General features: G+C 63.2%; 207 protein-coding genes, 4 tRNA genes and 4 pseudogenes (2 of these 215 cut by a window edge). 95 read left to right on the top strand and 120 right to left on the bottom strand.

Features of this window, described 5'->3' with window-relative positions:
- From phaC to X757_RS156780, 3 genes are all read left to right on the top strand, one after another.
- Positions 1–627, top strand: partial view of a class I poly(R)-hydroxyalkanoic acid synthase gene (phaC, locus tag X757_RS156770; protein ID WP_023725695.1) — the end only. 1209 nt of this gene lie to the left of the window's left edge; 627 of the gene's 1836 nt are visible here — the last part of the coding sequence; its start codon lies off the left edge, out of view; the stop codon is at positions 625–627.
- A 360-nt stretch (positions 628–987) separates the two neighbouring features.
- The gene (locus X757_RS156775; RefSeq protein ID WP_245275043.1) at positions 988–2109 is read left to right on the top strand and encodes a D-Ala-D-Ala carboxypeptidase family metallohydrolase; all 1122 of its coding nucleotides are present in this window, start codon (positions 988–990) and stop codon (positions 2107–2109) included.
- 322 nt (positions 2110–2431) lie between these two features.
- Positions 2432–2506, top strand: a tRNA-Glu gene (locus X757_RS156780).
- A gap of 146 nt (positions 2507–2652) precedes the next feature.
- On the opposite strand, the gene X757_RS156785 is transcribed toward X757_RS156780, so the two are convergent.
- From X757_RS156785 to X757_RS156795, 3 genes are all read right to left on the bottom strand, one after another.
- On the bottom strand, positions 2653–3321 hold the full coding sequence (locus X757_RS156785) for a DUF2161 domain-containing phosphodiesterase (protein ID WP_023688243.1): 669 nt from the start codon (positions 3319–3321) through the stop codon (positions 2653–2655).
- Between the two features lie 339 nt (positions 3322–3660).
- Positions 3661–3936 (bottom strand): DUF6074 family protein, encoded by a 276-nt coding sequence (locus X757_RS156790; RefSeq protein ID WP_023725693.1) that lies wholly within the window; start codon positions 3934–3936, stop codon positions 3661–3663.
- Between the two features lie 146 nt (positions 3937–4082).
- Entirely contained in the window at positions 4083–4379 is a 297-nt protein-coding gene (locus tag X757_RS156795; RefSeq protein WP_023667653.1) for a DUF982 domain-containing protein, read from the bottom strand.
- A 279-nt stretch (positions 4380–4658) separates the two neighbouring features.
- On the opposite strand from X757_RS156795, the gene map reads away from it, so the two are divergent.
- The 4 genes from map (at position 4659) to X757_RS1000000166310 (ending at position 7762) form a co-directional block, all read left to right on the top strand.
- Positions 4659–5492 (top strand): type I methionyl aminopeptidase, encoded by an 834-nt coding sequence (gene map, locus X757_RS156800; RefSeq protein WP_023705982.1) that lies wholly within the window; start codon positions 4659–4661, stop codon positions 5490–5492.
- A gap of 113 nt (positions 5493–5605) precedes the next feature.
- Positions 5606–6373, top strand: coding sequence for a DNA repair protein RadC (radC, locus tag X757_RS156805; RefSeq protein ID WP_023705983.1), 768 nt, complete (start codon positions 5606–5608; stop codon positions 6371–6373).
- 197 nt (positions 6374–6570) lie between these two features.
- Positions 6571–6969, top strand: coding sequence for a RidA family protein (locus tag X757_RS156810; protein WP_023681625.1), 399 nt, complete (start codon positions 6571–6573; stop codon positions 6967–6969).
- Positions 6970–7141: 172 nt separating this feature from the next.
- On the top strand, positions 7142–7762 hold the full coding sequence (locus tag X757_RS1000000166310) for an isochorismatase family protein (RefSeq protein ID WP_023725692.1): 621 nt from the start codon (positions 7142–7144) through the stop codon (positions 7760–7762).
- A 25-nt stretch (positions 7763–7787) separates the two neighbouring features.
- Here the strand turns inward: X757_RS1000000166310 and X757_RS156820 are convergent, their stop codons facing one another.
- The gene (locus X757_RS156820; protein WP_023701662.1) at positions 7788–8702 is read right to left on the bottom strand and encodes a LysR family transcriptional regulator; all 915 of its coding nucleotides are present in this window, start codon (positions 8700–8702) and stop codon (positions 7788–7790) included.
- 160 nt (positions 8703–8862) lie between these two features.
- On the opposite strand from X757_RS156820, the gene X757_RS156825 reads away from it, so the two are divergent.
- The 7 genes from X757_RS156825 to X757_RS156855 all read left to right on the top strand — a co-directional run bounded on the left by X757_RS156825 (position 8863) and on the right by X757_RS156855 (position 15314).
- Complete coding sequence (locus X757_RS156825) at positions 8863–9504, top strand: glutathione S-transferase family protein (protein WP_027050354.1); 642 nt, start codon at positions 8863–8865, stop codon at positions 9502–9504.
- A gap of 133 nt (positions 9505–9637) precedes the next feature.
- Positions 9638–10564: a DMT family transporter gene (locus tag X757_RS156830; protein WP_023667660.1), complete on the top strand. Its 927-nt coding sequence runs from the start codon at positions 9638–9640 to the stop codon at positions 10562–10564.
- A gap of 228 nt (positions 10565–10792) precedes the next feature.
- Positions 10793–11677, top strand: a complete 885-nt coding sequence (locus X757_RS156835) for a cytochrome c oxidase subunit II (RefSeq protein ID WP_023667661.1) — start codon at positions 10793–10795, stop codon at positions 11675–11677.
- A gap of 22 nt (positions 11678–11699) precedes the next feature.
- Positions 11700–13469, top strand: a complete 1770-nt coding sequence (gene ctaD / locus X757_RS156840) for a cytochrome c oxidase subunit I (protein ID WP_023681631.1) — start codon at positions 11700–11702, stop codon at positions 13467–13469.
- Positions 13466–14170, top strand: coding sequence for a cytochrome c oxidase subunit 3 (locus tag X757_RS156845; protein ID WP_023688233.1), 705 nt, complete (start codon positions 13466–13468; stop codon positions 14168–14170). The genes ctaD and X757_RS156845 overlap by 4 nt, the downstream gene beginning before the upstream one ends.
- Positions 14171–14183: 13 nt before the next feature.
- Positions 14184–14906 (top strand): heme-copper oxidase subunit III family protein, encoded by a 723-nt coding sequence (locus X757_RS156850; RefSeq protein WP_023667664.1) that lies wholly within the window; start codon positions 14184–14186, stop codon positions 14904–14906.
- Positions 14907–14915: 9 nt separating this feature from the next.
- Complete coding sequence (locus X757_RS156855; protein WP_023667665.1) at positions 14916–15314, top strand: cytochrome C oxidase subunit IV family protein; 399 nt, start codon at positions 14916–14918, stop codon at positions 15312–15314.
- Positions 15315–15377: 63 nt separating this feature from the next.
- Here the strand turns inward: X757_RS156855 and X757_RS156860 are convergent, their stop codons facing one another.
- From X757_RS156860 to tig, 4 genes are all read right to left on the bottom strand, one after another.
- The gene (locus X757_RS156860; RefSeq protein WP_023691119.1) at positions 15378–16199 is read right to left on the bottom strand and encodes a DUF2189 domain-containing protein; all 822 of its coding nucleotides are present in this window, start codon (positions 16197–16199) and stop codon (positions 15378–15380) included.
- Between the two features lie 179 nt (positions 16200–16378).
- Positions 16379–17311, bottom strand: a complete 933-nt coding sequence (locus X757_RS156865) for a heme o synthase (protein WP_023725691.1) — start codon at positions 17309–17311, stop codon at positions 16379–16381.
- Positions 17312–17463: 152 nt separating this feature from the next.
- Positions 17464–17844 (bottom strand): cytochrome c family protein, encoded by a 381-nt coding sequence (locus tag X757_RS156870; RefSeq protein WP_023667668.1) that lies wholly within the window; start codon positions 17842–17844, stop codon positions 17464–17466.
- Between the two features lie 260 nt (positions 17845–18104).
- A complete protein-coding gene (tig, locus tag X757_RS156875) occupies positions 18105–19580 on the bottom strand; it encodes a trigger factor (RefSeq protein ID WP_023681635.1) in 1476 nt (491 codons plus the stop codon).
- A gap of 352 nt (positions 19581–19932) precedes the next feature.
- Here tig and X757_RS156880 point away from each other — a divergent pair.
- Positions 19933–20017: transfer RNA gene (locus X757_RS156880), tRNA-Leu, on the top strand.
- A gap of 101 nt (positions 20018–20118) precedes the next feature.
- Here X757_RS156880 and X757_RS156885 read toward each other — a convergent pair.
- The 3 genes from X757_RS156885 to X757_RS156895 form a co-directional block, all read right to left on the bottom strand.
- A complete protein-coding gene (locus X757_RS156885; RefSeq protein WP_023710679.1) occupies positions 20119–21567 on the bottom strand; it encodes an aromatic amino acid lyase in 1449 nt (482 codons plus the stop codon).
- Between the two features lie 75 nt (positions 21568–21642).
- Positions 21643–22224, bottom strand: coding sequence for a GDYXXLXY domain-containing protein (locus X757_RS156890; RefSeq protein WP_023697610.1), 582 nt, complete (start codon positions 22222–22224; stop codon positions 21643–21645).
- A complete protein-coding gene (locus tag X757_RS156895) occupies positions 22221–23333 on the bottom strand; it encodes a DUF2157 domain-containing protein (protein ID WP_023725689.1) in 1113 nt (370 codons plus the stop codon). The genes X757_RS156890 and X757_RS156895 overlap by 4 nt, the downstream gene beginning before the upstream one ends.
- 235 nt (positions 23334–23568) lie before the next feature.
- On the opposite strand from X757_RS156895, the gene X757_RS1000000166305 reads away from it, so the two are divergent.
- The 3 genes from X757_RS1000000166305 (at position 23569) to trmFO (ending at position 25833) form a co-directional block, all read left to right on the top strand.
- Complete coding sequence (locus X757_RS1000000166305; protein ID WP_006335194.1) at positions 23569–23709, top strand: DUF1127 domain-containing protein; 141 nt, start codon at positions 23569–23571, stop codon at positions 23707–23709.
- 51 nt (positions 23710–23760) lie between these two features.
- On the top strand, positions 23761–23904 hold the full coding sequence (locus X757_RS1000000166300; RefSeq protein ID WP_023667673.1) for a DUF1127 domain-containing protein: 144 nt from the start codon (positions 23761–23763) through the stop codon (positions 23902–23904).
- A 516-nt stretch (positions 23905–24420) separates the two neighbouring features.
- Complete coding sequence (gene trmFO / locus X757_RS156900; RefSeq protein WP_023725688.1) at positions 24421–25833, top strand: methylenetetrahydrofolate--tRNA-(uracil(54)-C(5))-methyltransferase (FADH(2)-oxidizing) TrmFO; 1413 nt, start codon at positions 24421–24423, stop codon at positions 25831–25833.
- A gap of 36 nt (positions 25834–25869) precedes the next feature.
- Here the strand turns inward: trmFO and X757_RS156905 are convergent, their stop codons facing one another.
- The 5 genes from X757_RS156905 to yajC all read right to left on the bottom strand — a co-directional run bounded on the left by X757_RS156905 (position 25870) and on the right by yajC (position 31286).
- Positions 25870–26715 (bottom strand): phytoene/squalene synthase family protein, encoded by an 846-nt coding sequence (locus X757_RS156905; protein WP_031251179.1) that lies wholly within the window; start codon positions 26713–26715, stop codon positions 25870–25872.
- A 1-nt stretch (position 26716) separates the two neighbouring features.
- On the bottom strand, positions 26717–27106 hold the full coding sequence (locus X757_RS156910; protein ID WP_023705997.1) for an Mth938-like domain-containing protein: 390 nt from the start codon (positions 27104–27106) through the stop codon (positions 26717–26719).
- 11 nt (positions 27107–27117) lie between these two features.
- A complete protein-coding gene (secDF, locus tag X757_RS156915; protein ID WP_023725686.1) occupies positions 27118–29670 on the bottom strand; it encodes a protein translocase subunit SecDF in 2553 nt (850 codons plus the stop codon).
- A gap of 218 nt (positions 29671–29888) precedes the next feature.
- Positions 29889–30884, bottom strand: coding sequence for a hypothetical protein (locus tag X757_RS156920; RefSeq protein ID WP_023725685.1), 996 nt, complete (start codon positions 30882–30884; stop codon positions 29889–29891).
- A gap of 54 nt (positions 30885–30938) precedes the next feature.
- The gene (yajC, locus tag X757_RS156925; protein WP_023667680.1) at positions 30939–31286 is read right to left on the bottom strand and encodes a preprotein translocase subunit YajC; all 348 of its coding nucleotides are present in this window, start codon (positions 31284–31286) and stop codon (positions 30939–30941) included.
- Between the two features lie 271 nt (positions 31287–31557).
- Between yajC and X757_RS156930 the strand changes: the two genes are divergently transcribed.
- Positions 31558–32433 carry an ATP-binding protein gene (locus X757_RS156930; protein ID WP_023688224.1) on the top strand — a complete coding sequence of 292 codons (876 nt, stop codon included), beginning with the start codon at positions 31558–31560 and terminating at the stop codon, positions 32431–32433.
- 100 nt (positions 32434–32533) lie between these two features.
- Here X757_RS156930 and X757_RS156935 read toward each other — a convergent pair whose 3' ends face one another.
- The 14 genes from X757_RS156935 to X757_RS156990 form a co-directional block, all read right to left on the bottom strand.
- Complete coding sequence (locus X757_RS156935; RefSeq protein ID WP_023725684.1) at positions 32534–34036, bottom strand: peptidoglycan DD-metalloendopeptidase family protein; 1503 nt, start codon at positions 34034–34036, stop codon at positions 32534–32536.
- A gap of 321 nt (positions 34037–34357) precedes the next feature.
- The gene (locus X757_RS156940) at positions 34358–35011 is read right to left on the bottom strand and encodes a protein-L-isoaspartate(D-aspartate) O-methyltransferase (protein WP_023681647.1); all 654 of its coding nucleotides are present in this window, start codon (positions 35009–35011) and stop codon (positions 34358–34360) included.
- A 26-nt stretch (positions 35012–35037) separates the two neighbouring features.
- The gene (surE, locus tag X757_RS156945; protein ID WP_023681648.1) at positions 35038–35799 is read right to left on the bottom strand and encodes a 5'/3'-nucleotidase SurE; all 762 of its coding nucleotides are present in this window, start codon (positions 35797–35799) and stop codon (positions 35038–35040) included.
- On the bottom strand, positions 35799–37103 hold the full coding sequence (gene serS / locus X757_RS156950; protein WP_023667685.1) for a serine--tRNA ligase: 1305 nt from the start codon (positions 37101–37103) through the stop codon (positions 35799–35801). The genes surE and serS overlap by 1 nt, the downstream gene beginning before the upstream one ends.
- Positions 37104–37212: 109 nt before the next feature.
- The gene (gene tatC, locus X757_RS156955; protein WP_023667686.1) at positions 37213–38088 is read right to left on the bottom strand and encodes a twin-arginine translocase subunit TatC; all 876 of its coding nucleotides are present in this window, start codon (positions 38086–38088) and stop codon (positions 37213–37215) included.
- Positions 38085–38849, bottom strand: coding sequence for a Sec-independent protein translocase protein TatB (gene tatB, locus X757_RS156960; protein WP_023725683.1), 765 nt, complete (start codon positions 38847–38849; stop codon positions 38085–38087). Before tatB ends, tatC begins: the two co-directional genes overlap by 4 nt.
- 85 nt (positions 38850–38934) lie before the next feature.
- Positions 38935–39156 carry a twin-arginine translocase TatA/TatE family subunit gene (locus X757_RS156965; RefSeq protein WP_023681650.1) on the bottom strand — a complete coding sequence of 74 codons (222 nt, stop codon included), beginning with the start codon at positions 39154–39156 and terminating at the stop codon, positions 38935–38937.
- Positions 39157–39336: 180 nt separating this feature from the next.
- Complete coding sequence (scpB, locus tag X757_RS156970; protein ID WP_023725682.1) at positions 39337–40104, bottom strand: SMC-Scp complex subunit ScpB; 768 nt, start codon at positions 40102–40104, stop codon at positions 39337–39339.
- Positions 40101–40901, bottom strand: coding sequence for a ScpA family protein (locus X757_RS156975; RefSeq protein ID WP_023667690.1), 801 nt, complete (start codon positions 40899–40901; stop codon positions 40101–40103). The genes scpB and X757_RS156975 overlap by 4 nt, the downstream gene beginning before the upstream one ends.
- Before the next feature lie 174 nt (positions 40902–41075).
- On the bottom strand, positions 41076–42095 hold the full coding sequence (nagZ, locus tag X757_RS156980) for a beta-N-acetylhexosaminidase (RefSeq protein WP_023688217.1): 1020 nt from the start codon (positions 42093–42095) through the stop codon (positions 41076–41078).
- Positions 42096–42228: 133 nt separating this feature from the next.
- The gene (locus X757_RS0133605) at positions 42229–42837 is read right to left on the bottom strand and encodes an SPOR domain-containing protein (protein WP_031251178.1); all 609 of its coding nucleotides are present in this window, start codon (positions 42835–42837) and stop codon (positions 42229–42231) included.
- Positions 42761–45784, bottom strand: coding sequence for a hypothetical protein (locus X757_RS1000000168855; protein ID WP_050593926.1), 3024 nt, complete (start codon positions 45782–45784; stop codon positions 42761–42763). Before X757_RS1000000168855 ends, X757_RS0133605 begins: the two co-directional genes overlap by 77 nt.
- A 103-nt stretch (positions 45785–45887) precedes the next feature.
- A complete protein-coding gene (argS, locus tag X757_RS156985; protein ID WP_023725681.1) occupies positions 45888–47651 on the bottom strand; it encodes an arginine--tRNA ligase in 1764 nt (587 codons plus the stop codon).
- A gap of 62 nt (positions 47652–47713) precedes the next feature.
- On the bottom strand, positions 47714–48928 hold the full coding sequence (locus tag X757_RS156990) for a deoxyguanosinetriphosphate triphosphohydrolase (RefSeq protein ID WP_023725680.1): 1215 nt from the start codon (positions 48926–48928) through the stop codon (positions 47714–47716).
- Positions 48929–49004: 76 nt separating this feature from the next.
- Between X757_RS156990 and erpA the strand changes: the two genes are divergently transcribed.
- From erpA to X757_RS157010, 4 genes are all read left to right on the top strand, one after another.
- Positions 49005–49352: an iron-sulfur cluster insertion protein ErpA gene (erpA, locus tag X757_RS156995; protein ID WP_031199080.1), complete on the top strand. Its 348-nt coding sequence runs from the start codon at positions 49005–49007 to the stop codon at positions 49350–49352.
- 4 nt (positions 49353–49356) lie between these two features.
- Entirely contained in the window at positions 49357–49749 is a 393-nt protein-coding gene (locus X757_RS157000; protein WP_023725679.1) for a VOC family protein, read from the top strand.
- Positions 49750–49757: 8 nt separating this feature from the next.
- Positions 49758–50552, top strand: coding sequence for an exodeoxyribonuclease III (gene xth / locus X757_RS157005; RefSeq protein ID WP_023667698.1), 795 nt, complete (start codon positions 49758–49760; stop codon positions 50550–50552).
- Positions 50553–50668: 116 nt separating this feature from the next.
- Positions 50669–50923, top strand: a complete 255-nt coding sequence (locus tag X757_RS157010) for a hypothetical protein (RefSeq protein WP_245260192.1) — start codon at positions 50669–50671, stop codon at positions 50921–50923.
- Positions 50924–51223: 300 nt separating this feature from the next.
- Here the strand turns inward: X757_RS157010 and X757_RS157020 are convergent, their stop codons facing one another.
- The 3 genes from X757_RS157020 to X757_RS157030 form a co-directional block, all read right to left on the bottom strand.
- Positions 51224–52048, bottom strand: a complete 825-nt coding sequence (locus tag X757_RS157020) for a tetratricopeptide repeat protein (protein WP_023667701.1) — start codon at positions 52046–52048, stop codon at positions 51224–51226.
- Positions 52035–53759 (bottom strand): dihydroxy-acid dehydratase, encoded by a 1725-nt coding sequence (gene ilvD / locus X757_RS157025; RefSeq protein ID WP_023725677.1) that lies wholly within the window; start codon positions 53757–53759, stop codon positions 52035–52037. Before ilvD ends, X757_RS157020 begins: the two co-directional genes overlap by 14 nt.
- Before the next feature lie 291 nt (positions 53760–54050).
- Positions 54051–55310, bottom strand: a complete 1260-nt coding sequence (locus X757_RS157030) for an OmpP1/FadL family transporter (protein ID WP_023725676.1) — start codon at positions 55308–55310, stop codon at positions 54051–54053.
- A 141-nt stretch (positions 55311–55451) separates the two neighbouring features.
- Here X757_RS157030 and X757_RS1000000167825 point away from each other — a divergent pair, with 141 nt between their 5' ends.
- On the top strand, positions 55452–55721 hold the full coding sequence (locus X757_RS1000000167825; protein WP_155923151.1) for a hypothetical protein: 270 nt from the start codon (positions 55452–55454) through the stop codon (positions 55719–55721).
- On the opposite strand, the gene X757_RS157035 is transcribed toward X757_RS1000000167825, so the two are convergent.
- The 6 genes from X757_RS157035 to X757_RS157060 form a co-directional block, all read right to left on the bottom strand.
- Entirely contained in the window at positions 55670–58453 is a 2784-nt protein-coding gene (locus tag X757_RS157035; RefSeq protein ID WP_023725675.1) for a valine--tRNA ligase, read from the bottom strand. The genes X757_RS1000000167825 and X757_RS157035 overlap by 52 nt on opposite strands.
- 268 nt (positions 58454–58721) lie before the next feature.
- Positions 58722–59618 carry a PopZ family protein gene (locus tag X757_RS157040; RefSeq protein WP_023725674.1) on the bottom strand — a complete coding sequence of 299 codons (897 nt, stop codon included), beginning with the start codon at positions 59616–59618 and terminating at the stop codon, positions 58722–58724.
- A gap of 330 nt (positions 59619–59948) precedes the next feature.
- Entirely contained in the window at positions 59949–61334 is a 1386-nt protein-coding gene (locus X757_RS157045) for a TolC family outer membrane protein (protein ID WP_023710693.1), read from the bottom strand.
- 185 nt (positions 61335–61519) lie between these two features.
- The gene (locus tag X757_RS157050; protein WP_023725673.1) at positions 61520–62194 is read right to left on the bottom strand and encodes a protein-L-isoaspartate O-methyltransferase; all 675 of its coding nucleotides are present in this window, start codon (positions 62192–62194) and stop codon (positions 61520–61522) included.
- Positions 62195–62303: 109 nt separating this feature from the next.
- Positions 62304–62377: transfer RNA gene (locus X757_RS157055), tRNA-Cys, on the bottom strand.
- A gap of 335 nt (positions 62378–62712) precedes the next feature.
- The gene (locus X757_RS157060) at positions 62713–62973 is read right to left on the bottom strand and encodes a PGPGW domain-containing protein (RefSeq protein ID WP_023667708.1); all 261 of its coding nucleotides are present in this window, start codon (positions 62971–62973) and stop codon (positions 62713–62715) included.
- Positions 62974–63204: 231 nt separating this feature from the next.
- On the opposite strand from X757_RS157060, the gene X757_RS157065 reads away from it, so the two are divergent.
- The 3 genes from X757_RS157065 (at position 63205) to dhaL (ending at position 65162) form a co-directional block, all read left to right on the top strand.
- Positions 63205–63279, top strand: a tRNA-Asn gene (locus X757_RS157065).
- 207 nt (positions 63280–63486) lie between these two features.
- The gene (locus tag X757_RS157070) at positions 63487–64494 is read left to right on the top strand and encodes a dihydroxyacetone kinase subunit DhaK (RefSeq protein WP_023667709.1); all 1008 of its coding nucleotides are present in this window, start codon (positions 63487–63489) and stop codon (positions 64492–64494) included.
- Between the two features lie 26 nt (positions 64495–64520).
- Positions 64521–65162 (top strand): dihydroxyacetone kinase subunit DhaL, encoded by a 642-nt coding sequence (dhaL, locus tag X757_RS157075; protein WP_023706016.1) that lies wholly within the window; start codon positions 64521–64523, stop codon positions 65160–65162.
- 15 nt (positions 65163–65177) lie between these two features.
- Here the strand turns inward: dhaL and X757_RS157080 are convergent, their stop codons facing one another.
- From X757_RS157080 to oiaX, 15 genes are all read right to left on the bottom strand, one after another.
- Complete coding sequence (locus tag X757_RS157080; protein ID WP_023672592.1) at positions 65178–65615, bottom strand: RpiB/LacA/LacB family sugar-phosphate isomerase; 438 nt, start codon at positions 65613–65615, stop codon at positions 65178–65180.
- 26 nt (positions 65616–65641) lie between these two features.
- Positions 65642–66409 (bottom strand): triose-phosphate isomerase, encoded by a 768-nt coding sequence (locus tag X757_RS157085; protein ID WP_023725672.1) that lies wholly within the window; start codon positions 66407–66409, stop codon positions 65642–65644.
- Positions 66410–66474: 65 nt separating this feature from the next.
- Positions 66475–67413, bottom strand: coding sequence for a sugar phosphate isomerase/epimerase (locus X757_RS157090; RefSeq protein ID WP_023725671.1), 939 nt, complete (start codon positions 67411–67413; stop codon positions 66475–66477).
- Complete coding sequence (locus tag X757_RS157095; protein ID WP_023725670.1) at positions 67413–68930, bottom strand: glycerol-3-phosphate dehydrogenase; 1518 nt, start codon at positions 68928–68930, stop codon at positions 67413–67415. Before X757_RS157095 ends, X757_RS157090 begins: the two co-directional genes overlap by 1 nt.
- Positions 68927–70486: an FGGY-family carbohydrate kinase gene (locus tag X757_RS157100; protein ID WP_023725669.1), complete on the bottom strand. Its 1560-nt coding sequence runs from the start codon at positions 70484–70486 to the stop codon at positions 68927–68929. The genes X757_RS157095 and X757_RS157100 overlap by 4 nt, the downstream gene beginning before the upstream one ends.
- A 108-nt stretch (positions 70487–70594) precedes the next feature.
- The gene (locus tag X757_RS157105; protein WP_081726801.1) at positions 70595–71536 is read right to left on the bottom strand and encodes a D-ribose ABC transporter substrate-binding protein; all 942 of its coding nucleotides are present in this window, start codon (positions 71534–71536) and stop codon (positions 70595–70597) included.
- A 39-nt stretch (positions 71537–71575) separates the two neighbouring features.
- Positions 71576–72709, bottom strand: a complete 1134-nt coding sequence (locus tag X757_RS157110; protein WP_023725668.1) for an ABC transporter permease — start codon at positions 72707–72709, stop codon at positions 71576–71578.
- A gap of 25 nt (positions 72710–72734) precedes the next feature.
- A complete protein-coding gene (locus tag X757_RS157115; RefSeq protein ID WP_023725667.1) occupies positions 72735–74273 on the bottom strand; it encodes a sugar ABC transporter ATP-binding protein in 1539 nt (512 codons plus the stop codon).
- Positions 74270–74917: a DUF2291 family protein gene (locus X757_RS157120; RefSeq protein WP_023672600.1), complete on the bottom strand. Its 648-nt coding sequence runs from the start codon at positions 74915–74917 to the stop codon at positions 74270–74272. Before X757_RS157120 ends, X757_RS157115 begins: the two co-directional genes overlap by 4 nt.
- 33 nt (positions 74918–74950) lie before the next feature.
- Positions 74951–75964, bottom strand: coding sequence for a sugar-binding transcriptional regulator (locus tag X757_RS157125; protein ID WP_023672601.1), 1014 nt, complete (start codon positions 75962–75964; stop codon positions 74951–74953).
- Positions 75965–76289: 325 nt separating this feature from the next.
- Positions 76290–78002: a glycerol-3-phosphate dehydrogenase/oxidase gene (locus X757_RS157130; protein WP_023725666.1), complete on the bottom strand. Its 1713-nt coding sequence runs from the start codon at positions 78000–78002 to the stop codon at positions 76290–76292.
- Positions 77999–78775, bottom strand: coding sequence for a DeoR/GlpR family DNA-binding transcription regulator (locus tag X757_RS157135; protein ID WP_031251175.1), 777 nt, complete (start codon positions 78773–78775; stop codon positions 77999–78001). The genes X757_RS157130 and X757_RS157135 overlap by 4 nt, the downstream gene beginning before the upstream one ends.
- Positions 78772–80295, bottom strand: coding sequence for an FGGY-family carbohydrate kinase (locus X757_RS157140; RefSeq protein ID WP_023725664.1), 1524 nt, complete (start codon positions 80293–80295; stop codon positions 78772–78774). Before X757_RS157140 ends, X757_RS157135 begins: the two co-directional genes overlap by 4 nt.
- A 234-nt stretch (positions 80296–80529) precedes the next feature.
- Complete coding sequence (locus tag X757_RS157145; RefSeq protein WP_023725663.1) at positions 80530–81864, bottom strand: four-carbon acid sugar kinase family protein; 1335 nt, start codon at positions 81862–81864, stop codon at positions 80530–80532.
- Between the two features lie 4 nt (positions 81865–81868).
- Positions 81869–83119 carry a 3-oxo-isoapionate-4-phosphate decarboxylase OiaX gene (oiaX, locus tag X757_RS157150; RefSeq protein ID WP_023688192.1) on the bottom strand — a complete coding sequence of 417 codons (1251 nt, stop codon included), beginning with the start codon at positions 83117–83119 and terminating at the stop codon, positions 81869–81871.
- A 188-nt stretch (positions 83120–83307) separates the two neighbouring features.
- On the opposite strand from oiaX, the gene X757_RS157155 reads away from it, so the two are divergent.
- On the top strand, positions 83308–84021 hold the full coding sequence (locus X757_RS157155) for a transcriptional regulator NanR (protein ID WP_023672607.1): 714 nt from the start codon (positions 83308–83310) through the stop codon (positions 84019–84021).
- Between the two features lie 2 nt (positions 84022–84023).
- Here the strand turns inward: X757_RS157155 and X757_RS157160 are convergent, their stop codons facing one another.
- The 9 genes from X757_RS157160 to X757_RS157200 all read right to left on the bottom strand — a co-directional run bounded on the left by X757_RS157160 (position 84024) and on the right by X757_RS157200 (position 93498).
- Positions 84024–85862, bottom strand: coding sequence for a hypothetical protein (locus X757_RS157160; RefSeq protein WP_023725662.1), 1839 nt, complete (start codon positions 85860–85862; stop codon positions 84024–84026).
- Positions 85859–86893 (bottom strand): Gfo/Idh/MocA family protein, encoded by a 1035-nt coding sequence (locus X757_RS157165; protein ID WP_023681700.1) that lies wholly within the window; start codon positions 86891–86893, stop codon positions 85859–85861. Before X757_RS157165 ends, X757_RS157160 begins: the two co-directional genes overlap by 4 nt.
- 2 nt (positions 86894–86895) lie before the next feature.
- Positions 86896–87960, bottom strand: a complete 1065-nt coding sequence (locus X757_RS157170; protein WP_023725661.1) for an ABC transporter permease — start codon at positions 87958–87960, stop codon at positions 86896–86898.
- Positions 87957–89504 carry a sugar ABC transporter ATP-binding protein gene (locus X757_RS157175; protein WP_023725660.1) on the bottom strand — a complete coding sequence of 516 codons (1548 nt, stop codon included), beginning with the start codon at positions 89502–89504 and terminating at the stop codon, positions 87957–87959. The genes X757_RS157170 and X757_RS157175 overlap by 4 nt, the downstream gene beginning before the upstream one ends.
- Positions 89501–90142: a DUF2291 family protein gene (locus X757_RS157180; RefSeq protein WP_023725659.1), complete on the bottom strand. Its 642-nt coding sequence runs from the start codon at positions 90140–90142 to the stop codon at positions 89501–89503. Before X757_RS157180 ends, X757_RS157175 begins: the two co-directional genes overlap by 4 nt.
- 95 nt (positions 90143–90237) lie before the next feature.
- Positions 90238–91179, bottom strand: coding sequence for a D-ribose ABC transporter substrate-binding protein (locus tag X757_RS157185; RefSeq protein WP_023681704.1), 942 nt, complete (start codon positions 91177–91179; stop codon positions 90238–90240).
- 324 nt (positions 91180–91503) lie between these two features.
- The gene (locus X757_RS157190) at positions 91504–92331 is read right to left on the bottom strand and encodes a phosphogluconate dehydrogenase C-terminal domain-containing protein (protein ID WP_023725658.1); all 828 of its coding nucleotides are present in this window, start codon (positions 92329–92331) and stop codon (positions 91504–91506) included.
- Positions 92332–92753: 422 nt separating this feature from the next.
- Complete coding sequence (locus tag X757_RS1000000168480) at positions 92754–93134, bottom strand: hypothetical protein (RefSeq protein WP_023697645.1); 381 nt, start codon at positions 93132–93134, stop codon at positions 92754–92756.
- A gap of 136 nt (positions 93135–93270) precedes the next feature.
- Positions 93271–93498, bottom strand: coding sequence for a KTSC domain-containing protein (locus X757_RS157200; RefSeq protein WP_023691072.1), 228 nt, complete (start codon positions 93496–93498; stop codon positions 93271–93273).
- A 154-nt stretch (positions 93499–93652) separates the two neighbouring features.
- On the opposite strand from X757_RS157200, the gene X757_RS157205 reads away from it, so the two are divergent.
- From X757_RS157205 to X757_RS157225, 5 genes are all read left to right on the top strand, one after another.
- Positions 93653–94249 carry an alpha-ketoglutarate-dependent dioxygenase AlkB gene (locus X757_RS157205; RefSeq protein WP_023701700.1) on the top strand — a complete coding sequence of 199 codons (597 nt, stop codon included), beginning with the start codon at positions 93653–93655 and terminating at the stop codon, positions 94247–94249.
- Between the two features lie 64 nt (positions 94250–94313).
- The gene (locus X757_RS157210) at positions 94314–94700 is read left to right on the top strand and encodes a hypothetical protein (protein WP_023697647.1); all 387 of its coding nucleotides are present in this window, start codon (positions 94314–94316) and stop codon (positions 94698–94700) included.
- Between the two features lie 77 nt (positions 94701–94777).
- Entirely contained in the window at positions 94778–95209 is a 432-nt protein-coding gene (locus X757_RS157215; RefSeq protein ID WP_023681708.1) for a cupin domain-containing protein, read from the top strand.
- 114 nt (positions 95210–95323) lie between these two features.
- The gene (locus X757_RS157220; protein WP_023725657.1) at positions 95324–96079 is read left to right on the top strand and encodes a copper homeostasis protein CutC; all 756 of its coding nucleotides are present in this window, start codon (positions 95324–95326) and stop codon (positions 96077–96079) included.
- Complete coding sequence (locus tag X757_RS157225) at positions 96079–96585, top strand: GNAT family N-acetyltransferase (RefSeq protein WP_023701701.1); 507 nt, start codon at positions 96079–96081, stop codon at positions 96583–96585. The genes X757_RS157220 and X757_RS157225 overlap by 1 nt, the downstream gene beginning before the upstream one ends.
- 66 nt (positions 96586–96651) lie before the next feature.
- Here the strand turns inward: X757_RS157225 and X757_RS157230 are convergent, their stop codons facing one another.
- The 4 genes from X757_RS157230 to X757_RS157245 all read right to left on the bottom strand — a co-directional run bounded on the left by X757_RS157230 (position 96652) and on the right by X757_RS157245 (position 101833).
- Complete coding sequence (locus X757_RS157230; RefSeq protein WP_023725656.1) at positions 96652–97674, bottom strand: acyltransferase; 1023 nt, start codon at positions 97672–97674, stop codon at positions 96652–96654.
- Positions 97675–97962: 288 nt separating this feature from the next.
- Positions 97963–98760 (bottom strand): xanthine dehydrogenase family protein subunit M, encoded by a 798-nt coding sequence (locus tag X757_RS157235; RefSeq protein WP_023725655.1) that lies wholly within the window; start codon positions 98758–98760, stop codon positions 97963–97965.
- A 103-nt stretch (positions 98761–98863) separates the two neighbouring features.
- Entirely contained in the window at positions 98864–101209 is a 2346-nt protein-coding gene (locus X757_RS157240; RefSeq protein WP_023725654.1) for a xanthine dehydrogenase family protein molybdopterin-binding subunit, read from the bottom strand.
- A gap of 123 nt (positions 101210–101332) precedes the next feature.
- Entirely contained in the window at positions 101333–101833 is a 501-nt protein-coding gene (locus tag X757_RS157245) for a (2Fe-2S)-binding protein (protein WP_023725653.1), read from the bottom strand.
- A gap of 263 nt (positions 101834–102096) precedes the next feature.
- On the opposite strand from X757_RS157245, the gene X757_RS157250 reads away from it, so the two are divergent.
- Positions 102097–103266 carry an FIST N-terminal domain-containing protein gene (locus X757_RS157250; protein ID WP_373432828.1) on the top strand — a complete coding sequence of 390 codons (1170 nt, stop codon included), beginning with the start codon at positions 102097–102099 and terminating at the stop codon, positions 103264–103266.
- Between the two features lie 3 nt (positions 103267–103269).
- Entirely contained in the window at positions 103270–104613 is a 1344-nt protein-coding gene (locus tag X757_RS157255; RefSeq protein ID WP_023725650.1) for a hybrid sensor histidine kinase/response regulator, read from the top strand.
- Positions 104614–104735: 122 nt separating this feature from the next.
- Here the strand turns inward: X757_RS157255 and X757_RS157260 are convergent, their stop codons facing one another.
- Positions 104736–105419 (bottom strand): response regulator transcription factor, encoded by a 684-nt coding sequence (locus tag X757_RS157260; RefSeq protein WP_023672627.1) that lies wholly within the window; start codon positions 105417–105419, stop codon positions 104736–104738.
- A 210-nt stretch (positions 105420–105629) separates the two neighbouring features.
- On the opposite strand from X757_RS157260, the gene X757_RS157265 reads away from it, so the two are divergent.
- The 3 genes and pseudogenes from X757_RS157265 to X757_RS01000000164640 all read left to right on the top strand — a co-directional run bounded on the left by X757_RS157265 (position 105630) and on the right by X757_RS01000000164640 (position 108051).
- Positions 105630–106352: a fumarylacetoacetate hydrolase family protein gene (locus X757_RS157265; RefSeq protein ID WP_023725649.1), complete on the top strand. Its 723-nt coding sequence runs from the start codon at positions 105630–105632 to the stop codon at positions 106350–106352.
- A 4-nt stretch (positions 106353–106356) separates the two neighbouring features.
- Positions 106357–107007, top strand: a complete 651-nt coding sequence (gene maiA, locus X757_RS157270) for a maleylacetoacetate isomerase (protein ID WP_023688172.1) — start codon at positions 106357–106359, stop codon at positions 107005–107007.
- A 35-nt stretch (positions 107008–107042) separates the two neighbouring features.
- Positions 107043–108051: pseudogene (locus X757_RS01000000164640) on the top strand (zinc-dependent alcohol dehydrogenase family protein).
- 28 nt (positions 108052–108079) lie between these two features.
- On the opposite strand, the gene X757_RS157275 reads toward X757_RS01000000164640, so the two are convergent.
- Positions 108080–108943, bottom strand: a complete 864-nt coding sequence (locus tag X757_RS157275) for a DMT family transporter (RefSeq protein ID WP_023725648.1) — start codon at positions 108941–108943, stop codon at positions 108080–108082.
- Between the two features lie 106 nt (positions 108944–109049).
- Between X757_RS157275 and X757_RS157280 the strand changes: the two genes are divergently transcribed.
- On the top strand, positions 109050–110468 hold the full coding sequence (locus X757_RS157280) for a PLP-dependent aminotransferase family protein (protein ID WP_023725647.1): 1419 nt from the start codon (positions 109050–109052) through the stop codon (positions 110466–110468).
- A 4-nt stretch (positions 110469–110472) separates the two neighbouring features.
- Here X757_RS157280 and X757_RS157285 read toward each other — a convergent pair whose 3' ends face one another.
- Positions 110473–111366, bottom strand: coding sequence for a LysR family transcriptional regulator (locus X757_RS157285; RefSeq protein WP_023725646.1), 894 nt, complete (start codon positions 111364–111366; stop codon positions 110473–110475).
- Between the two features lie 131 nt (positions 111367–111497).
- Here X757_RS157285 and X757_RS157290 point away from each other — a divergent pair, with 131 nt between their 5' ends.
- Complete coding sequence (locus X757_RS157290) at positions 111498–112970, top strand: MFS transporter (protein ID WP_023725645.1); 1473 nt, start codon at positions 111498–111500, stop codon at positions 112968–112970.
- Positions 112971–112985: 15 nt separating this feature from the next.
- Here the strand turns inward: X757_RS157290 and X757_RS157295 are convergent, their stop codons facing one another.
- The 3 genes from X757_RS157295 to X757_RS157305 all read right to left on the bottom strand — a co-directional run bounded on the left by X757_RS157295 (position 112986) and on the right by X757_RS157305 (position 115571).
- Positions 112986–113483: a MaoC family dehydratase gene (locus X757_RS157295; RefSeq protein ID WP_023725644.1), complete on the bottom strand. Its 498-nt coding sequence runs from the start codon at positions 113481–113483 to the stop codon at positions 112986–112988.
- A gap of 160 nt (positions 113484–113643) precedes the next feature.
- Complete coding sequence (locus X757_RS157300; RefSeq protein WP_023725643.1) at positions 113644–114066, bottom strand: phasin family protein; 423 nt, start codon at positions 114064–114066, stop codon at positions 113644–113646.
- 209 nt (positions 114067–114275) lie between these two features.
- On the bottom strand, positions 114276–115571 hold the full coding sequence (locus X757_RS157305) for a DUF445 domain-containing protein (RefSeq protein WP_023725642.1): 1296 nt from the start codon (positions 115569–115571) through the stop codon (positions 114276–114278).
- 294 nt (positions 115572–115865) lie between these two features.
- Here X757_RS157305 and rirA point away from each other — a divergent pair, with 294 nt between their 5' ends.
- The gene (rirA, locus tag X757_RS157310; RefSeq protein ID WP_023672640.1) at positions 115866–116327 is read left to right on the top strand and encodes an iron-responsive transcriptional regulator RirA; all 462 of its coding nucleotides are present in this window, start codon (positions 115866–115868) and stop codon (positions 116325–116327) included.
- Positions 116328–116435: 108 nt separating this feature from the next.
- On the opposite strand, the gene X757_RS157315 is transcribed toward rirA, so the two are convergent.
- The 5 genes and pseudogenes from X757_RS157315 to hemP all read right to left on the bottom strand — a co-directional run bounded on the left by X757_RS157315 (position 116436) and on the right by hemP (position 120518).
- Positions 116436–117224, bottom strand: a complete 789-nt coding sequence (locus X757_RS157315) for a heme ABC transporter ATP-binding protein (RefSeq protein WP_023725641.1) — start codon at positions 117222–117224, stop codon at positions 116436–116438.
- Positions 117225–117247: 23 nt separating this feature from the next.
- Positions 117248–118320 (bottom strand): annotated as a pseudogene (locus X757_RS01000000164635) (FecCD family ABC transporter permease).
- 4 nt (positions 118321–118324) lie between these two features.
- Positions 118325–119206 (bottom strand): hemin ABC transporter substrate-binding protein, encoded by an 882-nt coding sequence (locus X757_RS157320; protein ID WP_023725640.1) that lies wholly within the window; start codon positions 119204–119206, stop codon positions 118325–118327.
- A gap of 10 nt (positions 119207–119216) precedes the next feature.
- Positions 119217–120275 carry a hemin-degrading factor gene (locus tag X757_RS157325; RefSeq protein ID WP_023725639.1) on the bottom strand — a complete coding sequence of 353 codons (1059 nt, stop codon included), beginning with the start codon at positions 120273–120275 and terminating at the stop codon, positions 119217–119219.
- A 36-nt stretch (positions 120276–120311) separates the two neighbouring features.
- Positions 120312–120518: a hemin uptake protein HemP gene (hemP, locus tag X757_RS157330; RefSeq protein ID WP_023673860.1), complete on the bottom strand. Its 207-nt coding sequence runs from the start codon at positions 120516–120518 to the stop codon at positions 120312–120314.
- Between the two features lie 270 nt (positions 120519–120788).
- Here hemP and X757_RS157335 point away from each other — a divergent pair, with 270 nt between their 5' ends.
- Genes X757_RS157335 through X757_RS157350 form a run of 4 tightly spaced genes read left to right on the top strand, consistent with a single transcriptional unit; the run spans position 120789 to position 124815 of the window.
- Complete coding sequence (locus X757_RS157335; protein WP_031251168.1) at positions 120789–122918, top strand: TonB-dependent hemoglobin/transferrin/lactoferrin family receptor; 2130 nt, start codon at positions 120789–120791, stop codon at positions 122916–122918.
- Between the two features lie 5 nt (positions 122919–122923).
- On the top strand, positions 122924–123358 hold the full coding sequence (locus X757_RS157340; protein ID WP_023725637.1) for a hypothetical protein: 435 nt from the start codon (positions 122924–122926) through the stop codon (positions 123356–123358).
- Between the two features lies 1 nt (position 123359).
- On the top strand, positions 123360–124445 hold the full coding sequence (locus X757_RS157345) for an energy transducer TonB (RefSeq protein ID WP_306413598.1): 1086 nt from the start codon (positions 123360–123362) through the stop codon (positions 124443–124445).
- Positions 124446–124500: 55 nt separating this feature from the next.
- Positions 124501–124815, top strand: a complete 315-nt coding sequence (locus X757_RS157350; protein ID WP_023725635.1) for an antibiotic biosynthesis monooxygenase — start codon at positions 124501–124503, stop codon at positions 124813–124815.
- Between the two features lie 45 nt (positions 124816–124860).
- On the opposite strand, the gene X757_RS157355 is transcribed toward X757_RS157350, so the two are convergent.
- Positions 124861–125925 carry a glycosyltransferase family 2 protein gene (locus tag X757_RS157355; RefSeq protein WP_023725634.1) on the bottom strand — a complete coding sequence of 355 codons (1065 nt, stop codon included), beginning with the start codon at positions 125923–125925 and terminating at the stop codon, positions 124861–124863.
- 86 nt (positions 125926–126011) lie between these two features.
- Positions 126012–129620 (bottom strand): bifunctional proline dehydrogenase/L-glutamate gamma-semialdehyde dehydrogenase PutA, encoded by a 3609-nt coding sequence (gene putA, locus X757_RS157360; RefSeq protein ID WP_023725633.1) that lies wholly within the window; start codon positions 129618–129620, stop codon positions 126012–126014.
- Between the two features lie 164 nt (positions 129621–129784).
- Between putA and X757_RS157365 the strand changes: the two genes are divergently transcribed.
- Positions 129785–130237, top strand: coding sequence for an Lrp/AsnC family transcriptional regulator (locus X757_RS157365; protein ID WP_023696487.1), 453 nt, complete (start codon positions 129785–129787; stop codon positions 130235–130237).
- A 1-nt stretch (position 130238) separates the two neighbouring features.
- Here the strand turns inward: X757_RS157365 and X757_RS157370 are convergent, their stop codons facing one another.
- Positions 130239–131438, bottom strand: coding sequence for a cytochrome-c peroxidase (locus tag X757_RS157370; protein WP_023696486.1), 1200 nt, complete (start codon positions 131436–131438; stop codon positions 130239–130241).
- A gap of 4 nt (positions 131439–131442) precedes the next feature.
- Positions 131443–132117 (bottom strand): FixH family protein, encoded by a 675-nt coding sequence (locus tag X757_RS157375; RefSeq protein ID WP_245260578.1) that lies wholly within the window; start codon positions 132115–132117, stop codon positions 131443–131445.
- Here X757_RS157375 and X757_RS157380 point away from each other — a divergent pair.
- On the top strand, positions 132041–132961 hold the full coding sequence (locus X757_RS157380; protein ID WP_023725631.1) for a sugar kinase: 921 nt from the start codon (positions 132041–132043) through the stop codon (positions 132959–132961). The genes X757_RS157375 and X757_RS157380 overlap by 77 nt on opposite strands.
- A 4-nt stretch (positions 132962–132965) precedes the next feature.
- Here the strand turns inward: X757_RS157380 and X757_RS157385 are convergent, their stop codons facing one another.
- The 3 genes from X757_RS157385 to X757_RS157395 form a co-directional block, all read right to left on the bottom strand.
- Complete coding sequence (locus X757_RS157385; RefSeq protein WP_023714373.1) at positions 132966–133991, bottom strand: aldose epimerase family protein; 1026 nt, start codon at positions 133989–133991, stop codon at positions 132966–132968.
- 193 nt (positions 133992–134184) lie between these two features.
- On the bottom strand, positions 134185–135642 hold the full coding sequence (locus tag X757_RS157390; protein ID WP_023714372.1) for an NAD-dependent succinate-semialdehyde dehydrogenase: 1458 nt from the start codon (positions 135640–135642) through the stop codon (positions 134185–134187).
- A 251-nt stretch (positions 135643–135893) separates the two neighbouring features.
- The gene (locus X757_RS157395) at positions 135894–136844 is read right to left on the bottom strand and encodes an AEC family transporter (RefSeq protein WP_023681741.1); all 951 of its coding nucleotides are present in this window, start codon (positions 136842–136844) and stop codon (positions 135894–135896) included.
- A gap of 145 nt (positions 136845–136989) precedes the next feature.
- Here X757_RS157395 and X757_RS157400 point away from each other — a divergent pair, with 145 nt between their 5' ends.
- The 7 genes from X757_RS157400 (at position 136990) to X757_RS157430 (ending at position 145837) form a co-directional block, all read left to right on the top strand.
- Positions 136990–140058 (top strand): caspase domain-containing protein, encoded by a 3069-nt coding sequence (locus tag X757_RS157400; protein WP_023725630.1) that lies wholly within the window; start codon positions 136990–136992, stop codon positions 140056–140058.
- Positions 140059–140157: 99 nt separating this feature from the next.
- Positions 140158–140706 carry a histidine phosphatase family protein gene (locus X757_RS157405; RefSeq protein WP_023670442.1) on the top strand — a complete coding sequence of 183 codons (549 nt, stop codon included), beginning with the start codon at positions 140158–140160 and terminating at the stop codon, positions 140704–140706.
- Between the two features lie 209 nt (positions 140707–140915).
- Complete coding sequence (locus X757_RS157410) at positions 140916–141197, top strand: acyl carrier protein (protein WP_010909964.1); 282 nt, start codon at positions 140916–140918, stop codon at positions 141195–141197.
- A 55-nt stretch (positions 141198–141252) separates the two neighbouring features.
- The gene (locus X757_RS157415; protein ID WP_023725629.1) at positions 141253–142446 is read left to right on the top strand and encodes a beta-ketoacyl-ACP synthase; all 1194 of its coding nucleotides are present in this window, start codon (positions 141253–141255) and stop codon (positions 142444–142446) included.
- 42 nt (positions 142447–142488) lie between these two features.
- Entirely contained in the window at positions 142489–143760 is a 1272-nt protein-coding gene (locus X757_RS157420) for a beta-ketoacyl-ACP synthase (protein WP_023725628.1), read from the top strand.
- Positions 143761–143796: 36 nt separating this feature from the next.
- Positions 143797–144825: a zinc-binding dehydrogenase gene (locus tag X757_RS157425; RefSeq protein WP_023725627.1), complete on the top strand. Its 1029-nt coding sequence runs from the start codon at positions 143797–143799 to the stop codon at positions 144823–144825.
- Positions 144826–144829: 4 nt separating this feature from the next.
- Positions 144830–145837, top strand: coding sequence for a lipid A biosynthesis lauroyl acyltransferase (locus tag X757_RS157430; RefSeq protein ID WP_031251164.1), 1008 nt, complete (start codon positions 144830–144832; stop codon positions 145835–145837).
- A 13-nt stretch (positions 145838–145850) separates the two neighbouring features.
- Here X757_RS157430 and X757_RS157435 read toward each other — a convergent pair whose 3' ends face one another.
- Positions 145851–146282, bottom strand: a complete 432-nt coding sequence (locus X757_RS157435; RefSeq protein ID WP_023681747.1) for a L,D-transpeptidase — start codon at positions 146280–146282, stop codon at positions 145851–145853.
- 223 nt (positions 146283–146505) lie between these two features.
- Between X757_RS157435 and X757_RS157440 the strand changes: the two genes are divergently transcribed.
- From X757_RS157440 to X757_RS157460, 5 genes are all read left to right on the top strand, one after another.
- Positions 146506–147786 (top strand): acetylornithine deacetylase/succinyl-diaminopimelate desuccinylase family protein, encoded by a 1281-nt coding sequence (locus tag X757_RS157440; RefSeq protein ID WP_023725625.1) that lies wholly within the window; start codon positions 146506–146508, stop codon positions 147784–147786.
- A 121-nt stretch (positions 147787–147907) separates the two neighbouring features.
- Positions 147908–149383 (top strand): ABC transporter substrate-binding protein, encoded by a 1476-nt coding sequence (locus X757_RS157445; RefSeq protein ID WP_023725624.1) that lies wholly within the window; start codon positions 147908–147910, stop codon positions 149381–149383.
- 334 nt (positions 149384–149717) lie between these two features.
- The gene (locus X757_RS157450) at positions 149718–150665 is read left to right on the top strand and encodes an ABC transporter permease (protein ID WP_023725623.1); all 948 of its coding nucleotides are present in this window, start codon (positions 149718–149720) and stop codon (positions 150663–150665) included.
- Positions 150662–151531: an ABC transporter permease gene (locus X757_RS157455; RefSeq protein WP_023725622.1), complete on the top strand. Its 870-nt coding sequence runs from the start codon at positions 150662–150664 to the stop codon at positions 151529–151531. Before X757_RS157450 ends, X757_RS157455 begins: the two co-directional genes overlap by 4 nt.
- Positions 151528–153150: an ABC transporter ATP-binding protein gene (locus X757_RS157460; RefSeq protein ID WP_023725621.1), complete on the top strand. Its 1623-nt coding sequence runs from the start codon at positions 151528–151530 to the stop codon at positions 153148–153150. Before X757_RS157455 ends, X757_RS157460 begins: the two co-directional genes overlap by 4 nt.
- 115 nt (positions 153151–153265) lie before the next feature.
- On the opposite strand, the gene X757_RS157465 is transcribed toward X757_RS157460, so the two are convergent.
- A complete protein-coding gene (locus tag X757_RS157465) occupies positions 153266–153697 on the bottom strand; it encodes a TerB family tellurite resistance protein (protein ID WP_023691035.1) in 432 nt (143 codons plus the stop codon).
- Positions 153698–153893: 196 nt separating this feature from the next.
- Here X757_RS157465 and X757_RS157470 point away from each other — a divergent pair, with 196 nt between their 5' ends.
- The 3 genes and pseudogenes from X757_RS157470 to X757_RS1000000168850 all read left to right on the top strand — a co-directional run.
- Entirely contained in the window at positions 153894–154679 is a 786-nt protein-coding gene (locus X757_RS157470) for a TSUP family transporter (RefSeq protein ID WP_023725620.1), read from the top strand.
- A gap of 52 nt (positions 154680–154731) precedes the next feature.
- Positions 154732–154902, top strand: a complete 171-nt coding sequence (locus X757_RS1000000166290) for a hypothetical protein (RefSeq protein ID WP_023670429.1) — start codon at positions 154732–154734, stop codon at positions 154900–154902.
- Positions 154903–155000: 98 nt separating this feature from the next.
- Positions 155001–155219: pseudogene (locus X757_RS1000000168850) on the top strand (AraC family transcriptional regulator); the annotation flags it as partial.
- Between the two features lie 107 nt (positions 155220–155326).
- Here X757_RS1000000168850 and X757_RS157475 read toward each other — a convergent pair.
- Positions 155327–156787 carry a cobyric acid synthase gene (locus X757_RS157475; protein ID WP_031251163.1) on the bottom strand — a complete coding sequence of 487 codons (1461 nt, stop codon included), beginning with the start codon at positions 156785–156787 and terminating at the stop codon, positions 155327–155329.
- A 19-nt stretch (positions 156788–156806) separates the two neighbouring features.
- Positions 156807–157415 (bottom strand): dimethylsulfonioproprionate lyase family protein, encoded by a 609-nt coding sequence (locus X757_RS157480; protein ID WP_023670427.1) that lies wholly within the window; start codon positions 157413–157415, stop codon positions 156807–156809.
- 149 nt (positions 157416–157564) lie between these two features.
- On the opposite strand from X757_RS157480, the gene X757_RS157485 reads away from it, so the two are divergent.
- The 3 genes from X757_RS157485 (at position 157565) to mmsB (ending at position 160100) form a co-directional block, all read left to right on the top strand.
- Positions 157565–158734, top strand: coding sequence for an isobutyryl-CoA dehydrogenase (locus X757_RS157485; protein ID WP_023725617.1), 1170 nt, complete (start codon positions 157565–157567; stop codon positions 158732–158734).
- 14 nt (positions 158735–158748) lie between these two features.
- A complete protein-coding gene (locus X757_RS157490; RefSeq protein WP_023725616.1) occupies positions 158749–159117 on the top strand; it encodes a four helix bundle protein in 369 nt (122 codons plus the stop codon).
- 98 nt (positions 159118–159215) lie between these two features.
- Complete coding sequence (gene mmsB / locus X757_RS157495) at positions 159216–160100, top strand: 3-hydroxyisobutyrate dehydrogenase (protein ID WP_023725615.1); 885 nt, start codon at positions 159216–159218, stop codon at positions 160098–160100.
- Positions 160101–160526: 426 nt separating this feature from the next.
- Here the strand turns inward: mmsB and X757_RS157500 are convergent, their stop codons facing one another.
- From X757_RS157500 to X757_RS157520, 5 genes are all read right to left on the bottom strand, one after another.
- Positions 160527–161906: an aspartate aminotransferase family protein gene (locus X757_RS157500; protein ID WP_023670423.1), complete on the bottom strand. Its 1380-nt coding sequence runs from the start codon at positions 161904–161906 to the stop codon at positions 160527–160529.
- Positions 161907–161958: 52 nt separating this feature from the next.
- Positions 161959–162081 carry a hypothetical protein gene (locus tag X757_RS157505; protein WP_023670422.1) on the bottom strand — a complete coding sequence of 41 codons (123 nt, stop codon included), beginning with the start codon at positions 162079–162081 and terminating at the stop codon, positions 161959–161961.
- Between the two features lie 32 nt (positions 162082–162113).
- Entirely contained in the window at positions 162114–164183 is a 2070-nt protein-coding gene (locus X757_RS157510) for a prolyl oligopeptidase family protein (RefSeq protein WP_023725614.1), read from the bottom strand.
- Positions 164184–164280: 97 nt separating this feature from the next.
- Positions 164281–165441, bottom strand: coding sequence for an MFS transporter (locus X757_RS157515; RefSeq protein ID WP_031251161.1), 1161 nt, complete (start codon positions 165439–165441; stop codon positions 164281–164283).
- Positions 165442–165549: 108 nt separating this feature from the next.
- Positions 165550–166725 (bottom strand): MFS transporter, encoded by a 1176-nt coding sequence (locus tag X757_RS157520; RefSeq protein WP_023725612.1) that lies wholly within the window; start codon positions 166723–166725, stop codon positions 165550–165552.
- A gap of 271 nt (positions 166726–166996) precedes the next feature.
- Here X757_RS157520 and X757_RS157525 point away from each other — a divergent pair, with 271 nt between their 5' ends.
- The 5 genes from X757_RS157525 to X757_RS157545 all read left to right on the top strand — a co-directional run bounded on the left by X757_RS157525 (position 166997) and on the right by X757_RS157545 (position 174820).
- On the top strand, positions 166997–168574 hold the full coding sequence (locus X757_RS157525) for a trimethylamine methyltransferase family protein (RefSeq protein WP_023700316.1): 1578 nt from the start codon (positions 166997–166999) through the stop codon (positions 168572–168574).
- A 215-nt stretch (positions 168575–168789) separates the two neighbouring features.
- Entirely contained in the window at positions 168790–169254 is a 465-nt protein-coding gene (locus tag X757_RS157530) for an endonuclease domain-containing protein (RefSeq protein ID WP_156933415.1), read from the top strand.
- An 18-nt stretch (positions 169255–169272) separates the two neighbouring features.
- The gene (locus tag X757_RS157535) at positions 169273–171843 is read left to right on the top strand and encodes an FAD-dependent oxidoreductase (protein WP_023725610.1); all 2571 of its coding nucleotides are present in this window, start codon (positions 169273–169275) and stop codon (positions 171841–171843) included.
- A gap of 84 nt (positions 171844–171927) precedes the next feature.
- A complete protein-coding gene (locus X757_RS157540; protein ID WP_023725609.1) occupies positions 171928–173457 on the top strand; it encodes a glycosyltransferase family 39 protein in 1530 nt (509 codons plus the stop codon).
- 55 nt (positions 173458–173512) lie between these two features.
- The gene (locus X757_RS157545; protein ID WP_023725608.1) at positions 173513–174820 is read left to right on the top strand and encodes a Xaa-Pro peptidase family protein; all 1308 of its coding nucleotides are present in this window, start codon (positions 173513–173515) and stop codon (positions 174818–174820) included.
- Here X757_RS157545 and X757_RS157550 read toward each other — a convergent pair.
- Together X757_RS157550 and X757_RS157555 are read right to left on the bottom strand one after the other, a co-directional pair.
- Complete coding sequence (locus tag X757_RS157550; RefSeq protein WP_023725607.1) at positions 174785–175612, bottom strand: phosphate/phosphite/phosphonate ABC transporter substrate-binding protein; 828 nt, start codon at positions 175610–175612, stop codon at positions 174785–174787. The two genes, X757_RS157545 and X757_RS157550, sit on opposite strands and share 36 nt — an antisense overlap.
- Positions 175613–175703: 91 nt before the next feature.
- A complete protein-coding gene (locus tag X757_RS157555; RefSeq protein WP_031251153.1) occupies positions 175704–176714 on the bottom strand; it encodes a fatty acid desaturase in 1011 nt (336 codons plus the stop codon).
- A 224-nt stretch (positions 176715–176938) separates the two neighbouring features.
- Between X757_RS157555 and X757_RS157560 the strand changes: the two genes are divergently transcribed.
- Positions 176939–177796 (top strand): helix-turn-helix domain-containing protein, encoded by an 858-nt coding sequence (locus X757_RS157560; RefSeq protein ID WP_023681768.1) that lies wholly within the window; start codon positions 176939–176941, stop codon positions 177794–177796.
- Positions 177797–177910: 114 nt separating this feature from the next.
- Entirely contained in the window at positions 177911–178933 is a 1023-nt protein-coding gene (bmt, locus tag X757_RS157565) for a betaine--homocysteine S-methyltransferase (RefSeq protein WP_023725605.1), read from the top strand.
- Between the two features lie 8 nt (positions 178934–178941).
- On the opposite strand, the gene X757_RS157570 is transcribed toward bmt, so the two are convergent.
- The 7 genes from X757_RS157570 to X757_RS157600 all read right to left on the bottom strand — a co-directional run bounded on the left by X757_RS157570 (position 178942) and on the right by X757_RS157600 (position 186806).
- Complete coding sequence (locus X757_RS157570; protein ID WP_023753429.1) at positions 178942–179208, bottom strand: hypothetical protein; 267 nt, start codon at positions 179206–179208, stop codon at positions 178942–178944.
- A gap of 241 nt (positions 179209–179449) precedes the next feature.
- On the bottom strand, positions 179450–181561 hold the full coding sequence (locus tag X757_RS157575) for a VWA domain-containing protein (protein ID WP_023725604.1): 2112 nt from the start codon (positions 181559–181561) through the stop codon (positions 179450–179452).
- A 2-nt stretch (positions 181562–181563) separates the two neighbouring features.
- Entirely contained in the window at positions 181564–182124 is a 561-nt protein-coding gene (locus tag X757_RS157580; RefSeq protein WP_023688122.1) for an RNA polymerase sigma factor, read from the bottom strand.
- Positions 182125–182339: 215 nt separating this feature from the next.
- Positions 182340–183518: an NAD(P)/FAD-dependent oxidoreductase gene (locus tag X757_RS157585; protein WP_023725603.1), complete on the bottom strand. Its 1179-nt coding sequence runs from the start codon at positions 183516–183518 to the stop codon at positions 182340–182342.
- A 95-nt stretch (positions 183519–183613) separates the two neighbouring features.
- Positions 183614–184351 (bottom strand): dienelactone hydrolase family protein, encoded by a 738-nt coding sequence (locus tag X757_RS157590; protein ID WP_023725602.1) that lies wholly within the window; start codon positions 184349–184351, stop codon positions 183614–183616.
- A gap of 104 nt (positions 184352–184455) precedes the next feature.
- Positions 184456–185142: a hypothetical protein gene (locus tag X757_RS157595; RefSeq protein WP_023725601.1), complete on the bottom strand. Its 687-nt coding sequence runs from the start codon at positions 185140–185142 to the stop codon at positions 184456–184458.
- Positions 185143–185231: 89 nt separating this feature from the next.
- The gene (locus X757_RS157600) at positions 185232–186806 is read right to left on the bottom strand and encodes a trimethylamine methyltransferase family protein (RefSeq protein ID WP_023670403.1); all 1575 of its coding nucleotides are present in this window, start codon (positions 186804–186806) and stop codon (positions 185232–185234) included.
- A gap of 262 nt (positions 186807–187068) precedes the next feature.
- Between X757_RS157600 and X757_RS157605 the strand changes: the two genes are divergently transcribed.
- Positions 187069–187767, top strand: a complete 699-nt coding sequence (locus tag X757_RS157605; RefSeq protein WP_023670402.1) for a B12-binding domain-containing protein — start codon at positions 187069–187071, stop codon at positions 187765–187767.
- 89 nt (positions 187768–187856) lie between these two features.
- On the opposite strand, the gene X757_RS22255 is transcribed toward X757_RS157605, so the two are convergent.
- A complete protein-coding gene (locus tag X757_RS22255; RefSeq protein ID WP_023670401.1) occupies positions 187857–187997 on the bottom strand; it encodes an entericidin A/B family lipoprotein in 141 nt (46 codons plus the stop codon).
- Positions 187998–188062: 65 nt separating this feature from the next.
- Between X757_RS22255 and X757_RS157610 the strand changes: the two genes are divergently transcribed.
- The 10 genes and pseudogenes from X757_RS157610 (at position 188063) to X757_RS01000000164630 (ending at position 197263) form a co-directional block, all read left to right on the top strand.
- Positions 188063–188692 carry a DUF1638 domain-containing protein gene (locus X757_RS157610; RefSeq protein WP_023681776.1) on the top strand — a complete coding sequence of 210 codons (630 nt, stop codon included), beginning with the start codon at positions 188063–188065 and terminating at the stop codon, positions 188690–188692.
- A gap of 114 nt (positions 188693–188806) precedes the next feature.
- A complete protein-coding gene (locus X757_RS157615; RefSeq protein WP_023681777.1) occupies positions 188807–189382 on the top strand; it encodes a DUF4893 domain-containing protein in 576 nt (191 codons plus the stop codon).
- A 110-nt stretch (positions 189383–189492) separates the two neighbouring features.
- The gene (locus X757_RS157620; protein WP_023725600.1) at positions 189493–190275 is read left to right on the top strand and encodes a formyl transferase; all 783 of its coding nucleotides are present in this window, start codon (positions 189493–189495) and stop codon (positions 190273–190275) included.
- Between the two features lie 188 nt (positions 190276–190463).
- Positions 190464–190766: a virulence factor gene (locus X757_RS157625; protein ID WP_023670397.1), complete on the top strand. Its 303-nt coding sequence runs from the start codon at positions 190464–190466 to the stop codon at positions 190764–190766.
- Positions 190759–191370, top strand: a complete 612-nt coding sequence (locus X757_RS157630) for a methylenetetrahydrofolate reductase C-terminal domain-containing protein (RefSeq protein ID WP_023700327.1) — start codon at positions 190759–190761, stop codon at positions 191368–191370. Before X757_RS157625 ends, X757_RS157630 begins: the two co-directional genes overlap by 8 nt.
- A complete protein-coding gene (locus tag X757_RS157635) occupies positions 191367–192458 on the top strand; it encodes a methylenetetrahydrofolate reductase (protein WP_023681780.1) in 1092 nt (363 codons plus the stop codon). The genes X757_RS157630 and X757_RS157635 overlap by 4 nt, the downstream gene beginning before the upstream one ends.
- An 80-nt stretch (positions 192459–192538) precedes the next feature.
- Positions 192539–193513: a methyltetrahydrofolate cobalamin methyltransferase gene (locus X757_RS157640; RefSeq protein ID WP_023670394.1), complete on the top strand. Its 975-nt coding sequence runs from the start codon at positions 192539–192541 to the stop codon at positions 193511–193513.
- Positions 193464–195593, top strand: coding sequence for an ASKHA domain-containing protein (locus X757_RS157645; RefSeq protein ID WP_032996185.1), 2130 nt, complete (start codon positions 193464–193466; stop codon positions 195591–195593). Before X757_RS157640 ends, X757_RS157645 begins: the two co-directional genes overlap by 50 nt.
- Before the next feature lie 186 nt (positions 195594–195779).
- Entirely contained in the window at positions 195780–195947 is a 168-nt protein-coding gene (locus X757_RS1000000168475) for a hypothetical protein (protein ID WP_196813564.1), read from the top strand.
- Between the two features lie 251 nt (positions 195948–196198).
- Positions 196199–197263: pseudogene (locus X757_RS01000000164630) on the top strand (alpha/beta hydrolase fold domain-containing protein).
- A 99-nt stretch (positions 197264–197362) separates the two neighbouring features.
- On the opposite strand, the gene X757_RS157650 reads toward X757_RS01000000164630, so the two are convergent.
- Complete coding sequence (locus X757_RS157650) at positions 197363–198262, bottom strand: LysR substrate-binding domain-containing protein (RefSeq protein WP_023670389.1); 900 nt, start codon at positions 198260–198262, stop codon at positions 197363–197365.
- Between the two features lie 202 nt (positions 198263–198464).
- On the opposite strand from X757_RS157650, the gene X757_RS157655 reads away from it, so the two are divergent.
- The 3 genes from X757_RS157655 to X757_RS157660 all read left to right on the top strand — a co-directional run bounded on the left by X757_RS157655 (position 198465) and on the right by X757_RS157660 (position 200436).
- A complete protein-coding gene (locus X757_RS157655) occupies positions 198465–198650 on the top strand; it encodes a hypothetical protein (RefSeq protein WP_023681786.1) in 186 nt (61 codons plus the stop codon).
- Between the two features lie 363 nt (positions 198651–199013).
- Positions 199014–199148, top strand: coding sequence for a hypothetical protein (locus tag X757_RS1000000169390; RefSeq protein ID WP_023725595.1), 135 nt, complete (start codon positions 199014–199016; stop codon positions 199146–199148).
- A 349-nt stretch (positions 199149–199497) separates the two neighbouring features.
- Positions 199498–200436, top strand: coding sequence for a GlxA family transcriptional regulator (locus X757_RS157660; protein WP_348524244.1), 939 nt, complete (start codon positions 199498–199500; stop codon positions 200434–200436).
- 13 nt (positions 200437–200449) lie between these two features.
- Here X757_RS157660 and X757_RS157665 read toward each other — a convergent pair whose 3' ends face one another.
- The 14 genes from X757_RS157665 to X757_RS157730 form a co-directional block, all read right to left on the bottom strand.
- The gene (locus X757_RS157665) at positions 200450–201247 is read right to left on the bottom strand and encodes an ABC transporter ATP-binding protein (RefSeq protein WP_023696446.1); all 798 of its coding nucleotides are present in this window, start codon (positions 201245–201247) and stop codon (positions 200450–200452) included.
- Positions 201244–202017 (bottom strand): ABC transporter permease, encoded by a 774-nt coding sequence (locus X757_RS157670; protein WP_023688107.1) that lies wholly within the window; start codon positions 202015–202017, stop codon positions 201244–201246. The genes X757_RS157665 and X757_RS157670 overlap by 4 nt, the downstream gene beginning before the upstream one ends.
- A 91-nt stretch (positions 202018–202108) precedes the next feature.
- Positions 202109–203059: an ABC transporter substrate-binding protein gene (locus tag X757_RS157675; protein ID WP_023688106.1), complete on the bottom strand. Its 951-nt coding sequence runs from the start codon at positions 203057–203059 to the stop codon at positions 202109–202111.
- A 99-nt stretch (positions 203060–203158) separates the two neighbouring features.
- The gene (locus tag X757_RS157680; protein WP_023725594.1) at positions 203159–204004 is read right to left on the bottom strand and encodes a DUF1194 domain-containing protein; all 846 of its coding nucleotides are present in this window, start codon (positions 204002–204004) and stop codon (positions 203159–203161) included.
- Between the two features lie 91 nt (positions 204005–204095).
- A complete protein-coding gene (locus tag X757_RS157685) occupies positions 204096–206657 on the bottom strand; it encodes an FAD-dependent oxidoreductase (protein ID WP_023725593.1) in 2562 nt (853 codons plus the stop codon).
- A gap of 155 nt (positions 206658–206812) precedes the next feature.
- Positions 206813–207568, bottom strand: coding sequence for an FkbM family methyltransferase (locus tag X757_RS157690; RefSeq protein ID WP_023670377.1), 756 nt, complete (start codon positions 207566–207568; stop codon positions 206813–206815).
- Positions 207565–208800: a glycosyltransferase 87 family protein gene (locus tag X757_RS157695; protein ID WP_023725592.1), complete on the bottom strand. Its 1236-nt coding sequence runs from the start codon at positions 208798–208800 to the stop codon at positions 207565–207567. The genes X757_RS157690 and X757_RS157695 overlap by 4 nt, the downstream gene beginning before the upstream one ends.
- Before the next feature lie 34 nt (positions 208801–208834).
- A complete protein-coding gene (locus tag X757_RS157700; protein WP_245261312.1) occupies positions 208835–210265 on the bottom strand; it encodes an aspartate aminotransferase family protein in 1431 nt (476 codons plus the stop codon).
- Positions 210266–210332: 67 nt separating this feature from the next.
- Entirely contained in the window at positions 210333–211340 is a 1008-nt protein-coding gene (locus tag X757_RS157705) for an NAD(P)-dependent oxidoreductase (protein WP_023670374.1), read from the bottom strand.
- On the bottom strand, positions 211337–211786 hold the full coding sequence (locus tag X757_RS157710) for an EamA family transporter (RefSeq protein WP_023670373.1): 450 nt from the start codon (positions 211784–211786) through the stop codon (positions 211337–211339). Before X757_RS157710 ends, X757_RS157705 begins: the two co-directional genes overlap by 4 nt.
- A gap of 124 nt (positions 211787–211910) precedes the next feature.
- Positions 211911–213263, bottom strand: coding sequence for an FAD-binding oxidoreductase (locus tag X757_RS157715; protein ID WP_023681795.1), 1353 nt, complete (start codon positions 213261–213263; stop codon positions 211911–211913).
- Between the two features lie 3 nt (positions 213264–213266).
- Positions 213267–214700 (bottom strand): UbiA family prenyltransferase, encoded by a 1434-nt coding sequence (locus X757_RS157720; RefSeq protein WP_023681796.1) that lies wholly within the window; start codon positions 214698–214700, stop codon positions 213267–213269.
- 206 nt (positions 214701–214906) lie between these two features.
- A complete protein-coding gene (locus tag X757_RS157725; protein ID WP_023670370.1) occupies positions 214907–215170 on the bottom strand; it encodes a hypothetical protein in 264 nt (87 codons plus the stop codon).
- A gap of 145 nt (positions 215171–215315) precedes the next feature.
- A complete protein-coding gene (locus X757_RS157730; protein WP_023670369.1) occupies positions 215316–217805 on the bottom strand; it encodes a mechanosensitive ion channel family protein in 2490 nt (829 codons plus the stop codon).
- Positions 217806–218124: 319 nt separating this feature from the next.
- Between X757_RS157730 and X757_RS157735 the strand changes: the two genes are divergently transcribed.
- From X757_RS157735 to X757_RS157755, 5 genes are all read left to right on the top strand, one after another.
- Entirely contained in the window at positions 218125–219384 is a 1260-nt protein-coding gene (locus tag X757_RS157735) for a sarcosine oxidase subunit beta family protein (protein ID WP_023670368.1), read from the top strand.
- A gap of 11 nt (positions 219385–219395) precedes the next feature.
- The gene (locus tag X757_RS157740; RefSeq protein WP_023725590.1) at positions 219396–219689 is read left to right on the top strand and encodes a sarcosine oxidase subunit delta; all 294 of its coding nucleotides are present in this window, start codon (positions 219396–219398) and stop codon (positions 219687–219689) included.
- Complete coding sequence (locus X757_RS157745) at positions 219686–222679, top strand: sarcosine oxidase subunit alpha (protein WP_023725589.1); 2994 nt, start codon at positions 219686–219688, stop codon at positions 222677–222679. The genes X757_RS157740 and X757_RS157745 overlap by 4 nt, the downstream gene beginning before the upstream one ends.
- Positions 222672–223289, top strand: coding sequence for a sarcosine oxidase subunit gamma family protein (gene soxG, locus X757_RS157750; RefSeq protein WP_023725588.1), 618 nt, complete (start codon positions 222672–222674; stop codon positions 223287–223289). The genes X757_RS157745 and soxG overlap by 8 nt, the downstream gene beginning before the upstream one ends.
- Positions 223290–223442: 153 nt before the next feature.
- Positions 223443–224885: an MFS transporter gene (locus X757_RS157755; protein ID WP_023725587.1), complete on the top strand. Its 1443-nt coding sequence runs from the start codon at positions 223443–223445 to the stop codon at positions 224883–224885.
- Between the two features lie 18 nt (positions 224886–224903).
- On the opposite strand, the gene X757_RS157760 is transcribed toward X757_RS157755, so the two are convergent.
- Positions 224904–225608, bottom strand: coding sequence for a nitroreductase (locus X757_RS157760; protein WP_023725586.1), 705 nt, complete (start codon positions 225606–225608; stop codon positions 224904–224906).
- Between the two features lie 282 nt (positions 225609–225890).
- Between X757_RS157760 and X757_RS157765 the strand changes: the two genes are divergently transcribed.
- From X757_RS157765 to X757_RS157780, 4 genes are all read left to right on the top strand, one after another.
- A complete protein-coding gene (locus X757_RS157765) occupies positions 225891–226433 on the top strand; it encodes a helix-turn-helix domain-containing protein (RefSeq protein WP_023725585.1) in 543 nt (180 codons plus the stop codon).
- A 96-nt stretch (positions 226434–226529) separates the two neighbouring features.
- Positions 226530–228983, top strand: coding sequence for an FAD-dependent oxidoreductase (locus tag X757_RS157770; RefSeq protein ID WP_023725584.1), 2454 nt, complete (start codon positions 226530–226532; stop codon positions 228981–228983).
- Positions 228980–229879 carry a homocysteine S-methyltransferase family protein gene (locus X757_RS157775; RefSeq protein WP_023725583.1) on the top strand — a complete coding sequence of 300 codons (900 nt, stop codon included), beginning with the start codon at positions 228980–228982 and terminating at the stop codon, positions 229877–229879. The genes X757_RS157770 and X757_RS157775 overlap by 4 nt, the downstream gene beginning before the upstream one ends.
- Positions 229879–230002, top strand: partial view of a pyridoxal phosphate-dependent aminotransferase gene (locus tag X757_RS157780; protein WP_023670766.1) — the start only. 1058 nt of this gene lie beyond the right edge of the window; 124 of the gene's 1182 nt are visible here — the first part of the coding sequence; it begins with the start codon at positions 229879–229881; the stop codon falls past the right edge of the window. The genes X757_RS157775 and X757_RS157780 overlap by 1 nt, the downstream gene beginning before the upstream one ends.

Raw genomic sequence — 230002 nt, 5'->3', positions numbered from 1 at the left:
ATGAACGAAAAGGGCTACCTCGACGGCACCAAGATGGCGACCGCCTTCAACATGCTGCGCTCGGGCGACCTGATCTGGCCTTATGTCATCAACAATTACATGCGCGGCAAGGATCCCCTTCCCTTCGACCTGCTCTACTGGAACGCCGATTCCACCCGCATGGCGGCCGCCAACCACTCCTTCTACCTGCGCAACTGTTATCTCGAGAACAATCTGACGCGTGGCGTGATGGAACTCGCCGGCCGCACTTTGTCGCTGGCCGACGTCACCATCCCGGTTTACAACCTGGCGTCGAAGGAAGATCACATCGCGCCGGCCCTTTCCGTGTTTCACGGCTCGCAATATTTCGGCGGTGAGGTCGAGTTTGTGATGGCTGGTTCCGGCCACATTGCCGGTGTCGTCAACCCGCCGGCAGCCAAGAAATACCAGTACTGGACCGGCGGCAAACCGACAGGCGATTTTGACCAGTGGCTCGCCTCCGCGGTGGAGCATCCCGGCTCCTGGTGGACGCATTGGCAGCACTGGATCGAGACCCAGGACGACACCCTCGTTCCGGCCCGCAAACCGGGCAAGCACATGAAAACCCTGGGTGATGCCCCCGGCACCTATGTGAAGGTGCGTGTGTAACGGCGGGCACCTTTTGCAGGTGCCTGTGTGTAACGGAATGTAATGTCTGGTGAGTTGACGAGCCGGCAAAACGGGGCGAAATGGTGTCGTCAACCTTCAAGAAGCCTCAATTGGCCTCCAACGAGCAAATAATTCAGAGGCTTGCAGAATTGACACAAGTCTCGTTTCCGGTTTGGGAACACAAGGTTATTGGATGTGAACGTTTCGACGCCGCACCAATAGCAGGCCGACCGGACACCGAGGGGGAATTTAGTTTTGAAATCAGCAGGATCGCGTCTCGCGGGGAGAGAAGGTCGCACTATAGCGGCAGCGCTTTTCTCCGTGCTTCTGGCGTCCTGCACCTCCGCTGGCGACCCCACAATGTCCGTCGGCATGCCTGGCTACAACGCGACCGCTTCTGACATCTCCGCGGCTTCCGGCGCCAGCCCTGCGGCGCCGGGCGATTCGACCGTGCAGGTCACATCCACCGGGCCGCAGATGATGATGACGGCAGCGGGCGATGCGACACTGCCCGAGCAGGTCGCCTATGTGCCGGTGGCCAAGCCCGGCACCGGCTTCCCGGTCAATGTTCCCGCCGGCTCCGAAACCATTGTCGGCCAGACGCCGCAGTCGCTGCAGCAGTCAGCACAGACCGCGGCGGCAACGGACGCCGTGGCGCAGAAGATCGCCGCCGCCGATGCCGGCGTGACCGCACCGAAAGCGACGGCAGCGGCACCCGCGACCAACGAGGTCTACGTGACCGCCGCGCCCCAGCAGATCGACACGCCGAAGAAGGGCTTCCTGGCCTCACTGTTCAGCACCACGCCAACCTCGGCGGCACCTGCTCCGCTGGTCAACTCGCGCTCGGGCGAACAGCCTGCGGTTGCTTCCCAGAAGGCCGCCCCGGCAAAGCCGATCATCACGCTAGCGTCAGCCAATTCCGCCGACAAGCCCTTGCAGCTTGCCTCGCTTGGCAACGAGAGCAACCACATCACCGGCAGCGATGCCTTGCCCGGCGTGCGCCAGACGGCGCTGTTCGAGATCAAGCGCAAATCCGGCCTCGACGACGAAAGCGACGTCGACCTGAACGAGGACGAGGGTTCGGGCGGCGCCTATCAGGTGGCCTCCGCCGCCGGCCTCGCCCGGCTGGCGCCCAATGGCCTGTTGAAGCAAAACGAGAGCGTCGACGTCGCCTGCCTGAAGCCGTCGCTGGTGCGGGTGCTGAAGACCATCGAAGGCCATTACGGCCGCAAGATGATGGTCACATCAGGCTACCGCGACCCGGCCCGCAACCGCCGCGCCAACGGCGCCAAGAATTCGCTGCACATGTATTGCGCCGCCGCCGACATCCAGGTTCCCGGCGTCTCCAAATGGGAACTGGCGAGCTACATCCGAACCATGCCCGGCCGCGGCGGCGTCGGCACCTACTGCCATACCGAATCCGTTCACGTCGACGTCGGCCCCGAGCGCGACTGGAACTGGCGCTGCCGCCGGCGGGGGTAGCATCCCCATTCGGCAAACGGGCCGAGGGGCTGTTAGCAGCCCGCCGTTTTTTCCGATTAGCTATCAGCGACGTTCGAGATTAGCCGAGGCACCCGCGACTTCGTCATCCTATGGCGAAGCAAGGAGCGCAGCGACGCAGCGCAGACCAAGGATGACGACTGCGCGGCGCGTTCATCCAAAGATGTGCAACGACGCGAGGCCAGAAACCTGCGCTGGCTCACCAAACTGGCTTTTCTTGCCCCTCTTGAAAAAAGTTTCCGCATCTTGCGGCTGATGGGTTGCCGGTTGGCAACAACGCAATTATAAGCCGCTTCGTCTGAGCGCGCCCATCGTCTAGCGGTTAGGACACCGCCCTTTCACGGCGGTAACAGGGGTTCGATTCCCCTTGGGCGTACCAGATCTTTCAGGAAAACAGGAAGCCTCGCGGCAGCCGCCGAACTAGCAGCGGCTGGAAGGGTGGCGCGGCGCATCGGTTGAAACGGCGAACAGCGGCTGCCGTGCCGAGGTTTCCCTCGGCGCCTGCTCGCGGCAATCTCCGGCCACTCACCCCTGGTCGTGCGCTACCTGCGGCCAGCGCTGTAACGCCGCGTGGCCACCCTCGGTCAGCGCGTAGACGCCGCGCTCGGCCCTGGCGAACCAGCCATAGACATTGTCCAATAGGATGCTGGCCGCGCGCGGCGAAATCGCTTTCAGATCGCGCGGGCGTTTCGGCCCGTCGGTCATGGCTGCGGCGCAGGCCAGCGCATCCTGCCGGTAGGCCGTCATGATCGGGGCTCGCGAGCCACCGCCGACCACCGGATCGCCGCGCCGGCGCCGGTGTTCCTCCATCAGCCGCGAGCGCCGCTTTGGATCGCGACGCGGCGGCAGAGCGGCCGGGCTGAGCAGCAATTCGACCTCCCCCTTGCCGCTGACAGCCAGAAGCCCGAAGCCGAGCCGCCGGCACAGCGCGCGAAAACGGCGGTCGTGCTCGCGGCCTTTGCCACGCGCCGACATGCGCGCGGCCAGCCACACTTCGTCGCATGCCGCCGCGCGATCGACACCTTGCAGCACCAGTTCGAGGTTGAACTGCAATTTCAGTTCGCAGATGACCAGCACAGGCGGCTCGCCGTCGCGCACCGCCACGATATCACAGTGGCCGACTTCGCCCTTGACCGTGAATTCCAGGCTCTCGAGAAACCGCTTCACCGGGATGTAGAGAGACGTTTCCTGCATCGCGCAGGCATAGCCGATTCGGACCGGACCGGCACAGGGATCGCCGAGAGGCCGACGCCTTGCGCTAAACCGCCTCGATCCCACCATCTGCAAAAGCCATCCGTCAGGCAGGTTCTCCGGCGTGACGGTCCCGCCATAGCGCTCGACGATTTCCTTGGCGATGACCGACGTCGCCAGGGCCGAGCGCGACCAGTATTTCATCGCCTGTCTCGCGTTCAACAAGGCGCTCGCCGTGGCTGGGACGGCACGATCGACAGCGTAAGGCCCGAGATTCGTCGACGCCAAGACCGGTCCACGGTTGGCCACACAATGATGAGCGCGTGTGTGCTCTGTTTGAGGCTAGGGGCGGGTGCGCGTCCGGCGCTGCCCCGGTGCGGCATCGTCCGCCTTGAAATGCATCTCGTCCTGGACCGCGGCAAAAAACCGGCGGACATCGTTGGCCGCCGAAGCTGCATCGCTGCCGGCTGCGACCGCCTTGTCGAGGAGTTCGCGCGCCGTGGCCTTCCAGAACGACGTGGCCGTGTCGCCGTGCAGTCTGCCCAGCCTTGCGGCGACCTCGCGCACCAGCACGGTCTGCCGATCTAGCGGGAAGGTACGCACATTGGCTGAAGACATGTTCTGCACCATGAAACCGACGCAACGAATCAGACGCTGCTCTATGGCTCATGCCTAGCTGTGAAGTCGGAAACGGAACCTTAACGCCGCGGAGTCCGCGCCGATTGGAACGAGTCGGTTGGCCGGCCTCCAGGCCAAGCAGAACTCTAGACCCTCAGGCCCCTCGCCTCGCCGGCGCGCTTGGCCGTAACCATCATATCCCTGGCCAGCAGGCCACTGACCCGGCAAAACGCCATGAAGGCGCGCCAGGCATCCTCAGTCTTGACCACATCCACCGTGGCCCCGAAGCAGGCATTGAACGCCGCCTCATAGACCTTGCCCTGTCGCTTCTTTGGCCAGTCATGCAGGATATCCAGCGCCTGTTCGACGCTGTATATTTCCTCTACCGGCAGCCCGGGCGCGGGCGCGATGCGCACCGGCACCTCGAATTGCAATCTGTCCATTCTATATCTCCCGAACTGGCGTCGACCACAGCAACGCCGTTCGTCGTCAAAAGTTGCTTTGGCTGCTTTTGCGCGAAAATGTGTCGTCAGTGCGATCTCGGCATTCGGAGGAGATCGCGCACCTGGATGTCATCTGAGCGGCCGCGCAAGCCAGGAATATCGCCAGTATCAGTCCATTGCCGGCAGTTCTTCCTTGAACCTTGCGGCTTGCAGTGCCAAATCTGAGGAAATTTTCTAACGGGCTGGTATGCGCCGCCCGCTTACAGGCAAACGGACACTATGGTCACCTATCTCGACGCCGCCACGGCACCCCTCAGGAATACCGGCCAGATCCGCCTCTATGCCGAAGAAGGATTTGCCGGCATGCGCAAGGCCTGCGATCTCACCGCGCGCTGCCTCGATGAACTGGTGCCGATGGTCCAGCCGGGTGTCACCACCGAGACCATCGACCGTTTCGTCTTCGAATTCGGCATGGACCAAGGCGCGCTACCGGCGACGCTCAACTACCGCGGCTACACCAAATCGTCCTGCACCTCGATCAACCACGTCGTTTGCCACGGCATTCCAGACAACAAGCCGTTGAAGGATGGCGACATCGTCAACATCGATGTCACCTACATCCTCGACGGCTGGCACGGGGATTCCTCGCGCATGTATCCCGTCGGCACCATCAAGCGCGCCGCCGAACGCCTGCTCGAAGTCACCCACGAGTGCCTGATGCGCGGCATCGCGGCGGTCCGGCCCGGCGCCCGCACCGGCGCCATCGGCGCCGCCATCCAGACCTATGCCGAGGCAGAGCGCTGCTCGGTGGTGCGCGATTTCTGCGGCCACGGCGTTGGCCAGCTGTTCCACGACGCACCCAACATCCTGCACTATGGCACCGCCTCGGAAGGCGTCGAGATGCGGCCGGGCATGATCTTCACCATCGAGCCCATGATCAATCTTGGCCGGCCGCATGTGAAAGTGCTGTCGGACGGCTGGACGGCGGTGACGCGCGACCGCTCGCTGTCGGCGCAGTACGAACACACGATCGGCGTCACCGAAACTGGCTGCGAGATTTTCACCCTGTCGCCAAACAAGCTCGACCGCCCCGGCCTGCCGCCGGTCAGCTGAAAACAAGATCGCCTCAAGCCGCGGCTTTGAGGCGCCGTCGCCGAAAAAACTCGACCGCGCGCTGCTTACCGCTCTAATCTGCCGTCGAAGCCTTCGGGGAGTGTGGGGGGTCGATGGGGAACAGCGGTGACGACGAACGGGGGTTCTTCTCCGAGCGGTGGCTTGAACCACCGGCGAAGGACAAGGCACCAAGAGACAAATCGACGGACAAGCCACACTATCACGGCCATCGCGACCGCTTGCGCGAGCGCTTCGTTGCCGGCGGCGCGGACGCCCTGCCCGACTACGAACTTCTCGAACTGCTGCTGTTTCGCCTGATCCCGCGCGTCGACACCAAGCCGATCGCCAAGGCGCTTTTGGCGCGCTTCGGCACTTTTGGCGAAGTGCTTGGCGCACCGGTGGCGCTGCTGCAGGAGGTGAAGGGCATCGGCCCCGCCGTGGCGGTCGACCTGAAGGTGATTGCCGCTGCCGCGCAGCGCATGGCGCGGACCGAGGTTCGCGACCGCGAGGTGCTGTCCAACTGGACGCAGCTTCTTGCGTACTGCCGCTCGGCGATGGCGTTCGAGAACCGCGAACATTTCCGCATCCTGTTCCTCGACAAGAAGAACGTGCTGATCGCCGACGAGGTACAGCAGGTCGGCACCGTGGACCACACGCCGGTCTATCCGCGCGAAGTGATCAAGCGCGCGCTGGAACTGTCGGCCAGCGCCGTCATCCTGGTGCATAACCACCCTTCCGGCGATCCGACACCATCGCGTGCGGACATCGAAATGACCAAGCAGATCATCGACAGCGCCAAGCCGCTCGGCATCGCCGTCCACGACCACATCATCATCGGCAAGAAAGGCAATGCCTCGATGAAGGGCCTGCTGCTGATCTGAGCCCGACGCTCGCCGGCGCCGTCAACCCAAACGCCACCGCTCGCGAGCCAATCAGCAACATTCCGGCTTGGCTCAAACGCCCACGCTTGCGGTGTAGAAGTGATATTGTGACGGAAGCGCCCGCTTCGGCGACAATGTCGTAGACTCGCGAATACGAAGCAGCCAGTTCCCGTCAGCCATTGCAGGAGATCTATTCAATGACGCTCGAATGCATAAATCCAAATGATCTGCCGATTCCGGAAATGTACTCCCAGGTCGTCGTTGCGACAGGAAGCAAGCTGGTGTTCGTCTCGGGCCAGCAGCCAGAAGACATACACGGCAAGCTCGTTGGCCATGGTGATTTCGCAGTCCAGGCGCGCCTGGCGTTCGGGAATCTTGGCCGTGCGCTTGCTGCCGCCGGCGCTCGGCCCGAGCAAGTCTGCAAGATCACGATCTACATCGTCGATTACAAACGCGACGAACACGTGCCGATCATCGAAGCGGCCCAGATCGAGCTGTTCGGCGATCACAAGCCGGCAAACGTAGTGGTCGGGATAGCGGTGATGTCTCCCGGCTACCTGATAGAGATCGATGCGATCGCGGTCATCGACCCGTAGGCCAAGCGAGGACGCGTCAAGTCGCCCAAACCAATCCCGGAGCTCGCTGCGAGATTGCCACGACCTTGATCTCTCCATCCATCCACGATCACATCGTCATCGGCAGGAATTGCGATGTCTCGATGAAGAGCCTGCTGCTCACCTGATCAACGTCGGAAACAGGAAACACGCAATGCCCCAGCCCGGCGACGAACCATGGCCGTTCGACAAGCAACGCGCAGCCCTCCTGGTCATCGACACGCAAAGCGACTTTGTCGATGAGGGCGCCGTCATGGAAGTGGCCATGGCCCGCCATCGCATTCCGGCGATGCGGCAGGTGGTCGAGCTTTGCCGCGCGCAAGGCGTCCCGGTTATCTACACCCAGCATGTGCTCAGCGACCATTTCGATATCTCGCCGCTGGAAACCGGCTATCAGCCGAAGCTGAAAACCAAAGGAATGCGGGAAGGCAGCGCCGGCGCCGAAATCGTCGCCGCGCTTGCGCCCTTGCCTGGGGATGTCGTCATCAAGAAGCACCGCTACGATGCCTTCCACAACACGCAGCTCGAGACCGTGTTGCGCAACATCCGTGGCGCAGGCCGGGTCGACACGGTGATCATCATCGGCACCGTGACCAGCATCTGCTGCGAATCCACCGCGCGGAGCGCCTTCATGCGCGACTACAAGGTGGCTTTCATCAGCGACGCCAATGGCGGACTGGACGAGGCATCGCACAATGCAACCCTCGACATCATAGGCAAGGTGTTCGGGCGCGTGATGACGGTTGCCGAGCTTGGGAACCTGTTGCGGAGTTGAACCCCAGCGTCAGCTGGCGTGCGTCTCAAGCTCCGGCGCCGAGCCTGCCCTCAAGAAGGTCGCGCCGCTGCTGCAATTCGCCGGAGACGAATTTGGTGAAGGCGTGGACGCGCGCCGTGCGGCGCAAATCGTCGTGCACCAGCACCCACAGCGCCGAGCCGATCTCCTCGATCAGCCCTCCGACCCTTACAAGCCCGGGCAGGCTGTCGCCGAGATAACAGGGCAGCGCCGCAACCCCGATTCCGGCGCCCGCCGCATGCGACATCGTCACCAGGGAATCGGCGCGTATGGCGATCTCGACATCGGGCAGCGACGACCGCATCCAGCGGGCGACGCCGGTGTTGGCCAGGCTGTCGTCGGGCGCGATCCAGCGCAGCGCACCCAGTCTCGGCTCCGGGGGTAGCGTTTCGGCATAGGAACGTGTCGCGTAGGCGGCGAAGGCGACGCCCGAAATGCGCCGGCCGACCAGGATTTCCTGCGGTTGCGACACCGGCCTGATCGCCACGTCTGCATCCCTTTGCGTCAGGTTGGCGATGGAATTCTGCGTCATCGCCTCGACCCGTATGCCGGGATGGAGCTTATGAAACGCCGCCAGGATCGGCGGCAGCACCGATGCCATCAGCGTATCGGTGGTGGTGACCCGCAACCTGCCTTCGAACCTGAGATCCTGCCCCGACAGTTTGCGCGCCAGTTCATTGACCGTCTCGGCCATTGTGCGTGCCGCGCCCAGCAGTTCCTCGCCGCCCGCGGTGAGGGCATAGCCAGTCGGCAGCCGATCGAAAAGGCGGATACCCAGCCGCGCCTCGAAGGCGTTGACGCGCCGCAGCACAGTCGTGTGGTTCACGCCTAGGATCCGAGCCGCCGCCGCCAGCGAAGCGCCATCGGCGACGGCCAGCACCATGCGCAGATCTTCCCAGTCGATATCGCGTGAGCTGTGCATTCTTGCAGAAAGATAAAAGAAAGCGCTGCGCTCTGCGAGTCAAAATGACGCTTCGCTGTGCAAAAACGCAGAGCAAGCGGGCGAATCGGCATGTCGATCTGCGCATGCACGCACGCCATATGGAGTCCGACGACAAAAGAAACAGTCGCGGAGAAGAGCCATGACGCCGATAGAACTCTACACCTGCCAGACACCCAACGGGCACAAGGCCTCGATCATGCTGGAAGAGGTCGGCCTGCCCTACTCGGTCCGCTTGGTCGACATCGAAAGGGGCGACCAGACCAAGCCTGATTTCCTGGCGCTCAATCCCAACAACAAGATCCCGGTGATCGTCGACCGGGACGCCGGCCGCACGGTCTTCGAATCCGGCGCCATCCTACACTACCTGGCGCGACGGTCGGGCAAGCTTCAGCCGGTGGGCGCGCAGGAGGCGGACGATACGCTGACCTGGACCTTGTTCCAGGCGGCCCATGTCGGCCCGACGCTTGGCCAATTGTGGAATTACAAAATCTTCGCGCCGGAAAAAATCCCTTATGTGATCGAGCGTTTTGAGCGCGAAACCGGACGCGTCTTCCGAGTGCTCAATAGCCGGCTCAAGAACTATGAGCACATCGTCGGCAAAAGCTACGGCATCGCCGATGTGATGACATGGCCATGGATCAACGCGGCCGTCACCAGGCTCGGCCTCAGCCTCGATGACGCGCCAGACCTGGCGCGTTGGTATGCCGCCATAGGCCGACGCTCCGCAGTTGTCAGAGGCATTGCCGTTCCCGCCCTGCCCGAAGCATCGGCTGCCGCTTAGATCATGATGAGATTTGGTTGAAATCTCATCATGACCTAACCCTTTGTTGGAGCATGATCTTTTCCAAAAAACCGGCACCCACTTTTTGGGATCATGCCCTAGCCGCCGCACCCCGCATTCAAGGAATACGATCGTGGAAATCCTCTTCGTCCCTCTGGCGCTTGTCGCCGGTGGCCTGCTTGCGGTGCAAGCCGGCGCCAATGCCCAACTTTCAAAGGCGGTCGGCTCACCCTTTGCCGCGACCACGCTTCAGCTCGCGGTCGGCGCCATCGTGCTGTTGTCGATCACGGCCCTCACCGGAACGACACCGGCTCTGCTTGCCGTTCGGCAAGCCGAATGGTGGCATGCGATCGGCGGCATGGCTTCGGCCTTCTACGTTGTTTCGACCATTCTTCTGTTCCCTCGCCTTGGCGCCGTCGTGTCCGTCGGGCTCTTCATCGCTGGGCAGATGCTTGCATCCTTCGCCCTCGACACGTTCGGCTGGCTCGGGATCCCCGAAGCCGGACTGCGAGCCGGGCCTGCCTTCGGCATGCTCGTCTTGCTTGCCGGGGCTGCCCTCATCGTTCTGGGACAGAAGGGCGCGGCCGACAATACCGCATCCTCAAGACCAGGGTGGATCGGACTGGCGCTGCTGGCAGGCGCCGTGCTTCCGGTGCAAGGCGCTGTAAACGCCTTGCTTCGGCACGACCTTGGCGGCGCGCCGTTTGCGGTCGGCACCATCTCGTTCCTGGTGGCGATGCTGGCCATGGCCGCGGTGCTTCTGATCGCGCTTGCCCTGACGAAGACGCCCCGCCCTCGCCTCGCCGGCTTGTCGTCGATGCCCTGGTGGGGCTGGCTCGGAGGTTTTGCCGGCGCCACCTATGTCACGACCGTGTTCACCGCCATCCCCGTCATCGGAGCGGCAGCTGCCGTCAGCCTGACGGTGGCCGGCCAGCAGGTCGCCGGCATCTTCGTCGACACCTTCGGCTGGTTCCGCCTGCCGCAGCGGCTTGTCTCCGGCATGCGGCTCGCCGGCGTCGTGCTGCTTTTGGCCGGCTGCATCATCATCAAGGCGCTTTGATCCCGCTGGAACAAGGCAAGCCGAATCAAACCAGCCCCTGCCCTCCCTGATTTGGGGGGTCAGGTGTCGCTCCGGCGTCACCAACGAAGCAAGGTCCGGGCGCCGCCGAAGCAATTTTTCGCTCCTTCCACAACCGGCTCTAGAATTTCGATCGCAAATCACGCATGATGCACTTGGTATTTTCCCGGGACGGCTTCGCGCCCCCTGAAATACCGGGAGGAACGGGACATGCCCATAGTGGTTGTACTCGTTTTGATCGTCGTGGGCTCGGTGTTGTTCCACTTCCTGAGCCCATGGTGGTGGACTCCGATTGCCTCGAATTGGGACTATATCGACAACACCATCATCATCACCTTTTGGATTACCGGCGTCGTCTTCGCCGCAGTCGTCCTATTCATGGCCTATTGCGTTTTCCGCTTCCGTCACCGCGAAGGCAACCAGGCGGCCTACGAACCGGAGAACAAGCGGCTCGAATGGTGGCTGACGATCGTCACCGGAGTGGGTGTTACCGCCATGCTGGTTCCCGGCCTGTTTGTCTGGAGCCGGTTCGTCAACGTTCCAAGCGACGCAACCGTGGTCGAAGTCGTCGGCCAGCAATGGCAGTGGAGCTTCCGCTTGCCCGGCAAGGACGGCAAACTCGGCACATCCGACACCCGCGACGTCACCGCTGAAAATCCGCTGGGCGTGATCGCCAAGGATCCCAGCGGCCAGGACGACGTCGTGGTCGAAGCGGCCGACCTGCATCTGCCGGTCGGCAAGCCGGTCAAGATGCTGCTGCGCTCGATCGATGTGTTGCACGATTTCTACGTTCCGGAATTCCGCGCCAAGATGGACATGATACCGGGCTCGGTCACCTATTTCTGGTTCACCCCCACCAAGACCGGGACCTTCCAGGTTCTGTGCGCCGAACTGTGCGGCCAGGGGCACCCGATGATGCATGGCATCGTCATGGTCGATACCGAGCAGGACTATGTGGCCTGGCTCGACCAGCAGCAGACGTTCGCGCAGTTGTCGGCGCCGCAGCAGACGGGCTCGGTGGAACAGGCGCCGGGCAACGCGACGGCGTCAGCTCTAGAAGTTGCGGCAAAACTCGAAACTGTCGGGTCCCGCTGAAGGGCACGGAGGTGCTCCGCCTATGGTCGATATCACGCCTGCAGATGCCGTCCCGCCCGCCGAAGTCGCGGAAATGGAGCTTTACCATCCGCACAGCTGGTGGACGAAGTATGTCTTCTCGCAGGACGCCAAGGTCATCGCCATCCAGTATTCGGCGACCGCAACGGCCATCGGCCTGGTCGCGCTGGTGCTGTCCTGGCTGATGCGGCTGCAGCTCGGCTTCCCCGGCACGTTCGATTTCATCACCCCCGAGGCCTACTACCAGTTCATCACCATGCACGGCATGATCATGGTGATCTACCTGCTCACGGCACTCTTCCTCGGCGGCTTCGGCAACTACCTGATCCCGCTGATGGTCGGCGCCCGCGACATGGTCTTTCCCTATGTCAACATGCTGAGCTACTGGATCTACCTCCTTGCCGTGCTGGTGCTGGTGTCGAGCTTCTTTGCGCCCGGCGGACCGACCGGCGCCGGGTGGACGCTCTATCCGCCGCAAGCCATCATGACCGGCACACCTGGCGGCCAGGAATGGGGCATCATCCTGATGCTCGTCTCGCTGATCCTGTTCATCATCGGCTTCACCATGGGCGGTCTGAACTATGTCGTGACGGTGCTGCAGGCCCGCACGCGCGGCATGACGATGATGCGCCTGCCGCTGACCGTCTGGGGCATCTTCACCGCCACCGTCATGGCGCTGCTCGCCTTTCCGGCGCTGTTCGTCGCCTGCGTGATGATGCTGCTTGACCGCGCGCTTGGAACCTCCTTTTTCATGCCCGCGGTCGTCGAGATGGGGGAACAGCTACAGCACAATGGCGGCAGCCCGATCCTGTTCCAGCATCTGTTCTGGTTCTTCGGCCACCCGGAAGTCTACATCGTGGCGCTGCCGGCCTTCGGCATCGTCTCCGATCTGATCAGCACGCATGCGCGCAAGAACATTTTTGGCTACCGGATGATGGTCTGGGCCATCGTTGGCATCGGCGCGCTGAGCTTCGTGGTCTGGGCGCACCACATGTATGTCAGCGGCATGCACCCCTATTTCGGCTTCTTCTTCGCCACCACGACACTGATCATCGCCATCCCGACGGCGATCAAGGTCTACAATTGGGTGCTGACGCTGTGGCGGGGCGACATCCATCTCACCATACCGATGCTGTTTGCCATGGCTTTCATCGTCACCTTCGTCAATGGCGGGTTGACCGGGCTGTTTCTCGGCAACGTCGTCGTCGACGTCCCGCTGTCGGACACGATGTTCGTCGTCGCTCACTTCCATATGGTCATGGGTGTTGCTCCGATCGTCGTCATCTTCGGCGCGATCTACCACTGGTACCCGAAGGTCACCGGCCGGATGCTGAACGAGACGCTCGGCCGGTTCCATTTCTGGGTCACATTTCTCGGCGCCTACCTGATCTTCTTTCCCATGCATTACATCGGCCTGATGGGCGTGCCGCGGCGCTATGCCGAACTGACCGACGTGACGGTCATGACGGAGTCGGCGCATCACCTGAACTCGTTCATCAGCATCATGGCGTTTATCGTCGGCTTCGCCCAGATCGTTTTCCTGTTCAATCTTATCTGGAGCATCCGCCATGGGCGCGAGGCCGGTGGCAATCCATGGCGAGCCACGACACTCGAATGGCAAACGCCGCAGACGCCACCGGCGCATGGCAATTTCGGCAAGGATCTGCCGATCGTCTATCGCTGGGCCTATGACTACAGCGTGCCGGGCGCCAAGGAGGACTTCATTCCGCAAAACATGCCGGGCACGTTCGGCCCCTCCAGGGAGCCGGCATGAGCGTCATCCTGGTCTTCCTTCTCGTGATCGCCGGCTTTGCCGGCTGGTGGCTCTCGCATCAGCGGCTGATGGCGAAACCATGGCTCGAGCAAGGTGTGGCAGGAGATTTTGTCGCCTTCGACCGATCGAGCCTGCCGACCGCCAAGATTGGCCTCGGTGTCTTCCTCGCCGTGGTCGGCTGCCTGTTTGCGCTGTTCACCAGCGCCTACTTCATGCGTATGGCGCTGTCGGACTGGCAGCCGCTGCCCATCCCACGCCTGCTCTGGCTCAACACCGGCATGCTGGTGCTGAGCAGCGTTGCGCTGCAATGCGCCTCGATCGCGGCGCGCAAGCGCCAGATGGACACGGTCAGGCTCGGCCTTGCTGCGGCTGGGCTCACCGCGATCGCCTTCCTCATCGGGCAGCTCATGGCATGGCGGGACCTGACCGCCGATGGCTATTTTCTGGCCTCCAATCCGGCCAACAGTTTTTTCTACCTGATAACCGGGATGCACGGCCTGCATATAGTGGGAGGGCTGGTGGGCCTGGGCAGGACAACCGCCGGCGCCTGGAACGGGGCACGGCCGGAACGGCTTCGCCTCAGCGTCGAATTATGCGCCATGTACTGGCATTTCCTGCTTTTCGTCTGGCTCGCCATCTTCGCTCTTTTAGCCGGCTGGGCCGCGACGTTCATCGATATTTGCCGGCAGTTGCTGACCTAGGAGGTCGAGGAGCATGGCAGAAACGACACTGACGCATACCGGCCAAACGGAGACGCGGCCCGCAGGCTGGCAAGGCATCGCCGCCGATTGGTCCTCGGATCAGCGCGCGTTCAAGAACGTGTCCTGGGGCAAGGCCATGATGTGGATCTTCCTGCTCAGCGACACCTTCATCTTCGGCTGCTTCCTGCTCTCCTACATGACCGCGCGCGTCTCCACACGTGTGCCGTGGCCCAATCCGAGCGAGGTCTTTGCGCTTCGCATCGGCGGTTCGGACATTCCACTGATCCTGATTGCCATCATGACCTTCGTGCTGATATCGAGCAGCGGAACGATGGCCATGGCGGTCAATTTTGGCTATCGCCGCGACCGCCGCAAAACCGCAATCCTCATGCTTCTGACGGCAGCGCTAGGAGCCACCTTCGTCGGCATGCAAGCCTTCGAATGGACCAAGTTGATCACCGAAGGGGTACGGCCGTGGGGCAATCCCTGGGGCGCGGCACAATTCGGCTCGACTTTCTTCATGATCACCGGCTTCCACGGCACGCATGTGACGATCGGGGTGATCTTCCTCATCATCGTGGCGCGAAAGGTCTGGCGTGGAGACTACGACGTCGGTCGTCCCGGCTTCTTCACCAGCCGCAGGGGTCGCTACGAGAACGTCGAAATCATGGGGCTCTACTGGCATTTCGTCGACCTGGTCTGGGTGTTCATTTTCGCATTCTTCTATCTTTGGTGAGAGGCTGACATGGCTGAAGCAACCGCAAACGGCCTCGGGCAACACGCGCTGCACTCTGATCATGCGCATGAAGGGCCATCGACCGGCGTCGCGGAGGTTCATCAGGAACATCCGATCAAGCTCTATCTGGTGGTCTGGGCATGGCTGTTCATCCTCAGCGCCTGCTCCTACATGGTCGATTATCTCGGCATCCACGGCTATCTCAGATGGTCTCTGATCCTGATCTTCATGATCCTCAAGGCCGGGCTGATCGTCGCCGTGTTCATGCACATGGCCTGGGAGCGGCTGGCGCTGACCTATGCGATCATCCTGCCGCCGCTTCTGATATTGGTGTTCGTGGCGATGATGCTCTTCGAAGCGGACTACACGCTTCTCACCCGGTTGTCCTTCTTCGGACCGGGGCCCTGACGCACAGTCTTCATCTCCGGTCAAAGACCGGAGATGAAGCTTCCCATCAGCTGATCTGCGGGGTCAGAGGCCGACCCGCGTCGGGGACGATGGCGGCTCCACAACCTTGCGGTAGACATGCCAGGTGGCGTGACCCAGGATCGGCAGCACGACCGCCAGCCCGGCAAACACCGGCAGCGAGCCTATGATCAGGGCGACGGCGACAATCAGTCCCCAGACAGCCATGGGGATCGGGTTCGCCAGCACCGCTCGCACCGACGTGTGGATGGCTTCGTAGGCGCCGACGTCGCGGTCGAGCAGCAATGGGAAGGCGACAACCGTCGTGCACAACACCACCGCGGCGAAGACGAAGCCGATGGCGTGCCCCAGGACAATCAGAGACCAGCCGCGTCCGGTGGCAAATATTTCATTGATGAAGCCCGAAATCGATGCAGGCGGAGCCGGGCCGAAGAGATATTCGTAGAACACCTGCGCCGCCAAAAGCCAGGCGATGAAGATTGCAACCAGCATGATCCCGACTGCGGCGATGGCTGGCAGGGCCGGAGAATTCCTGACCTCGAAAGCGTGCGTCCAGGAGGTGTCGAGCCCGGCTTCTCGTCTGCGGCTGATCTCATAGAGGCCGATCGCCGCGAATGGACCTATCAGCGCAAAGCCGGACACCAGCGGAAACAACATCGGCAACGCATTGGCGCCCGAAGTCCAGGCAGCGAGCACCACGCCGACAAGCGGATAGATCAGGCAGAGAAAGACGATGTGCGACGGTTTGACCATAAAATCGTCAACACCGCGCTTGAGCGCATCGAATAGATCGGAAACACTGATTTTTCGGATTTTGGTGTGTTCCAGCGTTTCGCTGGCGCCTGCAATCACGTGAAAACTTGTCATGCCCGTTCCTCCAGACTAGGTCCGGCAAGGTCGCGGTTTCACGGTGCTGCCGTTCTGCATGACTGGCCACGCGAACCGCGACCTGCACCGCAATCAATATACTCCATTGACTGGAGCTTGTCGCCCGTTCTTACAAAAGGCTCCCGGAAGGCGAGGTTTCCGAACACAGCGTCATGCCGTCATCCTCCGGCTGACATGAACGCGCGTATCGCGATGGTATCGGCAAGCAGCACGGCAAAGATCGCGAAAAGATAGAAGATCGAATAGGCAAACAGCGCCTTGGCCGGCTTCATCTCCTTGTCGAGGATGACCAGGGCGTTCCAGGCATGCCAGATGAAACCCGCGCCCAATGCAGCCGAAACAATCCCATAGACCCCGCTCGTAAATCCGAACGCCCAGGGCAGCACTCCGATCGGTGCCAGGAGCAGTGAATAGGCGAAGATCTGCCTTCTGGTCGAGGCCTGGCCGGCCACGTTCGGCATCATCGGGATGCCGGCAGCGGCATAGTCGCCGGCCTTGAACAGTGCGAGCGCCCAGAAATGCGGCGGCGTCCACAGGAAAATGATCAGGAACAGGATGAGGCTTTCAATGCCGATGGCGCCGGTGGCCGCCGCCCAGCCGATCATCGGAGGAAGGGCACCCGCCGCGCCGCCGATGACGATGTTCTGCGGTATCGAGCGCTTCAGCCACATCGTATAGATGACGACGTAGAAAAAGATGGTGAAGGCCAGCAGTGACGCGGCAAGCCAGCCCACCAGCACGCCGAGCGTCATGACCGAAAGTGCGGAAAGCACCAAGCCGAAGCCGAGCGCTTCGCCGGCCGTGACGCGGCCCGACGGAACCGGCCGCTTTGACGTGCGCGACATCAGCGCGTCGATGTCGGCGTCGTACCACATGTTGAGCGCGCCGGCCGCTCCCGCTCCAACCGCAATCGCACCTATGGCGATCACGGCGATGACCGGGTTCATCGCGCCGGGCGCCACCATCAGACCGACGAAGGCGGTAAACACGGCAAGGGCCATGACCCGAGGCTTCAAGAGCGCAAAGAAATCACTGGCCGTCGCTTCCGAGAGGCGGACGCCGGTATCCTTGAGGCTTTCCTTGACCGACATTTGAGACGACCATCGATGGAAACCGGGCAGCCTAGAGCAATTCCAGGAAAGTGTATGGGGTTTTCCGCCCGGAATTGCGTAAGAACAAAGAGATCGAGCGGATCGCAGTTTCCGTGAAACGGTGAAACGCTCTGGCCGGCCGAAGAGCCAGGTTACGGGGAAAATTGCTTCAGATAGGCGATGACGTTGGCGACGTCCTCGTCCTTCTTGAGGCCGGGAAACGCCATCTTCGTCCCTTTGACCATTGCCTTGGGGTCGTGAAGATACGTCGTCAGTGTCGGCTCATCCCATTTGACGCCGGATGTGCCGGCCGCGATCATGGCTTCGGAATATTTAAAATCCGGATGCGTGCCGGCCGTCCGGCCGATAACGCCATGCAACGAAGGGCCTATCTTGTTGGTGTCTTGGTCTGCGACGTGGCAGACCTTGCATTTGGTGAAGACCTTCTCGCCCGCCGCGGCGTCCTGTGCCCGCGATGGATTGGCGATGAAAGTTGCAACGGAAACGACGGCGAAAAACGCAACCAAGCGCATGGCATTCCTCCCTGATCGTCAAATTTTCCTCAGACGGTCTGCACATGCCGGTAGCACCAGCATGCGCCCTGCACGGCAGAATAGATTCTCCGCTCCTCCCCAGATGGAATTGCGCTACTTGTGTACCACAGAATCTGGCCGGTAGGTAGAACAGGTCGACCGTACAAAGGTTCAGGTGGGCTGCGGTGGCTCAAGGCACATCCGCCACAACGAAAAAGGCCGCCTCGAGGGCGGCCTTTTCTGATCTTGTCGTCAGGCGCTTATTCGGCGTCCTTGGCGGCCTTCTTCTTCGGGGCTGCCTTCTTCTTCGGCTCTTCCGCGTCGTCGGCCTTTTCAGCCTTGTCGGCCTTCTTGGCAGCGGCCTTCTTCGCCGGCTTGGCCTTGGCGGTATCGCCCTCTTCGTCGTCAGCCATCAGCTCTTCCTTGCTGACCTTGACGTCGGTGACCGAGATCTGGCTGAGCAGATGGTCGACGACCTTCTCCTCGAACATCGGCGCGCGCAGCGTGTTCAGGGCTTCCGGATTGCTGCGATAGAACTCGAAGGCTTCCTGCTGCTGGTTGGCCGGGTAGCGGCGCACCTGCTCGAACAGGCCGCGCTGCAGTTCCTCGTCGGAAACGGTGACGCCGGCCTTCTCGCCGATCTCGGCCAAAACCAGGCCGAGACGCACGCGGCGCTCGGCAAGCCGCAGATATTCGGCGCGTGCCTCTTCTTCCGTCGTCTCCTCGTCGGCGAAGGTACGGCCGGCGGCTTCGAGATCGCGGTTGACCTGGGTCCAGATGTTGTTGAACTCGGCATCGACGAGCTTCGACGGCGCCTCGAACGAATAGGCCGCGTCAAGCTGGTCGAGCAGCTGGCGCTTGACCTTCTGGCGGGTCATCGAACCGAACTGGTTCTCGATCTGGCCGCGCACCACGTCGCGCAGGCGCTCCAGCGATTCCAAGCCGAGGTTCTTGGCCATCTCGTCGTTGATTTCCAGCGCGCCGGGCTTGGACACTTCCTTGACGGTGACGTCGAAGGTGGCTTCCTTGCCGGCCAGATGCGCTGCCTGGTAGTTTTCCGGGAAAGTGACGGTGACCTGCTTCTCGTCGCCGGCCTTGGCGCCGATCAGTTGGTCCTCGAAGCCCGGAATGAATTCCTTGGACCCCAGAACCAGCGGCTGGTCGGTGCCGGCGCCGCCGGAAAAGGCCTCGCCGTCGATCTTGCCGACATAGTCGATCGAAACGCGATCGCCTTCGGCGGCCTTGCCGGTCTTCGGCTCGAAGCTTCGCGCCGATTCGGCAACGCGCTGGACCTGCTCGTCGATCTCGCTGTCCGGCACTTCGAATACCTGGCGCGTCACCTTGATGTCGGAGAAATCCTTGATCTCGATCGCCGGGATGACCTCGTAGTTGAGGCGGAATTCGAAGTCGGCGCCGCCGGCCAGGATCTTCTCGGCCTCTTTCTCGTCTTCCGTCATGATCACTTCAGGCTGCATGGCGGCCTTTTCGCCGCGCCCCGTGATGATCGAACGGGTCGAATCGTTGAGGATTTCGTTGACCACTTCGGCCATGAACGACTTGCCGTAGACCTTGCGCAAATGCTGCACAGGCACCTTGCCGGGACGGAAGCCGTTGATGCGGACCTTGTTCCTGGCGTCGGACAGCCGCGCCATCAGCTTGGCTTCCATATCACCGGCCGGCACGGTGATCTTGATCTCGCGCTTGAGACCGGAGTTGAGCGTTTCGGTGACCTGCATCGTAAAACCTTTATCTTCACCAAAGAGGCTGCCACGGCGTCTTGCCGTTCACAGCCTGCCGGTACAATCTTGCCGGGAATGGCTTTTGGTACGGAACCTGGCGATTTGACCGAAATTACGGCTCAAATTGTTCCAAACTGCGTTCCAAGATGTGAATAAGTTCTTGTTTTTCCTACTTCTTATCACATTCTGCAGAAGCGGATCGGCGCGTCCCGTCACATTTGACACGCCTTTTGTCACAGGCGAGGCCAATTTTCAACCATCTTCGCGTTGCAGCGAATGACCGCCCCAACGGCAGACATTTTCGCCCCGACATTGACAGAATGATGGCTACATGGGATTGCCGACAAATGCGGATGTGGCGGAACTGGTAGACGCCCTGGATTTAGGTTCCAGTGCCGAAAGGCGTGGGGGTTCGAGTCCCTTCATCCGCACCACCCTTCGCTCTATCGAGCTTCGGGTGGCAGGCCACCCAGGAGCTTGATAAAGCGAAGGGTGTCCTCCGAAGCCGTGGCGTAGGAGGACTGGCGGCGACGGCCTACACTTCAAACACTTGACCGGTAAACCACTCCGCCAATTTCGCCAGCTCCGGCCCCAGCACCCGGTCGGCGTCGACCGGCGGCACGATCTTCCTGATATCCGCGACAAAATCCTGCAATGCCGGCGGCGCGGCGCGTTCAGTCACGTACAGGGCCTGCGAGGCGATCATCGCCAGCATCGCCATTGCCGCATCGAGGCAGCGGCCGGCCGTCGCTTCCTTGGTCCAGGCGAAGAATGCGGTGGTGGCGACGTCGTCCTGGCCGGCGCCGGCCGATTCGGTGCCCGGAATGAAGGTGCGCTGCGCCGCGAGTTTGGCCTGTTCGAGATAGCCGGTGATCGCCATCGGCACATAGCCGACATTGCCGTGCCCGTCGCTGTCGGCCCAATGCCGCCCGGTCATCAACAGGTCGGGCAGCAGCGACACCTTGCCGTTCAGCAGCTTTGAGGCGTGGCGGTCGCAGAGCAGGCAGAGATCGGCCCAGATCGCCGCCAGATCGTCGAGCGCCGGCGTCGCCATGGCATTGTGATAGCCGCCGGTCGAGATGCAGCGCCCCAGCGGGTGCGCCGCGTCGGGCGGGATATAGACTGGATTGTCCGAGATCGAGGCCAGCGATACGGTCGCCGCCTGCTCGGCGCCGGCCAGCGCCCGATGCGCATGGCCGAGCACACGCGGCACGATGCGGTAGCTGACCGGCGCCTGATAATTGCGCCGTCCATCCCCTGCGCCGACCAGAAACTGCCGCAACCCTTGCAAGGCGGCCGCTTCGTGTTCGTCGCCCCAGAGCCCGTCGAGCGCTGCATCATAATGCTCGAGCGGCGCACGAAACGCTTCGATCGACAGCGCGAACACCTTGTGCGCCATGGCGAGGCGACGACGCGCGGCAAGTGCTGCGTCCGCCACCAGTGCCGCCGCGCAGGGCGAGCCGTTGATCAGCGAACCGCGCTCCTTCACCTCAAGCTCAAGGCTGGCGGTAAGCGCAGCAAACAGCGGATAGAGCGCCAGGATCTCGCCGGCGCCACCCTGCCCTTGCGACGGCACCACCGGCATCGGGCCGCCGTCGAGCATCGCCGCGACCGCCCGTGCGATGCGCGGCGTGGTCGCGGCATTGCCTTCGATAAAGTTGGTCAGCCGCGCCAACACGATCGCCCTTACGACGCGCTCAGGCAATGGCTCACCGAACGATGTGGCGGCAGCAAAAGCCTTGATGCGCGCATGGCGGTCGCGCTCGTCAAGTTCGAGCTTGCGGCTTGCCAGCTCGCCCATCGCGGTGGTGACGCCGTAGATGACCGGCGGCGGATCGGACTCAATGAGTTTCAGGAACGAGGCGCGGCATTCGGCAATGCGTTGCAAGGCCTTGTCGCCGATTTCGACCGTGTCGTTTCTCCAGGCGACGCGCAAAACGGCATCGAGATTGATATCTTCGCGCGTCGTCACCGTAATCGGCATTGTCTTCGCCCGTCTGGTTTGCATGAGGGCGAAGCGATCGATCGTTGCCGAAATCCATGCCCTGGGTAATGTCTTCTAGTAGAGCGGTTCCTCAAACAATGTCTTGTCGCCGTCCATCAGCGCCTTGATCTGTGCCTGGCCACTGGCGGCGAGCGCGATGCGCACGCCGAATGGCCGCACCCGCATGTCGTTCTGGATCGCCATGCCCTGGCCCTCAGGTAGGTAGAAGCGGTCGATGCCGTATTGCGGTGCGATCGTGGATTCAGGATCAAGCGTCCAGCCCGGCGCGACCTGGCCGACAATATCGGCTTCGTCGGCGGTCGCCGGCGTCGGAGCCTTGCCGAACCAGGCCGTGGTCGCATGCCAATAGCCGTCGGCACCCGGCTTCAGCCGGACCACGATCGGCGTGTTCTCGCTCACGAGCTGGCCGGCCGGGATGTTGGCGATCAGCTTCACCGGCAAGCGCGATATTTCATAGCCGAGGATAATATAGTCGCCGCGCAGCAGATCGCGCGGATCGACCGGCTCGACTTTCAGCAAGACCTCCTTTCCGTTGCGCAGGATCGCCGCGCGGCCGGCGATGATCCAGCTCAGGAAGCCGATCTGGACGAGCGCCAGGACCAGCGCCGAGATGACAAGTTTCTTTCCAGACATTATGCTGCCGCTCCTTCCGGGGCCTTCATGCGTTTTTCCACACGGATGATGACGAGAGCCAGGGTGCCGAAAAGCACCGCGGCAGCCAGGAAGAAGCCGGCCGTGCCGAGCATCGTCTGCAAGGTCACGACGTAGATAATGGCAAGTTCGAAGGCAAAGCCGGCATAAGCAACCCAGCGCAGCCCCCTGCTCTCGCGCCCGCCCAGAACGATCGCCGCCGCAATCCCGGCCAGCGCGATAACCGAGGCGACGGCAAAGCCGTTGCTGAAGGCGTTATCATCGCCCAGTTCGATCTGGATCATCGCCAGCCCGGTGAGAAAGCCGATCAAGGCGTGCAAAGGCAGCCGCCCGCCGAGTTGCAAGATCCGGTCGGCCGGCCCGGCGGCGAAGATCGAAACCGCAAACAGCAGCGCCGACACCACGACGAGAGGAATAGCCAGGGCGAGCGTGTTCTGGTCCAGGCCGCGCACCGCGATATAGAAAATGACCGAGAGAATGATCAGGTGGCGTGCCGGCTGGCTGCGCGTCCACAACGAGACGACAAAAAGCACCGGCGCCATGATGACGAAGAAATCCGGAAATACGGGGCGGTCATAAAAGTCGAACGCGCGCACGAACAGCCAGGCAACGGATATGCCGACGGCAGCGACCGTCAGCGGGTTCGAGCGCAACGCCACCGCGGCAAATGCGGTGCCGATGCCCCAGGTGACGATGGCCGAGGCTTCGTCACCCGTGAGATGGTACATCTGGCCGATCAGCGCGACCGATCCGCCGAAGGCCGCGGCGGCCACGATCCACAGCGCCTCGCCGATCGCCGCATGGTCGCGCATCTTCAACACCGCGCCGCCTACATAGCCGGCGAGAATGACGGCAAACAGCGCCGCGACCCGCACCAGCCGCGGGATGACGTCCCAGTTGGCGGCGACGAAGAGCAGGATCGCGGCGCCGAACAGCAGCGCTGCCATCATGGCCAATATAGTGCCGAAGCTCAGCGATTTGCGCTCGTTTGCGTCGATGTCGCACTTAAGCGCATCGGCCGTCTTCGCGTCGATCAGGCCGGCCTGCAGCCACCGCCCGATATCGGCCCTCGCCCGTGACGAATAACTCGCCATGCCGCTTCTCCCCCAGCTTGGTCTTTCTGACAGCCGATCCGCTCAAATCGTTGACGCAACGTCATTTTCCGATTCGGGTTTCTTCATGACGAAGCCGTGAACGCGCGTTAATGTTGCATTGCACAATTTGCATTGCTGCCATGCGCCAACAGCACTTTTAAATCGATATTACCCAGCCTATTTACTGTTCGTACACAAACGGAATGATCCGAAGAAAGACGAAACGAGCACTACCATGAACCTGATCCGCAACTACCGCAACTGGCGCCGCTACCGGGACACCGTCTCCGAGCTGAGCCGCCTGTCGAACCGTGAACTGACCGACCTCGGCATCAGCCGCAGCGACATCCACTACGTCGCCCGCAAGGCGGTCTAATCCTCTTCGGATCGCAAATGGTCCGAACCAGTTTTGAAAAAGAGAACGACAATGAACCTGATCCGCAACTATCGTAACTGGCGCGTTTACCGCGACACCGTTACCGAGCTGGGTCGCCTTTCGAACCGTCAGCTCCATGATCTCGGCATCGTCCGTGACGAGATCAAGATCATCGCCCGCAGAGCGACGATCTAGCCAGAATTTCGCCAGGGTCGACCTCCTCCCCGACCCTGACGGATACGGTCAGCCTTCACCTCCTCCCGAGGGTTGACCACCAAAACGGCGCCCGCCGCACCTCCTCCCGCGGCGGGCGCTGTTTCCAAAGCGAACGCAGTTCGTCTTTCCGAAGCGAACGCTAGTTCGTCTTCAAAGTGAACGCAGTTCGTCTTCCAGGGATTTCGCCTCCCTCGATCCGGCGAAAAGAATTTCGTCAAAGCCGACCTCCTCCCCGGCGATGGCGAATACGGCCGATCCCCACCTCCTCCCGAGGATCGGCCCCAAAAACGACACCCGCCGCACCTCCTCCCGCGGCGGGTGTTGTTGTTTTTGGGCAGGCTTTTCAATTGCGCATGCAGTCGATCGAGGCGCTTTACGCCGCCATCAGACCGTCGCTGCGGACATAAGAAAGTCGAGCTCCGTCGTTGCACGACAATGACCCACGCTCGCACCGGCCAATTGCAAACGGCGCGCCAAGCGATTATTCCGGCGCTCATGAGCAAAAATCCTATCCACATCGTCGGCGGCGGCCTCGCCGGCTGCGAAGCCGCCTGGCAGGCAGCACAAGCCGGTGTTCCCGTCATTTTGCATGAGATGCGCCCGGTGCGCGGCACCGATGCGCACAAGACCGATGGGCTTGCCGAACTTGTCTGTTCCAATTCCTTCCGCTCCGACGATGCCGAGAACAACGCCGTCGGCCTGCTGCATGCCGAAATGCGGCTGGCCGGCTCGCTGATCATGAGTGCCGGCGACGCCAACCAGGTGCCGGCAGGCGGCGCGCTGGCCGTGGATCGCGACGGTTTCTCCGACGCGGTGACGAAAAAGCTTGAAGCGCACCCGCTGATCACCATCGAGCGCGAGGAAGTGCCGGGCCTGCCGCCGGCGGAGTGGGACCAGGCGATCATCGCCACGGGACCGCTGACCGCGCCGTCGCTCGCCCAGTCGATCGTCGAGGCAACCGGCGCCGATGCGCTGGCCTTCTTCGACGCGATTGCCCCGATCATCCATTTCGACACGATCGACATGGACATTTGCTGGTTCCAGTCGCGCTACGACAAGGTTGGGCCCGGCGGCACCGGCAAGGACTACATCAACTGCCCGATGGACAAGGACCAGTATCTCGCCTTCGTACAGGCGCTGGTCGACGGCCAGAAGACCGAATTCAAGCAGTGGGAAGGCACGCCCTATTTCGACGGCTGCTTGCCGATCGAGATCATGGCCGAGCGCGGCGTCGAGACGCTGCGCTACGGGCCGATGAAGCCGATGGGGCTGACCAATGCCCACAATCCGACGGTAAAAGCCTATGCCGTGGTGCAGCTGCGTCAGGACAATGCGCTGGGCACGCTCTACAACATGGTCGGTTTCCAGACCAAGCTGAAGCATGCCGAGCAGGTGCGCGTGTTCCGCACCATTCCGGGTCTGGAAAACGCCGAGTTCGCCCGTCTCGGCGGCCTGCACCGCAACACCTACATCAATTCGCCGACCTTGCTCGACGCCTCGCTGCAGCTGAAGTCGCGGCCGGGCCTGCGCTTTGCCGGCCAGATCACCGGCTGCGAGGGCTATGTCGAGAGCGCGGCGATCGGCCTGCTCGCCGGCCGCTTCGCCGCCGCCGAGCGGCTCGGCCACACCCCGTCGCTGCCACCGCTCACCACCGCCTTCGGCGCGCTGCTCAACCACATCACCGGCGGCCACATCGTCTCCGACGACGAGCCGGGCAAACGCTCGTTCCAGCCGATGAACGTCAATTTCGGCCTGTTCCCGCCGGTGGAAGCACCGAAGACCGAAGGCAAACGCCTGCGCGGCAAGGACAAGACGGTGGCCAAGCGCCACGCGATCACCTCACGCGCGCGGGCAGATTGTCGGGAGTGGCTAGGGCTGCCGGCGCAAACAGCGGAAGCTGCTGAATAGCCAAGTCTCAGGGCCCTAACGCGATTGACGTTTACGTCAACTCGCTGGCCATCCCCGCGTTGCGCGCCTGAGCAACAGCCAATGCCGGCGCAGAGCCGAAAGCCGGGCTGCGCCGCCAAGCGGCGAGCGACGACCACTCGCCATCTTGCCGAGATAGGCGCTGGTCAGCGCCAGCGGCAGGAACGCCGGACGCAGCGTTTCCGGAAGTGCGGACGCCCCTTGCTCGAAAGCGCGGTGATGCTCCTGCGCCAATGCAATCATCGCAGCCACCGCGCGCTGAGCGCCGGGGCCGCCGTCGCCGCTGACGAACTCCTCCGGCGACGAGCCGGCCGCTGCAAGGATATCCGCCGGCACGAAGCATTGCCCGCGTCGGCGATGCAGCGGCAACAGCAGCAACAGGCCGGTCATCGCCTGGGCGCAGCCGGCCCTGCCCGCCAGTTCGGCAAAGCGCGGCGCCTGATTGGGATCGAGCACCATCGCCGCCAGCTGGATCAGCGCGGCCGCCGTCTCGCCGCAATAGCCCTCGAGATCGGTGCGCGACAGCATCGGATCGTCATAGAGGTCGAAGATGCGGGCCTCGAGCATGTTGTCGAAGGCAGTTTTGGGCAGGCCATGGGCAGAAATCGTCGCCTTCAGCGCATCGGCGAGCGGGTTGCCTGTGGCTGCGGCTTCAGCAGCGATGACATCGCGCCACCATTGCAGCCTCACTTCGCCCGGCAATGCCTCGTGGATGCGGTCGCGGACAGAGGCGATCTCGGCATTGAAGGCGTAAAGCGAAAACAGCGCCGCGCGCTTGTCGGCCGGTGCATAGAGTGCGCTGACATAGCGGTCATGGTCGCCGGCGCGCACCGCCTCGATGACGATGTCAGCTGTATCGGTCACGTCAGTCGACGGCGATGAGCGCCGCAGCCACGGCGCGGTCTTCGGCAAGCAGCACATTGTAGGTCCGCACCGCTGCCCCCGTCGACATCGGGTCGGAGCCAATGCCAGCCGCCTTCAGCGCCGCCCGAAGGGCTGCCGGCAAGGGCCGCAAATCCTTGCCTGTGCCGACCAGCAGGATCTCGACCTTGCCGGCTTCGGCCAGCAGCAGGTCGAAATCCGCCGCCGTCAGGGCCAGCGGATCGGCCGGCTCCCAGCCATGGATGCCGGAGGGCAGGCACAGAAGCGAGCCGCGATGCGACATGTCGGCGAAGCGGAAGCCGCCATTGCCGTAGGCTTCGATCGGCGCCCGTCCGGGGAAATGCGCCTCGCGGATGACGATGCCTTTTGCCACCAGCGCAGCCGTCAGGTCGCCATGGCCTTGCCGCCACCAACCGGCTTCTCCTCATCGGCGCTCGCTCCCTGCGGCCTGAGCCTGAACAGGATCAGCAAGGGCGCTGCGATGAAGATCGACGAATAGGTGCCGAAGACGACGCCGAACAGCATCGCCATGGTGAACGAGCGGATCACCTCGCCGCCGAACAACACCAGCGCCAGCAGCGCCAGGATGGTCGTCACCGAAGTGAGCGTCGTTCTCGACAGCGTCTCGTTGATGGCGTTGTTCAACAATTGCGGGAGCGGCATTCGTTTGTATTTTCGCAAATCTTCTCGAACACGGTCATAGACGACGATCGTGTCGTTGAGCGAATAGCCGATAATGGTCAGGATCGCCGCCAGCGAAGACTGGTTGAACTCGAGCCCGGTGATGACGAAGAAGCCCAGCGTCATCACCACATCGTGCACCGTCGCCACGATGGCGCCGACCGCGAACTGCCATTCGAAGCGGAACCAGACATAGACCAGGATGCCGATCAGCGCGATGATCATCGCAATCGTGCCTTGCTTGGCCAGCTCGCCCGAAACCGTCGGGCCCACCACCTCGACGCGGCGAAAATCGTAATTGTCCTGGAGCTCGCCGCGCACCTTGTCGATGACGGTCTGCTCGGCGTTCTCGCCGCCATCCTGGGTGCCGACGCGGATCAGCACGTCGTTCGGCGCGCCGAATTGCTGGACCTGCACTTCACCGATGTTTAGCTCCGACAGCCGGCTTCTGATATCGCCAAGATCGGCGTCGCCTTGCTTGGACTGCACCTCGATGATCGAGCCGCCCTTGAAGTCGATGCCGTAGTTGATGTCGATGGTCAGGAATCCGATAACCGACGCGATCGACAGCAGGCTGGACAGTGCGAAGGTCCAGCGGCGGATGCCCATGAACGGGATTTTCGTGCCCGGCGGAACGAAGGTCACCGGCGCACGCGGCAATTCCTTCGGACGCGCACGGCGCAGCCAGATCGACACCAGCAGACGGGTGAAGGTGAAGGCGGTGAAGACCGTGGTCAGGATGCCGATGGCATAGGTGATGGCGAAGCCCTTGACCGGTCCGGTGCCGAGATAGAACAGCACGACCGTGGCAATCAGCGACGTCACGTTGGAATCCACGATGGTCGCCAACGCCTTGGTGAAGCCGGTGTCGATCGATTGGATGACCGAACGGCCGGCCCGTCGCTCCTCGCGGATGCGCTCATAGATCAGCACGTTGGAATCGACCGCCATGCCGATGGTCAGCACGATACCGGCAATGCCGGGCAAGGTCAGCGTCGCGCCAAGCAGCGACAAAACCCCGACGATCATCGCCACGTGCACGGCGAGCGCAATGTTGGCGAGGAAGCCGAGAAGTCCGTACGCGACGAACATGAAGGCGACGACGAGAATGGAGCCGATGATGCCGGCGACCTTGCCGGCATGGATCGAATCCTGGCCGAGGCCCGGGCCCACCGTGCGTTCTTCGATCACGGTCAGCTTTGCCGGCAACGCACCGGCCCGCAGCAGCACGGCGAGGTCGTTGGCGCTTTCGGCGGTGAAATTGCCTGAAATCTGGCCGCTGCCGCCGAGGATCGGTTCGCGGATCACCGGCGCCGAAATCACCTGATTGTCGAGGATGATGGCGAACGGCTTGCCGACATTCTGCTGGGTCGCCTGGCCGAACCGTGTCGCACCGCGCGAGTTGAAGACGAACGAAACCACTGGCTCGTTGTTTCGGGAATCATAGGTTGCGGTGGCCTTGGCAAGATCCTCGCCGGACACGATGACGCGATTTTCCACCAGATACGGAACCGGCGGATCGTCCTGCGAATAAAGCACCGAGGAGCCTGCCGGCGGGCGGCCGTTCAGCGCATCCTGCACCGACATCGAGGTATCCACCATCTGGAAGGTCATCTTGGCGGTCTGGCCGATGATCTCCTTCAGCCTTTGCGGATCCTGCAGGCCCGGCACCTGGACGAGCACACGGTCGTCGCCCTGCCGCTGCACGATCGGCTCGGTGGTGCCGAGTTCGTTGACGCGACGCTCGACGACTTCGATCGACTGCGCCAATGCGGCTGAGGTGCGGTATTTGATGCCGGCGTCGGTGACGGTGAATTTGAGCAGCCCGGCTTCGGAATCGTCCAGCGACATTTCCTGGATGGAGCCGCCGGTGAACAGGCCGGCGGCGACTGGATCGGTCAGCGGCTTCAGCGCCGTCTTGGCGGCATCGATCTGGGTTGGATCGGTGATGCGCACTTGTACGGTCCTGCCGGTGCCGCCAAGGCCGGTATAGCCCACCTTGGCATCGCGCAGCAGCGTGCGGATCTCGTCGCGCGTCGTTTCCAGCTGCGCCTTGACGAGATCATTCTGGTCCATCTGCAAGAGGATGTGCGAACCGCCCTGCAGATCGAGACCAAGCGTCATCTGCCGCTTCGGCACCCAGTTGGGCAATTGCGCCAATGTGCTGGCCGGGAAGAGATTTGGCGCGGCAAGGATGAATGTGACGGCCACGGCGATCCAGATCAGGATCATCTTCAGGCGCGAAAAATACAGCATATGGCGTTGTCCGTCAGGGCGTACTGGCGGATCGTTCCGCCGACAATTCGGTTATTTCTTGGCGTTCTTATTTGCCACCGGCTCGCCCTTAACCCGCACTTCGCCGATTGTCGAGCGCGCTGAGGTCAATTTGGCGCTGCCGCCGGCAGCGGTTTCGGCGTCAATCGCCTCTGTCGGTTCCCATTCTAATTCTGATCACCGCCGGGCGCTATCGTGCGCTACTCGACTATTTTCAATTGTGCAGGCATCGGTCCGGAACGCAAAAGCAAGGCCAGATCATCGGCGTTCTCCTTTGTAAGGTTGCCCGATATCTGGCCGCGGCCGTTAAGAATTGGCTCGCGGACGACTGGCACCGAAAGCACTTGGTTGTCGAGGATCATCGCAAATAGCTTGCCGACATTCTGCGAGGTCGCCTGCGCAACGCGTGCCGTTGCCCTGGAATCGAAGGTGAACGAAACCGCCGGCTCATTTGTGACGGAGTTGGGAGTCGCCTGAGCATTGACAATGTCGTCACTGGAAACGATCGTTCGGCTCTCAACCAGATAGGGAACCGGTGGATCGTCCTTCGAATAAACCACCACCGAGCCAGCGGGCGTCCGGCCATTGATCGCATCAGCGACCGGCATCGACTCATCAACCCACTGAAAGGTCAGCATTCCGGTTCGGGTGAGAATTCTCCTCAGCCTTTGCAAATCCGCAACGCCCGAGGTCCGAACCAGCATACCGTCTTCGCCCTCTGGCCGCACTACTGGGTCGGCAACACCAAGATCACGCAGGCGATTCTTAATGACCACGATCGACTGCGCAAGCGCGATCGACATCCGATACTTGATGCCTGTGTCTGTTACCGTGAACTTGAGCAACGCTGCTCCGGTATCATCCAGGATCATTTCCTGAACCGGACCAGCGCTGCCAAGGACAGGATCAGTCACCGCCTTCAATGCCATCTTGGCCGCGCCGACCTGAGCGGCGTCGGTGATATGCACCTGAACGGCCCGACCCGACTTAGCAAGACCAGTATAGCCGATCCTTGCATCGCGCAGCAGCGTCCTGATTTCGTCACGCGTCGCCTCCAACCGGCGATCGATCACATCGGTCGCGTCCAATCGAAGCAGCACGTCCGCGCCGGCAGCGTGAAGACTGGGCGCGTCGACGAGCATTGTGGCCATAGCAAGCCAGATCAGGATCATTTTCAGGCGCGAAAAATGGACCATACGCCGTCTTTTGTCAGAGCTCTGCCCGCGGATCGCTCCGCTTGGGAAACTGGCTTACTTCTTGGCGTTCTGGTTGGCCACCGGCTCGCCCTTGACCCGAACATCGGCGATCGTCGAGCGCAGCGCCGTCACCTTGGTGCCGCCGCCAAGGTCGATCTCAAGCTCATTGTCGTCGATCACCTTGGTCACCTTGCCGACGAAGCCGCCGCCGGTGATGACCGTGTCGCCACGGCGCACGGCCGAGATCATCTCCTGGCGCTTCTTCAACTGGGCGCGCTGCGGCCGGATGATGAGGAAATACATGATCACGAAGATCAGAACGAACGGGAGTATCATGCCGATATCCCCGAACGGACCAAGCGGAGTTCCGGTAGCTTGGGCGTATGCCGGTGTGACGAACATCAAGAACTCCTGGTTACGAAGAAGGCCGTAGGGCGGCCTCGCCAAATTTGGCCGGAATATAGTGGGTAAAGTTACCAATGCAACTGCGCGGCCGGGCTTTCAGCTGCTTTTCCGGCCGGTTGACCCGTGTTAGAGCATGCTCCCGGAATACGGGCGTGGTTTTCGCAAAAGATCATGCCCAAACAAAAGCTTGGAACCAGTTTCTATCTCGCCCGGATCAAGACGATTTCGGCCCCTACGCACGTTCGTGCGGAAACATAAAAGACGAGACATGACCGACAGCACCATCGAGGCCCTGAACCAAAAGCTCGACCGCCTGATCGAGGCGGTCACCCGCCTCGCCCCGCCGCCGGTGCCGCAAACCGATCTTGCGGTTGCCGATTGCTTCGTCTGGCAGGCCGACCCCGGCTATCTCGAGCCGGTGCGCAAGGTCAACCGCGTCGACATCGGCCTGATCCGCGGCGTCGACCGCGTGCGCGACATTCTGGTCGAAAACACGGAACGCTTCGCCGCCGGCCATGCCGCCAACAATGTGTTGTTGTGGGGTGCGCGCGGCATGGGCAAATCCTCGCTGGTCAAGGCCGTGCATGCGCAGATCAACGCCCAGGCCAAATCCGACCTGCCGCTCAAGCTGATCGAGATCCATCGCGAGGATATCGACACGCTGCCCAGGCTGATGGGCCTGCTGAAGGCGGCGCCGTTTCGCTTCATCCTGTTTTGCGACGACCTCTCCTTCGACCATGACGACACCTCCTACAAGTCGCTGAAGGCAGCCCTTGAAGGCGGCGTCGAGGGCCGCCCGGCCAATGTCATCTTCTACGCCACGTCGAACCGCCGGCACCTGTTGCCGCGCGACATGATCGACAATGAGCGCTCGACCGCCATCAACCCGTCCGAGGCGGTCGAGGAAAAGGTTTCGCTGTCCGACCGCTTCGGCCTGTGGCTCGGCTTCCACAAATGTTCGCAGGACGAATATCTCGACATGGTCAACAGCTATGCCAGCCATCACGGGCTCACTATCGACCCGGAGCAGCTGCGCGCCGAGGCGCTGGAATGGGCAACGACGCGCGGCAGCCGCTCGGGCCGCGTCGCCTGGCAGTTCACCCAGGATCTGGCCGGCCGGCTCGGCAAGCCGCTGAACGACTGATTGATTTGCGTCAGGTCACTGAAAAAGCCCGCCCCTTGCGGAGCGGGCTGAGCCGGCGGGCCGGACTGGAGGTCAGACGGCCTGCAAAACGTTTATTGTTCTATTCGAGATAGCCAGAGGGGTCGACCGGGGCCGAGTTCTTGCGCACTTCGAAGTGCAGTTTCGGCGAGTCGGTGGTGCCGCTCATGCCCGACAACGCGATTTCCTGGCCGCGCTTGACCTTCTGGCCGCGCTGCACCTCGATAGAACTGGCGTGGCCATAGACGGTGACCAGCCCGTTTTCGTGGCGCACCAGCACCGTGTTGCCGAATTCCTTGAGGCCGTCGCCGGCATAGATGACCACGCCATTCTCGGCCGCCTTGACCGGCGTTCCCTCAGGCACGGCGATGTCGACACCGTCCTTGCCGCCACCAAAATTGGAGATGACGCGGCCACGCACCGGCCAACGCATCTTGCCGATGCCGGTGGCATCAGGCGCGACAGCATCGTCGTCCTCGGCCTGCTGGATGACCTTGGCATCCTTCTTCGGCGGCGTGTAGGTGGCGAGCGTCTCCGTCGGCTTTGCCGCAGGCTGGGTTGCGGCCGTCGTCACCGGATCAACTTTGGCCGGCTTGGCGCTTGCAACCGTTGCGGTGCCACCGGCGGGAACCTTCAGCGTCTGGCCGATCTTGAGCAGACCGTCCTGCATGCCGTTGGCCTGCTTCAGCGCCACGACGCCAACCCCGGTCTTCCTGGCGATGGAGGACAGGCTATCGCCCGACTGCACCGTGTAGGTGCCGGCACCTGCCTTTGGCGCCGCTGCGGCCGTCTGCTGCGCCGGCTTGTCGGTCTTCGGCTTGTTCGCGGCCGAAGCGTCGACCTGCGCGGCGGACTTGCCGTCCTTGAGCTTCGGCTGCTGCGGCAGCACGGCGACCTTCTCCGGAGCCGGCGTCTTGGGGCTGTTCGCCGGCTTGCCGTCGGCAACTTTCGGCTCGGTCCCCTTGCTCGAATACGCATAGGCCGGGATGACCAGCTTCTGGCCGGTCTTCAGCCCCTTGGTGGCGCTCAAGCCGTTGACCTTCATGATGACGTCGGCCGGCACGTGATAGCGATGGGCGATGCCGGAAATGGTCTCGCCGTCCCTGACGACGATCTCCGTGGCGTGCGGCGTGCCGGCGGCAACTGGTTTCGGATCGGAGTCACCGGCATTCTTGAACGGCCTTGCCGGCTGCACGGTGCCGGTGGTCGTCCTGTCGACATGCGGTGCCGGCGCAAGTGCAGGCGCGGAAGCGGTGCGCATCGGAGCGGCTTTGGGCGCGCTTGGCGGCGGCAGCTGCTGGACGGTGACCGGCTCCAGGCTGGAGCGGCTGACCGACTGGTTATGGCTGCCATCGACAGGTGCTGCAGCGATCGGCTCGGGCGCCACATCGCCCGGATAGGGCTGCGCGGTGCTCTGCTTGTCGATGATGGCGCGCTGATTGTTGGTCGAGGAGGTGAAGACGTCGTCGACACCGTTGAACCGCGAGACCTGGGAGCTACACCCCGCTGCCATTCCGGCTAGCATGAGGACAGCGCAGCCCCGCGACAGAGTACGCCCGTTTGCCTTCATAACACTGAATTGCATCGCACTAACCCGCACAGACCCGGTACACACTGGTCATGATTAAAGCGCGTTAATGTTACTGGCGGGTTAACCCCATAGAATCAGACGCAAATTTTCTTAAAACATTTTCGAATGCGCCGAAGCTGCGTTGATTCAGATCGGCCCGAGTCGAAAATGACAGGTTCTGAGAACCGGCCTACGCCGCCGTAGCCTTCATAGAGCGGAGGCATTTATGACGGCTTCGGCCGGCGAAGGCCGGAGCGGAGCGTACTCAAACACGTGAGCATCGGATGCGCAGGAACCTGCCATTTGCAGGCCGGCCTCACCTGAATATCAGTGCACCTAAATAACCGCCGCAACGCTGCGCAGGATCGGCTGCAGGCGCACGGTGCCGATATCCTCGCGCTCGAAGCGGCTGCCGACCTTGGTCAGCTTGGCCAGCACCTGCTCGCCCTCCTCCGGCCCGATCGGGGCAATGACGATGCCGCCGCTCGACAATTGGTCGAGCAGGAAGCGCGGCAGGCTGTCGAAAGCCGCCCAGGCTACGATGCGGTCGAACGGCGCTTCGTTGGCAAGGCCGGTGGAACCATCGGCCTGGCGCACGATGACATTGCCGATGCCGAGCGCCTCGAAGCGTTGCCTGGCCTGCTCGGCCAGCGTCTTGTAGCGGTCGACGCTGACGATGCGAGCCGCGAGCCGCGACATCACCGCTGCCGTGTAGCCCGAGCCGGTGCCGATCTCGAGCACCCGGTTGCCGGGCTCTATTGCCAGGGCCGCAATCACCGCCGCCTGCAGATCGGCGCCCTCGATCGCCTCGCCGCATTCGATCGGCAGCATGCCGTCCGACCAGGCGATGGAATGGAACTGGCCGTTGAGGAAGCCGCGCCGCGGCGTCGCCTCGAAGGCTGCGATCAGCGCCTTCGGCACCGCGCCTTGGCCGCGCAGGCGCAGCAGGAAAGCGGCAAAACCCTCGCGATCGTCGAGCGGCAAGTTCATGCCAGAACCTTCTTCATGCGAACACCTTATTCAGACAGCGCCTTGGTCAGTTGGTCACGGATTTCATGCGCGGTGAGGTCAAGCTGCAGCGGCGTCACAGACACGAGCCGGTTGCGCAGAGCATGGAGATCGGTGCCCTGCTTGCCCTCGACCGGCTCGCGGCCGAAGCGCAGCCAGTAATAAGGCAGGCCGCGCCCGTCGCGGCGCTCGTCGACCCACAGGCTGTGCACCAGCTTGCCTTGCGACGTCACGACGGTGCCGGCGACCTCGTCAGGCAGACAGTTGGGAAAGTTGACGTTGAGCAGCACACCGTCGGGCAGCGGCATGGCGACGAGCTTTTTCAGCAGCGCCGGCGCCAGCACCTCGGTGGTCTCGTAGGGAACGACGCGGTCCTCGCCGACATAGGAATAACCCTGGCTGAGTGCGATCGAGCGGATGCCGAGCAGCGCGCCTTCCATGGCGCCGGCGACGGTACCGGAATAGGTCACGTCGTCGGCGATGTTGGCGCCGGAATTGACGCCCGACAGGATCAGGTCCGGCGCGCCTGGCAGGATCTTCTTGACGCCCATGATGACGCAGTCGGTCGGCGTGCCGCGCACGGCGTAGTGTTTCTCGCCGATCTTGCGCAACCGGAGCGGCTCCGAGATCGACAGCGAATGCGCGTAGCCGGACTGGTCCTGCTCCGGCGCCACCACCCAGACATCGTCCGACAGCGTGCGGGCGATGCGTTCGAGCGACGCGAGGCCCTCCGCATGGATGCCGTCATCATTGGTCAGAAGAATGCGCATTATTTCGATTCGATCTTCGCCAGACCGCCCATATAAGGCCGCAGCACTTCAGGAATGGTTACGCTGCCATCCTCATTCTGGTAGTTTTCGATGACGGCAATCAGCGCACGGCCGACAGCGGTGCCCGAACCGTTCAGCGTGTGCACAAAGCGGTTGCCCTTGCCGTCCCTGTCCTTGTAGCGGGCATCCATGCGCCTGGCCTGGAAGTCGCCGCACACTGAACAGGACGAGATCTCGCGATAGGCGTTCTGTCCCGGCAGCCAGACCTCGATGTCGTAGGTCTTGCGCGCGCCAAATCCCATGTCGCCCGTGCACAGGACCATGGTGCGGAACGGCAATTCCAGTCGCTTCAGCACCTCTTCGGCGCACTGCGTCATCCGCTCGTGCTCGGCGAGCGAAGACTCCTGGTCGGTGACCGAGACCAGCTCGACCTTGTAGAACTGGTGCTGGCGCAACATACCGCGCGTGTCGCGGCCGGCGGAGCCCGCTTCCGAGCGGAAGCACGGCGTCAGCGCCGTATAGCGCAGCGGCAGCTTTTCATGGGCCGTGATTTCTTCGCGCACCAGGTTGGTGAGCGGGACCTCGGCGGTTGGAATCAACCCGAGCCGGCCATCGCCATGCTGCACGAAGAACAGGTCGTCCTCGAATTTCGGCAGCTGGTTGGTCCCGAAAAGCACTTCGTCGCGCACCATCAGTGGCGGGATGACTTCTTCATAGCCATGCTCGGTCGTGTGCAGATCGAGCATGAACTGGCCGATGGCGCGCTCCATCCGCGCCAGCCCGCTCTTCAGCACGGTGAAGCGTGATCCCGACAGCTTTGCCGCCCGCTCGAAATCCATCATGCCGAGCGCTTCGCCGATCTCGAAATGCTCCTTCACCCAGTTCGGCCGGGTCGGCACCTCGCCGACGATATGCTTGACGACATTGTCGTGCTCGTCCTTGCCGACCGGCACGTCGTCGAGCGGCACATTCGGCAGCACCGCCAGCGCATCGTTCAGCGTCTTGTCGAGCTCGCGCTCGCGCGCCTCGCCATTCTGGATGAAGGTCTTGATATCGCCGACTTCGGCCTTGAGCTTTTCGGCAAGTGCCGTGTCGCCCGAACGCATGGCGTTGCCGATCTCCTTCGAGGCGGCGTTGCGGCGTTCCTGCTTGGTCTGTAGCTCGGTGACGTGCTCGCGCCGCGCTTCGTCCTTCTTGATCAGCTCATCGACCGTGGACTGCGCCTCGTCAGCCGACCACGAGCGCTTGGCCAGCGCCTCGACAAGTGCCTTCGGGTTGTCGCGAATCCATTTGATGTCAAGCATGGTTGGTCGTCCTCGAGCTAAGGCCTGAGGGCGTAAACCGCATCCTTCATCGATGCAAGATGGCGGCTGTCGCGTTTTTCCGCTAACGCGGATACCCGAACGCGACAGCCTATGAACGAGCCTGCTTTGAGGACGCGTCCGCCGCCTTTTCGGCCACGGCTTCGGCGGCTTCCTGCTTCTCGCGCGCCAGCTTCTGCTTGACCTGATCGCGCTCGATCAGCCGGGCCGCCCAGATCGACACCTCGTAGAGCAGGATGGTCGGGATGGCCAAACCGATCTGGCTCATCGGATCAGGCGGCGTCAGCACCGCCGCGACGACGAAGGCGATGACGATCGCCCATTTGCGCTTCTCGGCCAGCGCCTTCGACGACAGCATGCCGACGCGCGTCATCAGGCTGGTCACCACCGGCAGCTGGAACACCAGGCCGAAGGAGAAGATCAGCGTCATGATCAGGCTGAGATATTCCGACACTTTCGGCAGCAGCGAAATCTGCACCTGGTCGTCGGTGCCGGCCTGCTGCATGGCGAGGAAGAACCACATCACCATCGGCGTGAAGAAGAAATAGACCAGCGACGCTCCCATCAGGAACAGGATCGGCGATGCGATAAGGAACGGCAGGAAGGCGTTGCGTTCGTTCTTGTAGAGGCCTGGCGCGATGAATTTGTAGATCTGCGTGGCGATCAGCGGAAAGGCGATGACCATGCCGCCGAACATGGCGAGCTTGACCTGGGTGAAGAAGAATTCCTGCGGCGCCGTATAGATCAGCTCGACCTTGTGCGGATCGAGCCCGGCCCACTGCGTGGCCCATTTGAACGGAACGACCAAAAGATTGAACAGCTTCTTGGCAAAGAAGAAGCAGACGAGGAAGGCGACGAAGAAACCGCCGATCGACCAGATCAGCCGCCGGCGCAGTTCGATCAGATGCTCCATCAGCGGAGCCGACGACTTCTCGATCTCGTCCTTTTCGCTGTCCGTAATGCTCACTTGGCGGCCCCCGCCGTCTTCTTGGACGCGGGCTTCGTGGCCGGCGCAGGCTTCGGCTCAGCCTTTGCGACTGCCTTCGGTGCAGCAGCGGGCTTGGTGGCGGCTTTTCCAGGTGCAGCCTTGGCGGGCGCCGCTGACGGCTTGGCCGCAACCTTCGCCGCAGGCGCCGGCTTTGCCGGTGCTGCCTTGGCTGGCGCTGTTTTGGTTGCCGGGGCCTTTGATATCGCAGCCCCCTTGGCGCGTGATATCGCAGCCCCCTTGGCGCGCGCGTTTCGTGGCGCTGCTGTTGCTGCAGCCGGTGTCACCACCGCCTGATCGGTCATCGCCGGAAGGATCGGCGCCGCCGGCGCTGTTTCCGGTCCGTTGACACCCGGCATCACCGTTGCGCCGTTCTTGAGCGGCTCGGCCGGCTGTGGTGTTTCTGCCGCGGGCGTTGAGGGGTCGACGGCGGGCTTCGGCTTCATCACCGCATCGACGCCGGAGCGAACCTCGGCTGCCGCCTGTTCGAACGGATTGAGCTGCTTGCGGATTTCGGCCGCCGGATTGAGGCCGCGCAGCGTATCGACAGACTTCTTGACGTCGTCGAGCTCGGCTTCCTTCAACGCCTCGTTGAACTGCTTCTGGAAGTCGGAGGCCATGGCACGCAGCTTCGCCGTCGTGCGGCCGAAGGTGCGCAGCATATTGGGCAAATCCTTGGGTCCGACGACCACGATCATGACGATCGCGATCACCAGCATTTCGGTCCAGCCGACTTCAAACATGGCAATCAGTTCCGACTAGTGCTTGTCGCCCAAGAGTGCGAAGCGGCTTTTGGACACGACTTGCTCAAAAGCAACAACCTCGGGCTCAGCTCTTGCTGGCCTTTTCCTTCACTGCCGAAACGGTCTCGTCCGGGCGGTGCTCGACGGTGCGCTTGTCTTCGGCGGTATCGTCGTCGGCCATGCCCTTCTTGAAGCTCTTGATGCCCTTGGCCATGTCGCCCATCAGCTCGGGTATCTTGCCGCGGCCGAACACCAGCAGCACGATCACCAGCACGATCATCCAGTGCCAAATCGAAAATGAACCCATTGTAACTCTCTCTCGAATGTTTTCCCTGGCGATGATCTATGCGTTTTCGCGTTGGGATTCAAACACAACAGCGACAAAGTTTATGAAGGCGCGGCTTATGTCACGCATTTTCGGCAAAGCTGCCCGCTACCAATCGGCGCATCTACCGCAGCAATGCAGCTTTTTGACAGCGGCTTGCGGTCAATCTTCCGTGACGCGCGGCGTCAGCAGGCCGAGTTCCTCGAGATCGATGTCGGTCAACGCATCCTCGTCCTCGGTCAGCGCGTCCGGATCGGCCGGCGGCAACGGGATGGCGAAATTCGACGGCATGCGGCCGGAGAGCAGCCCTGCCCCCTTCAGTTCGTCCATCCCGGGAAGATCGCGGATCTCCTCCAGTGCGAAATGGTCGAGGAAAGTGTCTGTCGTGCCGTAGGTGACGGGACGGCCGGGCGTGCGGCGGCGGCCGCGCATGCGCACCCATTCCGTTTCGAGCAGCGTATCCAGCGTGCCCTTCGAGGTCTCGACGCCTCTGATGTCCTCGATCTCGGCGCGCGTCACCGGCTGGTGGTAGGCGATGATCGCCAGCACTTCGAGCGCGGCGCGCGACAGCTTGCGCTGCTGCACCGTGTCGCGGCTCATCAGGAAGGCGAGATCGCCGGCGGTACGGAACGCCCAGGCATCGCCGACCCGAACCAGATTGACGCCGCGCCGCGCATAGATCTGCTGCAGCTCAGCCATGGCAGCGGCAATGCTGATGCCATCGGGCAATCTGGCTGCGAGCTGCTTTTCGCTGACCGGCTCGGCGCTGGCGAACACGATCGCCTCGGCCATGCGTATGGCTTCGGCCATATGCAGCCGTTCGCCAGGATTCAGAAGCAGGGTATCAATCGGGTCCTGGGCGATAATGCCCTCCTCGGTCTCTTCTTCGACCTTGAACGGAATGACCGAAGCGTTGGCGCGTTCGCTCATGATGCCACCTCGACTGCCTTGATTGGTTGCGCGCGGCCGCGCAGATAGAGCGGCGCGAACACCTGGTCCTGTCGCATCTCGATGCTGCCTTCGCGCACCAGTTCCAGCGACGCCGCAAACGAGCTGGCAATCGCGGTACGCCGTTCGTCCGGGCTGGTCAGGTAATTGATCAGATAGCTGTCCAGCGCCGTCCAGTCGCGCAGCGAGCCGATCAGCCGGGTCAGGATATCGCGCGCATCCTTGAGCGACCACACGCCACGCCGGGCAATTGTCACATTGGTGATCGCCTGTTTCTGGCGCTGCTGCGCATAGGCGGTGAGCAAATCGTAGAGCGAGGCCGAATAGGCGTTACGCTTCTCGACGATGACCATCTCAGGCATGCCGCGTGCAAACACGTCGCGGCCGAGCCGGTTGCGGTTGACCAGCCTTGCCGAGGCGTCGCGCATGGCCTCCAGACGCTTCAGCCGGAACTGCAGCACCGCGGCCAGTTCCTCGCCGCTTTCGCCTTCTTCGCCGGGCTGCTTGGGGATGAGGAGCTTCGACTTGAGGAAGGCCAGCCACGCCGCCATCACCAGGTAGTCGGCGGCAAGCTCAAGCCTTAGCGCCCTCGCCGTCTCGACGAAGGTCAGATACTGCTCGACCAGCGCCAAGATGGAAATCCGCGACAGATCGACCTTTTGGTTGCGGGCGAGATGCAGCAAGAGATCGAGCGGACCTTCGAACCCGGCGACGTCGACGACAAGCGACGGGTCGCCGGTGACCCGTGAATCGTCGTTCTCGGCCCACAGACGGTCCATCGGTGCGGCCTTCGCAGCCTTGCTGTCCAATGTTTCCGCCACTTGTTCCTTTACCTCTGGTTAGAGCATGATGCCGAAAAGTGTGAAACGGTTTTCGGACGACATCATGCTCTCTCTATCTAATTTAGAGACGGATTCAGATTTCAGGTCGAACAGACCTGAAATCATCCGTCTCTAGGCCACCGCATCGAAATAGGTGGCAAACTCGGCGCGTATCTCGGTTTCGTCGGCCCGGTCGCGATCCCTTATATAGGTCAGCGCCCGGTTGGCGCGCTCCAGCGACGTCCCTTCAAGTCCCGTGGTTCGCGATGCGATGCCTGCCATCTCCTCGAAAACGCCATTGCAGTGAAGGACCAGATCGCAGCCCGCCGCAAGGATCGAGGCCGCCTTTGTCGGGAAATCCCCAGAAAGTGCCTTCATCGAGGTGTCGTCGCTCATCAACAGCCCGTCGAAGCCGATCTCGCGGCGGATGATCTCGTCGATGACCTTGCCTGAGGTGGTCGCTGGGTTGTTCGGATCGATGGCGCTGTAGACGACATGCGCCGTCATCGCCATCGGCAGATGGCTAAGCTCGCGGAAAGGGGCGAAATCATGCCGCTGCAGGTCGCTCAGCGAGGCGTCGACCACAGGCAGCTCGAAATGCGTGTCGGCGAAGGCGCGTCCATGGCCCGGAATATGCTTCATGACCGGCAACACGCCGCCCGACATCAGCCCTTCCGCGGCGGCGCGGCCAAGTTCGATGACCGGGCGCGGTTCCTTGCCATAGGCGCGCGCGCCGATGACGTCGCTGGCGCCCTCGATCGGCACGTCCAGCACCGGCAGGCAATCGGCAGAGATACCGTAGCGCAACAGGTCGAAGGCGTGCAGCCGTGCCATCAGCCAGGCAGCCCGGGTGCCGGCATCATGGTCCTTGCGCCACAATGCGCCGAGCGCACCGCCGGCGGGATAGTTCGGCGCCAGCGGCGGCCGCAGGCGCTGCACCCGGCCACCTTCCTGATCGATGAACACCAGCGCATCGGGGCGCCCGATACAGTCGCGCATTTCGGCGACCAGATCGCGGATCTGCTCCGTTTCGCCGATATTGCGCGCAAACAGGATGAAGCCCCACGGGCATTCATTGCGATAGAAACGGATTTCTTCGCGGGTCAGCGATTTCCCGGCACAGCCGAGGATCATGGATTTTGATTCGGTCATTCCACCAGTTTAGGGCTTCGCGCCGCCAAAGGGAATCTCCCCGGACGGCAAGCGCCTCAACCTCTCGCCCATCCACATGAAAAAGCCGGCGCGATCCTTGGGAACGCGCCGGCTCTGATAGTTGGATCCGGCCTTACCGCGACACGAAGCAGTTGCCGCCGGCAGCCTTGTAGCTGGTGCACAGATTGATCGCATCGTTGCGCGATTGCGCAGGCACCCGGACACGGTAGAAGGTGCCCTTGCCGGCGATCTCCGCCTTGACGATGTTGGCGGTGCGACCGGCGAGCACATTTCCATAGCGGCGCTGCAGGTCGGCGTAGTTGGCCTGGGCGCTTTCGACCGTCGGCTGCGAAGCGATCTGCATCGACCACGAACCGCCCGATGTCGAAGCCGTCGCCGGGATGGAGGCAACCTGGTCGGGCTTGACCTCGCCGACCACGTCGACCGGCTGGTCGGACGGGCGCTGCGGCGCCACGGCAACCGTCTGCGGCGTGTTGGCGGACTGGGTCTCAGCCTTCGGCGCAGCCGCCGGCTTCACCGGCTTGACCGGCTTGGCGGTCTCGGCACTTGCCTGGTCGCTATTTGCCTGATCGGCAGGCGCCACGGTGCCGGTCTGCTCGGCATCGGCCGAAGGGGCGACGTGCTGCGGCGCCGGGTCAAGCGGCTCAGTCGCCGCAACCTGCGGCGCGGCCGGCGTCGAGTCCTCGCGTGCCACCAACGAGCCGTCGGGCTTGACCACCATGGNCGTGCTGCGGCGCCGGGTCAAGCGGCTCAGTCGCCGCAACCTGCGGCGCGGCCGGCGTCGAGTCCTCGCGTGCCACCAACGAGCCGTCGGGCTTGACCACCATGGTCCGCACCTTGCGCGGGGCAACGGCGACCGTATCGGGGTTCTTCTCGGCTTCCTGCAGCACCTGCGCAATGCGGTCCTCGGATTTTGGCGCCGGCGCGACAGCCGCGTCGGGGTTGCCGGCAGCGTCGGGGTTGACGGCAGCTTCGGGGTTGCCGGCAGCGTCGGGGCCTGGGGCAGTGTCGTCGGGCGACAGATCGACGACGCGGCTTTCAGGCTCCTGCGCCTTCACATCGACCGGCTCTTCGGTGTTGGTGACCAGCTTCTCCTGAACCGGCTCGGCCGGCTTGGTGCCCTTGGCGACCGCATCATAAACCTTGTTGTCCTGGTTCGGCACCACGGCGCCGCCCGGATTTTCGGGCTTGACCTTGATCGGCCTGTTGTCGGCTTTGACAATGACCGGCGCATCGCTGCCGCCCTTGCCGCCGAACGACAAGGCGAAGGCGCCAAGGCCGCCGGCAATCGCAACCGCAGCAACGACCCCCGCGACCAGCAGCCCGCTCCTGCGCGGCCGTGCGGCTTCCTGCTCGGCGAGGCCCGGCACCGCCATTGCCTCGTCCAGATCCGGATCGTAGTCGAGTTCGTCGACCGCGAAATCGTCGGCCTGCGAAACCGGCTGGCTGCCGGGCAGATCGTCCATGTCGAAGCCGCCCGCGGCATCGGCGTGGTGAGCTTGCGTGGCTGCAAGCACTTCGGCTGGCCGCGCCGCATAGGCGCGCTGGTCGAGCTCGTGGCCCGAACTGAAGCTGGAACTGTAGGAATCGTCATCATAGCCGGCACTGCGTGCGGCAGTGGGCGGCGCCACTTCCACCGCGTTCATGTCGTTGAGCATGCCGGCGAATTCGGCGTCGATGTCGTCATAGGCGGCCGGCTCGTCTTGCTCGAAGCTGAGTTCTGGAATGTCGAGGTCGTCGGCAATCGCCACCACACGCTCCGGCACATCGACCGTCTCGACATCCGGCATCTCGTCATAGGCCTGAGGCGGCGCCTGGCGCGATGGCGTCGGCGCCACATAGGCAGCAGCGGCAACCGGCTGGTCGCGATAGCTTGGCGCTGCCGCCGGCGGCATGGACGGCTTTTCTGCAAAAGAAGCTTGCGGCTGCGCTGCAAAAGAAGGTTGCGGCTGCGCTGCAAAGGAAGGCTGGGCCGGGGTGGGAGTCACGCGGCTCCACGAACGCGCCGGCTCCGGCGGCGTCGAGCGCCAATCGCCAGCGACCGGTGCTGCCGTATCGTCATGACCGAGATCGATGCCCTTGGCCAGCGCCGCGTCGAAGGCGTGATCATCGAACTCGATCTCGGGCACATGGCCTTCAAGTTCGCCGGCAAGCAGATCGTCGAAATCGGCATCGTCCGCCTGGGCCTCCTGAGGAGCCGGCGCGTGTTCGTCCAGGTCCCAGTCGAGATTATCGACCGGAGCGACCGGCGTCGCGACGGACCGCTGCACCGGGGCAACCGGCTCATAAGTCCTGGTGGGCTCGATGGCGGCAGCCCTGGTGGGCTCGGTGACCACCGGAATCGGGGCGACTGGCGCCGGGCGTGGTGTGGTCATGGCGCCAAGCAGCGCGTTGAGTTCATCTTCCAACGTCCGTTCGTCAGCGACCGGAGCGGCCGGGGTCGCCATATTGGTAGGCGCCACATAGGCTGGTGCGACCGGAGTTGGCTGAACCGGAGCGGGTGCGGTCTCGGCCACCGGCTCGTGATCGGCAAGCGCATCATCGATGCTCAGATCGAAATCGTCGAATGCTTCGTGCGCAGTCTCATGAGAGGGGCTGGCCTCCACGGTCCAGGCTGGCGTCTCGTCCACTTCCGGCGCATCCATCTCAACCGGCGCGCTGGCCTGCAGATCGCTGACATCCAGATCGCGCTCTTCCGGATCCTCGGCCTCAACAGGCTGAGCCTCGAAAGCCTGAGGCTCGAAATGCTCGGCCGCAGAATCCTGGGCTGCAAAATCCTGGGCTGCAAAATCCTGGGCCGCAAAGTCCATGTCGACATCGGCCATCGCGTCATCGAAATGACCCGCAAAATCCTCGTCGGCAACAGCGTGGTCGGCGGAGCCGACGGCGTCGAAGGTATGGATCGGCGCCTCGGCTACTGGCGCGGCATACTGGTCCTGCGCCGGCGCAGGACCGTCCAGCGTCAGCTCGTCTTCCAGCGACATCGAGACGGCATTGTCGAAATCATCGTCGAACGCGAGATCGTCGGCAGGCGCAGCAGCAACCTGCGCGACATCTGCGGCATGGGCGACGGTCGCATCGTCATCGAGCAGCAACCCCTGCTCGAGCGAAGCGGCAAGCTCGTCATCCATCGGCAGGTCGTCTTCGAGCGGCGATACGTTTTCCAGCGAACTGGCCACGGCATTGTCGAAATCGTCATCGAATGCAGCTTCGTCGAATGCGGGCTCGGCAAACCAAGGTTCGGCAACCGAGGGTTCAACGGGAGCAGCCGCAGCCTGCGGGCCAGCGCCGAAATCCAGATCGGCGGCATCGTCGAAGACGAAATCATATTCCAGCGAAGCAGCCAGCGCATCGTCCATCGCGGCATCGGTGGTTTCCGGCTCGCGAATCTCGGCAGCAGGTTCGTAGGGCTCAGCGGCAGGCTGGTGAACCTCGGGAGCCGGCTGGCTGGCCTCCATGGAACCGACTTCATCGCCGAATTCGCCCATCAACTCCTTCTCGAGGTCGATGTCGAAATCGCCCTCGTCTGCAGCCGTCTCGACGGCTGGCGCCTGCGGCTTGACCGGCTGGCGCGGATCGAAACCCATGATCCTGGTCAGTTCAGCGAACGGATCATCTTCGGCGATGTCGTTGTTGTCGGCTACTCTCAGCTGGGTTCTGTCTGCCATTATTGTTCCCGAACTCGCACTCATTCGGACGCCATGGACGTCGCGTAGGGTTGGCCCTTACCAGCGCAATGTGGGCAAATGGTGACAGGTGTTTTAGTTAAACCTAACGCATCTCAGTGGGCGCATCAGCCCCAATCAGCGTCAGGCCGGAGGTCAAAACATCCGAAACAGCCTGCACCAGCCCTAGTCTGGCATGAGTCAATTGTCGGTCGTTAACCTTAACAAAACGTAAGTCGGCATTCTCGGTGCCCCGATTCCAGTGTCCATGGAAGCTGGAAGCCAGATCGTAGAGGTAGAATGCCAGCCGGTGCGGCTCCAGCGCAAGGGCCGCAGATTCGACCAGCCGGGGATATTCAGCCAGCTTCCGGATCAGGCCGATCTCGCCCTCGTCGGTGAGCGACGCCGAGGCCGCGGCCAGGCTGTTGCGGTCGAAATTGGCCTCGCCCAGTTGCTCGCTCGCCTGCCGGAACACCGAATGACAGCGCGCCGAAGCGTACTGCACGTAGAACACGGGATTGTCCTTGGACTGTTCGGTGACCTTGGCGAAATCGAAGTCGAGCGGCGCGTCGCTCTTGCGGTAGAGCATCATGAAGCGGATCGCATCGCGGCCCACCTCCTCCACCGCTTCGCGCAAGGTCACGAAGTCGCCCGACCGCTTCGACATCCGAACCGGTTCGCCATCGCGAAACAGCTTCACCAGATTGCACAGGAGCACCGTGAGTTGCAGCTTCAGATCATCGCCTGCAATCGCCCGCGCCAGCGCTTCCAGCCGCTTGACGTAGCCGCCATGGTCGGCGCCCAGCACATAGATCAGGCCGACGAAACCGCGGTCGACCTTGTCCTTGAGATAGGCGACGTCGGCGGCGAAATAGGTGAACGAGCCGTCGGACTTGACCAGCGCCCGGTCCATGTCGTCGCCGACCGCCGTCGAGCGAAACAGCGTCTGCTCGCGGTCTTCCCAGTCGTCCGGCTTCTCGCCCTTGGGCGGCGGTAGCTTGCCCTTGTAGATATGGCCTTTCAGCGTCAGATCGTTGATCGCCGAGCGGATTTTTTTGGCATTGTCGGCATGCAGCGTGCGCTCGGAGAAGAAAACGTCGTGATGCACATTGAGCAACGCCAGATCCTCGCGGATCATCACCATCATGGCGTCGATCGTGCGGTCCTTGACGATTGCCAGCGACTCATCGTCGGGCATCTGCAAGAGCTTGCGGCCAAATTCGGCAGCCAGCACCTGACCGACCGGCACAAGGTAATCGCCGGGATAGAGGCCGGCCGGTATCTCGCCAATGTCGTCGCCCAGCGCTTCGCGGTAGCGCAGGAAGGCCGAACGCCCGAGCACGTCGATCTGCGCGCCGGCGTCGTTGATGATGTATTCCTTGGTGACGTCATAGCCGGCGAAGGCCATCAGATTGGCGAGCGTGTCGCCGACAACCGCGCCCCGGCAATGGCCGACATGCATCGGCCCGGTCGGATTGGCCGAGACATATTCGACATTGGTCTTCTTGCCGCCACCAATGGTCGAGCGGCCGTAGTTTTGCCCCTCGCCGAGCACCGCGGTCAGATGTGCCTGCCAGAAAGCGTCCTTGAGCCGGAGATTGACGAAGCCGGGACCGGCGACGTCGGCTTCGGCAACATCGGCGTCGCTGCGCAGCACTTCCACCAGCCGCTCGGCCAGCGCCCGCGGGTTGTGCCCTGTCGGCTTGGCCAGTACCATCGCCGCATTGGTGGCGAGATCGCCATGGCTGGCGTCGCGCGGCGGCTCGACGGCGATGCGCGACAGGTCGGGCGAAACGCCATTACTGTCTTTCAAATCAAGCGCTTCGACGGCTTTTGTGATTCGCGCGCTGAAATCGGCGAAGATGTTCATGGGTCTTGCTCTGGCGGACTGTGCAGGGGAACCGGCTCATTGGCCGGCAAATCGCGCCCGCCCTAGCTTAAATCGGGCGTATGGTCAAACAGACGGCGGTGTTCCTTCAAGGCGTAGGTATCCGTCATCCCCGCCAGGAAATCGGCGACGCTGCGCGCCTTGATGCGGTCCTCCGCCCGGTCGAGCCCCTCCCGCCAGCCGTCCGGCATGGCGCGCGGATCGGCGAAATAGACATCGAACAGCTCGCGCACGATCTGCTCGGCCTCAATGCGAACGCGCATCACCTCGTCATGCCGGTAGAGATGCTTGTAAAGAAAGGTCTTCAAATCCTTCTCGGTCGCCGCCATGTCTGCGGAAAAGGTCACCATCGTCTCGCCCGCCGCCCGCACCGCTTCGGCGCTGTCAGGCTTGATGCGCTCCAGATTGGCGGTGGTGGAAACAATGACGTCCTCGACCATCATCGTGATCTGCCGGCGCATCAGCTCATGGCCGGTGCGCACATCGTCCAGGCCCGGATAGCGCGCGCGCACGCTTGCCAGGATCGATCCCGGCAGCGCCACCGTTTCCAGCATGTCCAAGGTCAGGAAGCCGGAGCGCAGGCCGTCGTCGATGTCATGGGTGTTGTAGGCGATATCGTCGGCGATCGCAGCACATTGCGCCTCGATGCCGGCGAAATGGTCGAGTTCGAGGTCGTGCAACTCGGAATAGTCGCGGATCGCCTGCGGCACCGGGCCTTTGAGCCCTTTTCCCTTGGCGTCGGTCAGCGGGCCATTGTGCTTCACCAGGCCTTCCAGCGTTTCCCAGGTCAGGTTCAGCCCGTCGAACTCGGCATAGCGCCGCTCCAGCCGCGTCACCACGCGCAGCGACTGCGCATTGTGGTCGAAGCCGCCCCATTGGGCCATCCGCTCGTTCAGCGCGTCCTCGCCGGTATGGCCGAACGGCGTGTGACCGAAATCGTGCACCAAGGCGACCGCCTCGGCCAGATCCTCGTCGCCGCGCAGCGCTCGCGCCAGAGCCCGCGCAATCTGCGCCACCTCGATCGAATGCGTCAGCCGGGTGCGGTAGTGATCTCCTTCATGGGCGACGAACACCTGCGTCTTGTGCTTCAGGCGGCGGAAGGCAGTCGAATGAATGATACGGTCGCGGTCGCGCTGGAATGGCGTGCGAGTCGGGCTCTCGACCTCGTCATAGAGCCGCCCGCGCGACCTGGCTGGGTCGCTGGCATAGGCCGCGCGCGGCCGATAGCCGAACCCAATGTCGCCAAGCTCATTTGTCATGGCTGATGCCGCCGCAGTTGACTTGCCCCTTCCCGCTTCATACCTATCATGTGAAACTGAAAGCAAGGTGACGCCCATGGGCGCTGATGCCAAGACTGCCATGAAAGTCGAGATGACCGAGTCCGCCGCCAGGCGGATCGCGAAAATCGTCTCTGGCGAGGCCGGCAAGACGGCGCTGCGCGTCTCCGTAGAGGGCGGCGGCTGCTCCGGCTTTTCCTACAAGTTCGACCTGGTCAATACGCGCAACGACGACGACGTCGCCATCGAAAAGGACGGCGCCACCGTGCTGATCGACGATTTGTCGCTGGTCTATATGGGCGGCTCGGTGATCGACTTCGTCGACGATCTGATGGGCCAATCGTTCCAGATCCGCAACCCCAATGCAGTCGCCTCCTGCGGCTGCGGCACCAGTTTCTCCATCTAGGCAGATGTCCGGCGTCGGCGCGGTCCGTCAGGTCGCACTGTCGGCCGGGCGCGATCTCGACGTGACGCTGGCCTTCTGGCGCGATGTGCTCGGCCTCAACGTTCACGCCCGCTACGATCCGCCGGGCATCGCCTTCATCATGGCCGGTGAGATCAGGTTGCTGTTCACCGATGGCGTTCCGGCCGGCACCGTCTATCTCGATATAGCCGGGCTCGAAGCCTTCCACGCCGAGCCGAAAGCGTCCGGCGTTCCCTTCACCGCACCGCCGGCGCTCGTCCACAACGACACCGAAGGCACGTTCGGAACGGCGGGGGAAAGCGAGTGGATGGCCTTTCTAAAGGACCCGGCAGGCAATACGATCGGGCTTGTCGAACGTCTTTCGCCCGAACATCCCTGAGGCCGCCCATGAAAATCGTTACCTGGAACATAAACGGCATTCGCGCCCGCATCGGCAACCTCACCCACTGGCTGAGCGAAAGCCAGCCCGACATCGTCTGCCTGCAGGAGATCAAGTCGGTCGACGAGCAGTTCCCGCGCGCCGAGATCGAGGCGCTTGGCTACAACGTGGAAACCCATGGCCAGAAGGGCTTTAACGGCGTCGCCCTACTGTCGAAACTTCCGTTCGACGAGGTTATCAGAGGCCTGCCCGGTGATGACGCCGACGAGCAGGCGCGCTTCATCGAGGGCGTGTTCTCGACCGACCAGGGCGCGCTGCGCGTCGCCTCGCTCTATCTGCCCAACGGCAATCCCATCGATGACGAGAAGAAATTTCCTTACAAGCTGGCCTGGATGGAGCGGCTGCATCGCTGGGCCGAGCAGCGGCTGCTTCTGGAGGAGGCGCTGGTGCTGGCCGGCGACTACAATGTCATCCCCGAGCCGGTCGATGCGCGCTTCCCCGAGAACTGGCTTGGCGATGCGCTGTTCCAGCCGCAGACCCGGCAGGCCTTCCGGCGACTGAAGAATCTCGGCTTTACCGAGGCGGTGCGCGCCGTCACCGATGCCGCCGACGTCTACACCTTCTGGGATTACCAGGCCGGCGCCTGGCAGAAGAACAACGGCATCCGCATCGACCATCTGCTGTTGTCACCCGAAGCGGCCAACCGCTTTTCCTCGGCCTCGATCGAAAAGCATGTGCGCGCCTGGGAAAAGCCTTCCGACCACGTGCCGGTGGCGATCGATCTGGCGCTGCTGCCGGCTTGATATCAGCCGAAACCCTGATGTCGCCACAATCGCGCCATTCAGTCAGAGATCAGCATGGCGGCTGGGGTTCCATGGCACTACGATTCCTCCTTTGTCCAATCGGCCTGGCATTTGCCATGGCCTCCCCTGCAGCGGCACTTGCCGACCAGCAGTGCCTGGCCAATGGCAAGTCCTACCAGGTCGGCCAGGTCACCTGCCTGACGGTTTCAGACAAGAGCCATATGGCCCGCTGCGACCTGGTGCTCAACAACACCTCATGGACCAAGATCGGCGACAGCTGCCCCGACAGCACGATGAAGCCGCATCTGCACGTCACGCCGATCTCGATGCCGGTACACAGAGCGGCGCCGGCGGAACTCACCGAGAACTGATGGATGTGAGCTAATCTCCCCCCTTGAGGGGGAGATGGCCGGCAAGCCAGAGGGGGGCGCGAAGAAACGCGACCTTTCGGTCAAACAAGCTCACCCTCTCAGTCCAACCCGGGCAAACTTTAGTCAACTGAAATGCCAGCGGGACAGCGCCCCCCTCTGCCCTGCCGGGCATCTCCCCCGCAAGGGGGGAGATCAGTCGTTNGTCGAGGCACGCACCTGCTACCGGTTGTGAGGTCGGCGGGACAGCACCCCCCTCTGCCCTGCCGGGCATCTCCCCCTCAAGGGGGGAGATTGGCAATTTCACTGGTCGCCGCCGCCCTTGGTCAGGATGTCGTCGGCAAGCGAAATGGCAGTGCGACGGTCGGCTTCGCCGGCGGCGGCAAATGCCTCTTCCTGCATGCCGCGGATCCACGGCTGGTCGCTCGGCGAGGCGCGTTCGAGCGCGGCGGTCATCATGGCCAGCCCGCGCACGATCTTGCCGCTCTGGAACAGAAGATTGCCGAGCGTCGCCTGGGCGCCGGCATGGCCTTTTTCGGCGGCGAGCTGGAACCAGCGGCCGGCCTGCTTGACGCTGGCCTTGACGCCGCCCTCGCCCTTCAAAAACATCTGGCCCATCTCGAACTGAGCGTTCGGGTTGCGGTAATTGGCGGCCGCGCGCATGTAATATTCCTGCGCCGCGACCTCGTTTTCCTCGACCGGGCTGCCGGGGATGCCTGTCCGGAGATAGTCGCCCAGCGCCACCAGCGCGTCGGAGACATAGCTTTCCTCCGGCGATCCCGGCTCGACATCCTGATCGACGATCTCGGAGAAGAATTTGAAGGCCGCATAGTCGTCGCGCGTCACGCCGTCGCCTTCGGCGTACATGCGCGCGAGCTTCCAGGTGGCGCCGATCTGGCCGTTCTCGGCGGCGTATTTATAGGCCTCGACCGCCTGTTCCTTGTGGCCGCTCTTGTAAGCGGAGAAGCCGAACTGGAACACGGCCCATGGGCTCGATTGCGGCTTCACGCCGGTCTTGTCGTCGAACACCTTGTCGTCGAAGGCCATGGCCTGGCCCACGGCGCCAAAGATCGCAACAGCGACCAGTGCCGGAAGGACAGACGACCTCAACAACTCAGATATCCGCATAGCAATGTGTTTCTTTGGCACCGCCCGGATGGGTGACCGCGCCGTCGCGGGCAGCCCCTACCGTCTGTGCGTATTTCCAGATCGCGCCCGACTGATAGTCGGTCGTGCGCGCCTTCCAGGCCTTCGCCCGCGTTGCCAGTTCGGCCTCGGACAGGTCGACCTCGATCGTGCCTTTGGTTGCATCGATCGAAATCACATCGCCGTCTTTCAAGAGCCCGATCGGGCCGCCCACGGCAGCTTCGGGCCCGACATGGCCGATGCAGAAACCGCGCGTTGCGCCCGAGAAACGACCGTCGGTGATGAGAGCGACCTTGCCGCCCATGCCCTGACCGTAGAGCGCCGCCGTCGTCGACAGCATCTCGCGCATGCCCGGGCCGCCGCGCGGACCTTCGTAACGGATGACGAGAACCTCGCCTTCCCGGTAGTTGCGGTGCGTGACCGCCTCGAAACATTCCTCTTCCGAATCGAAACACCGTGCCGGACCTGAGAATTTCAGCTCCGTCATGCCCGCGACCTTCACGATCGCGCCTTCGGGGGCAAGGTTGCCCTTCAAGCCCACGACACCGCCGGTTTGGGTGATTGGTCGGTTGGCGGGACGGACCACATCCTGGCTATCATTCCAGGCAACATGCTCCATGTTTTCGGCCAAAGTACGGCCAGTCACGGTCATGCAGTCGCCATGGAGGTAGCCGTGGTCGAGCAGCGTCTTCATCAACAGCGGAATGCCGCCGGCCTCGAACATGTCCTTGGCGACATATTTGCCGCCCGGCTTGAGGTCGGCGATGTAGGGCGTCTTCTCCAAAATCGCGGCAACGTCGAACAGGTCGAACTTGATGCCTGCCTCATGCGCGATCGCCGGCAGGTGCAAAGCCGCATTGGTCGAGCCGCCGGTGGCCGAAACCACGGTCGCCGCGTTCTCCAGCGCCTTCAGCGTGACGATGTCGCGCGGCCGGATGTTCTTCGCGACAAGCTCCATGATCTTTTCGCCAGAGGCGAAATTGAAGCGGTCGCGCATCTCGTAGGGCGCCGGCGCGCCGCAGGAATAGGGCAGCGCCAAGCCAATCGCCTCGGCGACGGTGGCCATGGTGTTGGCGGTGAACTGGGCACCGCAGGAGCCGGCCGAAGGACAGGCGACCTGTTCGATCTCGAGCAGCTCGGCGTCGCTGATCGTGCCGACCGAATGCTGGCCGACAGCCTCGAACACATCCTGCACGGTGATCTGGCGGCCGCGATAGCTGCCGGGCAGGATCGAGCCGCCATAGATGAAGATCGACGGCACGTTGAGCCGCACCATGGCCATCATCATGCCGGGCAGCGACTTGTCGCAGCCGGCAAGGCCGACCAGCGCATCGTAGCAATGGCCGCGCATGGTGAGTTCGACCGAATCGGCGATGACATCGCGCGACACCAGCGACGACTTCATGCCCTGGTGGCCCATGGCGATGCCGTCGGTGACGGTGATGGTGCAGAATTCGCGCGGCGTGCCGTTGGCGGCCGCGACACCTTTCTTGACCACTTGCGCCTGGCGCATCAGCGAGATGTTGCAAGGCGCCGCCTCGTTCCAGCAGGAAGCAACGCCGACCAGCGGCTGCGCGATCTCGGCTGCCGACAACCCCATCGCATAGAGATACGAACGATGCGGCGCACGCGCCGGACCAACGGTCACATGGCGGCTAGGCAGCTTGGCCTTGGAAATGACTTTGGCGTCCATACTCTTCCTTGCCGCGGGCGGTGCGGCCTGCCTCATCGCCGAGCCTTCTGGCGCGTGTCCCGAGACAAATTCGAGGTGCGCCGGGTTTATGGCGGGAAATGGGCAATTTGGTCTGGCGGAGTTGTAGCGCGGGGGTTGGCCGGGAACTGTTGCCAAAACGTCACAATTACGAGAGGCGACGCCAGTGCGGCGTATCTGCAACGCCAACTCTCGCCGGCAAGGCTCGACGCGGTGCCCGCATAAGAAAAAGGCCGGGGAATGCCCGGCCTTTTTCTTTTCAACTTGAAAGGCTTACCACTTCACCTTCAACGAAGTCGAAATGGCCGACACAAGATCGTTGCCGAAGTCAGCGGTGTAGTCCGTACCATAGGTGACGCCATCGTCGCCTACGACTGGATGGATCGACCCGCTGGTAAGCACGCCCAGCGCCCCACCAAGACGAACCTCGATGTTCTGGGTCGGCGTGTAAGCCACGCCACCGCTAACCGTCCAGGTGTCCGTCTGGGCGCTCAGTCCGGTGGAGGTTCCGCGATCCCAGGTCAGAACGGCGGCGCCGCTCCACTGATCATTGAATTTGTGGCCGATACCGCCGGAGACCGTCCAGCCGTCCCGGTAGAGCAGATCAAGTGAAGTAGCGCGGGTCGGGCCGGTCGTGGTGCAAGCACCCGGGGCGGCGGTCGGGCAGAATGGAATGCTTTGCAATACGCTCCAATTGACCCACTTAATGGATCCAAACGCGAGCCAACCCGGAGCAATACCTGACTGGAGCTTGAGTTCCAGAGACTCAGGCACCTCCGAAGAACCGCTTACGTCGGTTATGCGACCCAAAATTGGATTGCTGGGGTCGAGGAATCCGGGAACCTGTGTCAGATCGAGCGTCCCCGAGAGGTTGTCGAGCTTGACGGCTGAATTGTAGACTAGGCTGGCGCGCAGCGCGATGTCAGGAATTTCATAGGCGGCACCGACGCGCCATCCCCAGCCGTCTCCTTCGAGGTCAAGGCGCCCAACGCCTGTACCCAAAAATGCGGGAAGCGGAGCGACCAGCTGCTCCTTGAAGCCCGAGACGTCCTCATGGAACACGCCGCCGATGAAACGAAACTGACCTTTGCCGAGGTTCACCTTGTACGAGCAGGTTCCGCCAACGGCCTCGCTCTCGACCTTGGTTACGATATTGCCGTTCGCGCCGGCCCAGTTGACGCCGGGATTGCTGTACGCACCGATCGGTTGGCCATAGTCGACAAGACAATCGACCGGGCCCATACCAGCCTTGATACCCACGCTCGGCACCCAATAGCTTTCGGTATCGCGGGCGCTGTTGGAAAGGCCCAGCGCGTTAAGGGGGCCGTCAGCCGGATTCGTGTCCACCACATTCTTGAGGTCGCGTTGCGGCATCACATAGGTGCCGGTAACCTCGCCGGCGATGCGCGCCGGATCGAACAGCAGATCGATGTCATAGCCGCCGCGCTCCAGGCCGCCGGCATGCACGGAACCGATCAGGCCCAGCGAAAAACACCCCGCCCCCAGCAGTGTTTTCAAACGCAAATTGTTCATGGATGTCCTCCCCGAAATACTAGTGCGTCAAGCTAGAACCAATTCGGGTTAACGGCGCAACAATGAATTCACATAGCGTACATGTACACTCTTGCGGACCGCATTTCGAACACAGTGGCGGCTTGGCCGGCAGGTTCGAAAATGACCATTTGGGCGGCAGACTGGGGGACAAATCAGAAAAAACCGCTCAAAACGGCACCAAAACCCTCTATTTTGCCGGCATTCGGCCCCATTGTTACATTATGGCAACAATGGGGGTCGAAACTTTCCGTTTACGTCAATATTAACGCAACGGAACGCCTGTTTTTCGAGCAAAAGAACCTTCGCGAAGCGCTGCAAGCGTCTCGCGAATCCGGCGCTCAACCGGCGTCGCGCACCCTGGTCAGCGCCACCGAAAGCTTCTCCTGCTGATCGCGGTATTCGTCGAGTTTTTCGCGCTCGGCTGCGACGATCTCTTCCGGCGCGCTGGCGACGAATCTCTCGTTCGACAGCTTCTTGTGCAACCGCGCGATTTCCTCGGTCACCTTGGCCAGCTCCTTCTGCAGCCGCGCCGCCTCGGCTGAGAGATCGATCAGGCTGCCGAGCGGCAGGCAGATCGTCGCCTCGTTGAGCACGATCTGGGCCGAGCCCTTGGGTGCCGCGTCCTCCAGCGAGATGTCGCCGACCCGCGCCAGCCGCTTGATGGCGGACGCATGGCGGTCGAGCCTCTGCTGGGTCTCGACGCTGGCGCCAACCACCACCAACGGTGCGATCGCCGCCGGCGGCACGTTCATTTCGGAGCGCACGGAGCGGATGCCGGAGACCAGATCGACCAGCCAGTTGATGTCGGCGGCCGCGTCCGCGTCCTCGAAGTCGGGCGACGGCCAGGCGGCGTGGCAAAGCAGCGTTGCGCGCGTCCGGCCCTCGCCCGCCGTCTGCGCCCACAACTCCTCGGTCATGAACGGCATCATCGGGTGAAGCAGCTTGTAGATCTCGTCGAGCACGAAGGCGACGCAGGCCCGGCTTTCGGCCTTGGCAGCTTCGTCCGCGCCCATGAACACCGGCTTCAGCAGTTCCAGGTACCAGTCGCAGAACAGGTTCCAGACGAAGCGGTAGGCGGCGCCGGCCGCCTCGTTGAAGCGGTAGCCGGTGATGCCCTCGGTGATAGCGCGCGACGCCCTGGTCAGCTCGGTCAGGATCCAGCGGTTGACCGGCAGCTTGGCGTCGTTCAGCCAGAAATCGTCATTGCGCGCGACCTCGTTCATCTCGGCAAAGCGTGTCGCGTTCCACAGCTTGGTGCCGAAATTGCGGTAGCCGGCGATGCGCGCCGGATCGAGCTTCACGTCGCGCCCCTGCGCCGCCATCACCGTCAGCGTGAAGCGCAGTGCGTCGGCGCCAAACTCGTCGATGAGGTCGAGCGGATCGATGACGTTGCCTTTCGACTTCGACATCTTCTGCCCGTTCTTGTCGCGCACCAGCGCGTGCACATAGACGGTGTGGAACGGCTCCTCGTGCATGAAATGCAGGCCCATCATCATCATTCGCGCGACCCAGAAGAAGATGATGTCGAAACCGGTCACCAGCACGTCGGTCTGGTAATAGGTCTTGAGCTCCGGCGTGTGATCCGGCCAGCCCAGCGTTGAGAACGGCCACAGTGCAGACGAGAACCAGGTGTCGAGCACGTCCTCGTCGCGGGTCAGGATCTCGCCCGGCTTGAAGGTCTCGAGCTTGTCCTCGACCCAGGCCTTCCATGGACCTTCCAGCGCCAGATAATATTCGATCGCGGCGCCCAGCGCCTCTTCCTCGGTCTTCTCGACGAAGACCCGGCCGTCCGGCCCGTACCAGGCCGGGATCTGGTGACCCCACCACAGCTGGCGTGAAATACACCAGGGCTGAATGTTCTCCATCCAGTCAAAATAGGTCTTTTCCCAGTTCTTCGGCACGAAGTTGGTACGGCCTTCACGCACCGATGCGATCGCCGGCTTGGCGAGCTCGGCGGCGTTTGCATACCACTGCTCGGTCAGAAACGGCTCGATCGGCACGCCGCCGCGGTCGCCATGCGGCACGGCGTGGCGGTGCGGCTCGATCTTGTCGAGGAAGCCGCCGGTCTCCATCAGCTCGACGATTTTCTTGCGCGCGACGAAACGGTCGAGACCGTCGAGCTCATCCCAGACGGCCTGGCGCTCCGGCGTCACGTCGAGCCCGGCGAGAAAATCCTCATTATCCCTGAGCGTTATTGCCGCCTCGATGGTCAGGATGTTGATCGCCGGCAGCTTGTGGCGCTTGCCGACTTCGAAATCGTTGAAGTCGTGCGCCGGCGTGATCTTGACCGCGCCGGAGCCCTTTTCGGGATCGGAATACTCGTCAGCCACAACCGGAATTTTCCGGCCGACGATCGGCAACACGACATTCTTGCCGACCAGATGCCGGTAGCGCTCGTCGTCCGGGTGCACGGCGACTGCCGTATCGCCCAGCATCGTCTCGGGCCGTGTCGTCGCCACGGTGATGAATGTCCCAGGACTTTCCGGATCGAAAATCTCGCCCTCGATCGGATAGCGGAAGTGCCAGAGATTGCCGTTGATCTCCTGCGGCTCGACCTCCAGGTCGGAGATCGCCGTCAACAGCTTCGGGTCCCAGTTCACAAGGCGCTTGTCCTTGTAGATCAGCCCTTCCTTGTAGAGGCTGACGAATACTTCGAGCACGGCCTTGGACAGGCCTTCATCCATGGTAAAACGTTCACGCGACCAGTCGGCCGAGGCGCCGAGCCGCTTCAGCTGGTTGAAGATGGCGCCGCCGGACTCGGCCTTCCACTCCCAGACCTTCTCGATGAACTCCTCGCGGGTGAGATCGCGGCGATGGATCTGTTTCTCCATCAGCTGGCGCTCGACCACCATCTGCGTGGCGATGCCGGCATGGTCCATGCCCGGCTGCCACAGCACGTTCTTGCCGCGCATGCGCTCAAAGCGCACGAGTATATCCTGCAGCGTGTTGTTGAGTGCGTGGCCCATATGCAGCGAGCCGGTGACGTTGGGCGGCGGGATGACGATGGTAAAGGCCTCGGCCCCCTCTTCCGCACCTGCGCCGGCGCGAAATGCGTCCGCCTCTTCCCAGATTTTGGCGATCTTGGGCTCGACGGTCTTGGCGTCGTAGGTCTTTTCAAGCATGGGAAAGTGGTCCGCGCGGTCGGGAGTTTTGCTGACCCGGTGTAAATCGGAAGGTTTTGGCCAAGTCAACCGCGAGGGCTGCCTCAGTCCTTCAACGCAAATAGGCGGGGCCTTGGTCATTTCAACGGGAAGGCCATGCCTGCACCTTCATCGTCAGCGATCCCGACGGGAAGCTGATCGCATTCGCGACATCAGCCGGACGCTGGCCTGCAGCGAGAAAGCGCAGCCCGAAGGCGGCGCTTTAATCCGGAACGGGCTGTGGTGATGCCTATTGCGCGCCGCGCGCGACGCGCTCGATTTCTTCGCGTACCAGGCGCTCGACCAGCGTCGGAAGGTTGTTGTCCAGCCAGTCCTGCAACATCGGCCGCAGCATCTCCTCGGCCATCTCGTCGAAGGTCTTCTTGCTGCGGCTGGCAAAGGCGTCGGAGAGCTCGCCGAAGGCCGCAGCGACCTGCCGTCCCGTATGTTCCGAAACGATCGCCGGCCGAACCGGAGTTGTATCGGGCGGGCGCGCGTGCTCGCTGCGCGAAGGATGAGGCTCGAAAGCCGGCTCGGCAGCGAGATCGTCTTCGAAAGCCTCGACCTCCGCGATTGCTGCCTGCCGATTTTCAGTCTCTGGCTGCCTGGTCTCCGGCTGCCTGATCTCGGGCTGCCGTACTGTCTCAGCCGGTTTTGTCTGATTGCCAACGGCCGCGATTTCGCGGCGCCAATCGGTGACGATCGAGTCGGTGGTTTCCGTCTTTGCCCGCACTGCAGCTTCTGCCCCGACGGCGGGAGCAGGTTCACTGGCTATCCTGGCGCTCACTTCCGCCAGGGTCATCGGAGCATGCGCGGGTGGCGCGGCGGTCGTGGCATTTGCCGCAATGGCCGGCTTCACTGGCGACGGCTCGGAGCGCGGCTCCAGCCGCGCAACCACCGGCTCGGCCAGTTGGGCCTGCACCTCGGCCAGCGTCACCGGCTTCTTGCTTTCGGTCGAGCTGTGCAATTCGCTGCGGAAGGCCTCGACATCCGAAACAGGCCCGGCGGCCGGCACAAGGTCCTGGCGCAACTCATCCGCGTCGCCCGGCAGCTTGCGGCCTGTGTCGCTGTCTTCGATGATCCTCCTGATGGAAGCCAGTATTTCTTCCATGGAAGGTTCGCGCTGTGCGCTGCTTGCCGTCGCCATCGTCACATCCGCCGCCCCCGCGCATGATCCCGAAAATCGATCTTCGATTTTCGAAGAGGATCAGGCGCAAAATCAAAGTTCTACAGCCTCCTTTGCGCATCCATCGGACGCGTGGCGCTGTAGTGACCCGTTCCTGGATTCCTGTCCGGCAAAGCCGGATACGAATCATGGCGACAGCGTAGCCGACGGATCGCCATCCGAGAATCCCCAATCTCGGAAGACGCCGGATTTCAACAATTTAGGCTACAAAAGACAAACGCCGCGCATCCTTGGGAAGCGCGGCGCTACGATACTTTCAATCTTGGCGGGATTTGAACCGCTCAGTCGCGATCAACGACCGTCCGGCGTACGCAGCCCGATCCATTTGTCCTTGACGGCTCTGTAGTGCTCTTCAGGCTTGTACTTCACCACATTCAACGCCAGGCGATCGGCCGACAGGCGGCCCATGGCCGACAGGATGGCGTAGCTCGCTACAACCACATCGCGCTCAGAGCTGGCGAGGTCGATCTTTGCCGAGATGACGGCGTTCTGGGCATTCAACACGTCGAGCGTGGTGCGCTGTCCGACATTGCGCTCCTCGATGACGCCGTTGAGCGCCAACTGTGCGGCAGCGATCACCTGCCGATTAGCGTCGACGCTTTCACGCGCTGCGATGTATTGCGTCCATGCCGAGGTCACGGCCTGGCGCACCGAGTCACGGCTGACATCCACCTCGATGCGAGCTTGGCTGAGCGATTCCTTCGACTGACGAACGAGTGCGGAGGTACGGCCGCCCGAATAGATCGGAACGGTCAGCGTCGCGCCGACGGTGGCGGCATTGGAATCGCCGTCCGAATCCCCCGCGCTAGGTACGGTATTTTGATAGGCATGGGAAAGGCCGGCACTGGCAGTCAACTGCGGCAGCAACGCACCCTCCTGCGTCTTTACATCAAATCCGGCTGCATCGACGGAATGTAGGGCGGCCAGGATGGCCGGATGCTCGTTCGATGCAATGCCGATCGCCGCCTCGAGACTCCTCGGCAACAGCTTCGCCAACGGCGACGCGGCCTTGAGCTTGCCCGGCTCGTCACCGACGATCTGATGATAGGTTGCCGCACTGGCCAGAGCCTGCGCACGGGCAGCACTCAATTGCGCCACCGCGGCCGAACGCGACGCGTCGGCCTGCGCCACATCGGTGCGCGTGCCCTCGCCGACCTCGAAGCGCGAGCGTGCCGCGCGCGCCTGCTCGGTCAGGAACTGCAGATTCTGTTCGGTCAGCACCGCCACCTGGCGGTCGCGAATCACGTCCATATAGGCGCTCGCCGCGTTGAACAGCGTGTTCTCTTCGGTGTTGCGCAGGCCCTCGACCGAGGCCCTCACCTGTGCAGCGGCCGACGCGACCCTGTTCTTGGTCTGGAAGCCGTCGAACAGCGTCTGATCAATCCGAACGCCGAAGCTGCCGGTGGTCAATGCCAGGCTCGCGTTCCTGCCGTTTAGGTGCCTGGAGGTGTAATCGATATCAGCCGAACCAGTGATCACCGGGCGATAGCCCGACTTGGCGATCGCCACGCCCTCATCGGTGACGCGCACGCCGGCACGGGCCGAATTCAGCGAGGAATTGTTCTGGTAGGCCTTGGAAAGCGCGCCGAGAATGGTTTCCGCCGAGGCGGCTATCGGCGAAAGCGCTGTCGCGGAAATGAGGACAGTAACAAACAAACTCTTGGCTAAGGACGGCACTTTATATCCCTCATTCGTTTTGCACGGGAACCACGCTACGCCAGCCCATCCCTAGGGATCGGCCAGCGCCGCGTCGATGTATCGTTCCCCCGCTGACAGCCTCCCGAAACCCCGGTTAACCAATCAGCAACGATCGTTCAATCGCAAGCCAACATGACAGAGTCTTTGCTGCAAGGCAAAATCACTTAGAACTCGAAGGCATGAATGCGTTCAAATCCGGGTAGTGGCTTAATTGCCGCATTAAATGCCCGTCTTCCGGTTACAACCCCTCCTGCATTGAAAAAGAGCCGGGCTACGCCCGCATTGCCCTGCCCTTCCACAGCCACCAGCCGGCCGCCTTCGGCAAGCTGGTCAAGCAGCGCCGCAGGCACTTTCTCGACGCTGCCGCCGATGAGAATCACATTGTAGGGCGCCTTGGCGGCATGACCTTGCGGCAGTGGGCCGGTGACCACGGTGACGTTATCGCAGCCCTGCGCCGAAAGCGCCGCTTTGGCTGCTTCCGCCAGTGTGGTATCGCTTTCCAGCGCCACGACGGATTTGGCCAGCCTGGACAGCAGCGCCGCGGAATAACCGGTGCCGCAGCCGACATCGAGCACCGAATCGCCGGCGTCGATCTCGGCCAACTGCAAAAGCTTGGCCAGTGGCGACGGCTCCATGAGGTAGCGCGCACCGCTGCCATCGGGGCCGTCGGAGATGCGGATATCCTCGTCGATATAGGCGAGAGCCTGTTGGCCGGCCCCGACAAAGGCCTCGCGCGGCACGGCAAGCATGGCATCGAGCAATGCTGCGTCGGTCACATCGGTGGTGCGGACCTGGCCGTCGACCATCTTGACGCGAAGTTCGGAGAAATCAGCGCTCATGTCCCAACCAATCCGTCAAAAGCCAATGCGCTGAAATGCGCTTGTCGCGCCGACACTGCGGCGCATTCGACCGGAACTCAAGCCCCCGGCATGCGGGAGTTGAAGCGATTGGAGGCCTCGCCCGGAATCGAACCGGGGTGCAAGGATTTGCAGTCCTCTGCGTAACCACTCCGCCACGAGGCCTCATCGCTCCCGGCGAGCGAACTCAATATGGTGGCAGCGAAAGGTCGTCAAGCGTCCGCGCGGCATTCCGGCGCGCTTTCCTCATCAGCCGCCGCAACGTGGTTCCCGAGCGATTTCAGCGCTTGGCGCACCGGCATATTGGCCGCTCCTCAAGCATGGCTGCGCGACCGGCGAAACTCGAACCCGCAGCTTTACGCAGCGGGTGCAAACTGGCTTTCACCGTAAACGCGCGGCTGACACCAGGGGCTGCCGTTCTCAAGGAGATATTCGAGGGGAAGGTCTGCGGGGGGCTGGAAGCGAAGCGTCCACTGAACCGGGACCGCGCGCCATCGCTTTCAATTTGGCCGGCGACGCCGTTCCCACCAGACGACGAACCGGCGCCGCAGGCGGCGCACCGCGGCAAATTCGTAGGAAAGCACCAAAAGGCCGAGCGGAATCATCCAGAAGCCGAGAATCGGCAGGAAACCGAGAAGGCCGAAAAACACCAGCATGATACCGATGGCGATCCTCAGCCCGCGCGAGCGCGGCATGGTGAACTCGCGCCCGAACACCGAGATTTTCCGCGCCGGTGCCTGGTTTTCGTCTGCTGCAGTCATGTCGAAAGTCGATCCGGTTGCCTTCGATAAAGCCATATGCGCTAAAGGCTGCAATCGCCTTTCAGGTTCCGCCGACCAAGGTCCGACGGCGCCCAAGACGGCTCATATGTGGTGTCATCCGGCGATTGCCAGAAACCATTGGGTGAAAATGCGCTAAAAAATGCGAAATGCTTCTTTGCAAAGCCGAAAAGGGTTTGCTATAGGCTGCGCCACTCACATGAGAGCCTCTATTCCCCGGTAGCTCAGTGGTAGAGCAACCGGCTGTTAACCGGTTGGTCGCTGGTTCGAATCCGGCCCGGGGAGCCACCGCCTTTTCTAAGCCGTGGTGCGATCTTGTACACTACAGCGCCATTGTCCGCGCACTTCGGTCCGCTTAGCTTCTGCCAGAACGGCTGGTAACAGCTACGAAGCCGATCGAGGCAGTTTGGTGGGCATCGCGCCCCTGCCCTCGCCCGAAGGCAGCCTGATAACGCCCGGTATCATCTATGAAAATACCAAATCGGGAGGACGTTGGTGCAAACCAAGAAGATCATCAATGACGGCAATCGCGCCGTCGACGAGATGCTGGAAGGCATCCTGGCTGCGCATCCCCGCCATCTCAAAGCCGTTGACGGAAGCCCGCGCTCTATCATCGCCCGCGATGGACCGCGCCAAGGCAAGGTAGGCCTCGTCATTGGTGGCGGCTCGGGCCACGAGCCGAGTTTTCTCGGCTTCGTCGGCAAGGGGCTGGCCGACGCGGCGGCGATCGGCAATGTCTTCGCCTCTCCGCCGCCCGACCCGATCCTCGAATGCGCCAAGGCGGCGAGCGGCGGCGCCGGTGTGCTGTTCATGTACGGCAACTATGCCGGCGACGTCATGAATTTCGACATGGCGGCCGAGATGGCCGCGATGGACGACATCGAGGTGCGCACGGTTCTGAGCACCGACGACGTCGCTTCCGCGCCCGTTGGCGACAGGCACAAGCGGCGCGGTGTCGCAGGGAACTTCTTCATCTTCAAGGCGGCAGGCGCCGCCTGCGACCGCATGTTGTCTTTCGATGAATGCGAACGCATTGCCGGGAAAGCCAACGACCACACCTTTACCATGGGCGTCGCATTGGCGCCCTGTTCGTTGCCGCAAACCCGCCGGCCGAATTTCGAGATCGGACCCGACGAGATGGAGATCGGCATGGGCATCCATGGCGAACCCGGCATCGCACGCGGAAAACTCAAAACGGCCGACGAGATCACTGACGAAATGCTGGACAGGATTCTCGCCGAGATGGCGCCGGCACGCGGCGAGAAGGTCGCCGTGCTGGTCAATTCGCTGGGTTCGACGCCGCTGATGGAACTCTACATCATGAACCGGCGCGTGAAGCAGAGGCTTGACGATATCGGTGTATCCATTCACGCAAGCTGGGTCGGCAATTACTGCACCTCGCTCGAAATGGCCGGCGCTTCGATTACGCTGCACCACCTCGACGACGAGTTGCAAACGATGCTCGACCACCCTTGCGACTGCGCCATGTTTCGCGCCGGGTAAACTTGGTGAACGGCAAGGAACAAGAGATGACGACAATCGACACCACCCGCCTTGCCGCGATGTTCGCGGCCATCGCCGACGCCATGTCAGCCGACCGGGATCGGTTGTGCGCGCTTGACGGGGTGATCGGCGATGCCGACCACGGCATTGCGATGGAGCTTGGATTTTCCGCGGCACGCGATGCGGTGGCCGCATTGGATACCGGCACCACCGATCCGACCATCTTGCTGAACACGGCGGCGAAGTCGTTCCTCAACGCCGTCGGCGCCTCCTCGGGCCCGCTCTATGCCACGGCATTCATGCGCGGCGCGGCCGCCGTCAAGGGCAAGGCGACGCTCGACGACGCCGACGCGGTCGCTATGTTCCAAGCGATGGCCAGAGGCATTCAGGATCGCGGCAAGGCCGAGCCTGGCGAAAAGACGATGATCGATGCGTGGGCGCCGGCCGCGACGGCTGCGGGCGAGGCACTGGCCGCCGGCAAGGGGCTGGCCGGCAGCCTCGCGGCTGCAGCCGAGGCGGCAAAGGCCGGCGCGGAGGCGACCAAGGCGATGATCGCCACCAAGGGCCGGGCCTCCCGCCTCGGCGAACGCTCGCTTGGCCATATGGATCCAGGCGCGGCGTCCGCCGTAACCGTCATCGAGGCGATGCGGATCGCCTTGACCGGCTAGGTCGGGAGCGAATCCTCAGCGCTTCGCGTCGAGCTTGTCGACAGCCTGCACATTGGCGGCAGAGGGACCGTTCGGATCGAACTCCGAGGCCAGCCAGGCGTCGGCGATCGATTTGGCCAGTTCGGGGCCGATGACGCGCGCACCCATGGTGATGATCTGGGCATTGTTGGATTTCGCAGCGCGTTCCGCCGAATAGGTGTCGTGGGTTAGCGCGGCACGGATTCCGGGCACCTTGTTGGCCGAGATGCTGACGCCGATGCCGGTGCCGCAAAACAGGATGGCGCGGTCGTAATTGCCGTCGACAATTTCGTGGCCGACCGCAGCGGCAATATCGGCGTAGAATCCGGCCTGGCTGAGATCGACGACCTGCAGTTCTGGCTTGGTGGCGAGATGCTTGGCGATGACATCGAGCAGCGGCTTGCCGGCGCTGTCGGCTCCGAGTGCGATCTTCATGGCAATTAACTCCTTCGTTTTCGTGGTCAGCGCGCGATGGCGGCCGACGCCTTTTTGAGAATGTCGATATAGCCTTCCGCTTGCCATGCCGAGCGGCCGATGAACAGCCCATCGATATGCGGCTGGCCGATCAGTTCGGCCGCGTTGCCGGGATTGACGCTGCCGCCGTAGAGCACAAGCGGGGCGGTCGGCAACCGGGTTGCTGCGATCTGCTTGATCAGCGCCTGCTGCTTGTCGGCATAGTCGGCGCTGGCCGGAATGCCTTTCTCGCCGATCGCCCACACCGGTTCATAGGCAAAGAGTATCTCTGCCGACAACTCATTGCTTGCGAGACCCTGCAGCGCGCCCAAAACCTGCGCGGTCAGAATTTCGTCGGCGCGGCCGCCCTCGCGCTCGGCCAGCGTCTCGCCGACACAGATCAGCGGCACAAAGCCGTGCCTGACCGCCGCCGCCGTTTTCAGTCCTACGGTCCTGTCCGTCTCACCAAAATGCTCGCGGCGTTCGCTATGGCCTAGTTCGATCAGGTCGAGCCCGCAATCCCTCAGCATCACCGGCGAAATCTCGCCCGTCCAGGCACCGGCATCGGCCCAATGCATGTTCTGGGCGCCAACCTTGACGCGGGTTTTGGCGAGCGCCGCCTTGACCTGCCGCACCGCGGTGAAGGGCGGAATGACGAAAGGCTGTATCGCCGGATCGAAGCCGGGCACGAAGGCAGCCAATGCCTCGGCGAACTGCAGCGCCTCCGCCAGCGTCTTGTTCATCTTCCAGCTGGTGCCGACCCAATATGGGGTCATTCTTTTCTCCTTCGATCCGAATTCGGATGATGCGTATTTCCCGACTTGTGCGCCGGCGTTTTGCGTCAGGCGCGAGGCTTGAGATCGTTGCGGCCGCTGTCGATGTAAGGCGCCCAGAAATCCACCGACTCGCGGATCATGGCAATAACTTGATGATCGACCGGTTCCCTCTCCCGGAAGGAAAGTTCAAGGCAGATCTCATTGTCGGTTCCGCCACCCGCCCGCACGGCATCGAGCAGCTTCTGCGGGATGATCCGGCCATCCTTGTTGTAGGCGGCGGTGAACGGCCAGTGCCCGCCCTTGTTCATCGACGATTGCTTGATGTGGATGATCGGCGATTGCAACGGGAACGCTTTCGCCCAGGCATAGGGATCAGTGTCGTCAGGATTGGGCGAGGTCACGTCGCCATGGTCGATGTCGACCATCATCTGCATCGGGATCGGCAGCTTGGCCGCATCGATGGCGCCCTGCAATTCGACGCAGCTTTCGATCGTGTGGCCAAACTCGCGGCCGACCGACATCGGTTCCCAGAAAAGGTAGGTCAGGCCCGCCGCCTTGGCGTGCTCGGCCACTTCGCGCCAGCATTCGAGCGCGATGTCGAGAAGCGCCGCGCGCCGCTGCGGATCGTCAAAATCCTTGTAGGTGAATATGGCGAACTGCGTGCCCATGCCCGACGCGCCGAGTTCGGCGGAGATGTCGGCGAAGGTCTTGAACCAATCGACATAATAGCGGCGCACATCCGCGTCCGGATGGCCGAAATGATTGAGCCGGCCATAGGGACCGGTCATACCCGAAGTGATCCGCACGCCGGTCCGCGCCAGGGCGCTGTTGAACAGGCGAACGAACTTGGCGATCGTTGCCGCCGGCCAGCCCGGATTGACGAATTCATGCGTCAGTTGCACGTCGCGGATGCCGATGCCATAGGCAATGGCGTCGATCAGATCGTCGGGATCGGCGAAGCGATTGACCAGCGGGTTGGTGTTCAGCGAAAGCGTGAAGGCCATCAGTTCACCGCCGCCATTGTCTTTGTGCACCAGTCTTCGAATGTTTTCCGCTCGGCCGCATTGATATGCAGCCCGTGTTTGGTCCGGCGTTCGAGAACGTCGGCGGCGGTCATCGCCCATTCGGTCTCGAACAGGAAGACAGCTTCGAGCTCATAGAAATCCGGGCCGAAACGACGGCCGAGATCGGCTTCGCCTTTTACGCCTTTCAGCAAGGCGCGCGTGCGCGTGCCGTAGCTGCGGGCATAGTGCTTCACCAGCGACGGGCTAAGCCACGAAAACTCGGCGTGCAGATCGCCCAGGAACTGCTCGAAATCCGCGTTGGGCAGGTCGCCTCCCGGCAGGGGAATTTTGGCTGTCCAGGCCTTCTTCATGGTCGGAAAGAAGGGCTGGATCTTTTCCAGCGCATGTTCGGACAGTTTGCGGAAGGTGGTGATCTTGCCGCCGAACACAGAAAGCAGCGGCGCGCCACCGTTCGGGGCGTCGAGTTCGAAGATGTAGTCGCGCGTCACCGCGCTCGGGTTGTCGGCATTGTCGTCATAGAGCGGCCGCACGCCCGAGAAACTGTAGACCACGTCCTGCGCGGTGAGTTGGCGCTTGAAGTAGCGGTTGACCACCTTGATCAGATAATCGATTTCGCTGGCTTCGGCCGCCACTAGCTCAGGCCTGCCTTCATAGGGTATGTCGGTGGTGCCGATCAGCGCCAGATCGTTCTCATACGGATTGACGAAAATCACCCGCTTGTCGTTGTTCTGGATCAGATAGGCCTGCCGTCCCTCCCAGAATTTTGGCACGACGATATGGCTTCCTTTCACCAGGCGAACGTTGCGGGTGGAATTCTGTCCGGCGACGCGGCTGACGATGTCATTCACCCATGGCCCGGCCGCGTTGACCAACCCGCGTGCGCGGACCCTCGTCACAGCGCCCGTGCGGCCGTCCTGCATGTCGATCGACCACAGGCCGTCTTCGCGCCAGGCAGCAATACAGGCAGTGCGAGTGAAGACTTTTGCGCCGCGCTGACTGGCATCGAGCGCATTGAGCAGCACCAGCCTGGCGTCATCGACCCAGCAGTCGGAATATTCGAAGCCACGCTTGAATTCGTCCCTGATCGGCGCCCCTTCCGGCGCCGTTCTCAGGTTCAGTGTCCTCGTTCCCGGCAGCCGCTTGCGGCCGCCAAGATGGTCGTAGAGAAACAGCCCGAGCCGCACCAGCCATGCCGGCCGGTCCTCGGGGCTGTGCGGCAGCACGAAACGCATTGGCCAGATGATGTGCGGCGCCGCCTCAAGCAGCACCTCGCGCTCGATCAGCGCTTCGCGCACCAGCCGGAACTCGTAATATTCGAGGTAGCGCAGACCGCCATGCACCAGCTTGCCGGAACGCGAACTGGTGCCTTGCGCCAGATCGTCCTTCTCGCACAGGATGACCGACAGCCCGCGACCCGCGGCATCGCGCGCTATGCCGGCGCCGTTGACGCCACCGCCGATCACGAAGAGATCGGCAATATCCGTTGTATCGCTCAAGACTTAGCTCCTGTGCGGTGCGCCATACCTTTCCACACGGGCCGCAGCGCCTGGCGCGCCGCGACGAAGGATGGAAACAGCGCATCGTAGGTTTGGGAAAGCGCCTCGTCATAGGCGTCGCATTCGCCCAGAAGCGGCGTCACCCATTCGGTGCAGCAATCATCCATCGAGCGATAGACGCCAAGCCCGACCGCGGCCATCATCGCCGCACCCGCGGCGCCGGCTTCCTGGCGGCTGCTGGTCCTGACCTGCGCGCGGGTCGCCGCGGCGATGATGCGGCGCAGCGACGGGCTGCGCGCCGCACCGCCCGACAGACGGATTTCGCCGGGCATGCTGCCCATCGCCTGGTAGCAATCGCGGGCCGCGAAGGCCAATCCCTCGAGAACCGCACGCGCCAGATCGCCAAAGCCGTGCTTGACCGAGAGGCCGATGAAGCCCGCTCGTGCGTCGGGGTCGACGAACGGTCCGCGTTCGCCGGCAAGCGAGATGTAGGGCTGATAGATCAGCGATCCCGGCTCCGATCCTTCGACCCAGACATCGAGCGCTTTCAGCAATTCGTCGCGCGAAGGCTTGGCGCCGCTGGCGGTCAGCACGTCGCGTGCCAGGCCAAGCAGCCAGTCGATGTTGAGCGTCGCCGCCATGTTGGATTGCAGCTGCGCATAGGCGCCAGGAACCGGCATGGCGATCGTGTAGCCTGATGCATTGTCGTTGAGGACGACATCGTCGGCTGTGCGCGCCAGGCGTGTGTGGATGCCGGTCGAGCCGATGACCGTGCAGCCGACATTGCCGCTTGGATCATAGAGGCCGGCGCCAAGCGCGGTGCTGACCATGTCGACGTAGCCCAGCACCACCGGCGTGCCCTCAAGCAGGCCGGTCTCATTTGCTGCCGACGCAGAAAGCGGATGATGGTCGGTCGTGCCTTCGAGCATGGGCGGCAGTAGGCGGCGGTGCGACGTCAGATCGAGAATGTCGAGCACCTCGTCGGAATAGCTGCGCGAGCGGAAATCGCCGAAGGTGAAGGTGCCTTCCGAGGGATCGGTGGCGCGCTCGCCGGTCATCTTGAAATAGAGCCAATCCTTGCAGTGAAAGGCAGTGGCGGCGCGCTCCAAAATTTCCGGGCTGTTCCGTTTTATCCAGCTGAGCTGAGCGCCTTGCTGGCAAGCGTTGAGCCCGGTTCCGGTGATCTCGAACCGCGTGCGATCCCGGGGATCGCCGCGCATCTCGTCCACCAGATGTCCGGCGCGCGCATCGAGCCAGAGCCACGCGCGCCCGACCGGCATACCGTCGCCATCGATCAGCCAGGTGCCATCGCCCTGTCCGGTGATTGCGACAGAAGCGGTGCGCCGCGCTAGGTCGGGAACTTTCGTCGCCAATTCGCGAACCGTCAGCGCCATGTCGCGCCAGGTTTGATCGAGGTCCTGCTCGGCGCCGCCGCCTTCCAGCGTGACGAAGCTGTTGGTCACCGACGCCATGGCAAGCTGCCGCCCCGACAGATCGAAAGCGACGGATTTGATCACGGACGTTCCCGCGTCGACCCCGATCAGCAGGTCTTTCATGCCGCAAGTTCCGGATGGTTATGAAGGCAATTCACAAGGAGCAGTCTTTGTTGTCTGGAAGCCGTAGAAGAGGCAGGGAGTGTCCGCAAGGACACCCCCTGTGCAGGTTTATTCCGACAGCACGAAGGGCGCGGTGTACTTGTCCACATTGTCCTTGGTGATGAGAAGGCAATCAAACAGCTGCTTCTCGCTGGTGGCGCCGGTGGCGCCCGTCTTGATGAACGAGTCGGCCTGCTGCACGGCCTTGGCCGAGAAGATGGCAACCGGCTGCAGCACGGTGTACTGCAGTTCGCCGGACTTGATCGCCGCAACCGCATCCGGCGAGCCGTCGAAGCCGCCGACCTTGATGCCGGCCAGCTTGCCGGCTTCCTTCAGTGCCGCAACCGCGCCGAGCGCCATTTCATCATTGCCGCTGATCACGGCGATGATGTCTGGATTGGCCTGCAGCATGCTCTGCATCTTGTCGTGGCCCTGGGTACGATCCCAGTTGGCGACCTGCGAAGCGGCCTTTTCGAGATCCGGATACTGGCTGAGCACGGTCGCGTAGCCGTTCGAGCGCGTGGCGGCGTTGTTGTCCGACGGAGCGCCGAGCAGTTCGACATATTTGCCCTTTTCACCAACCGCCTGCACCCACTGCTGGGCACCGAGAGCCGCTCCTTGCGCGTTGTTGGAGACGAGCTGTCCCTTGGCGAGGCCTTCCTGGTTGATCTCGGCATTGACGAGGAAAACCGGGATGTTGGCGGCAATCGCCTTCTTCACCGCGCCGACCGAACCATCGGCATTGGCCGGGTCGAGGATGATCGCCACCGACTTGTTGGTGATGGCGGTGTCGATCAGATTGCTTTCCGTGTTGGTGTCGCCCTTGTGGGCGGCGACGTTGGCCGTATAGCCAAGCTTCTCGGCTTCCGCCTTGGCGACGTTGCCCTCGGTCAGCCAGTACGGGTTGGCCGGATCGTTGACGATGATCGAGATCAGGCCTGCGGCCGATGCGGCTGCGCTAAACCCGACCACCATCGCGGCGGCAAGCAAACTTCTAAGCACGATTTTCATGTACATTCCTCCAATGATTTACGCGGTGTTGCTGCCAGTTCATCTGGCAGTCTTCCCTTGGGCAGGATTGGCCGGTTCGGCCTTCCCCCGTTTCTGAGAAGTCGGTTGGCCGCCCGTCGAAGCTGGAAGCTTGCTACGGCGGCGATACTGAACGGCATTGAGGAGCACGGCGAGCACGATGACGGCGCCGGTGAACACTGTTTGCCAGTAGGATGAGATGCCGATGATCACCAGACCATCCGACAGGAAGCCGATGACGAAGGCCCCGAGCAATGTGCCGCGGATGTTGCCGCGTCCGCCGGTCAATGCCGCGCCGCCGATGACGACGGCGGCGATGGCCGTCAATTCGTAAGTGGTGCCGGCGGTCGGTCCGGCCGAAGTAAGCTGCGATGACAGGATCAGGCCGGCAATGGCGGCGCAGATACCGGAAAGCACATAGACCGAAATCTGCACGGTCTTGACCGGAACGCCGGAGAGTTCGGCGGCGCGCTCATTGCCGCCGGAGGCGTAGAGCCAGCGCCCGAAAGCGGTGCGGTTCAACACGATGCTGCCTATCAGCGCGATCACCGCCAGCACCACTACGCCGGTCGGCACGCCGAACAGGCGGTTGAAGCCGAGCGCGTCGAAACCGGTGTTGCCCAACTCCGGCTTGCCGCCGAGATTGTTGTAGGTCAGGCCGCTGGTCATCAGCAGTGCCAGGCCGCGCGCCATGTACATGACGCCGAGCGTGGCGACAAAGGCCGGAACCTTGAACCGCGCGATCAGCACGCCGTTGATCAGCCCGACAGCGGCGCCCAGCATGCAGGCCAGCACCGCGACCACCCAGACCGGCGGATAGAGAACGACGCCGAGCCAGGTCAGCGTCACGCCTTGCATCAGAAAACCGGCGACGACGCCGGCAAGCCCGAGCGTCGACCCCACCGACAGGTCGATGCCGCCATTGAGGATGACGAGCAGCATGCCGACGGCGAGAATCCCGAAGATGGCGACATGCGAAGCCATGGTCAGGAAATTCGCCACCGAGAGGTAGTAGGGCGACAGGATCGAGAAGACGACAATGATGACGATCAGGGCAAAGAAGGCCCGGCCTTCGAGCAGCAGCTTGGCCACGTCGAAGCCCTCTCCGCCCGCATTGGGGCTGGACTGTTTGCTGGCCTGGCTGACATCGCTCATGGGTCGGGCTCCGGAAATTCTGTGGTCAGGCGACCACGGCTTCGCCGGAGGCGGCCATGATCTGCTCTTTGGTGGCGTTGGCGCCGAATTCGGCTGAAATCTTGCCGCGCCGCATGACGACGATGCGGTGGGCGATGCTGAGGCACTCATTGACCTCCGAGGTCGAGAAGACGACCGCCAGGCCTTGCGCGGCACGCTCGCTGAGCAAGCGAAAGACTTCGGCCTTCGCGCCGACGTCGATGCCGCGGCTCGGCTCGTCGAGAAGGATGACCTTGGGATTCGTCGTCAGCATCTTGCCTATGACGACCTTCTGCTGGTTGCCGCCCGACAGCGATCCGATCATGGCGTTGCCGCCCGCGGTCTTGATGGTCACCTTGCGGATCGAATCGTCGATCAGTGCGCGCTCCCTCTGCCGGGAGAGGAAGAGCCCCTTGGCGAATGCCTCGATGCTGGCAAGCGACAGGTTGCGGCCGACGGTCATGGTCTGAACCAGGCCATCGCGCTGGCGATCCTCGGGGACCAGAACCAGACCTCGGGCGATGCGCTGGGCAATGGTCAGTCCCGAAACATCCTCACCCTCCAGCAGCGCCCGCCCGCCCGCCATGGGCACACGGCCGGCGACGGCCTCCAGCAATTCCGTGCGGCCCGCGCCCATCAGCCCATAGATGCAGACGATCTCGCCCGCTTTGACATCCAGCGACAGATGATCGACGACGTAGCCTGAACCCGAAGCGTCGGTGACGCTGACATCCTCGATCGACAGCGCCACCGCGCCGAACTCGTGGCCGGTCGGCGGCGAGCCGAGGTCGAAATTCTCACCCACCATGTTGCGGACGATCCATTCGAGGTCGATGTCCTTGGCTTCGGCCGTCGCCGTGATCGCCCCGTCACGCAGCACGACGGCGTAGTCGGTGATCTGCAGCGCCTCTTCGAGGTGATGCGAGATGTAGACGATGGAGACACCGCGGCTAGTCAGATCGCGGATCACCTTGAACAGCACTTCGACCTCCGTGGCGCTCAGCGCGGAGGTCGGCTCGTCCATGATCAGGATGCGGCTGTCGACCGATAGCGCGCGTGCGATCTCGACGATCTGCTGCTGCCCCAGGCGCAGGTCCTCCACCAAGGTCATCGGATCGATGTCTTCTTCGAGGTCGGCCATCAGCGCCCGCGCTTGGCGCGACTCCTCGGCGAAGTCGAGGCCGGTTCTGGTGCGCAGTTCGCGGCCCATGAAGATGTTGTCGCGAACGCTTAGATTTGGCGCCAGGCTGAGCTCCTGGTGGATGATCGAAATGCCGCGATCGCGCGCGTCCGACGACGAGGAGAAGCTGACGAGATTGCCGTCGAGCACGATGTCGCCGGATGTCGGCGTCACCACGCCGGACAGGATCTTCATCAGCGTCGATTTGCCGGCGCCATTCTCTCCGAACAGGGTGGTGACCTTGCCGCGATGGATGTCGAAATTGACGCCCTTGAGCGCGTGGACGCCGCCATACGACATGACGACATTGCGCGCCGAAAGCACGGCGTCGCCAGTCGCTGGTTCTGTGCCGGAAGCCGAATTCATTTGACGTCCAGCCTCACCGGTGTGACCAGCCAGCTCTTCGGATTGACCAGCTTGAAGACGCCGACCACCGCTATTGTCTTGCCGGTCAAGTCACTGGTATCGACTTTCGCCAGCACCTCCTTCTTCATCTCGTTGTTCAGCGCCGAGCCGGCGTCCTGATACTCGATCTGGTTGGTGAACTGACCAAAGGTGATCTTGCCGGTGGCGTCGCGAAGCTCGGTGCCGTTGATCGCCGGCCCAGTCTGTACGCGGACGGTCAACGTGTCCGGCAAACCGTCGACCGCGACCTTGTAGATGCCCGATTTTCCCTCGCCGACGACGCCGGTGAACTTGACCGAGATGACCGGTCCGACTCCCGCCGGCACGCCATATTCCTTTTCGGCCGTCGCCCTGTCCTTGGCGATCGCCGTTGCCACCGTTGCGGCGTCGGCGGCACGCGCTTCGACATCGGCCTGCACCTTGGGAAATTCAGACTTGCCGTAGTCGGCCGCCGAAAACACCGCGTTGCGAACATCGCCGGCAGAGCCGATCTTGATCACCTTGGTATCGAGCGCCATGGCGCCGAGCAGAACCACAACCGCAGCGCCGGCAAGCACCCGGCGCAGGCCGGGCGAAGCTTGCCGGGCGGTGGCCTTCGCGCTCATGATGCAACCACCAGCGGTGCGGATTGTCCGTTGTCACGCATTCGAAGTTCCTCCGTTCACGCAGCGCTTCGCGGTCCCGGCTGCATCGTCGAGCTCGACCAGCGCGCGGGCCGTGCATTCGTCGGTGATCAGGCCGCTGAGATAACGGCTTTCGAGTACTGCCTTGATGGCGCGCACCTTCACCTTGCCGCCGGCGACGGCAACGATCCTGCGGCCCTTCAACTGATCGCGCGGAAGCGCCAGTATTCTTTCCGACAGCGCCGTTTCGACCGGACGCCCCTTGTCGTCGAAGAAATGCGCCAGCAATTCACCAACGCCGCCGTCACGCTTGACCTCGTCGATTTCGGAAGGCTCGATCATGCCGGTGGCGACCAGCGACGCCTCCCGCTCGGCCGTGCCTATTCCGACGAACATCAGGTCGGACCGGCTGGCGAGAGCGAACACATCGCTGATGCCGCGCTGGCCAAGCAGCACTTCGCGGTCCTCGGCGGTATTGGCGACAAAAGGCACCGGCATGACGAAAGCCTGCGCGCCGGTCCGCTCTGCCAGGCGATGCATGACGTCGTGCGGGTTGGCGGCGAATTTGCGCGTCACGCCGCCAAGCAGCGAGACGAAACGGATGTGAGCAGCAGTTGCGCGCGTCAGATATTCGACGCTGGCGGCAAGCGTGCGGCCATGGCCGACGCCGATCAGCATGTCTTCGCCGCGATCGATTTCGCGCTTCAGGAACTGGGCGCCGGCAATGCCCAGCCCCTTGAGCGGCAGTTCGTCCTGATCGAGATCGGGAACCACCTCGCAATAGTGGAGCCCATAGGCGGCGATCAGGCGCTGTTCCAGGTCGACGCATTCGGCGACGTCGCCGTCGATGAAGACCCTGACCAGACCTTCCTGGTTGGCCTTGGTGATCAGCCTATGCGCCTTGAGGCTGGTCAGGCCAAGCCGCTTGGCCACCTGGGCCTGGGTCAGACCACCGGCATAGTGCAGCCAGGCCGCGCGCGTGGCGAGGCTGGATTCATGGTCGCGGTTTGCGCTTCCGCCGGAATTCAAGCCATCCCCTCCCCAGGGTGATAATATTATCTTTGTGTGCAAAAATTTTCATACCTTTGCACCGCTGTCAATCCCTCCGCAGATGGTTGCCTCAGCCGACGTTCGGCAGCCAACGCGAGCCTATTAGAAGGTAAGCATACAATATGACCATACGGTAGTGTTACTTTAACGTCAATTTGTGTTACCGGATCCAGTGACGGCATGAGCCCGTAGGCGCCGGCAAATCCCAATCCGGGTGCAAAATGGGAAGGTTGATGCACAGGGCGCAACAAGGGCAAATCGATCGGATTGCCTCAGGAAAAGCTAGGCGTCGGCGATCAAGCGATCAGTCCAGCCGCATCAGGTTCCTGCCTTCGAGCTCGACAACAGCGGCTTCGACCTCCCGCGTGAGGCGCTCGGTGCTCCACCCCAACGCCCGCCCCGCGATCGCGGCAATCTCCTGCAGGTCGCGGCTCGTCAGCGAGCCGCCTATCGCCAACGTGCTGCGGCGCATAACGACATCGGCCAGATGTTCGACGAACTCGTTGCGCGCGATGTAGTCGATTTCCGCCTTGCCGTAGCCGCCGGAGTCCGGCAGGCAACCCTCATCATCCGACCCGTGCCTGGCGATCTCAACGGCTCTGGTCCCGTAGCGCGACAGCAATTGATCAAGGCGCCCTTCCCCGGCGCCCGTTGCCTGCTGTGCCTCAGCCAGCCAGTCCGCGCGCGCGGCGGCATTGGCCGGAAAATCCCGCCCACCGCCGATCGGCATCGACTGAGTCGACATCTTGCGGCTGCGCTGCAAGCGCTTGAGTACGGTATCAGTGACTTCCTCGGCAAAGCCGCGGAACGTCGTCCATTTGCCGCCGACCAGCGAAATGACTGCAAAGGGCCTGTTGCCGTCCGGCTCGGCAACGGGCGCCGAATGATCGCGGCTGATCAGTCCGGGCGTCGCTGCCTCGGACGTCGGCAGTGGCCGGATGCCGCTATAGGCGTAGACGATCTGGTCGCGCTCGAACGCCATGCCCGGCAGCAGCGTTCGCACGCTGTCGAGCAGATAGTCGACTTCTTCGGGTTCGCAGCGGACCGCGTCCGGATTGTCGGCCTTGATGTCGGTCGAACCGACCAGCGCCAGGCCGAGATAGTCGTAGACCAGGCAGATGCGGCCGTCGTCGGCCTCGAAATAGAGCATGCGCCCATTTAGGCTTTTGACCAGTTCGTCATGCTTTAACAGGATATGCGAGCCCTTGGTGCCGCCGATCATCTTCGATGGAGCACCAAGCAACGCATTGACGTCGTCGATCCACGGACCGCCGGCGTTCACCACCAGCTTCGGCCGCACCGAAAAGGCCGCGCCGTTTTCCGGCTGGAAGGTGAGCACGCCATTGGCTGAAGCCGCCAGTGTCGTGTAGTTGGCACCGGCAGACGCCGCGTGAGCCTGCAAGCCGTCGAGGATCAGTTCCAGCACCAGCCTTTCCGGGTGACTTATCTTGGCGTCGTAGTAGGTGCCGGTGGCGACGATCGCCGGATTGAGCGCCGGCATCTCGCCAAGCGCCTGCCGCCGCGCGACCATGCGGTGGCGCGGCATGACCTGGTTTCGCGAACCATAGAAGTCGTAGATCATCAGCCCGATCTTGATCAGTATGGCGCCGCGGCTGCGAGGCGCGCTGGTCGAGCCGAGCAGCGTTCGCAACGCCGCGAGCATGCCCTTGCTCCACGAGAAGATCGGGATGACGGTCGGCAGCGGGCTGACATAGTGCGGCGCGTTTTGCAGAAGCAGATTGCGTTCGAGCGTCGACTGCGCCACCAGCCCGAACTCGCCCGTCTCGAGATATTTCAGGCCGCCGTGGATGAGCCTCGACGGCGCGGCACTGGTGCCCGAGCCGAAATCCGCCTTGTCGACGATCAGGCAGCTGACACCTTGCGCGCACAGTTCGCGAAACAGCCCTGCCCCGTTGATGCCGGCGCCAAGAATGACGACGTCGACCTCGCCGGTCCCGGCTATCGCGGCGAGACGCCCGGCGGGATTGTCCGCCCCTGCTCCGTCTGTTCGGCTCATGGCGCTTTCGTCTTGACGATGCGCAGTTTCACCCCGGCCCGCTCGAGGCTCTGCGCCTGCGCATCGCCGAGGCCCTCGGTCACCAGCACGGCGTCGAAACTGGTCAGATCGTCGAAGACATGCAGCGCGATCCGGTCGAATTTTGCGTGGTCGACCAAAAGGATGCGCTTCACGGAGGCGGTCATCATCGCCTGCTTGACCCGCACGACATTCGGATCCTGGATGAAAGCCGTGGTTTCGGTGACGGCCGAAGCCGAACAGATCAGCACATTGGCGCGCAACTGCGCCACGGCGTTCTCGCAGACGATGCCGATATAGGCATTGTAGGTGCCGTGATACTGGCCGCCGAGGCAGATGAAATCGATATCGTCCACATTGATCAATTGGCCCGCCGTCGACACGCTGTTGGTGACAACCGTCAACGGCTTGACGTCGAGCAGCAGCGTGGCGACCGCGTTTGCTGTCGATGAATCGTCGAGCATCACCACCTGGCCGGCCTCGACATAATCCAGTGCTGCCCGCGCCAGCGCATCCTTCTCCGCCCTGTTGACCGTCACCCGATAGCGAAACGCGCTCTCGTAGAGACCGGACGGCTGAACCGTCACCGCGCCATGCAGCTTGCGCAGCACGCCCTGTTGCGCCAGCCGGTCGATGTGCCGGTGGATGGTCATGCGCGACACCCCGAAATGCTCGACCAGATCATCGATGCGCACCTGGCCGAGCTTGATCACATAATCGGCGATCTCTTCGCGTCGTTCGTCGGCCTTGATCATGCGTTTACCCCCGGCCGCGCCAGCCTTTCGATATCAGGCCAATGCGACTTCATCTGCTCGGCGATGCGGCAGTAGAGCGAAAACCGCTCGTTGAACACAGCACTGGAGGCCGGCGCTGGCTGATATGTCCGCGCCGTCATGCCGATCTGCCTTGCACCCTCTTGCGGCGTCTTGAACAAGCCGACCGCGGCACCTGCGCAAAGTGCTGCGCCCAAAGCCGCGGTCTCATCCGTCGATGTGACGGTGACCGGGGCGTTCAGCACGTCGGCAAACATCTGCACGAAAGCAGGATTGCGCGAACCGCCGCCAGTCAGGCGGATCTCGCTGACAGCAAAGCCGTCACGCAAGGCTTCGACATGGGTGCGGTGATTGAAGACTATGCCTTCCAGAACCGCCTTCAACATGTCGCCGCGATTGTGCCAGCCATGCAGGCCGACAAAGCTGCCGCTGGCCAAATCGCCATAGGGAGAGCCGAACAGATAGGGATGAAACAGGATGGTCGAAGGCTTCTTCAACGCCGCGTCGATCTCTCCCGCCAGCAATTCGTGGAGGGAGCCGCCATCCGTCCTGTCCTGCTCCGCGCGGCAAAACGTGTCGAGAAACCAGTCGTAGTTCGCGGTCGAGGCCGGCGAGATCGACATGTTGTTCCAACGGCCCGCGTCGATGGCGTTGCGGCAGAACCAACGCCGGTCGACGCGCGGTTGCGAAGAGACGACTTCATTGATGGAATAGGTGCCGGCGACGATGGCGAGCACGCCGTCTTCATGGCCGCCCATGCCAAGCGCCGAGGCGGCCACGTCGTGCAGGCCGCAGGCGACCGGTGTTCCCTTGCGAAGGCCGGTCTTTTCGGCGGCATCGGCTGTGACTTGACCGGCGATGTCAGCGGAATGCGCCACCGGCGGCAGCGCGTTGAACAGATCCTCCAACCCGAAGATGCGCAGCGCTTCAGGCGCATAGGCTTGCGTGCGAAAATCCGTGAATGAGGTGCTTGCCTCCGTGCGGTCGGTCCCGATCGTGCCGGTCAGGCAAAAGCGCAGCCAGTCCTTGCAGGCCAGCACATGGCCGATGCGGCCATAGCGATCAGGATCGTTCTGCTTAAGCCACGCCAGCAGCGCCGACGGCGCCGAAACATGCGGCGTCTGGCCTGTCGTCGCCAGCGCATCGGTGAAAACGGTAGCGGCGGACCACCTTTCGACAATGTCGCCGGCGCGGCTGTCGAGCGACAGGATGCCTGGTCCCAAAGGCTGACGATCATGATCGAGCAGATAGAGACCATCGCCATGCGCGGTCGCCGCCACCGCCTTGATGTCTTCCGCCGGCCTGCCGGAGAGCGCGATCGCCTCCTTGATGGCGTCGGCTGTTGCTTGCCACAGGCCTGACATGTCGCGCTCCACCCAGCGCGCGTGGGGCATCGATTGCGGCACCCGGCGACGCGCCACGGACAATTGCGTGCCGTCGGCATCGAAGATGACCGCCTTGGTGACCGTGAGGCCGTTATCGATTCCGAGCAGGCTGGGCATGATCACCGCCTCTTTCAGCATTGGCGATTGCTACAGGGCGATCCTGCAGTCTGATGCAAGGGCGAAACACATGGCGACAACCCCGATAGAGCAAGGGGGACAAACGGCAAAAGCACCTCGCCGCAACAAAGAACTCATATCTTTATGTGAATTTAACGTCAACATGCGCGACAAAACCGCCACGGCGCCGTTAGAGGGCATGAATGGATCTCGCCGTTGCCAGGCGACGCGTAATCAGCTGCTAAGGCCGTCACGGATGGCGCTGAAATAGCGGTCGGTTCCAACCTGCCCGCCCTTGAGTGCCACCTCCAGCCCATCGATCGCCTTGACGCGCGAGTGAGCGACGCAAAGCGGCGAGCCCGGCGACGCCGGCAACGGCATCCGCACGGTCAGCGCATCGACACCCATCTGGCCGAGCGCGTGGCTCGACGTATCGCCGCCGGCAACGACCACGCGCTGCAACTTCTGCTCGATGGTCAGCGCGCGAAGCAGTTCGCCGAGGCCCCGCCCGAGCTTGTGGCGGGCGCCTTCCTGGCGGTCGATTTCGCCCCCCCTATCGGCCGCGGGTCCAAGGGCCGTGTAGAGAACGACGCTGCGCCCGGCTTCCAGACTGGCGCGACCGGCTGCCGTCGCGCGTGCGATCGCATCTCCGGAAGCTTCGGAGATCAGTTCGACGGGATCGACCTCGATGCCGTCGAAGCCGTCAGTCAAAGCGTGACGGATCTGTCGTTCGGTCGTCGGCGAACAACTGCCCGAGACGACCGCGATCCGGTCGGCGGCACCCGGCGGCGAAAATTCTGGTTCAGCTCTGACTGTCCCGTTAGACACCCATTCGGCCAGCAGCGCATATTCGATCCCCGACGAGCCGACGACGAACGAACCGCCCGGCTTGCGGACGCGCCATATCTCCTTGCCGGCAAGCGCCTGCGTCTCGCGGCTGTCGACATCGACAAGTACGATGTCGGTGCCCTCTGCGAGCAAGCGGTCGAAGGCCTCCGAGCGCGCCACCGACTGCAACGTCGCGAGGTCGACCAGCCCCGATGTGAGCTCCGTCTGCCGCGACAGATGGATGAGCAGGTCGGATTCATCCATCGGCGTCGTCGGGTGGCGGCTCATCACCGGATGGCGGTCGATGCGGAAATACTTTTCACGATAGGCCGCGAACAAATGACCGAAGGCCGTGTAACGCTTGAGCTGCGGCGCCCCGACCAGCAGCGGCACGCTGTCCTGCGCGAAGACCGAGCGGCCGATCTCGATGGCGCGACCGATGCTGCCGATCGTCGGACTGGAATCGAAGGTCGAGCAGACCTTGTAGTGACAGATCGCGGCATTCAGCGTCTTCAGCCAAGCGAAGGCATCGCTCAGATGCGTGTCCATCCATTGTGGCGTCTCGCTGCGGCTGGTGCCGGCCAATCCAATGGCGCGGCAGTGGCTGAACTGCGCAAGCATGGCCGCGTCCGGCTGGCGCATGAACAGCACGGTCGGCACGCCGCCGAGTTCGAGCGCTTCCATGGCGTCGGTCGAGCCGGTGAGGTCGTCGCCATAATAGCTGAGAAGCAGGTCTTGCATTGCTTCAGGCCGCTTTGCCGTCGCCGAATTTTTCGATCGACCGCGCCAGCTCCGGATGGCTCAAGGCGAAATCCGCCAGCGGAATGCCGTCGACCGCCGCCTGCCAGGCTTGCTGCACGGCACGCACCCCGGCGCCCGGTCCATCCGGATGGCTGACGATGCCGCCGCCGCACAGATAGAGCAGATCGACCGTCCGGCCGGTCCGTTCATAGGTCTCGGGTGCTTGCCCGCCCCATTGGCCGGAGCCCGCCACAGGCAAGGCGCAATCCTCAGGCGCAAAAATCGGCGTCGTCACCGCCTTGAAGGACTCGACGAAAGACGCGTCCGGCTCCCAGTATTTCGATTGGATGCCGTTGATCTGGAACTGGTCGACGCCGAGCAGCCGCCAGAACTGTTGCCAGACCTTGAAGTTCATACCGAGGCCGGGATGGCGGGTGAGGATGTCCCAGCCGTTGCGATGAGCGTGAAGCACCAGGCTGGAGCGTTTTCTCAAGAAGGCCAGGCCACCGAAACCGACGGAGTTGATGTTGACCACCGCGCAATTGCCGCCGGCCTTGGCCACCAGATCGTGTTTGCGCATCATCTCGTCCGGGTCGGCATGCGAGATGCCGAAGGCATACATCACCTTCTTGCCGGTCCTCTGCTCGTGGTCGAGGATCAGCGGCATGATTGCCTTTACCCGCTCCGCCAGCGGCGAATAGGCTGGGCTCATCAGCTTCTCATCGTCCTTGATGAAATCGACACCGGCGGCGATCAGCTCGCCCACCATCGCGGCGGTCTCGGGGGGCCGCAGCCCCAGCGCCGGCTTGACGATGGTGCCGATGATCGGCCGATCCGTGACACCTGTCAGCCTGCGGCTGCCGGCGACGCCGAATTGCGGACCTGGATGCGCGCCGCGGAATTGCTCCGGCAGCTTCATGTCGACAACGCGAATGCCGGACAGGCCCTTGATCGAATAGGCGCCGCCGATGGCAATGGTCATCAGAGCCGACAGGTCGTGGCCGATGGCATCGAATGGAAAGGCGATGTCGACATCCGCGCGCTTGAACGGCCCGTTACCGGCCTCGGGAATGGAGGGGCGAAGTGCGTCCGGCAGGTGCCGAATGGCCAGGACACGCGCGGCCACCCGGGCTTTCAGTTCCTCGGTCTCGCCGGGCAGCGCGACGAAGGTTCCAGTCGACTGGTCGCTGGCGATCTTGGCTGCCAGCCTCTCGATGCTGCCTGATGTCTCGATGCGGTAGGTGAACGTGATCATGGTTCGTTGTCTGAGGCCGCAGGGGGTTCGAAAAGAGTTCCTTGATCGTCGAAACCTGGTATAATGAGTACATAAGCTTTGCAAGTGATATCCTGTCTGGCGGGGTACGGTCGAGCGGTCAGACAGGCGTTCCGAAAATCGCGGTGGCAGTGCTAGATAGACACAGGTCAAGGGAGTGATTCGCGACGATGAACCGTTCGGAGCCGATCGTCCGGCGCAAACTTTCCGACGAAGTGTTTTTGCGGCTGAAGCGCCTGATCACCAGCGGAGAATTGACGCCGGGCGACGACATGCCGTCGGAGCGCGAGTTGATGGAGCGCTTCGAGGTCGGCCGTCCCGCGATCCGCGAGGCGATGCAGGCGCTGAGCAATATGGGCCTCGTCGCGATCTCGCATGGGGAACGCGCCAAGGTGCTGCAGCTGACCGCCAAGTCGATCATCAAGCAGGTCGATGGCGCAGCCAAGATCATCCTGTCGTCGTCGAAGGACACGTTGGAACACCTGAAAACGGCGCGCATCTTCTTCGAGCGCGGTATGGTCAGGGAAGCCGCCGAAAACGCCACTGCCGAGGACGTTGAGCAGCTGCGGGCCACAATTGCCGAACAGCGTGGCTTTCGCGGCGATTCCGAGGCTTTCATTTCAGCCGACATGAAGTTTCACACCCAGATCGCGGCCATTTCAGGCAACCCGATCTATATCGCCGTCAGCGAGGCGATGCTCGGTTGGCTGAAGGAATATCACACCGAAATGCTGATCTGGACCGGCAAGGAACAGTTCACGCTGACCGAGCATGAAGAGATCATCGGCCGCATCGAGAAGAAGGATGCCGACGGCGCCGAGAAGGCGATGATCAAGCACCTCGAGCGCTCGCGCGCGCTTTATGTGATGAACTCCGGCAACTGATTTCAGCTGATCCGCGTGATCGCGTAAGGGGTCATCACCAGTTGGCCTCGGCCAAGCGCTGAGATGTCGACCGTCACGTCGTCCGCCGTCAGGTTCGCCAGCCACGCCACGGTCTTGCCCGAAGCGGAGCGGCCGGCCAGCGCCAGCACCTTGGTCTCGTCGCTCGTTTTCGTCGCCACATACGTAAGGCCGGCCAGTTCGCAAAGCCCCTTGATGGCATCGAAGATCGGCCGAGGCGATCCTTCCGCGACGGGTTCGCCGGATGCTGCGAGCACGCCGAAGGGCCCGGCGAAGCCGGACAGCGTGAGCAGTTCCAGCCCGGCCGGCGCGACACGCGCGGCATAGCCGATCGTCCATGCGGCAGCGAACAGGCCGGCATGACGAGGGTCGCGATCGGCCATGGCGATGCGCTGTCCCCCGGGATTGCCCTTGGTCGCGCCGCCATAGGGGTTCTGGCGCATGGCGAGCGTCGACGGACCGATGCGGTAGGGCTTTGCCCCGAAGATCGCCCGCGTCGACGCGGTGATGAAGGGCAGCGCCTCCAGCGACTGCATGACGCTGAGATCGTCGGCAGCGTGCACGATCGGGCACGTGCAGTGGGTGACGAAATCGAGCAGGCCCCCCGGCACGCGCTTGCGGTTGAGCTCGGTGAAATAGCTGAACATGCCGCCACCAAGCCGGATATCGGGAAAGGCGCGCCGCGCCGCGTCATAGACGTCTTCGAGCGGCGGACAGTCCGGCCACGCACTGCCCGGCGGTGTCGACTGCCGGTCAACCGAAGGCGAGACGGCAATGGCCGAAAGCTTCAACCCGGCTTGACGCACCATGTCGGCAACGCCTGACAGCTCGGCATCGAGGTCGCCCGCGCAGGCAACGACGCATTCCAGCGTCGTCTGCACCGGATAGGCGGCGGTGAGCCTTGCATAAGACTGCAATGCTTCGAGACCGTGGCCGCGCGTCGGATCGTAGTGGAAGACAAGTTGCTGCGGGCCGAGCTCGGTCAATGTCGAAAGATTTGCGAGCGCTGCTTCGACCTCATCCGGGTAGATGATCACGCCGAGATCCGGCAGCCTCTGCCCGGTCTCGCCGAGTTCGACGCTGACCGGTTCGGCGGCAGATGCTGCGGCCGGCATTCCCCCCTCGCCGGTGATGCGAAGCCTGACCGTCTGGCTTACAGTTTGGCCGGCCGGCAGCACATAGGGCCAAGGCAGCGCCAGTGGCCGCACATAGGTCTTGTAGGACGCGTCCGACCAGTTACGCTGGTCCTCCATCTCGAAAGTGTCGCCCTCCATCCGGCATTCGGCAGTGATGCCCGGCCGGACCTCATGGGTGATCGCGCGCAAATCCTTGAAAGGCTGCCAGGGATCGATCAACAGCGGCAGTTTCGTCGCCACCACGCTGCCGTCGGTATGCTCGACCGTCACCGCACTGCCGGCGAGGCCGGCGATCGGATGCAGGATGCAGAAACCGCAACGGTTGGTCTCGAAATCGCTTTCAGGGACCGCGCAGACGTCGAACACCAGGTTACCGTTGGCGGAGCCCTTGATCGTAGCGCGAAAGTCTAGCCGGCTTCCGCCCGGCGCTAAGCAAGTTGCGGAGTAGCTGACGGAGAAGCTGTCGGCGTCCTGATCGACGGCAAGGTCCGTCAGCGCCGGTTCATAGGTGCCCCAGTCGCGGTCGCGCACGATGTAGGCGATGGCGCGCAACACTTCGATGCCACCGTAACGGATGGTGCGCAGGTTGCCGTTGACAAAGTCGGCGCTGAGCAGACCGGCATTCAGCCTGACCGGCTCCGCCTCGACGGCATGCGTACCGTAGAGGAGGAAGGCGTCGGCTGTCATGTCAGCAAGCCATCCAGGTGGACAGGTTCGTGGCTCGCGGCGCCCAGATAGGCCGCCTCGACCAGCGCGAATGTCTTGAGGTTGTCGGCGCCCGAGGTCGCCGGCTCGGTTCCCTTTGCCAGGCAGTCGACCCAGTGCTGCTGGATGGCGACGACGCTCTCCTGGATGTTGTGCCATGGGCGCGATGCCCAGGCGAGTACGGGCGGCGAAACGTCGGTGATCTTCGTGCCGCTCCTGCCGGTGACGGTGAGCCGATATCCCTGCGCCAAGCGGATCGTGCCGTCGCTGCCGTCGATCTCGATCAGCGTTTCGGGAAACGGTTCGGTGGCGAGCTTCGTCGCGTAGCTACAGTCGACCACTGACGTCGCCCCGCTCTTGTGGTCCATCAGCATCGTCGCGACATCTTCGCCCGCGATGCCGGGGTTGATGCGCGCGGTTCGCGTCGTGATCGTCGACACGTCGCCCAGTAGAAAACGGGCGATGTCGAGACTGTGGATACCGAGGTCCTCGATGATGAAGCGCTTTCCCTTGGCGAGATAGGGCTGGCCGGAAAACACGTCATAGGCAGAGCGGAAGGAGATGCGCCCGAAGAACGGCGTGCCGATCTCGCCGCTGTCGAGCACGGCACGCACCGCCTGGATCGCCGACTGCCAGCGAAAATTCTCATGCACCATCAGCGGTACGCCGGCTTCCACGCAGGCCCTCACCATCGCCTTGGCGTCGGCAAGCGTCGGCGCGAACGGCTTTTGGCAAATCACCGGCACACGGTGCAGCGCCGCCATCTCGACCAGCGGACGATGGCTGGGAACGGTGGTGGCGATATCGACGAAGTCGAGGCTTTCGCTTGCAAACATCTCTGCCGCGTCGGTGTAGCGCTTCGCAATGCCGAACTGGTCGCCGATGATGCGCAGCCGCTCCGGGTCGCGGTCGCAAATGGCGACCATCGCGGCGCCTTCAATGTCGCGCCAGGCATGCATCTGGTTGATGGCAAAGAAGCCGCAGCCGATGAGCCCTCCCCGCAACTCCGCCATGCTCAGCCTGCCTTTGCCATCTGCATCAGCGTCACCCGGCTCTGCAGCCGGCGCTGCGCTTGGTCGACGACGACGGCGACGATGATGACAAGGCCCTTGATCACCATCTGCCAGAAGGAACTCACGCCCATCATCACCAACCCGTCCGAAAGAATGCCGATGACGAAGGCGCCGACAATGGTGCCGCCGATCGTGCCGCGCCCACCCGACATCGAGGTGCCGCCGAGCACCGCCGCCGCAATGGCGTTGAGCTCGAAACTTTCGCCTGTTGCCGGGTGCGAGGCCATCAGTTCGGACGAGATGATCAGGCCGACGATCGCCGCGCAGAAGCCGGAGAACATGTAGACGAACATTTTCACCATGTTGACACGAACGCCCGAAATTCGCGACGCCCGTTCATTGCCGCCGACGGCGAAGATGTGGCGGCCGAGCGGGGTGTATTTGGCGAGGTAGGCCGCCGCCAGCGCAACGACGATCAGTATCCAGATCGCCACCGGCAGGCCGAGCAGCCGCCCGGCGCCGAGGAAACCAAACCCGGTGGTGCCAAGCTCCGGCTTGCCGACGAGGTTGGGGAAGGTGCGGCCGTCCGACGACAGCAACGCCAGGCCGCGCGCGACATAGAGCACGCCGAGCGTGGCGATGAACGGCGCGACGTTCAGCCTGGTGATCAGCAGTCCGTTGACGGCGCCGATCAATATGCCGACCGCCAGCGTGATCAGCGCGATCTCGACGACGTTGAAATAGACGGTGTAGCCGAATTGCAGGTCGATGCCGTTGAGCACGAGGTAGCCGGCGACCATGCCGCACAGGCCGACGATCGAGCCGACTGAGAGATCGATGCCGCCGGTGATGATGACGAAGGTCATGCCCATGGCGAGGAAGGCGTTCAGCGCCACATGTTTCGACATCAGGATCAGATTGGCTGTCGACAGGAAATTCGGCGCCGCGATCGAGAAGAAGATCAAGACGGCGATCAGCGCGATGAAGGTCCTCGCCTTCATCAGCGTCAGCAGCAGCGAGCCGCTCGAAACGGAGGGGACAGCCGCCTTGGCCGGGATGTCAGTCATGGGTTCTCCGTGTGCGGGGCCGGTCCGTGGCCAAGTGCCGAAGCGGCGACAAGGGCTGCCTCCGTCGCCTCGGTGCGATCGAACATGCCCGTCAGTTTCCCATTGCTCATCACCGCGATGCGGTCGGACAGCGCCATCACCTCATCGAGATCCGAGGTGGCGAACAGAATGCCCAGCCCGTCGCGCGACAGCTTGCGCATGGTGCCGAAGACGTCGGCCTTGGCGCCGACATCGATACCGCGGCTGGGCTCGTCCATCAGCAGCACCTTTGGCCCGGTGAGCAGCGCCTTGCCGATCACCACCTTTTGCTGGTTGCCGCCCGACAGCGATGAGACCTCCTGCGCCGGGTCGGCGACCTTGATCGCCAGTTCCCGCACAATCTGCGTCACCGCCTGCTTCTCTTGGCCGCCGCGAATGTGAAACAGGCGGACAAAACGCGACAGGCTGGCCAGTGTCAGATTGCTGGCGACGGAGAGGATCGACACCAGCCCTTCGCGTTGGCGGTCTTCGGGGATCAGCGCCAGCCCGCGCCGGATACGCCGCGTCGTGTCGCGCTCCTTGACCTTTTTGCCGGCGATGAAGATGGCGCCGGTAGCCTGGCCATGGCGGCCCATGATGCAGTCGAACAGCTCGCTCCGCCCGGCGCCCATCAGGCCGTATATGCCGAGGATCTCGCCGGCGCGCAGCGACAGCGAGACGTGATCGACCGCCAGCCCGCCGGTGGCGCGCGGCAGGCAGATGTCCTCGGCGCGGAATATTTCTTCGCCGGGAACATGGCCGTCGGCCTTGGCGAAATCCTTGGCGTCGGAGCCGATCATCTGCCGCACGATCCACCGCGTGTCGACGTTTTTCATCTCTTCCTGGCCGGTGATGTGTCCATCGCGCAGCACCGTGATGTAGTCGCCAATGCGGATCAGCTCTTCCAGCCGGTGCGAGATGTAGACGATCGCCACGCCGCGCGCCTTGAGGTCGGCGATCACCTTGAACAGGATCTCGACTTCCGCCGCACTGAGCGCCGAGGTCGGCTCGTCCATGATCAGGATGCGCGCATCGAGCGAAACCGCCTTGGCGATCTCGACCAGCTGCTGCTGGCCGATGCGCAGATCCTCGACCAGCATGTCGGGCCTTATCCCGGCCTGCAGGCGTTCGAGAAATTGCGCCGCGCGACGCTCCTGCTCTTTGCGGTCGATCTTGCGGAACCGGTTGGTGATCTCGCGCGTGGCGAAGATGTTCTCGGCGACGGTCATATTGCCAAACAGGTTCAGCTCCTGGAACACCATGCCGATGCCGCGGTTCACCGCGTCGCCCGAGGACGAGAAGGAGACCTCCTCCCCTTCCAGGAGGATCCGGCCGAGCGTCGGCTGTTCGACGCCGGCGATAATCTTCATCAGCGTCGATTTGCCGGCGCCGTTTTCGCCGACCAGCACATTGACCGCCCCCTTGCGTACCTCGAAATTCGCGCGCTTGACCGCGACGGTGCCGGAATAGACCTTCGAGACGTCTTCCAGCTTCAGGATGACATCGTGAGCGGCGGCGGCACTCATGACTTCGGCCCGATCTCTGCCTCCGCCGGCGTCACCAGCGGCAGGTCCTGGCCGCTTTCGAGCGTATAGGCACCGAGAACCTTGGCGGTCCGGCCTTCCAGGGCGTCACGCGGCAGTTTGGCAAGCACGGCCTTGACGGCATAGGCGTTGAACGCCTTGCCGAACTGGGCGAAGTCGATCTGGTTGGTAAAATCGTTGAACTGGATGAAATCGAGACTGTCGCGCAGCGCGGTTCCGCGCATCGCCGGTCCGATCTGTACCCGCGCATCGGCCTTGCCGTCGCCGTCGACATCGATATCCATCGTTGCCGCGCGTGACGCCGTGTTGGCTGCGATGATCTTGCCCTCGACGCGAACCGCGAAGGTCCATGGCGAATTCGCCTGCTTGTTCGGATTGCCATATTTGGCGCCAGCGGAAGCAGGATCAGTTTTTGCCAGAGCGTGGACCTCGGCAAAAGGCCCGGCCTTCTGCTGGAGGTAAGGCACGACCTTCGCGGCCCAGATCTCCTCGACCATCTTGTCCGGATTGAAGGCGGCGCTGCCGCTGTCCCCCGAGGGCGTCGGCAGGATCTTGCAGGCGGTCAGGCTGATGCCGACTGCAACGACAAGGATCGGCCAGTTCGGCTTGTTGTTCAGCATGATGGTTTGTTGTTCAGCATGGTGGTCGGCACCCACGGAAAATGGCGACGAGGGACGACCCTTGGGTCGCCCCTCGCTATTCATGTCACGCCGGCTCAGTTGGTCAGCGCAAACGTTTCCAGCTTGGCAGCATTGTCACCATTGACCAAGACGCAGTCCATCAGCTGCTTTTCCTTGGCCGGCGACTTCTTGTTCTTGATGAAGTCGTTGGCCTGCTCGACCGCCATCTGCGCCTGCGCATAGGCCGGCTGCAGGACGGTTGCCTTGATGCCGCCCGCGGTGATGGAGTCGCGCACGTCGTTGGATCCGTCGAAGCCAACGACGATGACGTCCTTGCGGTTCGCCGCAACCAGCGCCGCATACGCGCCCATCGCCATGGTGTCGTTGCCGGAGATGACGCCCTTGATATCCGGGTTGGCCTGCAGGATCGATTCCATCTTGGAATAGGCTTCCGTCTGGCTCCAGTTGGCCGATTGCTGGGCGACCATCTTCAGGTCCGGATAATCGTCGATGACGTCATGATAGCCCTTCGAGCGAATGCCGGCATTGGTATCGGATTCCTTGCCGACCAGCTCGACGAAATTGCCCTTCTCGCCCATCAGCTTGACGAACTCCTGCGCGCCGAGCTGGGCGCCCTGGTAGTTGTTGGAGACGATCTGAGCCACGGCGACGCCGGTGGCGTTGATCTCGCGATCGATCAGGAACGACGGCACGCCTGCGTCCTTGGCCTTCTGCACGGCAGCGACGGTGGCGTCGGCGCCGGCATTGTCGAGGATGATCGCCTTGGCGCCGCGACCGATCGCCGTGTCGATCAATTCGGACTGCTTGTTGGCATCGTCGTCATGGACGAGCACCAGCGCTTCGTAGCCGAGTTCCTTGGCCTTGGCTTCGGCGCCGACGGCTTCCGCCTTGAAGAACGGATTGTCATGCGAGGGCGTGATGATCGCAATGAGGTCGGCCGCATAGGCGGGCACCGCCGTGCCAAGCGCCAGCATGCCGGCGAACGCCGCAAGTGTCATTCTGCGTGTGAGTTTCATGATGTCCTCCCGTTTGAAAAATTGCCTTGATCAATCAAGGCCCCTGCATTCGAATTCGTCGCGCAAAGCGGGCCGCCGATCGGTTCAGGCTGAATGCCGGTGCCGGCTTCCCAAACGATCGCTGCTCCCTCGCCGTCCCTCCACTCGCCCAGGCTTCGTACTTCCCGCGAACCCTTGCCCAAGCCATCAACAGCTAAGCCAACTGGTATGATGAGTCAATCACTAATTGAGGTGACATGTGCCCACTGAGCAAAAACAGTTGGGTGTCATGGCGGGTGTGTCGAGCCACCGAGGCGCTCCGGCAAGCCCCCGACTCGGCCTTTCTCAGGTAATGCGCCGAATGCTCGCGGCGATCTCTTCCGGCTCGAACACCCGCTTCCAGTCGTCGCGCATCAGCACCGGCTTGCCGAATTCGATCGCCTTGTTGCAGGCGTCGGAGAACACACCCTTGGTCTCGCCGAAAATGACGGCGCCGAGCACGTTCATATGGCCGAGCAGGAAATCGAGCGCCGCCTGTTGGTCGACGCCACGCGCGACGACCTCGCCGACGGCTTCCTTCATGACGACAAGCAGTGAGGCGCACACCGTCTCCGATAGACCGGGCTCCAGCAGCGCCATCTGCTCGACGGTGACACGGTGCGAGCGCATGACCGGCGCCCAGATGATTTTCGCGACCGCCTCGCCCTTGGCGTAGTCCGCTTCCGGCCCCTGCATCAGCGCGCTGACCATATGCTGCTTGGCCTTGACGCCGCCAAAATAATCCTTCTTGGCCGCCATGTCGGTCTCGTCGTTGAAGATCGGCGGATGACAGGGATGGGTGACGAAATAGGTCAGGTCCGGCCGCTTGGGCAGATGGCCGGCGAAGGGTGCGGCCGCGTCGAGCACTATCACCATCGTGCCAGGCGCGAGCTTGCTCTCGATATCAGCCGCCACCTTGCCGATATGCGTGTCGGGAACGGCCAGGATGACGATATCCGCCCCGTCGAGCGCCGCATCGGCACTGACCGCGTCGAAGCCCAGTCCGGTCTTCAGCCGATCGCGGCCGGCCTCGCTGACCTCGACATGGCGTACCGTGTAGGGCGATCCGCGAAAATTGGTCGACAGGCGGTAACCCATTTTGCCGCCGGCACCGAACAGCGCAATCGTCGTCATCTATCCCTACTCCCGCTTTGAACGACGGCCGCGCCGATCGTCATGTTATTAACTGGTATAATCACCTTACCACGAATTGAGGAGTTGAACAGGGCTTTGATGAGCGGCTATGCAGTCGCCGTTTGGCTTCCGTCCGCACGATTTCCGCGGTGGCGGCCGATAATTCAACCAAGCCAGAGCGCCGTTGCCTTTCCAGACAATCGATGCCCGCGCTAGAAGCCTCCAGGTCCATTTTCTCGGGGGCTCGGTTGCGAAGTGACGGTGGGGGCGTCACCAGCAAGGCGAAGCGCGTCCGCGCGGTCCGGTCGCGTTTTCGGGCCGTGAGTTCTCACGGCGATTTGGCGAAGGGGCTATAGAGAATTCGCGCTTCGCCGGGGTTCCGGCGAGCCAAATCACTTCTAGTCGATCATGCCGACAACTATTTACCGGTAGCTTCCCGGGTCCTTGGCTTTCTCCGCCCGACAGCTGTCCGTGCGTTGCGCCGCCGTGCGGTAAGCGCCTTCATAAAACCTGATGGCTCTCTTGAATTCGGGGGGATTGGGTATCAGGTGTTTATCTTGCACATCGTACAAGATGTATATCGCCGTTATTTTGGATTTTCCGTCTGGAGTCAGCTGCAGCGCCGGGCATCGCGTCGTAACGGCGATGACGTTAGCTGACCATGTTACGACCAATTTCAACTGGGCGTCGGACAGCCCGGCCAGATAGTTGATGTTTTTTTGATAGGCAGGGTCGATGTGTTGTCGATTATCTTTTGCAGACGCAGCGGAAGACAGGACACCTACCACGCCGAGTATAATCAATATGCATTTCAAAAGCTGCCTCCCCCAATGTTACGGCCATCTCGACCACGGCATTGTCCGTCCCCACAAAGCAGGTTGAAACAAGTCAATTTGAAAAGCAATTGGGGTTCGCGACCTTATACGGATCACCGCACCTTCAGAACCCGGTTGCTCGCGGACGCCCTTCTTCAACCAAGTGAAACCGGTAGCGGTCGCGCACGAACTCGTTGAAAAATTGCCCTTTCGAGAAGGCGGCCCGGAACGCCGCATAGGTCTCAGGCTCGACCTCTTCATAGTCGTAGCGGGCTCCGCTTGGAACGAACCAGACCGAGAGGATTTTCGTCGACGGGTCGTAATGGGTGTTGCGGATGGCAGTGGACGGCATGTCGAAAATCCTGCTTCGTCCCAAAATCTTGCTTCGCCCCAGATCCTGCTTCGAAAATGCGTAATGCCGCAACGATGCGGAGGTTCCGTCAGGGAGGCGCATCACAACGCCGAAAATCTTGCCCAGGCGGCGAGGCTTCCTATCTCTCCGTCAGATGGCACAGACGAAATCCAGCACAACAGCGTATGCCAGCCAGGGCGATCTCTTCGGCGCGGCCGACACGCTGCCGGAAGGATTTTCCTACCGGCCGGGCCTGATCACAACGGACGAAGAGGCGGAACTGGTCCGTCACCTCAATGAACTGTCCTTCAAGCCGTTCGATTTCCATGGCCATATTGCCAACCGGCAGGTCGCCGGCTTCGGCTGGCGCTATGACTACGACCGGCGCCAGGTCGTCGAAGCGCCGCCCATCCCGAAATTCCTGCTGCCGCTTCGCGACAAGGTCGCGGATTTTGCCGGCAGGCAGGCCACGGAATTCGCCCAAGTGCTCATCAACGAGTATCCGCCGGGCGCGGGCATAGGTTGGCATCGCGACAAGCCGCATTTCGATCTCGTCGCCGGCGTCTCGCTGCTGGCGCCCTGCAGCTTTCGGCTGCGCCGCAAAAACGGCTCCAAATGGGATCGCGAGACGATCGAGGTCGAACCGAGGTCCCTCTATCTCATGGACGGTCCGGCGCGCCACGAGTGGGAGCACAGCATTCCGCCGGTCGCCGGTCACCGCTACTCCATCACGCTGCGCACTCTTAAATAGGCGATACTCCAAGCCACGCAGCAGCCGCTCTGGAAGGCCGAGCGCTGTTGTGCTTCGATTGCACATGAGCGTTGACCGCAGCAGAATTTTAGTTACCCGCGTAGCGCCCTTTCTGTGGGCATGCCTGTCCTGCCTGCTGGCTCTGCAGTGGCTCGTCGACCTTGGCATGGTCGGCTTTCCCGACGGATACATAACGCCCTATGCAAGAGCAACGAGCACGCTGTTGCATGTCCTTGTCTGGGCGTGCCTGGCTCAAAGTCTCTACTTCGCTTGCCGAGCCTTGTTTGGCAAACGCTTCGAGCCTGCTCCTCTCTTCCTGCAAATCCTGATCGCCGCCGCACTGACTGTCGTGCCGGCATTCATCGTAAAACACTGTCCGCGGTCTCAGGTATGCAGCAACATCTATGAAGCGCTCACGAATACGATGATGGACGACGGCACCGGCGGATGACGTTGTGTCTCCAGTAACTGACGAGAGTTAGAACTTTGGCGTCGCGCCGCGCGGTGGCGGTAAAACCTGGAGGAACCATGCGAAAGATCCTGGCATCGATGCTGCTGTTCGCGGCAGCGCTATCTGCAAACCCCGCTCGGGCGCTGGACAGTACCATCCCGCCGGTTGTCGTCACACCGCTTGCCGATCGCAGCCAGACGGCGTCCGGCCAGCCGATCGTGCTGCCGCAGAAAAATGTCCAGGTCCTGGTTTCAACCTATGACATTGCGGTCGGTGCCACTCTGCCGGTGCACAAGCACCCGTTTGCCCGCTACGCCTATGTCGAGGCCGGGACACTCAAAGTGACGAATGTCGAGACCGGCAACAGCAACACCTACAAGACGGGCGATTTCATCATCGAGATGATCGGCCAGTGGCACCAGGCCACCAACATCGGCGACGGCCCGGTCAAGCTGCTGGTCATCGACCAGGTCGAACAAGGCGCCAAGAACACGGTGCTGCGCCAGTAATTGCGGATCGGCCGGGTTGCCGGGCTGGCCCAAGCAGCGACTGGCTGTTCCGGCTTCCCCACCAACCGAGCCGATGCTAGGGCTGGCCGTCATGCAATCATAAAGGATCGCCCCTTGGTCGGAAATGCTCGCCCCCTGATCGAAATCTGCGTCGAAGGCATCGATGGACTGCTGGCTGCGCAGGCCGCCGGCGCCGACCGGGTCGAGCTCTGCGCCAGCCTGGTCGAAGGCGGCATCACGCCCAGCCTCGGCACGGTGCGCGCCGCACTCGAGAGCGCGACAATTCCCTTCCATGTCATCGTGCGGCCGCGCGGCGGCGATTTCCTCTACAGCGAGGCCGAATACGGCTCGATGCTCGCCGATGTCGCAGCGCTTCGTGACCTCGGCGTCGCCGGCGTCGTTGTCGGTTGCCTCGATGCCGACGGCACCATCGATGAAACCCGCATGGGCGCGCTGGTCCATGCCGCCGGTCCGCTCGCCGTCACCTGCCACCGCGCCTTCGACATGACCCGCGACCCGGCCGAGGCGCTGGAAGCGCTGATCCGCTGCAAGGTCGGCCGCGTGCTGACCAGCGGCCAGAGGGACACCGCGGTGGAAGGCGCCGGCCTGTTGGCGGATCTCGTCCGCCAGGCCGACGGCCGCATCATCATCCTCGGCTGCGGCGCGCTGGACCCCGAAAACATCGCCGGGGTGCTGGCATCAACCGGGCTGACGGAAATGCACTTCGCCGCGCTCAAGGATGTACCGAGCGCCATGGCCTACCGCAACCCGCAAGTCGGCATGGGCGGCGGCGATCTCGACCGCGAATACCGCACCACAGTCACCGATGGGGCGCTGGTTGCCGCGACGATTGCGGCGGCCAGAGCATGATGAGCGAAGCCGTGACTGGGCCGTCGCCGATCAGCCGTGTCTCGCCTCAGGACGAAGCGGCCATCCTCGCACTCAACAATGAGCACGCCGCCGAACTGTCATGGCTCGAGCCCGAACGGCTGTCCTTCCTGCTTGGCGAAGCGTTTTACGTCAGGCGCATCGGCACGCTCGAAGCCTTCATCATGACCTTCGACCAGAATGCGGCCTACGACAGCCCGAATTTCCTCTGGTTCCGCGAGCGCTATCCACGCTTCGTCTATGTCGACCGCGTCGTCGTCGCGGCGCAAGCGCGCGGCCGCGGCCATGCCCGCCGGCTCTACGAGGATCTGTTCGGGGAAGTCGCCCGCGCGGGCCACAGCATCGTCACCTGCGAGGTGAATGCCGAACCTCCCAATCCGGCTTCGGACGCCTTCCATGCCGCGCTTGGCTTCGCCGAGGTCGGCGACGCGGTGATCCATGGCGGCAAGAAGGCGGTGCGCTACTACCTCAAGGAGATCGCCGGCTGATGGGTCGCTGGCTGATGATCGGCAAGCAGATCGTCGCGGCAGCATAAGATTAGGAGTCCGTAGCCCTCACCAATTCCGGTTCAGCCAGGCCCGCGCGGGCTTCTCGACCAGATAGTAGCTGCATAGTGCACAGGCGAAGACAGCCGCCAGCATCGGGATCGGCGCACTGCCCTGCTCGGCGACGAATTTGTAGAAGGGCTGTTGCCAGAGATAGAGCGAGTACGACCATAGCCCGATCATCACCATCGGCCTGGATGAAAGCAGGCCGGTAAGATGCCAGTTGCTGGTGTCCAGCGTATTCACGGCAAGCGCCAGCAACGGCACCGCCAGTAGGTAATGGATCGGCGTCGGCACCGGATCGAGGAACAGCAATATAGCCGCCGCCGCCGACACGAGGCTGACATAGGGGCTCTTCAGGAATGCCGGCGGCCGATCATCGTGCTTGAGCAGGCAGATCGATGCCGACAGCAGGATCGAGGCGATATGCACATCGGTGCGCCAATAGCTGTGCTCGTAATCCATGCCGAGTACCCAGTACGAAATGGCGCCATTGGCCATCGCCAGCACCGACAGCGTCACCAGCAGCCGAACGACATTACCCCGCCCGGTCACCACCACGCTGATCAGCGCCAGGATGATGTAGGCATGCTCTTCCACGCATAGCGACCAGATGTGGTCGAGCGCGCCGGCGCGGGTGATGAGAATTCCGGCATAGTTGTAGGTGAATGTCAGCGCCGTCAGCGCCGCCTTCCATTTGAAGGCGATAAAGCTGCCGGAGAGCCCGATCATCGCTGATATCACGAACACCAAAAGCGCGGGATAGATGCGCGAAAAGCGGCGCTTGAAGAATTTTTTCAGCGGAAAGCGTTCGATGAACAGGATTTCGCCCATCAGCCGGCCTGAGAGCACGAAGAAGAACTCGACGCCGAGCACGCCTAGATTGATCCCGGGAACGGGGAAGAAATGGCCGATCAGCACCAGTGCGATCGAAAGCCCGCGCCAGCCATCGAGATAGGCCAGTCTTGCTCTGGCTGCTTTGTCGGCTGTGGCCCGCGGCAGGGCAACAGACGCTGCGGAGATGTCGGCCATGCCGATCCTCTACGACGCAAGATCTTGGCGCAGCTCACACCGCCGCGCGCAGAATCCACCCCGTGTTCCGCCGAGCTATACATATTGCAGTGCAATATCAGATTGTGCAAGTGCGAGAATGGGGCTGGGCAGTCCCTTGGGAAGTATGCGCCTGTTCTTGCACGGGAATTACCTGAAACAACGGATTTGCGCGTGGCAGCGAACCCGCAAGGACTGGGCAGTTACAGCCCGCCGCAGACGAACAAAGGGGCCGCGATGGCCCCTTTCCTTGTCAGTAGCTTTATGATGTCAGGCGTTGGCTGCCGCCACCGCGCGCTTGGCCATCACCGCGACCAAATTGGCGCGGTATTCGGCCGAAGCGTGGAGGTCGGTCATCAAATTCTTAGCCGGCACTTTCACGCCGTCGAGCGCCGATGCGGCAAAATTCTTCGCCAGTGCGGCTTCGATCTCCTTCGAGCGGAACACACCGTCATCGCCGGCACCGGTGACGGCAACGCTGACCCCGTCCTTGCCCTTGGCCACGAACACGCCGACGATCGCATAGCGCGAGGCCGGGTTGCGGAATTTTTCGTAAGCAGCCTTGGCCGGCGCGGTAAAACTCACCGCGGTGATGATCTCGCCTTCTTTCAGCGCCGTTTCGAACAGGCCGGTGAAGAATTTCGCGGCTGAAATCTCGCGCTTGTTGGTGACGATGGTGGCGCCCAGCGCCAAGAGCGCCGCCGGATAATCGGCGGCTGGGTCGTTGTTGGCGACCGAGCCGCCGATCGTGCCCTTGTGGCGCACCGCCGGATCGCCAATCAGCGACGCAAGGTGCGCAAGCGCCGGACAGGCCTTCCGCAGCTTCTCGTCATTGGCGACGTCGTAATGGGTTGTGGCGGCGCCGATGGTGACGGTCTTGCCCGACACCTTGACGCCTTGCAGCTCCCTGATCCGCGACAGGTCGATCAGGTCGGACGGTGCGGCGAGCCGCGTCTTCATCGCCGGGATCAGCGTCATGCCGCCTGACAAAAGCCTGGCGTCGCCGCTCTTCACCAGCTTGGCGGCGTCGGCGACCGAGGCGGCGCGGTGGTAGTTGACTGCGTACATGGGATCCTCCTGAAGTGGTTAGGCAGTAGTAAGTAGGGAGTAGGGAATAGGGACGCTGTCATCTCCGGTAATGCCCATTCCCTACTCACTACTCCCTACTCACTCATTTCTTCGCCCTAATCGCCGCCCACACCGTCGACGGCGAGGCCGGCATGGCGATGTCCACAATCCCCAAAGCGTCGGTGATGGCGTTGATGACCGCCGGCGGCGAGCCGATGGCGCCGGCCTCGCCACAGCCCTTGATGCCGAGCGGATTGCTCGGACACGGCGTGTTCGACGTCGAGACCTTGAATGACGGCAGGTCGTCCGCGCGCGGCATGGTGTAGTCCATGTAGCTCGCCGTCAGCAGCTGCCCGCTATCGTCATAGTGCGCGCCTTCCAGCAGCGCCTGGCCGATACCCTGGGCGATGCCGCCATGCACCTGACCCTCGACGATCATCGGGTTGATGATGTTGCCGAAATCGTCCGCCGCGACGAACTGGACGATCTCGGTCGTGCCGGTTTCCGGATCGATCTCGACCTCGCAGATGTAGCAGCCCGCCGGGAAAGTGAAGTTCGCCGGATCGTAGAAGGCGGTTTCCTTCAGTCCCGGCTCCATGCCTGCCGGCAGATTGTGAGCGGTGTAGGCGGCAAGAGCCACCTGGAACCAGGGCAGGCTCTTGTCGGTGCCGGCGACCTTGACCTCGCCATTCTCGATGACGATGTCGCCCTCGTCGGCTTCGAGCAGATGGGCGGCGATTTTCTTGGCCTTGGCCTCGACCTTGTCGAGCGCCTTGGCGATTGCCGACATGCCGACCGCGCCCGAGCGCGAGCCGTAGGTGCCCATACCCATCTGCACCTTGTCGGTATCTCCATGGACGATCGAGACCGAGTCCAGTGGCACGCCAAAACGCTGGTTGACGAGTTGCGCGAAGGTCGTCTCATGGCCCTGGCCATGGCTGTGCGAGCCGGTCAGCACCTCGATCGTGCCGACGGCATTGACCCGCACCTCGGCCGATTCCCACAGACCGACGCCGGCGCCGAGCGAGCCGACCGCCGCCGACGGCGCGATGCCGCAGGCCTCGATGTAACAGCTCATGCCGATGCCGCGCAGCCTGCCTTGGTTGGCGGCGGCAGCCTTGCGTTCGGCAAAGCCGGCATAGTCGGACGCCTTTGTCGCCGCATCGAGCGAAGCGCCATAATCGCCGGCGTCATAATTCATGATGACCGGCGTCTGGTGCGGAAACTCGGTTATGAAATTGATGCGCCGCAACTCCGCCGGAGAGACCCCAAGTTCACGCGCGGCCGTCTCCATTGTCCGTTCGAGCAGATACGTGGCTTCCGGCCGCCCTGCCCCGCGATAGGCGTCGACGGGTGCCGTGTTGGTGTAGACGGTGCGCACATTGGCGTGGATCGTCGGGATGTTGTACTGGCCCGACAGCAGCGTCGCGTAGAGATAGGTCGGCACGCAAGACGAGAACAGCGACATGTAGGCGCCGAGATTGGCGATCGTGTCGACCTTGAAACCGGTGATCTTGTTGTTCCTGTCGAACGCCATTTCGACCGTCGAGACATGGTCGCGGCCATGCGCGTCGGTGAGAAAGCTTTCGGTACGGTCGGCAACCCATTTGACCGGCACGCCGGTCTTCTTCGACGCCCAAAGGCAGACGATCTCTTCGGGATAGATGTAGATCTTCGAGCCGAAGCCGCCGCCGACATCGGGCGCAATGACGCGCAGTTTGTTTTCCGGTGCGACATTGTAGAAGGCGCTCATCACCAGCCGCGCTACATGCGGGTTCTGCGAGGTCGTCCAGCAGGTGAAATGGTCCTCGGCCTTGTCGTAATGGCCAAGCGCAGCGCGCGGCTCCATGGCGTTGGGAACCAGCCGGTTGTTGACGATCTTCATGCGGGTGACATGGGCCGCCGCCTGGACCGCCGCGTCGGTCGCCTTGGCGTCGCCGATCTCCCAGTCGAAGATCAGATTGTCCTCGGCATCGGCATGGACCTGCGGCGCACCTTTTTGCAGCGCCTTGGTGGCATCGACCACCGCCTTCAATTCCTTGTAGGTGATCTCGACCGCTTCGGCCGCGTCGCGGGCCTGGCCCTTGGTTTCCGCCACCACGATGACGACCGCATCGCCGACATAGCGCACCTTGTCGACCGCCAGCGGCGACCACGCGCCCATCTTCATCGGCGAGCCGTCCTTGGAATGGATCATCCAGCCGCAGATCAGGTTGCCGATGCCGTCGGCCTTGAGCTCCTTGCCGGTCAAGACGCCGATGACGCCGGGCATCGCCTGCGCTCGTCTGACGTCGATCTTCTTGATCTGAGCATGCGCGTGCGGGCTGCGCACGAAAGCGGCATGCTTCATGCCGGGAACCACCATGTCGTCGACATAGCGGCCGGCGCCGGTGATGAACCGTTTGTCTTCCTTGCGCACGACCCGAGCGCCGATGCCTTCAATGCCCATAGGAATTCCTCCGGAATAGCGAATAGTGAGTAGCGAATAGTGAACAGTGAGTAGGGAATTGTGCTCGGAGCGGTTCGGCTAAACCGACTACTCGCTATTCACTATTCACTACTCGCTTCTTTCTTACGCTGCCTGTTTCGCCCTGCCCTTCGGCACCTTCGCCATCGTCTGCGATGCGGCGAGGATCGCCTTGACGATGTTGTGGTAGCCGGTGCAGCGGCAGATGTTGCCTTCGAGCTCGGCGCGCACCGTCGCCTCGTCAAGGCCTTCGGGATGGCGCGCGATCATGTCGGTCGCCGTCATGATCATGCCCGGCGTGCAGAAGCCGCATTGCAGCCCATGATGTTCCTTGAACGCGGCCTGCATCGGATGCAGGTCGCCGCCATTGGCAAGTCCTTCGATCGTCACCACGGTCGACCCGGAGGCCTGCACGGCCAGCATCGAACAGGACTTCACCGCCCTGCCGTCGACATGCACGACGCAGGCGCCGCATTGAGAGGTGTCACAACCGACATGCGTTCCGGTGAGACCAAGATTTTCGCGCAGGAAATGAACCAGAAGCGTTCGGTCCTCGGCAGCGCCGCTGATCCGTTTTCCGTTCACGACAAACGAAACGTCCGACATGCATCCTCCCTGGGTATGACCTTGGTAGTCATGCTGCCGATGCGGCTTTGGCGCTCGGCCATGCGCTATTGGTACACTGCACAAAGCGCAAAAAACACACGGCGCTCATTGTACTTTCGGTCATGGAGGAAACGAAAATCATGGGCCTGTACGCCCCATTGCCAAAGAGCGAATAGGGGGCAACAATGCCCTCGACGCCAGCTCGCCGAGAGACATAAAACGGGCGCGCGCAGGAAGCGTCGGAGGATATCGGGAGGAAGCCTCTGGCCAGTTCACGGACGAGCTATGCATCCGGTCTGTCGGCGCTCACCACCGACGAGCCCGACGCCGATGCATTCGCCCTGGCGGTCGCCGTCGAGGCCGCAGCCATCGATGCCGGCTTTGCCCTGCTGTTCTTCTCCCAGAGCCTGTTTGACGCGAGCGTCCTTTCGCAAGGGCTGAAGACCCACGCGCCGACGCTGGCCTACGCCGCCTGCTCGACCGCCGGCGAGATTACCCCCCAGGGCCTGGAGGAAGGCCATGTGCTGGCGCTGCTCTTTCCCTCCGCGTCGTTTTCGGCGGTCAGCACCATGGTCGACAATCTCTCCTCGTCGGGCATGGACAGGATCACTGATGAAGTCGAGGGCTTGCGGCGCCTGCTGCGCGGACGCACCGGCAGTTGCCATGCCAAAAGCACTTTCGCGCTCTGCTTCATCGACGGCCTGTCCTTTGCAGAGGAAGCGGTGACCTCGGCCATCCATTGGGGGCTGGACGACATCCCGCTGATCGGCGGTTCGGCGGGCGACGATTTGAAATTCGAAACCACCAGGCTGATTTCGAACGGCAAGGTAGCGTCAGACAGCGCCATCATTGTGCTGATCGCCACCGAGATCCCGTTCCATGTCTTCAAGACCGACAATTTCATCCCCACCGACGAGAAGCTGGTGGTGACGGCATCCGATCCGGACCACCGCACCGTGCGCGAATTCAACGCCACCAATGCGGCTGAGGAGTATGCAGCCTCCGTCGGCATCGTTGCGCAGAACCTGACGCCGATGAGCTTCGCCTCGCACCCGGTGGTGGTGAAGGTGGGCGGCGAATATTACTGCCGCTCGATCCAGAAGATGCATGCCGACGGCTCACTGTCTTTCTTCTGCGCCATAGACGACGGCGTCGTGCTCTCCATCGCCCAGCCCAAGGACATGGTGGAATCCACGCGCGCCGCACTGCGCGACGTCGAGGAGCGGCTCGGCGGCATCGACATGATCCTCGGCTTCGATTGCGTGCTGCGCCGGCTCGACGCGCGCAACCGCCAGGTCTTCCGCGACATTTCGGAGCTCTACCGGGTCAACAATGTCATCGGCTTCGGCACCTATGGCGAACAGTACCGTTCGATGCATCTGAACCAAACCTTCACCGGCATCGCCTTCGGCGAACGCCAGGCGGCGGAATAGCCCATGCCGCTCAGGGATATCGACGACGTCGACAGGCTGAAGAAGATCAACGCCGCTCTGGTCAGCCGCGTCGAGCGCTCGATGGACCAGCAAGGCAATGCCTTCTCGCTGTTCCAGACCGCAATTTCACTGGAAAACCGCGTGCGCATGCGCACCGAGGAACTGCACTCGACCTTGCGCCGGCTGGAACAGTCGAACATCGACCTCAGCGCCGCCAAGGAAAACGCCGAGCTGGCAAACCTGTCCAAGACCAGGTTCCTGGCCGCCGCCAGCCATGACGTGCTGCAGCCGCTGAACGCCGCCCACCTCTCCGTCTCGGCGCTGGCCGAAGTGCAGACCAGCGACGAGGGCAAGAAGCTCGTCCGTCAGGTCGAGCGCTCTCTGGAGACCATGGAAGACCTGTTGCGCACGCTGCTCGACATTTCCAAGCTCGACGCCGGCGTGGTCCAGCCCGACATTGGCGACGTCAATCTGGAGACGTTGTTTTCGTCGCTGCGCTCGGATTTCAAGCCGGTTGCCAAGCTGAAGGGGCTGACACTGAAATTCCGCCCGGTCAGCGCCGTGGTGCGTTCGGACCGCACGCTTTTGCGCCGCATCCTGCAGAACATCCTGTCCAATGCGCTGCGCTATACCCGCTCGGGCGGCGTGCTGGTCGGCACCAGGCATCGCGGCGACACCATCCGCATCGATGTCGCCGACACCGGCTGCGGCATTCCCGACGACCAGCGCGAGGCGGTGTTCGAGGAATTCCATCGCGGCTCCGCCATTCCGGCCGATACCGGAATTTCCGGCGGCGGGCTGGGGCTGGGCCTTGCCATCGTGCGGCGCATGGCCGCCGCGCTCGGCCACCCCGTGACGTTTTCGTCGAAAGTCGGGCGCGGCACCATCTTCCACATCGATGTGCCGGTCGGCATCGGCGCCAGCGCCGACGCCATCGCCAGCCTTGCCGAGATGGAGCAGCCGCGCGGCTACGGCCTGTTCGGCACCAAGGTGCTGCTGGTCGAAAACGACGCCGATGTGTTGCAGGCGATGACCTTCCTGCTCGAGCGCTGGCAGTGCCTGGTGCGTGCCGCGACCTCGACCGAGGATGCGCTCAGCCTGCTCGGCGACACCGACTGGGTGCCCGACATCGTCATTGCCGACCAGCATCTCGACGACGGCGACCTCGGCACCGCAACAATAGCCGAAGTGCGCGATTATCTCGGCCGCGCCGTGCCGGCGCTGATCGTCACCGCCGACGGATCGGAGGCCGTCGCCAAAGCCGCCCGCGCCGCCGGCATCGAACTGATGCGCAAGCCGCTGAAACCGGCGCAGCTAAGGGCGCTGCTGGCGCATCTGCTGGCTTGAGCCCCTACCCTCCCCTTGATGGGGAGGGTCGGCGCGCAACGCCGGGGCGGGGTGCAGCGCCAAGGTCCCCCACCCCGCTCCGCTTCGCGGATCGACCCTCCCAACAAGGGGGAGGGTAAAGATCAAAACCCGGCCTGATCGCGAAACAGCTCCGCATTGTCCAGCTTCGACACCTCGATCACCGCTTGCGTGCGGCTGTAGACGTTGAGCTTGCGCAGGATCTCCGAGACATGCGCCTTGACCGTGGTCTCGCCGACCTGCAGCTCGTAGGCGATCTGCTTGTTGAGCAGGCCTTGGCGCAGCATCTGCAGCACGCGCAGCTGCTGCGGCGTCAGTTTGGCCAGCCGCTGCACCATGTCGGCGCGGTCGGCGCTGTCGGCGTCGGGCGGCTGTCCCTCATATGTCTCCGGCACATAGATCGCGCCCTCCATCACCGAGCGGATTGCGGCCGCAAGATCGCTCTTGCGCGCCGATTTCGGGATGAAGCCGGCAGCGCCATAGGACAACGCCTCGGAGATGATCTTCGGCTCCTCATAGCCCGAGACGACGACCACCGGCAGCCGCGGATGGCGGGTCCTCAGCTGCAGCAACCCGTCAAAGCCATGCACATCGGGCATGTTGAGATCGAGCAGCGCCAGATCGAACGGTTTTATCCCACCCAGGAGATCGAGCGCTTCGGCAATCGAGCGCGCCTCCACCGTGTCGACTTCCGGGTACGCCATCTGCACGGCGCTGTGCAGCGCCTCGCGAAACAGCGGATGGTCGTCGATGATCAGAAACCGGGCGCGATCGTTGATTGCGGTCATGGTGTTTGTTTCAGTTCTCCGTGGGCACGATACTCCCGCTGGTATGGCCAGCTTATTGGCAAATAGTCTATCGCCATCTTAACCCCCGGAGGCGAAGCCGACTTTATCCGACAATCAAGGCGCAGCTCGTGCTTTTGCGGACGCTGATGCCTTGCCCGGGGGTTCAAATCGGTCAAATGTGCCGTCAAGATCCCAAGCAGAGACCCGCGCATGACAGACTTCGTCCTTCCCCTGCCCGCAACACCATCGGTCGCCGTCGCCGGCTCGGCCGAGCGTTTTGCGGTGCGCCGCATCTTCTGCGTCGGCCGCAACTACGCCGCCCACGCCCGCGAACTCGGCAATGACGAACGCGACCCGCCCTTCTTCTTCACCAAGCCGGCCGATGCGGTGGTCGATTCCGGCACCACGATCCCCTACCCGCCCTTGACCAAAAACCTGCACCACGAGATCGAACTGGTCGCGGCGATCGGCAAGGCCGGCGTCCGCATTCCCCGCACTGAGGCGCTAGGCCATGTCTGGGGCTACGGCGTCGGCATCGATCTCACCCGCCGCGACCTGCAGGACGAGGCCAAGAAGGCGGCGCGGCCGTGGGACTGGTCGAAGGCCTTCGACCGCTCGGCGCCCTGCGGCCCGTTGGTATCAGCCGCCAAATCCGGCCATCCGCAAAAGGGCCGCATTTGGCTCGCCGTCGACGGCGCGGTGAAGCAGGAGGGCGACCTCGCCGAACTGATCTGGCCGATCGCCGATATCGTTTCGATCTGCAGCAGTGCGGTTGTACTACAACCGGGCGACCTGATCTTCACCGGCACGCCGGCCGGCGTCGGCGCGGTAGCGCCGGGACAGACGATGACCGGCGGTGTCGACAGCATCGGCACCATCGAGATCACCATCGGCCAAGATCCCATCGGCCAAAATTCCACCGACAAGCCGTAATCCGATGAGCGATCTGGTCCTCCATAACTATTATCGCTCCTCCACCTCCTATCGCGCACGCATTGCGCTCGAGATGAAGGGCCTGACCTACGATTACGTGCCGCATCATCTGCGTCATGGCGACCATCTGGAGCCGGCTTACCTAGCGGTCAATCCGCAGGGGCTGGTGCCGGCGCTGATCCTGGGCGACGGCACGCTTTTGACGCAGTCGCTGGCGATCATCGAATATCTCGACGAGACCCATCCCGAACCGCCGCTGTTGCCGAAGGACGCGCTCGGCCGGGCGCGCGTGCGAATGCTGGCGCAGATGATCGCCTGCGACATCCACCCGGTGAACAATCTGCGCGTGCTGACCTCGCTGCGCACTTTGTTCGGCGCCGGCGACCAGGATGTCATCCACTGGTTTCGCCACTGGGTGAACGAAGGGTTCCAGCCGCTTGAAAAGATTCTGGCTTCATCGGATGAGACCGGCACATTTTGCCATGGCGACGCACCGGGCCTCGCCGACATCTGCCTGGTCGCCCAGATCGCCAGCAACGCCCGCTTCGGAGTCGACCTGACACCCTACCCCGAGATCTCGCGCATCCACGCCGCCTGCATGGCGCTGCCGGCCTTTCAGAAGGCAGCGCCGGAGAATCAGATAGATGCCGAATAGGCTCACAATGCCGGAGCAGAGCAGGAGAGTTGCCGATGAAAGCCGTCGTCTTCGAAAAATTCGGCGAAGCGCCGAGAATCCAGACCGTGCCGGATCCTAAACCGGCCGCCGACGGCGTCGTCATCAAGGTCGAGGCGACCGGGCTCTGCCGCAGCGACTGGCATGGCTGGATGGGCCATGACGATGGCATCACACTGCCGCATGTGCCGGGCCATGAACTGGCCGGCATCGTCGTCGCCGTCGGCAAGCAGGTGACCCGCTGGAAGGCTGGCGAACACGTCACCGTGCCGTTTTGCGTCGGCTGCGGCCGCTGTTTCGAATGCAATTCGGGCAATCATCAGGTCTGCGAGCACCAGACGCAGCCGGGTTTCACCGCCTGGGGATCGTTTGCCGAATATGTCGCCATCGAGCATGCCGACACCAATCNCCGCCGCCAGCCTCGGCTGCCGCTTCGTCACCTCGTTTCGCGCCATTGTCGACCAGGGCCGGGTGACGCCGGGGGAATGGGTGGCGGTGCATGGCTGCGGCGGCGTCGGCCTGTCGGCGATCATGATCGCCAGTTCCATGGGCGCCAATGTCATCGCCATCGACCTCACCGACGAGAAACTGGACTTCGCCAAAAAGATCGGCGCCGTGGCGACCATCAACGCCGCGACCACGCCGAACGTGGTCAAGGCGGTCAAGCAAATCACCAATGGCGGCGCGCATATGTCGATGGACGCGCTCGGCCACCCCACGACATCCTTCAACTCGATTGCCAATCTGCGCCGGCGCGGCCGCCACGTGCAGGTCGGCCTGATGCTGGGCGAACATGCCCGCCCGCAAGTGCCGATGGACAAGGTGATCGCCTTCGAGCTCGAAATCCTCGGCAGCCACGGCATGCAGGCCTACCGCTACCCCGCCATGATGGAGATGATCCGCACCGGCAAGCTCAAGCCCGAACTGCTGGTCGGCAAGAAGATCAGCCTTGATGAGGCGCCTGCGGCGCTGATGGCGATGGGCGGGTTCGAGGGGATTGGCATTGGGGTGGTGACGAAGTTCTAGGGCGGAGTCGCCCTCCACCACCAAACTCCTACCGCGCAAACCTCTTCGCCCCGACCACGCAGGCGACCACACCCAGCGTGACAACCACCATCAGCGGGCTGACCTGCTCGTGCAGAAGCGTCGCCGCCAGCGCCAGTCCGAAGAAGGGCTGCAGCAACTGCAATTGCCCGACGGCGGCGATGCCGCCTTGGGCCAGGCCGCGATACCAGAACACGAAGCCGATCAGCATGCTGAACAGCGAGACATAGGCGAGACCGATCCAGGCGCCGGAGCCGATGCCGGCGAAGGATGGCGGCAGCGTCGCGAACGTCAGCACCAGCATGATCGGCAGCGAGATCGCCAGCGCCCAGCAGATCACCTGCCAACCGCCGAGCCCGCGCGATAGTGCGGCCCCCTCGGCGTAGCCCAGGCCGCAGACGATGATGGCGGCCAGCATCAGGCCGTCGCCGACCGGAGACGCCGTCACGCCTTGCGTCAGGGCAAAACCCGCAACCAGCGCACTGCCGACACAGGAAAACAGCCAGAAGGCAGGGCGCGGACGCTCGCCGCCGCGTAGCACGCCGAAGATCGCGGTGGCCAGCGGCAACAGGCCGACGAAGATGATGGAATGGGCGGAGGTGACGTGCTTCAGCGCCAGCGCGGTCAGCAGGGGAAAGCCGACCACCACGCCAAGCGCCACGATCACCAGCGACAGAAAATCGCTGCGCTCTGGCCGCTTCTGCCGGAACAGCACGAGCATCGCCAGGCCGAGCAGTCCGGCAATTGCCGCGCGGGCCGAGGTCAGGAATGTCGGATCGAAATCCGCCACCGCCACACGCGTCGCCGGCAGCGAGCCGCTGAAGATCAGCACGCCGACGAATCCGTTCACCCAGCCGCTCGTGCTCTTGTCCATTCCAGGCTCCATTGCTTTGGCTCTGTATCGGGCTTGACCCTATGGTGGAGCTAGAGACAATGCGGTACAATTCTATCGAACTGTAATGGCCAATTGAGCAATACAGATGACCAAACTCGTTCTGGAAACCGACACGGCATACGCTCCTGTCGCGACCACGCTGGTCGAAACTGTCATGGCGACCATCCGCCAGCGGATTGCTGCGCGCAGCCTGACGCCTGGCGCGCGGCTGCCCTCGATCCGCGCCTTTGCCAAAGCCATGCAGGTGTCGAAGTCGACCGTCGTCGAGGCCTATGAGCGGCTTGCCGCCGAAGGCGCGATCCGGTCCCGGCCGGGCTCTGGCTTCTATGCCGCCGGGTCGCTGGCGCCACTGTCGCTGGCCGAGATCGGTCCCCGGCTCGACCGTGAAGTCGACCCGCTCTGGGTCTCGCGCCAGTCGCTGGAAGCCGGCGGCGAGATGCTGAAACCCGGCTGCGGCTGGATGCCGGCTTCGTGGATGCCGCAGTCCGCTCTGCGCCGGGCGCTGCGCACGGTGGCGCGCGCCGACGATGTCGCGCTCGCCGACTACGGCACGCCGCTCGGCCTGCCGCCGCTCAGGCAATTGCTGGCGCGGCGCATGGAAGGGCACGGCATCGATGTCTCGCCCGACCAGATCATGCTGACCGAATCCGGCACGCAGGCTATCGATCTCCTGTGCCGGTTCCTGATCGAACCCGGCGATACCGTTCTGGTCGACGACCCCTGCTATTTCAATTTTCACGCGCTGCTGCGCGCCCACCGCGCCAAGGTCGTCAGTGTTCCCTACACGCAAACGGGACCGGATATCGAGCTGTTCGCGCAGGCGCTCGCCGAGCACAGACCGCGCCTCTACATCACCAATTCCGCCATCCACAACCCGACAGGCGCTGTCCTGTCGCCGGTCACCGCGCACCGGCTGCTGAAGCTCGCCGACCAGTCGGATCTGACCATCGTCGAGGACGATATTTTCGCCGATTTCGAAGATGCGCCGGCGCCCCGGCTGGCGGCATTCGACGGCCTCAACCGCGTCGTTCATATCGGCAGCTTTTCCAAGACGCTGTCGGCCTCGGTGCGCTGCGGCTTTATCGCCGCACCCCGCGACTGGATCGAGCAACTCACCGACCTCAAGATCGCCACCACCTTCGGCGGCGGCCGGCTGGCGGCCGAACTGGTGCTGACGCTGCTTAGGGACGGCAGCTACCGCAAGCACATGGAATTGCTGCGCGCGCGGCTTTCCCGCGCCATGGGCGAGACGGGCGCGCGCCTGAAGGCCATCGGCATCACGCCCTGGATCGACCAACCGGCCGGCTTGTTCCTGTGGTGCAGCCTGCCGGATGGCGTGGACGCGGCTGAAATGGCACGCCGCGCGCTGGCCGACAACATCGTGCTGGCGCCCGGCAACGCATTCAGCCTGTCGGGAACCGCCAGCCGGTTCCTGCGCTTCAACGTTGCCCAATGCCAAGACGAGCGGATTTTCAGGGTGCTCAAGGCGGCAATGGCGCGCTGAGCGCTCAGCGGGAGGCCGCGCAGACCTCCCGAACGCAATCTCGCAGCCAGCGTTGCGCCGGATCGGCATCGAGCCGTGGATGCCAGAGCATCGAGATGGTGACCTCCACCGTGGCGACCGGCAGCGGAAAGCTGACCATGCCGGCGCGTGCGCCTTGCGTGTGCCGTTCGGGCACGCTGGCAATAAGGTCCGAAGCGCGCGCCATGGCGAGTGCAGCCGAAAAGCCGGAGACCATGCACATGACGGTTCGCTGCAGGCCGAGCAGCGCCAAAGTCTGATCGATCGGCCCTCTTTCCCGACCCCGCCGTGAAACGCTGATGTGGCGGCCGGCCGCGTAGCGTTCAGGCGTTACCGCGCCTTCACTCAAAGGGTGGCCGGCTCGCACAGCACCGACGAAGCGGTCGCGAAACAGCGCCTGTGTCAGCACTTCAGGTCCGGCCTCGCCGGCAACGCCGATTTCGAGGTCGATGTCCGCGTCGCGCAGCGAGGCGACATCCTTGTCGGATTTGGGCCCAAAGCGCAGCCGCGCGCCCGGCGCCTCGGCCTGGATGCGGGCGACAAGACGCGGCCCGAATTCCTCGACGAACCCTTCATTGGTGCGCAGCGTGAAGATCTGCTCCAGCTTTGCGAGATCGAGAGGCCTGGCAGGGCGCAGCAACGTTTCTGCTTCCTGGACGACATGGCCGGCCTGCTGCCGCAATGCCTCCGCGCGCGGCGTCGGGACCAGGCCGCGGCCGGCGCGGACCAGCAGCGGATCGCCGGTCGCTTCCCGCAGCCGCGCCAGCGTGCGGCTCATCGCCGAAGGGCTGAGCCGCAGCCGGGCTGCCGCGCGCGCCACGCTGCCTTCGGCGAGCAAAACGTCGAGCGCGAACAGCAGATTGAGATCGGGCGATGCCATCGGCGGATTGTAGCACATGCCATGGCGTTTGCCGCACGAATAAGATGCAAATGCTGCGCCTTCCGCCATCCCACCCTGACGACTAGATCTCCGACAGGTCCGTTTCCGGGACCGACAACAAGGAGACCACCATGGCAATTGCCGAGCAGAACGAGTGCGCATCGGCGCCGCACAACACCCGGTCCGCAGGCCTGGCCCACTCTCCTGTCTTGGCATTGGCCAGCCTGTCGCTCGCCACGCTGCTGTCGTCGCTTGGAACCAGCATTGCCAGCGTCGGACTGCCTTCCCTCATGCAGGCGTTCGGTGCGCCGTTCCAGTCCGTGCAATGGGTGGTTCTCGCCTATCTGCTCGCCATCACGGCCCTGATCGTCAGCGCCGGTCGGCTGGCCGATATGCTCGGCCGCCGGCCGTTGCTGCTCGGCGGCATCGCGCTGTTCACACTGGCTTCGGTGCTCTGCGGCCTGGCGCCGACGCTCTGGCTGCTGATCGCGGCGCGCGCCGTGCAAGGGCTGGGTGCCGCGCTGATGATGGCGCTGACGCTGGCCTTTGTCGCGGAGACCGTGACCAAGGAGAGAACCGGCAGCGCCATGGGCCTGCTCGGCGCCATGTCGGCAATCGGCACGACGCTCGGCCCCTCGCTCGGCGGCTTGCTGATCGCCGGCTTCGGCTGGCGGGCGATCTTCCTCGTCAATGTGCCGCTCGGCCTCCTGACCTTTGCCCTCGCCTCGCTGGCCCTGCCTGCCCGCGACAAGACTGCGGAAGCAGCTCAAAACAGCTTCGACGCGATCGGAACGGTCTTGCTGGCCCTGACGCTCGCCGCCTATGCATTGGCCATGACGCTCGGCCGCGGCCATTTCGGCGCCCTCAACATCGGCCTCCTGGTGGCCGCCGGCATCGGCGTCGTTCTGTTCGGCGTTGCGCAGACGAAGGCGAAAAGTCCCTTGATCCGGCTTGCCCGGTTGTACGACATCCGGCTCAGCGCCAGCCTCGCCACGAACCTCGTTGTCGCCACAGTGATGATGGCGACCCTGGTGGTCGCTCCATTCTATCTGTCGCGAGCGCTGGGGCTCGATGCTGCGATGGTCGGCGTGGTCCTGTCGACAGGTCCGCTGGTCTCCGCGCTCTCGGCGCTCGTCGCCGGCCGCCTCACCGATCGCTTCGGCGCGCACAGGATGATGGCCGTCGGACTGTTCAGTCTTGCCGTCGGAACCTCATTGTTGTCGCTCGCCGCAACAAAACTCGGCATTGCCAGCTATATCGTGCCGATCGCCGTCACCTGCTTCGGGTACGCCCTGTTCCAGACATCCAACAATGCCGCCGTCATGAGCGGTGTCGCTGCCGGCGAGCGCGGCGTGGTGTCCGGCCTGCTCAATCTGTCGCGCAATCTCGGCCTGATCACCGGCGCATCGCTTATGGGCGCCATTTTTGCGGCTGCCTCGACGGGAGAACGGCAAAGCCAGGACATGCTGACCTCAGCGGCAGCCGCGCACGGCATGCAGGTTACCTTTCAGACGGCAACGGTCCTGGCGGTGGCTGCGCTGTTGCTGGCACTGCTCTCGACCCGCGCCGGCGGCAGGCTGTCGGTGCGGCAACAGCCATCATGACCGAAGATAGGGAGCTTACGCTCCCGCCCGCTTGCGCCGCTCATAAAGCATGACCAGCGTTTCGGCGGTCAGCGCCGGCCTCTGTTCGCCCTCGATCTCGACCGTATTGGCGGCCTTCATCAGATACTGGCCCGGCCCCTTGTCCTCCACCGACAACAGCGTCGTGTGCAGCCGGATGCGTGCGCCGACCCTGACGGGCGCCAGGAACCGCACCTTGTCGAAGCCGTAATTGAAGGCGGCTTGCGTGTTTTCGGGGACGATGCCCATGCCCAGCGCCAGCGCGCCGATGATCGACAGCGTCAGATAGCCATGCGCGATCGTGGTTCGAAATGGGCTCTGCCGCTTCGCCCGCTCCGGATCGACGTGGATCCACTGATGGTCGCCTGTGCATTCGGCAAACTGGTTGATGCGGTTCTGGTCGACGGTCGTCCATTCCGACACGCCGAGCTCCTGCCCGGCCATCGCCCTTAACTGCTCGAAGGTCGGCGGCGTTTTCGGCCGTAGTTCCGTCATTCCTGCTTTCCCGGTGGCTCCCAGTGCCTCGGACCACGAACGGACGGCTCCTGTCAATTCGCCCGTTGCGATTCCGTTCCGCCATTTTCCGCCAAACAGCGTCCCTCGTCCATGCTCATGCGCCGCAACCGGCCCACTCCTCTCATGGTTGCGTTGAGAGTCACTTCTTGTCATAGCCCGAGCGGATTTCCTCCATCGCTTCCTTGATGCGGCTGCGCAGGATTTCGATCGATTCGGTGCCGGATTTCTTGACCAGCTCGGCCACTTCGCCGGCATTTTTCAGGGCGGCTTCGAAGGATTTCCTGGCGAACTCCGCCTGTTTTGTCATCAGTTCCTGGGGATTGCCCGGCGCCTTGTAGCTCTGCGCCATGTCGCTGACTTCACGCAGCGTGTCCTGCAGCACCTCGCGCTGTCTGGACAACAATGAGGTCGCGCCGGCAGCTCCCGCCCGCGCCGATCTTTCCAGCGCCTCGAGGTTCTTGCGGTGATGCGCGAGGATCGCCTCGACATTCGGCACCTTCAGGTCACGGCCGAACCGGCTGAACATGTCCAGGAACGAATCGGAGTCGGGTTGTTTGGCCATTGCTCGTGCTCCCCAGTTGTCGCAAATGCTGAACCTCGAGCAATTCCAGGAAAAGTGTGAAACGGTTTTCCGTCAGGAATTGCGTCAAAACAAAGAGTTAGAGCAGGTCGCCGTTTCCTTGAAACGGTGAACTGTTCTGTTCTGGACAATAGCACTCGCGCGCCGTGTGTCCATTCGGACGCCCAAGCAATTCAGCGGCAAATGCAGCATCAGCCAGCGAGAAACAGCCTCTCCGCCGTGTAGAGCACGAGACCGGCCAGGCCGCCAATAATCATGCCATTGAAGCGGATATATTGCAGGTCCCTGCCGATGTTCATCTCGATCAGCCTCGTCAGCTGGGCAAGGTCCCAGCGCTTGACCTGATCGGCGATGAACGTCGACACACCGCTCTTCTGGCTCTCGACGAACGACGACAGCGCCACGACAAAGCCCTGGTTCATGTCGGCCCTGATCTGCGGATCGCCTGAGAGATGGCGGCCGACCTCGACGAACATGTTGGCGAGATGCGCGCGAACAATCGAATTCTCCGCCTTGGCGTCCTGTTCGATGAACACGCTGAGGCTCTGCCACATGTCGCCGGCGAGCGACTTCACTTCCGGCCGCGCCAGGAAATCGCGCTTCAGCTTCTCGGCCCGTTTGGCGTATTGCTTCGAGGTTCTGAGCCGCTCGATGAAGCTGCGCGCGAAACGGTCGAATTCGGCGCGCATCGGATGGTCGGGGTCGGCCCGCACCTCGTCAAGCAGCGAACCGGCGGATGCGACGATCTTCTTCAGCAGATAGGCGTCGGCTCTGAACAGGTTGAACAGCGACGGCAATTCCTCGCGGATTTTCTCGCGCATGGTCGCCAGCGCCTCTTCATCGTTCAGGAACCGGCCGATCACCCTGGTGAATTCGTCGAAGAGTTTCTGGTGGCGGCGGTCGTCGGTCAATGCCGACAGCAATTCGGCCGCGAGCGGCGCCAGCGGCACCTTGTCGATCTGCTCCAGCATGCGGCTGGTGACGAAGCCGCGCAGGCCGGATTGCTCTATCGCCGCAAGCGTCTGCGGCACCAACCGCACGACGAAGCGCGACAGGCCGGCAGAGCGTTCGGCGTCAGTCAGCCAGTCGGCGACGAGTGCTGCAAAATCAACCTCGGCCAGCTTTTCGCGCACCGGCTCCGGCGCCAGAAAATTGACCTCGATGAAGCGGCCCAGATTATCGGCGATGCGGTTCTGGTTCGCTGGGATGATGGCGGTGTGCGGGATCGGCAGGCCCAGCGGCCGCTTGAACAGCGCCACCACCGCGTACCAGTCGGCCAGGCCGCCAATGGTCGCCGCCTCCGCGAAGGCCGCCACGAAGCCCAGCCACGGATACTTGGCCTCGAACGATTTGGCCACGGCAAAAACCACGACGCAAAGCACCAGCGCAGCCGTGGCGAGGAACTTTGTCCGCCGCAACGCGAAAAGCTTGGCGCCCGTCTCGGCATCAAAACCGCCAGGCGCCAGGGACGAAGCCGATTGGGACATGATACGCCGCTCCTCATCGATCTCTTGGCTATCTGGCATGGGCTATTTAGGGGGTGTTTGGGCCCGTAGCATGATCGGATGGGCCGATTTCGTCCGGGAATTGCCGGTTTCGCACGCAAAGTTGACAAGAATGTTCATCTATCATGCAATCCCAGTCTGGAATTGTTCCAAGGTATAGGCCATATTCCGATCAGGCCAGTGTGGGCGAATCCGAAACTCCGGGTGAGAAAGCTGCACCAGCACAATCTAAAATCTGGTGCAGTTCCAGCGCGCCAGCACTCGGTGAGGAATGAAATGCGGCTGACGCGCCAGACCAACTACGCCATGCGCATCCTGATGTATTGCGCCGCCAACAACGATCGCCTGAGCCGCATCCCCGAGATTGCGGCCGCCTATTCGGTGTCGGAGCTTTTCCTGTTCAAGATCCTGCAGCCGCTGGTCGAGCATGGCCTGGTCGAGACAGTGCGCGGCAGGAATGGCGGCGTGAGGATCGGCCGCCCCGCCGAGCAGATCAGCCTGTTCGACGTCGTACGGGTGACCGAAGAGAGCTTTGCCATGGCCGAATGCTTCGAGAACGATGCCGCCGAATGCCCGCTGGTCGACAGCTGCCAGCTGAATTCGGCGCTGCGCGAGGCGCTCAACGCCTTCTTTGCCGTACTCTCCCGCTACACCATCGCCGATATGGTGGCGGCGCGCCCGAATGTGCGTCATTTGCTCGGCATCGACATGCTGGTCCAGCGAGCACCGGCCGCCTGAGTTTTCTAGTGCATGTCGCTCAAAAGTGGCCCCGGTTTTGAGACAACGACATGCATAAAGACAAAGACCTAAAGCGCGTCGCCTGAGTCCGTTCAAACGCGACGCGCTTTAGGCGGCTGACTGCGGCAAGACGAACGGCATGTTCGCCGCCGGCAACACACCGACCCTTAGCCGACAATCGAACACCTTTTCGATCAGATCGTCGCTCAGGACCTCCTGCGGTGAACCGTCGGCGGCGAGCCGGCCGCGATGCATCACGAAAATCCGGTCGGCATACATGGCCGTCAGATTGAGGTCGTGCAGGATGGCGATCACACCGCCGCCGCGCCGGGCGAAATCGCGGGCGATGTTCATGATGATCAGCTGGTGCTTGATATCGAGGCTGGAGACCGGCTCGTCGAGATAGAGATAGCGCGGCTTGCCGTCGAGCACCGGCGCCCAGACCTGGCACAGCACGCGCGCCAGTTGCACACGCTGTTGTTCGCCGCCCGAAAGCTCCTGATAGAAGCGGCCGGCAAAGCCGTCGAGGTCGACCCGCACCAGCGCCCGCTCGGGCAGACGATCATCTTCGCCCGGCAGAACGCCGGAACGGCCGCCGATAAGGCCGAGCCTGACCACTTCGTGCACGGTGAAGGGAAAGGACAGCGTCGCGGCCTGCGGCAGCACGGCACGCACAGTCGCGGCCTCCACCGGCTTCATCGCGGAGAGGTCGCGCCCGTTGACGGCCACTGTCCCCGCAAACGCCAGATCGCCCGACAACGCCTTCAAAAACGTCGTCTTGCCCGAGCCGTTGGGTCCGACGATTGCCGCAATTTCGCCCGGCCGCGCGACGAAATCGACATTGGCAACAATGCGCTTGCCGCCGATCGCCACCGAGACATCGCGTGCTTCGATCATGCCGGCCTCATAGGTTTCAAATCTCACAAGTCGATTACGCCGCGCTTGCGCAGCAGGATCCAGAGGAAGAACGGTGCGCCGGCGATCGCGGTGACGATGCCGATCGGCAGTTCGGCCGGGGCCACGACCACGCGGGCAACGGCATCGGCGATCAGCAGCATCGAGGCGCCGAGCAGCGCCGATGCCGGCAAGAGATAGCGATTGTCCGGACCGATCAGCAGCCGCAGCAGATGCGGCACGACGATGCCGACAAAACCGATGCCTCCGCTGACTGCGACAGAGGCGCCGACCGCTGCCGAGACGCCGACGATCGCGGTGTATTTCAGGCGCTGTACCGGGATGCCGAGATGTCCGGCCGTCGCCTCGCCGAGCGCCAGGGCGTTGAGGCCTTTGGCCAGGAACGGCATTGCCGCAAGCGCCAGGATGATGATCGGACCGACGGAAGCGATCTTCGGCCAGGTCGCGCCGCCCAGCGAGCCCAGTTGCCAGAACGTCAGGTCGCGCAACTGCCGGTCGTCGGCCATGAAAATCAGGATACCGGTCAGCGCCATAGCAAGGGCTGCCAGCGCAATGCCGGCAAGCAGCATGGTGGCGACCGAGGTCTGTCCCTGCCGCGTGGCGACACGGTAGAGCACCAGCGTGACCGCAAGGCCGCCGCAGAAAGCGGCGAGCGGCAAGGCCAGCNCCCCAGCCACGTCGTGCCGAGCACGATGACGGCGACCGCGCCGAGGCTCGACCCGGCGGAAACGCCGATCAGGCCGGGATCGGCGAGCGGGTTGCGAAACAGGCCTTGCATGACCGCACCCGATACGGCCAGTGCCGCCCCGATGAGCACACCGAGCAGTACGCGCGGCATGCGGATATCGTAGACGATCAACCGGTCGCGGGCGCCAAGCGCGGCGTCGTCCGGCATGGCGCCGGTCAGCCAGTCACGAATGACACCAACGGCCGATGCATCGGAAGCGCCCGACCTCAGCGACAGGAACATCGAAAGGGCAAGCGCCACACACAGGAGCACAATAACCATGCGAGCGCGCCCGGAACGATCGCCCTCGGCCACCTTGCCCGCCGCGCCGGCGATCGACTGATCCACCATCGGCTCAGTCCGTGACCTGGCTGCCATAGAGCGAGGCGGCCAGATCGTGGATGGCATCGGCCGTGCGCGGCCCGAAGCCGAGGAGATAGCTGCCATCCATCAGGGTCAGTTTGCGGCCTTCACCGGCCGGCGTCGAGGTGATCGACGGGATGGCGAACAGCTCGGCCTCCGCAATCGGCGGGCCGGCATTCTTCATGGCCAGGATCACGTCCGGCCTGGCGGTTACGATGGCCTCGTCGGACATCTGCTTGTAGCCGGAAAAACCTTCGACGGCGTTGACCGCACCGGCGAGCTTGATGATGCCGTCGCCGGCGGTGTCGGTGCCGGCGGCCAGGATCTTACCGCCCTGGATCGACAGCACGAACAGGATGCGCTTGCGCTGCTTGATCGACGCCGTCTGCTTCTCGGCCGCCTTCAGCTTGGCGTCGGTCTCGGCCACAAGTTTCTCGGCCTTGGCATCGACGCCGAGCGCCTTGCCGACGATGCGGATCTTTTCCAGGATGCCGTCATGGCTGTAATGCTCGGGCACGTCGATGAACGGAACGCTCGACTTTTTCAGCACATCGACCGCTTCCTTCGGCCCACTGCCATGCAGCGCCAGAATGCCCGAAGGATTGACCGACAACACGCCTTCCGGCGACAGCTGGCGCATATAGCCGACGTCGGGCAGCGCGACCGCGGCGGCGGGGTAGCGGCTGGTCGAATCGCGGGCGACGAGATGACCTTCCTCGCCAAGCGCGTAGACGATCTCGGTGATCGAACCGCCGATCGCCACGATCCGCGACGTGTCGGCAAACACGGCCACGTTCTCGCTGGCCGGCACTGGGGCGGCAATAAACAGCGACAGGCCCAAGGCCGCGGCAAGCGTCCTGAACAGTGAAATCATCGTCGTCTCCTCAGGCTGCGGTCGGGCTTGGAATGCGCGGCAGGTTCTCGGCAAGGAACCGCCAGTCGTCGCGCTCGCCCTCGCCTTCATGGCGCTTGCCGAAGAACTGGATGATCATTTTGCCGTCGGCGCCATAGGCCTCGAGCGAGGTGACATGACCGTCCTTGGTCGGTTTGCGCACCGCCCACACCTCCTGGATGTGGTCGGTGCGCAGATGCAGGTGGAACGTCTCGTCCATCACGTTGATCCACGGCCCCATCGGCCTGATCGACTTGACGGGACCGGAATGGATCTGGATGCAGCCTCGGTTTCCGACAAAACACATGATCGGCATGCCGTCGGCGGCGGCATGGTGGAACATGGCGCCGATGGCGTCATTGTCGAGCAGCCAGGCATAGTCCTGGCCGACCATGCGCACGGCCTGGCGGCGGGTGAGCTTCAGCGTTTTCAACATGCCAAAGAACTGATGCACGTCGGTCAGCCGGCTCCAGCGGTCGCGCAGATCATCGATGTCTGCGGCAATGCCCGACGTCTCCGCGTCGTCGTCGGCCAGGCCTGCGATAGACACGGTCGCCTCCTGGTTCGGCGATTCGAGTGCGGCCACGAGCTTCTGGTAGGCATAGAGATTGGAAGCCGGCCGCAGATGCACCTTGTGCACCGCATCGCCGGCCGCGTCGAAGAATTGCAGGCTGCGGCGGATGTCGCCGCCGTCGCGCTTTTCCACGGCAAAGCCATGCGCCCAGACTTTGGGAAAAATGCGCAGGTCGATGTTTTCGCCCAGCACCATGGCGTTGTGCGTGCCTGTGACAACCTTGTCGTAGACGCCGATCTTCTCGTGCACCGCGCTTTCGTTGCGGGTCAGCGCCATCACTTCGCCGATGGCGTCGAGGCCGGTCAGAAGATCGTTGACCCTGGGCTCGACGCGCACGACGCCGTCGCCGCAATGCGCGGCCACCAGCTCGGCCTCGGAAATACCGAGCTCGGCGGCAAGATCGCGCTCGCGCGCTTTCGGATTGTCTGCCCGCGCCCGCCGGATTTCATGCGGGGCGGGTTTTGCGCGCTGGTCCATGTCCTGCTTACCTGTCTGCCGTGTTTGGTCGTTTCGTCACTTGTTGAGGATGAGCTTGCCCTGGCGGGTGATCTTCAGCCGATAGAGCGCGCCATGGTGCTCGATGCCGATCTCGTGCTCGCCCTGGAACAGCGTGTTGGAGGACAGCGTCCGCACCGCCAGCGGCACCCGGTCGAAGCGGGTCGGCGTCTCCTCGGAACGGCGGACGCGGTAACGAAAGTCGTTGGGATTGTGGGTGTTCATCTCTTTCGATCCCTTTCCTGTGCCGGGCAACTGGCTAGGCGTTGCAAAAATGCCGATTCATTTCTTGACTCGAATAATCATGTTTATTAGTCAGTGCAATACCGGACCAAAGTCAACATTTAAGACGCCGGACAGAATGAAAAATGCCAGCGAGCACCAAGCCAGCCAGCATCGAACCTGGAATTTTGGAGTTGGGGCATGGGCTTGGGAAATTGTGGACGACTGGGTCTGGCGAACGCCGATCCGGTGCATCGGCCTATGGCAAAGGCAATGGCAGCCTTGCTTGCGGGGGCAGCGACGATCGCGCTGCTGACATCGCCGGCCAACGCTCAGCCGGCCCCTGACCAGGCCGACCAGACCAGGAAAACCGAGGACACCAAGCCGGCGCCCGCCGGCGCGACCCTGCTGGACAAGATCCTCGTCATCAGCCGCACCGGCGAGACGGCAATCGAATCGCTGGCCTCGGCCAGCCATGTTGACCAGGAACAGCTCGACCGCCGCATGGCGACGACGCCGAACGAAATGCTGCTCGGTGTGCCTGGTGTCGCCGTGCAGGCCGATGCGCGACGCGTCAGCTCCAGCATCAACATCCGCGGCCTGCAGGATTTCGGTCGCGTCGCGGTCATCGTCGACGGTGCCAGGCAGAATTTCCAGCGCTCAGACCACGGCACGCAGTCGACCTTCTATGTCGATCCCGAGCTCATCAAATCCGTTGACGTCATTCGCGGACCGACCGCCAACACCTACGGCTCCGGCGCCATTGGCGGCGTCGTCTTCTTCGACACCAAGGATGCGGTGGATTTCCTCAGACCGGGCGAAACCTGGGCCGGCTCCGTCACCGGGCGCTATGAAAGCAACGGCAAGGGCTGGACCGCCAGCGCCAGCGGCGCCTACAAATTCAACGACGATTTGGATGTGCTGGGCAACATCGTCTACCGCGACTACGGCGACTACAAGAATGGCAGCGGCGACACCGTCGCCGGTACCGGTTTCGACGTGCTGAGCGGCCTGCTCAAGACCACAATCCACCCGAGCGAGAACAGCGAATTGAAGCTCGGCTGGGTCGGCTCGAGCGACGGCTGGACGGAAACCAGCGGCGGCGTGCCGGCCAACGACGTCGACCTGAAGTCGAACACCTTCACCGCCCGCTACAACATCACTGACGACGCCAGGAGCTGGCTCGATCTCCACATCAACGCCTCCTACAACAAGACCAATCTCGACCTCACCACGCTGGTCCCGCAGAACCGCTTCGATCCGTCGACCGGCCTTCCCGTGCTGCTGCCCGTCGGTTCGACCTCGACCTTCGACGTTGGCACGGCCGGCGTCGACATTTGGAACACGTCGCGCTTCGAAACAGCCGGTGTTGCGCACGAATTGACCTATGGCGGCGACTGGGTGGGTGACGATGTCGAGACCGGCGGCACCGCCGGCGGCGACAGCTTCTACACCCCATCGGGCAAGCGTAGTGTTTCGGGCGCCTACATCCAGGACAAGCTCACCTGGGACTGGCTCGAGGTCATTGCCGGGCTGCGTTACGACAATTACAGCCTCGAAGACAGCACCCACGAAACGTCAGGTGATCGTCTGTCGCCGCGCATCACCGTTGGTGTCACGCCCTTCGAAAGCGCCAGCCTGGCGGGCCTGCAGTTCTATGGCACCTACGCGGAAGGCTACCGCTCGCCGTCGCTGACCGAAACGCTGATCAGCGGCAACCATCCGGCAGGCGTCACCTTCCCGTTCCTGCCCAACCCAAACCTGCGGCCTGAAACCGGCAAGACCACCGAGTTCGGCGTCAACTACAAGCTGAACGACCTTATCGAGGCCGGCGACGCGTTCCGGCTCAAGGCCGCCTACTTCCACAACGATGTCGACGACTACATCGAAGGCGTCACACTGTCGACATTCGACCCGACCAGCGGCTGCCCGTTCGGCCCCGGCATTCCGATCTGCTTCCAGTACCAGAACGTCGCCCAGGCCAAGATAAACGGCTTCGAACTGGAAAGCGTCTACGATGCCGCCTGGGGTTATGCCGGGCTCTCCGCCTCGATCACCAACGGCCACACCATCTCCGATGAAGGTGAGCGCGCCGACCTTGCCACCATCCCGTCCTCGCAGGTCACCGGGCAGCTCGGCTTCCGCTTCCTTCAGGACAAGCTGACCGTCGGCGGCGAGGTGCAGTACAACGGCAAGCCGAAGGGCAACCCCGTAGCCAAGGATTATACTCTGGTCAACGCCTTCGCCAGTTACCAGGCCACCGACAATCTGAAGGTGGACTTCCGCGCCGACAATTTGTTCGACGTCAAATACACCAACCCGCTGAACGGCGGCACCACCGCCGTCATCTATGAACCCGGCATCACGCTGAAGCTGGCCGCAACCATGCGCTTTGGAGGCTGACACCCATGACAAGTTTGACGGCATCGCTTCGGCTCCTGACCTCGACGCTGGCGATGTCGCTTGGCTTGATGCCGGCGTGGGCTCAGTCCGCGCCGGCTCCGCAACTCAGCCTCGAGCTCAATGCCGCGCAGCCCTCCGAAAAGGGTTGCCGCCTGACCTTCGTCGTCAACAATGCGCTCGGCGCCGATCTTTCCAAGGCGGCATTCGAAATCGCGCTGTTCAACGAGGCCGGCATTGTCGACCGCCTGAGCGTGCTCGACTTCAAGGACCTGCCGGCCGGCAAGACCAAGGTGATCCGCTTCGACCTCGCCGGCACCGACTGCACCAAACTCAGCCGCGTGCTGATCAACAGCGCCACCGAATGCGCCGGCGTCGAACCGGGCGCCTGCATGCGCGGCCTGAAGACGGAGACCAAGACCGGTATCGCATTCGGCGTTTGAGGTGGGTCTGCATCCCGCCTTCCTGCAAGATATTCCGGCGCGGCCTGTCTCCGGCCCTCCGTTATGGCCGGCAACCGATCTTGATTTGACAATCCCGCCGCGCTCGCGGCAGGTCTCGCCGCGAACCATGCAGGACATCGCCCCCCTCCCCGACGCCGGCAACGAACCGGCGATAACTGTGGACGAGCTCGTACAGCCGGCGGCCGCGGACCGCAAATGGACTGTGGCGATCGTCGCGTCCTGCCTGCTCCATGCCGCTGCCGCAGCGGCGTTCTTCATCGGACCCGCAGGGACATTCGATTCCAGTAACGCGATACAATCCGAAGGCACCGACCAATCGGGCGCCGAGGTGGTCGGCAGCGCCTTGGACAGCCAGGCTCCCGACGCGGTCGATGTTACCCTGGTAACCGATCCGCAGCCGGCCAAGCCCGAGGCCGTTCGACCCGTGCCGCCGACCGAGGCGCCTCAACCGGTAAAGGAGCCGGCGGCGCCCAAGCCTGCGCCGGAAGCCGCCGAACAGGCGACCGCCGCGCCAGATACACTGACGGCCGCCATCCCGAATGATCAAACTGTCGCCCCAAGCGCTGAGACGTCGACTCCGCCAGGGGTTCAAACGCAAAGTTCAGAGGCACCGCCCGCCGACGAGCCCGCCGTTGATTTGCCTGCTGCCAAACCACCAGTCCCGAGCCCGCGGCCGACCCCTCCAGCCGGATCTGGAGATACCCGCGGTGCGGCAGATGGCGAAGAACGCGACGCACTGGCGGTTGCCAGCAAGGGTAAAAACCAGGACGCGGCTGGCAATGCGATGGAATCTCGTTACGGCGGTGAAATTCAAAAGAAGCTTGCCCGCGCTAACCGGCGCGTTTCGAAGGAAATTCAAGCCAAGGCTCGCAACAATGCCAGGGTCTATTTCGTCGTCATGGCTGACGGCAGCGTCAGCGACTTGCAGCTTGTCGAAAGTTCAGGGTCTGCCGAACTAGACCAATTCGCTTTGAAACTGGTGCGCCAGCAAGCCCCGTTCCCGCCCATTCCACCCGAGACCGGATTATCAAGTTGGGTGTTCAGGGCGCGGATCGGTCCGTTTTAACCAGCTCGTAGACCTTCGCCAAATGTCATCGTCCATCAATTCAAGAGGAAGCCCAATGTACATCGCCATGAACCGCTTCAAGGTCCAGAACGGCTCGGAGACCGCTTTCGAGGATGTCTGGAAGAACCGCGATTCGAGCCTCTCGGAGATGAAAGGCTTCAGGGAATTCCACTTGCTGCGCGGCCCGGTCAACGAGGCCGACGGTTACACGCTGTTTGCCTCGCACACGGTGTGGGCAAGCCATGAGGATTTCGTCGCCTGGACCAAATCCGAGAATTTTCGCGCCGCCCACCGCAACACCGGCACCTCGAAGGTGCATTATCTCGGCCATCCGCAGTTCGAAGGCTTTTCGGTCGTCGAAGGGGCCTGATTGAGATTTCACCCGTCGACGAGATCTGACGACGGGCAGATGCCGTCATGTTCCGGTTGAATTCCGGCCGCCCAGTCGCCGAAGCCGCTGGGCAATGTGCAGGCGCAGCCGCCGCCAGGGCTGTCCGCGTGTCAGGTAGCGCGCCAACCGCGGATCACCGGCCAACTCCGGGAACTGGCGCACATGCTGCGTCAGGAATGCAGCTATGAAATTGCGCCCGTTGAGATCGCTGAGCCAGGCAGAATTCGCCAGCAAATAGTCTGCGGCATCCGCCGCCAACACGCTCCTGTAGCTCCTGTATGCAGGCGTTTGCCGCACATTGCCGCCGGCAAAGGCAGTTCCGGTGGACAGGTTGGAGCCATGCAGGCGATAGAGGCCGAGACCTTCTGACAGGATGAGGCTGCCGCCGGCCTGGTGCGCGAGTGTCGCCGTCAGATAATCCGTCCCGACCTTGGCCTTGAACGGGAAGGACAATACCGGTTCCAGCGCGCCACGCCGGTACATGATCGCCGAGCATGGCGACCACAGCCAGCCCGTCACCGCAGGTGCGAAATAGGTTACCGGATGCTCCGATGCATAGGCGATCCCGGGCGCCATGCCGGCAAGCCGGCCACCGGGCGCGATGGCGACGCCACTGCGATCCGGTCCGGACCGCGGTTTGCGCAAGGCAAGGAAGGTGCCGCCCAGCAAGGTGCCGCCGCCATCGACAAGGAACACATCGGAACTCGACAGAGCGGCCGAATGCGTCGTGTTGAGGTGGGCGGACAGATGCGCAAGGAGAAAATCCGGCAGCCACACGTCATCGGAATCCAGAAACGCGACGAAAGGCGCGTCGGTTGCGGCAAAGCCGTCGCGGAGTCCCGCGATCTGCCCGCCATTCTCCTCGCGCGCCAGCAGGCGCAGGCGCGGGTCGTCTATATCCCTTAGAAGCTGGCGGACAAAGCCGGCCGAGCCGTCCGTCGAGGCATCGTCGACAATGACGCATTCCCAATTCCGGTAGGTCTGCGCAAGCACCGAGCGGATCGCCTGTTCGACGTACGGCCGATAGTTGAAGCAGGTGATGACCACCGCCACGCGCGGCAGCTCAAACGGTCCGGACGTGTCTTCCATCTGTTCAGCTGCCCGCTCGAGTTGCTCTCTGTCCCTTGCGCATATCCTTGCAACTCGTTGCAGGCAAGCGAGCTGCGAAAAGTCCCCTAGGCCGCCGCGAGCAGGCTGGCATTGCCGCCGGCAGCCGTGGTGTCGACGCAGACAGCGCGTTCATGCGCATAGGCCGCCGGGTTGAGCACCTCGCTGACCAGTGGCACGATCGGCCCGCTGCGGTCGGCAATGACCTTGCGCACGATACGGGCCGCCTCGGGCCTGCCCGAGAAGGCGACGACATCGACGCGCAGCGAACGCGCTTCGACTGGGTCTGGCCGACCGTCTATGGCCGCCAGCGGCAACCCCTTGCCGGTCAGCGCCGACAGTGCCGCCGGCGCGCCCGGCGCCACGGCCAGCACCGCATTGCCGGCGGCCAGCGCCTGGATCGTCTGGGCAAGCAGCGTGTCGGCGTCCGGACCGAGGCACAGCACCCGGCCACGCGGCGACAGCGACAGCGTGTTGGCCTCGCCGGTCGGTCCGGGCAGGTCGACCTGGCCGAAATCGATGGCGGCTGCAGCGCCGATGGCTGCAGCGCCCTTGCCGCGCAGATGTTTTCTCAAAATGGCGATGCGGTCCGGCCGCGTCGACCAGCCGCCAAGCGTCGGATCGGGCAGATTGTCGGCCAGTTCGGTCGCCGTCACCTTGTGGCCCTCGGCAATCTCCGTGCCCGCCTCCGGCCCTTTGCGGAACCGCCGGAGATAATGCGGCCCGCCGGCCTTCGGCCCGGTGCCCGAAAGCCCCTCGCCGCCAAAGGGCTGCGAGCCGACGACGGCGCCGATCTGGTTGCGGTTGACATAGATGTTGCCGGCATGGATGCCGTCGACGAAATGCTGGACGCGGCCTTCGATGCGGGTGTGCAGGCCGAAGGTCAGGCCATAGCCCTTGCGGTTGATGGCGGCGATGACGGCGTCGATCCCGTCGGCGTCGAAGCTGGCGACATGCAGCACCGGACCGAACACTTCGCGCTCCATCTCCTCGATGCCCTTGACCCGGAACACATGCGGCGCAACGAAGCGGCCGTCCTTCGGTGCTTCGAGCTTGGCAATCAACCGGCCCTGCAGCCCCATCTTGGTGCAATACTCGCGGATCGATTCCTGCGCCTCGTCATCGATGACCGGCCCGACATCGGTCGAAATCTGCCAGGGATCGCCGATGGTGAGCGCTTCCATGGCGCCCTTCAGCATATCCAGCATCTTCTTCTCGACATCCTTCTGCACGTAGAGCACGCGCAGCGCCGAACAGCGCTGGCCTGCACTCTGGAAAGCCGATGCCAGTATGTCGCGCACCGCCTGTTCGGGCAGTGCTGTGGAATCGACGATCATGGCATTGAGACCGCCGGTCTCCGCGATCAGCATGGCGTCCGGCGCAGCCGTCTCGGCCAGTTGTTTCTCGATCAGCTTGGCGACCTCGGTCGAGCCGGTGAAACAGACGCCGGCAATGCGCGGATCCGCGGTCAGCGGTCCGCCGACCGCCGGACCGTCGCCCGGCAGAAGCTGGATGATATCTTCCGGCACGCCGGCCTCGCGCAGCAGTTCGACGGCGCGGAAGGCGATCAGCGGCGTCTGTTCGGCCGGCTTGGCAATGACCGAATTGCCGGTGACGAGCGCTGCCGCGATCTGGCCGGTGAAGATGGCGAGCGGGAAATTCCACGGCGAAATGCACACGATCGCGCCGCGCGCCTGGGTGCCCGCTTCGTTGTTGGCCGCTTCGGCAGCGTAGTAGCGCAGGAAGTCGACGGCTTCGCGCACTTCGGCCACGCCGTCGGCCAGCGACTTGCCGGCTTCCCTTGTAGCCAGCGCGAAAAACTCGACCGCATTGGCCTCATAGAGGTCGGCGGCGCGGTTGAGGATGGCGGCGCGCTCGGCAACGGGACGCTTCGCCCAGGCCGGCTGCGCTTCCACAGCAAAGCGCACCGCGGTCGCGACCTGCTTGGCAGCGGCTTCGGCGACCGTGCCGACGATCTCGGCAGGCTTTGCCGGATTGACCACCGGGCGCTGCTTGCCGTAGCCGGCGGCGCGCGTGATCGGCTTGGCATGCCAGCGCTCGGGCCCGGCAAAGGCCGCCTTGGCCTTGTCGATCGCCGCCAGCGTCACCGGATCGGTGATGTCGAACCCCTTCGAGTTGCGCCGACCAGCGCCGAAGATCGTCGCAGGACGAGCGATTGCCGGATTGGCGGCGGGGCCCTGGCTCTCGACCGTCTCGAGCGGATCGCGCGCAATATCCTCCGGCTCGACGTCCTCGTCGGTGAGCTGATGGACGAAGGAGGAGTTGGCGCCATTCTCCAGCAGGCGGCGAACCAGATAGGCCAAGAGGTCGGAGTGCGCGCCGACCGGCGCATAGATGCGGCAGCGCGTGCCTTCGGCCCGGCGCACCGTCTCATGCAGCGCTTCGCCCATGCCGTGCAGGCGCTGGAATTCGAAAGCGTCACGGTTGTCAGCCATCGACAGGATGGCGGCGACGGTATGGGCATTGTGCGTGGCGAATTGCGGATAGATGCGGTCGGTCATCGACAGCAACTTTTTGGCGCAGGCCATGTAGGAAACATCGGTGTTGGCCTTGCGGGTGAAGACGGGGTAGCCGGAAAGCCCGAGCGTCTGTGCCCGCTTGATCTCGGTGTCCCAATAGGCGCCCTTGACCAGCCGCACCATGATGTTGCGGTCGTACTTTTCCGCCAGCGCATAGAGCCAGTCGATGGTGAAGGCCGCGCGCGGGCCGTAGGCCTGGACGACGACGCCAAAGCCATTCCAGCCGGCAAGCTCCGGCTCGGACAACACACGCTCGATCACATCGAGCGACAGGTCGAGCCGGTCGGCCTCCTCGGCGTCGATGTTGAGGCCCATGCGCGAATGGCGTGCGGCCAGCGCCAGCGACAGCAGCCGCTCGGCCATCACCGGCAGCATCTTTTCCTTCTGTGCCTCTTCGTAGCGCGGATGCAGCGCCGACAGTTTGACCGAGATGCCGTGGTTCTGGCGGATATCGGGACCGTTGGAGCCTGAATCGAGCGAGGAGATCGCATCGGCATAGGCCTTGAGGTAGCGCAGCGCGTCGGCCTCGGTGCGGGCCGCCTCGCCCAGCATGTCGAAGGAATAGAGATAACCTTTCTGGATCATCGACTTGCCGCGCTTGACGGCTTCCGCAATGGTGCGGCCGAGCACGAACTGCTCGCCCATTTCGCGCATGGCGGCGGCGACCGCCTTGCGGATCACCGGTTCGCCCAGCCGGCGAACCATCGAGCGCAGCGTGCCTTCAATGCCGCCCTCGCCTTCGTCGAGCACACGGCCGGTCAGCATCAGCGCCCAGGTCGAGGCGTTGACGAAGATCGAGCTCGACCCGCCCGAATGCGCCGACCAGTCATGCGGTGCGATCTTGTCGGCGATCAGGTCGTCCATAGTCTCGGTGTCAGGCACGCGCAGCAGTGCCTCGGCCAGGCACATGAGCGCCACGCCTTCCTTGGTGGAGAGGCCGTAGGCGGAGAGAAAAACCTCCATCAGCCGCGGGTCGGACGAGCCGCGCACCGCGCGCACCAGATCCGCGGCACGGGCCGAGACGGCTTTGCGGTCATCGGCCGAAAGTTCTGTCGCGGCAGCCAGGCGCTTCACAGCCGCGTCTTCGTCGGGCAGGTAGTTGGCGCGGATCTGCTGGCGGATGGTGTCGAGCGGCATGGCGGTCCTGCGGAGCAAGCATCTGGGAGCGGGCCGGCGGTCGCCGGACCGAATGGCGCAAGCTAGCACAGAGCCGCATTTTCGGCCGGTCCAAAGAAATCGACATGGCAGGCCGAATGATCTATCATTGCGGCTCAATTGTTATCAGATGGGCTGTGATATCCGTGACAGAAGACCAATTGGACCGCATCGACAGAAACATCCTGTCGGCGCTGGCGCGCGACGGGCGGCTGTCCATGTCGGAACTGGCCGGCAAGGTCGGCCTGTCGAAGACGCCGGTGCAGGCGCGGGTGAAGCGCCTGGAGAAGGACGGCTATATCAGGGGCTATCAGGCGATCATCGATCGCGAGCGCATGGGCGAAGGCCATGTCGCCTTCGTCCAGGTCAAACTGTCGGACACGCGCTCGGCCGCGCTCGATGCTTTCAACCGTGCGGTGCAGACCGTGCCGGAGATCGAGCAGTGCCACATGATGGCGTCGAGCTTCGATTATCTCCTGAAAGTCCGTACCACCGACATCGCCGCCTATCGCCGCGTGCTCGGCGAGCGCATCTCGGCACTGCCGCATGTTGCGCAGACCTCGACCTTCGTGGCCATGGAGACGGTGAAGGATCGCTAGCTCACTCCGACAGCGTCTTCAAAAATGCCACCAGCGCCGCGCGTTCGCGGTCCGACAGTTGCAACGGGTGCACTTCGGAGGTGCCTTCAACGGCCGCCTCCGCCTTCGCGTAGTGCGCCACCACCTCCTCCAGCGTGGAGAACTGTCCGGCATGCATATAGGGCGGCCGTGTCGCCGCGCCCCGCAGCGACGGCGTCTTGTAGGCACGCATCAGTTCGGGTGCTGCCTTGACGATGAAGCGCAGTTCTCCGCAGGCGCCGGCGTCGCCATCGCGGAAGGCGCCGAAGCAGTTGAATGGGTCGGCCTGAACCTGGGCCACCGCATCGAAACGGCCGCGATCCAATGGCAAATCCCTGACCGGCCGCACGCCGGTGTTGTGGAAAGCGTTGTCGGTGAAGCGCGGGCCGTTATGGCAGGTGACGCAATTGGCCTTGCCGATGAACAGTTTCAGCCCGAGCATCTCCTCCTGCGAAAAGGCATCGTCGGCTTTCGGCTTGGCGCCTGACGCAAGATCGATGGCAAAGCGGTCAAAGCGCGTCTGTGCCGGTTCGATCGACCGTTCGAAGGCGGCGATCGCCTTGCCGATGTTGGAAAAGACGCGGTTGACGTCGTCCATTTGCGCCGCGGTCATTGCCTTCCACGCCGCCTGCTCGGCCTCATTGCCGAGCGGGCTGGCGTTGGCCGGCACGGCGGAAAGATCCGGCAGTGGCCCGAAGATGCGCTCATAGCGCTCGCCGAACCGCTTCTGGATGTAATGCGCGAAGGCCGCGCGGTTCCCCGCCTGCTCAAGCGGGTTTTCCAGCGGCGTCAGCGCCTGCGCCCACAGGCTGTCGCGCCGTCCATCCCAGAAGAACCACGGATTGCGGGCAATGCCGGCCAGCGGCATCGAGCGCCTGTTGGTTCGGCCAACGCCGACGGATTGCGGCAGGTCATCCTGGAATTGCCGGTCGATCTTGTGGCAGGTCGAGCAGGATACGTTCCCGTCACGGCTCATCCCCTGATCGAAGAACAGAGTGGAGCCCAGGGCGGCGGCGGCCGGCACGTCGGCGAAGCGGTTGGTGGTGTCGGGTTTGAGCGCCGGCAAGGTGTTCAGCGCCAGCGAAGCGATGGTCTTCTTCTCGGCATCGGAAAAATCCGGTTTGCCGCAGCCGGCAACGAGCACGACCGCCGCCAATGCCAGAAGGCGCAACAGGCCGTTCATCCGCTCACAGCACCACGTTGAAGACGACCGTGTCGGAACCGGCCGCCGCCGAAATGGCGAAGCGCAACTGCCACACGCCGCTCATGGTGAATTTCAGCCCCTCGATCCTGTAGCGCCCCTCGCCAAGATAATCGGTCGCCTGCGGACTGGTCGGCAAGCCGTGATTGTGCTGCGGCATGCCGCCGGACACCGAGATCGCCGCACCTTCCACGGAATCGCCGTTGACCGTCTTCAGGGTCAGCAACCAGGATTGCAGTTCGCCTTGCCGGATAACGCCGCGTTCCGGCTGAATGCTGGCGACAAACAAGCCGTTCGCCGTCTTCTTCGAGCGCGAAATATCCGGGCCCGGCGCCGACTGCGGCGCGGTCAGATAGACGATCGCCAATATGCCAGCCAGCAAGCCGGCCAGACCAACGCCCGCAAGAAGATAACGCCATATCGATGCCAAACCGGTTCCTCTTCTGGGCATAACGTCTCGGGAAGCAATTCGCGTCCCGCCGCTTCTGTGGGAAAACGCTTCTGGCGCAAAAAACCGCCGCCGCCAAGCATGGCGCTGCCGGCCGCAAAAAGCTACAGCAGCGAACTGATCCGGAGACAGATACATGGCAGCAGACGGCGTCGCTTCGATCGGTGAATGCATGCTCGAGCTGTCCGGCCAGGCCGGGCCGAACTGGCGCATGGGCTTTGCCGGCGACACGTTCAACACGCTGTGGGCGCTGCATGCGCTGAGCGGCGAGCGGCCGGCGACCTATGTCTCGGCCTTCGGCGACGATCCCTTCTCGCAGGGCCAGATTTCGTTCTTCGCCGAAAACGGCATCGACATCGGCGCCAGCCCGGTCATCCCAGGCGCGCGGCCCGGCCTCTACGCCATCACCTTGACCGGCGCCGAACGCGCCTTCACCTACTGGCGCAGCGACGCGGCGGCCAGGCGGCTCGCCTCGGACCCGGCCGCCTTGGCAAAAAGCCTTGAAAACCAGGCTCTTGTGTATTTTTCCGGAATCACTTTGGCAATTCTGGACGCCGCCGCGCGCAAGACGTTGCTGGCGGAAGTGTCCAAGGCGCGGGCTGCCGGTTCGCTCGTCGCCTTCGACCCCAACTACCGGCCGCGCCTGTGGCAGAGCCGCGAGGAGGCGCAAGCCGCGATCCTCGACGCGCTTGCCGTCACCGACATCGCGCTGCCGACCTTTCCCGACGAGCAGATGCTGTTTGGCGACACGGCATCGCAAGCGACCGCCGAGCGGTTCGGAAAACTGGTCGGCGAAGTCGTCGTCAAGAATGGCGAGGAACCCGCGCTGATCGCCACTGGCGGAGCCCTGCAGCCGGTTCCGGCCCAGCATGTCGCCACCCCGGTCGACACCACCGGCGCCGGCGATTCCTTCAATGGCGGCTATCTCGCCGCCCGGCTTGCCGGCCATGCCCCGGCGGATGCCGTGCAGCGCGCGCATCGCGTCGCCGCCGCTGTCGTGCAGGTGCGAGGCGCGCTGGCGCCGTTCGAGGTTCTAAGAACCGCTTTCGAGGGCTAAGACCTTAGGGAAGCCTGAAACGATATTCCGTCACCTGATGATAGATCTGGCCCGGCCACAGCGTGGCCTGCGGGAAATAGGGCCGGTTCGGCGCGTCGGGCCAGGTCTGCGCTTCCAGGCAAAAGCCGGAAAACGCCTTGTAGCGCCGTCCGTCCAGGCCGCCCGAGGTCGGCGCGACATACTGGCCGGTGTAAAGCTGCAGGCCCGGCTCGGTGGTCCAGACTTCCATCTCGACGCCGGAATTGGCGCCTTGCGCCCACGCCACCTGGTGAAGCGGGCCCCGGGCTGACGCCAGGCAGAAATTGACGTCGTAGGGAAGCTGCTCGCCTTCCGTTTCCATGCGCAGCGGCCGCGCCTGGCGGAAGTCGAAGGGCGTGCCGTCGACAGGTTTGACGACGCCGGTCGGGATCATCTCGCCATCGACCGGCGTATAGGCGCCGGCATTCAGCATCAGCCGGTGGTCGAGAATGTCACCGGTGCCGCCATCGTCGAGATTGAAATAGGAATGCTGCGCCAGATTGCACAGCGTCGGCTCCTCGCAGGTGGCGGTCAGCTCCATCGAGAGCGTGCCGGGAATCTTCAGCCGGTAGGTGCAGGTGACGTCGAGCGCGCCGGGAAAGCCCATCGTGCCCTCGGGATCGTGCAGGGTCAGGGTGACGAAATCCCGGCCATGCAGCGAAACCGTCCACGGCCGCTGGAAGAAGCCCTCCGAACCGCCATGCAGCGTGTGCTTGCCGAGGAAATTGCGCTCGGTCTGGTAGCGCTGGCCGGCAATGGTGAAGCGGCCGTCGCGGATGCGGTTGGCGTAACGGCCGACGACCGCGCCGAAGAAGGCCCGGTCGGTCTCGTAAGGCTCGAAGCGGTCGTAGCCCAGCACCAGCGGCGCATCGTGGCCGGCGAGGCGCAGATCCTGGATGATTGCGCCGAGCCCGATGATGTTGGCGCTGATGCCGCCGCCCCGGATGGTGAAACGGCGAACGGGTTCGCCCGCCTGCGTCGTGCCGAAGACTTCGCCGTCCTTCATCGCTATGTCCAAATGCTAATTCGTCGATCTATCGACTTAGAGCAATTCCAGGAAAAGTGTGAAACGGTTTTCCGTCCGGAATTGCAAAAAACAAAGAACTCGAGCGGTTCGGCGTTTCCGTGAAACGCTGAACCGCTCCAGGCCGGCTGAATGTCGTCTGGCAAGGGCCGGCCCGCGGCCTGCCCTGCCCGTCAATGATTTAGAGGCCGAGACCCCCGATGCAGACATATTTGGTGTCGAGATAGTCCTCGATGCCCTGATGTCCGCCTTCCTTGCCGAGGCCCGATTCCTTGACGCCGCCGAACGGCGCTTCCGGCGTGGTGATCAGGCCTTCATTGACGCCGACCATGCCGTATTTCAGGCCTTCCATGACCCGGAAGGCGCGGCCGAGGTCGCCGGTGTAGAAATAGGCGGCAAGGCCGAACTCGGTGTCGTTGGCAAGCGCAATGGCTTCCTCCTCGGTCTCGAACTTGAACACCGGGGCGATCGGGCCAAAAATCTCTTCCTTCATGAAGCGCATGTCAGGCTTCGCATCGGCGATGACGGTCGGCTGGAAGAATGAGCCGCCAAGCGCGTGGCGCTTGCCGCCGGCAACGACCTTGCCGCCCTTCGACGTGGCGTCGGCGATGAATTCCTCGACCTTCTCGACCGCCTTCACGTCGATCAGCGGTCCCTGCTGCACGCCCTCTTCCAGGCCCGAGCCAACCTTCAGCGCATTGCTGGCAGCGGCCAGCTTCTCGACAAACTTGTCGTAGATGCCGGCCTGCACCAGGAAGCGGTTGGTGCACACGCAGGTCTGGCCTGAATTGCGGTATTTGGCGGTGATGGCGCCGGCGACGGCGCGATCGAGGTCGGCATCGTCGAAGACCACGAACGGCGCATTGCCGCCGAGTTCCATCGAGACCTTCTTGACGGTGACGGACGACTTCTGGATCAGCAGCTTGCCGATCTCGGTCGAGCCGGTGAAGGTGATCTTCGACACCAGCGGATTGGCGCAGATCTCGTCGCCGATTTCGCCGGCAGCACCCGTCAGGATGTTGATGACGCCCTTTGGGAAGCCGACTTCCTCGGCGAGCGCGCCCCATGCAAGGCCGGAATACGGCGTCTGCGAGGCGGGCTTGACCACGGCGGTGCAGCCGGCGGCAAGCGCGGGGCCGAGCTTGCGGGCAAGCATCGAGGAGGGGAAATTCCACGGCGTGATGGCGGCAATGACGCCGACCGGCTCCTTGGTCACCAGGATGCGGCGATCGCCCCACGGCGATGGCACGACATCGCCATAGGTGCGGCGGCCTTCCTCGGCAAACCACATGATGTAGGCGGCGGCCGAACCGATCTCGCCCTTGGATTCGGCGAGCGACTTGCCCTGCTCGATGGTGAGCAGTTCGGCCAGCACATCCTGATTATCCATCATCGCGTCATGCAGCTTGCGCAACAGCTTCGAGCGCTCCAGCGCGGTCGTCTTGCGCCAGGTCTTGAAGGCTTCGCTTGCGGCTTCGATGGCGCGGCGGGTTTCCGCCTTGCCCGACTTCGGCACGGTGCCGATCTTGAGACCGGTGGCCGGGTTGTTGACGTCGACCGCTTGGCCGCTGTCGGCCTGCACCCATTCGCCATTGATGAGATTGGCCTGGCGCATGAAATGGCTGGTTTTCTGCAGCATGGTCTAGCCTCCGTTCGGCGCACTGACGGGCCGGTTTCCTGGATCTCTTGAACGAGCGTGCACAATGGCGGCGGAGCCGACACGCTGAAGCCACTGCTCTTTACCTAGGGCAAGCCCGGCAAGCAATTGCAAGATGGCATATAGGCTTTGGGCCAGCCCAACGCCAGAGAAAATTCACATGTAAATTAGTTTGGGCCGCAGCCTTGCCAAAGACCAGCCTTGCCAAAGACCAGCCTTACAGAAGACCAAGCCTACCCAAAGACATGCACCACCACCGTCAGCCAAAAGGCGGTTGTAACAACCGCGCTTGCCGTGGCGATGGTCATCTGGTTCGACGCCAGCGCCTGGCCGGTGTTGAACTGCACGGCGATGAGATAGGAATTGATGCCGGACGGCAGCGCCGCCACCACGACCGCCACTTTGGCCGTCAAGGGCGGCAGGCCAAACAGCCAGACCAGGCCGAGCACCAGCGCCGGCATCAGGAACAGTTTCAGCGTCGACAGCGCCAGCGCCGGTCGGATGTTACCGGAAATGCCGAAACGGCGCAGGCTGAGCCCCATGGCGAACAGCGCCACCGGCCCGGCGGTGTTAGCCAGCGCATCGGCCAGTCGCATGGCAAGGTTCGGCAGCGGCGCGCCGGTGAGGCGCCATGCCAGCCCGGCCAGGATGCCGATGATCAACGGATTGGTGAACAGTCTTCTCAGAAAGCTCTGGATGATGCGCAGCGGGTGTACGGGCTCGCTGCCGCCGCGGCCAAATATCTCGAACATGATGATCGAAGCCATCATCATGGTCGGCAGATGCACGGAAACGAGCAGCGACAGCACTTCGAATCCGCTGGACCCGAATACGCCGAGAACGAAGGGAATGCCCAGCAACACCACATTCGAGAAGGATGACGACACTCCACCGACGATGCCGGTGCGCGCGTCCCGCCCGAAGATCCGTGTCGTCACCAGATGGCCGGCGGCCCATGTCATTGCAACCGCCGCGAAATAAGCACCCCACAGCGACCAGGGCGCCACGCCGTGGAAATCCGAATTCACCATCGTCCGAAACAGCAGCAGCGGCATCGCGACGTTGATGGCGAATTCGGAGATGCCGTCCCCGCTGGCCGGTTTCAGATAGCCGGTGAGCCCGGTGACATAGCCGAGCGCGACGAGGCTGAAGACGAAAAGAACGGTTTCGGTGAGCGGAGACATTTTTCAGGGATAGGCGAGCCCGGATTCCAGCGCAATCGCCATGATCTTCAGAAACTGATCCTCGATCCGCCCGGCGCCTGAATTTGATCATGGTCGGGTGGCAGCGCTATACAGGCTTGGGATCATCAGGGCGGACACACAGCGAATGGTTGCGACGCCGAAACAGCGTCATTTCAGACAGGAGTGGCTGGTCAGACAGGAGTGGCTGGTCAGACAAGTGTGGCTGGTCAGACAGGGGTGGCTGGCGGCTTTCGTCGCTATACTGCTTTGCCTTGGCGTATCTGTGGCCCAGGCCGCCGAGACCAAAAGTCTCAAGGGCGTGGCGCTGATCATCGGCCAGTCGAAATACGAACACATCGCAGCCCTTGCCAACCCGGCCAACGACGCCCGCGACATGGCCAAGATGCTGACCGACCTCGGCTTCGACGCCCGCAACGTCACCGATCGCGATGCCGCCAAGCTGAAGCGCGATCTCGATCGCTTCGTCGAGGACGCCGAAGGCGCCGACGTCGCCTTCATCTATTATTCCGGCCACGGCATCGAGGCGGGCGGCGAGAACTATCTGGTGCCGGTCGACGCCGACGTCTCGTCGCTGAAAAATGCCGGTGAGGCGCTGGTGCCGATTTCAGCCGTCATGGACGAGCTGAAAAGGACCGTGCCGGTGACGATCGTGCTGCTTGACGCCTGCCGCACCAACCCGTTTCCGCCGGACGCGGTCGTGCGCCGGGGGCCGACGGCTTCCGCCGAGCCTGTCGGCGCCGGCGGGCTGGAACCGGTGCGCGGCGCAAAAGCCCTCGCCGATGCCTCAGTGGATGATGCGAGCCTGGGCACCGTGGTCGGCTTTGCCGCTGAACCGGGTCGTCCGGCGCTCGATGGCGCCGCGGGCGAAAACAGCCCTTACGCATCCGCCCTGCTGCGCCACCTCACGGCGATGAAAGGCACCGAGTTCGGCTCGGTCATGCGCATGGTCACCGAGGAAGTCTATCTCGACACCAAGGCAAAGCAGCGCCCCTGGGTCAATGAAAGCCTGCGCCGGCTGCTGTATTTCGGCGTCGGGCCGCCGGAACCGACCGGCGACGACGGGCTGATCACCGGTGAGCGGCGGCAATTGCTGCTGACCATTTCCGACCTGCCCGATCCCAAACGGGCTCAGGTGGAGTTGGCTTCTCTCCAGGACGGCGTGCCCCTTGACGCGCTCTACGGCGTGCTCAAGGCGCTCGGCACGGAAAAGATGCCCGAGGATCCGAACGACCTGCAGAAGGTGCTGGACAGCCAGGCCGAGCGTCTGAAGAAGATGATGGCCGAGCGCGCCGCATTACGCACCGACGATCCCGAGATCAGTCGCCTGGTCGCATCCGCCGACAAGGCCATAGGCCAGGGCGCCATGGTGACGGCGCGCAAATTCCTCGACGACGCGGTCGGCCGGATCGAGGAAAACAGCGGTGCGGTCGACGAGGCCGAGGACCTGCTCCGGCAAAAGCGCATCGCCGACGCCGCCATCTATGCCAAACGCGCCGACGCCGCCGCGCTGGTCTTCGACTACAAATCCGCCGCCAACGACTATGCCAAGGCGTATTCGCTGGTCGAGAAGTGGGACGAAAAGCTGCGCTGGAACTACAAGAACCAGGAGGCCGAGGCGTTGAACGCTCATGGCTACGCCACCGGCGACCTCGATGCGCTGCAGCACTCCATCGAGGCCTATCGCACCATCTTGAACTTCATCCCCAACGGCGAACAGAATCGCGACTGGGCAATCACCCGCAACAACATGGCGGTGGTGCTGCAGACCATTGGAGAGCGCGAAACCGAGACTGCGCATCTCGAAGAAGCAGCGGTGATTTTCCGCGATTCGCTGGTGGTGTTCGAGCGCGAGAAGGACGACCGCAACTGGGCCGCGGCGCAGAACAACCTGGCCAACGTGCTTCTGAAGATCGGCGAACGCGAGAGCGACCCGAAGCGTCTCAATGAAGCGGTGGCGGCGACGCGCGCCACCCTTGAGAAGCGTCCGCGCGACAAGCTGCCGTTGGACTGGGCCGGTTCGCAGAACAATCTAGGCCTCGCGCTCTATGCACTCTCCGAGCGTGAGCCTGCCGGCGAGCATCTCACCCAGGCGGAAGCAGCCTACCGGCTGGCGCTTGAGGAATACACACGCGAGAAAGCACCCGTGGAATGGGCGATGGTCGAGAACAATCTCGGCAACACGCTTGTAACGCTTGGCATCCAGCTCAACGACAAGGCGAAGATCAACGAGGCGGCCGACGCGTTTCGCGCCGCGCTGGAAGTGCGAACCCGCGAAACTTTCCCGGTGTCCTGGGCGACCAGCCGCCTCAACCTGGGCAATGCGCTGAGCGGTATCGCCCGCTTCGATATGGGTACGGCTACGCTCGAAGAAGCTGCTGCTGCCTATGACGACGCTCTGACGGTGTTTACCCGCAAGCGCTTCCCGATGGACTGGGCGTCAGCCCAGAACAATCTCGGCTCGATCTATCAGACGCTGGGCCAGCGCACGCGTGATGCGGCCAAGCTGGAACAGTCGGCGGCAGCCTTCCAGGCGGCACGGCAGGTCTATGTCAGGCGGAAGTTCCCGCAGGACTGGGCGATGAGCTACTACAATCTCGGCAACACGCTGCAGCTTCTCGGCGGCGTCACCGACAAGCCCGAGCATTACAGCGAGGCGGTCGACGCCTACGGCAATGCGTTGCGCGAGTACAAGCGCGAGACCAACCCGCGGCAATGGGCAATGGCCCAGGCCGGCCTGGGCTCGACGCTGCACTGGTTGAGCATGAGCAATGGCGATGCCAAGACGCTGCAGGATTCGATTGCGGCGCGGCGGGCAGCGCTCGAAATACTCACCATCGAGGCCGCGCCGGTCGACTGGGCCAACGCTCAAAATGGCATCGGTATGAGCCTGCTCAATCTCGGCAATCTCCAGCGGACCGACAAATATCTCAACGACGCCGAAGCGGCGTTCACGGCGGCGCTGAAGGTGTTTACGCGCGAAAGTCAGCCGCTGCAGTGGGCCTTCGAGCAGAACAATATCGGCGACGTCCACTGGAACCGCGCCAGCTATGGCGCGGGCAAGCCGGAATATCTCAAGGCGATCGAATTCTTCGAGAACGCCAAGCAGGGCTTCACCGAAGCCGGCTACACGATCCCTATCCCGCTCACCGATCAGAAGATCGAGCTGGCGAAGAAGCAAATGGCGAAAATGTGAAGCGAACCGAGGGTTCGCCTTTCGCTTGTCTTTGTGCCGGCTTTCCGATCCCTATATCAGAATGACCGGAGCCGGCATCCGGCTCCCGGAAAGGTTTCGATGATTCGATTTGTGCTGTCGCTGTTCCTGCTTGCTGTTCCCGCCGTCGCCCACGCGACCGACGCCGGCTGGGCGCTGCTGCGTGACGGCGGGCATGTCGTGCTGCTTCGCCACGCACTGGTCACCGGCACCACCGACCCCGCCAATTTCGTCATCGACAACTGTGCCACCCAGGTCAATCTATCGGCGCGCGGCAAGCAGCAGGCGAGCAAGATCGGCGCGCTGTTCGGCGCCCGCGCCGCCCCCATCGAGCGGGTGCTGTCCAGCCGATATTGCCGCTGCCTCGACACTGCCCGCATCGCCTTCGAAGCGGAGCCGGAGCTTTTTGCGCCGCTCGACCTCCTGAGGAGCGATCCGACCGAGAAGGCCGCGCAGCTCGACGCGGTGATGAAGGAAATCCGCGCCTACACCGGTTCCGACAATCTGGTCATGGTCACGCATCTCGAAAACATCGTCGCGCTGACCGGCGTCTCGCCGCGCGAGGGCGAAGCGGTGGTGGTCGAGCCGCAGGGCGATGGCTTGCGCGTGCTCGGCCGCGTCACGTTCTGAGAAAGCCAGTGGTCAAGCTCCCTAAAAACTGATCTGACGTAACGTCAACTGGAAGGGCCGCCGGCTTGTCGGGCAGCCCTTCTTGTCTTTATGGGAAGGCCATACCATCTGCGCCCCGCGCATCAGGCCTTTTCCTGCCGGGAAAAACCGATTAGACAGCGCCCAAACCAGATGCGGACAGATTCCGCCCGCAACCGAAGGAAGAGCCCTTGTCCACCACGTTCGACAAAGTCGCCAAGATCATTGCCGACACCAGCGAGATCGATATCGACACCATCACTCCCGAGAGCCACACGATCGACGATCTCGGCATCGACAGTCTCGATTTCCTCGATATCGTCTTTGCCATCGACAAGGAATTCGGCATCAAGGTGCCGCTGGAAAAGTGGACCCAGGAAGTCAATGACGGCAAGGCTTCGACCGACGATTACTTCGTCATGAAGAACCTGTGCGCCAAGATCGACGCGCTGGTCGCCGCCAAGACCGCCTGATATCGGCTGGCGCGCGGCCTTGACGGGCTGCGCCGCCTGACCCACAAAGCCGCTCATGAGCAGCCCTCGCGACGTCGTCATCACCGGTATCGGCCTTGTCTCCTCGCTGGGAGAGGGTCCGGATACCCACTGGCAGAAGCTGGCGCAGCCCGGCCTGCAGCCGGTGCTCGAAGCCGCGCGCTTTGCGCCCTACACCGTGCATCCACTGCCGGAGATCGACTGGAACCTGCAGATCGCCAAGCGCGGCGACCAGCGGCAGATGGAAACATGGCAGAGGCTGGGCACCTATGCCGCCGGCATGGCGCTGGACGACGCCGGCATCAAGGGCAATGACGAGCTCTGCACGACCATGGACATGGTTGTCGCTGCCGGCGGCGGCGAGCGAGACGAGGCGGTCGATGCCGCCATCCTCGCCGCGTCCGAGAGCCGCAACGACCGCGACGTGCTGCTCAACGAGAAACTGACCACCGAATTGCGGCCGACGCTTTTCCTGGCCCAGCTCTCCAATCTGCTCGCCGGCAACATCTCCATCGTCCACAAGGTGACGGGATCGTCGAGGACCTTCATGGGCGAGGAAGGTGCCGGCGTCGCCGCCGTCGAGACCGCCGCCGCGCGCATCCGCTCCGGACAGTCGACCCACATACTGGTAGGTGGCGCCTTCCAGACCGAACATTCCGACATGCTGCTCGGCTATGAATTGGCCGGCTATCTGCATCGCGGCCCATGGAAGCCGGTCTGGCAGAGACAGGGCGCCGAGGGCGGCGGCCTGGTCTCCGGCTCCGGTGGCGCCTTCCTGGTGCTGGAGCAGCGCGAACACGCGCAAAGCCGTGGGCGGAAAATCTATGCCGAGCTCGGACCGGTCATCTCAGGCCGCGCCCGGCGCTCGCGCGGCGAGCTTGACGCCGAGATCGCGGCATTGCTCAAACAGGCGGCTCTCCCGAACGGCAAGTTGCTGGCCCTGTCGGGCGCATCCGGGGCGCATACCGCAACGTCAGCCGAAAAGGCAGCGCTGGATGCCAATCCGGCGATATCGGCGCGCGGCTTCGCGACGCTGACCGGGCATATGAAGGAAGCGCAGTTTCCATTCGCGGTCGCCCTCGCCGCCCTGGCCGTCGACCGCAAGGCCGCCTACCCCGTTTTCGACGCCGCGGCCGAGAAGCCGTTCGAAGGCATTCCCGAAACCGTGCTCGCAACGGCGATCGGCTATCACCAATTCGAGGGCATGGCTCTGGTCAACGCTGCTGCTTGAAGCAGCGCTGCGCGATCATGCTGCAAAGTTAAGAGGTTCCGGATGGCCAATCTCAGAGATCACATGGGCAGGCCGATCGTCGCCGTCACCGGCATCGGCGTGGTAACGTCGCTCGGCATCGGCAAGGCCGATAACTGGGCGGCACTGACCTCCGGCAAATCGGGCATCCACCCGATCACCCGCTTTCCCGTCGACCACCTCAACACCCGCATCTCCGGCATGGTCGATTTCCTCGACTCAAGCTCGAAAGGCGCCAGCCTGCTGACCTACGAACTGGCCGAAACCGCCGCGAATGAGGCGGTGGCCGAATCCAGCCTCGATTCCTCTGATTTTGGCGGGCCTCTGTTCCTCGCCTCGCCGCCGGTCGAACTCGACTGGCAGGATCGCTTCGCGCTCTACAATTCCGACGGCAAAGGCGCCGGCGCCGAAAGGCTGCTCAGGGTGGCGCGCGGGCTGAAGGAAACAGATACGTTCGCAAGCACGCAGTTCGGCGCGATCGCCGACCGGCTGGCCGACCGCTTTGGCACGCGCGGCCTGCCGATCACGCTGTCGACGGCCTGCGCTTCGGGCGCCACCGCCATCCAGCTCGGCGTCGAAGCGATCCGCCGCGGCGAATGCGACCGGGCGCTGTCGATCGGCGCCGACGGTTCAGCAACCGCCGAGGCGCTGATCCGCTTTTCGCTGCTCTCGGCGCTGTCGACCCACAATGACATCCCTGAAAAGGCGTCAAAACCCTTCTCCAAGGACCGCGACGGCTTTGTGCTGGCGGAAGGCTCCGGCGCTCTGGTGCTGGAATCGCTTGAGGCAGCCCTTGCCCGGGGCGCCAGCGTTCTCGGCATCCTGCGCGGCTGCGGTGAAAAGGCCGATGATTTCCATCGCACCCGTTCCAAGCCCGACGGTTCGCCGGCGATCGCAGCAGTCCGCGCCGCCCTTGCGGATGCCGGCCTGAGCAAGGACGAGATCGACTACGTCAACGCTCACGGCACCTCGACGCCGGAAAACGACAAGATGGAGCATCTGTCGCTGTCGACCGTGTTCGGCGATCGCATCGGCTCGATGCCGGTCTCGTCCAACAAGTCGATGATCGGCCACACGCTGTCGGCGGCCGGCGCCGTCGAAGCAGCGTTTTCGCTGATGACCATGCTCGAAAGCGTCATTCCGCCGACCATCAACTACGACAATCCCGACCCGGCAATCGTGCTCGACGTGGTGCCCAACAAGAAGCGCAATGCCGAAGTCGGCACCGTGCTGTCGAACTCGTTCGGCTTCGGCGGCCAGAACACCTGCCTTGTCATGGCGCGGGAACCGGTCTAAGCGACCTTTTTCAGCCAGACTGAACTGACAGGCCCCATGCGCGCACTGCAACTTATCGAGGACCGCCGTCTTGAAACGGTGGACCTGCCGCCCCCGCCGCCCCCCGCATTGGGCGAAGTCACGCTGCGCATCAAGGCGGTGGCGCTGAACCATATCGACGTCTGGGGCTGGCGCGGCATGGCGTTCGCCAAGCGCAAGCTGCCGCTGGTCGTCGGCGCCGAAGCCTCCGGCGAGGTCGAGGCTGTTGGCGCCGGCGTGTCCAGCCTGCTGCCCGGACAATTGGTATCGATCTACGGCGCGCGCACCTGCGGCCTTTGCCGCGCCTGCCGCGAAGGCCGTGACAATCTCTGCGAACATGTCTCGGGCGTCCACGGCTTCCATCTCGACGGCTTTGCGCAGGAGAAGATCAACCTGCCGGCGCGCCTGCTGGTCCCTGCCCCTCCCGGCGTGACCGATGTCGGCGCTGCCGTCGCCCCTGTCACCTTCGGCACCGTAGAGCACATGCTGTTCGACAATGCCAAGCTGCAGCCCGGCGAGACCATCCTCATCCATGCCGGCGGCTCCGGCATCGGCTCGGCGGCGATCCAGCTGGCCAAGCGCATGGGTTGCACCATCATCACCACGGTCGGTTCCAACGACAAGATCGACAAGGCCAAGGCGCTCGGCGCCGACCATGTCATCAACTACCGCGACGATCGTTTCGAAGGCGTCGTGCGCAAGCTCACCAGGAAGAAGGGCGTCGACGTCGTCTTCGAACATGTCGGCGCCGACACCTTTGCCGCCTCGATGCTGTGCCTCAAGCGCGGCGGCCGCCTGGTCACCTGCGGCTCGACCTCCGGCGTGTCGACCCAGATCAATCTGATGCAGCTGTTCCAGCAGCAGCTGAAGCTGCTCGGGTCCTTCGGCTGCCGCATGGAGAACATGGCCAACGCCATGCAGAAGATGGCGGCGGGACAGGTAGCACCTGTCATCGACACCGAGGTCGGCTTCGACGGCATCGACGCCGCGCTGAAGCGCATGGAAGGCCGCGACGTGTTCGGCAAGATCATCCTGCGCGTTTCTTAGGACTATGGTCGGCAAGGTGTTCAAGAAAGCCCGCCGGGACTTCATGTTCCGCTATGGCCGAAGACTGCGCCAGATGGAGCACTGGCTGGTGGCGCGCGTGGCGATGACGATCATCTCGCTGCTGCGCCTCCTGCCCGCGGACAGGGCGCTCAATTTCGCCGACCGGGCGGCCCGGCGCATCGGTCCGCGGGTCGGGCGCCACCGTGTCGCCATCGACAATCTGCGCCTTGCCTATCCCGAAAAGAGCGATGTCGAGATCGAGGCCATCGCCTCCGACATGTGGGGCAACATGGCCCGGCTCGCCGCCGAATACATCTTTCTTGACGCGCTCTTCGACTATGATCCGAACGCAGCGACGCCCGGCCGCGTCGAAGTTGGCGGCGCCGATCATTTCCATCAGATAGCTGGCGAGGACAAACCGCATATCCTGTTCACCGGCCATCTCGGCAATTTTGAATTGCTGCCGGTGGCTGCCGCGACGTTCGGCATGAAGATCACGGCGCTGTTTCGTCCGCCGAACAATCCCTACCTCGCCGATTATATCCATTCGACGCGGCGTTCGAGCATGGGCGCCTTGCTGCCGTCTTCGACCGGCGCCTCCTTCGCGCTGGCGTCGATTCTGGAGAAAGGCGGCAATATCGGCGTGCTGGTCGACCAGAAATTCTCTAGCGGACTGGAGACAATCTTCTTTAACCGCCCATGCCAGAGCAATCCGGTTCTGGGTATGCTCGCCCGTCACTATGATTGCGACGTCTATCCGGCGCGATGTGTGCGGCTGCCTGGCAACCGCTTCCGCCTCGAGATCGAGGACAAGCTGACCTTGCCGCGCAATGAAAGCGGCAGCGTCGATGTCGCGGCCACCACCCAACTGCTCGCCAACGTGGTCGAGCGCTGGGTGCGCGAGGATCCGGGACAGTGGATGTGGTTCCACAAAAGGTGGGAAATCTCAGGCCGGCGTCGCCGCCGGCGCGGACAGGCCAACGCCACCGGCCAGGGGCAGCGTCAATCTTAAGTCGTCCAAAGCCTCAGTTCGTCACAACGATCCGCGTATTGCCGAAGCCGACTTCGCGCACCATCGCATAGAACATCGCGGCATTGGCGGTGTGCAGCCGCACGCAGCCATGCGATGCGGGACGCCCTAGCTGCCTGACCGCGCCGGTGCCGTGGATGGCGTAGCCGCCATGGAAGAACACCGAGTAAGGCATTGGCGACATGTGGTATTTTTTCGAATACCACATCCTCGCCGTGCGTTGCGGCCGATAGGTGCCGCGCGGCGTGAAATAGCCACTGCGGGCGGTCGACACGCTCCAGCGATAAAGCACCTGGCCGTATTGGCTGACGGTCATGGTCTGCGACGAGACGTCGATGCTGGCCACCAGCGAGGCAGCCCTGCTTTCGATGGACGTGCCGAACAGCATCGCCGCAAAAGCAGCTGCCATGAGAACGATTTTAGTCATGAGATCAAACCCCTTTGATGCCCCTTGCCTGCCCTGTCATCACGCGGTTTTTCATCTTTTTAACGACAGGTGAGTGATCTAACACACACTCCTTGATAAATTCGCCAATCTAAAGCAGCGAATTTGAACGATTTTCCCGCCATAGTTGCCGCTGCGACACGAAGTTTCGGCGCCAGTGGCGCGATGCTTGCAAAACCACCCCCTTGCCTGCTCAAATCCGGGAATGAACGAACGACTCTTCAAAGCGATAGACGCCCGTGTTGATGACTTGATCGCACTGACCGCCGACCTGATCCGCTTCCCGACCATCAACCCGCCTGGCGAAGCCTATCGCCCCTGCGTCGAATATATAGGTGCGCGCCTAGGCAGGCTTGGCTTCGAAACCGAATTCATCCGCGCCGAAGGCACGCCCGGCGATACCGACCGCTATCCCCGCGTCAATATCGTCGCCCGCTTCGACGGCCGCTCGCCTGGGGCCTGCGTCCATTTCAACTCGCACATCGATGTGGTCGAAGCCGGCGAGGGCTGGAGCGTCGATCCCTTTGCCGGCGTGGTGAAGGACGGCAAGGTCTACGGGCGCGGCGCCTGCGACATGAAAGGGGGCATGGCCGCCTCGATCATCGCGGCGGAAGCCTTCATGGAGGTATTCCCCGACTTTCCTGGCGCCATCGAAATCTCCGGCACCGTCGATGAAGAGTCCGGCGGCTTCGGCGGCGTCGCCCATCTGGCGAAGCTTGGCTATTTCTCGAAACCCAAGGTCGACCACGTCATCATCCCCGAGCCGCTGAACAAGGACCGCATCTGTCTTGGCCATCGCGGCGTCTGGTGGGCGGAGATCGAGACCAAGGGCGAGATCGCGCATGGCTCGATGCCGTTCCTCGGCGACAATGCCGTGCGCCACATGGGCGCCGTGCTGCAGGCCTTCGAGGATGAACTGTTTCCGGCGCTCGATCGCAAGGTGACGCGCATGCCTGTCGTGCCCGAAGGCGCAAAGCGCTCGACCATGAACATCAACTCGATCCATGGCGGCCAGACTGAGGATTTCCGCCCCGGCCTGCCCTCACCCAACGTGCCCGACGCCTGCCGGCTGACCATCGATCGCCGCTTCCTGCTCGAGGAGGACCTTGCCACGGTCAAGAGCGAGGTGACCGATATCCTCGACCGGCTGAAGCGCGAGCGCAAAAAGTTCGATTACGAGATTCGCGACCTGATGGAGGTGCTGCCGCTGATGACCGAGCGCGATGCGCCGGTGGTCAAGGCGGTGGCGCAAGGCATCATGGCGATCTTCGCCCGCGAGCCGGATTATGTCATTTCACCAGGCACTTACGACCAGAAGCACATCGCCCGCATCGGCCACATCTATGATTGCATCGCCTATGGCCCGGGCATTTTGAACCTCGCCCACCGGCCCGACGAATGGGTCGGTATCTCTGATATGGTGGAGTCGGCCAAGGTGATGGCGATCGGGCTCAATGTGCTGCTCAGGGGCACGGCCGCGGGCTGAACCATCGACTTCGCTGAAAAAACATTCCTCCCCGCGCCGCTGCAGAGCACGAAACGCAATTTACTCCACCTCGAAATCACGCTTCTATCGCACTAGGGTTCGAGCATTTGGGAGTTGCACGATGAAATTGTGGAAAACCATTCTTGCCGCCGCGGTGCTGGCACTGGCCGGCAGTCAGGCATTTGCCGCACGCACCGACCTGGTGATCGGCATTCCGCTCGAGCCGCCACATCTCGATCCGACCGCCGGTGCTGCCGCGGCGATCGACGAAGTGCTCTACGCCAACGTCTTCGAGGGCCTGACCCGCATCGGCCCGAATGGCGAAGTGCTGCCCGACCTTGCCGAGAGCTGGGCCATTTCCGACGATGGCAAGGTCTACACCTTCAAGCTGCACACCGGCGTCAAATTCCATGACGGCAGCGACTTCGACGCCGGCGACGTGAAGTTCTCGCTCGACCGCGCCCGCGCCAACAATTCCGTAAACGCGCAAAAGGCCCTGTTCGCCGCCATCGATACGGTCGAAGTCGTCGATCCGACGACGGTCAAGGTGACGCTGAAGAACCCGCAGGGGTCGTTCATCTACAATCTGGGCTGGGGCGACGCGGTGATCGTGGCGCCCGAGAGCGCCGACACCAACAAGGAAAAGCCTATCGGCACCGGCCCGTTCAAATTCCAGAGCTGGGCCAAGGGCTCGTCGATCACGCTGGTCAAATCCGACAACTACTGGGGCGCCCCGGTGTTCCTCGACAAAGCCGAGTTCCGCATCGTTCCCGACGCCGCCGCCGCCGTGCCGGCGCTGCTCTCGGGCGACATCCAGGCTTTCCCTTTCTTCGATCCCGACAGCGTCGCGCAGGTCAAGGACGATCCGCGCTTCAAGGTGGTGATCGGCTCGACCGAGGGCGAGACCATTCTGGCGATCAACAACAAGAAGCCGCCTTTCGACAAGCTCGAGGTGCGGCAGGCGATTGCCTTCGCGCTCGACCGCAAGGCGATCATCGACGGCGCCTCGGCCGGCCTCGGCGTGCCGATCGGCTCGCACATGTCGCCCGCCAGCAAAGCCTATGTCGACCTCACCGGCCTGTACCCGCACAATGTCGACAAGGCCAAGGAGCTGCTGAAGCAAGCCGGCTTCGAAACCGGCATCAAGGCGACGCTGAAACTGCCGCCGCCTTCCTATGCGCGGCTTGGCGGCGAGATCATCGCCTCGCAGCTGCGCGATGTCGGCATCGACCTGGAAATCATTCCGGTCGAATGGGCGCAGTGGCTGGACCAGGTGTTCACCAAGAAGGATTACGACCTGACCATCGTCTCTCACACGGAGCCCAACGACATCGATATCTACTCGCGCAAGGATTATTACTTCAACTACGACAATCCGGCCTTCGACAAGATCATCGCCGAGCTGAACCTCACCTCCGACGACGCCAAGCGCAACACGCTGCTCGGCGAAGCGCAGAAGATCCTGGCCGACGACGCCGTGGTCGGCTTCCTCTATGAACTGCCGAAGGTCGGCGTCTGGGACGCCAAGCTGCAGGGCCTGTGGGAAAACGCGCCGATCCAGGCGAATGACCTGACCAAGGTGAAGTGGGCGGATTGAGGCGGCGGGCCAAAGGGCGGCGTTTGCGCTCCGTCACACCCCCCTCTGCCCTGCCGGGCATCTCCCCCGCAAGGGGGGAGATCGGGCTATCATCTCCGCTTTCGCCTATCGCGAACGTTGAACGCTGGTCGACGACACGGAAACTGCTGATCTCCCCCCTTGCGGGGGGTGAGGAGTGGTCCGCGCAGCGGACGGAAAGCCAACTGCTTGGCTTTCCGAACAACGAACGCCCGAAGCGACAGCGAAGGGCCGGGTCCGGTAGGACAGAGGGGGGTGTGACAGAACGCTGCCTTTGCTCAGTCATCGCACTTGGCAACGCACCATTCCCGCCGCAATGACCGCCTACCTCCTCAAACGCCTCGCCATCGCGATCGCAACCTTGATCCTGGCGTCGATGGTCGTCTTCGCCGTGCTCGAAGTCCTGCCCGGCGATCCGGCGCGGCTGATGCTTGGCCTCAACGCCAGCGCCGAGCAGGTGGAACTCCTGCGCAACCAGATGGGCCTCAACGCGCCGCTTCTCCTGCGCTACCTCCACTGGGTCGGCGGTCTGCTCAGCCTCGATTTCGGCCGCTCCTACACTTATTCGGTGCCGGTCATCGACCTTGTCCGCGAGCGCATGGCGGTTTCCCTGCCGCTGGCGCTGATCGCGCTGACGCTGTCCACCATCATTGCCATTCCGGTCGGGCTCTATTCCGCCAGTCGGCGCGGCCGCGCCGGTGACACGATTGCCATGGGTGCCGCGCAGCTCGGCGTCGCCGTGCCGAACTTCTGGTTCGCGCTGATGCTGATCTACCTCTTTGCCGTCTGGTTGCGGCTGGTGCCGGCCGGCGGCTTTCCCGGCTGGAGCGCCGGCGCCTGGCCGGCGCTGAAATCGCTGCTGCTGCCGGCCATCGCCCTCGCTCTGCCGCAGGCCGCGATCCTGGCGCGCGTTGCCCGCTCCGCGCTGCTCGAGGTGCTGAACGAGGATTATATCCGCACCGCCCGCGCCAAGGGCCTGCCCTATCGCGCCGTACTATGGCGGCACGCGCTGCGCAACGCGATGATCCCGGTTCTGACCATTCTGGGCCTGCAATTCGCCTTCCTGCTCGCCGGCACCATCATCATCGAGAACGTCTTTTATCTGCCTGGTCTGGGACGGCTGGTGTTCCAGGCGATCACTCAGCGCGACCTGATCGTGGTGGAAAGCATCGTCATGCTGCTGGTCGTCGCCGTCATTGCCGTTAACCTCGTCGTCGACGTCTCCTATGCCATCGTCGATCCGCGCCTTCGAGGCCGGCAATGACGCTGCACATCGACATCCCGCAGGAGACGTTGGGCAGCATTCTGGCCAAGGCCTTCCGCAACCGCTCCTTCCTCATCGGCTTCGCCATCACGGTGCTGGTGGCTGCAATAGCGGTCATCTCCTATGTCTGGACGCCCTACGACGTGACCAAACTGGTGATCTCGGACAAGACGCTGGCGCCCTCTGCGGCGCACTGGTTCGGCACCGATCATTTCGGCCGCGACATCCTGTCGATGATCATGGTCGGCGCCCGCAACTCGATTGCCGTGGCGCTGGTCGCGGTCGGCATCGGCATGGGCGTCGGCGTGCCGCTCGGCGCCTTCGCCGCGGCGCGCGGCGGGTTGGTCGACGAGGCGCTGATGCGGCTGAACGACCTCGTCTTCGCCTTCCCGGCGCTGCTGTCGGCGATCATGATCACCGCCATCTTCGGACCGGGCGCAATCAACGCCATCATCGCCATCGGCATCTTCAACATCCCGGTGTTTGCGCGCGTCGCCCGCGCCGGCGCGCTGGCGATCTGGCCGCGCGAATTCATCCTCGCCGCCCGCGCCGCCGGCAAGAGCAAAGCGCAGATTACAACCGAGCACGTGCTGCCCAACATCGCCACGCTGCTTCTGGTGCAAGGCACCATCCAGTTCGCGCTTGGCATTTTGGCCGAAGCCGGCCTCTCCTATGTCGGCCTCGGCGCACAGCCGCCAATGCCGAGCTGGGGCCGCATGCTGTTCGACGCGCAGACGCGCATGGTGGTGGCGCCTTGGATGGCCATCTTCCCCGGCATGGCCATCGTCGTCACGGTGCTTGGGCTCAATCTGCTCGGCGACGGCATCGCCGACATACTCGACCCGAAATCGCGGCGGCAGCGATGAGCCTGCTGCAGATGGAGAACCTGTCGCTGGCCATCGGCGACACGCCGATCCTGAAAGGGGTCGACCTCTCCGTCGCGCCCGGCGAGGTGATGGGGCTGGTCGGCGAATCCGGCTCGGGCAAATCGATGACGGCGCTGACCATCATGCAGCTTCTGCCGCATGCTGCGCGCGCCACCGGCTGCGTGACCTTCGACGGCATCGACATCCTCGCGGCCACAGAGGGCCAGATGTGCGCGTTGCGCGGCGATGACATCGGCATGGTGTTCCAGGAGCCCATGACGGCGCTGAACCCGGTCAAGACCATCGGCGAACAAGTCGCCGAAGGCATACTCTGGCACACCAAAGCCAGCCGCGCGGAAGCCGAAGACCGGGCGCGCAAAATGCTCGACCGGGTTGGCCTGCCGGAGGCGAAATTCCCGCTGTCGCGCTATCCGCACGAATTGTCGGGCGGCCAGCGCCAGCGCGTCGTCATCGCCATTGCCTGCGCATTGAAACCCAAGCTGCTCATCGCCGACGAACCGACCACGGCGCTCGACGTGGTGCTGCAGGCGCAGATCCTCGATCTGTTGCGCGGCCTTGTCAGCGAAAACCGCATGGGCCTGCTTCTGATCTCGCACGATCTCGCCGTCGTCACCGAAATGGCCGACCGCATCACCATCCTGCGTCATGGCGAGGTGATGGAAGCCGGCGACACCGCACGCACGCTATCGGAACAGCTGCATCCCTACACGCGCCAGCTGGCGCTGGCCTCCATGCACGTGCCCGCGCGCGCCAAGGTTCACGCCACCGGCCAGGGCAAACCGCTGCTTGAGGTCGAAGGCGTGACACGGGACTATCCGGGCCGGCGCACCTCCCTGTTCAAGTCAGCGGCTCCAATCCGCGCCGTCGACGACGTGTCCTTGTCGCTGGCGCCGGGCCAATCGGTGGCGCTGGTCGGCCGCTCCGGCTGCGGCAAGTCAACGCTTGCCCGCATGATCCTGGCGCTCGACAAATCGACATCGGGAACGATCCGCTTTCGCGGCGAGACCATCACCGGCAAAAGCGAGGCGGAGCTCAAAGCCGCGCGGCGCGACATGCAGGTGGTGTTCCAGGATCCCTACGGCTCTTTCGACCCGCGCCAGAAGGTCGAGAAACTGGTCGCCGAGCCGCTGCATGTACTGGAAAAGAAGCCGACACCGGCCGAGCGGCGCGAGATGGTGGCGCATGCGCTGCACGAGGTCGGCCTCGGCGTCAGCGACATGGACAAATATCCGCATGAGTTTTCCGGCGGCCAGCGCCAGCGCCTGTCGATCGCCCGCGCCATCATCACAAGGCCGAAGCTGGTCGTCGCCGACGAGCCGGTCTCGGCGCTCGACGTGTCGATCCGCGCCCAGATCCTCGATCTGTTCGCAGAGCTCAACCAGAAGCTCGGCATCGGCTATCTCTTCATCACTCACGATTTGACCGTCGCCCGCGCCATCACCGATGAGGTGCTGGTCATGCATGACGGCAGGATCGTCGAGCGCGGCAAGACCGGCGACGTGCTCGATCATCCGCAGTCGGAGGCGGCCAGGGCGCTGGTCGCGGCTGCGCCCGATCTGCATCGGGCGATCGCTCACCGTATGCAGGAACAGGGGTGAGTGACCGGTTCGCGCAGCGAATTCATCGTGCCAGTGGCACGATGAAAGGTCACGAACGCTGGGACGCTGCGAAGCAGCGGGGACCCGGCCGGGCGGCCGTTGCCCCTGGTCTGCCTCACTCCTCCGGCTTCACCACATCGACCGGGCTGATGTCGAGCAAATCGAGCGTGCGGCGCAACAGCCGCACTTCGCTCTCGGCCAGTTTGGAATCGGCTTTGGCGATCTCCGCCATGTGGAGCGCCAGCAACTTGCGCCGTTCGACATCGAGATCGCGGAACAGCGCCATGGCTTGCGAACCGTTGGTCTCGTAGCCGAAATCATTGAGATATTCGATGACCGCGTCGATGCTGGTTTCCGGGATGCCGAAGGCGTCCTTGCAGATGCGCCGGAAGGCGACCATTTCGCTCTCCGAAACCGAGCCGTCGGCCAGGATCATGCGAAACAGCATCAAGAGTTCCGCCGACAGCACGGGGTCGTCGGCAACCTTGCGCACGCCGGGGTCACCATCGAAGATCGAGCGTATCTGGTCGAGCAATGCCATCGCCAACAGTGTCCCTTTCCCGAGCCCGCCCAGCGCACATGACCCAAAACTGCGCAGCGGTACTGAGATAATGACATGCACCACAGGAAATCCAAGCGCAACGCGCTTGGATGGACGTAGCGCGGAATCGGCCTTGCGCAAACCGGATGGCCATGAGAAGGCGCGGCACCACCTTTCCCGCCGGAATGTTCAGAAAATCCCGATGCTCGACCTCGCTACCCAGACCGTCATCATGCTTGCCTTCGCCGCCTTTGCAGCCGGCTTTGTCGATTCGATAGCCGGCGGCGGCGGGCTGATCACCATCCCGGCCCTGCTGCTTGCCGGCTTCCCGCCGGTCGCAGCACTTGGAACCAACAAGCTGCAGGGCATTTTCGGCACCGCTTCGGCGACCATCCACTACGCCATGAATGGCCATGTCGATCTGCGCCGACAACTGCCATCGGCGCTTCTGGCCCTTGCCGGCAGTGCCGTCGGCGCCTTGCTGGCGGCATTCGTGCCGGGTGATCTCCTGCGGGCGCTGCTGCCGCTGCTTTTAATCGCCATCGCGATCTACTTCGCCGTGAAACCCAACATGAACGATGTCGACCGCGCCGAGCGCCTGTCGCCCTTCCTGTTCGGGCTGGTCATCGCCCCTTTGGTCGGCTTCTATGACGGGCTGTTCGGGCCGGGAGCCGGCTCCTTCTACATGCTGGCCTTCGTCAGCCTCGCCGGCTTCGGCGTGCTCAAGGCCACGGCACACACCAAGCTGCTCAATTTCGCCTCCAACATTGGCGGCTTCATCGTCTTTGCCGTCGCCGGCGTCGTCTGCTGGAAGATCGGGCTGATGATGGGCGTCGCCCAGTTCCTCGGCGCCCGGCTCGGCGCCAGCCTTGCCATCCGCATCGGCGCCCGGCTGATCAAGCCGCTGCTGGTGATCATCTGCCTGGCTCTGGCGGTGAAGCTGCTGGTCGACCCGGCGAACCCATTGCGCCAGCTGATTGGTGTATAAGCCTCACGCCTGATAGAGTGCCGTTGTACGAATCATGTTGGAGGGACCACACATGAATCTTAGTGCACCCACTCAGCTTGTTTTCATCATATCCCTTGTCATCGCCATCATCGGCGTGCTCGCCGCGCTTGGCGTTCTTGCGTTCATTCCTCTGGCTGCGGTGTGGATTGTCCTCATCGCATACATCGTGCTTGCCGCCGCCTGCCTGATGCGCGGCGCCTAGGCGCCCGCGACTTCTGCAATTCGAAGCGCCCGGTCAAAAGCCGGGCGCTTTTGCTTTGGATGCATGGTCCGTTAGGCTCTTCCGCGCGGAGGATGACCATGTCCGGCGAGACGGAGCGCCACGATCAACAGCACCGCCCGGTAGCCGACCGGTTCGAGATGGTGCGGCGCGCGCCGGGCCTGCGGCTGCAGAACGCGGTCACCGACATTTGTAGCTATCGCGAAACGGCGCCCGGCCATTTTCGCAATGTCGAATACGCCTCGCTCACCGTCCCGCTGGTGATCAGTTTCGCAGAATCCTTCGCCATCGGCCTTGGTCCTTCAGCGCCGCGTCGAAGGTCGGCGAAAGCGCCCGAACTTCGACATCCACGGAGTGGAAACGAAGCGGACGCGCAGACCCGAGGATGGCGAAACGGTGGACGGTCCTACCTTGCTAACCCAAAAATCGCATCGCACTCAAGATGGCGCTCCAGCTCGGTGGCGATCTCGTCCAGCGCTTTTTCCACGTCCGCGCGATAGTCGATGCCGCCGCCTTTCACGCCGAGGCTTTCCAGGAATCTCGCCCGGAAAGCGTCGGCGGAAAACAGGCCGTGCAGATAGGTGCCAAAAACCTTGCCGTCGGCGGAAATCGCACCGTCGTCGATGCCGTTGATCACAGCCGACGGCCGCGCCATGTCCGGCCCGGTGGTGCGGCCGAGATGAATTTCGTAGCCCTCGAGCGCCAGGCCGAACGGCACTGAGCGGGCGCTGACATTGCGCACCGTCTTTTCCGGTTCCATTACCGTCTCGATGTCGAGCAGGCCGAGTCCCTCGGCCTCGGTGACACTGCCCTCGATGCCATCGGGATCGCGCACCAGGCGGCCGAGCATCTGGAAACCGCCGCAGATACCGACGACATGGCCGCCGCGTTTGCGGTGCGCGAGGAGATCGCGATCCCAGCCATTCTCGCGGAACTTCATGAGATCGCCGATCGTCGATTTGGAACCGGGAATGACCACCAGGCCGGCATTCTCCGGCAAGCGCTGCCCCGGCGGCACGAACACCACTTCGACCTGCGGTTCGGCCTTGAGCGGATCGAGATCGTCGAAATTGGCGATGCGCGACAGCATCGGCACGGCGACCTTCAAAGCCCGCTTCTCGCCCGATGCCAGGCGTTCGAGCACGACCGAATCCTCCGAAGGCAATCGCGCCGCCGCCTTCAGCCACGGCACGACGCCAAAGCAGCGCCAGCCGGTGAAACTTTCGATCGACCGGATGCCGTCGTCGAACAGCGAGACATCGCCGCGGAACTTATTGATGAGGTAGCCGACGATCATGCGCCTGTCTTCCTCCGGCAGGATCAGATGCGTGCCGGCGACCGAAGCGATGACGCCACCGCGGTCGATGTCGCCGATCAGGATGACCGGCACGTCGGCGCGTGTGGCAAAGCCCATATTGGCGATGTCGCGGCTGCGCAGGTTGATTTCGGCCGGCGATCCGGCGCCCTCGACGACGACCAGATCGGCGCCCTCACCGACCTTCGTCCAGGACTCCAGCACGGCGTCCATCAGCCCCGCTTTCATTGTCTGGTAGTCGCGCGCTCGCGCCTCGCCGAACACCTTGCCTTGCACGATCACCTGCGAACCGATGTCGCTCTGGGGTTTGAGCAGCACCGGATTCATATGCACGGTCGGCTGAACACCACACGCCAGCGCTTGCAGCCATTGCCCACGGCCAATCTCGCCGCCGCCGGGGCGGTCGCCGCCCGGAATGTCGGCGACGGCGGCATTGTTCGACATGTTCTGCGGCTTGAACGGCCTGACTTTCAGCCCGCGATTCCTGGCCGCGCGGCAGAGCCCCGCCACCAGCACCGTCTTGCCGACATCCGAACCCGTGCCTTGCAGCATGATCGNGCCTTGGCCATGCTCAGCCCCTGCCCTGCGCGCCGGAAACGGTCGATTTCTGCGCCAGCGGCCCGCCGCGCCAGATGTAGAGCGCCAGCAACGCTTCGCTGCCGGTGCGCATGGCATGGCTGACATTGGAGGCGTGATGGATAATTTCGCCCGCCTGGCGGGTGTGAAAGCCGCCTTCGCCCATGCGCCACTCGGTGCCGCCGGTCAGCGGAATGTAGATCTCCTCGGCAATGTGATGATGGTCGGGATAGGTGATGCCGGGCCCCAGGATCAGCAATCCGGCCGCGACCTCTTCATTGGCGAAATGGCCGCGCGTGCCAAACACCTCCAGCCAGCCGTATTTTTGCAAGAACGCTTCACCAAAATCGCTCGCGTTGTAGGTCTGCCCCCAGCACAGATCGTCACGACGCTCCGCCAGCAGTTGCACCAGAGGCTGCGGGTCCGGCGGCGCCAGTTCGACAATGCGGTCGAGCAGACCAAGGCAAGGCAGCGGATGCGCTTCGAGCACGCGCGCCGTCATATTCCAGCCGATCCGGGTCACGGCGTCCCGCACCAGCGCGTTGTCCACGCCCCGGAGATAGGCATGGAAGCGGTCGAGCAATTCGTCGAAATATGTCGGCACGCAATGCTCCGTTGATCCATTCATGCACAGCGGCTGCGCGGCGAGCCGGGTTGCGCGGCGGCATCATTGGTCTAGATTGAGCGGCGCGCAAAGCCAAAAACAACAGGCCAGCAAGCCAACCCCAACTGGGGAAACACAGGGAGCACGCCATGGACGCCGCGGTCGATGCGAGCACCAGTCAGTTCGAACTCAATGAGGAGCAGCGCGCCATCCAGGAGATGGCACAGGCCTTCGCCGCCGATCGCGTTGCGCCCAATGCGCTCGAATGGGACCGGGCAAGACACTTTCCCGCCGATGTAATCCGCGAGACCGGCCCGCTTGGCCTTGGCGGCATCTATGTCAGGGACGATGTCGGCGGCTCGGCGCTCGGCCGGCTCGACGCCGTGCTGATCTTCGAGGCACTGTCGCACGCCGATCCGGCGTTTTCCTCCTTCATCTCGATCCACAATATGGCGGCGTCGATGATCGACCGCTTCGGCGACGACGAGCAGCGCCAACGCTTCCTGCCGAAGCTGACCTCGATGGAATGGCTGGCGAGCTACTGCCTGACCGAGCCGGGCTCAGGCTCGGATGCCGCGGCGCTGACGACGCGCGCGGTGAAGAGCGGCGACGACTATGTGCTTAACGGCGCCAAGCAGTTCATCTCCGGGGCCGGCGACAGCGACCTCTATGTCGTCATGGCGCGCACCGGCGCCGACGGGCCGAAGGGCATTTCCACCTTCGTCGTGCCGAAGGATGCGCCCGGCCTGTCCTTCGGCGCCAACGAGCACAAGATGGGCTGGCACATGCAGTCGACCCGCCAGGTGATCTTCGAGGACTGCAAGGTGCCGGCTGCAAACCTGCTGTCGGGGGAAGGCGCAGGTTTCGGCATCGCCATGGCCGGCCTTGACGGCGGCCGCCTCAACATCGCTGCCTGTTCGCTCGGCGGCGCGCAATCTGCGCTCGACAAGGCGCTGTCCTATACCGCCGAGCGCAAGGCTTTCGGCTCGAAGATCAACCAGTTCCAGGCGCTGCAGTTCAGGTTGGCCGACATGGAGACCGAATTGCAGGCAGCGCGGATCTTTCTCTACGCCGCCGCCTCGAAACTCGACCGCAAGGCGTCGGATGCCGGCAAATGGTCGGCCATGGCCAAGCGCTTCGTCACCGACATCGGCTTCAACGTCGCCAACGAGGCGCTGCAGCTGCATGGCGGTTATGGCTATCTTCATGATTACGGTATCGAAAAACTGGTGCGCGACCTGCGCGTCCACCAGATCCTCGAAGGCACCAACGAGATCATGCGCGTCATCATCGCGCGGGCGTTGATTGGACGGCAGTAGGCAGTAGGCAAAGGATGACCGGCAAGATCAACTCGTACAAGGATCTTATCGTATGGCAGCAGGCGATGGATCTGGCTGTCAGCACCTACTCATTGACCAAGACATGGCCCAAAGAGGAATTGTATGGGCTGACCAGCCAAATCCGCCGTTCAGCAACCTCTATCCCTGCAAACATCGCGGAAGGCTATGGCCGAGACAACCGAGGCTCCTATCAGCAATTTCTCAGGACAGCCCAAGGCTCGCTGAAGGAGTTCGAGACACACCTCCAAATCGCTCAACGCATTGGCGTTGCCACGCATGGGCAAGCTGAGCACCTGCTTCTGGCGGCCGAGGCCATCGGAAAGATGCTTCGCCAACTTGTTATCAAACTCGCACCCGAATAGGTCGCCCTACTGCCTACTGCCTACTGCCTACTGCCTACTGCCTACTGCCTACTGCCTACTGCCTACTGCCTACTGCCTACTCATCATGGAGCACCGCTATGACCACCATCGCCTTCATTGGTCTCGGAAATATGGGCAATCCGATGGCTGCCAATCTCGTCAAGGCGGGGCACGCGGTGCACGGCTTTGACCTGATGCCGGAAAACCTCACCGTCGCCCGCGAGCATGGCGTCATTGTCATGGCGAATGCCGTGGCGGCGGTGAAGGACGCCGATGTCGTGATCACCATGCTTCCCGCCGGCAAGCACGTGCTCTCGGTCTACGAGGACATCGCACCCAAGGCCAAACCAGGCGCCCTGTTCATTGATTCCTCGACCATCGATGTCGAGTCGGCCCGCAAGGCGCATGCCGTAGCAAGGAAGCAAGGGCTGCATTCGATCGACGCCCCCGTCTCCGGCGGCACCGGCGGTGCTGCTGCGGGAACGCTAACCTTCATGGCCGGCGGCGCCAAGGATGCCTTCGCCAAGGCCGAACCGGTCCTGAAGCCGATGGCAGGCCGCATCGTCCATTGCGGCGACGACGGCGCCGGTCAGGCAGCCAAAATCTGCAACAACATGATGCTCGGCATTTCGATGATCGGCGTCGCAGAGGCCTTCGTGCTGGCCGAAAAGCTCGGCCTCTCGCATCAGGCCCTGTTCGACGTTGCCTCGACCTCGTCGGGCCAGTGCTGGTCGCTGACCACCTACTGCCCGGTGCCGGGTCCCGTGCCGGCCTCACCCGCCAACCGCGACTACAAACCGGGCTTTGCCGCGGCACTCATGCTGAAGGACCTGAAACTGGCGCAGGAAGCCGCCCAAAGCGCCGGCGCGGTGACGCCGATGGGGGCCGAAGCGGCCCAGCTTTATGCGCTGTTCAACGCCCAGGGAAATGGCGGCGACGATTTTTCCGGCATCATAAATTTCCTTCGCGGCAGTTCTCTATAAGTTTCGAAATTTGGCAGCACTTTTCTCGATTTTTATTGCGCGGAAAAATTGCAAATTTAGATTTGCTTAAGCTCTCGATAACCCGGCGGTAACGATGTGCCTATATAACGGATGGCGAGGCGGACACATCGCATCCGCCCGGCGCTCCGGATCAGGTCTCGCGTACCGGAGCCCGTAAGTTTCGCAAGTGTATTGTTGGCGAAATGCCATGCGTATCTGGCAAAGCCGCGTTCCGATGGAGCGCGGTTTTTTGCGTTTTGCAGTCCTATACTGTTCGGTCTGAATTATATTCCGATTGCAGCGTTCGGAATTGCCTGATGGTCTTCATTGACCAGCACGATCGGTGCGCTGACCCCTTCGACCCTGACGATAAGCAGGCGCACAGTCCGGGCGCCCTGATTGCAAGGCGTCCGGCTGTCGTTCCATCTACTTCTTGCGCAAATCCGCTTGCGCCAGATCCAGCGCTTTGGCGATGCGATCGCAAGCCATGTCGATCGTCGCGCGGGTCCAGATCAGCGGCGGCGACAGGATCATCGTGTCGCCGGTGGCGCGCAGCATCAGGCCTTGCGCGATGGCGTGGTCGCGGACGGTGACGGCGGCACTGCCCGCCGGCAGGAAGCGCTCCTTGGTCGCCTTGTCCTTGACGATCTCGATCGCGCCCATCAGCCCGATCGATCGCACCTCGCCGACCAGTTCGTGGCCGGCAATGCGCTCTTGCAGCGCCTGGGCGAAGTAAGGTCCGGTGTCGTTCCTGACCCTGTCGACCAGGCCTTCGCGCTCCATGATCTCGAGATTCTTCAGCGCCACCGCGCAGGCCACCGGGTGACCCGAATAGGTATAGCCGTGGTAGAATTCGCCGCCCTTTTCGACCAGCGTCGCCGCGATACGGTCGCCGACCAGCAGCGCCGACAGCGGCTGATAGCCCGAGGTCAGTGCCTTGGCCGTGGTGATGGTGTCGGCCTCGACGCCGAAGGTCTGCGCCGCAAACCATTCGCCGGTGCGGCCATAGCCGGTGATGACCTCGTCCAGCATCAAAAGCACATCGTATTTGCGGCAGATGCGCTGCACTTCCGGCCAATAGCTCATCGGCGGTATTTTCACCCCGCCCGCGCCCATCACCGGCTCGCCGATGAAGGCCGCCACCTTGTCGGCACCGGCTTCGAGGATGGCGTCCTCGACGGCCTTGGCCGCGCGCAGGCCGAAATCATGGTCGCTTTCGCCAGGCAGCGCCAACTCATAAGCATAGGGCATCATGACATGGACGATGTTGGGAACCGCCCCGCCGAGCTGCTTGTGCATCAAATCCATGCCGCCCAGCGACGTCCCGGCGACGGTCGAGCCGTGATAGGCCGACTTGCGCGAGATGATGCGGTTCTTCTCCGGCTTGCCTTCCAGCACCCAATAGTGGCGCACGAGCCGCAGTGCCGTGTCGTTGGCCTCCGAGCCGGAGGAGCCGTAGAAAACCTGGCTGATGCCCTTGGGCGCCAGCTCGGCCAGCTTCTTCGACAGCAGCACGGGCGTCGGCGTCGAGCATTTGAAGAAGGAATTGTAGTAGGGCAATTCCTTCATCTGCGCGTAAGCGGCGTCGGCCAGCTCGTCGCGGCCATAGCCGACATTGACGCACCACAGCCCGGCCATGCCGTCGAGTATTTCGGTGCCGTCGGCATCGTAGATGAACGGGCCGTTGGCGTGGGTGATGATGCGCGAGCCGGTCTCGCGCAATTCCTTGTGGTCGGTGAAGGGATGCAGATGATGCGCGGCGTCAATCTGCTGAAGCTGCTTCAGCGAATAGTTCTGGTAAGTCATGGGTTTGCTCTTTCCTCTGGAATCAAACCGGCAAGCTGCCGGGGCGACTTCGTCAGAGGACGGCGGGCGGCGAATAGCCGATGCGAGCGCACAGCCTGAGCAGTTCGGCGCGCAGCGTGCGCGGCGACGGTGTCACCGCGACCCCGAAGGCGCCGGATGTGCTCATGTAGACCATGGCGGCAGTCTATGCCGCCCGAGGCCCGGAATTCAAGCGGTGCCGCTCAATACCCTTTGCAGGAACACGTATTTCATGGCGGTTTGCGCCGCTTGCGGCCGGCGGTCGCCGCGCCCGCCATGGCCGCCTTCCGTCTCCTCGAAGAACAACGTCTTGCCGTGACCTGCTTCCTGCAGCTTCGCCGCCATCTTGCGGGCATGGCCGGGATGGACGCGGTCGTCGGCGGTTGATGTCGTGAGCAGCACCGGGGGATAGACGGCATCGGCCGAGACATGATGGTACGGCGAATAGGCGGCGAGCCACTTGGCTTCTTCCGGTTTTGCCGGATCGCCATATTCGCCGATCCACGAGGCGCCTGGCGGCAGTTCGGTGTAGCGCAGCATGTCGAGCAGCGGCACCTCGATGATGATGGCGCCGAACAGTTCGGGATGCTGCGTCAGGGAAACGCCGGTAAGCAGGCCGCCATTCGAGCCGCCCTGGATGCCGAGGGAAGCAGCCGTGGCGATGCCGCGCCTGACGACGTCCTGCGCCACCGCGGCGAAATCGTCGAAGGCAGTCTGGCGATTGCCCTTCAGCGCCGCCTGGTGCCAGGCCGGCCCAAACTCACCGCCACCGCGGATGCAGGCCTGCACATAGGCATTGCCCTTCTCCAGCCACAGCCTGCCGCGCACGCCGGCATAGCCGGGCAGCAGCGGTATTTCGAAGCCGCCATAACCATAGAGAAGCGTCGGTACCGGACCCTTCTGGTCGCGCCGCCTGACGACGAAATACGGGATCATGGTGCCGTCCTTCGAGCGCGCCTCGAACTGTTCGGAGACCAGCGGCGCGGCGTCGAACCGCGCCGGCTGCGATTTCACGGTGGCCAGCGTCACCCCGTTATCGTCCGACCAGATGATCGAACTCGGCGTCAGGAAATCGGTGAAGGAGAAGGAGACGCTGGAACCGAAATGCTCGGCATGCGCGATGCCGACATTGCCGTTCTCGGGCAGCGCCACCGGCTTCAGCGACCAGCGGTCGCCGCTGCGCTGGGCGACGATGACCTTGCCGCGCACATTGTCCATCAGGTTGATGAACAGCCGGTCCTGCGTGCGGGCAATGCCGGCGATCGACACGCGATGCGCCGGCTGAAGCATGGTTTCGACAGGACCCAGTTCGCCGGTGTCGATCCAGCGTTCGAAATCCAGGGAATAGAGGCCGTCCGGCAGGCATTCGGTGCCATCCGGCGCCGTCCACGGGCTGCGCACGCCGAACACAAACCGACCCTTGAACAGGGTGCTGTCGGTGACATCGTCCGGCAACGGGATGCGGCGGTTTTCGCCCGACGGCAGGCGCAGAAAACTGTGCGAGGAGAAGAAGGCGATCGTGCGGGCCAGAAACAAATACTGCCTGTCGCCATCATGCTCGACCCCCGCGCCGGCCGCGAGATCCTGCTTCTCGGCCTCGAAGATCGGCGTCGCCTCCTCCAACCGGGTGCCGCGCTTCCACAGCTTGACGACGCGCGGATAACCGGACTGGGTCTTGTCGTCTTCATCGAAGGCAGCCGAGACAATGACCGTGTCCTTGTCCAGCCAGGAAAAGCCGGATTTCGAGGCGGGAGCGCGGAAGCCGCCCTCGATGAAGGATTTGGTCTCGATGTCGAATTCGCGCATCTCGCTGGCATCGCCGCCATCCGGCGACATCGCCACCAGGCAAAGGTTGAAATCGGGGTAAAGGCGGCTGGCGCCGCTGAACACCCACTTCACCCCCTCCTTGGCCGACAGCACGTCGAAGTCGATGATCGTCTCCCACACAGGCTTCTCGGTCTTGTAGGAAGCAACCGTCGTGCGGCGCCAGAGGCCGAGCACATTGGTCTTGTCCTGCCAGAAATTATAGACTTGACCGTTGAGCGCGGCACCGACCGCAATGTTGTCCTCGGCCGTCATCAGGTCGAGCGCCGTCTCGAACGCCGCCTGGTAGGACGGATCGCCCTGCAGTTCGGCCATGGTGATCTCGTTCCGGCGATGCACCCAGTCGAGCGATTCCTTGCTGGTCCGGTCCTCCAACCAGAGGAACTTGTCCTCCGCGGTGGCATCCGTCTGGCGTTTTGTCGTCGATTGGGTCACGCATGGTCTCCAGGCTAGTGGCGGGCAGCCCTGCCTACATCGCGTTGCAAGCGGTTTTATTCAAGATGGTACGTCAGGTCATCGGGGGAATGCGGCCTCAAACCATCCGCCGGCGCAGGACCGTGGCCACAGCCAGTGCCAGACAAATCGTGCCCAGCGTGATCGGCAGGCCGGAGGCGCCGATCACATCCATGACGCCACCCGCCAGCGACGGCACCACGATGCCGCCGATGCCCCACATCAGGGAGAAGGCGGCATTGCCGGCGACCAGCGCCGAGCCGGTAAAGCGCTCGCCGAGTTCGATGATCGACATGGTGTAGATGCCATAGGAGACCGCGCCCCAGATAAAGACGCAAGGCCAGATCAACGGCGTCTCGATCAGCAGCGGCAGCAGCACGCAGCCCAGCACCGTCACCACGACGCAGACGAATCGCACCAGCCGCGCCGTCAGCCGTTCCGCCAGCAAGCCGAGCGGCACCTGCATGGCGATATTACCTGCGATCATCACCGACAGCAGCGCCGACATGCGCGCTTCCGCGATGCCATAGTGCGTGCCGTAGACCGGCAGCAGCGCCAGCACGCCCTGTTCGAAACCGGCGGCAACGACCACCGCCGACAGCAATAGCCATGCCAGTGGCATGAAGCCCATGACCGAAACCCTGCGCCCGGCTTCGTCGACCTTCGGCAGTCGCGGCAGCACCAGCCCCAGGCAGGCGCCGCAGAAGATGAAGGCGGCGATCCCCACCAGGAATGGCGGCCATCCCACGGTGCCGACAGCGAGCAGGCAGAGCGGCCCGGCAGCGAAGCCGGCCGAGATGATGGTTGAATAGACACCCATGACGCGACCGCGGCGCGATGGCGGCGCCAGTGCAATGACCCAGATTTCGCTCAAGACATAGAGCGGATTGGTCACCACCCCGATCAGGAAGCGCAGCGGAAACCACAGATAGACATTCTGCATCCACCCGATCAGCGCCAGAACGATCGCCGAAAGCGCCGCGCAGGTAAGCGCGGTGCGCCCTGCCCCGAACCGGCGCGCCAGTGCCGGGATCAGCGGCGACGAGACAATGAAGCCGATCGGCGTCATTGCCGCCGAGAGCCCGATGATGGCCGGCGAAACGCCCTGGCGTTGCAGGATGAAGCTCAGCAGCGGATAGGACAGGCCTTGCGCGATGGCGAACACCGAGACGGTCGCGATCACGCCGCTGATCGCCGCCCACTGCATCTTCTCGTTGTCAGCTTCCGCCAGGTTCACCATTGGCACCTAAACCAGGTTCAGGACTAGCTTTTCTGTCCGACGCGGGTAAGCCCCGCCCCGCGAAAAACCGTTTGCTCCAGACAAGGCCTGTCAGGAGCTTTTGGGCCGTCAGGAGTTTTGGCGCTTGAACGATCGGTAGAGCGCGAAGCTCACCAGCAGCGCGTCGAGTCCGGCGATTACCACCGGCAGGCCGAGCGGACCGATGACCTGCATCAGCGCACCGGCGCCGGGCGGGCCGACAATGCCGCCGGCGCCCCACATCAAGGCAAAGGCGGCGTTACCGGCGACCAGCACGGTTCCCTTGAAGCGGCTGCCGAGCTCCACCAGCGCCATGGTGTAGACGCCATAGCCGACCGCTCCCATGACGAGAAGGACGAGCCAGATCGCCGGCGTCGTGATCAGCAACGGCAGCAAAACCGCGCAGGCCGTTGTCACCAACGCACAGAAGATGATCATCGCCCGCCCGCCGAAACGCTCGGCAAGCAGGCCGAGCGGGATTTGCAGGAAGATGTTTCCCAGCGACAGTGCCATCACCAGGGCCGCCAGCGTCCTTTCGGGCAGGCCATAGGCAGCACCGAAGACCGGCATCAATGCGTAGGTGCCCTGCTGGACCGCCGCCGAAACCAGCACGGCAAACAACAGCGCCGGCGCCAGCCTGGCGAAACCGAAAAAGCCGCCGGGCAATTGGCCGTCATCCTCGAAGCCGGCGAGGCTTGACGAAACAGCACGAAGGATCGCGGCGCACAGGATGAAGCCGGCCATGCCGACCAGGAAAGGAACCCAGCCCGATATCCCTACCGCGGTCAGGACCAAAGGCCCCGCAGCATAGCCAGCGCCCAGCACGGTGTTGAATGCCCCCATCACCCTGCCGCGGCGCGATGGCGGCGCCAGCGACAGCGCCCATACTTCGCCCAGTATATAGAGCGGGTTGATGACGATACCGATGATGAAGCGGATGACGAACCAGCCCACCCAGTCCTGCAGGTAGCCGATGCCGAGGAAGCACAGCGCCCCAATCAATGAGCAACCCACAGCCAGGTTGCGCGCGCCGACCAGCCGAACGGCTGCCGGCACGAACGAGGCCGAAAGGATCAGACCAAGCGGCATCATCGCTGCCGACAAGCCGATCAGCGCCGGCGACATGCCTTGCTTCTGCATCAGCAGCGTAAACAGCGGCGAGCTCAGCCCTTGCGCCGCACCGAACATCGCGAGGGCGGCAGTTACGCCGGCAAGCGCCGCCCATTGCGTCCCCGCTTCGCCATCGCTCGAACCGGTCGCAGCCATGATGCCTTCCACATGAATTGCCGGCCCATCCAGCGGCAAACCACTGAGCTAGCGGTTCGATTTAGGGAAAGGAAGGGCCGCGCCTGAAATCCCCTTGCGCCAAGAGCCGAAGTGGGCGCGTCCTGTCCGCCAATCCCCGGCAAGGTTGTCAGCTATCGGACTGCCGTTCGGGCATGTCGCTTCCCTCGTCCTAGTGGTCGCCGCCTCCGCAATCGCCGGACAGCCGCCGGTCCATTATGCCGCCCGCTACCAGCATCGTACGAGGACCATCATGACCGCCGCCCTGCATCCAGCCGAACCGCCTTTGGCAACCGACCGTGCCCGTCGCGGTGGCCGTGCGGGCAAGCGCGCCGGCGGCTCGGCCGCCTTCGAACAGCCGGCTTTTCGGCAACTGAGAAATCCGCTAACGCCGACCAAGCTGGTCTCTGACGACGAGCTGGAATCGATCCACCTCGCCTCGCTGCGCGTCTTGAGGGAAATAGGCGTCGACGTGCTGCATGACGAAGCGCGCCGCATCATGAAGGAAAATGGCGCTGATGTCCGCGAGGGCAGCGAGCGCGTGCGCTTCGACAGCGACATGATCCTCGATCTCATCTCCAACTGCCCGTCGGAATTCACGCTCCATGCCCGCAACCCGGCGCACAATGTGCGCTTCGGCGGCAACAATGTGATCCTGTCGATGATGGCGTCGGCACCGAACTGCTCCGACCTCGATCGCGGCCGCCGTCCGGGCAACCAGCAGGACTACCGCAACTTCCTGCGCCTGGCACAGATGCACAACATCCTGAACTGCACCGGCGGCTATCCGGTCGAGCCGACCGACATCCACCCGTCGGTGCGCCACCTCGAATGCATCCGCGACCTCGCCACGCTGACCGACAAGGTGTTCCACATCTATTCGCTCGGCAAGGAGCGCAATGTCGACGGCATCGAGATCGCCAGGATCGCCCGCGGCATCAGCCATGAGCAGATGCTCGAAGAGCCGTCCGTCTTCACCATCATCAACACCAACTCGCCGCTGAAACTGGATGTGCCGATGATGGAAGGCATCATCCAGATGTCGAGCAAGGGTCAGGTCGTCGTCATCACGCCCTTCACCCTGTCCGGCGCGATGGCGCCGGTGACCATCGCCGGTGCGCTGGTGCAGCAAAATGCCGAGGCGCTGTCCGGCATCGCCTTTGCCCAGATGGTGAGAAAGGGCGCGCCGGTTGGCTATGGCGGCTTCACCTCGAATGTCGACATGAAGTCAGGCTCGCCGGCCTTCGGCACACCTGAATATATGAAGGCGCAGCTTGTCGGCGGCCAGCTTGCCCGCCGTTACAAGATCCCCTACCGCACCTCCAATACCTGCGCCGCCAACACCGTCGACGCGCAGGCAGCCTATGAAAGCGTGTTCTCGCTGTGGGGCGCCATCCAGGGCGGCGGCAATCTGATGATGCACGGCGCCGGCTGGCTCGAAGGCGGCCTGCGCTGTTCCTACGAGAAGACCATCCTGGACATCGACCTGTTGCAGATGGTGGCCGAGTTCCTCACCCCGCTCGACCTGTCCGACGAAGCGCTCGGCTTCGACGCCATCCAGTCGGTCGGCCCCGGCGGCCATTTCTTCGGCACCCAGCACACGCAGGACCGCTACAAGACAGCCTTCTACTCGCCCATCCTCTCCGACTGGCGCAATTTCGAGACCTGGGCCGAAGCCGGATCGCCGACCGCGCTGGAAAAGGCCAACAAGGTCTGGAAGGAGCGGCTGGCATCCTACGAGGAACCCTATATGGACCCGGCAATTCGCGAAGAGCTCAACGACTTCGTCGAAAAGCGCACGTCCGAAGGCGGCGCGCCGACCGATTTTTGATCAATGTTGTTGATGAACAGTCGACCCCCACTCCGTCGAGCTTCGCTCGACACCTCTCCCCCGATCGACGGGGGAGAGGAAAGGCGCGAGCNCTCCGTCGAGCTTCGCTCGACACCTCTCCCCCGATCGACGGGGGAGAGGAAAGGCGCGAGCCTATGCAAGGGCGCGAATTTATGCGGGCTGGCTCCCTTCCTCTCCCTCCGGAGGGGGGAGAGGTGGCGCCGCGAAGCGGCGACGGAGTGGGGGACGGCGCTCATGAAACCCGCAGTCGCCGCAAGATGGGCACCACCCAACGCGCGCGAACGCTGAGGCAAGGCGGCAATCAGGCGGAAGCATTGCTATGGCTTGAATTGAAGGCGCGCAAGCTTGGCGGCTATCGCTTCACCCGCCAGTTTTCCATCGGACCCTTTTTTGCAGACTTCGCCTGCCGCGAAAAATGGCTTGTCGTGGAAATCGACGGCCATCAACACGCCGGCAGCTCCTATGACCGTCGCCGTGACGATTTCATGCGCGCGCAAGGCCATTCGATCCTGCGTCTCTGGAACCATGACGTCCTGAACCATCGCACTTCCGTCAGCGAAACCATCCTTGCCGCGCTTGATGGCAGGTTGGCCGAGAACGTCGCTGCGGCCGATCTCCGCTTTGTTTTCACGCCACGCCCATTCGATTCAATCTCTTAAAAAACGGACCTATCTCTCATGAAATCTCACGTTAAAGCGGTTGTCATTGGCGGCGGCGTCGTTGGCTGCTCGGTGCTCTATCACCTGGCCAAGGCCGGCTGGACCGACATCATGCTGATCGAGCGGTCCGAGCTCACCTCCGGCTCGTCCTGGCACGCAGCCGGCGGCTTCCACACGCTGAACGGCGATCCAAACGTCGCCAAGCTGCAGGCCTATACGGTGCAGCTCTACAAGGAGATCGAGGAAATCTCCGGCCAGTCCTGCTCGCTGCATCTGACCGGCGGCGTGATGATGGCCGATACGCCCGAGCGCATGGATTTTCTGCGCCTGGCCCACGCCAAGGGCCGCTATCTCGGCATGGACACCGAGCTGATCACGCCCTCCGAAGCCAAGGCGATGTTCCCGCTGATGGACGAGACCAATTTCGTCGGCGCCATGTGGGATCCGGTCGAAGGCCATCTCGATCCCTCCGGCACGACGATCGCCTACTCCAAAGCGGCCAAGAAGCTGGGCGCCGAGATCGTGCTGCGCAACCGCGTCGTCGAACTGACGCAGGAAGTTGACGGCACCTGGAACGTCGTCACCGAACAGGGCACCGTCCACGCCGAGCATGTCGTCAACTGCGGCGGCCTGTGGGCGCGCGAGATCGGCCGCATGGTCGGCGTCGAACTGCCGGTGCTGGCCATGGAGCACATGTACCTGCTCACCGAGCCGATGCCCGAGGTCGAAGAGTTCAACAAATCGACCGGCCGCGAGATGATCGGCGTGCTCGACTTCAAGGGCGAGATCTACACCCGCCAAGAGCGCAACGGCATCCTGCTCGGCACCTATGAAAAAGCCTGCAAACCCTGGTCGCCGGTCAATACGCCGTGGGATTTCGGCCATGAACTGCTGCCGCCGGACCTCGACCGCATCGCGCCGTCGCTGGAGATCGGCTTCAAGCATTTCCCCGGCATCGAGAAAGCCGGCATCAAGCAGATCATCAACGGCCCCTTCACCTTCGCGCTTGACGGAAATCCGCTGGTCGGGCCGGTGCAGGGCCTGACCAATTTCTGGTGCGCCTGCGCCGTCATGGCCGGCTTCAGCCAGGGCGGCGGCGTCGGCCTCGCGCTGTCCAACTGGATGGTGCATGGCGATCCCGGCTTCGACGTCTGGGGCATGGATGTCGCCCGCTTCGGCGAGTGGGCCGGCCTGCGCTACACCAACGCAAAGGTGCGCGAAAACTATTCGCGCCGCTTCTCCATCCGCTTCCCCAATGAAGAGCTGCCGGCTGCGCGCCCTGCACAAACCACCCCGCTCTACGACACGATGCTCGCCAACAACGCCGTCATGGGCGATAGCTGGGGCCTGGAGACCCCGCTGTGGTTCGCGCCGAAGGGCAAGGAGCCGAAGGACGTCGTCTCCTTCCACCGCTCAAACGATTTCGGTCCTATCGGCGAGGAAGTGCGCGCCACGCGCGAACGCGTCGGCGTCACCGAAATCGCCAACTTCGCCAAATACGAAGTGTCGGGACCTGCGGCTGAGGATTTCCTCAACCGGCTGATGACCAACCGCATGCCGAAGATCGGCCGCATCGTGCTGACGCCAATGATCAACGAATTCGGCAAGCTGATCGGCGACTTCACCATCGCCAAGGCAGGCGAAGACAGATTTATGATCTGGGGCTCTTCCGCCGCGCAGAAATACCACATGCGCTGGTTCGAGAAACACCTGCCGAAGGATGGTTCGGTGCGCATCCACCGCTTCGATCAGACGCTCGTCGGCCTGTCGATCGCCGGGCCGAAATCGCGCGACCTCTTGCAGAAGCTGGTCGATGTCGACATCTCGACGAAAGCTTTCCGCTTCATGGATTTCCGCGAAATGGCGGTCGGCGGCGCGCCCTGCATGGTCAACCGCATCACCTATACCGGCGATCTCGGCTATGAAATCTGGATGGCGCCGGCCTATGAGCGTCTGGTCTACAAGGCGATCAAGGACGCCGGCGAGGAGTTCGGCCTCGTCGATTTCGGCATGCGCGCTTTGCTCTCCATGCGCCTGGAGAAGAACTTCCCGACCTGGTACCGCGAGCTGCGCCCGATCTACGGCCCGTTCGAAGGCGGGATGGACCGCTTCATCAAGCTGGAGAAGAACGACTTCATCGGCCGCGAGGCCGCCGCCAAGGAACAGGCGGAAGGACCGAAACTGCGCCGTGTCTCCTTCATCATCGATGCGGCCGACGCCGATGTCATGGGCGACGAGCCGATCTGGGCCAAGGTCGGCAAGGACTATGGCACGGTGGAAAAGCCGCATGGCTATGGCGCGCCGCGCTTCGACATGGCGGGCAAGGAAGTGCGTGGCTCGAAGGCTGCCGAAGGCGCTTCCGCCGTGCGCGGCATCGTCGACGGCGACTGGCGCGTGGTCGGCTGGGTCACCTCGGGCGGTTACGCGCACTATGTGCAGAAATCGATGGCGCAGGGCTATGTGCCGGCGGCACTCGCCGAGGACGAAAGTGCCGGACTGTTCGAGATCGAGATCCTCGGCCACCGGCGTCCGGCGCGCATCAATGTCGAGGCGCCCTTCGACCCCAGCGGCGAGAAGATGCGGACCTGAAAAGGCGACAGGGAGCGTGAGATCGTGTAAGGGGCCTTCGGCAGTTGGCCGCAGGCATTTTCCCTCGATGAGAAGACGATCCCCTTGCAGTATCTAGAGAAATGGACGGACTGGCTCGGCGAAGGCAAGGTCGGTCCCTTCAACGCCGCACTGGTCTGCGTCGCGGTCTATTGCGTCGTCCAGATCGTGGTGATGGCGCTGCTGTCCCATGTCGTGGGAACCGGTGTCGGCGTAGACGATTCCGAACAGCTGATGTACATGCGCTACCTCTGGGCTGGCTATGGCGGCTCGCAGCCGCCGCTCTACACCTGGCTTGCCCGCCTCGTCGCCGTCGTGGTCGGAACGAACATCCTGGCGCTCAAGATCGTGAAGTACCTGCTGATCGGAGCGGCGCTGGCGTCGGTTTTCATCGCTGTCCGCCGCCTGGGCTATTCCAGCCGCGCTGGCGCCGCCGCATTGTTCGGCCTGCTGTTGTTTCCGCAGATGGTGTGGGAGATGCAGCACGCCCTCACCCACTCGATCGCCGCTTTCTGTTTTTCAGTGGTGCTGTTTCTTGCGCTCGTTGAACTGGTGCAGCGGCGTTCGCTGGCCACCTATGTGCTGTTTGGCGTGGCGATGGCCGCCGCCATCCTGTCGAAATACAACAACGCGATCTTTCTCGGCGCGCTGATGCTGTCCACCCTGTCGCTGCGCGAAACGCGCGGCGTCATCCTCAACCGCCGGTTTTCGATCAGCCTTGTCGTGGCGGTGCTGCTTTGCCTGCCGACGCTCTACTGGAACCTGACCTACACCGACCAGTTGCTGTCGCACAGCGGCGGCTTCGGCATGGGCAGAGGAGAGAGCGCCATACAAACCGCATTCTACGGAATGCGCGGACTGGGCAAGGCTATCCTGTATTTCGCCGTGTTGCCGGCCGGCATATTCGTCGCGGCTTTGCTCATCGCATGGAAAAAGCCGGCGCCGGCTCTGCAACCGGCGCCATGGACCGAGAAACTGGTGTGGCGCACCATTGCTTTTGCCCTGGCGATGACCATCGTGCTCGTCCTGGCGAGCGGGACGACGCAATTTCGCGATCGCTGGATGCTTCCCATTCTTGTGTTGCTGCCGGTCGCGCTGGCCTTGCGGATGGATGCCAGAGGCGACAAGGGAAGGAAGGTGCAGGACGTCGTCGTCTTTGTCGGCGCAACGCTTGCAATCCTCGTGCTGCCGGTGACCTGGTACACGCACCTCAATGGCGGCGACAGCCGCGGCAGCATCGTGCGTGTCGACTACCAGTCGTTCTATGGCCAGCTGACGGCAAACGGTCCGGTTCGCACGGCGATATCGAGCTGGCACTGGGTGGGAAATCTGCGTCTTGTCGATCCCGATCTGGTCGTGCTCGACGACGAGATGCCGGACTTCGGCCATTTGCTGATCGAGCCGGCGGTGCTCGTGATGGCCAATGACAAGGAACCTCCCGAGGGCATCCTGCGGGCCTTGAGCGAGGCCGGCTATGTCGCTGACGGCTCGCCGCAGCAGTTGGTCGTTCCGATGTTGTTCGACAGCGAGCCGCCCACCCGCACGCTGACGGTCACGCGGCTGAAGAAAGCGGCCGCGGGCGCAGCGCCACAGTAAGTCGGCAGGGAGGCGTCGGGTGGAGAAACAAGGGTTCGGTCGTCATCGCAAGATCATGCCGTTCGAGCCCGGCTCCGTCGAAGCCTTGCGCGAAACATCGCGCCAGAAGGCGGCGTCGCTGAACCAGCATGTGCTGGGCTATGGCGCGCTGGCTGAAGCCGAATGGCAAGCGGCAGGCATCGCCGCGCCCGATCTTGCCGCGATGCGCAAATACCGGCTCGAGCGCCTCCGCGCCGAACTGAGGCGCCGAAACTACGCCGGCGCGCTGCTCTACGACCCCGTCAACATCCGCTACGCCACCGATTCGACCAACATGCAGCTGTGGGTCGCGCACAATCCGACCCGCCACTGCTTCGTCGCCACTGAGGGACCCGTGGTGCTGTTCGACTATTTCTCCTGCGAGCATCTGTCCGATCATTCCGGCGTCGTCGACGAGGTGCGGCCGGCAGTGTCGTGGATGTATCTCTATGGCGGCGAGCTGACCGAGCACAAAGTCCGCCGCTGGGCGGCCGGCATCGCCGATCTGGTCAAGGAGCATGGCGGCGGCAACAGCCGCATTGCGGTCGACCACATCAACCCGGAAGGCGTCGAGGAACTCGCCCGCCTCGGCATTTCGATCGGCAATGGCGAAGCGGTGATGGAAAATGCGCGGCTGATCAAATCGCCGGACGAGATCCTCGCCATGCGCCGCGCAATCGTCGCTTGCGAAGCGGCGATGGGTGAAATGGAGAAGGCGCTGACGCCGGGCATTTCCGAAAACGAATTGTGGGCCGAACTCCACCGCGGCAACATTGCGCGCGGCGGCGAATGGATCGAAACCCGGCTGCTTGCCTCGGGACCGCGCACCAATCCGTGGTTCCAGGAATGCTCATCGCGGGTGATCGAAGCAGGCGACCTCGTCGCCTTCGACACCGACCTGATCGGCCCCTACGGCTTCTGCGCCGATCTCTCCCGCACCTGGCTTTGCGGCGATGCGAGACCATCGAACGAGCAACGGGACCTCTTCCACATCGCCGCCGACCAGATCGCCCACAACACGCAATTGATGCAGCCCGGCATATCCTTCCGCGACCTGGTCGAACGCTCGGTGGTGGCGCCGGGAGATTGCTTCCCGGCGCGCTACGGCGTGCTCTATCACGGCGTCGGCCTCGCCGACGAGTACCCGACCCTGCCGCATGCAAGCGACTGGACGCCGGACACGCCCGACGGCGCGCTGGAGCCGGGAATGGTGCTGTGCGTGGAAAGCTATATCGGCCGTCTCGGCGGCCATGAGGGCGTCAAGATCGAGGAACAGATCCTGATCACCGCGACCGGTAACGAGCAGCTTTCAACCTACAAGCTGGATGCGAGGCTGCTCGGCTGATCCGGCAAGCGCCTCGCGCAGAGCCTTGAGCGTCTTTTCCGGCGTCGTCCTGGCGGTGATGTAGGGCAGGCCTTTGCGCCTTGCCGTCCAGCCGACGACCTTCACGGCGTTTGCCGCAGGCTCGAAACGCTGCGCCAGCGCCCAGCTCTCACAGTCGATGGCAGCTATATCCGCCTTGCCCTCGGCGACCGCGACGATCGAGCCGCGATGGCCACGGCTCTCGCTGCGCGAGGGAAACATATCCATGCTCTCGCCGGCGGCCTGCAGGTCGCGCGTCAGCGCGATGATGCCCGACATCGAATCGAGGCTGTTGTAGGTAAAACGCTTGCCACGCATCAGATCGAGCGGCAGCAAGGCTTTGCCATCCGCCGGCGAGCTAACCTCCGGTCCCTCGCCTGTGCGCATCACCAGCGCGCTGGAATAGAGTTCGCCCTGGCCGCCTTCGTAAGCGTCGTAGCTCGGCTGGCCGACCACCTGCACATGCTTGCTCAGGCCGAGTTCCATCGGCCCCCAGCAGGTCTGCGCGAACAGCAGCGCCGGATGCAGCCAAAGCTGGTGATGGTCGAGTTCGTCCGGCGGCAGTATCGCCGGATCGGGCGCGATCAGTCTGCCCTCGGCGTCGTGGATACCGCCCGGCACCGGCGGCAGGTCGCCATTGCGGCGCACGATTTTCTGCGGCCCATCGACGCCCCTGTGCCGAAAAGCATCGCGCAACGCTGCCCATTGCGCGTCGACCTCGCCGCGCACTTCGGGCCAGTCATACATCGGCAATGCCGCAACCAAATCACTCATGCCGACACTCAATCATCATGGCTCGGGAAAGGATCGCAAAAACGCGGCGTCCAATCAGAATTGGCCGACACGGGTTCGGGAAGTCCGGGGATTATTCCTTCGGCGGCTCGGCCGGAACCGGCGCGCTGCCAAGCCCGCTGATGCTGCGCGCCCTGATGCGCGGCTTGAACGCCCTGCCCGGCTCGGCCTGGCGGCGCAGCACCGGGTGCACGATCGGCTCCTTGGCCTTGAAGGCGTAGGCCTTGATCAGTGCGAAATAGTTCGGATAGGCGTAGCCATTGTTCATCCGCAGCCACTCGTCGCGGCGGTCGGCAAACAGTTTTGGCAGCCTGTACCAGGCAACGGTCGGGGTCTTGTGGTGAACGAAGTGCAGATTGTTGTTGAGGAACAGGAACGACAGCGGCGAGCGCTCGATGATCACCGTGCGTCCTTCAGGGTGCTCGGACCACTGATGTTCGGCGAAAGTCCGGACCGCGATCAGCGACTGGCCGAGCCAGACCGGCACCAGAATGTAGAGCCATACCGGAATGCCGAAGCCGAACTGCACGATCGGCACCACGATGGCGAGGCCGATCGCATGCAGCAGCCATGCCTTGCCGATCATCTTATCGCCGGCAATCACATGCCTGGCGTCGTCGACGAAGAAACCGATGCAGGACAGCCAGGGGCCGAGAAAGAAACGGCCGGCCATGGTGTTGTTGATCTTGAGCAGGAATTTCATCGTCGGCGGCAGATCGTTATGCATCCACAACGCCTGGTAATAGCTCTCGGGATCGTCGAGCGGATCGGTCAGGCGCTCGTCGGCGTGGTGGCGCAAATGGAGCGTCTTGAAGCGACGGAACGGCCAGACCAGGCCGATCGGCAGGAAGACGAAGGCTTCGTTGATGAGCGCGCTGCGCGTCGGATGGCCATGCAGCACTTCGTGCATGATCGACGACTGCAAGGCCAGGATGAAGCCGAGGAGAAGAAGTGCCAGGACCGGATAAGAGGGCCAGAGCAGGAGCCCGGCAGCGAGCCACATTCCGTAACAGAAGACAGCGAGGACCACGGTCGGCCACTCGATGGCCGCTGCGTCGCGTCGCTTGATGCGCTTGCCTGTCATGCTATCGACCACTGTCCCTCAGTCGCCGGAATTGGTTCCTGACAGCATAGTGTCAGGAGAAGCGATTCCGCTCAACGAGACAAAGTGTACAAAATGTTGCGATTGCGCATTTTTGACCGCAGATGTTATACATTGTAAACAACCCTACGGATTCATTTACGCTGGAAGTGCTGATTCGACGGCTCGGGCGCAAATTTTTCCTAAGAGAGTGCGGAGAACGAACAGTGGACAAACGGGACCTTTCGGCAATCTTCCGGGAGCGCCTGAAGCTGCTCCTGACACGGTCCGATCTCAACCAGTCAGCTTTCGCGTCAGCAGTCGGCATCGACCGGTCGGCGCTGTCGCAACTGATGTCCGGCGCCTCGACGCGCCTGCCACGTGCCGAAACGCTGCTCAACATCGCCGCCGAATTCAAGATCTCGCTGGACTGGCTGCTCGGCCTCTCCCAGGATGAAGGCGTCACCGGCGAAATCCGCGAAAGCCTGGAGATCGAAGAGGCGCCCGACGGCTTCGACCGCACGCTGCTCGCCAAATGGTTCGCCGAGGCCGCAGGCACCAAGATCCGCTATGTGCCGGCCGGCATTCCCGATCTCCTGCGCACACGCCAGCTGGTCGACTACGAAGCCAACATCACCAACCGCAGCCGTCTGGCGCAGGCCAGCGAGACGCAGTACCGCATCGAGTACAACCGGCGCCCTGAGACCGACATGGAGGTCTGCATGCCGCGCCATACGCTTGAGATCTTTGCCCGCGGCCTGGGCGTCTGGGACCGCTTTCCCGAGGCTGACCGCCGGCAGCAGCTTGCCCATATGGCGACGCTGCTTGACGATCTCTACCCCACCTTCCGCCTGTTCCTCTATGACGGCCGCATGCGCTATTCCATCCCGCTGACCATCTTCGGCCCTTATCGCGCCGCCATCTATGTCGGCGACATGTATGTCGTGCTGAACGCCACCCAGCCGGTCCAGGCGCTGACCCAGCATTTCGACAATCTGATCCGGGCCGCCGACATCAACCCGCATGAGGCCGCCGCCTACGCGCGCAATCTGGCCGGCGCGTCATTTCCATCGGGTTCTGCCTGATCCCCAACGCCCCGGAAAGGTGCGCCGCGCGGCATTGCCGGTCGCAAACACATTGACTGGACATAAAGACTTCTTTATATCCTTATTCCATTCAAATATCTGAAAGTCGATCCGATGACCGCGAACAATCCCATCGATGCTCTGCTGGCCGAAAAGGGCGTGCTGCTCGCCGATGGCGCCACCGGCACCAATCTGTTCGCCATGGGTCTGGAGGCCGGCGAAGCGCCCGAGTTGCTGAACGAGACAGCGCCCGACACCATCACCAGCCTGCACCAGAATTTCGTCGACGCCGGCGCCGATATCATCCTCACCAACTCGTTCGGCGGCACCCGCCACCGGCTGAAGCTGCATCATGCGCAGGACCGCGTGCATGCGCTGAACAAGCGCGCCGCCGAGATTGCCCGCGCGGTCGCCGACAAGGCCGACAGGAAAGTCATCGTCGCCGGCTCGGTCGGTCCGACCGGCGAGTTGCTGGTGCCGCTCGGCGCCATGACCTATGACGAAGCAGTCGAGGCTTTTGCCGAGCAGATCGAGGGTCTCAAGGAAGGCGGCGCCGAAGTCGCCTGGATCGAGACCATGTCTGCGCCGGACGAAATCCGCGCCGCGGCGGAGGCCGCCATCCGCGTCGGCCTGCCCTACACCTATACCGGTTCGTTCGACACTGCCGGCCGCACCATGATGGGCCTGCTGCCCAGGGATATCCACGGCGTCGTCGACGGACTTTCAGAGACACCGCTCGGTGTCGGCGCCAATTGCGGTGTCGGCGCCTCCGACATCCTGGCCTCGCTGCTCGACATGACCGAGGCGAAGCCGGAAGCGACGGTGATCGTCAAGGGCAATTGCGGCATTCCCGAATTTCGTGGCACCGAGATCCATTATTCCGGCACGCCGGAGCTGATGGCCGACTATGTCCGGCTGGCGGTGGATGGCGGCGCGAAGATCATCGGTGGCTGCTGCGGCACGTCGTTCCAGCACCTTGCCGCCATGCGCAAGGCGCTCGACGCGCACACCAAATCCGAACGCCCGACCGTCGCGGCGATCGTCGAGCGCATCGGTCCGATGCGCAACAAGGTGGCGACGGAAAACACCGCCGAGACCAGCGAAGCCCGCCGCGAACGCCGCCGCACCCGGGCCTGATATCGAACTTATTCGCTGTTTTCAGCGTAACGCGATAGCGCCGTCTTGAAATCCAGGGCGGTGCTGTCGGCGCTTTCATTCATCGTCACCAGGTCACCCGACGACTGCGGATTGCCGATCTGCTCCAGCATGACGCGAAAGCGGTCATTGGTCAGCGCCGACTTTGCGGTATTCCGGGCTGCGTCGACGTCATCCATGATGCGCCTGGATTCTGGCGACAGCGTTCCCGACGCCTGCGTGTGTCTCACCGCCGGCGTCGTGTTTCCAATGTTCATGATCTGCAATTCCCGGCTCCCCAAGCCCAGTCCCGACCCCATGCAATAATAGCAGGGCATTGCGATGACGTTCCGGAAAAGCTGCGCAATTTAACGATCAGGCGGATCATCTGTGCGCTTCGGATCAATCGATCCGAAAAAAAGGCCGGCAGGGTTTCCCCCGCCGGCCTGCCTCACCCGCCCGTAGCCGGTTCCCCGTATCAGAACGACCCCCGTCTGAAAGGAACCGGCTGTATTGCCACTACCGGTTACCGCCGAGCGCCGAGGCAAGGCGCACAAGCGAAAGGAACTCGGACCTGTACCCAAACGGGTCGGCTCCTCGGGCGGCGGTGGCAATCTCCATGATCTTGTCGTAGCCGAACTTCGCGGTCGCATCCTCGTCGCGCAGCTTCTGGCCGAAGGCGGCGACAGCGACGGAGAAACGCTGGTCGGTGCTGGCCTGGTCGAAGGACGCGACCTCGTTGGCCGACGTCACCGGCGTGGTGATCAGCTTCGAGACGTCTTCGTTCGGCAGCTTGTAGCGGATTTTCACGAAGGCATATTCGTCGGCGTTGGCGACGCCGCCATTGTCGACCGCGGCCTGGCCGTAGCGCAGCGGATCCATCTGCTCGCCGCCACTGCCCTTCGGCGTGATCTCGTAGATGGCGGTCACCGAATGACCGGAGCCGATATCGCCGGCATCGACGCGGTCATTGTTGAAGTCCTCGCGGTTCAAGGCGCGGGTTTCATAGCCGATCAGCCGGTACTCCGAGACCTTGTCCGGATTGAACTCGACCTGGATCTTGACGTCCTTGGCGATGGTGAACAGCGTCGAGGAGGCATCCTCGACCAGAACCTTCTCAGCCTCGGCCAGCGTGTCGATATAGGCGGCGGTGCCGTTGCCGTTCTGGGCGATGGTCTGCATCATCTGGTCGTTCAGATTGCCGCGTCCAAAGCCGAACACCGACAGGAAGACGCCGGTCTTGCGCTCCTGCTCGATCAGTCGCTTCAGATCGTCGTCATCGGTCTGGCCGACATTGAAGTCGCCGTCCGTGGCCAGCATCACACGGTTGATGCCGTCCTTGACGAAGGACTGCTGGGCAAGCTTGTAGGCTTCCTTGATACCCGCCTCGCCGGCCGTCGAGCCGCCGGGCGACAGATTGTCGATGGCGTTGAGGATCTTGTCCTTCTCGGTAACCTTGGTCGGCATCAGCACGGTGCCGGCGTCACCGGCATAGGTGACGATCGAGATGGTGTCGTCCGCCTTGAGCTTGCTGACCAGCAGCCGGAAAGCCGACTTGAGCAGCGGCAGCTTGTCCGGCTCATCCATCGAACCCGAGACGTCGATCAGGAACACCAGATTGGCCTTGGGCTGCTCGACCGGCTTGATGTCGAAGCCCTTGATGGCGACGTGCATCAGCTTGGTGTGCCCGTTCCACGGCGTCGGCATGACGCTGACGGTCGAGTTGAACGGCGTCGAAGCCGAGTCCGGACCCTTCCAGTCATAGGGGAAGTAATTGACCATCTCCTCGACGCGGACCGTATCGGCCTGCGGCAGGTAGCCCTGCTTCAGCGAGCCGCGGACGAAGGAATAGGAAGCGGTGTCGACGTCGATCGAGAAGGTCGAGACCGGATCCTGAAGGGCTGCATGCACCGGATTGGTCTTGAAATCCTCGACGCGGTCGCGGTTTGGCTCCTGCGACGCAATCTGGTCGGCCGGCATCGTCGAAGGCTGCGCCAGGTACTTGGATTCGGTCGCGCCGGCCATGCGGTCGACCCGCGCGCCGCCGGCCGGGGCAGCGGTGCCGTCAAGCGAAAACTCGCGGCTCTCAACTGGCGCAGGCTCGGCCAACACGCCGCGCCCCAGCGCATCCTGCTGCGCAGGGGCGACAGCAACGGTCGATTCGGGCTTCGGCGGCGCGGGTGGCGTAAGCGGCGTAGTGGTGTCGCGGCTTCGCACATCGGCGTCGGCCTTCTTGTCGCCTTCAGGCGCCTGCTTTTCTTTTACCGGCGCGTTGATCGCCGGCCCATTGGTTGCCGGCTTGTCGGCCAGCGTTTCGGTGATCTTCTCGTCGCCGCCGAACGGCAACGGCTGTTCCCTCAGCATGTGGAAGGTGGCGTATCCGGCGATCGGCAGGGCGACGAGCCCGGCAATGGCTGGCGTGGCGATGAGTTTCTTTTGCATGATCTCGCTCCAGAGCTTTTGTGCTCGCTCTGTGAGACGAAGCCCGCCGACCGATCCTTGGGTGACGGCAGAAATATTTTCCTGATCATAGGCGCTCATGGCGGCTTCGAAGGCGCGTGCCTTCGCGCTTTCGCCCGGCGCCGGTACTGCTGCGTCGCGCAGCCTGTTGAGTTCGTTGTCGTCGACCATGGTCACACTTCCCCGGCTGAACGAATCAACGTCTTCAGCCGTTTCTTCGCTTCATGGATGTGCCAGGAAACCGTCGTCTCCGAGATTGCCATCGCCTCGGCGGCGGCCGCATGGCTCAAACCTTCGCCATAGACCAGAAGTACTGCATCGCGCTGCTTGTCCGGCAATTGCCGCACCGCTGCCCAGAGCGCCTCAGTGGGATCTTCAGGTTCGGCCGAGGCCTCTCCCGATATCATGCTGTAGGCGCCGAAAGCCTCGGTCTTGACGTTTTCGCGCGTGGTCTTGCGCATCATGTCGCGCGCCGCGTTCAACGTCACGGAATAGAGCCATGTCGTGAACGCGCCGCCGCCGCGGTAGTCGCGGATCGCCTTGCCGAGACGGACACAGACCTCCTGGGCTATGTCTTCGGCATCGGCCTTCTTTCCGCACCAGCGATAGGCGGCGCGATAGACGAAGTCGTAGTGCCGCTCCAGCAATTTGCCGAAGGCGCCCCTGTCTCCGCCCTTCGCCCGCCCGATCAATTCGGCGTCGGAGGCTTCGCTTTCATCCAGCATCATCGCCATCATTTGCCTGTTGGACGAAGGCTAATGGCCAATCCTTGGGGTTATGGAAAGATTTTTTTCCGAGGCGACGGATGCACGCGCAACAGGTGCGCTGAGATTCAGGTCAGGCCGAGCCGAAAACGATGGATTTCGAGAACCGGAGCGGAGCGTACTTTTGGTACGCGAGCACCGGAAGCACAGAAAGCCGTCGTTTGCAGGCCGGCCTCACCTGAATATCAGCACACCTGGCCCGAGGCCCAGCCGGACGACCAAGCCCACTGAAAATTATAGCCGCCCAGCCAGCCCGTGACATCGACGACTTCGCCGATGAAAAACAGCCCCGGCACGGATTTCGCCTGCATCGTCTTCTGATCGAGCCCGTTGGTATCGACACCGCCAAGCGTCACTTCCGCCGTGCGGTAACCCTCGGAGCCGGCCGGCTTGATGCGCCAGTCGTTGACGGCGGCTTCGACGGTTTTCATTTGCAGGTCTGTCAAATCAGCGAGATTGCCATCGATCCCACTGCGCTCGGCGACTGCTTGCGCAAGGCGCTTCGGCAAATGGTTTGCAAGCACCGTCTGCACCGCTTGCCTGCCGTTGACGCGCCGGGCGGCGCGAAGCAGTTCCGCCACATCCCTCCCCGGCAGCATGGCGATGCGGATCTCGTCGCCCTCGCGCCAATAGGACGATATCTGCAGGATGGAAGGCCCGCTCAAGCCGCGATGCGTAAACAGCATCGCTTCTGAAAACCGCGTCTTGCCGCAGGCGACTTCGGCATCGACGGCATTGCCGGCCAAAGGCGCCAGCCGCTCCAGCGTTCTTGCGTCGAAGGTAAGCGGCACCAGCGCCGGCCGTGTTTCCACCACCGCAAGGCCGAATTGCGCCGCAAGCTCGTAGCCGAAACCGGACGCGCCCATTTTGGGGATCGACTTGCCCCCGCAAGCCACGACCAACGAGTTGCAAGCGACGCTGCCAGCGGAGAGCGTCAGCACAAACCCGTCCGCGGTCTTGCTGACGTTCCTCACCTCGGTCGACAACGCCAGTTCCACACCCCAATCCTGCATGTCGGAAACCAGCATGTCGATGACCTGGCGCGCCGAGCCGTCGCAAAACAGCTGTCCCAGCGTCTTCTCGTGATAGGCAATGCCATGGCGTTCGACGAGCGCGATGAAGTCGCCTTGCGTGTAGCGGCTGAGCGCCGAAATGCAGAAATGCGGATTGCCGGAGATGAAATTCTTCGGGCTGGTGTGGATGTTGGTGAAATTGCAGCGGCCGCCGCCGGAGATGCGGATCTTCTCGCCGGGCTTTGTCGCGTGATCGAGCACCAGGACCGAGCGGCCGCGCTTGCCCGCCTCGATGGCGCACATCATTCCGGCCGCACCGGCGCCGATCACCACGACATCATAGGATTGCATCAGGCTGTTCGTTCCCGCTCGACTGGCGCTGTTTTAACAGGCCGCGCCAATCGTGCAGTCTCTACCCGTTCGTTGCGACTTCAGGCAACGCCTCGTTAGATCAGCGTCTCGGCGAACAGCGTCGTCAGTCGCTTCCAGTGGCGCTCGGCGCCGGCCGCGTTGAAGACGCTGTGATCCGACACGCACCAGCCATGCGCCATGCCGGCATAGTTTTCGATGACGTGGTCGACTTCCGCCACGCGCAGCGCCTCGGCCAGTCGAGCCGACTGCTCCGGCGGAAAGCTGCGGTCCACCCCAGACGTTCCGACATAGACCCGCGCCTTGATCATTGCAGCCTTGCGGTGCGGACTGTCGGCGGCATCGCTGGCCAGATTGCCGCCATGGAAGCTTGCCGCCGCCACGATGCGATCGGGATAGGTTGCAGCCGCATTCAAGGCCCGCGCCCCGCCCATGCAGTATCCGACGACACCGACCGGTCCGGTGACACCTTCAGCGGTAAGCGTGTCGAGGAACGCCCTGCTGTCGCGGATGGTCATGTGCTGTGTCGTGCCGTGGACCAACGCCGTCAGCGCGACCTTGGTCTCCTCGACGACGAAAGCGGTCTTGGGCTCGAACGGCCCGTAGGGTGCTTTGCGATAGAAAAGATCCGGCACCAGCACCGCATAGCCCTCACCCGCCAGCCGCTCCGCCATTGCGTCGAGCGCCGGTCGCGGACCGAAGGCGTCCATGTAGAGAATGATACCGGCCTTGACCGGGGAAACAGTCGCCGAACGGAACAATCCCGCCTTCGCCACGCCGTCTCCGGTCTTGATCTCAATGTCCTGCTTCGCCATGGCTCGCCCCATTGATTGTCGTGCGATACATATAAGCAGGCATTGTCAGGGCAAGCCGTTCCCTGACAATCCCGTTCAACACTTTGTGCAGGCGTTCAACGCCGCTACAGGCCGGCAAACGCCGTCATGTGAAAGGCCTGAACCTCAGGCGGATAGCGATGGGCCGTGCCATACGGACAAGCGTTGCGGTCGAGGCAGCCGCCGCCGCGGCATGGTTCGCCCTTCGATCCCCGCACATGCGCCAGGCAAGCCTGATGAGCGAAACCATCCGCGGAATAGGCGTCAACCGGACAGGATTTCAGGCAAGGTTTTGCCACACAGGCGTCGCAAAGGTGAATCGATGCGTGAGCTTCTGGAGCCGCGATCTCGTCTTCGAACAGCAACGCGCCGCGATAGGCATGCCAGAGCCCGTACTGCGGATGCATCAGGATGCCCAGCGGCGACGGTCTCAGCCCCTCCGCTCGCATCGCCCATTGCTGGAACGGCAGATAAGGTCTGTCCGAAGGCGAAACGGCGCGCGCGCCGAATTTCTCCGCCACCGCACCGATCACTTCGCGCGACCATGTGTCGAGCGGATTAGCAATGGTTTGCGGTTGCCGGTCGCGCCAGCGCAGGAAATGCGGCCAGGGTGCCGCTCCCGCCTGCCCCACCAACAGCACGGATTTGGCGGGGGCAACTGAAGGGCCATGCGGCGGCGTTTCGCTTGTTGCGAAATTGAAGCCGCCGCGCAGGATGAGGCCGTCGGCGGAAAGCGCGGCCGCTATCTCGTCAGCCCGGCGCCGCGCAATCATCCCTTCTTGTCCGGGTCGGAGAAAGCGCTCCGCCAGACTTCCTTGTGGATGATGTTGGCGACTTTAGCCCCGCCTGACTCGGGCTCCTTTCAGGTGAAGGCGTCAGCCATCGACGCCTTCTTCGTCGCGATGTAGTCCTTCAGCCCGTCGTCGATGCCCGGATCGAGATACGGCGCCTCATAGGTCTCCAGCCAGCGGCGGGCGAGTTCGTTGGCGCGCTGCGGCGCTGTCTTCTCGCCCTCGGCCAGCCACTGCTCGTAGGAATTGTTGTCGGCGATGCTGGAGCGGTAGAAGGCGGTCTGGAAATTGGCCTGGGTGTGGTCGCAGCCGAGATAGTGGCTGCCCGGGCCAACCTGGCGGATGGCGTCCATCGCCTGGCCGTTTTCCGAGAGGTCGACGCCTTCGGAAAACTTTTGCGTCATGCCGAGCTGGTCGATGTCCATCATGAATTTTTCGTAGCAGGACGCCAGTCCGCCTTCGAGCCAGCCTGCCGAATGCAGGACGAAATTGGTGCCGGCAAGAATGGTCGAGTTCAGCGTGTTGGCGCTCTCATAGGCGGCCTGCGCGTCCGGAACCTTGGAGGCGCAGAGCGATCCGCCGGTGCGGAACGGCAGGCCGAGCCGGCGGGCAAGCTGTGCGGCGCCGTAGGAAACCAGCGACGGCTCCGGTGTGCCGAAGGTCGGCGCACCAGACTGCATGGAGATCGACGAGGCGAAGGTGCCGAACAGTACCGGCGCGCCGGGGCGGATCAACTGCGTGAAAGAGGCACCGGCCAGCACCTCGGCCAGAACCTGTGTCAGCGTGCCGGCCACCGTGACCGGGCTCATCGCGCCGGCAAGGATGAACGGCGTGACGATGCAAGCCTGGTTGTGACGCGAATAAACCTTCAGCGCGCCCAGCATGGTTTCGTCGAACACCATCGGCGAATTGGCGTTGATCAGGCTGGTCAGCACGGTGTTGTTTTCGACGAAATCGTCGCCGAACACGATCTTGGCCATGGCGACGGTGTCTTCGGCCCGCTCTGGCGCCGTCACCGAACCCATGAACGGTTTGTCCGAATATTTGATGTGGCTGTAGATCATGTCGAGATGGCGTTTGTTGACCGGCACATCGACCGGCTCGCACACCGTGCCGCCCGAATGGTGGATCGACGGCGCCATATAGGCGAGCTTCACGAAATTCCGGAAATCCTCGATCGTCGCGTAGCGCCTGACACCGTCGAGATCGCGCACGAAGGGCGGACCATAGACCGGCGCGAAGACCGTGGCGTTGCCGCCGATCTGCACCGAACGTTCGGCGTTGCGCGCATGCTGGGTGTAGATGGGCGGCGCGGTCTTCAGCAGCGAGCGGCAGAGGCCCTTGGGAAAATGCACGCGCTCGCCCTTGACGTCGGCGCCCGCCTCTTTCCAAAGCTGCAGCGCCTCGGCGTCGTCGCGAAAGATGATGCCGATCTCTTCCAGCACCGTATCGGTGTTGTTTTCGATAATCGCCAGGCCTTCCTCGTTGAGGACCTCATAGATGTTGATCTTGCGCTTGATATAGGTGAGCTGGGTGCCCGGTCCGCCGCCCGAGCGCGCCGCCCGCCTTGCAGCCGCGCCGCCGCTGGCAGCACGTCCACGTCGCGCATTGGACGCTTCCTGGTCGACTGACGCGTTTTCACTCATGATCGTTTTTTCCCTAAAAACCGTTTGCGGCCGCGTATGGCGGCTTCTCGCCCGGATCGTAGTCATGCACCCTATTCGAAACGGCCCGCCAGCGCCAACGCCTGTCGCAAAATCGACAAGAATTCCAATAGATTTGCGGTCGCTTTCCTTTTGCGGGAAGTCGCAAATCAGCTATGGATACCTGCCCCCGCCGGGTTAGGTATTGACGCGATTATTTTAAGCCGCCGTGATCGCATCCCGTGCGGCAAGGAGCCCGAGAAAAATGGCCGACGACGAGATCATCCTCTCCGAGCTTTCCGACGACGAGTTGGTGCAGCAGATGCACGACGATCTCTATGACGGACTGAAGGAAGAGATCGAGGAAGGCACCAACATCCTGCTCGAGCGCGGCTGGGTGCCCTACAAGGTGCTGACCGAAGCTCTGGTCGAAGGCATGCGCATCGTCGGCGAGGACTTTCGCGACGGGATCCTGTTCGTTCCCGAGGTGCTGCTGTCGGCCAACGCCATGAAGGCCGGCATGTTCATCCTGCGCCCGCTGCTGGCCGCCACCGGCGCGCCGAAGCAGGGCAAGATGGTGATCGGCACCGTCAAGGGCGACATCCACGACATCGGCAAGAACCTCGTCGGCATGATGATGGAAGGTGCCGGCTTCGACGTCATCGATCTCGGCATCAACAATGCGGTGGAAAAATACCTCGACGCCATCGAGCAGCACCAGCCCGACATTATCGGCATGTCGGCGCTTTTGACCACGACCATGCCCTACATGAAGGTCGTCATCGACACGATGAAGGAAAAGGGCATCCGCGACGACTATGTCGTCCTGGTCGGCGGCGCGCCGCTAAACGAGGAATTCGGCAAGGCCGTCGGCGCCGATGCCTATTGCCGCGACGCGGCTGTGGCGGTCGAGACCGCCAAGGACTTCATGAAGCGCAAGCATAATATGCGCGCTTCAGCCTGATCTCTTCCGCAAGGCGTCTGGCCCACAATCGAAAGCCGCGCCTTGCAGCGCGGCTTTTTTGTTCCCAGCTATTGGAACGGATGGCTGCGTCAGGGTTTGGTGACGGTGTCGTCGACGGCTTTCGCGGTCGATTTGATATCCCGGCCGACACCACGGACGGTGTTGGCACAGGCCGTAAGCGCCAGGACGCAGGCAAGGATTGCAATCGGCGCAACGCGTAACAGTTTCATGGACGGTTTATCCCTCTCTCGATAGATTCGCCCCACAGCAACGAAGGCCGCTTCGACCGGGTTCCATGGCCAGAATGCAAAAAACGAAACCGAATCAAGACGACAGGCTGCTGGTCATCGCCTGTGGAATGATTGCGCGCGAAGTTTTGGCCGTCAAGGAGCAGCTCAAGCTCGACCATCTCGACCTGACCTGCCTGCCGGCGGAGTTCCATTTCTACCCCGACCGCATCGCACCGGCGATGGACAAGGCGATCGAAGAGGCCAAGGCGGAAGGCTATAGCAACATCTTCGTTGGCTATGCCGATTGCGGTACCGGCGGCATGCTCGACCGGGTCCTGGAGAAGCACGGCGTCGAGCGCATGGCCGGGCCGCACTGCTTTGCCTTCTACCAAGGCATGGACGCCTATGCGAAGGTCGCCGACGACGACATGATGTCGTTCTACATGACCGATTTCCTGTGCCGCCAGTTCGACGCCTTCTTCATGAAGCCGCTCGGCCTCGACAAGCACCCGGAGCTGATCAAGGACTATTTCGGCAACTACCAGAAGCTGATCTACATCGCCCAGACCGACGATCCGGAACTCGACAAGGTCGCCGAGCAGGCCGCGAAGATGCTTGGCCTCGCCTATGAGCGCCGCTCGACGGGCTATGGCGACCTGACGGCCGGGCTGGCGCAGGCCGCCGCCCACGCCTGAAGCGGTTCTTGAGCCGGGACGCTGTCGAGAACAGATGACAGGCCGCCGCGGATGGTTAAGTTGTGAGCAACAAGCAAACAGGCTGATTCAGCCATCCGAACACGGAACGTCCCGATGACCCCTCGCGTCCTGCTCTCCGCCCTTGGCCTCCTCTGCCTCGTCTTGCCCGCTCGCGCCGACGGCGAGGTGCAGAAGATCATCACGCCTGCCGACAAGGTGCGGCTCCACAAATATGGCGAGACCCGCAAGGCGGCGCTGGCCGAGGCAAAAGCGGGAGACCCGGCTGAGGTCAGCCAACTCGACGCGCTGCTGGCAAAGCCGATAGTGGCCTTTTCCGACAAGGACCTGAGCGGCAACTGGCAATGCCGAACCATCAAGGTGGGCCTGACCGGCCCGCTGGTCATCTATGGCTGGTTCAAGTGCAAGGTCACGGACGATGGCTCCGGCTGGCAGCTGGAAAAGGTCAGCGGCTCGCAACGCACTAAGGGCCGTTTCTTCGACGATAGCGAAAAACGCGCGATCTATCTCGGCTCCGGTTATGTCAATGACAACAAGCCAAAACCCTATGGCAGCGGCCCGGAAAGCGACCAGGTCGGCTATGCCTTCCGCACCAGCGCCAATGAATGGCGCATCGAATTCCCGGCGCCCTACTACGAATCGAAACTCGACATCATCGAGTTCAAGCGCTGATCCGTTGGTCTCTCGCTGGCCGGGCGGTCATCAAGATTTAACCTCGCCCGGCACAGAATTGAGCCGGGCAGCGCACGGCAAATGGTTGCGCGCCGGCAAGAAAGCGCGCCATGGCATCAGCGGTTGAAAAAAGTGCTGCGATCGTCATCGTCACCGAAGGCGGGCCGCACATCTGGGCCATCGTCAACGCCATCGCCGACCAGCTCGACCCTGTCAGCGTCATCCTCGAAAGCCCTGAATCCAAAAAACAATTGCTGCTCGGCCGGGCGCGCCGCCAGGGCTGGTTTTCGGCCATCGGTCAACTCGGCACGATGGTGTTGACGAGGCTCGGCAAGCGCTTCTTCGCTGGCCACGCAGAGCGGCTCATCGCCGATCAGAAGCTTGAGACCGAGCCGAAGCCGGGACAAAAGATCATCCACGTCTCCTCCGCCAACGCAGCCGATTGCCTGCAGGCGATCGCCGACATCCGCCCGGGCGTGGTGCTGCTCGCCGGCTGCCGGCTCTTGTCCCGGCAGACGCTGGCGCAAATGCCCTGCCCGGTGCTCAACTACCACGCCGGCATCGCGCCGAAATACCGCGGCATGAATGGCGGCTACTGGGCGCTGGCCTGCGGCGATCTCCAGAATTTCGGCACCACCGTGCATCTGGTCGACGCCGGCGTCGACACCGGCGGCGTGTTGAAACAGGCGCGCGGCAAGCCGGAGCCCGGCGACACTATTTCGAGCTATGCGTTGCGCCAGGCGGCGTTCTCGCGTGACATCTGCGTCGAGGCGGTCCGCGGTGCCTTGGACGGCAAGCTTGTCACGATCGACCCCGGCCTGCCGTCGAAACAATGGTACCATCCGACGATCTGGTTCTATCTCTGGACCGGCCTGACCAAGCGGGTTTGGTAGCCAGCCTTCCCTCGGAATCTCGCCTTTCTTTTTGCGACGTCCAATAGCGTCGCTTTTGAATGCGCGCGCGTCGTCCCATAACAAGCAGCCCCACTGCGCATCCGGCAATGCTCGCACCTGCTAGACAAAGTGGTGGAGCGTCGTTTCCCTCATGGACGCACGGCGCTCTACAGGGAGTGAGAGAATTCATGGCCGATCTGATCGTCGTCTATTGGCGCGACATCCCCGCCCAGGTCATCGTCAAGAAGGGCCGGCAGAACGCCAAGCGCGAACTGCCGCTGCGCTTCACCGAGGCGATCGATATGTGCGCCATGCGCACCGGCGCCGGCGGCACCGACGATTACCTCGCCGAATGGCGCAAGGCCGATCCGATCCCGGTCGGCGACGACCTCGAAGCCGAGGTCGAGAAGGCATTCAGCGACATCGACGCGAAATACGACCGCGAGCGGCTGGTCGCTCTGGTCAAGGCGGGCGGGAAAGAAAATGTCTGAAACGACTCCCGGCAAAGGGGGCCCGGCGGTGACCCAGGCCACGCAGGTCAAGAAGGCAGCGCCGAAATCCGACTACAAGCCGGCCGACGTATCGCCGCAGCGGCGCGTGCAGCGCTCGTTTGCGATCAGGCTGTGGTCGATCCGCCATTCGCGATTGCTCGAATGGTTCTACTCCAGATTCGCAGACATGTTCCTGCTGCTCCATCCGCTGTGGAAAGGCCTTGGCTACGGCCGCGTCGAAGCGCCGATCAAGTTCGTTGAAAAACGCGTAAAAGGCTTCATGTTCGACTGCCGCATGTGCGGTCAGTGCATATTGTCCTCGACCGGCATGTCGTGCCCGATGAACTGCCCCAAGCAGCTGCGCAACGGCCCGTGTGGCGGCGTGCGCGCCAACGGCAATTGCGAGGTCGAGCCCGACATGCCTTGCGTCTGGGTCAAGGCCTGGGAAGGTTCGCGGAACATGGAGCATGGCGACAAGATCCTGACCGTTCAGAAGCCCGTAGACCAGTCGCTGCGCGAAACCTCGGCCTGGCTGCGGGTGACGGCGCAGTCGGCAGCGGCCCGTGAAGCAGCGGCCAAAGCCAACACTGGAGCGGCCGCGTGATCGGCCGCCAGCGCGATGAAAACCCGGCCGGCATCCATCTGCCGCTCGATCCGCTGCCCGGCCACTCCTCGCGTGGCCGGCTGGAGCGTGTGCTGAGGCGCGGCGAATTCGCCGTCACCACCGAGCTCAACCCGCCCGACAGCGCCGATCCCGAAGACGTCTATAACCGCGCGAAAATCTTCGACGGCTGGGTCGACGCCATCAATGCCGTCGATGCCTCCGGCGCCAACTGCCACATGTCTTCGGTCGGCATTTGCGCGCTGCTCACCCGCATGGGCTACGCGCCGATCATGCAGATCGCCTGCCGCGACAGGAACCGCATCGCCATCCAGGGCGACGTGCTGGGCGGTGCCGCCATGGGGGTCGCCAACATGCTGTGCCTCACCGGCGACGGCGTCCAGGCCGGCGACCAGCCCGGCGCCAAGCCTGTCTTCGACCTCGATTCCATGTCGTTGCTGGAAACCTGCCGCATTATGCGCGACAACGGCAAGTTCCTGTCCGGCCGCAAGTTGACGACGCCGCCGCAAATTTTCCTCGGCGCCGCCGTCAACCCCTTCGCGCCACCCTTCGATTTCCGCCCGATCCATCTCGGCAAAAAGATCGCCGCCGGCGCGCAGTTCGTGCAGACGCAATACTGCTTCGACGTGCCGATGTTCAGAACCTTCATGCAGAGGGCGCGGGACTTGGGGCATACGGAAAAAGTTTTCATCCTGTGCGGCGTCGGCCCGCTGGCTTCGGCCAAGACGGCCAAATGGATCCGCTCCAACGTGCCCGGCATCCATATTCCCGATGCCATCATCAAGCGGCTGGAAGGTGCGCAGGACCAGAAGAAGGAAGGCAAGCAGCTCTGCACCGACATCATCAACGAGGTGAAGGAAATTCCTGGTGTCTCCGGCATCCATGTGATGGCCTACCGCCAGGAGGAATATGTCGCCGAGATCGTCGATGAATCGGGCGTGCTGAAAGGCCGCCAGCCATGGAAACGCGAGATCCGCCACGACGATCAGATGGTCGCCGACCGGCTCGAGAGCATACTGCACGACGACATTACCGAAACGCAGGTGGATATGGTGAAGACCGCGCACTGACAGCGCGGACGGCCAGCCATTCGCTTGAATGAAACCAGACAACGATATAAAGAAATCTTTATATCAGGCGGAGAGACTTCATGACCCGGACCATCGTCGCCTCGGCGACACGAGAGATCATCATCGGCTTCGACCAGCCTTTCTGCGTCATCGGCGAGCGCATCAACCCGACCGGCCGCAAGAAGCTGGCCGCCGAGATGATCGCCGGCAATTTCGAGACCGTCATCAAGGATGCGCTGGAACAGGCCGCCTGCGGCGCCACCATGCTCGACGTCAATGCCGGCGTCACCTCCGTTAATCCGAACGAAACCGAACCCGGCCTGCTGGTGCAGACGCTGGAGATCGTCCAGGGCCTTGTCGACCTGCCGTTGTCGATCGACTCGTCGGTGACCGCCGCCATCGAGGCAGCGCTCAAGGTCGCCAAGGGCCGGCCGCTGGTCAACTCCGTGACCGGCGAAGAGGAAAAGCTCGAAGCCATCCTGCCGCTGGTCAAGAAGTACAACGTTCCGGTCGTCGCCATCTCCAACGACGAGACCGGCATTTCGATGGATCCGGATGTGCGCTTCGCCGTCGCCAAGAAGATCGTGCAGCGCTGCGCCGATTTCGGCATTCCGGCGCATGACGTCGTCGTCGACCCGCTGGTGATGCCGATCGGCGCGCTCGGCGATGCCGGCCGCCAGGTCTTCGCGTTGCTGCGCCGTCTGCGCGAAGAGCTCAAGGTCAACACCACTTGCGGCCTGTCCAACATTTCGTTCGGCCTGCCGCACCGCCACGGCATCAACGCCGCCTTCATCCCGATGGTGATCGGCGCCGGCATGACTAGCGCTATCATGAACCCGGTTCGCCCGCAGGAAATGGAAGCCGTGCGCGGCGCCAATGTGCTCAACGGCACCGACGAGAACTGCACCAACTGGATCCGCACCTACAAGGATTACAAACCGGCCGAAGGCGGCCAGGCGGTCGCAGCGCCCACCGCCGTTAACGCTCCGGGCGAAGGCGGCGGCAATGGCGGTCGCCGGCGCGGCGGCCGTGAAGCCCGCATGGCCAGGGGATAAGCGCGCAATCGTGAACTCGCCTGCAAACATTACTGATCCGCTCGTGCTGTTCATGCCGTCAGGCAAGCGCGGGCGGTTTCCCGTCGGCACACCGGTGCTCGATGCCGCGCGTCAGCTCGGCGTCTATGTCGAGAGCGTCTGCGGTGGCCGCGCCACCTGCGGTCGCTGCCAGATCGAAGTGCAGGAAGGCAATTTCGCCAAGCACAAGATCGTCTCGTCCAACGACCACATCTCGCCCAAGGGCGCCAAGGAAGAGCGCTATGAGCGCGTCCGCGGCCTGCCCGAGCGGCGCCGCCTGTCCTGCTCGGCGCAGATTCTCGGCGACCTCGTCATCGACGTGCCGCAGGACACGGTTATCAACGCCCAGACCATCCGCAAGGATGCCGACACGCGCGTCATCGCCCGCGATGCGGCGATCCGCATGTGCTATGTCGAGATCGAAGAGCCCGACATGCACAAGCCGCTGGGCGATCTCGACCGCCTCAAGATCGCCTTGATGAAGGATTGGGGCTTTAAAAACCTCGAATTCGACTTCTACCTGATGCCGCAGATGCAAGGCATACTGCGCAAGGGTAACTGGACCGCGACCGCGGCCATCCACAAGGATGCCGAAAGCGACATCGCCCGCGTCACAGCACTCTGGCCCGGCCTCAAGAACGAGGCCTATGGACTGGCCTGCGACATCGGCTCGACCACCATCGCCATGCATCTGGTGTCGTTGCTGTCGGGCCGCGTCGCCGCTTCGTCGGGCACCTCCAACCCGCAGATCCGCTTCGGCGAGGATCTGATGAGCCGCGTCTCCTATGTGATGATGAACCCGGACGGCCGCGAAGGCATGACGGTCGCCGTACGCGAGGCGATCTCGGGCCTGGTCGACAAGGTCTGCGCGGAAGGCAATGTCCAGCGCAACGACATCCTGGATTCCGTCTTTGTCGGCAATCCGATCATGCACCATCTGTTCCTCGGCATCGATCCGACCGAACTCGGCGGCGCGCCCTTCGCACTCGCCGTCTCGGGCGCGGTGCGCATCAAGGCCTCCGATATCGGCCTGAAGCTCAACCAGGGCGCCCGCCTCTATATGCTGCCTTGTATTGCCGGCCATGTCGGCGCCGACGCCGCAGCCGTGACGCTGTCGGAAGGCCCGCATCGCCAGGACGAGATGATGCTGATCGTCGACGTCGGCACCAATGCCGAGATCGTGCTTGGCAACCGCAAGCGGGTGGTCGCAGCCTCCTCGCCCACCGGTCCCGCCTTCGAGGGCGCGGAAATCTCCGGCGGCCAGCGCGCTGCCCCCGGCGCAATCGAGCGCGTGCGCATCGACCCCGATACGCTGGAGCCGAAATACCGCGTCATCGGCTCTGAACTCTGGTCCGACGACCCCGGCTTCCTGGATAGCGTGCAGGCGACCGGCGTCACCGGCATTTGCGGCTCCGGCATCATCGAGATCGTGGCCGAAATGTACCTCGCCGGCATCATCTCCGAGGATGGCGTCATCGACGGGTCGCTGGCCGAGCGGTCGCCGCGCGTCACGGTCAACGGCCGCACCTTCTCTTATGTCTTGAAGGAAGGCGAACCCAAGATCACCATCACGCAGACCGACGTGCGCGCCATCCAGCTTGCCAAGGCGGCGCTCTATGCCGGCACCAAGCTTCTGATGGAAAAGCAGAACACCGAACACGTCGACCGCATCCATTTCGCCGGCGCCTTCGGCTCGTTCATCGATCCGAAATACGCCATGGTGCTCGGCCTGATCCCGGACTGCGACCTCGACAAGGTCTCGGCCGTCGGCAACGCCGCCGGCGCCGGTGCGCGGATGGCGCTGCTCAACCGCGGCTATCGCCGCGAGATCGAGGACACGGTCAGCCACATCGAGAAGATCGAGACCGCACTGGAGCCGAAATTCCAGGAGCATTTCGTCTACGCCATGGCGCTTCCCAACAAGGTCGATCCGTTCCCGAAACTGTCGGCGGCGGTGAAATTGCCGCCACGCAAGACCGTCAGCGAGGATGGCGTCGCCGGCGACGCCGCCCCGCGCCGGCGTTCGCGCGAAGGCCATGCCGCCAGGCGCAGCCGGGAATAAGCCGCCTTACGAAGGCCGCCAATTCGCCCAATTTCATTTGTATGCAAATGTTTCCAGATCGCACCGATCTGGAAACCGAAACGCTGTTTTGGCGCAATCCGTCCGATACAGACGTGAAGCATTTAACGGACATCGAATGGCGGACCGGACTATTCCGCCGCCACAACGCTCCAAAGGAGAATAGAGATGTTCGAGACCCTGGGCCGTTTTCGTGCGGCCATGAAGAATGCACAGGCCGTGCGCGCCATGAACAACCTGCCACCCGAAATCCAGAAGGACATCGGCTGGCCCGTGTCGCCGCGCATCGACGCCCAGACCAACCTGTCGCGTCTGATCCTGGGCTCGGGCCGCTGATGACCTTCGCCGACAAGTGCAAATTGCTGACCAAGCGCCGGGGCCGCCGCATGGTCCCGGCTGCGACCGACGTCAAGCTGCGCGCCGCGCTGCTGCCCCGGCGCTGAGCCGCGCTGCGCAAAACAGCGGACCTGGCTGATCAAACAACCGTGTTGGCTTGGGCCAGAATCTTGACATTTCGGCTGGAGGTACGATCTTCGAGACAGTGGGGGAATTCTCTTAGTCGGCTGCGGCCGAGCTTGTGTACGCGAATGCCCAGTTTCAAAAGCCACCTCGTTTCCTTCATCCTCCGGCACAGCCGCAAGAAGGCATTTGCCAGCCCGGAAAACCTGCAGCGCTGGATCGCCTATGCCCGCAAGACCGAGGATCATCATCCCCCGGCATTGCTGCGGGAGCAGCTCGATATCACCGAGCGCAGCGTCGATGGCTTCCCTGTCTATGAAATCGCGCCGAAGGCCGGCGAACGCAGGCGCATCCTCTACATGCATGGCGGCGCCTATGTCTTCCAGATCACATCCTATCATTGGGGGTGATCGCCGAGGTGGCCGAGCGCTTGGGTTTCGGCATCACCGTGCCGATCTATCCCATCGCGCCGGAGCATGATTTCCACGCCATGTTCGGCATGGTCGGCGACGTCTACCGGCAGATGCTGGATGAGACCGACGCTGAAGACATCGTCTTCATGGGCGATTCCGCGGGCGGCAACATGGCCGTCGTGCTGACCATGATGGCGGCTGAGGAAGGCCTGCCCTTGCCGTCGCGCCACGTGCTGATTTCACCCGGCCTCGACATGTCGCTGTCCAACCCCGAAGTGTTCGAGGCGGAACGCAACGATCCGTGGCTCGGCATTTCCGGCGGGCTGGAAGCGATCCGCATGTACAGTGCCGGCATCGATCGCAGGGACTGGCATATCAGTNCTCGGCATTTCCGGCGGGCTGGAAGCGATCCGCATGTACAGTGCCGGCATCGATCGCAGGGACTGGCATATCAGTCCGCTCTATGGCGACCTCTCGGTGCTGCCGCAGACCCTGCTTCTGACCGGCTCGCACGACCTGCTCAGCCCCGACAATCTGATCTTCGCAAAAAAGGCACGCGCTGCCGGCGTCGATATCGACGTCGTCTATGAGGAAGGCATGTTCCACGTCTGGCCGCTGATCGAGATGCCGGAGGCGCGTCGCGCCAGGGACAGCATCGTCGCCTTCCTTGAAGGTGAGCCCACCAAGCGGCGCGCAACTGCGCGGCGCACGGCGCGACCCGCTCTCGCGGCGCGCCCCGCCAAGCAGCGGAATAGCAGAGCAATTCCAGGAAAAGTGTAAAACGGTTTTCCCGGGAAAGCGTGTAGCGCTTTCCCTTGGGAATTGAGTCAAAACAAGGAGTTAGAGCGGCTCGCCGTTTCCGTGAAACGGTGAACCGCTCTAGAACTTGCCGGTTTCGCGGAAAAGCTCGAACGTCGCACGGATATGGTCGGCGACGGCCTTGACCGGCGCGCTGGCATCCGGCGACACCACCATCGCCAGATTGTAGGTGCCGATATCGGGCATGCCGTCCTTCGGGCAAAGCTCGACCATGTCGTTGCCCAGGAACGACTTCGGCAACGGTGCAACCGCGAGATCCGACATGATGGCGGCGCGCTGGCCTGCCGTGTGGGCGCTCATATAGGCGATGCGGTAATTGCGGCCTTCACGGCTCAGCGCATCGAGCGCGCCGGCCCGCCAGGCGCAGCCCTCTTCCCACAGCGACACCGGCAAAGGCTCGCGCAGATGCGCGCTGCCGCCCTTGGCGCCGGCCCAGACGATCGGCTCGGTGAGCAGCACCTCGGCGCCGAGTGCGCTGGTCTTGTAGGAATTGGTCAGCAGCGTGATGTCGAGCGCCCGGTCGTCCATGCGGCGGCGCAGATTGCTGCTCTGGTCGATGGTGACGTCGACGGCAATCGACGGATGCGACTGCGCGAAACGCTTCAGCACATGCGGCAACACGCGCTCGCCATAGTCGTCCGGCGAGCCGAGCCGCACCACGCCGACGATCTCGGGGATGATGAACTTCGACACCACCTCGCGGTTGATCGACAACAGCCGGCGGGCATAACCGAGCAGCATCTCGCCATCCGTGGTCAGCGTCACCGAGCGCGCATCCCGCGCGAAAACAGAGCGCCCGAGAATGTCCTCGAGCTTCTTGATCTGCATGGAGACCGCCGACGGCGTGCGGAACACCGCATTGGCCGCCGTGGTGAAACTGCCGGTCTCTGCAATGGCCACGAAGGTGCGCAAAACGTCGAGATCGAGCAGCGGCAGCGGATGATTGAGTGGGGCGTTCATCGGGATCGACCTTCAATTTTTCTGATGTGAAGCATCATTCCATTTCGTTTGATTGAACATCAGATTGGGAGGATAGTCAACTCCATCGAAGGCAGGACGTGCCATGGCTCCAACGCTCCTGACACGGAATTGCACTCGATGCGGAATATCCAGGCGACGGAACGCGTTCATGCGGGACGTGCCACAACCAAAGGAGAATGAAATGTCTATCCTGTCATCCATCGGTCGGCTTGCGACCGAATTGAGCGCGGCCCGCGCCCGCTTCCAGACCGAACGTGCGATCCGCTCGCTGCCGATCGAACTGCAGAAGGATATCGGCTGGCCTGAAGCTGCCGACACCAAGACCGGTGCACGCCACGGCGTCGGATCCTGGGCTGGAGCAAAGTAAACCATTGTGTACCTTGTGCTGAAGGCCTGCCGCGCAGACCAGCCCGGCAGGCCTTCTCTATTGGCCCTGCAGGCTTTCTCCAACTTATTTGCACTCAAATGATTTTCAGAGCCGTGTCGCCGCTGCATGGCGCATATGCGTCACTTGCATGGCGCCTCAATGTCGCCGGTAACACACTGTAAGTAATCGTAAATTTTGGGCACCATGCCCAATAATGTCGCAAACGATGTCGCATTTCCATTCAAGCGCTTCGCATTTGCGATTTAGTTTCTGCTCACGCAGGCCTATATCACCGTCAGCAAACGAGCTGCCCCACTCCATCAAGCGAAGGCGACCCGTCTGAGCAACCGATAGGAGATGATGATGAAGCTTCTTGCCCGCCTCTTTGCCCGCCGCGAAATGAACCTGACGACCGCTCTCGAGCGCCAGCGCCTTGCCAATACCATGCCCGGCCAGACCGGTGCCATGAATGCGGTGCGCCTCGGTTTCGTTGCCTGAGATAACGGCTAGCGCTCAGCGCTTCCCTGCCGCTGCCGATAGTCGATAACAGCGCCGCTTCGGCTTGACCGAAGCGGCGTTTCTCATTTTTGGCACCTATGCCGCCGCCACCATGCCCAATCCGTCGGCAGCCCGTGCCTGTCATCCCGGACGATTGCTCATTTGCGACCCATGTCGCAAATATAGTTTCCGCTTAGCCCCCTAGCCGATTGACAGGAATGGTTTTTCCTGATGTCGCTGTGCTGTTCGCGACATCCTGTTCGCGCCATGGCCGCGTGAGGTTCCCTTGAACGCCGTAAAGCATCCGATCAAGCGATCGTTTGTATTCTTCCTTGTCCCGGACTTCACCATGATCGCCTTTGCGACGGCGCTCGACCCGCTGCGCTCGGCCAACCGCATGCTCGGCTATGAGGCCTATCGCTGGCGCCTCGCCAGCATCGACGGCAAGCCGGTGCGCGCCTCCAACGGCGTCGAATGCGCCGTCAACACCTCGCTCGAGGAAGAGCGCAAGAAAATGGCCGGGCCGGATCGGCCGAACATGGCCATCGTCTGCAGCGGCATGAATGTCGAGCGCTACCAGAATAGGTCGGCCTTCGCCTGGCTGCGCGAGGAATACAACAGAGGCGTCGCCGTCGGCGGCCTGTGCACCGGCGCGCATATCCTTGCCGCCGCCGGCCTGCTTTCCAACAAGCGCTGCGCCATCCATTGGGAAAACCTGCCGGGCTTTTCCGAGGCCTTTCCCAAGGCCAACGTCTTTGCCGACCTCTTCGAGATCGACCAGAACATCTACACCTGCGCCGGCGGCACCGCCGCCCTCGACATGATGCTCAAGCTGATCGGCGACGATTTCGACGACAATCTGGTCAACCGCGTGTGCGAGCAGGTGCTGACCGACCGCGTGCGCAGCCCCACCGACCGCCAGCGCCTGCCGCTGCGCGCCCGCCTCGGCGTGCAGAATTCCAAGGTGCTGACCATCATCGAACTGATGGAAGGCAATCTCTCCGAACCGCTGTCGCTGATCGAGATCGCCGACCATGTCGACCTGTCGCGCCGCCAGATCGAGCGCCTGTTCCGCACCGAGATGGGCAGATCCCCTGCCCGCTACTACTTGGAAATCCGCCTCGACCGCGCCCGGCACCTGCTGATCCAGTCCTCGATGCCGGTGGTCGAGGTAGCGGTCGCCTGCGGCTTCGTCTCGGCGTCGCATTTCTCCAAATGCTACCGCGAACTCTATGCCCGCTCGCCGCAGCAGGAGCGCGTCGACCGCAAGCAATTGCTGGCGGCCTGATCCGAAAACGCACTCAGGCTTCGGCGGGCTGCGCCTGTACTGTGCGCATCGCCTCGACGCGGATATCCTCGGTCAGCCGCGCCTTGAGCGCCGAGAACTCCCGGCTGGTCTTCAGCGTATAGTGACGCGGATGCGGCAGGTCGATGGCGACATCCGACTTGATGCGGCCTGGCCGCGCGCTCATCACGATCACCCGCGAAGCCATGAAGATCGCCTCCTCGATGTCGTGGGTGACGAACAGCACTGTCTTCTTGCGCCGCTCCCAGATGCCGAGCAGCAGTTCCTGCATCAGTCCGCGCGTCTGGTTGTCGAGCGCACCGAACGGCTCGTCCAGCAACAGGATTTCGGGGTCGTTGGCCAGCGCCCGGGCGATCGCCGTGCGCTGCTGCATGCCGCCGGACAGCTGCTTTGGCCAATGGTTCTCGAAGCCCTTGAGCCCGACGAGGTCGACATAGGAAGCGACGATCCCGTCTCGCTCCTTTTCGGCCATGCCACGTTCGCGCAGGCCGAAGGCGATATTCTGCGCCACCGTTAGCCACGGAAACAGCGTGTAGGACTGGAACACCATGCCGCGATCCGGTCCCGGCCGCGTCACCGCCTTGCCGTCGAGCAGCACACGGCCTTCGCTCGGCGCTTCCAGGCCGGCAACGATCCTGAGCAGCGTCGACTTCCCGCAGCCGGACGGCCCCAGAATGGTGATGAAGTCGTTGGCCGCGACCGCAAGGTCGACCGGCATCAGCGCCTTGACCGGCTGCCCGCCGCGCACGCCGGCGAAGGTTCGCGAGACGCCTTCGATAAGCAACTTGCTCATGCCAGGCTCCAGGGAAAGAGCCAGCGATTGAACGCCTTGAAGGCGAAGTCGGACAACAGTCCGATCAGCCCGATGACGATGATGCCGAAGATGATCTGCCCTGTCGCCAGCCGCGACTGGCTGTTGATGATCATGTAGCCGATGCCTGAGGACGAACCGATCAGCTCGGCGACGATGACATAGGTCCAAGCCCAGCCGAGCACCAGCCGCAGCGTCTCGGCAATCTCGGGCGCATTGGCCGGCATGATGACCCGTTTGACGATACCGCTGTTGGTCGAGCCCAGCGTATAGGCCGCCTCGACCAGGTCGCGCCGCGTCGAGCCCACCTTGACCGCGACGATCAGGATGATCTGGAACACCGAGCCGACGAAGATGACCAGCAGCTTTTCCAGCTCGCCAATGCCGGCCCACAGGATGAGCAGCGGAATGAAGGCCGAAGCCGGGAGGTAGCGGGCGAAGGAGACGAACGGCTCCAGAAACGCCTCTATTGGTTTCCAGGCGCCCATGGCGATGCCGATCGGCACGGCGACGATCGACGCCAGCAGGAACCCGCCGAAGACCCGCCAGATGGTGATCAATATGTCGAGCCAGAAGCGGTCCTCGACCAGCAGCCGCCAACCATCCCGCAGCATCGACAGCGGGTCGGCGAGGAAGATGCGGTTGACGTGGCCGCCAAGCGTGATCCACGCCCAGAAGGCGACGAACAGCACGAAGAAGGAAATGCCAAGCACGGTTCGAATGCCCGGCGACACCGGATGCAAGGGGCGCATCTTCAGATCGTCCGCATCGTCAAATCATCACTTGTCCAGGAGAGAGCGGCGGCCCTAGGCGCCGCCGCACAATGGTCAAAGGCGAGGCCTGTCAGTTCGCCACCGCGCTGGTGTCGGCCAGCGTGGCAACGTCTGGCGCTTCCTTGATCAACCCCATCTGCAGCAGAAGCTCGCCGGCGGTCTTGGAAAAGTCCTGGAATTCCTTGGTGAAGAACTGCTTGTTCTCCGCCTTGTCGGCCCATTTCAGGTATTTCGCCGAATCCTCGAATTCTTTCGCAGACTGCTTCACGTCGGCGCCCATGATCTCGTAGGATCTCTGCGGATCGCTCTTGATCAGGTCGAGCGCTTCGAAATAGCTGTCGGCCAGCGCCTTGGCGGCGTCGGGATTGGCGGTGAGGAATTCAGGCGTGCAGCCGACCGTGTCGAGCACCATCGGGTAGTCGAGCGTGGTCGCCAATATGTGGCCCTGATCGGACTTGTCGCGCACCGCCGAGATGAACGGCTCATAGGTGACCGCCGCATCGTTCTGGCCGGCGAGGAAGGCTTGCGCCGCCGCATCCGGTTCCAGGTTGACGACGGTCACATCCTTGGTCGACAGGCCGTTCTTGTTCAGCACCCAGGCCAGCATGAAATAGGGCGACGTGCCCGGCGCCGAGGACGCGACATTCTTGCCCTTGAGGTCGGCGACGGTCTTGATGTCGTTGCGCACGACAATGCCGTCGGCGCCATAGGATTTGTCGAGCTGGAAGATCTGCTTGGTGGTGACGCCGCTGGCGTTCCACACCAGCCAGGTCTCGACCGTGGTGGCGGCGCATTGCAGATCGCCGCTGGCGATGGCGAGCGGCCGGCTGGCCTGCGGCACCTTCTTCAGGGTCACGTCGAGGCCATGCTTCTCGAAGATGCCGGCCTGCTTGGCGAGCGTCAGCGGCGCAAAGCCGGTCCATCCGCTGATGCCGATGGTGACCGATGTGGCAGCCTCGGCCGGCACGGATATTGCAGCCGCAAGCGCCAATACCGCGGCAGCGACGATGGTCTTGTTCATGTCGGTTCCCCTTGTTTTTTCGGATGCCGAATTGTGTCACAGACGCCCATGGGCTTGTCAATGAAACCGGCCCTTCACGGCAGCGTGATGATGCGAACGCTAACGGGCATCGAACATCCAGCTGCGGTCGCGCCACATCTTTTCGCCGACCTGGCAGTCGGTCGGCCGGTCCTGCGCCAGCACCACCAGCGGATGCCCGGCCTCCTCGCTCGCCCGTTGCGGCGAAGCGGCGCCGGCCAGCTCCAGCACCAGCTTGCGGCGGATCGCTTCGGGAAACTGCGTCCAGTCATTGACCGGGATCATGAAGGATCCGGGACCGCCGATGACGCAGTCGCTGTAGTAGCGGTCGAGATTGTTGACGTCATAGGCGCCGCCGAACCCGCCGCGCGTCATCAGCGGCAGGCCGTTGATGATGATGCCTTGCTTGACCACCGCGTCGCGGGTGATGTCGACGGGCGCGCCCTGGTTGTTGGGGCCGTCGCCGGAAATATCGATGACGCGCTTTGTCCCCTGAAAACCGCTTTCGGCGAACAGATCGCTGCCGAATTCCAGCGCGCCGGAAATCGAGGTGCGCCGGGCGCTGGCCGGCGGATGGGCGGAAAGCTGCGCGGCCACCCGCTCGGCATCGGCCCGGCTGGCGATCACCGTCCACGGCACGACGACCTGCTGCGTGGTCGCTCCCGCCCATTCGACATAGGTGACGGCGACCTTGCCGTAGGCGCCATCGGCGATGGCTTGCAGAACATTGTCGTGCGTCAGCGCAGCAGCATAGCCGTGACGCTGGATTTCAAGTTCGCCCGGCGACATCGACAGCGACACGTCGACGGCCAGCACCAGCTCGACGTCGACCGGCTCGGCGGCTTGAACCGGCGGCACAAGCCAGAGCACCAGCGCCAGTGCGGCGCTGCCTGAAAACAAATGTCGTGCGCAAGAAAATGCAGACATGCCCGAAGGTAAGCGAAAATCGGCTGCTGACAAAGCGAAAAGCCCGGCGAGGTGCCGGGCTCTTCGATGTGTTGGTTGGAACCTATGACGCTCAACTCCGCGGTTTCAAATTCTCCGGATCGTAGAGCGGCTTGTAGCCGACGGCAGCCACCTCGACCGGGTAGGTCTCGCCGAAATATTCGATGGCAAACTTGCGGCCCTCCTGGGCGTGGGCCCAGGGCAGATAGGCGAGGCCGATGTTCTTGCCGATGGTCGGGCCATAGGCCATCGACGTGGTGAAGGAGCGGCGGCCGAGTTCGTCGACAAGGGTTTCGCCGGTCTTCGGATCCATCACCGGCATGGTGCCGACGGGATAGCGGGCAACACCCTTCGAATCGACGTTTTCCGTCATCACCAGCGTGCACAGGATCGCCGGCTGGTGTTCGCGGGCGCGGTATTCGACATGTTTGGCCTTGCCGCAGAAGTCGTTCTCCTTGACCTTCGGTCGGGCAAGGTCGGCCTCGAGCAGATTATACTCGGTCAGAAGGTCGGCGTTCTGCAGGCGCAGGCTCTTTTCCATGCGCCGGGTGTTGGCATAGGTCTCGACGCCGAACGGCATCACGCCGGTCGAGCGCAGCGCGTCCCAAACGGCCAGGCCGTCCTCGTAGCGCATGTGCAGTTCCCAACCCTGCTCGCCGACATAAGAGATGCGGAAGGCGGTGACGTCCTTGCCGCCGATCCTGACCGGCTTGATCGCCGCGAACGGGAAGTTCTCGAGCGAGAGACCATCCGGATTTTCGACCACTTTCCGCAGTGTCGTGCGGGCGTTCGGTCCCCAGATGCCGATGGTGACATATTTTTCCGTCACGTCGGTGATGGTGACGTCAAAGCCTTTGTCCTGCGCGGTGCGCTGCATGTAGCGGAAGTCGCGCGGACCGGCGTCGGCGCCGTCGATCAGACGGCAGCGGTCGGCCATGCGGATGACGGTGAAGTCGGCGCGCACCATGCCTTCCTCGTCGAGGAAGTGGGTGTAGATACCCTTGCCGATATTGTTGTCGCCACCGATCTTGGCCGCGCACAGCCACTCCAGCAGCGCGACATGGTCCGGCCCTTCGATGTCATACATCGAGAAATGCGAGAGGTTGACGATGCCGCAATCCTCGCTCATCGCCAGGTGCTCGGCATTGGACACCCGCCAGAAATGGCGGTTGTCCCATTCGTTCTCACGTACGGGAACCCGGTTGCCATACTTCTCCAGCAGATGCTCGTTGGCGGCATAGCCATGCGCGCGCTCCCAACCGCCCAGCTCCATGAAGTAACCGCCAAGCTCCTTCTCGCGCTCCCAGAACGGCGAGCGGCGGATGTTGCGACCTTTGGAGAACGGCTCGCGCGGATGCACCGCCGGATTGTAGACCTTCATCGCCGTCTCGGTGCAACGATCCCAGATGAACTGCTCTTTCGTCTGGTGCGGATAGAAGCGCGCATAGTCGATGGCGTGATGGTCGATTTCCGTGCGGCCGTCCGTCATCCAGTCGGCGATCAGCTTGCCCATGCCGGGGCCGTCCTTGACCCAGATGGCGACGGCGTACCAGAGGCCCCTCACCTTCTGGCTCTCGCCCATGGACGGGCCGCCATCGGCGGTCACCTGCAACAGGCCGTTGAAGGAATGGCTTTCATTGTAGCCGAGTTCGCCCAGGATCGGCGTCAGTTCCATGGCGCGCTCCAGCGGCGCCAGGATCTGCTCCATGTCGAGATCGCGCTGCGACGGCGACAGCCGCGCCTGATCCTTTTCCAGCAAATCGCGCGGATGGCAAAGACGCGGATTGGTCTCTTCGTAGTAACCCCATTCGATCTGGCCGCCTTCGGCGGTCCTGGGGTCGCCGGTGTCGCGCATATAGGCCGAATTACCCTGGTCGCGCAACAGCGGCCAGCCGATCTCCTTGCCGGTGCCGGCGAATTGCTTGTAAGGCCCGAAGAAGGTCAGCGGATGGTCGATCGGCATGACCGGCAGGTCTTCGCCGACCATCTCGGCGATCAGCCGGCCCCAGATGCCGGCGCAGACGATGACATAATCGGCCATGATCGTGCCGCGGTCGGTGACGACGCCCTTGATGCGGCCTTCCTCGACGATGAGAGATTTGGCGGGCGTGTTCGCGAAGGATTTGAGTTTCCCCGTAGCTTCCGCCTGGTCGACCAGCTTGCCGGCGACGGTCTGCGAGCGCGGGATGACCAGGCCGGCGTCCGGATCCCACAGGCCGCCCTGCACCATGGACTCTTCGATCAGCGGGAATTTTTCCTTGATCTCGGCCGGTTCGATCAGCCGGGCGCGGGTGCCGAAGGATTTGGCCGAGGCGATCTTGCGCTTGATCTCGTCCATGCGGCTGTCGTCGCCGACGCGCGCCACTTCGAGACCGCCGATGCGGGCGTAATGGCCCATCTTTTCGTAGAAATCGATCGAGTAGAGCGTCGTCCAGCACGACAGGAAATCATGGCTCGTGGTGTAGCAGAAGTCCGAGGCATGCGCGGTCGAGCCGATATCGGTCGGGATGCCCGACTTGTCGATGCCGACAATGTCGGTCCAGCCGCGCTCGATCAGATGATGCGCGATCGACGCGCCGACAATGCCACCCAGGCCGACGATGACGACCTTCGCCTGTTTCGGAAACTCTGCCATTGCCCGCGACTCCAAGGGGATAAAGCGGGCGCGTCCGCGCCCGTTCGAATGGCGCACAATATGCAGAGGACGTGGATGCAGCTACCGCCTGTTTGCGACACGTCGCGGATGCGACGCGACCCGGCGCGCCGGCGTGCCGCCAGTGGCGATCTATCTCAGGCGAAGGCCCAGATGTCCTCGGCCTGGAAGCCGACCTGATAGCCTGATGTCTTCAGCTTGACCACGACCTGGCCGATTTCGGCGGCCGGCAGCGCGCCGACCTCGACCTTGATCATGCCCGGACGATAGCGCTTGAGATCGAGCTGTTCGAAGACGATCCAGTCGGCGCCCTCGCAATCGACCAGGAAGGCGTCGATATGCGTGATGCCGTTGCGGTCGAGCAGCGTCTGCAGCGTTTCCGACGGCACCTCGATATCCCTCACGTGCGGCGCGAACTTGTTGAAATTGGCGTCGTCCTCGCCCCAGGCATTCTTGCCCGACATCAGATTGGTGTCGGTGACCGACGAGCAGCCGATGAACTCGATCGGCAGCGTGCCGGCCTCGAGTGCCGCGGCATCGAAAGTGTGGACGGTGATCGTGCCCTTGGTCTTCGTCACCGCGACCGGTTCGATGACGAAGCGTTCCGTGTCGGGATAGTTGGCCCGCAACCGCTTCTGATTGTACGGGATCGGCTCGACCAGCACGGCCCGCGCCCGCGGAATGCGGTGCAGCCACGGCGTGACGTCGTCGAACAGCGCGCCGTCGCAAGCGCCGACATTGACCATCTGGAAGGCTTGCCCACCGCCAAACCGCGCCTTCAGCGCCGCCTTGGCCAGGAATTTCGTGCCACGCAACGCCGGCCCCCGATCGAGCAGGCCGGCGGGCAGGCCGAGCGAAAGGGCGATGCGCGCCAGGCCGGAAATGGAACTCATGGCTTATCTCCAGGTATGGCGTGCAAGGCGATGGGCCGCCTTCCATTCAGGCTTGCCGACGCCCACAGCGCCATGATCGGGCCGACGAGCAAAAGGTAGGGCGGCAGAAGGTTCGGGAAGTAGATGCGGGTGTCGTGGATCGGAAAGACGGTGAATTTCGCCAGCACGCCAAGCACCAGTGCTGCAAGCAGGATGCCGGCGCGGCGATCGAGCCGGAAGCCGGCGCGGCTGAGCGCAAGCCACCCGGCCAGCGCCAGAACCCAGACCCCGACCCAACTGTTGAGGCTGGTGGCGCGAATGAAGGATGCGGCGAACGCCTTGACATAGGCGCCAACCGAGAACGGTGGCTCGAAGCCATCCATATTGTAGTGCTGCTCGATGCTGGAGAACCACAGATGCGGCCACCAGCCGGGATGCTGCGCCCAATGCGAAATCGCGAAATAAGCGACGAAGGACGCGGCAAAGCCGGCCAGCGCGCCCCACGCCCGCTGCCGGAAGACCAGCAGCAGCACGGCGAAGATGGCCAGAAAAACAATATTGTCCGGCCGCGCCATGAAGGCCAGGAAAAGCAGGACAGCGGTCGCTGCCTCGCGGCCGCGCACATAGGCAAGCAGCCCGCCGAGGAACAGCGCCGAGCACAACAGATCCGGGGTCGAGGCGCGTGCCGCGTCGCCGAAATCGGCCATGATCAGCACCGCGCCGGCCACCGGCGCCAGCGCCAACGCGCCTTCGGTTCGCAGCCACAGCAGCGTGATCATCCCGAACAGCAGCACCGAGACCACCTGCAGCACCCGCATCGCCTCGACAGGCGACATCACCGAACTCATCGTCGAAAGAATCTCGGCGTAGAGGAACTTGATCCGGTACATGCCAAGCAGCGAGTGAAAGTCGGCGGCATTTTGCGCCATATGGCTGCGGAAACCGCCACCATCGTCGGTCAGCGTCTTGTAGTCGCCGGCCGACACGCCGGCCTGGACCGTGCTGTAGGCATAGTCATGCAATGCCTGCGCATCGGGATAAGCGCCCTCCTCGGCGATGGCGAGATAGGGCAGCATGTCCCAATTGGCGTCGGGCATCGTCAAGGCCATGAACGCCGTCAGCAGGATATAGAGCGAAAACGCGATCGCGCCGACCGGAGCCGCCCATCGCGCATAAGTCCCCTCGCCCCACGCGAGAGCGGCCGCAGTCAGCCGGTCGAGTGTGTTTTGCGGGGCGGGAGACTTGCTCAGCATTGTCGGACTCAGGACTTCGCTCAACGGACTTCTTTTAACGGACTTGGCTTTTGACGAAATCCTTGACGATTCCCACGATGCCGCGCGACAGCAGGCTGTCGAAAGCATCGACGAAACGGTCGACATGCTCGCGCTGGCAGATCAGCGGTGGCTCGAGACGGATGACGTTGCGGTTGTATTCGGTGAAGGCGACGAGCACGTCATAGTCGCGCAACAACAGCGCGCCGACGAAGCCCGACAGCGAGCCCTTCAGCTTGTCGTCGAGGACGCTGACGATCGGACGTAGCACCATCGGCAAGGTCTGCGAGAAGTCGTGGAACTCGAGCCCGATCATAAAGCCTTTGCCGCGCACGTCCTTGATGATCTTAGGGTACTTCTCCTTCAGCGCCTGCAGGCGCTGCAGCAGATAGTCGCCGGCAGTGGCGGCGTTGTCGATCAGCCCCTCATCATAGAGCACGTTGATGCCCTCGATCGCGGTGACGCAGGCCTCGCCCATGCCGCCAAAGGTGGCCATGGCATGGATCATCGCCGTCTTCGGCGTGCCATAGGCCTTCATATAGACCTCGCGCCGGGCGACCATCGCGCCGACCGCCGCCTTGCCTGCGCCGAGCGACTTGGCCAGCGCCGTCACATCGGGCACGACGCCATAATGTTCGAAGGCGTAGAAGCGGCCGGACCGGCCATAGCCGCACTGCACTTCATCAGCCACCCACAGCACCCCATAGTGGTCGCAGAGCGCGCGCAATTTCTGCCAGTATTGCGCCTCTGCCTGGATGATGCCGCCGCCGCCCTGGATGGTCTCGAGTACGATGACGCCGACCTCCGGGTCGGAGCGGAACAGCCGCTCGACCGCTTCGATATCGGCGAACGGAATGCGCACGGTGTTCTCAGCCATCTTGAAGTCCGCGCGGTAGAGCTGGCCGTCGGTGATGCCGAGCACGCCCTTGGTCTTGCCGTGGAAGGAATTCTCGGCATAGACGACCTTCGGCCGCTTCGGCCCGGCGGCGCGCTCGGCGAGCTTCACCGCCGCTTCCATCGCTTCCGAACCCGACGAGCCCAGAAATACCATGTCGAGATCGCCGGGCGAGCATTTGGCGATGTTGTGCGCCAGCGCCGATGCATATTGCGACATGAAGGCGATGGCGATTTCCTGGCGCTTCTCCTCCTGGAATTTGCGCCTGGCCTCCAGGATGCGCGGATGGTTGTGGCCGAAGGCCAGCGAACCGAAGCCGCCGAAGAAGTCGAGAATCTTGCGGCCGTTCTGGTCGATGTAGAACATGCCTTCGGCACGCTCGATCTTGATCTTGTGGAAGCCGAGCAGCTTCATGAAATGCAGCTGGCCCGGATTGAGATGCGCCTTGAACAGGTCGGTCATGCGCGCGACATCCATCGCCTTCGCCTGCTCGACGCTGATCAGGTCGGGCTTGGCGATGGCGGTAGGCGACAACGCCGGCGCGCCGACCATGGTGCGCGCGTTCGTCTGCTCAGGCTTGGCCATGACGGTCATTTCGGAGTTCTCCTGGTCGTCCCACTTATTCGGCGGGGACATGATTGGCGGTGACGGCAAGCCCGTCTTTCTTGGCGCGGTATTCGCTGTAGGCGGCGATCAGCATGTCCTCGTCGCGATATTGCGGCACCCAGCCGAGCTGGCGCTCGGCCTTGGATACGTCGAGCACGCACTCCTCATCGGCGATCAGATATTGTTCGGGATCCATGATCGGCATGTTCATGAGATCGAGCAGGTCGAGGGTGCGCTTGACCGCCCAGCCCGGCGTCGGGATCAGCAGCGATTTCGAGCCGGCATGCTTGATCAGGTCGCCCAGCAATTTCTTCACCGGCGGCGGATTGAGGGAGCCCAGATTATAAGCCTGGTTGGGCACGCCTGCCTTCCAGGCCGAGCGGGCAGCTTCCGCGCAATCGAACACCGAGATGAACTGATAGGGGTTCTTGCCCGAGCCGATCATCGGCACAGGAAAATTCCAGTCGATCAGTTTGAACAGCTTTTCCAGGATCCCGAGCCGGCCGGGACCGATGATCAGACGCGGGCGAAACAGCGAGATCGACATGCCGCGCTTGCGCCATTGCGCGGCGAGTTCCTCGGTCTTCTGCTTCGACCATCCATATTCGCCGAGCGGCGCGACCGGATGTTCCTCGGTCATCGGCTGGGTGACCGTATGGCCGTAGATCATGTCGGTGGTGTAGTGGACGAGCTTGGACGCGCCGGCCTTGTCCATCGCCTGCATGATGTGTTCGGTGCCATGGAAATTCACCGGAAAGAAGAAGTCGTGACGCTTGGCCCGCACCTGGATCGGCGACAGCATTTTGGCCGACAGGTTGTAGATCATGTCGTCGGCCTTCAATCCGATGTTGGCCACCGAGGCCGTATCCGTGACATCGCAGGTGACGAAGCGAACGTTGCGATAGTGCGTCAGGTCGCTCTTGACGATGTCGGCAACGACAACCTCTTCACCATCGGCCACAAGCTTCGGGGCAAGATGACGGCCGACGAAGCCGTCGCCGCCGAAAATAACATGTCTCATCGAACGATCTCGTTTGTCTGGATCTTGTCGGGGATGATGGAAGCGGTTTGGTCGTCATGCCCGCGCCCGCCCAAGTCTCGACCGCTTTGCGCGATCAGCACGGTGCCAACGCAGATGAAGGCGATGCCGGCAATGCGCCAGGCATTGAGGTCCTCGCGGAAGATGAAATAGGCGAAGATCGCAACCGCGACATAGGCAAGGCTGAGGAACGGATACGCAAAGCTGAGCTCGACCTTGGACAGCACGTAGAGATGCGAAGCCATCGAGATGACGAAGGTGCACAGGCCGAGAAACACCCATGGGCTGAAAACGACCTGCAACAGCCTCAACAGCGGATTGGTGCCTTCGAACGAAATGGGACCGAGCGACATCATGCCTTGCTTCAGCATCAGCTGCGCGGCGGCATTGGTCATGACCGTGAACAGAATGAAGACGATGTATTTCATATTTTGCACCCGCCACTCGCAACGGTCCTATTACTAACCTGCAAACATTTCGTGAAGTCACGACAATGCTTTGAGTAAACTACGGAACTTACGATCTATTCACCATGACTTATTCGGATTGTACCTATTCAGCTGCCTCGACACGCCTTGGCCGGACGTTGAGCATTTTCGCCGTCCGCAGCCAGAAACTGGACACGAAAGCCGGGTCGCGCAGCGCTTCAAGCCGCTGCCAATTCGGGAAGGAGGCCGCGAAAGTATCAGCGCCCATGCGCGCATCCTTGTACGGGTTGACCGCGCCGCCGGCCGCGACCGTGATGCGGTCGAGTTCGCTGAGCAGGGCCAGCGTCCTGTCGCCGCGATTGGGGAAATCCAGCGTCAACGTGAAGCCTGGCCGCGGAAAGGACAGCAGCCCCGGCGAGCGGATCGAGCCGAAGCGCTTCAACACGGTGAGGAAAGAGCCCTGCCCGGCCCGTCGCGCCGCATCGAGCAGCGCCGGCACGGTCTGACGCGCGACATTTTCCGGCACCAAGCTCTGGTGCTGGTAGAGACCTTTCGGGCCATACAGCCGATTCCAGTCGCCGACACCATCAAGCGGAAAGAAAAAGCCCTGGTAGCCGGTTTGGCTCGGCCCCGGCGAGCGCCCCTTCTTCCACCGATAGGCGGCGTTGAAGGCGGTGAGGAACGGCCGGTTGAGCACATTGAACGGCGGCTGGAACGGCACTGAAAAACGGGAGCCGGCGCGAGACGCCGCATGCGAGCCATACTCGGCATGATTGCCTGTCAACAACAGGCCGCGCCCGCGGCCATGGCCGCCGGCAAGCTGGTCGATCCAGGCGACGGCATATTCATTGGCCTGGTCGGCGGCCTCGGCCAGTTCGAAGAATTCGCCGAGATCGGCAAACCGCGTTACCTTCTCGGCGATGTCGAGCGAATGCACCCGCATCAGCCGGATCGAGGCCGACAGGATCAGGCCGGTCAGCCCCATGCCGCCGATCGTCGCCGCAAACAGCCTTGCATTGTCGGTTGCCGAGCAGGTGTAGGTCCGCCCGTCCGAGCGCAGCAGCGTGAACGACTCGACATGGCAGCCAAAGGTGCCGCGCCGGTGATGGTTCTTGCCATGGACGTCATTGGCGATCGCGCCGCCAAGGGTGACGAACTGGGTGCCTGGGACGACAGTCGGAAAGAAACCGTAAGGTGCAGTGTGCGCAATGATATCGGAGAGGAACACGCCGGCCTCCGCCTCGAGCAGGCCGGTCTCGGCATTGAAGGCGCCGATGCGGTTTAGCGGCCGCATGTCCACGACCGCACCTGGCCCGTTCTGGCAGGAATCACCGTAGGAGCGGCCATTGCCATAGGCGAGCAGAGCGTTCTTTGTCGCCTTGCCGCTTCGCATCAGCGCGATGGCATCGTCGGCCGCGATGGCTCGCTTTGCGGCCGGCGTGGCGAGGCCAAAACTCCGGTACCGTTCGCCGGCCATCCCCTACCAGCCTCCCGCGACCAGAAGGGCGGCGCCGATCACCACGACGATCTGGCTTCGCCAGTCGCGAATGATGAAGATGACCGGATCGTCATTCATCTCGTTGCGGCGCGCCAGGATCCAGACCCGCATGGTCAAATACAGCACGATCGGCGCCAGCGGCCAGACCAGCCAGGGATGCGGATAGAGTTCGCGTACCGCGACGCTGTCCATGTACAGCGCCAGCACCAGCGCCGAGGAGAAGGCCGACGCCATTCCTGCCTGGGCGACGATCTCCTGGTCTTCGATGCGGTAGCCGCGGCCGGCAATGCGCTCGCCCACCGGAATGGCTGTGGTGCGCAGTTCGACATAGCGCTTCACCAGCGCCAGCGACAGGAAGAAGAAAATCGAGAAGGCGAGCAGCCAGAACGAGACTTCGACCCCGGTCGCCGCAGCACCTGCCAGCACACGCACAGTGTATAGCCCCGCCAGCGTCAGTACGTCGGCCAGGAGCATGCGCTTGAACGACAGCGAATAGGCTGTGGTCACCACCAGATAGCCGGCGAGCACGCCCAGGAACTCGATCGGCAACAGAAGCCCGGCGGCAATGCCGATCGCCAGCAGCACCGCCATCGCGCCGAGACCGAACGGGATCGACAAAGCGCCGCTGGCGAAAGGTCGGTTGCGTTTGGTCGGATGCTTGCGGTCGAGCGCAAGGTCGAAGAAATCGTTGAGAATGTAGATGGCGGAAGCCACGGCGCTGAAGGAGACGAACGCCAGCAGGCATTGCCAGATCATGTTGATGTTGAAGTATTCATGCGACAGCACCATCGGCACCGCGATCAGCGAATTCTTCAGCCACTGATGCACGCGCAGCATCTTGACGAATGTCTTCAATGTCCTTTTCGGCGCCGGCATCCTTTCGGCGCTATGCGCGGCCTGCCAGCGCTTCGCATGGCGGTCGGGCGCCACGACGATGGCCTTGCGTGCGGCTCCGAAAACCTTGACGTCGTGCCGGCTGTTGCCGGCATAGTCGAAACCGCCGTCGCCATAGGCGGCGATGAGCGCGTCGCGCTTGCGGCCCGAGGTCATGTTGTGGGGACCGTCGGTCGCCAGCACATAGTCGAAGACGCCCAGATGCGCCGCGATCGCCTCGGCGAACTTGCGTGGCGTACCGGTCGCCAGCACGATCTTGCGTCCGTCGCTATGGTCGGCGAGCAGCCGCTGCAGCAGCGCTTCGCGATAGGGCAGCGAGGCCGGATCGATATCGATGCGGTCGGCGATGGCTTGTTTCAGCCGCGCCGGGCCGGCGGCCAGCCAGTACGGGACCAGGAAAACATAGAGCGGATTCTTCTTGAGCAGGATGAACAGGCCTTCCCAAAGAAGATCGGTCGCAATCAGCGTGCCGTCGAGGTCGACCGCAAGCGGGATTGCGTTCTTGTCCGACCGCGCATCCATGTCCGTTCTGCCCTATTCATAACCGGTTGCGCCGTGTTTCGGCGTCTTCGCACCGGTATAGCGGCGGAACGGCGTATTGAACGTTAAAACGCACGGTTGCAGCCGGTAGGCGCCACGATATTTCCCGCGTCATTGTTAAGCAATCGCTACCGCGAACAATAAAAGGCCGGGCATTGCCCGGCCTTTACTACATCTGCTTGCCGACTTTACTTGATGCGGGCAACGCCACCTGAGATTTCGACCGTTTCCGAGCCGGTCAGGGCCTCGAGGTCACCATTGGGCAAGGTGACGAAACAGCCGTTCGGGCAGAATTCCACGGTTTCGCCGGCGGCCAGCGCCAGCTCCGTCTTGCCGCCGCCTTCCGTCACGATCAGCGTACGGGTCTCAGCATCCTTGTTGACCGCGCTGGCGGCAAAGGCCGAGCCACTCGCTGCGGTAAGAGCGATGGCGACGACGAGCGACTTCCACATTTTGCAATATCGGTGTTTCCACACCGCCTCTGTTGCATTTCGCAAGGCATTCTCGCCTTTGCATGTGAGCTTATAGGAGATGCAAGCTGAACCGCAACTGAATGCCGCATTCATGCCGCAATTGGTTTGGGAGGAGCTTGGGGCCTTAGCTGGGATCGGGTTTGCGGGCCTTGCGACCAGTTTTGGCCAGCCGCTTCGCCTCGGCGGCGGCTCTGGCCTCCGCCTGCTCCTTCTCGGCGAACTCGACCTCGATCTTGTCGTCGTCGATCGGCCATGCGTCGGTCTGCTTGACCTTGACCTCGGCGCGCGGCGTCGAGGGGATTTCTATGTGCTCGGCGTCAAAAGCATCGAGAACGGCAAAGCGGATATCGTTCTGAACGATGGCGCCGTTCAGCACATCGGCCAGGAACACGCGGATCTCGAACTCGAGTGCTGCCGGCCCGAAATTGGTGAACAGGACGAAGGGTTCCGGGTTCTTCAGCACCAGCGCATGGCCGCGCGCAATCTCAAGCAGGACCGCGTGTACCCGCTTGACGTCGCTGCCATATGCGACCCCGACCTTGATCTCCACACGTCCGAGCTTGTTGCGGTGCGTCCAGTTGCCGACGGCGTTGTTGATGAGGTTCGAATTGGGCAGGATCACCGATTGCCGCTGGAAGGTCTCGATTTCGGTGGCGCGCACGCTGATCTTCTTGACCGTGCCTGATGTGTCGCCGGCGACGATCCAGTCGCCGACCTTGAACGGCCGCTCGGCGAGCAGGATCAGGCCGGACACGAAGTTGGACACGACATTCTGCAGGCCAAAGCCGATACCCAGCGAAAGTGCGCCGGCAACAAGCGCCAGGTTGGAGAGATCGATGCCCGCCGCCGAGATGCCGACGAGCCCAGCGAGCGCGACGCCGGCATAGCCGACCGCCAGCCGGATCGAGTTGCGCACGCCGGTATCGACCTTGCCGCGCGCCATTACCGAGCCGTCGAGCCAGCCCTGGAACCAGCGGGTCAGGAAATAGCCGATGATGAAAACGACGATGCCGGTGAGGATGCCGGTGACCGAAATCGTCACCGAACCGACGGTGACGCCTGTCGCCAATTTATAGCCCCAGGCCTGGATATCGCCGGGCTGGAAGCCCCACATCAACAGGATCAGCGGCAGGAACACCAGCACGATCATCAGGTTGATGGCGACGCTGACGACGAGGCCGAGTTGGTCGAGCGCGGTGTCCTCATAGCTGGAATTGGTCTTCAGCCAGCGCCCGATGGACGTGCCGGCGAAACCACCCTCCTCGCCGATCTCGCGCGCCGACAGGAAGCCGATATAGGCGGTGAGCAGGATGGTGCCGGTGACCACGACCTGCAACGAGACGAAGATGGCAAGACCGATATAGCCGAACAGTGCCGCCGCAATCGTGAACAGGCCGAGCGCGACACAGGTGTAGCGCAGCCAGGCCGGCCAGGGGCGCCAGCGCCCGTCGGCGTCCTTGTAAGGCTTCAGCAGCGCCATAAGGATCAGGATGACGCCCACGATGACGGTGGCGACAAAACTCCTGGCCACCGTCAGCGACAGGGGCGAGCCCATCTTGTCGTTGACGATCGACAGGAAATTGTTGATGCCGATGACGACTGCCATGGCCGTCGTCAGCCGCACCAGCCAACGCGCCGGGCCGGTCTCGACCTGGATCAGGCGCCAGTTCGGCATGCTGGGCGACAGAGCCGCATTGGTCAGGCGGTTGACACAGAACACTATGGCGATGACGGCTGCCAGCGCGTTGAGGAAAACGCCTATGTCGCCGCGCAGCACATTGTAGTAGTTGTACAGGAACACCGTCGAGGCGAGGAAGGCGCTGACCGCCAGCGTCGGCAGCAAAGTCGACCAGAACGCCACCGACAGGCGACTGAGATATGTCGGATCTTCAACCGACGCGTCGGGCTCGAAGATGCGCCCAAACAGGCGGCGCCCACCGACCAGAAGCACCACCGCCAAAGCAAGCGCCATGAGGGTCGCCGCGAGCATCGCCTGGAACTTGAACTTGAAGGCAAAGCTCAGCCACGATGACACCGCCCTGTAGAAGTTGGCGTATTCGTCCCTTGCGTCGGAAAACACCTGGGGGCTCAGTGCATCGGACAGCACATAGCGCTTGGTTAGGCCGCTGCGAAACAGCTCGCTGCGCATATTACCGATCTTCTCGATCAGCGAATTGATGCGAATCGACAGGTTCTGCGCCCCGGCGATGACGGCGTTGATCTCCGCCTTTTCCGACGCCAGCGCCTGGCGCTCGCCGGTCACGATGTCCGGTTCAGGGGGCTGTCCGGCAGCCGGCGGGGCGCCAAGCTGCTCGAGCCTCGAATTGATCTCTCCCAGCCGCGAACGAAACGCCAGCGCGCTGTTCAGCGCAGCGCGCGACAGCTCTTCCAACTGCAGGCGGATCTCGACAAGGGTGGTGTCGTCGACGCCGTCCTCCTGGACCTTCTTCTCCAGAGCGTCGGTTTTCGTCGTCAAACCCTGCAGGATTTTCTGCTGGTCGGCGACCAGCCCGGCAGGCGCCTGGCCAAGCCCCTGCGCCATCGCGCCGAACGAATGCGGCGCCAAGGCAACGAGCGCGAGGACCAAGATCAGGCGAAAGAAGCGAAAAGACATAATGGTGGCGACTCAAAGGGCGGCAAAGGCCGCTTCTAAAGCGGTCCTTGATAGAGACGCTCATCCCGTGGGGCAAGTCGTGGCGAAGTCATGACAGTTGGGCGCCTTGCGGGAGTCGGCCAGTCGAAAAGCCATGGCGCAATCTTGGCTTTGCGCACGCCGCCTGCTCTATAGTCTGCCGCATCGCACCCGAGCCGGATGGCTTCAGGTCTGTTGGACATGAAATCATCCGGCTCTAAAAATCAAAGATATAGAGCATGATGTCGTCCGAAAACCGCTTCACACTTTTCGGCATCATGCTCTAGGGATGACATGAAGAATGGCGGAATATTCAGCCCTTTCGCTTCTCACGAACGCGCTCAAGGGAAACAAGGACTGGAAGCCGGCCTGGCGCAAGCCCGACCCCAAGGCTTCCTATGACGTCATCATCATCGGTGGCGGCGGCCACGGCCTGTCGACGGCCTACTATCTGGCCAAGGAGCACGGCATCACCAATGTCGCGGTGCTGGAAAAGGGCTGGCTGGGTTCCGGCAATGTCGGCCGCAACACCACGGCGGTGCGCTCCAACTACCTTTTGCCGTCCAACACCCGCTTCTACGAACATTCGATGAAGATGTGGGAGAACCTGTCGCACGACCTCAACTACAACGTCATGTTCTCGCAGCGCGGCTGCCTGAATCTGGCTCACACGCCGGGCCAGTTCGACGACTTGGCAAGGCGCGGCAACGCCATGCGCCATCTCGGCGTCGATGCGGAGCTGATGAGCACCGCCGAGATCGCGCGCCTGGTCCCGGCGCTGGACATGTCGGCCTCGGCGCGCTTTCCCATCGTCGGCGGCCTGATGCAGCCGCGCGCCGGCACCGCCCGGCACGATGCGGTTGCCTGGGGCTATGCGCGCGGCGCCGACCGCCGCGGCGTCGACATCGTCGAGAATTGCGAGGTCACCGGCTTCCTGCGCGACGGCGACCGCATCACCGGCGTGCAAACGACGCGCGGAGAGATCCGCGGCAAGAAGGTCGCCGTGGCGGTGGCCGGCAGCACCGGACGGGTGATGCAGCTTGCCGGCATCGACAGGATGCCGATCGAGAGCCATGTACTGCAGGCCTTCGTCACCGAATCGCTGAAACCTTTCGTCGACACGGTGCTGACCTTCGGCATGGGTCATTTCTACATGTCGCAGTCCGACAAGGGCGGCCTCGTCTACGGCGGTGACATCGACGGCTACAACAGCTACGCCCAGCGCGGTAATCTGCCCATCGTCGACGAGGTCATGAGCGAGATGCTGGCGCTGTTTCCCGGCCTTGCGCGTGTACGCATGCTGCGCTCCTGGGGCGGCGTCTGCGACATGTCGATGGACGGTTCGCCGATCATCACCACCGGCCCGCTGCCCGGCATGTATCTCAACTGCGGCTGGTGCTATGGGGGCTTCAAGGCCACGCCGGCCTCGGGCTGGTGCTTCGCATACACCATCGCCAAGGACGAACCGCACGCGTTCAACGCGCCGTTCACGCTCGACCGTTTTTATCGCGGCCTGGTGATTGACGACAAGGGCCAGGGCGCAACGCCCCGGCTGCATTAGGGTTCAAACAAATGCTTATCACTTGTCCCTATTGCGGCCCGCGCGACGTCATCGAGTTCACCTATCAGGGCGACGGCAACCGCGAGCGCCCGCAGCCCGCCTCGCAGGACCTCGACGCCTGGAACGCCTATGTCTACGATCGGCTGAACCCGGCCGGCGACCACAATGAGATCTGGCAGCATTCGGGCGGCTGCCGCACCCATCTGAGGATGGTGCGCAACACGGTCACGCATGAGATTTCCAGCACCGGTTTCGCCCGCGACCACAATGCCGCCGCCCGGCACAAGGCCGGAGACAAGTCGTGAGCCCGCGCCGCACCGAGACCGGCGGCCGCGTCGACCGCATGCGCACCATCCGCTTCACCTTCGACGGCACGCCCTACACCGGCCATGGCGGCGACACGCTGGCCTCGGCGCTGCTTGCCAACGGCGTCACGCTTTTCGGCCGCTCGTTCAAATACCACCGCCCGCGCGGCCTGCTCTCGGCCGGCGTCGAGGAACCGAACGCGCTGGTGACGGTGCTGCGCGGCGAAGTGCGCGAGCCCAACATCGCCGCAACCATGGTCGAGATCTATGACGGGCTGGTGACCGTCAGCCAGAACCGCTTTCCCTCGCTCGCCTGGGACGTCAACGCCATCAACCAGCTCGGCGGCAAGCTCCTGGCCGCCGGCTTCTACTACAAGACCTTCATGGGTCCGGTCTTCGGCCCGCTGAAGGGCACCAGATTCTGGATGTTCTGCGAGCATTTCATCCGCCGCGCCGCCGGCCTGGGCCGCGCCGGTATTGCCGCCGACACCTCGCGCTACGAGCGCATGAACGCGTTTTGCGACGTGCTGGTGGTCGGCTCCGGCCCGGCCGGCCTGTCAGCCGCCAAGGCCGCTGCCGACCAGGGCGCTCGCGTCATCCTGGCCGAGCTCGAACCGCGTTTCGGCGGCTCGGCCAACTGGTCCGGCGAGGCCATCGACGGCACGCCGGCCGCCGACTGGGCGGCGCGCGCCGTCAGCCAGCTCGAAGGCCATGACACGGTCCGCCTGCTGCCGCGCACCACGGTGTGGGGCTATTATGACGGCAACACGCTAGCCGCGCTCGAGCGCGTCACCGCCCATAAGGAGACGCCCGGCAAGGGCGAGCCTCGCCATCGCTATTGGGCGATCCGCGCCAAAACGGTGGTGCTGGCCACCGGCTCTTTCGAGCGGCCGCTTGTATTCCCCGGCAATGACCGGCCGGGCGTCATGCTGGCGCATGCCGCCGAGCGCTATGTTAGTGATTATGGCGTGCTGCCCGGCGACAGGGTCGCGCTGTTCACCAACAATGACAGCGCCTATCGCTCGGCGCTGGCGCTGAGGAAGGCGGGCGCGGCTATTGTCGCCATCATCGACGTGCGCCCCGAGCTTTCGGCCGAGATGCGCAGCCTCGCCACCGAGGCCGAAGCCGAAATCCTCTCCGGCCATGCCGTGGTCGCCACCGAGGGCGGCAAGGCGCTCTCCGGCCTGAAGGTGCAGCGCTTCGACATGAACTCGGGCGCGCTCAGCGGTGACGCCCGCAGCATCCACGCCGATAGCCTGCTGATGTCGGGCGGCTGGTCGCCGACCATCCATCTCGCCAGCCAGGCCGGTGCCAGAGCCGAATGGAACCCTGCCCGCCAGGCCTTCCTGCCGCCGAAACCGACGCGGCAATGGATTGGCGCCGGCGCTTTCAACGGCAGCTTTTCGACCGTCGAAGCCATCACTGAGGGCCGTGCAGCCGGCCTGTCCGCCGCGGGCGGAGCGGCTGCGCCGGCAGCTTTGCCGGATGTCGAAGCAGCCCCGGGAAACCCCGATCCGGCGCCGGTGTTCGAGATCAAAGCCAAGGGAAAAAGCTTCGTCGACTTCCAGCATGACGTGACTGCCGAAGACGTGCGGCTGGCGCATCGCGAAGGTTTTGTCTCCGTCGAGCATCTGAAGCGCTACACCACGCTCGGCATGGCGACCGACCAGGGCAAGAACTCCAACGTTCCGGGCCTCGCCATCATGGCCGAGGCGTTGGGCAAACCGATCCCCGAAGTCGGAACGACGCGCTTCCGCCCGCCCTATTCCGCGGTGTCGATCGGCTCGCTTGCCGCCGAACGCTTCGGCGATCTGAAACCCGAGCGCCTGACGCCCATGCATGACTGGCACCTCGCCAATGGCGCAACGATGTATTCCGCTGGCCTCTGGTATCGACCAATGATCTACGGCCTTGCCGGCGAGACGGTCGAGCAGGCTTATGTCCGTGAAGCCAGGGCGACGCGCGAAAGCGCCGGCATCGTCGACGTCTCGACGCTGGGCAAGATCGCCGTTCAGGGGCCGGATGCGGGCGAATTCCTCGACCGCGTCTACACCAACATGTTTTCCACCCTCCCCGTCGGCAAGGCCCGCTACGGCCTGATGCTGCGCGAGGACGGGCTGGCCTTCGACGACGGCACCACCTGGCGGCTTGGCGAACAGGATTTCCTGATGACGACCACCACGGCCAACGCCGGCAAGGTGATGCAGCATCTGGAATATTTCCTCGACGTCATCTGGCCGGAACTCAAAGTGCATGTCACCTCGGTAACCGACGAATGGGCGGGCGCGGCCATCGGCGGGCCGAAGGCGCGGGCCATCCTCGCCGCCTGTGTCACCGGCACCGCCGTCGACAACACGGCCCTGCCCTTCATGGGCATCGTGCGCGGCGAGATATCAGGCGTGCCGGTGATGATTTGCCGGCTGTCCTTCTCCGGAGAAATGGCCTTCGAGGTCTATTGCGGCGCCGGCTACGGCACCCATGTCTGGCAAGCCCTTGTCGAAGCCGGCAAGCCGTTCGGCCTGGTCACCTACGGGCTGGAGGCGTTGGGCACGATGCGCATCGAAAAGGGCCATGTCACCGGCGCGGAGATCGACGGGCGCACTACGGCGCGCGACCTGCATCTCGACTGGATGCTGTCGAAGAAGAAGCCGTTCATCGGCTCGGCGATGATGGACCGCGAAGGCCTGATCGCGCCCGAGCGGCTGCAGCTGGTCGGCCTAGTCTCGCTCGACAACCGGCCGTTCAATGGCGGCGCCCACCTCGTCGAGGAACTGGACGAAGCCAATCCGCACGATTCCATCGGCCACATCACCGCCTGCTGCTATTCGCCGGCGCTGGGCAAGCACATCGCGCTGGCTTTGGTCGAGGGCGGCAAGGCGCGCCATGGCACCCGGGCATTCGTCTCCGATCCGCTGCGCAAGCGGTTCGGGCCGGTCGAGATCGTCTCCAACTATTTCTACGACCCGGACGGGAGCCGCATGCATGGCTGAGCGCCAATCACCCGAACGCCAATCACCCGAGCGCCTCTCGCCGCTCGAGCCGGTGTCCCATCCGGGTTCGCACGGCAACTTCGAGCATGGCGTCGATGTCATTCTGACCGAAATCAGGCCAGGCTCGATTCTGCAGCTGGCCGCATGGCCGGGCGCGGAAAAGCAGCTGATCGAAGCGATCCGCAAGGTCACCGGCCTCGATTTGCCCGATGGCGCCGGCGGCGGCGTTGCCAAGGACGGCAAGGCCGTGTTCGGTTTCGCGCCTGGAAAATTCACAGTCGTCGACGAGGCCGAGGGCCTGGCGGCGAGTTTTGCCGGGGACGTAACCCCGGCAATCGGCACGATCACCGACCTGTCGCATGGCCGCACCGCTATCCGCATCGCCGGCCCTAAGGCCGAATGGGTGCTGGCGAAATTCTTCGCCATCGACTTCGCCCTGCCCGCCTTCCCCACAGGCTCCGGCCGTTCGACCACCCATCACGACGTCTTTGCGCAGATCCAGCGCACCGGCGCCGACCAGTTCGACATCTATGTCTTCCGCTCCTTCGCCCGCTCGTTCTGGAAGGCGCTCTGCCATGCCAGCGAGGAGGTCGGCTACGAGGTTCAGTAGGGCCAAAAGCCGTTCTGGCCTCAAGGCCAGCCGGTTCTGCCGCTAGAGAATGCTCCAATGGAAGCCCATGGTGGGGAACGTGGCCCAACCGGCCCAGGGGATTAAAAAGATCCCGTCTCAGAGTCGGCATCGTCGTTTGGTTCGAACATCCCCATGACCGCAGAACTATCCGCCGGCGCCACAGATTGCGCCGATGTGTCGGCCAGAGCCTTGCTCCTGCTGCCGCTCACGGTCGCCTGCGGCGTGTTCATGACCAGCCTCGACCAGAATGTCGTGGTCACCGCCCTGCCCGGCATCAGCGACAGCCTCGGCCGGCCGCCGAGCCAGCTCGGCCTGTTGATCACCGTCTATGTCGCCAGCCTGATCATCTCGATGCCGCTCGGCGGCTGGGCCGCCGACCGCTTCGGCCTGCGCAATGTCTACTGCTTCGCCTTGCTGGTGTTCGCCGCGTCATCGGCGCTGTGCGGCCTGTCCAACGACATCTGGACGCTGGTCGGCGCCCGCGCGCTGCAAGGCTTCGGCGGCGCCTTGATGGGGACGCTCGGCCATGTCGTCATCCTGTCGACCTTCCCGCGCAGCCGCACGCTGAAGATCAACATGTATATTTCGCTGGCCGGCCAGTCCGGACCGCTGGTCGGCCCGCTGGTCGGCGGCGCCCTGACGACTTATATCTCCTGGCGCTGGATCTTCTTCTTCAACGTGCCGTTCGCGCTGGCGGCGGCCGTTCTTGCCGCCTCGCTGTTTCCGACTGTTACCAAACCGGTGCGCACGCCGTTCGATTTCCCGGGCTTCCTGCTGGTCGGCAGCGGCATGGTCCTGCTGGTCTTCGGCATGGATTCGCTTGCGGCGAAAGACGCCGCCGGCAGCATGATCGCGGCCGAGCTGACGCTGGCGATCGTCATCCTGACGCTTGCCTCCTTCCACTGCCTGCGCGCCTGCAACCCTTTGCTTGACCTGAAACTCCTGCGCATCCGCACCTTTCGCATCTCCTTCCTCACAGGCGGCGGACTGGACACGATCGGCCTCAGCTCGGTCGTCTTCCTGCTGCCGCTGATGTTCCAGCTCGGCTTTGGCATGAGCGCGGTGCAGGCGGGATCGCTGACTTTCGTTGCCGCAATCGGCTCGCTGATCATGCGTGTGTTCATGCCGCGCCTGCTCAACCGCTTCGGCTTTCGCCGTGTGCTGGTTGTCAACACGCCGATCGTTGCCGCCATGGTTGCGGGCTTCGCCTTGATAGAGGCAACAACGCCCGTCTGGATCGTGCTTGCCTATATCTCCGCCTTCGGTGTCCTGCGCTCGGCGCAATGGGCTTCGACCGGCAATCTCGCCTATTCCGACATCGCGCCCGACCAGCTCGCCCGCTTCAGCGCGCTCTACTACATACTGTGGCAGTTGGGGGTGGCGATCAGCGTCGGCCTGGCGGCGGCGCTGTTGTCGTTCCTGGCTGGCGGCAGGCCGGCGGTGACCAACGATTTCCGCATCCTGTTCGTGGTCGAGGGCGTCATCACTTTGTGCGCGCTGATCGCCTATCTCAGACTGACACCGCAGGACGGCGCCCATGTCAGCGGCCATGGCGCGCAGATGAACGTGGAATAAGGCCCCGGTAGCCGAGGCCTAGCCGCTGAACGTCACCCACTCTTCCAGCGGCACGCGGTCGGTGCGGAAGTCGTTTTCGGGTTTCGACGTATCCTCGAGGCCGAGCGCCATGCCGCAGACGACGATCTCCTCGTCGGGGATGTTGAGCACCGGCCGGATCTGCCGGTGATAGGGCGCGAAGGCGGCCTGCGGGCAGGTGTGCAGGCCCCTGCCTCGCGCCGCCACCATGATGTTCTGCAGGAACATTCCGTAGTCGATCCACGAGCCCTGGTTCAGCCGCCGGTCGATGGTGAAGATCATGCCGACCGGCGCGTCGAAGAAGACGAAGTTGCGGTCGTGCTGGGCGCGCATCTTGTCGACCTCGCGGCGGCCGATGCCGAGTGCCCCATAGAGCCCGAAACCGTTGGCGCGGCGGCGGGTGAGATACGGCTCGAAGAACTGAGTGGGGTAATAGCGATACTCGTCCCAATCGGCCTTTTCGGCGCGGATACCGGAATTCAGGATGGCATTGGTGATCTGCTGCTTGACCTCTCCCTTGACGACATAGACCCGCCAGGGCTGCATATTGGTGCCCGAAGGCGCGCGCGCGGCGACGCCAAGAATGGCTCGGATCGTCTCGTCATCGACCATGTCGGGCAGGAAGGCGCGCACTGAACGGCGCGAGATGATCGCCTCGTCGACAACAGCCGCGTTATGCGCTGCCAGGCCGTTTTTTTCCAGCATGGGCCGTCCCTTTGCGCACACTTCGAAAGCCGAACCGGCTATCGGAAAAGACCTTGCGCAGATTTCAATCCTTGGTCGCCGACCCGCATTCCCACACCCGCCGCTCGTGCCAGAGCCTTTGCATGAACCGCCAAAATCGCGCAAGCAAATCTTGTGTGTCCATGAAAATTCGCTTGATTTTTTCACGGACATGAGCTCTCATGAAATTCATTTCCAGTTTTTCATCAAGTGAGCGTTTTGGCCCCAGCTATCCCCAAAACATTGCAGGGACCTGACGAGCGCCTGCTGGCGAGTGACATCCGTGCGCTGCGCAAGGCGCGCGGGCTGACGCTGGCTGAGATCGCGCTGAAGCTTGGTCGCTCCGTCGGCTGGGTCAGCCAGGTCGAGCGCGGCCTGTCTATCCCTTCGCTTGGCGACCTCAGGGCCTTCGCAGACCTGTTCGGCGTGCCACTCAGCCTGTTCTTCAGCCACGACGTGCCGATCGAAAAGGAGCGCGGCGTTGTAGTGCGCGCCGGCAGCCGGCGCACGCTTGGCACAAGCGAATCCGGCCTGGTGGAGGAGCTTCTGTCGCCCGATCTCGGCGGTAGTTTCGAGATGGTGCGTTCGATCTTCGCGCCGGGCGCCGAGATGAAGAGCGAGCAGCTGCGGCCAACCGAGGAAGCCGGCTACATCGCCTCTGGCATTTTCGAGATCGAGATAGCCGGCGTCTGGCACCGGCTCGGCGAAGGCGATTCGTTCCGCTTCGAGCGCAAGCCATACCGCTGGCGCAATCCCGGCAGCGAGCCGGCCGTAATCATCTGGGTGGTTTCGCCGCCTGTTTATTGAATGCATGTCGCCCAAAAGTGTGCAGCGGTTTTGGGACAACGACATGCATCAAGCAAAAAATAGAAGCGCAGCGCGCTTCAGGTTTGGGAGAAGAATATGGCCGGTTTGCCGACCACGGCACGCGTGGTGATCATCGGAGGCGGTGTCGTCGGCACCTCCTCGCTCTACCACCTTTGCAAGGCGGGCTGGACCGATTGCGTGCTGCTTGAAAAGAACGAGCTGACATCGGGCTCGACCTGGCATGCCGCCGGCAATGTGCCGACCTTCTCGTCGTCCTGGTCGCTGATGAACATGCAGCGCTATTCGACCGAGCTCTATCGCGGCTTGGCTGATGCCGTCGACTATCCCATGAACTACCACGTTACCGGCTCGCTCCGCCTCGCCCACACGAAGGAGCGCATGCAGGAGTTCCAGCGCGCCAAGGGCATGGGCCGCTACCAGGGCATGGACATCGACATCGTCGGCCCCGACGAGATCAAGCGCCGCTATCCCTTCATCGAGACGCATGAATTGAAAGGCGCGCTCTACGATCCGAACGACGGCGACATCGACCCCGCGCAGCTGACGCAGGCACTGGCCAAGGGTGCGCGCGACATGGGCGCCAGAATCGTCCGCTTCTGTCCGGTGTCAGGTGTGCGCCGCGAGAACGACGAATGGGTTGTCGAGACGCCGCAAGGCGAGATCCGTTGCGAGATCGTCGTCAACGCCGCCGGCTACCGAGCCGCGGAAGTCGGCAAAATGTTCGGCCGCGACGTCCCGATGATGGTGATGAGCCATCAGTACATCTTGTTCGAGGAAATCCCCGAACTGGTGGCGTGGTCGAAGGAGCAGGGCAAGAAGCTGCCGCTGCTGCGCGACGTCGACACCTCCTACTATCTGCGCCAGGAAAAGAACGGCATGAATCTCGGCCCCTATGAGCGCAATTGCCGCGCGCATTGGGCAACCCACCACGACCCGATGCCGGAGGATTTTTCCTTCCAGCTCTTCCCCGACGATCTCGACCGTCTCGAGCACTACCTTGCCGATGCCGTAGCCCGCGTGCCGATCCTGGGCACTGCCGGCCTGTCCAAGGTGATCAACGGGCCGATCCCCTACGCGCCGGACGGCAATCCGCTGATCGGTCCGATGCCCGGCGTTCCCAATGCGTTCGAGGCCTGTGTCTTCACCTTCGGCATCGCCCAGGGCGGCGGTGCCGGCAAGGTGCTGGCCGAATGGGTGACGCAAGGCCAGACCGAATGGGACATGTGGTCCTGCGACCCGCGCCGCTTCACCTCATTTGCGGCCGCCCCCGACTATAGCGTCGCCAAGGGTATGGAGATCTACGGCAACGAATACGCCATCCAGTTTCCGCGCCATGCCTGGCCGGCCGGGCGCGACCGCAAGCTGTCGCCGATCCACGATCGCATCAAGGCACTCGGCGCCCAGTTCGACGCCTATAATGGCTGGGAGCGTGCCACCTGGTATGCGCAACCCGGTGACGACACGTCGGAAGAAGCAACACTCACCTTCCGCCGCGACGGGCCGTGGCAGCACCGCGTGCGCGAAGAATGCCTGGCGGTGCGCGACGCCGCCGGCATTCTGGACCTGCCCGGCTTCTCGCGCTTCAACCTCGAAGGTCCTGGCGCAGCCGAATGGCTGGCGCTGCAGGTCACCGGCCTGGTGCCCAAGCCCGGCCGAATCGGCCTCGCCTATTTCGCCGACGACAAAGGCCGCATCGTCACCGAGATGTCGGTGGTGCGCCATGGCGAAGAGCAGATGACTCTGATCACCGCGGCGGTAGCGCAGTGGCACGATTTCGAATGGCTGAAGTCGCGCCTGCCGAAGGACGCAACTTTCACCCTCACCGACAGGACCGAAGACTATTCGACGCAAATCCTCGCCGGCCCCAGTTCGCGCAAGATCCTGGCCGAGGTCTGTGGCGCGGATCTCTCGCTGCCCTGGCTGACGCATCAGGAAACCACCATCGCCGGCCGCTGGGCGAAGCTGGTGCGGGTATCCTTCGCCGGCGAACTCGGCTGGGAAATCCACACCAAGGTGGGAGACACCGCCGCCATCTTCGACGCCGTCTGGACGGCGGGACAAAAACACGGTCTGAAACCGTTCGGCATGTACGCGCTGGATTCGCTGCGCCTCGAAAAGGGCTACCGGACCTGGAAGGGCGACCTGTCGACCGACTATACGGTCCTGCAGGGCGGGCTCGAGCGCTTCGTCAAATGGGACAAGCCCGACTTCCGCGGCAAGGCAGCCCTGCAGAACGAAAAACAGCAAGGCGTGAAGAAGCGCTTCGTCACGCTGGTGGTCGAAAACCCCGGCGATTGCGACGCGCCGTCCGTGTCGACGCTCTGGCATGACGGCAAGATCGTCGGCGAGACGACGTCCGGCGGCTGGGGGCATCGCATCGACAAATCGATCGCGCTCGGCATGCTGCGCGCCGACCTGGCTGAACCCGATACCGCGATCGAGATTGAAATCTTCGGTGATCGTTTCACGGCAGTCGTGCAGAAAGACGAGCCGCTGTGGGATCCGAAAAACGAAAGACTGAGAGCATGAAGAAAGTCATTCTCACCGATGGCGGCATGGGCCAGGAACTGGTCCGCCGCAGCAGCTCCGAGCCGACGCCGCTCTGGTCGGCCAGGGTGCTGATCGACGAGCCGGATCTGGTGCGTGACCTGCATGCCGAATTCATCCGGGCCGGCGCTCGCGTCATCACCATCAACACCTATTCGGCAACGCCGGAGCGGCTCGCGCGGGAAGGAGCAGAAGACCTCTTCAAGCCCTTGCAGAAGCGCGGCATCGAATTGGCAAGACAGGCACGCGACGAGGCAGGCGATGCAGCGATCGCCGGCTGCCTGTCACCGCTGTTCGGCAGCTATGCGCCGGCGCTGACCATATCGTTCCAGGAGACGCTGGACATCTATCGCCGCATCGTCGCCGAGCAGGCCGATGGCGTCGACCTGTTCCTGTGCGAGACCATGGCCTCAGCCGAGGAAGGCCGTGCGGCCGTTACCGCTGCGTCGGAAAGCGGCAAACCTGTCTGGGTGTCTTGGACGCTCGCCGATCACGGCGCGCCGCGCCTGCGCAGCGGCGAAACAATAGCGGCAGCGGCGGGCGCCCTCGACGGCCTGACGGTTGCAGCGCGCCTGGTGAATTGCTGCCGGCCAGAAGCTATCGCCGCGGCACTGCCCGAATTGATTGCTCTCGGCGGCCCGGTCGGCGCCTATGCCAATGGCTTCACCTCTGTCGAAGCGCTCAAGCATGGCGGAACGGTCGAAGTGCTGCACGCACGCCACGACCTTGATCCGGATGCCTATGCCGACCAGGCGCTCGGCTGGGTCGCCGCTGGCGCCACCATCGTCGGCGGCTGCTGCGAAGTCGGCCCTGCCCACATCGCCGCCTTGCGCGACTGGCTCGAACAGGCCGGCCACGAAATCTCGGGAGTATCCTGATGCCCAGACCGTCATCGCGCATTTCCGGCATCGTGCCTTCGGGCAAGGATGGCTGGGAGGTCCACACCGAGGCATGGGCCCGCAAGGAGGCGGGCCAGGACATCATCATGCTGTCGGTCGGCG

Origin of the sequence: Mesorhizobium sp. LSHC412B00 (genome assembly GCF_000503035.1) — a bacterium.
GTDB lineage: Bacteria > Pseudomonadota > Alphaproteobacteria > Rhizobiales > Rhizobiaceae > Mesorhizobium.
The sequence above is the reverse complement of the archived record's forward strand: the minus strand, read 5'-3'. Positions and strand labels throughout refer to the sequence as shown.

Bases quoted from the DNA above. Each gene is read 5' to 3' on its own strand.
- X757_RS157455 (WP_023725622.1), top strand. From the start codon at position 150,662: ATGACGCTGCACATCGACATCCCGCAGGAGACGTTGGGCAGCATTCTG.
- X757_RS157420 (WP_023725628.1), top strand. From the start codon at position 142,489: ATGGCCAATCTCAGAGATCACATGGGCAGGCCGATCGTCGCCGTCACC.
- X757_RS157430 (WP_031251164.1), top strand. From the start codon at position 144,830: ATGGTCGGCAAGGTGTTCAAGAAAGCCCGCCGGGACTTCATGTTCCGC.
- ilvD (WP_023725677.1), bottom strand. From the start codon at position 53,759: ATGGACGCCAAAGTCATTTCCAAGGCCAAGCTGCCTAGCCGCCATGTG.
- X757_RS157705 (WP_023670374.1), bottom strand. From the start codon at position 211,340: ATGAGACATGTTATTTTCGGCGGCGACGGCTTCGTCGGCCGTCATCTT.
- argS (WP_023725681.1), bottom strand. From the start codon at position 47,651: ATGAACATCTTCGCCGATTTCAGCGCGCGAATCACAAAAGCCGTCGAA.
- X757_RS157755 (WP_023725587.1), top strand. From the start codon at position 223,443: ATGACCGCAGAACTATCCGCCGGCGCCACAGATTGCGCCGATGTGTCG.
- X757_RS157110 (WP_023725668.1), bottom strand. From the start codon at position 72,709: ATGAGCGATGTCAGCCAGGCCAGCAAACAGTCCAGCCCCAATGCGGGC.
- X757_RS157060 (WP_023667708.1), bottom strand. From the start codon at position 62,973: ATGACTGCAGCAGACGAAAACCAGGCACCGGCGCGGAAAATCTCGGTG.
- X757_RS156850 (WP_023667664.1), top strand. From the start codon at position 14,184: ATGGCAGAAACGACACTGACGCATACCGGCCAAACGGAGACGCGGCCC.
- X757_RS157340 (WP_023725637.1), top strand. From the start codon at position 122,924: ATGACAAGTTTGACGGCATCGCTTCGGCTCCTGACCTCGACGCTGGCG.
- X757_RS157255 (WP_023725650.1), top strand. From the start codon at position 103,270: ATGCCGCTCAGGGATATCGACGACGTCGACAGGCTGAAGAAGATCAAC.
- X757_RS157230 (WP_023725656.1), bottom strand. From the start codon at position 97,674: ATGGCCGACATCTCCGCAGCGTCTGTTGCCCTGCCGCGGGCCACAGCC.
- nagZ (WP_023688217.1), bottom strand. From the start codon at position 42,095: ATGACCGAATCAAAATCCATGATCCTCGGCTGTGCCGGGAAATCGCTG.
- rirA (WP_023672640.1), top strand. From the start codon at position 115,866: ATGCGGCTGACGCGCCAGACCAACTACGCCATGCGCATCCTGATGTAT.
- X757_RS157715 (WP_023681795.1), bottom strand. From the start codon at position 213,263: ATGGCCGGCGAACGGTACCGGAGTTTTGGCCTCGCCACGCCGGCCGCA.
- X757_RS157760 (WP_023725586.1), bottom strand. From the start codon at position 225,608: ATGCTGGAAAAAAACGGCCTGGCAGCGCATAACGCGGCTGTTGTCGAC.
- X757_RS157160 (WP_023725662.1), bottom strand. From the start codon at position 85,862: ATGACAGCCGACGCCTTCCTCCTCTACGGTACGCATGCCGTCGAGGCG.
- X757_RS157435 (WP_023681747.1), bottom strand. From the start codon at position 146,282: ATGACTAAAATCGTTCTCATGGCAGCTGCTTTTGCGGCGATGCTGTTC.
- X757_RS157120 (WP_023672600.1), bottom strand. From the start codon at position 74,917: ATGAGCGCGAAGGCCACCGCCCGGCAAGCTTCGCCCGGCCTGCGCCGG.
- X757_RS157210 (WP_023697647.1), top strand. From the start codon at position 94,314: ATGAGCGTTGACCGCAGCAGAATTTTAGTTACCCGCGTAGCGCCCTTT.
- X757_RS156935 (WP_023725684.1), bottom strand. From the start codon at position 34,036: ATGCAATTCAGTGTTATGAAGGCAAACGGGCGTACTCTGTCGCGGGGC.
- X757_RS156930 (WP_023688224.1), top strand. From the start codon at position 31,558: ATGACCGACAGCACCATCGAGGCCCTGAACCAAAAGCTCGACCGCCTG.
- mmsB (WP_023725615.1), top strand. From the start codon at position 159,216: ATGACCACCATCGCCTTCATTGGTCTCGGAAATATGGGCAATCCGATG.
- X757_RS156860 (WP_023691119.1), bottom strand. From the start codon at position 16,199: ATGACAAGTTTTCACGTGATTGCAGGCGCCAGCGAAACGCTGGAACAC.
- X757_RS157115 (WP_023725667.1), bottom strand. From the start codon at position 74,273: ATGAATTCGGCTTCCGGCACAGAACCAGCGACTGGCGACGCCGTGCTT.
- X757_RS157305 (WP_023725642.1), bottom strand. From the start codon at position 115,571: ATGTCCCAATCGGCTTCGTCCCTGGCGCCTGGCGGTTTTGATGCCGAG.
- X757_RS157140 (WP_023725664.1), bottom strand. From the start codon at position 80,295: ATGCCCAGCCTGCTCGGAATCGATAACGGCCTCACGGTCACCAAGGCG.
- X757_RS156990 (WP_023725680.1), bottom strand. From the start codon at position 48,928: ATGACAAATGAGCTTGGCGACATTGGGTTCGGCTATCGGCCGCGCGCG.
- X757_RS157515 (WP_031251161.1), bottom strand. From the start codon at position 165,441: ATGGTGAACCTGGCGGAAGCTGACAACGAGAAGATGCAGTGGGCGGCG.
- X757_RS157590 (WP_023725602.1), bottom strand. From the start codon at position 184,351: ATGGCGAAGCAGGACATTGAGATCAAGACCGGAGACGGCGTGGCGAAG.
- X757_RS157740 (WP_023725590.1), top strand. From the start codon at position 219,396: ATGCTTATCACTTGTCCCTATTGCGGCCCGCGCGACGTCATCGAGTTC.
- X757_RS156810 (WP_023681625.1), top strand. From the start codon at position 6,571: ATGACGCTCGAATGCATAAATCCAAATGATCTGCCGATTCCGGAAATG.
- X757_RS1000000166305 (WP_006335194.1), top strand. From the start codon at position 23,569: ATGAACCTGATCCGCAACTACCGCAACTGGCGCCGCTACCGGGACACC.
- X757_RS157375 (WP_245260578.1), bottom strand. From the start codon at position 132,117: ATGCGCCAGTTCGGCCCGGCCTGGCCGGACAGCTCGAGCATGCATTCA.
- putA (WP_023725633.1), bottom strand. From the start codon at position 129,620: ATGCCGCTCGACACCATCCGCCAGCAGATCCGCGCCAACTACCTGCCC.
- X757_RS156795 (WP_023667653.1), bottom strand. From the start codon at position 4,379: ATGGACAGATTGCAATTCGAGGTGCCGGTGCGCATCGCGCCCGCGCCC.
- X757_RS157290 (WP_023725645.1), top strand. From the start codon at position 111,498: ATGGCAATTGCCGAGCAGAACGAGTGCGCATCGGCGCCGCACAACACC.
- X757_RS1000000166290 (WP_023670429.1), top strand. From the start codon at position 154,732: ATGAATCTTAGTGCACCCACTCAGCTTGTTTTCATCATATCCCTTGTC.
- X757_RS157655 (WP_023681786.1), top strand. From the start codon at position 198,465: ATGTCTATCCTGTCATCCATCGGTCGGCTTGCGACCGAATTGAGCGCG.
- X757_RS157460 (WP_023725621.1), top strand. From the start codon at position 151,528: ATGAGCCTGCTGCAGATGGAGAACCTGTCGCTGGCCATCGGCGACACG.
- X757_RS157265 (WP_023725649.1), top strand. From the start codon at position 105,630: ATGACAGACTTCGTCCTTCCCCTGCCCGCAACACCATCGGTCGCCGTC.
- X757_RS157185 (WP_023681704.1), bottom strand. From the start codon at position 91,179: ATGAAACTCACACGCAGAATGACACTTGCGGCGTTCGCCGGCATGCTG.
- X757_RS157165 (WP_023681700.1), bottom strand. From the start codon at position 86,893: ATGGCGGAGTTGCGGGGAGGGCTCATCGGCTGCGGCTTCTTTGCCATC.
- X757_RS157085 (WP_023725672.1), bottom strand. From the start codon at position 66,409: ATGACCCCATATTGGGTCGGCACCAGCTGGAAGATGAACAAGACGCTG.
- X757_RS157645 (WP_032996185.1), top strand. From the start codon at position 193,464: ATGGCGGTCGCCGGCGCGGCGGCCGTGAAGCCCGCATGGCCAGGGGAT.
- tatB (WP_023725683.1), bottom strand. From the start codon at position 38,849: ATGTTTGAAGTCGGCTGGACCGAAATGCTGGTGATCGCGATCGTCATG.
- X757_RS157175 (WP_023725660.1), bottom strand. From the start codon at position 89,504: ATGAGTGCCGCCGCCGCTCACGATGTCATCCTGAAGCTGGAAGACGTC.
- X757_RS157580 (WP_023688122.1), bottom strand. From the start codon at position 182,124: ATGGCGATGATGCTGGATGAAAGCGAAGCCTCCGACGCCGAATTGATC.
- X757_RS157605 (WP_023670402.1), top strand. From the start codon at position 187,069: ATGGCCGACGACGAGATCATCCTCTCCGAGCTTTCCGACGACGAGTTG.
- serS (WP_023667685.1), bottom strand. From the start codon at position 37,103: ATGCTTGACATCAAATGGATTCGCGACAACCCGAAGGCACTTGTCGAG.
- X757_RS1000000167825 (WP_155923151.1), top strand. From the start codon at position 55,452: ATGACCATTTGGGCGGCAGACTGGGGGACAAATCAGAAAAAACCGCTC.
- trmFO (WP_023725688.1), top strand. From the start codon at position 24,421: ATGAGCAAAAATCCTATCCACATCGTCGGCGGCGGCCTCGCCGGCTGC.
- X757_RS157630 (WP_023700327.1), top strand. From the start codon at position 190,759: ATGTCTGAAACGACTCCCGGCAAAGGGGGCCCGGCGGTGACCCAGGCC.
- X757_RS157490 (WP_023725616.1), top strand. From the start codon at position 158,749: ATGACCGGCAAGATCAACTCGTACAAGGATCTTATCGTATGGCAGCAG.
- X757_RS157040 (WP_023725674.1), bottom strand. From the start codon at position 59,618: ATGGCGACGGCAAGCAGCGCACAGCGCGAACCTTCCATGGAAGAAATA.
- yajC (WP_023667680.1), bottom strand. From the start codon at position 31,286: ATGTTCGTCACACCGGCATACGCCCAAGCTACCGGAACTCCGCTTGGT.
- X757_RS156920 (WP_023725685.1), bottom strand. From the start codon at position 30,884: ATGGTCCATTTTTCGCGCCTGAAAATGATCCTGATCTGGCTTGCTATG.
- X757_RS157625 (WP_023670397.1), top strand. From the start codon at position 190,464: ATGGCCGATCTGATCGTCGTCTATTGGCGCGACATCCCCGCCCAGGTC.
- X757_RS156845 (WP_023688233.1), top strand. From the start codon at position 13,466: ATGAGCGTCATCCTGGTCTTCCTTCTCGTGATCGCCGGCTTTGCCGGC.
- ctaD (WP_023681631.1), top strand. From the start codon at position 11,700: ATGGTCGATATCACGCCTGCAGATGCCGTCCCGCCCGCCGAAGTCGCG.
- X757_RS156775 (WP_245275043.1), top strand. From the start codon at position 988: ATGTCCGTCGGCATGCCTGGCTACAACGCGACCGCTTCTGACATCTCC.
- X757_RS157575 (WP_023725604.1), bottom strand. From the start codon at position 181,561: ATGGTCGACGACAACGAACTCAACAGGCTGCGCGACGCAGCAGTACCG.
- X757_RS157650 (WP_023670389.1), bottom strand. From the start codon at position 198,262: ATGAACGCCCCACTCAATCATCCGCTGCCGCTGCTCGATCTCGACGTT.
- X757_RS157570 (WP_023753429.1), bottom strand. From the start codon at position 179,208: ATGAACATTGGAAACACGACGCCGGCGGTGAGACACACGCAGGCGTCG.
- X757_RS157600 (WP_023670403.1), bottom strand. From the start codon at position 186,806: ATGAGTGAAAACGCGTCAGTCGACCAGGAAGCGTCCAATGCGCGACGT.
- X757_RS156885 (WP_023710679.1), bottom strand. From the start codon at position 21,567: ATGCCGATTACGGTGACGACGCGCGAAGATATCAATCTCGATGCCGTT.
- X757_RS157680 (WP_023725594.1), bottom strand. From the start codon at position 204,004: ATGTCTGCATTTTCTTGCGCACGACATTTGTTTTCAGGCAGCGCCGCA.
- X757_RS156820 (WP_023701662.1), bottom strand. From the start codon at position 8,702: ATGCACAGCTCACGCGATATCGACTGGGAAGATCTGCGCATGGTGCTG.
- X757_RS157390 (WP_023714372.1), bottom strand. From the start codon at position 135,642: ATGCTGCAGAAAACCAGCCATTTCATGCGCCAGGCCAATCTCATCAAT.
- X757_RS157030 (WP_023725676.1), bottom strand. From the start codon at position 55,310: ATGAACAATTTGCGTTTGAAAACACTGCTGGGGGCGGGGTGTTTTTCG.
- X757_RS157695 (WP_023725592.1), bottom strand. From the start codon at position 208,800: ATGCTGAGCAAGTCTCCCGCCCCGCAAAACACACTCGACCGGCTGACT.
- X757_RS157000 (WP_023725679.1), top strand. From the start codon at position 49,357: ATGTCCGGCGTCGGCGCGGTCCGTCAGGTCGCACTGTCGGCCGGGCGC.
- X757_RS157335 (WP_031251168.1), top strand. From the start codon at position 120,789: ATGGCAGCCTTGCTTGCGGGGGCAGCGACGATCGCGCTGCTGACATCG.
- bmt (WP_023725605.1), top strand. From the start codon at position 177,911: ATGACCGCGAACAATCCCATCGATGCTCTGCTGGCCGAAAAGGGCGTG.
- X757_RS157520 (WP_023725612.1), bottom strand. From the start codon at position 166,725: ATGGCTGCGACCGGTTCGAGCGATGGCGAAGCGGGGACGCAATGGGCG.
- X757_RS157405 (WP_023670442.1), top strand. From the start codon at position 140,158: ATGATTCGATTTGTGCTGTCGCTGTTCCTGCTTGCTGTTCCCGCCGTC.
- X757_RS157225 (WP_023701701.1), top strand. From the start codon at position 96,079: ATGAGCGAAGCCGTGACTGGGCCGTCGCCGATCAGCCGTGTCTCGCCT.
- X757_RS157660 (WP_348524244.1), top strand. From the start codon at position 199,498: ATGATCGCCTTTGCGACGGCGCTCGACCCGCTGCGCTCGGCCAACCGC.
- X757_RS157545 (WP_023725608.1), top strand. From the start codon at position 173,513: ATGCCGTTCGAGCCCGGCTCCGTCGAAGCCTTGCGCGAAACATCGCGC.
- erpA (WP_031199080.1), top strand. From the start codon at position 49,005: ATGGGCGCTGATGCCAAGACTGCCATGAAAGTCGAGATGACCGAGTCC.
- X757_RS157615 (WP_023681777.1), top strand. From the start codon at position 188,807: ATGACCCCTCGCGTCCTGCTCTCCGCCCTTGGCCTCCTCTGCCTCGTC.
- X757_RS157470 (WP_023725620.1), top strand. From the start codon at position 153,894: ATGCTCGACCTCGCTACCCAGACCGTCATCATGCTTGCCTTCGCCGCC.
- X757_RS157400 (WP_023725630.1), top strand. From the start codon at position 136,990: ATGGTTGCGACGCCGAAACAGCGTCATTTCAGACAGGAGTGGCTGGTC.
- X757_RS157010 (WP_245260192.1), top strand. From the start codon at position 50,669: ATGGCCTCCCCTGCAGCGGCACTTGCCGACCAGCAGTGCCTGGCCAAT.
- X757_RS157725 (WP_023670370.1), bottom strand. From the start codon at position 215,170: ATGTGGAAGTCGCTCGTCGTCGCCATCGCTCTTACCGCAGCGAGTGGC.
- X757_RS157485 (WP_023725617.1), top strand. From the start codon at position 157,565: ATGGACGCCGCGGTCGATGCGAGCACCAGTCAGTTCGAACTCAATGAG.
- X757_RS157380 (WP_023725631.1), top strand. From the start codon at position 132,041: ATGGCAGCAGACGGCGTCGCTTCGATCGGTGAATGCATGCTCGAGCTG.
- X757_RS22255 (WP_023670401.1), bottom strand. From the start codon at position 187,997: ATGAAACTGTTACGCGTTGCGCCGATTGCAATCCTTGCCTGCGTCCTG.
- X757_RS156895 (WP_023725689.1), bottom strand. From the start codon at position 23,333: ATGGCGAGTTATTCGTCACGGGCGAGGGCCGATATCGGGCGGTGGCTG.
- X757_RS157440 (WP_023725625.1), top strand. From the start codon at position 146,506: ATGAACGAACGACTCTTCAAAGCGATAGACGCCCGTGTTGATGACTTG.
- map (WP_023705982.1), top strand. From the start codon at position 4,659: ATGGTCACCTATCTCGACGCCGCCACGGCACCCCTCAGGAATACCGGC.
- X757_RS157295 (WP_023725644.1), bottom strand. From the start codon at position 113,483: ATGACGGAACTACGGCCGAAAACGCCGCCGACCTTCGAGCAGTTAAGG.
- X757_RS156855 (WP_023667665.1), top strand. From the start codon at position 14,916: ATGGCTGAAGCAACCGCAAACGGCCTCGGGCAACACGCGCTGCACTCT.
- X757_RS157595 (WP_023725601.1), bottom strand. From the start codon at position 185,142: ATGATTGCGCGGCGCCGGGCTGACGAGATAGCGGCCGCGCTTTCCGCC.
- X757_RS0133605 (WP_031251178.1), bottom strand. From the start codon at position 42,837: ATGGTGGTCAAGCCCGACGGCTCGTTGGTGGCACGCGAGGACTCGACG.
- oiaX (WP_023688192.1), bottom strand. From the start codon at position 83,119: ATGATCACGTTCACCTACCGCATCGAGACATCAGGCAGCATCGAGAGG.
- X757_RS157505 (WP_023670422.1), bottom strand. From the start codon at position 162,081: ATGGTCTACATGAGCACATCCGGCGCCTTCGGGGTCGCGGTGACACCG.
- X757_RS157475 (WP_031251163.1), bottom strand. From the start codon at position 156,787: ATGCTGCAAGGCACGGGTTCGGATGTCGGCAAGACGGTGCTGGTGGCG.
- X757_RS157130 (WP_023725666.1), bottom strand. From the start codon at position 78,002: ATGAGCCGAACAGACGGAGCAGGGGCGGACAATCCCGCCGGGCGTCTC.
- X757_RS157325 (WP_023725639.1), bottom strand. From the start codon at position 120,275: ATGGACCAGCGCGCAAAACCCGCCCCGCATGAAATCCGGCGGGCGCGG.
- X757_RS157105 (WP_081726801.1), bottom strand. From the start codon at position 71,536: ATGAAAATCGTGCTTAGAAGTTTGCTTGCCGCCGCGATGGTGGTCGGG.
- X757_RS157450 (WP_023725623.1), top strand. From the start codon at position 149,718: ATGACCGCCTACCTCCTCAAACGCCTCGCCATCGCGATCGCAACCTTG.
- X757_RS157020 (WP_023667701.1), bottom strand. From the start codon at position 52,048: ATGCGGATATCTGAGTTGTTGAGGTCGTCTGTCCTTCCGGCACTGGTC.
- X757_RS157770 (WP_023725584.1), top strand. From the start codon at position 226,530: ATGGCCGGTTTGCCGACCACGGCACGCGTGGTGATCATCGGAGGCGGT.
- X757_RS157135 (WP_031251175.1), bottom strand. From the start codon at position 78,775: ATGATCAAGGCCGACGAACGACGCGAAGAGATCGCCGATTATGTGATC.
- X757_RS157675 (WP_023688106.1), bottom strand. From the start codon at position 203,059: ATGAACAAGACCATCGTCGCTGCCGCGGTATTGGCGCTTGCGGCTGCA.
- X757_RS157700 (WP_245261312.1), bottom strand. From the start codon at position 210,265: ATGGTCGGCGCGCCGGCGTTGTCGCCTACCGCCATCGCCAAGCCCGAC.
- X757_RS157500 (WP_023670423.1), bottom strand. From the start codon at position 161,906: ATGACTTACCAGAACTATTCGCTGAAGCAGCTTCAGCAGATTGACGCC.
- X757_RS157215 (WP_023681708.1), top strand. From the start codon at position 94,778: ATGCGAAAGATCCTGGCATCGATGCTGCTGTTCGCGGCAGCGCTATCT.
- secDF (WP_023725686.1), bottom strand. From the start codon at position 29,670: ATGCTGTATTTTTCGCGCCTGAAGATGATCCTGATCTGGATCGCCGTG.
- X757_RS157205 (WP_023701700.1), top strand. From the start codon at position 93,653: ATGGCACAGACGAAATCCAGCACAACAGCGTATGCCAGCCAGGGCGAT.
- X757_RS157550 (WP_023725607.1), bottom strand. From the start codon at position 175,612: ATGAGTGATTTGGTTGCGGCATTGCCGATGTATGACTGGCCCGAAGTG.
- X757_RS1000000169390 (WP_023725595.1), top strand. From the start codon at position 199,014: ATGAAGCTTCTTGCCCGCCTCTTTGCCCGCCGCGAAATGAACCTGACG.
- X757_RS157245 (WP_023725653.1), bottom strand. From the start codon at position 101,833: ATGTCGGACGTTTCGTTTGTCGTGAACGGAAAACGGATCAGCGGCGCT.
- X757_RS157235 (WP_023725655.1), bottom strand. From the start codon at position 98,760: ATGTACGCAGTCAACTACCACCGCGCCGCCTCGGTCGCCGACGCCGCC.
- X757_RS157080 (WP_023672592.1), bottom strand. From the start codon at position 65,615: ATGAAGATCGCACTCGGAGCCGACAGCGCCGGCAAGCCGCTGCTCGAT.
- X757_RS156790 (WP_023725693.1), bottom strand. From the start codon at position 3,936: ATGTCTTCAGCCAATGTGCGTACCTTCCCGCTAGATCGGCAGACCGTG.
- hemP (WP_023673860.1), bottom strand. From the start codon at position 120,518: ATGAACACCCACAATCCCAACGACTTTCGTTACCGCGTCCGCCGTTCC.
- X757_RS157735 (WP_023670368.1), top strand. From the start codon at position 218,125: ATGGCGGAATATTCAGCCCTTTCGCTTCTCACGAACGCGCTCAAGGGA.
- X757_RS1000000168475 (WP_196813564.1), top strand. From the start codon at position 195,780: ATGTTCGAGACCCTGGGCCGTTTTCGTGCGGCCATGAAGAATGCACAG.
- X757_RS157620 (WP_023725600.1), top strand. From the start codon at position 189,493: ATGGCATCAGCGGTTGAAAAAAGTGCTGCGATCGTCATCGTCACCGAA.
- X757_RS157300 (WP_023725643.1), bottom strand. From the start codon at position 114,066: ATGGCCAAACAACCCGACTCCGATTCGTTCCTGGACATGTTCAGCCGG.
- X757_RS156975 (WP_023667690.1), bottom strand. From the start codon at position 40,901: ATGGACCGTCTGTGGGCCGAGAACGACGATTCACGGGTCACCGGCGAC.
- X757_RS157285 (WP_023725646.1), bottom strand. From the start codon at position 111,366: ATGGCATCGCCCGATCTCAATCTGCTGTTCGCGCTCGACGTTTTGCTC.
- radC (WP_023705983.1), top strand. From the start codon at position 5,606: ATGGGGAACAGCGGTGACGACGAACGGGGGTTCTTCTCCGAGCGGTGG.
- X757_RS157145 (WP_023725663.1), bottom strand. From the start codon at position 81,864: ATGCAAGACCTGCTTCTCAGCTATTATGGCGACGACCTCACCGGCTCG.
- X757_RS156835 (WP_023667661.1), top strand. From the start codon at position 10,793: ATGCCCATAGTGGTTGTACTCGTTTTGATCGTCGTGGGCTCGGTGTTG.
- X757_RS157370 (WP_023696486.1), bottom strand. From the start codon at position 131,438: ATGAACGGCCTGTTGCGCCTTCTGGCATTGGCGGCGGTCGTGCTCGTT.
- X757_RS156965 (WP_023681650.1), bottom strand. From the start codon at position 39,156: ATGGGTTCATTTTCGATTTGGCACTGGATGATCGTGCTGGTGATCGTG.
- X757_RS157355 (WP_023725634.1), bottom strand. From the start codon at position 125,925: ATGGAAGACACGTCCGGACCGTTTGAGCTGCCGCGCGTGGCGGTGGTC.
- X757_RS157710 (WP_023670373.1), bottom strand. From the start codon at position 211,786: ATGAAATACATCGTCTTCATTCTGTTCACGGTCATGACCAATGCCGCC.
- X757_RS157610 (WP_023681776.1), top strand. From the start codon at position 188,063: ATGGCCAGAATGCAAAAAACGAAACCGAATCAAGACGACAGGCTGCTG.
- X757_RS157730 (WP_023670369.1), bottom strand. From the start codon at position 217,805: ATGTCTTTTCGCTTCTTTCGCCTGATCTTGGTCCTCGCGCTCGTTGCC.
- X757_RS1000000166300 (WP_023667673.1), top strand. From the start codon at position 23,761: ATGAACCTGATCCGCAACTATCGTAACTGGCGCGTTTACCGCGACACC.
- dhaL (WP_023706016.1), top strand. From the start codon at position 64,521: ATGACGACAATCGACACCACCCGCCTTGCCGCGATGTTCGCGGCCATC.
- X757_RS157445 (WP_023725624.1), top strand. From the start codon at position 147,908: ATGAAATTGTGGAAAACCATTCTTGCCGCCGCGGTGCTGGCACTGGCC.
- X757_RS157155 (WP_023672607.1), top strand. From the start codon at position 83,308: ATGAACCGTTCGGAGCCGATCGTCCGGCGCAAACTTTCCGACGAAGTG.
- X757_RS157200 (WP_023691072.1), bottom strand. From the start codon at position 93,498: ATGCCGTCCACTGCCATCCGCAACACCCATTACGACCCGTCGACGAAA.
- X757_RS157280 (WP_023725647.1), top strand. From the start codon at position 109,050: ATGACCAAACTCGTTCTGGAAACCGACACGGCATACGCTCCTGTCGCG.
- X757_RS157425 (WP_023725627.1), top strand. From the start codon at position 143,797: ATGCGCGCACTGCAACTTATCGAGGACCGCCGTCTTGAAACGGTGGAC.
- tig (WP_023681635.1), bottom strand. From the start codon at position 19,580: ATGCAGGTCACCGAAACGCTCAACTCCGGTCTCAAGCGCGAGATCAAG.
- xth (WP_023667698.1), top strand. From the start codon at position 49,758: ATGAAAATCGTTACCTGGAACATAAACGGCATTCGCGCCCGCATCGGC.
- soxG (WP_023725588.1), top strand. From the start codon at position 222,672: ATGGCTGAGCGCCAATCACCCGAACGCCAATCACCCGAGCGCCTCTCG.
- scpB (WP_023725682.1), bottom strand. From the start codon at position 40,104: ATGAGCGAACGCGCCAACGCTTCGGTCATTCCGTTCAAGGTCGAAGAA.
- X757_RS157170 (WP_023725661.1), bottom strand. From the start codon at position 87,960: ATGACTGACATCCCGGCCAAGGCGGCTGTCCCCTCCGTTTCGAGCGGC.
- X757_RS157190 (WP_023725658.1), bottom strand. From the start codon at position 92,331: ATGACGACGATTGCGCTGTTCGGTGCCGGCGGCAAAATGGGTTACCGC.
- X757_RS1000000166310 (WP_023725692.1), top strand. From the start codon at position 7,142: ATGCCCCAGCCCGGCGACGAACCATGGCCGTTCGACAAGCAACGCGCA.
- X757_RS157670 (WP_023688107.1), bottom strand. From the start codon at position 202,017: ATGCGCCCCTTGCATCCGGTGTCGCCGGGCATTCGAACCGTGCTTGGC.
- X757_RS157350 (WP_023725635.1), top strand. From the start codon at position 124,501: ATGTACATCGCCATGAACCGCTTCAAGGTCCAGAACGGCTCGGAGACC.
- X757_RS157100 (WP_023725669.1), bottom strand. From the start codon at position 70,486: ATGAAAGACCTGCTGATCGGGGTCGACGCGGGAACGTCCGTGATCAAA.
- X757_RS157415 (WP_023725629.1), top strand. From the start codon at position 141,253: ATGAGCAGCCCTCGCGACGTCGTCATCACCGGTATCGGCCTTGTCTCC.
- X757_RS157665 (WP_023696446.1), bottom strand. From the start codon at position 201,247: ATGAGCAAGTTGCTTATCGAAGGCGTCTCGCGAACCTTCGCCGGCGTG.
- X757_RS156825 (WP_027050354.1), top strand. From the start codon at position 8,863: ATGACGCCGATAGAACTCTACACCTGCCAGACACCCAACGGGCACAAG.
- X757_RS157180 (WP_023725659.1), bottom strand. From the start codon at position 90,142: ATGCTGAACAACAAGCCGAACTGGCCGATCCTTGTCGTTGCAGTCGGC.
- X757_RS157320 (WP_023725640.1), bottom strand. From the start codon at position 119,206: ATGATTTCACTGTTCAGGACGCTTGCCGCGGCCTTGGGCCTGTCGCTG.
- X757_RS157035 (WP_023725675.1), bottom strand. From the start codon at position 58,453: ATGCTTGAAAAGACCTACGACGCCAAGACCGTCGAGCCCAAGATCGCC.
- X757_RS157525 (WP_023700316.1), top strand. From the start codon at position 166,997: ATGACCGCCGCCCTGCATCCAGCCGAACCGCCTTTGGCAACCGACCGT.
- X757_RS157050 (WP_023725673.1), bottom strand. From the start codon at position 62,194: ATGAGCGCTGATTTCTCCGAACTTCGCGTCAAGATGGTCGACGGCCAG.
- X757_RS157585 (WP_023725603.1), bottom strand. From the start codon at position 183,518: ATGCAATCCTATGATGTCGTGGTGATCGGCGCCGGTGCGGCCGGAATG.
- X757_RS157555 (WP_031251153.1), bottom strand. From the start codon at position 176,714: ATGACAGGCAAGCGCATCAAGCGACGCGACGCAGCGGCCATCGAGTGG.
- surE (WP_023681648.1), bottom strand. From the start codon at position 35,799: ATGCGCATTCTTCTGACCAATGATGACGGCATCCATGCGGAGGGCCTC.
- X757_RS157260 (WP_023672627.1), bottom strand. From the start codon at position 105,419: ATGACCGCAATCAACGATCGCGCCCGGTTTCTGATCATCGACGACCAT.
- maiA (WP_023688172.1), top strand. From the start codon at position 106,357: ATGAGCGATCTGGTCCTCCATAACTATTATCGCTCCTCCACCTCCTAT.
- X757_RS157690 (WP_023670377.1), bottom strand. From the start codon at position 207,568: ATGAGTTCCATTTCCGGCCTGGCGCGCATCGCCCTTTCGCTCGGCCTG.
- X757_RS157275 (WP_023725648.1), bottom strand. From the start codon at position 108,943: ATGGACAAGAGCACGAGCGGCTGGGTGAACGGATTCGTCGGCGTGCTG.
- X757_RS157720 (WP_023681796.1), bottom strand. From the start codon at position 214,700: ATGGATGCGCGGTCGGACAAGAACGCAATCCCGCTTGCGGTCGACCTC.
- X757_RS157090 (WP_023725671.1), bottom strand. From the start codon at position 67,413: ATGGCCTTCACGCTTTCGCTGAACACCAACCCGCTGGTCAATCGCTTC.
- X757_RS157775 (WP_023725583.1), top strand. From the start codon at position 228,980: ATGAAGAAAGTCATTCTCACCGATGGCGGCATGGGCCAGGAACTGGTC.
- X757_RS156870 (WP_023667668.1), bottom strand. From the start codon at position 17,844: ATGCGCTTGGTTGCGTTTTTCGCCGTCGTTTCCGTTGCAACTTTCATC.
- X757_RS156865 (WP_023725691.1), bottom strand. From the start codon at position 17,311: ATGTCGGTCAAGGAAAGCCTCAAGGATACCGGCGTCCGCCTCTCGGAA.
- X757_RS157315 (WP_023725641.1), bottom strand. From the start codon at position 117,224: ATGATCGAAGCACGCGATGTCTCGGTGGCGATCGGCGGCAAGCGCATT.
- X757_RS157535 (WP_023725610.1), top strand. From the start codon at position 169,273: ATGAAATCTCACGTTAAAGCGGTTGTCATTGGCGGCGGCGTCGTTGGC.
- X757_RS157240 (WP_023725654.1), bottom strand. From the start codon at position 101,209: ATGGGCATTGAAGGCATCGGCGCTCGGGTCGTGCGCAAGGAAGACAAA.
- X757_RS157640 (WP_023670394.1), top strand. From the start codon at position 192,539: ATGACCCGGACCATCGTCGCCTCGGCGACACGAGAGATCATCATCGGC.
- X757_RS157395 (WP_023681741.1), bottom strand. From the start codon at position 136,844: ATGTCTCCGCTCACCGAAACCGTTCTTTTCGTCTTCAGCCTCGTCGCG.
- X757_RS157685 (WP_023725593.1), bottom strand. From the start codon at position 206,657: ATGGCAGAGTTTCCGAAACAGGCGAAGGTCGTCATCGTCGGCCTGGGT.
- X757_RS156940 (WP_023681647.1), bottom strand. From the start codon at position 35,011: ATGAACTTGCCGCTCGACGATCGCGAGGGTTTTGCCGCTTTCCTGCTG.
- X757_RS156785 (WP_023688243.1), bottom strand. From the start codon at position 3,321: ATGCAGGAAACGTCTCTCTACATCCCGGTGAAGCGGTTTCTCGAGAGC.